The organism is Sedimentitalea arenosa (genome assembly GCF_016428585.1).
Taxonomy (GTDB): domain Bacteria; phylum Pseudomonadota; class Alphaproteobacteria; order Rhodobacterales; family Rhodobacteraceae; genus Sedimentitalea; species Sedimentitalea arenosa.
Genome location: NZ_JAELVR010000006.1, coordinates 56,757 through 256,333 on the forward strand (window position 1 = coordinate 56,757; position 199,577 = coordinate 256,333).

The window sequence follows — 199,577 nt, forward strand, 5'->3', positions numbered from 1 at the left end:
TGCATGTGAAATGGGATGACGGCACCGCCGTGCTGGTCGGTGACGCGCTGCACAGCCTGGCCTTCGAACTGGTCGCGCGGCCCGAGACCGGCCCCGCTCCGGTGCGCGCCGATCTCGCGCTCAGCCTCGCACAGGCGGCCGGGGCGCGGGGCATGGTGCTGGGGCAGGCGCTCGACATGGCGGCCGAAACCGCCGATGCGCCGCTGACGCTCGCGCAGATCACGGCGCTGCAGGCCGGCAAGACCGGCGCGCTGATCGAATGGGCCGCCTGCGCCGGAGCCCGCCTCGCCGAGGCAGATACGACCCCGCTCAGCCGCTATGCGCAGGCACTCGGCCTTGCCTTTCAGATCGCCGACGACATCTTGGATGTGGAGGGCGACGCAACGAAAGCCGGCAAACGCCTGCAGAAAGATGCCGAGGCGGGCAAGGCGACCTTCGTGTCGCTGCTGGGTCTTGCGGCGGCAAAGCGGCGCGCGTCGGAGCTGGTGGAACAAGCTTGCGCCGCGCTCGATCCCTACGGCACCGGGGCGGAAACCTTGCGCGAGGCCGCCCAGTTCGTTATTGCGCGCGACAACTGACCGGACCGACCGACCCGGACCGAACGGAGGCGATGATGCCCGACAGACCGCAGACGCCACTGCTCGACCAGGTGACCCGCCCGGCGGACCTGAAGCGGCTGAGCGACACACAGCTCACCCAACTGGCGGGCGAATTGCGCTCGGAAACCATCTCTGCCGTCTCCGTCACCGGCGGGCATCTCGGCGCCGGCCTGGGCGTGGTCGAACTGACCGTGGCACTGCACGCGGTGTTCGATACGCCGCGCGACAAGCTGGTCTGGGACGTCGGACACCAGTGCTATCCGCACAAGATCCTGACCGAGCGCCGCGACCGTATCCGCACCCTGCGTATGAAGGACGGGCTCAGCGGCTTCACCAAGCGCAGCGAGTCGCCCTATGACCCGTTCGGCGCGGCCCATTCCAGCACCTCGATCAGCGCCGCCCTCGGCTTTGCCGTCGCGCGCGATCTGGGCGGCGTGACGCCCGAGGGGCTGGGCGACGCCATCGCCGTCATCGGCGACGGCGCGATGAGCGCGGGCATGGCCTATGAGGCGATGAACAATGCCGGCCACCTCAGGAAACGCCTGATCGTCATCCTGAACGACAACGAGATGAGCATCGCGCAGCCGGTTGGGGCCATGTCTTCCTACTTGTCCCGCCTGTATGCAGAGGAGCCCTTCCAGGACTTCAAGGCCGCCGCCAAGGGCGCGGTCTCGTTGCTGCCTGAACCGTTCCGCGAAGGCGCGCGGCGCGCCAAGGACATGCTCAAGGGCATGGCGGTGGGGGGCACGCTCTTCGAACAGCTGGGCTTTTCCTATGTCGGCCCGATCGACGGGCATGACATGTCCCAGCTTCTGCCGGTCCTGCGCACCGTCAAGGCCCGGGCGACGGGTCCGATCCTGATTCACGTCCTGACCAAGAAGGGCAAGGGATACGGACCCGCCGAGGAGGCCCGCGACAAGGGCCATGCCACGGCCAAGTTCAACGTCGTGACCGGCGAGCAGAAAAAGGCGCCCAGCAACGCGCCCAGCTACACCAGTGTCTTCGGCAAGACCCTGACCCAGCTCGCGGCCAAGGACGACAAGATCGTCGCCGTCACCGCCGCAATGCCTGACGGGACCGGGCTGAACCTCTTTGCCGAACGCTTCCCCAGCCGCTGTTTCGACGTCGGGATCGCCGAGCAGCACGGCGTGACCTTTTCCGCCGCCCTCGCCGCCGGCGGGATGAAGCCCTTCTGCACGATGTATTCGACCTTCCTGCAACGCGGTTATGATCAGGTGGTGCATGACGTGGCGATCCAGCGCCTGCCGGTCCGCTTCGCGATCGACCGGGCAGGGCTGGTCGGCGCCGACGGCGCGACCCACGCCGGCGCCTTCGATATCGCCTATCTCGCCAACCTGCCGGGCTTCACCGTGATGGCGGCGGCGGACGAGGCCGAACTGGTGCACATGGTCGCGACGGCGGCCGCGCATGACGCGGGTCCCATCGCCTTCCGCTATCCCCGCGGCGAAGGTGTCGGCGTGGAACTGCCCGAAACCCCTGACGTGCTGGACATCGGCAAGGGCCGGATGATCCAGCAGGGCAAGCGCGTCGCGCTGCTGTCCTTCGGCACCCGTCTCGCGCAGGTCCAGAAGGCCGCCGAAGCGCTCGCCGCCAAGGGCATCACGCCCACCATCGCCGACGCGCGCTTCGCCAAACCGCTCGACCGCGACCTGATCCTCGGTCTCGCCCGCGATCACGAGGCGCTGATCACCATCGAGGAAGGCGCCATCGGCGGCTTCGGCAGCCATGTCGCGCAACTGCTGGCCGACGAGGGCGTATTCGACACGGGCCTCAAGTTCCGCTCGATGGTCCTGCCCGACACCTTCATCGACCAGGCCAGCCCCGACGACATGTACGCCGTCGCCGGCATGAACGCCGAGCAGATCGAGGCCAAGGTGCTCGCGGTCTTGGGAATTGCGTCGATCGGAGAAAAACGCGCCTGATGCCGGTTCCCGACTACGAAACCCTGATGCGCCCGGTTCTGAAAGCCTTCGATGAGGGCGCCCAGAATGTGGCAGAGATTCTACCCAAGCTCATCGAAGAGTTCGATATTGCTCCGAACGAGGCCGAAGAACTGATCCTGAGCGGGCGGGTCACGGTGCTCAACAGCCGTGCCCATTGGGCTCGCACCTACTTGTCGAAGGCTGGTTTATTGACGTCTCCAAAGCGCAACCATCACCAAATCACCGAGTTTGGACGGAAGATGCTGCAAATCAATCCAAGCCGCATCGACAACAAGGTGTGGCGCAAGTGGATAGTTTTCAGGACTGGAAAGATGCCTCGCGACGACCCGAGGGGTATAACAGTCAAAGGTTACCCGTATCGCTTCCGGTCGCCTCCGACGACAGCGAAACACCGGATATCCGTGCCGAAACCGCCTTCCGCGAGATCGAAAGCGCGCTGGTAGGAGAGGTGATCGAAGCGGTTCTGTCCCTTTCACCGGCCCGCTTCGAGAAACTCGTCGTCGACTTGCTCCTTGCGATGGGCTACGGCGGCGGCGATCTGGAGCGGGGCCTGCAGACCAGCCTGACCGGCGACGGCGGCATCGACGGCATCTTCAACGAAGACGAACTGGGGCTGGATGCGGTCTATGTTCAGGCCAAGCGCTACGCGGCGGACAACAAGGTCGGACGGCCCGCGCTCAACGCCTTCGTCGGGTCCCTGACCGGAGAGGGGGCCACCAAGGGCGTTTTCGTCACGACATCCGATTTCTCGAGGGACGCGATGGAATATGTCGCGCGGGTGCAGCAGCGGATCGTGCTCATCAACGGCGACCGGCTCGCCCGCCTGATGATCAAGCACGAGGTCGGTGTCAGGCCGCGCAAGACCTATGTCCTGCGCTCGGTGGACGAGGACTATTTCTCCGACACCTGATCCGGGGCCTCCACCATCGCCGCCAAACCTTCACGATAGGTCGGATAGCGCAGCGTCACGCCCAGTTCCGACTTGATCCGATCGTTGCGCACCCGCTTGGTCTCGGCATAGAAACTGCGTGCCATCGGCGTCATCTCGGCGTCGTCATAGGCCACCGCCGGCGGGTTCGGCAGGCCCAGAAGCGCCGCGGCATGGGCGATCACGTCCTGCGGCGGCGCCGGGTCGTCATCGCACAGGTTGTAGACGGCACCGGGGTTCGGCCGCACGATCGACGCCGCCAGCACCTGCGCGATGTCCTCGACATGGATGCGCGAGAACACCTGTCCCTCCTTGATGATCCGCCGCGCCGTGCCGGCCCGCACCTTCGAAAACGGCCCGCGCCCGGGCCCGTAGATCCCCGCCAGCCGGAAGATGTGCAGCGGCAGGTCCGGAACCGAGGCCCAAGCCTCCTCGGCGGCCTTGCGCCACTGCCCGCGCCGCGTCGACGGCACGAGCTCGGACTGTTCATCGACCCAGCCACCGTCACGGTCGCCATAGACGCCGGTGGTCGAAAGATACCCGACCCACTTCAGACGCGGCGCCGCCGCCGCGATCTCGTCGCGCAACACGGCCAGCACCGGGTCGCCCGCCTCGGTCGGCCCGGTCGAGATCAGCAGATGCGTCGCCGCCGCGAGAGCCGCCGCCACGCGGTCCGACCCACCCTGCGAGGGAAAGACCAGCGCCTCCGCACCGTGCGCCGCGACCTCCGAAAGCTTGTCGCGCGACCGCGTGGTGCCGATTACCCGCCAACCCTGCGGGATCAGCCGGCTGGCCAGCGCGCGGGCGGAATACCCGTGCCCAAAGGAAAGCAGCGTGTCGCTCATGCCTCCTAATTCCCCAATCGCGACGGTGAATACAAGCCCGCGCGTCCCGATATGACCACAACACGCAGTTGAACGAATCTCCGAATGGGCCTTTGATGATGACATGACCAGCAAGACGCCCGATCTCGAAACCGCCTATGCGCTCCGGACGCCGGAGGAGTCTCGGCGGCTCTATGCCGAGTGGGCCGGCAATTACGACAGCAGCTTCGCCGCACGCGAGGACTACCAGCTGCACATCCACACCGCCCGCGCCTTCGTCGCGGCGGGCGGACAGGGACCGGTCCTGGATGTCGGCGCCGGCACCGGGCTCTGCGGCGCCGTGCTCTCCGATCTCGGAGTCGGCCCGATCGACGCGACCGACATCAGCGCCGAAATGCTCGACCAGGCGATGCGCAAGGACATCTACCGCGACGCGATCGCCGCGGATCTCACCGTCGGGGTACCCGCACCGGCCGGCAGCTATTCCGGCATCGTCTCATCGGGCACGTTCACCACCGGACATGTCGGGCCCGACGCGCTCGACGAACTCCTGCGCCTCGCCCGCCACGGCGCGCAATTCGCCCTGTCGATCAACGCGCAGCACTTCCAGGCCGCCGGTTTCGCCGACAAGTTCGACAGTCTCCGCGCCCGAAACATCCAGTCCTTCACCCTGAAGGAAACACGGATCTACGGAGACCTCGCCGCCGGTCCGCACAAGGACGACATCGCCCTGATCGCCCTCTTCGAAAAGACCTGATCTTCATCTTCGCGGAAATACTCCGGGGGAGTCCGCCGCGGGCGGACGGGGGCAGCGCCCCCACACCCGATCAGCGCCCCTTCCAGACCGGATCGCGCTTCTCGGCGAAGGCCCGCGCACCCTCCAGCTGGTCTTCCGAGGCATAGAGCGTATCGACACTGGCCAGTTGCCGCCGCGTGATCCGGTTCATCGCGTCCTGGAACTTCGAGTCCTCCGCATCGCGCACGATTTCCTTGATCGCGGCATAAACCAGCGGCGGGCCGCTCGCCAGAACTTCCGCCAAGGCGCGTGCGCGCTCCATCAGGCGCGCGGCCGGAACGATCTCGTTCACCAGCCCCCACCGATGCGCCTCCTCCGCATCGAACCAGCGCCCGGTCAGCAGCAATTCCATCGCTACATGGTAGGGAATCCGCTTGGGCAGTTTCACGCTGGCCGCGTCCGCCACCGTGCCCGACCGGATCTCGGGAAGCGCGAAGGTGGCGTGATCCGCCGCCAGGATCATGTCGGCGCTCAGCGCCAGCTCCAGGCCACCGCCACAGGCAATGCCGTTGACCGCCGCGATCACCGGCTTGTTCATGCCGCGCAGCTCCTGCAGGCCGCCGAAGCCTCCGACCCCGTAGTCGCCATCCACGGCATCGCCGTCCGCCGCCGCCTTCAGATCCCATCCGGGGCAAAAGAATTTCTCGCCCGCCCCTGTCAGGATCGCCACCCGCAGGTCCGGGTCATCGCGAAAATCTCGAAATGCGTCGCCCATGATCCGGCTGGTCACCAGGTCGATCGCGTTGGCCTTGGGCCGGTCCAGCGTCACGGTCAGGATCGCGCCGTCGCGCTCGGTTTTCACGGGTGTCATGCTCTGGCCTTTCGTATCAATGCGTCCACCGCAACCGCCCGGTCGGGCGTGCAGATCAACGGGTTGATCTCAACTTCGCCAACAGTGTCGGCATTTGCAATCACATAGGACTGAACCGCGTCGACCGCGCGGCAGATCGCGTCGATATCCGCACCCGGGCGCCCCCGGTATCCACGCAGGAGCGGCGCGCAGTTCAGTCGCGCCAGCGCCGCCCTGACCGCCTCGGGGCCACTCGGCACCAGCAGCGACACGGTATCGCGCAAAAGCTCGGTCAAGACGCCGCCGGCACCCAGCGTCAACACGTAGCCATGCGCCGGATCACGGACCACGCCCACCAGCAGCTCCGCCACCCCGTCCGTCACCATCTCCTCGATCAAAACCCGCGCGGTCCCGGCCGCCTCCGCCGCCACCGGCACCTCCTCGGGCGCAAGCCCCAGACGGACTCCGCCGCTGTCGGACTTGTGCGCCATCCCCACGCCCTTGAGCGCCAGCGGTCCCGATAGCGTCCGCGCCAGACGCAACAGATCGTCGGCAACCGTCCCCTCGCGGCAGGCCGGCACGCAGAGCCCATGCGCCGCCAGCTCTGCCTTGGCCTCGGACTCGCTCAGCAGCGCATCCGCCGCCGCCCGTCCGGCCAACAGGACCGGCGGCTGCGGCGGCGAAACCGGGCGGGACACGGCAGAGATCGCCGCGACGGCCTCGCTCAACCCCGCCATTGGCACCACGCCCCGCTCCAGCAGAGCCACCGCCGTCGCTTCGGGCATCAGCTCGGGCAATGTCGAAACGACGGCAATGGGTCGCCCGGTGCGCTCGCGAACCGCGACCGCGGCCTCGGTGGCACAGGACCAGTCGCTCGCATCCGTATGGGGATAATCCACGATACTCAGGGTCAGGTCGACTTGCGGTCCGGTCATCGCCGACCAGGCCTGCGTCATCGCCTCGGTGTCGCGCCAGATATAGGTGTGGTAGTCCAGCGGGTTCGAGCGCGCGACCATCGGCCCGAGCGCCTGCGCCAGATCGGCCTCCTGCGTCTCGGTCAAGGGGGGCAGCTCCAGACCGTTCACCGCCGCCGTGTCGGCGAAAAGGCTCGCCTCGCCCCCGGAGCAGCTGATCGACGCGACCCGGCGCGACGGCAGCCTTCCGACGCAATGCAACAACTTCAACGCCTCGAGGAACTCGACCACCCCATCCACCCGGGCGATCCCCAACCGATCGAGGAAGGCCGCGGCCCCCGCGTCGCTGCCGGCGAGTGACGCCGTGTGCGACACCGTCGCCCGCTGCGCCTGTTCGGAGCGCCCCACCTTCAACGCGACCAACGGAATGCCCCGCGCGCGTGCCACTTCGGCCAGGCTTTCCCAGCCGCGCAGGTCACCGAACCCCTCGACATGCAGCCCGATGGCCGTGATCCGACCGTCCTCCAACAGGGCCCGCGCAAGCTCCGCCTGGCTGGTCTGGGCCATGTTGCCGCAAGTCACCATCATCGCGATGGGAACCCCGCGCCTTTGCATGGTCAGGTTGATCGCGATGTTGGACGATTGGGTCAGGATCGCGACGCCCCGCTCCAGCGGCACCATGCCGTGCTGGTCGGGCCAGATCGCCACCTGGTCGAGCGCGTTGACGAAGCCATAGCAGTTCGGCCCCAACAGCGGCATCTGGCCCGCCGCCGACACCAGCGCCGCCTGCAGCTCCGCCCCGTCGCGATCCTCCGCCACGGCCTCGGTGAAACCCGAGGCGAAGCACACCGCGCCGCCCGCGTTCAATCCCGCCAGCGCCGCCACCGCCGAGACACTGGCATGGCGGTTGATCCCGACAAAGGCCGCGTCGATCGGACCGGGCCAGTCCTCCAGCCGCCGCAGTGCCTGCTGGCCGGCGATCACCTTGCCCTCCGGATGCACCGCGAAGATCTCGCCCCGATAGCCGATCCGCCGCGCCGCGCCCATGATCCCGGCGCACCAGGCGCCGCCCCCGATCACGGCGACCGTCCGCGCCGACAGCAACCGGGCGAACCGCCCGGCTCCGTCCCGGTCCGGCGTCCCGCCGCCGGAGGCATCGCGCATCGCGCGATCCCCACCGCCCGCCATCATGCGCCCAGAGGCCGAAGGAGGTCGCGGCTGATGATGTGGCGCTGGATTTCGCTGGTGCCGTCCCAGATCCGCTCGACCCGCGCATCGCGCCAGAACCGCTCCAGCGGAAAGTCGTCCATCAGCCCCATGCCGCCATGGATCTGGATCGCCGCATCCGTGACCCGCGCCAGCATCTCGGACGCGTAGAGTTTGGCCGAAGCGATTTCGCGGTTCGCGGGCAACCCCTTGTCCAGCCGGTCGGCGGCGGCCAGCGTCAGGAGGTCGGCAGCGTCGATCTCGGTGATCATGTCCGCGATCTGGAAGCTCACGCCCTGGAACTTGCCGATCTTCTGGCCGAACTGCTCTCGCTCCGCCGCATAGCTCAGCGCATGATCGAATACCCTGCGCGCCCGCCCCACCGACATGGCGGCGACGGTGATCCGCGTGGCGTAGAGCCAGGTGTTCATTACCTCGAACCCGCCATCGACCTCGCCCAGAACCTGTGCGTCGGGCAGGCGACAATCGTCGAAGTCGAGGATCATGTTCTTGTAGCCACGGTGACTGACCGACTTGTATCCATCGCGAATGGTGAAACCCGGCGTGCCCCGGTCGACCAGGAAGGCGGTGATCCGCTTCTTGGGGCCTTTCGGGGTCTGGTCCTCGCCGGTGGCGATGAAGACGATGACGAAATCGGCATGGTCGGCGCCCGAGATGAAGTGCTTGGTGCCGTTCACGACCCAATCGCCGCCGTCGCGTCGCGCCGTGCAGCTCATCCCCCGCACGTCCGATCCGGCGCCCGGTTCGGTCATCGCCAGCGCATCCATCCGCTCGCCCCGCACCGCGGGCATCAGGTAGCGTTCGACCTGCTCGCCCTCGCAGGCCATCAGGATGTTCTGTGGCCGTCCGAAGAAATGGTTGAGCGCCATCGACCCACGCCCGAGCTCGCGCTCGACCAGCGCGAATTCCAGGTGGTTCAGCCCCGCGCAGCCGACGCTTTCGGGAAAGTTGCAGGCATAGAACCCCAACTCCAGCGTCTTGCGCTTGATCCGTTCGGCGATCTCGTCCGGCACCTCTCCGCTGCGTTCCACCATCGCCTCGTGCGGATAGATCTCCTTCTCCACGAAGCTGCGCACGGTGGAGACGATCATCTCCTGCTCTTCAGTCAACCCGTATTGCACTGCCGTTCCGTCCCTTTTTTCCTGCCCAGCCGGTCAGCTGGCATAGTCCGATTTCTCGTGGTCGAGGATCGCCTTCAGCTCGGCCAGATGCCTCTCGCCCTGTTCCGGATAGTCTTCGAGTTCGCGCGCGGTCTTCTCGGCGATCTCGTCGGGCAGTACCCGCAATTCCCGGCCGGTCTGCAGCGCTCGGATATAGGTCTCGGCCGCCCGCTCGAAGAAATAGAGCCGGTTGAAGGTGTCCGCGACCGAGTCGCCGATCACCATGACGCCGTGATTGCCCATGATCAGCACCTTCTTCTTCGGATCGGTCAGCAGCGCGGCGCAACGTTCGCCCTCTTCCTCGAAGGCCAGTCCGCCATAGCTGTCGTCGATCACGTAGCGGTTGAAGAAGGTCGCGCAGTTCTGGTCGATCGGCGGCAACCGGCTGTCCGCAAGCGAGGCCAGCACCGTGGCGTGAATCGAATGCACATGCATCGCGCAGCGTGCATGCGGGCAATGCCGGTGAATGCCGCCATGCAGCCCCCAGGCGGTCGGGTCGGGCGCATCCGGGCCCGTCAGCGCGTCCGGGTCGTTGGCGTCCAGTTCCAGCAATTCGCTGGCCTTGATCCGGCTGAAATGGACCTGGTTGCGGTTCATCAGGAACCGGGTTCCTTCCTCGTTCACGGCCAATGAGAAATGGTTCGACACGGCTTCGTGCAGGTTCAGCCGGGCGGTCCAGCGAAACGCGGCGGCCAGATCGACGCGTTCCTGCCAGTGATCCATGTTCGGGCGCAACTCGGTGACGGGCATGATCTCCTCCTTTGATCTGGCCGGACTGTGCCTGCCCGTCCGGCGCATTGCGAACGAAAAAATCGGCCCTTTGCCATTAGAAGGACTTATGGCAGGCTGATGCACATGCATGCTCCGATGCCCCCTCTCGGCTGGCTGCGCACCTTCGAGGCCGCCGCCCGCCACCTGTCCTTCACCGGGGCGGCCCGCGATCTGAACATGACCCAGAGCGCGGTCAGCCAGCAGATCAAGTCGCTGGAATCCTTCCTTGGCCGCGCGCTGTTCCACCGCCGCCCGCGGGCGCTGGAACTGACCGAAACCGGCATCACCTACCTGCCCGTGGTGCGCGAGGCGTTCCGCACCCTGGCACGCGGCACCCGCGCGGTGACCGGTACCGATCAGGACGTGGTGCAGGTGCAATCCAACCTCAGCTTCGCGGTCTACTGGCTCGCCCCGCGCCTGCCCCGGTTCCGCGCCAGCCATCCCGAGGTGCAGCTGAATATCTCGACCGAACTGTGGGAGCCGCGCGACATGGCCGAGGGCGTCGATGTCGAAATCCGCTTCTCGCTGCGCCCGGCCGACACGGTGCGCGCCGAACTGCTGCACAACGACCGCTACTACCCGGTCTGCGCGCCCGGCTACCCTGTGGCGCTGTCCGACCTCGCGATGCAGCCGCTCTATGACTGCTCGAACCTCTTGTGCAACTGGTCCGCCTGGGCCGAAGACCAGGCCCTGCCCTGGCCCGACCCGCCGGTGACCTATGCCACCACCTTCACCGTTTCGCTCGCGGTGGCGCAGGCGGGCGGAGGGCTTGCCCTGGCGCATGACGCCATCGCCTCGGGCCTGATCGCGAAGGACTTGTTGGTCGCGCCGTTCTCGCACCGCGCCCCGATGCAGGAGGCCTATTACCTGATCCTGTCGCCCCAGGCCGAGTATTCCCCCGGCACCGTCGCCTTCGCCGCCTGGCTACGGGCGGAAATGGCCGCCGATCACAACGGGCGGCTGGGCACCCAGGCATAGCCGTTGTCGCACAGGATATAACATTCGCGCAGACCATGCGGCTTGTCACTCGGAGCCTGAAGGACCGTTCCACCGGCGGTTTCGGCCCGCTGCGCGGCGGCGTCCGGGTCGGTGTCGTAGAGCCTGATCTCGATCCCGGCACCGCGCGGGGGCGTCTCGGGCAAGAGTCCCAGCAGCGGGTTGGAATGATAGGTGGCGTCGGAATGGATCTGGAAGACCTGCCCGCCATAGGTGACGACGGCGAAATCCGCGGAAACCTGGTGCGCGCACATCCCGAACACCGCCCCAAGAAAGGCGCATTGCGCCGGCACGTCCCGCACCAGCAGGTTCAGCCCGATTCCGCTCAGGCTCTTTCCGAACGCCTCGGCCCCTACGGTTTCGTAATCCATGTCGGCAGCTTCCGGGAAATCTCCGCCCCTGGCAAGTCCGCGCGCGCGGCAGGGGTTGCACCCGCCCCGCCATTCAGGACAATTGGACCATGACGCAGACCTCATTTCCCAGCTGGCCCGACGTGGCCGCCGACCTGATCGCCACCGCCGCCGGCCGTGCGCCCGCCGACACCGTCATCCGCGGCGGCAAATGGGTCAACGTGCACAGCCGCGAGGTTCTGGACGGGCATGACATCGCCATCACCGCCGGCCGCATCGCCTGCGTGGTGCCCGATGCCACCTATTGCACCGGGCCGGACACGCAGGTGATCGAGGCCAACGGGCGCTACATGATCCCCGGTCTGTGTGACGCGCATATGCATATCGAAAGCGGCATGCTGACCCCGGCGGAATTCGCCCGCGCGGTCACCCCGCACGGCACCACCAGCATGTTCACCGACCCGCACGAAATCGCCAACGTGCTGGGGCTTGCCGGCGTGCGGATGATGCATGACGAGGCGCTGATGCAGCCGGTCAACATCTTCACCCAGATGCCCTCCTGCGCGCCCTCTGCCCCGGGGCTGGAAACCACCGGCCACGAGATCACGCCCGACGACGTGGCCGAAGCGATGACCTGGCCCGGCATCATCGGGCTGGGCGAGATGATGAACTTTCCCGGCGTCGCGGCAGCCGACCCCAAGATGCTGGCCGAAATCGCGGCGACGCAGGCGGCGGGCAAGACCGTCGGCGGCCACTACGCCAGCCCCGATCTCGGCCCCGCCTTCGCCGCCTATGTTGCGGGCGGGCCGGCGGACGATCACGAAGGCACCGGCGAGGCCGACGCCATCGCCCGCGTGCGGCAAGGCATGCGCGCGATGATGCGGCTTGGCAGCGCGTGGTATGACGTGGAAAAGCAGATCACCGCGATCACCGAAAAGGGGCTGGACCCGCGCAACTTCATCCTCTGCACGGACGATTGCCATTCCGGCACACTGGTCAATGACGGCCATATGAACCGGGTGCTGCGTCACGCCATCGCCTGCGGTTGCGACCCGCTTGTGGCGTTGCAAATGGCCACGATCAACACCGCCACCCATTTCGGGCTGGAGCGCGAGATCGGTTCGCTCGCCCCGGGGCGGCGGGCGGACGTGATCCTGACCTCCGACCTCGTGACCCTGCCGATCGAGCTGGTAATCGCGCGCGGACGGATCGTGGCCGAAAATGGCGTCAGTCTCGCCGAGTTCCCGCACTACGACTGGCCCGACACCGCGCGCAACACCGTCCACCTGGGCCACGCGCTGACGCCTGATGATTTCGAGATCAAGGCCCCCGACGGCGCCAACACCGCCCGCGCCAACATCATCGGCGTGGTCGAGAACCAGGCCCCGACCAAGGCGCTCAAGGCCGATCTGCCGGTGCGTGACGGTCTGGTCGATGGCACCGGCGACATCTGCCAGATCGCGCTGGTGGAACGCCACCGCGCCACCGGTGGCGTCACGAACGCCTTCGTGTCGGGCTTTGGTTACCAGGGCAGGATGGCGATGGCCTCGACCGTCGCCCATGACAGTCACCACATGATCGTCGTGGGCACCGACCGCGCGCAGATGGCGCTTGCGGCGAACCGGCTGGCCGAGGTCGGCGGCGGCATCACGATCTTCCGCGACGGGCAGGAACTGGCCCTGGTCGAACTGCCCATCGCCGGGCTGATGTCGGATTCCCCCGCGTCCGACGTGGCTCAGGCTGCCGAGCGGATGATGCAGGCGATGCGGGACTGCGGCTGCAGCCTCAACAACGCCTACATGCAGCATTCGCTGCTGGCGCTGGTGGTGATCCCCGAATTGCGGATCTCGGACAAGGGGCTGGTCGACGTGCGCAGCTTTGAACCGATCCCGGTGCTGGAGTCCTGAAAATGCAGAAGCTCCTCACCCCGGACACACCGCCCCCGGCGCAGTTCACAGATGCCGCGCAGGCGGTGGCGCACCTGGAAAAGCTCTATGGCGAAGCCACCGGCTTTCTCTGCGAGCAGTTCAAGACCGCGATGAAATCCGGCGCACCCGGTCACCGCATCCGCGCCTTCTATCCCGAGATTCGCCTCACCACGATGAGCTATGCGCAGGTGGACACGCGGCTCAGCTTCGGCCATGTCGCGGCCCCCGGCACCTATGCCACCACCGTCACCCGACCCGACCTGTTCCGCGCCTACCTGACCCAGCAGATCGGGCTGCTGATCCGCAATCACGGCGTGCCGGTGACCATCGGGCCCTCGGACACGCCGATCCCGGTGCATTTCGCCGTCGCGCTCGACCCGACCCTGACGGTGCCGCAGGAGGGCGCCGCCGATTTCACCCTGCGCGACGTGTTCGACGTGCCGGATCTGACGACGACGAACGACGACATCGTCAACGGCACCTATGTGCCGCAGAACGGCACCGGCGCGCTCGCGCTCTTCACCGCGCAACGGGTGGACTACTCGCTGGCCCGCCTGTCGCATTATACCGCGACCGATGCCGAGCATTTCCAGAACCACGTTCTGTTCACCAACTACCAGTTCTACGTCGCCGAATTCGAGGCCTATGCCCGCGCGCAACTGGGCGACGCGAACAGTGGGTATGTCAGCTTCGTCAGCACCGGCAATGTCGAAATCACCGATCCCGAGACCCCGATAGAGCCGCCGCTGAAATTGCCGCAGATGCCGACCTATCACCTGAAACGGGCCGACGGCTCGGGCATCACGCTGGTCAACATCGGGGTCGGCCCCTCCAATGCCAAGACCGCGACCGACCATATCGCCGTGCTGCGTCCGCATGCCTGGCTGATGGTCGGCCATTGCGCCGGGCTGAGGAACACCCAGGCGCTGGGCGATTTCGTTCTGGCGCATGGCTACCTGCGCGAAGATCACGTTCTGGATGACGACCTGCCGGTCTGGACCCCGATCCCGGCGCTGGCCGAAATCCAGATCGCGCTGGAACAGGCCGTCGCCTCGGTCTCGCAACTGCAGGGCTATGACCTCAAGCGGATCATGCGCACCGGCACCGTCGCCACCATCGACAATCGCAACTGGGAGCTGCGCGACCAGTCCGGTCCGGTTCAGCGGCTCAGCCAGTCCCGCGCCATCGCGCTGGACATGGAAAGCGCCACCATCGCCGCCAACGGCTATCGCTTCCGCGTGCCTTACGGCACCCTGCTCTGCGTGTCCGACAAGCCGCTGCATGGCGAGTTGAAGCTGCCGGGCATGGCGTCGGACTTCTATACGACCCAGGTCGCCCGCCACCTGAACATCGGCATCCGTGCGATGGAGAGCCTGCGCAACATGCCGCTGGAGCGTCTCCACAGCCGCAAACTGCGCTCCTTCGACGAAACCGCGTTTCTTTGAGGTTTCAGGCCATCTTCGCCCGACCCGCCGAAGAGCCGACGCGGACTGCCCACCAACTCACACGCCTTACGCAAGGTCATCTGCCGCGGCGTCCGGCGGCGCTTGACACATAGGCAGGTCGCACCATCTATCGCGCGGCTGCGAGTCAGCGGGTAGTGTAGCAAGTGGAGTGATGGGATGCCTCGCGTCTCTCGTACAGCGGCAATTCTGGTCGGCGGAGTCGTCGCCATCGAAGCCTTCCTGGGCGGCATGATCGTGCAGCGTGAATTGATTGGCAAACCCGCACCCGATCCCGGGTTGGCTGCAGACCCATCGCCAGATCTGGACGTGCTGGAGAACCTGCGCAGCGATCTGGACGCCGCCCGCCGGGACGTCGCGGAGCTCGAAACCGAGGTCGCCGCGCTGCGGGCGCAGGTGACGCAGGGCTTCGTGCGCGATCTGAGCGTGACCATATCGGAAAGCCAGACCGCTTATCCCCTGGTGGAGCCAAAGCTGATGATCAGCGTCACCGCCCTGCACGGCGGGCCGGTCCTCGCGCATTTCGGCACCCGGACCCATCATTTCGTGGTCGGACAACGCGTCGATTTCCGCGTCAAGGACTGCTACTGCTACCTTCTGCTCCGCGAAAGCGTGCGTGACAGGGCCGTGTTCAACTTCGGCTGCGAGCGCACCGATCCAGACAGCACGGCGCTTGAAATCACCCCCGCGGACACCGCACCCGTCGGCGATCGGGCGCGCCGCGCGGCGGGGGGTCCGGCCCGCCAGATCGGCCCGATCTGACGAGCCGGCCTCGGCCGGAGCGCGCCAAGGGGGCCATATCCGCGGATTTCGGGCGAAAAACAGCGAAAAACCCAAGATTTGGGCTTGCCAGCTTCCACTATTCGTTGTGTTCCTACACTACATACCGTTAAGTATGCGGATTGAGGCCCAATAAATCGGGCAGACGAAGGAGACCGATAACAATGTCAAAGCCAATGACCAAGACCCAGCTCGTCGCTGCACTGGCCGAGGAAATGGGAACCGACAAGAAGACCGCCGGCACGGCGCTCGATGCCATCACCGGCCTGATCACCCGCGAAGTCGCCGCCGGCGGTGCCGTGACCCTTCCGGGTGTCGGCAAGATCTACTGCCGGGAACGCCCCGAGCGCATGGTGCGCAACCCGGCGACCGGAGAGCAGTTCAAGAAGGACGCCGACAAGGTGGTCAAGATGACCATCGCCAAGGCGCTGAAGGACAGCGTGAACGGCTGATCGCGCCGCGACGGGACGATGCAAGGGCCGCCTTTCGGTGGCCCTTTTGCATTCCGGGGCGGTCTGCGAACCGGCTGGCGTGCCGGGGCTCTGCCCCGGACCCCGGAGTATTTGACCGAAGATGAAAAACAGCCTTGCCGCGCTTGCGCTTGCCGGTGATTTCGGAAACGGTCGCGGCGCGGCAGCTCGGAGACCGGTTTGGACACGCGTGCGATTTTCATGGGGCTGGCCTTCGCGCTGATGTGGTCCTCGGCCTTCACCTCGGCGCGGATCATCGTCGCCGATGCCTCGCCGCTCTTCTCTCTGGCGCTGCGCTTCCTGGTCTCGGGTCTTCTGGGTGTCGCCATCGCGCGGGTCATGGGGCAGTCCTGGCATCTGACCCGGCGCCAATGGTATGCGACGATCCTGTTCGGGATCTGCCAGAACGCGCTCTACCTGGGTCTCAACTTCGTCGCCATGCAGACGGTCGAGGCCAGCGTCGCCGCCATCGTCGCCTCGACCATGCCGCTGCTCGTCGCCATCGCCAGCTGGCTTCTGCTGGGCGAGCGAATGACGCCGCTGGGAATCGCGGGTCTTGTCGCCGGGCTCGCCGGGGTCGCGCTGATCATGGGCTCGCGGATCAGTGCGGGAGTCGACCTCTACGGTCTTGCGCTCTGCGCGCTTGGCGTCTTGGCGCTGACCTTCGCCACGCTCGCGGTGCGCGGCGCCACTTCGGGCGGCAATTTCATGATGATCGTGGGGCTGCAGATGCTGGTCGGCTCGGCACTGCTGTTCGTCGCGGCGCCGATCTTCGAGACCATCCGCGTCGATCCCAGCCTGCCCCTGGCGCTGGCGTTCGCCTATACCACGCTGGTGCCGGGCCTGATCGCGACGCTTGTATGGGTCATGCTGCTCGACCGGATCGGGGCGACTCGCGCCGCGACCTTCCACTTTCTCAACCCGGTGTTCGGCGTGGCCATCGCGTGGTTGCTGCTGGGCGAGCGGCTCGGACTGCTGGATGCGATCGGCGTCGCCGTCGTCACCCTGGGCATCCTGGCGGTGCAGCTCGCCCGCCAGCCCGCACCACGAAAACCCTAGCCATGCACGCCTAGTTCAAAAGCGCCTCGATCCGTTCGGTGACGCGCCGGGACTCGGGGCGCACCGCCGAGCCCCAGGTGGCCACGACCGCTCCGTCCGGCCCCAGCAGCACCTTGTTGAAGTTCCAGCTCGGCTCGAACCCGGTCTCCTGCTTCACCGCCTTGTAGAACGGGTGCGCCGCAGAGCCCTTGACGTGGCTGATATCGGTCATCGGGATGTCGAGGCCGTAGTTCAACTCGCAGAATTCCTTTACCTCCTCGGCGCTGCCCAGCTCCTGGTTGAAATCGTCCGATGGCACTGCCAGCACCACCAGCCCACGGTCGCGATAGCGATCATAGACCGCCTGAAGCCCCTCGTATTGCCCGGTGAAACCGCATTGCGAGGCGGTGTTCACCACCAGCACCGGCTGACCGCGCCATTGCTCGATCGACAGGGTGCCGCCATCGATCGACGGGAAGGTGCCGCCGACTTCCTTGGCCAGACCGGCCTGCGCCAGCGTCGCGAAGACAAGTGCCAGAACAAGTTTCTTCATGTCGTCCTCCTGTATCTGTCTGTAATACGCGCCGAACGCCGATGCGGATCAGGCACACGACCCTGCGACGGTGTTGAAATATTGCTTTGATTTCTCGCGTGGCATCCCATCTTCTGCACCAGACACCAAGCGGAGGATCACGATGACACGCTACACCAAGGACCCCGACCGCATCAAAGCGCTCTCTCCCGAGGAATACCGCGTCACCCAGCAGAACGGCACCGAACGCCCCGGCACCGGCGCGCTGCTGAACAACAGGGAACCCGGGATCTATGTCGATATCGTCTCGGGCGAACCGCTTTTCGCCTCGGCGGACAAGTACGAAAGCGGCTGCGGCTGGCCCAGCTTCACCAAGCCGATCGAACCCGCCCATGTCACCGAACTGCGCGACGCCAGCCTCGGCATGATCCGCACCGAGGTGCGCAGCGCCCATGGCGACAGCCATCTCGGCCATGTCTTTCCCGACGGGCCGCGCGACCGCGGCGGCCTGCGCTATTGCATCAACTCGGCCTCCCTGCGCTTCGTGCATCGCGACGACATGGAGGCCGAAGGATACGGCGAGTATCTGGACCAAGTGGAGGACGTGGCATGAGCAGTGAACGCGCAGTTCTGGCAGGCGGATGTTTCTGGGGCATGCAGGACCTGATCCGCAAGAAACCCGGCGTGCTGAAGACTCGCGTCGGCTATACCGGCGGCGATGTGCCCAACGCCACCTACCGCAACCACGGCACCCATGCCGAGGGGATCGAGATCCTGTTCGACCCCGACCGCATCAGCTATCGCGAATTGCTCGAGTTCTTCTTCCAGATCCACGACCCGACCACGCTGAACCGGCAGGGCAATGACCGCGGGCTCAGCTATCGCTCGGCGATCTACTACGTGGACGAGGCGCAGAAAGAGACCGCGCTCGATACCATCGCCGATGTCGAGGCCTCGGGGCTCTGGCCCGGCAAGGTCGTGACCGAGCTTGAACCGGTGGGCGATTTCTGGGAGGCGGAGCCCGAACACCAGGATTACCTCGAACGCATCCCCAACGGCTATACCTGCCACTTCGCGCGGCCAGACTGGGTGCTGCCCCGGCGCAACGCGGCGGAATAGGCGCGGCTAGGCCGTCGCCACCCGGGGCCGGCCGCTGGCCTCGACGGTCAGGTCCGCTTCGACGAACACCTCGCGCCCTTCGACGCGGGCGGTCCTGACGTCGCGCAGGACGGTGATCTGCAACCCGTCGGCACCCGCAGCCAGCGCCGCGGCGCTGGCCGTTTCGCGCAACTCCGCTTCGAGCCGCGCGAGCGCCCTCTGCGAATCGGTGAAATCCTCGGGGCCCGCCGCCAGGTGCACGCGGAAGCGTCCCTCCTCGGGCGCGGTCACGGTGCCGCTGCGGCGCATCGTGATCCGCCCGACCACGGCCCCGATGGCGTTGGCAACCCCGGCATGGGGCGGCAGCACCATCCGGCAGCGCAAACAGTCGCCGACCGCCGGGTAGTAGGTCGCGGCCGAAGCGCCCAATCCGATCACGTCAACGTTCAACGCCGCGTCCAGCGCCAGCAGACCGCGATGCCCTGCCAGCCCGTGCGCGATCAGAACGTGGCGCGCCAGCTGCCCGGGTGGCAGCCCAAAACCCGGATCCTCCTCGGCGAACGCAGTTTCCAACAGGGTCAGCGCGGTCTGCTCGGTCATGCGGTCCACGATCATCCGCGCCAGCTGCATGGCCGATCCCGCCAGCACCTCGCCCGAACCGGTGCGCTTCCTCGCGATCAGCGTCAGCGCCTTTTCCGCCGCCGCCGCGTCCCAGGCCGTGAGCGTGCCCAGAACGTGGCTCGCATCCGACGGCGTCACCCCGCCCATCTGCACCAGCCCGCGATCGATCAGTCGTCCCAGCGCACCCTGTTCCATGCGGCTGCGCAGCACCGTCCCCAGCGGTCGCACCGCGTTCCCGATCCGCGCCAGAACCGCGGTCTCGCGCGCATCCAGCCCATCCGGCATTGGCCCCATGGCCCGCACGAAACGCGCGTCATGCTCGCCCGGGGTCGCCGCCCGCAACTGCGCATCCAGCGCCGCATGCACCGCCTCGGGCGCCTCCTGCGCCATCAGCGCCACCGGCACCACCCGGCGCGGCCCCAGCGTGACACCGCCGGCCAGCCCGTCGCCCTGCACATGCACCTGGCTGTCCCCGCCCAGCCCGCTGGTGTGCATCGCCACCGCCTCGACCATGGTGCGAAACCCGCCCACCTTGGCGCCCTCCGGGTCGATCGCAGGCCGTCCGTCGCGCAGCAGCGCCACGTCGGTCGTGGTGCCGCCGATGTCGGACACCAGCGCGCGCTCCGCCCCGGTCAGCCAGCGCGCGCCCACGATCGACGCTGCCGGCCCGCTCAGGATCGTCTCGATCGGCCGCGTCCGCGCCTGCGCCGCCGACATCAGGGCCCCGTCGCCGCGTACCACCATCATCGGCGCGGCGATCCCGAGATCGCGCAGCGTGTCCTCGGCCCGGCCGATCAGCCGATCGATCATCGCCACCAGCCGCGCGTTCAGAACCGCCGTCACCGCCCGTTTCGGCCCGTTCAGCCGCGCCGACAGGTGATGCGAACAGGTTACCGGCAGCCCGGTGCGTTCGACGATGATCCGCGCCGCCTCCAGTTCGTGCGCCGGGTTGCGGGTGGCGAATTGCGCCGCCACCGCCACCGCGCCGACCCGGCCCGCGATCCGCTCGAGGAACACCTCCAACCCATCCCGGTCCAGCGGCGCCGCCTCGGCACCGGAATGGCCATGCCCACCCGCCAGCGCCTCCGCCGGATCGCCCTTCAACGCCTCGGGCAGCCCGTGCCGATCCAGGTCACCGGGGCGAAAGCCGATATAGACCAGCGCCACGCGCCCGCCTTGCCCCTCGACCAACGCATTGGTCGCCAGCGTCGTCGACAACGAAGCCAGCGCGATCTCGACCGGCCGCACCCCCGATTGCGCCAGCACCGAACGCACCGCCGCGCCGATCCCGATCGCCAGATCCGCCCGGGTCGTCAGCGCCTTGGCGCTGGCGATCACCTCCGCCTCGTCGCGCATCAGCACCGCGTCCGTATAGGTGCCGCCCGTGTCCACGCCCAACAGGATCGCCATCAGCCCTCCAGCCGCACCACGGCCCAGCGGGCCGCATCCGCCACCGCCGGGTCCGCATCCGACACCAGCCCCCGTGCCACCGGCGCCAGCCCCGCCTCGCCCGAATTACCGATCGCGTAGAGCACGTTGCGCACGAACCGGTCGCGCCCGATCCGCTTGATCGGAGAGCCCGAAAACAGCGCCCGGAACCCGGCATCGTCCAGCTGCGCCAGCGCCGCCAGGTTCGGCGCACGCAACTCCTCCCGCGCGGCATAGCGGATATCGCTCGCCGCCACCGCGAACTTGTTCCACGGGCAGACCGCAAGGCAATCGTCGCAGCCATAGATCCGGTTGCCCAGCTTGCCGCGCAGCTCCTCCGCCACCGGCCCCTTGTGCTCGATGGTCAGATAGGAAATGCAGCGCCGCGCATCCAGCCGATAGGGCGCCGGGAACGCCTCCGTCGGACAGACGTCCAGACACGCCCGGCACGAGCCGCAATGATCGACCTCGGGCGCATCCACCGGCAGCTCCAACGTGGTGAAGATCGACCCCAGGAACGCCCAGTTGCCCCAGTCCCGGCTCAAGAGGTTGGTGTGCTTGCCCTGCCAGCCCAGCCCCGCCGCCTGGCCCAGCGCCTTCTCCGGCACCGGCGCGGTGTCCACGAACACCTTCACCTCCGGCGCCCCCCCCGGATCCCGTTCTTCCGGCGGGACCGACGCCCGATCCAACCGCTCCCCCTCCGCGATCAGCCAACGCGCCAGCCGCTTCAGCCTTTTCTTGACCATGTCGTGGTAATCGCGGTTCTGGGCATAGACCGAAATCGCCCCCCGGTCCCGCTGCGCCAGCACCGCCAGCGGATCATGCGCCGGCGTATAGCTCTCCGCCAGCATGATGACCGTTCGCGCCTCGGGCCAGAGCGCCGCCGGATTGCCCCGCCAGGCCTCCCGCTCCGCCAGCCATCCCATCTGCCCGTGATACCCGGCCTCCAGGAACGCGCGCAGCCGCGCCGGCACCTGCGGCACGTCCCAGGGTCGACACAGCCGGCACGACACGAAGCCCTCCGCGCGCGCCTGCCGCTCCAGCCGCGCCTTGAGATCCTCCGCGTCCTTCATCTTTGCCAAAATACTCCGGGGGAGTCCGCCAAGGGCGGACGGGGGCAGCGCCCCCGCACCGGGCCGCAATCAGAAATCGAGATCGGCATAATGCGGCGGCTGACGGAATCCGGGGATCTGGTCCGCCAGGATCGACCGGAAGGCCGGGCGCGACTTGATCTTCGCGTACCAGTCCTTGACCACGGCCGACCGGTTCCAGTCGACGTCGCTGATGTAGTCCAGCGACGACAGGTGCGCCGCGGCAGCGAAATCGGCCAGCGTCATCACGTCCCCGGCCAGCCAGCGGCGGTGATCCAGCAACCAGGCCATGTAGTCCAGGTGGTACTTGATCGCCTTGGCCCCGTCCTTGACATTGCGGCTGTCGGGATAGCCCGCGCCGGTGACCTTCTTGTTGACCCGCTCGTAAAGCAGCTTGCTGGTCACCTCGTGATGAAACTTGTCGTCGAACCAGCCGACCAGGCGGCGCACCTCGAAGCGGTCCTCGGGCGCGCTCGGCATCAGCGCCGGCTCCGGCCGCGTCTCCTCGATATATTCGCAGATCGCGGCACTTTCGGCCAGCATCCGCCCGTCGAGCTTGAGCACCGGCACCTTGCCCGCCGGGTTGCGGCGCAGGAAATCCGGATCGGCCTCCCAATACCGCTCCTCCACCAGTTCGACCTCGATCTTCTTCTCGGCCAGCGACAACCGCACCTTGCGGCAGAACGGGGACAGGGGGACGTGGAACAGGCGGGCCATGATCTTCCTGGGCTGTGATGCGGTTCCCACTCCATGCCCCGCCGCGCGGAGATTTTCAATCCTCGAAACAGGCGGCCCGCCCGTCAGAGCGGATCACGGCCGCCCCGTCCATGATCGCCGCCGCGCGCTTGCGCAGGCCAGGCGAGGGCTGAGCCGCCGCACGCGTCCGCGGCGACGGCAAAACCGCCGCCAGCAAGGCCGCCTGCCGCGCGGTCAACGCCTCGGGCGCGACCCCGAAGGAGGCCCGCGCCGCGGCCCCGACTCCGAACACGCCCTCGCCCATCTCGGCCACGTTCAGATAGACCTCGAGTATCCGCCGCTTGCTCCAGACCAGCTCGACCATCGGCGTGATCGCCGCCTCCAGCACCTTGCGCGGCCAGCTGCGGCCCTGCCACAGGAACACGTTCTTCACCACCTGCTGACTGATGGTGGAGCCGCCCCGCGTTCCGCCTTCCGCGATGGCGGCACGGATCGCCGCGACGTCGAACCCCCAATGCAGGCAATAATTCGCATCTTCCGCCGCAACGGCGGAGCGCGCCATCACCGGCGCGATCCGCTCCATCGGCACCCAGTCCTGCCGCACCGGCCGGTCGAGTCGCCAGCCCTCGCTCACCATGGTGAAGGTGGTGGGCGGGTTGACCACCGCGAACAGCAGAACCAGCGCGAACGCGAAGGCCGCAAGCCCCGCCAGCGCCAGCAGCACATAGCGCCACAGCCGACTCACCAACTCTGCCAGCCGCGCAAGCGGCCCGCCGGTCCGGGTGGATGTGCCTGATTTCTTCTTTTTCGCGCGCGCCATGGCGGCTGCTATACCATCCACGCCGCCGCGCCACAGTCCCAAAGGCTTGCGGAGCGCAAAAATCCGCGTCAGTCGGGCGACCCGGCCACGTCCAGCATCGCCTGCAACCGCTCTTCCAGCTCGGGGGACACCGGCGAGCGCAGGATCGTGCCGCCGCCGCCGAAATCGCGCAGCACAGCCTCCAGCGCGCCCTCCTCCACATGACGCACCCAGAGGCACAAGGCCGAGCCGCCCGGGCGCAACGTGTCGCCGATCTGCTCCAGGAACGCCTTGTCCACCCCCGGATCACGGTCGCGCCCGACCAGCGCACCGACCCCGGCGCCGACCGCCGCGCCGGCCAGCGGCATCAGGAAAACCGCACCCAGCACCAGGCCCCAGACCGACCCGCCGATCGCCTGTGCCAGAGGCACCGGCACCGGGTGGTGCAGATGCACGGTCCCGTCGGCATCGCGGGTGACGATGTTGGTGTCCTGGGTTTCCAGACGCTGTTCGGCCCGCAGCGGCGCCAACGCGGCATTCAGCGCTTCCGCGCCGTCCTTGCGGTCGAATGTGACGATGAACAGGTCCGACATGGCGGCTCCGGGTTGTACATTGACCAACCCAACGCGCAGACCCCGGCGCCGGTTCCCTCAGCCCGCCAGCAGGGTGGCCTCGCGTCGACGCGCCACCGGGCGCGCCGTTCGGTCGATCCGCGCCGCCTGCGCGGCCAGCCCCGGAAACATGGCGAGGATCTCGCGGTTCACCCCGGCCTCGGCCGCGCGCACCGCGTGCGACGGCAGATAGCTTTCCGACGCGATTCCCTCGGCAAAGACGATCTGGTGACGGTCAAACAGCAGGTGGACATACTCGACCTGCCCGCCCTCGCGGATGACGATATCGCGCCCGTTCACCAGGTGCTTGGCCGCGACCAGGATCTCCGCCTGACCGGTATAGAGCTCCGCCCGCCAGCCCGAGACCAGCATCCGGTGCTCCTGGCTCACGCAGAGATCGCGCGGGTTTCCCATCGCCCCGGCCCGGATCAGCACCGGCGCGAACTTGCCCAGCGCCGGGAATTGCCGCCGCGCCAGATGCAGCAGCGGGCGCAATCCCTCGTCCGCGGTCAGCACCAGGTCACCCGGCTCCAGCGCCTCGACCGGACGCAGCCCGCTATCGGTCATCACCAGCGTGCCCGCGGTGAAACAGGGCGGTGCAAGGTCGCCCACCGGCACCGGGCTGTTGCCCACCGTGCGCAAGGTCCGCACGAAGGTCGATTCCTGCAGGATCGTGCCGTCGGTCGGGGTGAAATAGCGCTCCCCGCCCGGCAGATAGAAGGTGACGCCGGTGATGTTGTCGAACTGCCCGTTCGGCAGCTGCACCCGAATGCGGTCGCCGGGATAGACGCCGGTGATCGTCCGCCCGTCCAGCGTGTCGCCGATCTCGATGAACCCGTCGTCATCCTCGTCGGTATAGCTCAGTCCCGTGATCGACAGCGTCGTCCCGGGCGCCGGCGGCGCGAACGGGTCCATCCTGTAGAACTGGTCCGAATAGGTCGTCGGCATCTTCGGTCCCCACACCACACGCTGTCACAAGGTCAGTCTGACAGAGCCTGACGATTGTGGCAAATCCGTGGGAAATTCAAAGAAAATGCGAGGCAAAGCCGGATCGTTGCGCGGCTTTGCCCCTCATTGTCACCGATGCATCACATCCGGCGGCCTATTCCGCCGGTACCGCCGCCTCTTCCTGGGTCAGCGGGGCCGGCAGGTGCACCAGCATCTCCTTGGGGCAGACCTGCAGGAAATTGGTCCGCTCGAGGTCCCAGTGCTGCAGGATGTCGGCGGCCTTGCGGCTGCCGGTCTCCGCGTGATGGCGCTCGATCAACTCCTTCAACTGGCGCTCCCAATGCGGCACCGTCACCGGGCAGGTCACCAGCGTCTCGCGGTTCATCAGCGTTTCCGCCGTGGCATCCGGATCGTAGAGATACGCCATGCCCCCGGTCATCCCGGCGCCGAAATTGGCGCCGATCTCGCCCAGGATCACCGCGACCCCGCCGGTCATGTATTCGCAGCCGTTGGAGCCGCAGCCCTCGATCACCACCTTGGCGCCCGAGTTCCTGACCGCGAACCGCTCGCCCGCGCGCCCGGCAGCGAACAGGTAGCCGTCCGTCGCACCGTAAAGAACCGTGTTGCCGATGATCGTGTTCTGGTCCGCCTTCAGCGGGCTCACCTGCGGCGGACGCACCACGATGGTGCCGCCCGACAGACCCTTGCCGACATAGTCATTGGCATCGCCCGACACTTCCAGCTTCAGGCCCGGCGCGGCGAACGCCCCCAACGACTGCCCGGCGCTGCCCTGCAGCTTGACGGTCAGGTGATCGGGCTGGAACGCGTTGCGCATCCCGAAATTGCGCACGATATGGCTGCTGGTGCGGGTGCCCACGGTGCGGTGGGTGTTCTGCACCGCATAGGACAGCTGCATCTTCTCGCCATCCTTCAGGAACCGGGCGGCGTCGCGCACGATCTCGGCATCCAGCGTATCCGGCACCGCGTTGCGGTCCTTCTCGCGGTCATAGACGATCTTGCTCGCGCCATCGACGGTGATCAGCAGCGGGTTGAGGTCCAGATCGTCCAGATGCGCAGACCCGCGGCTGACCTGCCGCAGCAGGTCGGCGCGCCCGATCACCTGGTCGAGCGACCGCGCCCCGATGCTGGCCAGAAGCTCGCGCACCTCCTGCGCATAGAAGGTGATCAGGTTCACCACCTTGTCCGCGTTGCCGGTGAACTTGGCGCGCAGGGCCTCGTCCTGCGTGCAGACGCCCACGGGGCAGGTGTTGGACTGGCACTGGCGCACCATGATGCAGCCCATCGCGATCAGCGCCGCGGTGCCGATGCCGTATTCCTCGGCCCCCATCATCGCCGCCATCACGATGTCGCGCCCGGTGCGCAGGCCCCCGTCGGTGCGCAGCGTGACCCGGTCGCGCAGCTTGTTCATCGACAGAACCTGGTGCGCCTCGGTCAGGCCCATCTCCCAGGGCAGGCCGGCATACTTGATGCTGGTCGCCGGGCTGGCCCCGGTGCCGCCATTGTGGCCCGAGATCAGGATCACGTCGGCCTTGGCCTTGGCAACCCCGGCGGCGATGGTGCCGACGCCGCTGGAGGCGACCAGCTTCACCGTGACCTTGGCGCGCGGGTTGATCTGCTTGAGGTCATAGATCAGCTGCGCCAGGTCCTCGATGCTGTAGATATCATGATGCGGCGGCGGGCTGATCAGCGTCACGCCCTTGGTCGAATGGCGCAGCCGCGCGATCAGGTCGGTGACCTTCATCCCCGGCAACTGCCCGCCCTCACCGGGCTTGGCGCCCTGCGCGACCTTGATCTCCAGCTCCTCGCACTGGTTCAGGTATTCCGCCGTCACGCCGAACCGGCCCGACGCCACCTGCTTGATCTTGGCCGACGGGTTGTCGCCATTGGGCTCGGGCACGAAATGCGCCGGGTCCTCTCCACCCTCGCCGCTGTCGGACTTGGCCCCGATCCGGTTCATCGCGACGTTCAGGGTCTTGTGCGCCTCGGGAGACAACGCCCCCAGCGACATCCCCGGCGTCACGAACCGCTTGCGGATGCTGGTGATGCTCTCGACCTCCTCGATCGGGATCGGCTTGCCCAGCGGCTTGATGTCCAGAAGGTCGCGCAGGTGGATCGGCGGATTGCTCTGCATCTTGGCCGAATACTGCTTCCACAGCTCGAAACTCGCCCGGTTGCAGGCCATCTGCATCATGTGCATGCTGGTCGCTTCCCAGGCATGCTTCTCGCCCGAGCTGCGCGCCTTGTAAAAGCCCCCGATGGGCAGCACGTCCAGCCCCGAGTCCCAGCCCCGCGCGTGGATTTCCTCGGCCTTGTGCTGGATGCCCGACACGCCGATGCCGGAAATCCGGCTGGTCATGCCGGGGAAATACTCGGCACACATGGCCCGGCTCAGACCCACCGCCTCGAAGTTCAACCCGCCGCGATAGGAGCTCACCACCGAGATGCCCATCTTGGCCATGATCTTCAACAGGCCCTGGTCGATCGCCTCGCGATACCGTTTGATCGCCTCGGTCAATGTGCCGTCGAGCAGCCCGCGCTCGATCCGGTCGGCGATCGAATCCTCGGCGAGATAGGCGTTCACCACCGTCGCGCCGCAGCCGATCAGGACGGCGAAGTAATGCGGGTCGATACACTCGGCGCTGCGCACGTTCAGCGAACAGAAGGTCCGCAACCCGTTGCGCGTCAGCCAGGAATGCACCGCGCTGGTCGCCAGGATCATCGGCATCGCCACCCGGCCCGGGCCGGAATGCTGGTCGGTCAGCACCAGGTGCCCCGCGCCCGAGCGCACCGCGTCCTCGGCTTCCGACCGGATCCGCGCCAGCCCGGCGCTCAGCGCGCCGGTGCCCGGCGCAAAGGAACAGTCGATCTCGACCATCGGCGCGTTGAACTGCTGCACCAGCGCATCGAACTGGGCGTTGCCGACAAAGGGGCTCTCCAGCACCACGATCTCGGTCTGGCTGCTGTCCTCGTCCAGCACGTTCTTGAGGTTGCCGAACCGGGTCTTCAGGCTCATCACCCGGTATTCGCGCAAGCTGTCGATCGGCGGGTTCGTCACCTGGCTGAAGTTCTGCCGGAAGAAATGGCTCAGCGGACGGTACATCTTGGACAGCACCGCGCTCGGCGTGTCGTCCCCCATGCTCGCCAGCGTCTCCTTGCCGTCCTCGGCCATCGGCGCGAGGATCTGTTCCAGCTCCTCGATCGTGTACCCGGCGGCGATCTGGCGCTTGCGCAGCTCGCCCCCGGTGAACAGCGGCGCCTCGCTCACCCCGGCCAGCATCTCGTCGGCATCGTTGATCCGCCCGACCCATTCGCCGAAGGGGCGCGCGGCGGCCAGCCGGTCCTTGATCTCGGTGTCGTGGTAGAGCTTGCCCTCCTCCATGTCGACCGCCAGCAACTGCCCCGGCCCCAAAGCGCCCTTCTCGACCACGCGGGATTCGTCCACCGGCACCATCCCGGCCTCGCTGCCCGCGATCACCAGCCCGTCGCCGGTGACGACATAGCGCATCGGCCGCAGCCCGTTGCGGTCCAGCCCCGCACAGACCCAGCGCCCGTCGGTCATCGCCAGGGCGGCCGGTCCGTCCCAGGGCTCCATCACGCTGTTGCAATAGGAATACATGTCGCGCCACGCCTGCGGCAGCTCCACCGCCTGCTTGCTCCACGATTCAGGCACCAGCATGGTCTTGGCCATCGGCGCGGACCGCCCGGCCCGCACCAGAACCTCGAACACCGAATCCAGCGCCGCACTGTCGCTGGACCCGCTCGCGATGATCGGCTTGATGTCCTCGGCCATGTCCCCGAAGGTCGCGCTCGCCATGCGGATCTCGTGGGACTTCATCCAGTTGATGTTGCCCTTCAGCGTGTTGATCTCGCCGTTATGGGCCAGCATCCGGAACGGCTGCGCCAGCCACCATTGCGGAAAGGTGTTGGTCGAATAACGCTGGTGATAGATCGCGAAGGCGCTCTCGAACCGCGCATCCATCAGGTCGGGATAGAACACCGCCACCTGCTCGGCCAGCATCATGCCCTTGTAGATGATGCTGCGGCAGGACAGCGACGCGATGTAAAGCCCGGTGATCCCGGCCGCCGCCGCCGCCTTCTCGATCCGCCGCCGGATCACGTACAGCTCGCGCTCGAAGGTCTCCTCGTCCACGCCCTTGGAGTTCGACAGGATGATCTGCTCGATCTCGGGCCGGGTCGCGTTGGCCTTCTCGCCCAGGCACGTCACGTCGACCGGCACATGCCGCCAGCCATAGATGTAATAGCCCATCCGCAGGACCTCGGTCTCGACGATGGTCCGGCACTTTTCCTGCGCGCCGAAATCGGTGCGCGGCAGGAACACCTGCCCCACCGCCATCAGCTGGTCCTTGTGCGGGTCATGACCCGTGCGCTCGATCTGGTCATAGAAGAACGGCACCGGGATCTGCACATGAATGCCCGCGCCATCGCCCGTCTTGCCATCCGCATCCACCGCGCCGCGATGCCAGATCGCCTTCAGCGCGTCGATCCCGGCCTCGACCACCTTGCGGCTCTTGCTGCCGTCCACCGACACGACAAGGCCGACCCCGCACGAGGAATGCTCCTCGGTTTCCGAATACATGCCGTTCTCGGCCAACCACTTGCGCTTGGCTTCTTCCGCGCGCACCCAGTCTGCATCGTATTTGGTCATGGTCAGGCTCCTTCAGGTGTCACACCGAACATCGCAAGCGTCTGCGCCTCGGTCATTTGGTCTAGATCGCCCGCAAAGGCGAAGGATGGCGATTTGTGATCGACAAAGATCTCTCTGGTCAGGGTGATCCCGGCGCTGTCATCGAACAGCCCGATCGGCACCTCGTAGCTGCCCACCAGCGGGCCGTCGGTGATCCTGTACCACAGCCCGGTGCCACAGGCGTCGCACCAGGCGCGTTCCGCCCAGTCCGAGGACGCGATGCGCCGGATATGCTCCGCGCCCCGCCAGGTGATATCCGCGTCACCGACCGTCACCGCCAGCAGGGCCGATCCGGCCCAGCGCTGGCACATCTTGCAGTGGCAGGCCGCGAATTCGGTGGCGGCCGCACGGGCGCTGAAACCGACCGCGCCGCACAGGCACTGCCCTTTCAGTTGCGCCATGGCTTCATCCATTCTTCACGCTCCGGGTCAACCTTCCTGACCAATTCCCACCGCGCGGCCATACCCGCGTCTGCACGGCGTATGCACGCGGTCTGCACGGGTTGTGCACACCCCGCGCCGCCTACTCCGCCGCCATCGCGGCGCGGGCTCCGAACCGCGCCAGGATCGCTTCGGCACAGTCGCGCCCGTCCTTGATCGCCCACACCACCAGGCTCGCGCCGCGCACGATGTCGCCCACCGCATAGACGCCTTCCAGCTCGGTCTCGCCGCTGGTGAACTGCGCCTTGATCGTGCCCCAGCGAGTCACCTGCAGTTCGGGCTGATCCCACAGCGTCGGCAGGTCTTCCGGCTCAAAGCCCAGCGCCTTGATGACAAGGTCGGCCTCGGCGACGTAATCCGCGCCCTCGATCACCTCGGGCGCCTGGCGCCCGGTGGCGTCGGGCGCACCCAGCCGCATCTTCTGCACCATCACGCCGGTGACGTGGTCGTCCCCGACAAAGGCCTTGGGCGCGCTCAGCCATTCGAACACGACGCCCTCTTCCTCGGCATTGGCGACCTCGCGCTGGCTGCCCGGCATGTTGGCCCGGTCGCGCCGGTACAGGCAGGTGACGCTCTCGGCGCCCTGCCGGATGCTGGTGCGCACGCAATCCATCGCCGTGTCGCCGCCGCCGATCACCACGACCTTCTTGCCACTGGCGTTCAGCCGGCCCGAGGTGAATTCGGGCACATCGTCGCCGAAATTCTCGCGGTTGCTGGCGGTCAGGAAATCGATCGCCTTTTCAATGCCTTTCGCCCCGCTGCCCGGCATCGCCAGGTCGCGCGACTTGTAAACGCCGGTGGCGATGATCACCGCGTCATGGCGCGCGCGGATGTCGGCGAACGAGATGTCCTCGCCCACGTTGCAGTTCAGCTCGAAGCTGACGCCGCCCTGGTCCAGCTGGTCGTTGCGGCGCATCACCACGTCCTTTTCCAGCTTGAAGCCGGGGATGCCATAGGTCAGCAGCCCGCCTGCGCGGTCGTAGCGGTCATAGATCGTGACCTGCACCCCGGCGCGGCGCAGAACGTCGGCCGCGGCCAGCCCACCGGGCCCCGCGCCGATGATCCCGACGCTTTCGGGCCTCTCCTGCGTCGGCGCGATCGGCTGCACCCAGCCCTTTTCCCAGGCGGTGTCGGTGATGTATTTCTCGACCGCGCCGATGGTCACGGTGCCGTGGCCGGACTGCTCGATCACGCAATTGCCCTCGCAGAGCCGGTCCTGCGGGCAGATGCGGCCACAGATCTCGGGGAAGGTATTGGTCGCCTGGCTGACCTCGTAGGCCTCCTGCAACCGCCCCTCGGCGGTCAGGCGCAGCCAGTCGGGAATGTTGTTGTGCAGCGGACAATGGGTCTGGCAATAGGGCACGCCGCACTGGCTGCACCGGCTCGCCTGCTCCTTGGCCTTGGCGTCGGCGAACTCGGCATAAATCTCGTGGAAATCGTCCCGCCGGTCGGCCGCTTCACGTTTTGTCGGCATATCCCGGTCAATCTGAACGAACTTCAGCATAGGTTGCTTCGCCACGGATCTGACTCCATCCCTTGTCCTCAACGGCGCGTGTGTACGGCATATCCAAGGGGATTAAAAGTCACACATACTGACCTATTTGCAGAATTATTTTGCTGCATCGCGGCAGATTCTGTTTTTTCGGCCTATATTGTGTATCAAACCGGACCTAAATGCCGCCTTTTCATTTGAATCAAAGCACTTATACCTGACCCCGTCGAACGTCTCCTTGGTCCAGGCCCATACTCTCATGCCGGTCTTTCAGCTTTTCCTCGTGGCCGTGATCCAGGGCCTGACAGAGTTCCTGCCGGTTTCCTCTTCGGGCCACCTGATTCTGCTGCCCGGCCTGACCGGCCTTCAGGACCAGGGCCAGTTGATCGACGTCGCCGTTCATGTCGGCACCCTGGGCGCGGTCATCCTCTATTTCTGGCCCGACGTCCGGACCGGGCTGGCCGGCCTGCCCCGGCTGCTGCGCGGCAAGATCGACACGCCCGGCGCACGGCTCGCACTCGGCCTCGTCGTCGCCACCCTTCCCGTCGTCCTTTGTGGTGCGGTGGTGCATTTCACCGGCCTCAGCGACGCGATGCGCTCGGTCGCCGTGATCGGCTGGGCCATGCTCATCTTCGGCCTCGTGCTCTACTGGGCCGACCAGACCGGCGGCGAAACCCGCAGCGCCGAGGACTGGACGCTGAAACATGCGCTCGTCATGGGCCTGTGGCAGGCGGTGTCCCTGATCCCCGGCACCTCGCGCTCGGGCATCACCATCACCGGCGCCCGCCGGCTCGGCTATGCCCGCAGCGACGCCGCGCGCCTGTCGATGCTGATGTCGATCCCCACCATCGCCGCCTCGGGCATCCTGCTCGGTGGCGAGGCACTGGCCACCGCGAACACAGCCGCCTTGCGCGACGGCGCCATCGCCGCGGTGCTGGCTTTCGCCTCGGCTCTGCTGGCCCTGTCAGTGATGATGCGCCTGCTGCGCAGCGTCAGCTTCACGCCCTACGTGCTCTACCGGATCGTTCTGGGCATCGCCCTGCTGGTCTATGCCTATGGCGGATCAGGTGCGCAGGTTGCGGGCTGAGGACTTGATCGCGTCATACTGCCCCGAGGGGCGGAACCGCCACAGGTACTCCGGCAGGATCGAGGTCATCGCCATCGGCGTGATCCCCAGATCCTCAAAGCCCTTCACACCGTCGCTCACCACGTTGTCGCGCGCCAGGTTCTTCAACTGGTCCCGTGTCAGGATCCCGTTCGAGATCAGACCGAAGCTAATCGCCTGAAGCATGTCGAACCCAAAGGCCATGATCCGCGCGATCCAGAACGGCATGTTGACGATGGCCCGCCTGCGATGGATGACCTGCAGCATCTGTTGCAGCAACTCGCGCAAGGACTTCACCTCGGGTCCGCCCAGCTCGTAAACACCGGGCTCGGCCTCTCCCAGAACGGCCTTCTCGGCCGCCGCCGCAACATCGTCCACATAGACCGGTTGGAACAGGCTGTCGCCGCCCGCGATCAGCAGCACCGGACCCAGCCGAGTCATGCCCGCGAACCGGTTGAAGAACTGGTCCTCCGGTCCGAAGATCACCGAGGGCCGCAGGATCACCGCGTCGGGCATGTGCGCCAGCACGCCCGCTTCGCCCTCGGCCTTGGTCCGGGAATAGGCACTGTCCGACTCGGCATCGGCCCCGATGGCCGAGACCTGCACCATCCGCTCGACCCCCTGCTCCGCGGCGATGCGTGCCACGCGCTCGGCACCTTCGGCCTGCACGGTCTCGAACTTGTTCTTGCCGCTCTGGTTCAAGATGCCGACGCAATTCACCACCGCATCCGCCCCGTGCATCGCCGCCGCGACCGACTGGTCGTCGCGGATGTTGCACAGCACCGGTTCGACCTGGCCCACCACGCCGTAGGGCCGCACAAAGATCGCCTCGTTCGGCCGCCGCACCGCCACCCGCACGCGCCACCCCTGCTGCGCCATGCGCTGCGCGACATACCGCCCGACAAAGCCGGATCCGCCGTAGATTGTGACCAGTTTGGACATGACGAAGCTCCTTGAAAAGATCGCTCCAAGTCGATCTACCGCCCCGACCCGTTGCAAACAAGGCGCAAAAACGACGCGCGCAGATCGGCCGCCTTGAAACACCGCGCGCAAGCCGCGGCATTGGCCGTTTCCGTGCCCGAAAAAGAGTCTGAAGTTTGCCCAAGAATCCGTTTGACACCCCCCATGACTGCGCCTAAAGACACGGCTCACGACACCTGCCCAGGTGGCGGAATTGGTAGACGCGCTAGCTTCAGGTGCTAGTGTCTGTATGGACGTGGAGGTTCGAGTCCTCTCCTGGGCACCATAAGTCGGTTTTCCCATGCTCCCGATTTTTTACGGTCACCGCGACCAAGTGCATCTGGTTGCGGCCCAAGTCCCGCTCCCGCTGAACCCGTGGGGCGCATGGTCGCACTGGCGTAATGGTATTTGAAGTGCGCATTGACGGCGTCTAGCCTGCGGCCGATGCGTTCGTGTGCATGCCGAAAGGCGCGCCGCGCGCCCTGTTCCGATTGGTGCGAAAGACCCTGAATATGACATCGACCGCCAAGCAGATGCGGGACTGGTCCGGTCCGGCGATATTCAGTTTCGGGTTTCGACCGTTCTTTCTCGGGGCGATGGTGCTGGCCGGCGGCGCGATGGCGCTGTGGATCGCCGTGTTGTCCGGTGCCGCGACACTGCCCTCGGTGTTCGATCCCGTATCCTGGCATGCGCACGAGTTCCTTTTCGGGTATGTCGGAGCGGTCGTCGCGGGCTTTCTTCTGACCGCGGTACCGAACTGGACCGGGCGGCTTCCCATTGTCGGATGGCCGCTGGCCACTCTCGCCGCGGTCTGGATCGCGGGACGGGTCGCCGTCGCAGGAATTGGCGGGCTGACCGCGCCCGTCGTCGCGGTGATCGACCTGGCCTTCCCGGTCCTTCTGGCAGCTGCCATCGCGCGCGAGATCGTCACCGGAAAGAACTGGAAGAACCTGATCGTGTTGGCGATGCTGGTCGTCTTCACGATCGGGAACGGGTTGTTCCATGCCGACGCAGCACGGGGCAACATCGCCGCGCAGGGGTTGGGCCTCCGAATCGGACTCGGCGCGGTCCTGATGATGATCGCCGTGATCGGCGGGCGCATCATCCCCTCCTTCACCCGGAACTGGCTGGTCAAGACACGTCCCGGCGGCTCCCTTCCAGTGCCCCCGATGCAGCGTTTCGACAAGGCCGCGCTGCTGGTTCTGCTCCTGGCGCTTGGTGGATGGGTGATCCGGCCGTCTGCCGAGGTCACTTCGGTTCTGCTGGTCGTTGCCGGGCTGCTGCATCTGGCCCGCCTCAGCCGATGGGCCGGACACCGCACGGCGGCCGAGCCGCTGGTGCTCGTGCTGCACCTCTCCTATGCCTTCCTGCCGCTTGGCGCCATCTCGATGGGGGTCGCCATCCTGCTGCCGGACTCCGCCATCGGGCTTGCGGCGGCGCAACACCTCTGGATGGGCGGTGCGATCGGGCTCATGACACTCGCCGTGATGACCCGCGCCACGCTCGGCCATACCGGCCAGGCGCTCACGGCAGGCCCAGGGACAGTGGCCGTCTATCTGCTCGTCATCACCGCGACCCTGGCGCGCGTGGCCGCGGGCGTTTGGCCGACCGAGGCGGGGTTGTTGCACATGGTGTCCGGTGGCTGCTGGATCCTGGGGTTCGGCGGATGTGCCCTGCTCTACGGGCCGAGCCTGCTGACGGTGCGGCCAAAGGCATAGCGATGGGCTGGATCGAATTCTGCGCCGCCTTCGCGGTCTTTTTCCTGACCCATTCGGTTCCGATCCGGCCGCCGGTACGCCCCTGGTTGATCGCACGGCTTGGCCAACATGGGTTCACGCTCGCCTATTCCGCACTGTCGCTCGCCAGCCTCGCATGGCTGATCGGGGCCGCGAACCGCGCGCCCTATGTCGGCCTGTGGTCATGGGCCCCGTGGCAATCCCATCTTGCCCTGACCGGGATGCTGGCCGTGTGCCTGATCGTGGCCCTGGCGATCGGCAAGCCGAACCCGTTTTCCTTCGGTGGGGCGCGAAACGACCGGTTCGATCCGGCGCGGCCCGGTCTCGTCCGGTTCACACGCCACCCTCTGCTACTGGCCATCGGGCTTTGGGCGCTTGTCCATATCCTGCCCAACGGCGATCTGGCCCATGTGCTGTTGTTCGGCACCTTCGCGCTGTTCGCCCTGATCGGGGTCCGGCTGGTCGATGCCCGCAGGAAACGCGAGATGGGTGAGGAGTGGCATAGGTTGAACGCCGAGAGGCGCAAAACGGCGCGCATCCACCTGACGGCGCGCGACCTGCTACGGGTCGCAATCGGGCTTCTGGTCTATGCCGCGTTGCTCTGGGCGCATCCGGTTCTCTTTGGAGTCAGCCCGATCCCGGCCTGAGCGCGCAGCAAGGCCGAGCGGTATCAGAAACTGAACACCGCGCCAAAGATCGGGCCGGATTGCTCGAACGTGAAGCCCCGACCGTTTATGTCGTGATCGACCGAAATTTGCCGATAACCGGCGCGCAGCATCCACTTCTCGCTCAGCGCGTAGTTCGCCGTCACCAACACCTGCCAGGTTTCACTGTCGCTGCTGAACCCGCCGTAGTCGGCGAAGAACAGGCCAGACCACCTGTCCGTCAGCGCGAACTCCGCGCGCAAGCCGATTACCGGATCGACCCAGCTGTCCGAAGCACCCGCCCGTGCGACGTCCGTCCCGCCACTCAGCGCGACGAGCTCGGTGTCCGTCTTGAACCACCGGAACCCGGCAGCAAGGTCCACGCTCGCGGTCGACTCCTGGTAGACGCGGTATGTGGCGTAGCCGCTGAAGAACTCCGTTTTTGCGGTCGTGTTGACCGTGTCGAAATTGGGATTGCTCACGCTGTTGCCGAAGGACAGATCCGTCAGCATGTAATCGCCCACGAGGCTCCATCGGCCGCGACGCGCTTCGAACGTGCCCATGAACGCGGCATCCAGGTTCTCAAGCGCCTCCTTGAAACTCAGCGTCGACCCGACATCGCCCACGGTCGTTTCGGTCTCGGGGGTGAAAAGATACACCGACGCCGCAAAGCTCCAATCCTCGGCCAGGGCCGTCGATGGCAACGCTGCAATCGCCGGCACGGCGAGTTTCTTGAGGAAGTGATGCATCGGACGGTCCTCCCGGTCCTGACTTGGCTGCCCCCGGTCGACATTCCACACGGCCCGGAAAGGCATACCGATATCTCGGCCCCAGCATGCATCGCTGTCAACGGCGGACACCGACTCACGTCCGGTTTTGCAGAACCTGACGCCGAATTGCATCGTGCGCGATTGCTCGATGACGGATGGTGACCCCGGCAGGATTCGAACCTGCAACCTGCCCCTTAGGAGGGGGCTGCTCTATCCAGTTGAGCCACGGGGCCGCCGCGCCTCCTCATAACCGGGAAAACCGGGGTTGTCATGGGGTTTGCGGCGCAGTTGATCCGGATCGACCGTTTGCGATAACGTCGGGGCAAAACAACAACGAAAGTCCTGCACGTGTCCCTCCCAAACAAACGCCCGCTGACGCTGCGGGATGTCTCCGAAGCCTCCGGCGTGTCGGAAATGACTGTCAGCCGCGTCCTGCGCAACCGGGGCGACGTCTCCGACAGCACGCGGGCGCGGGTGCTCGCCGCCGCCAAGGAGCTGGGCTATGTGCCCAACAAGATCGCCGGGGCTCTGGCATCGAGCCGGGTGAACCTCGTCGCGGTGATCATTCCGTCGCTGTCGAACATGGTGTTTCCCGAAGTCCTGACCGGGATCAACCAGGTGCTCGAGGATACCGAGTTGCAGCCCGTGGTCGGCGTCACGGACTATCTGCCCGAGAAAGAGGAGAAGGTGCTCTACGAGATGCTGTCCTGGCGTCCCTCGGGCGTCATCATCGCAGGGCTCGAACACTCCGAGGCAAGCCGCGCGATGCTGCGCGCGGCCGGAATTCCGGTGGTCGAGATCATGGACACGGACGGCACCCCGATCGATGCGATGGTCGGGATCTCGCATCGTCGTGCCGGACGCGAGATGGCACAGGCCATCGTCAAGGCCGGGTATCGCCACATCGGCTTCATGGGCACCAAGATGCCGCTCGATCATCGTGCCCGCAAGCGGTTCGAGGGCTTCACCGAGATGCTCGCCAAGAGCGGTATCGAGATCGAGGATCGCGCCTTCTATTCCGGCGGCTCGGCGCTGGCAAAGGGGCGCCAGATGACCCAGGAGATGCTGGAGCGTTCACCAGAGCTCGATTTCCTCTACTACTCGAACGACATGATCGGCGCGGGCGGGCTGCTCTACCTGCTCGACCAGGGCATCGACGTGCCGGGCCAGATCGGGCTTGCCGGGTTCAACGGGGTCGAATTGCTGCAAGGCCTGCCTCGCAAGCTGGCCACGATGGACGCCTGCCGGCTCGAAATCGGTCGCAAAGCCGCCGAGATCATTGCCGCGCGACTCGGCGAGCCGCCAGTTCCGGTCGAAACATCCGTCACCCTGACCCCGACCATCGCGTTCGGTGACACGCTCAAGCGGCGATGACCGCCGTCAGGATCGACAACCGCACTGCAAGGCGCCTTTTCCTGCATCGTCACGCGCTGGCAGAAGCCCCGGTCGGAGAGGCCCATGGCGCAGAGCTGAACGCGCTGATCCAACGGCTGGGATTCGTTCAGCTGGACAGCATCAACACAGTGGCCCGCGCCCACGACATGATACTCAGGTCAAGGCGGACCCGGTATCGGCCCGCCGATCTGAAGAGGCTCTACGAACGCGACGGCGCCCTGTTCGAACACTGGACCCATGATGCGGCAGTAATCCCCACTGCCTTCTATCCGCACTGGCACCTTCGGTTTCGACGCGACGCCGAGCGGCTGAAATCGCGTTGGCGCAACTGGCGGCGCGACGGGTTCGAAGCGCGGTTTCAAAGCGTGCTTCAGCATGTCCGCGACCACGGCCCGGTCTCGTCCTTGGACGTGGGCGGCGATGAACGCAGGAACAACGGCGGATGGTGGGACTGGCACCCGTCCAAGACCGCGCTGGAATACCTCTGGCGCAGCGGCGTTCTGGCCGTGGTGGGCCGGGACGGATTCCAGAAGCGGTACGATCTGACCGAGCGCATCATCGACACCGGCCTGCTCGAAACCCCCGATCCCGAACAGACCGTCAATTGGCTGTGCAATGCCGCGCTCGACCGGCTGGGCTTCGCCACATCGGGAGAGATCGCCGCGTTCTGGGACACCGTGACCGCGGCGGAAGCCCGCGACTGGTGCGCCGCGCAGGCGTCTTGCGGCCGGATCGTTCCGGTCGAGGTTCTCGACGTCAAGGGCGCGCCGCGGCGCTGTGTCGCGCGCCCCGAGACGCTTGGCACGCTACAGGATCTTGCCCCGCCGCCCGGTCGCCTGCGTGTCCTGAGCCCGTTTGATCCGGCCCTGCGCGACCGAAACCGGGCCGAGCGTCTGTTCGGTTTTCACTATCGTATAGAGGTTTTCGTACCGGCTGCGAAACGCAAGTTCGGCTACTACGTGTTCCCCCTGCTGGAAGGTGACCGACTGGTCGGGCGAATCGACATGAAGGCACAGCGCGATCAGGGAGTCCTGGCCGTAAGGGCGCTCTGGCCAGAAGCCGGTATCACCTGGCCTTCGGCGCGCCTGCGCCGCTTGGAAGCCGACCTCGACCGCGTGGCGCGGTTCGCCGGACTCGACCGGGTCGCGTTTCAGGACGGCTGGCTGCGCGAACCGCTCGCGAAGGTCTAGGGACCTCGCAGCATGGCAGGGCTGTCCCACACGGCGAGACCGGCAGGGATCCTATCACATGCACCGGTTTCCCGGGGACACATCCACGAAGACGTGGACGCAATCACGATTTAGGACCCGCAAGAACCACGCCATCACAAAGGTTGAACGAGGCTTTCAGATTTTGGGATCGACGAGGCGCTGCATCAGCAGCGCTGCCATCAGGTTCCGTGTTTCTTCGACAGAACCGCATCCGGCACGACGAGGGCATCGATCAGTTCACGGCACAACCCGTTGCAGTCGGTGCATCCGACGCAGGGGCCGGAGAGCTTGGACAGTTCGATGGAAAGGGACGCTGTGCGGGGCGCGGACGCGACGAGACGGCTGATGTTCATGAAAATGCTCCGATACAAAATAAGGGTAACAAACCAGATTGAAAAAATGAAGCACGACAATGTCGGCCGACTCATAGTTTATCACGACATCCCCGAATTCTCCAAATCTATGGTGAGTCCGGTGCGCATGTTCTGGCGCACGTTCTTGCAAAGCGCTCCAAAACGACACCGGCAACGGGTATTTCCAGCAGGGGAACGCAAACCCGGTCGGTCCCGACCGAGCTTCTGGCGCACATGTTGGACGGTCCTCCCGGTCGTGGCGGGACGCCTCCGCAAAGGCGCCGTGGATCGGACCACGGTCGTCCTACCCCGGCACCAGAAACAGGGTGATCGCCGGGAAGAGCACCAGGATGATCACCCGCACAATGTCGGACCCGACGAAGAACAACACCGCCTTGTAGGTTTCGATCATCGGTGTCGCGCGGTCCATCGCGTTGATGATGAAGAGGTTCATTCCCACCGGAGGCGTGATCAGCCCGACCTCGACCACAATAAGCACGAGGATCCCGAACCAGATCGCGACATGCTCGGCACTCATTCCGAAGTCGAGCGCGCTGATCACCGGAAAGAAGATCGGGATCGTGAGAAGGATCATTGAAAGACTGTCCATCAGACAGCCGAACAGCAGGTAGAAGACCAGGATCAGGCAGAGAACAGCCCACGGGCTGAACCCCTGGCTGACCACGTAGTTTGACAGCTCCTGCGGCACCTGTGTCAGCGCGAGAAACCCGTTGTAGAAGCCCGCCCCCAGCACGATGAAGAAGATCATCGAGGTGGAGCGCGCCGTGACCATGAAACTGTCCATCAGCGTCGACCAGTTCAGTCCGCCGTTGAGCAGCGCGATCACCCCGGTGCCCGCGGCGCCCACCGCGGCGCCTTCAGTCGGGGTGAACCAGCCGAGGTAGATGCCACCGACGACGAGCAGGAACACCATCAGCACGGGCCAGACCTTGAACAGCGCCGAAAACCTCTCACGCATCGGAACCGGCGGGCGCGTGCCCGCCGATCCCGGGTAGAGCCGCACGTAGATCGAGATCGCGATGACGTAACCCAGGGCCGCGAGCAGACCGGGGATGAACGCCGCGAGAAAGAGCTTGGCGATGTTCTGTTCGGTCAGGATCGCATAGATCACGAGCACGACCGAGGGTGGGATCAGGATGCCGAGCGTGCCCCCCGCCGCAAGCGTCGCGGTCGAAAACCCGCCTGCATAGCCGTATTGCTTGAGTTCGGGCAGCGCGACGCGCCCCATGGTCGCCGCGGTTGCGAGCGAACTGCCGCAAATCGCGCCGAAGCCGGCGCAGGCCCCGATCGCCGCCATCGCGACGCCGCCCTTGCGGTGGCCGAGGAAACCTTCGGCCGCCTTGAAAAGCGCCGACGACATGCCGCCCAGGGTCGCGAAATGCCCCATCAGCAGAAACATCGGCACGATGGTCAGCGAATAGCTCGAAAAGGTCGTGTAGGTCTCGTTCTTGAGGCGCGAGAACGCGACGTTCGTGCCGTCGGTCACGATGATCAGACCAACCAGGCCGACGAGGAACATGGACAACCCGATGGGAACCCGCAGGAAGATGAGCACCATCAGGGCGGGAAACGAAGCGATGCCGATTTCGAGGGCGCTCATCCGCCGGCCTCCACACCGTCCCAGATCACGATGCGCCCGGTGGCGAATTCGTAGCTCCGAACCAGCGCCATGTAGACCGCGACGACAGCCGAGACGACGGCCCCGACCAAGCTGGCCGCGTACGCCCACCAGATCGGGAACTGCAGCAGGAACGTGGTCTCGCCGTAGCGCATCTTGCTGACCATCCCGTCATAAAGTTTCCAGGCGATCAGGATCAGCACCGCAGCGAAGACGATATCGATCACCATACGCAGGAACCGGTTCACCCCGGCCGGAAAGGCATTGGTCAGAATGTCGACGGACGCATGGCCGGACGTGATCTGGCACAGTGGTATGAAGGCGAAGATCGCAAAGGCGACGCCCGATTCGACCAGCTCGAAATCGCCGTTCACCGGCCCGACGCCGAGCTCGATCAACCATGTGGCAAGGCCGGGCGCGATCCCTTGCATCAGGTCGCCGTGCAGAAAACCGTTCAACAGCCGCCCGGCGATCGACACGCAGGTCAGCAGGATCAACAGGGTCAGGACGATACCGCCCAGAACCGCCATGAACCGGGCCAGGCCCATCATCACTCTATGCATGTTCTCACCCCGCCTGCCGCTGAACGCAGAAGAACCGCGGCGGGTGTCCCGCCACGGTCCGATTGCTTCATCCGATTCTTATTCGGTGTACTTGTCGATCAGCATCCGCGCTTCGTCGATCAACGCCTGACCATCGATGCCTTTGCTGTCCATGTCGGCCACCCATTCGTCGTAGATCGGCTGCGACGCCTCGATCCACACCTTGGTTTGCGCCTCGTCCAGCGTGATGATGTTGTTGCCGCGATCGACCGCGAGCTGGCGCGCCGGGCCGTCGGAATCCGACTGCGTGCCGCCCGCGAAAACCGAGAACTCCAGGCCGGAGTTGTCGTCGATCACCTGCTTCAGGTCATCCGGCAGGCTCTCGTACTTGTCCTTGTTCATCGCTAGCACAAAGGTCAGGACGTAAAGCGCATTGCCCGAGAATTCGGTATGATTGCCGACGAGCTCCGGCACCTTCAGGGCCGACGTGACTTCCCACGGGATCGTCGTGCCGTCGATCACGCCCTTGGACAGACCCTCGGGAATGGCCGGAACCGGCATCCCCACCGGCGTCGCGCCCAGTTTGTCGAGGAGCGAGTTGATCGAGCGCGAGCCGCCGCGAATCTTGAGACCCTGCATGTCGTCGGGCGTCGCCACCGGCTTGTTGGAATGGATCAGACCGGGGCCATGCACCCAGGTGCCCAGGATGTGTACATCCCGGAACTCTGTATCCTTCCAGTGCTTTTCGAACATTTCCCAGTAGGCGCGGCTGGCGGCGCGCGCATTGGTCATCATGAAGGGCAGCTCGAACACCTCTGTGCTGGGGAAGCGGCCGGGCGTGTAGCCGACCACTGTCCAGACGATGTCGGCCACTCCGTCGATCGCCTGGTCCATCAGCTCGGGCGGGCGGCCACCAAGCTGCATCGAGGGGTAGCGGTCGATCTTGATGCGCCCGCCCGAGGCCTCTTCGACATTGTCGGCCCAGACATCCAGCACCAGCTTGGGCACGTTCGCCTGCGCCGGCAGGAATTGGTGCAGTTTCAGCGTGACTTCCTGCGCGAAGGCCGCCGTCGTTCCGACACCCGCGGCCATCGCAGCGACCGCAGCCGCTCCCGCGAAGCCCAGGAGCTTTCTCCGGTAGTTCATGTTGATCCTCCCTGATCTGGTTATCTGTTCCACTATTAGGATTGATTTGGCGCCCACGGCAACACCCTGAGCGAGCTCAGGCGCCGTTGCAGCCAGTTTGTTCGGATCTGGCCGCGCGTTTTCATGCCTCTTTACCGTCGCACGACAGAGTGCAGCCGAAGGCGAGCTTTGCGCAAGCGGCGATTCTGCGCAGCTGGGCGCAGATGCGGACTACAGTGGGTCGGTGAGGGTCAGGCGGATGGGGTCGAGCCCCTCGATGCCGCCGGTCAGCACGTCTCCGGCGACGACCGGGCCGACCCCAGCGGGCGTGCCGGTCATTATCAGGTCGCCCGGCCGCAGGCTGTAGAACCCCGAGAGATGCGCGACGATCTCGTCGATCTTCCAGATCAACTCGGCCAGGGTAGCGTCCTGTCGCCGTTCACCGTTCACGTCGAGATGGATGCGCTGGTTGGCGATCGGCGCCATGTCGGCGGCCTGGGTCAGCGGGGCGAAGACCGCAGACCCGTCGAAATCCTTGCCCAATGCCCAAGGGCGCTGTTTGGCCCGTTCGCTCAATTGCAGGTCGCGGCGGGTCATGTCGAGCGCGCAGCCATAGGCATAGACCGCAGCTTGCGCCTCAGCGGGCGAGGCGCGAAAGACCGGTGCGCCGATGGCGAGCGCCAGTTCCATCTCGTAGTGAAGATTCTCGGTGCCCGGCGGATAGGGTGTCTCAGCTCCGGTCAGAACCGCAGAAGCAGGGCTCTTCATGAAATAGAACGGCTTCTCGCGATCGACCTCCACGCCCATCTCGGCAGCATGGGCGGCATAGTTCCGCCCGACACAGAAGATGCGGCCGATCGGATAGGTGGCGGTTTCTCTCCGCACCGGGATGGACGGCACTGGCGGAACATCGAACAGGCTGTCTGGCATTGGCGCACTCCCTCACCCGCGCGAAACTCGGTGTCCTGCAGCGCGGTGAGCCGCAAGCTGGCTTTCCGTCGTGCCGGTGTCAACCGCAACGGGCCACCCCCCGCGCCAGAAGCTGGGCGCGGGGCATTTGCGATCATTCCGCCGCGGTCAGATCGGACTTTGCGGATGCGGAGACACGGCAAGCCGAAAACTTGAACTCCGGAATCTTGCCATAGGGGTCCAGCGACGGGTTTGTCAGGATGTTCGCCGCCGCCTCGACATAGGCGAAGGGCAGGAACACCATGTCCGTCGCCACCGCGCGGTCGGCGCGCGCCATGATCTCGATCTTGCCGCGCCGGGTTTCGAGGGTGATCATGTCGCCAGGGGCGACGCCCAGCTTGCGCAGGGTCTGCGGATGCAGCGACGCGTTGGCCTCCGGTTCGGCCCAGTCCAGAACGCTGGCGCGCCTCGTCATCGAGCCGGTATGCCAGTGTTCGAGCTGCCGACCGGTGGTCAGGATCATCGGGTACTCGTCATCCGGCACCTCCGCGGGCGCGATCACGCTGGCGGGGGTGAAGCGAGCGCGCCCGTCCTTGCGCGGGAACCCGTCGGCGAAGACGATCGCCTGCCCCGGATCATCCGGTGTCAGACTGGGGTAGGTGACCGCTGTCCGCTCCAGCCGCTCCCAGGTGATGTTGTTGAGGCTGTTCATGTTGAGAGCCATTTCCTCGAACACCTGGCGCGGGTGGGTATAGGACCAGTCCAGACCCAGCCGTTTCGCAAGGGCCGTGGTGATCCACCAATCCTCGCGCGCATCCCCGGGCGGCGGCACAGCCGGACGGCCCATCTGCACCTGCCGGTTGGTATTGGTGACCGTCCCGGTCTTTTCCGGCCAAGCCGAAGACGGCAGGATCACGTCGGCGAAGTTGGCGGTTTCCGTCAGGAAGATGTCCTGCACGACAAGGCAATCCAGTTTCGCCAGGGCATCTCGAGCATGTTCGACATCGGGGTCCGACATGGCCGGGTTCTCGCCGAGGATATACATGCCCTTGATGTCGCCCGCATGGACCGCGTCCATGATCTCGACCACCGTGAGTCCCTTCTTGCTGGAGAAGTCGCCGCTGCCCCAGACTTCGGTAAAGGCCGAGCGGACACCGTCATCCTCGACGGATTGGTAATCGGGCAGGAACATTGGGATCAGACCGGCGTCGGACGCCCCCTGCACGTTGTTCTGGCCCCTGAGCGGATGCAGACCCGATCCGGGCCGGCCCACCTGCCCGGTCATCAGGGCCAGCGAGATCAGGCAGCGCGAATTGTCGGTGCCATGGATATGCTGCGAGATGCCCATCCCCCAGAAGATCATCGCGGCCTTCGCCCCGGCGAAGGTGCGGGCGACATCGCGCAGCACATCGGCCTTGATCCCGCAGAGCGGTTCCATCTTCTCGGGCGTGAAGTCCTTCAGATGCTCCTTCATCGCCTCCCAGTTCTCGGTGAACCCCGCGATATACTGTTCGTCGTAGAGGCGCTCCTCGACGATCACGTTCATGATCGCGTTCAGCATCGCGACATCGGTGCCCGGACGAAACTGCAACATGTGCGAAGCGTGCCGTTTCATGCCGGTGCCGCGCGGATCCATGATGATCAGCTTGCCGCCGCGCTTGGCGAACTGCTTGAAATAGGTGGCCGCAACCGGGTGGTTTTCGGTCGGGTTGGCCCCGATGACGATGGCCACATCGGCGTTCTCGATCTCGTTGAAGGTCGCCGTCACAGCGCCTGAGCCCACGTTCTCGAGAAGTGCCGCGACCGAGGACGCGTGGCACAAGCGTGTGCAGTGATCGACGTTGTTGTGGCCAAAGCCCTGGCGGATCAGCTTCTGGAACAGATACGCCTCTTCGTTCGAGCACTTGGCACTACCGAAACCGGCGATCTCGGTCCCGCGGCCCTTCAAGCCATTGGCCGCTGCATCGAGCGCTTCGTCCCAGGTCGCTTCTCGGAAATGGGTGTGCAGGTTGGCCGGATCGACGTTGAGACCCTTTGCGGGCGCATCGTCCCGCCGGATCAGCGGCTTGGTCAGCCGGTGCGGGTGATGGATATAGTCGAACCCGAACCGGCCCTTGACGCAGAGCCGGTTCTCGTTCGCCGGACCTTCGATCCCGTCCACCCAGGCGATCTTGTCGTCCTTGATCTTGAAAGACAATTGGCATCCGACACCGCAGAACGGGCAAACGCTTTCCACCTCGCGGTCGAAACTCTTGCTGTCGCCATGCCCCGCCTCGTCAAGAACGGTGGCCGGCATCAGGGCACCGGTTGGACAGGCCTGCACGCATTCGCCGCAGGCCACGCAGGTGGATTCGCCCATTGGGTCATCGAAATCGAATGTGATCTTTGCATCATGGCCGCGGCCCGACATGCCGATCACGTCGTTGACCTGCACCTCGCGGCACGCCCGCACGCAGAGATTGCAGTGAATGCAGGCGTCCAGGTTGACCGACATCGCGAGGTGCGAGGCATCAAGCAGCGGGATCCGCTGCTTTTCGATCTGCGGAAAGCGGCTCGACGTGACGCCCTGCATATCCGCCATGTCCCAGAAATGCGAAGACCTGTCATGCGCGGCGGCGCGCTCGGGTTGATCGGCAGCCAGCATCTCGACCACCAGCTTGCGCGCGCTTTCGGCGCGGGCCGTGTCGCTGCGCACGACCATGCCGTCGGTTGGCGTGCGGATGCAGGAGGCGGCAAGCACGCGTTCGCCTTCGATCTCGACCATGCAGGCGCGGCAGTTGCCGTCCGAGCGATAGCCGGTCGCATCCTTGTGGCAGAGGTGCGGGATGGTGGTGCCGTGACGCTTGGCCACCTGCCAGATGCTCTCGCCCTCGCTCGCGGTGACGTCGTTGCCGTCCAGATTGAATGTGATCGTGTTGCTCATGGCTCAGACCTCGTCCGCAAAGTGTTTCATGGTGAGTCGGATCGGGTTCGGCGCCGCCTGCCCGAGGCCGCAGATCGAGGCGTCGACCATGACGTTGCACAGATCCTCGAGCAGCGGCTGGTCCCACGTCTCCGCCTGCATCAGCTTGACCGCCTTCTCGCATCCGACCCGGCAGGGCGTGCATTGCCCACAGCTCTCGTCCTCGAAGAACCGGAGCATGTTCAGCGCCGCGTCGCGCGCGCGGTCCTTGTCGGACAGGATCACGATAGCGGCGGAACCGATGAAGGTCCCATGTGGCTGAAGCGTGTCGAAATCCATCGGGATGTCGTTCATCGCGGCAGGCAACAACCCCGCCGAGGGTCCGCCCGGCTGGTAGGCCTTGAAGGCGTGTCCGTCCAGCATGCCGCCCGCCGCATCGATGATTTCGACGATCGTCGAACCTGCCGGTAACAGGTGGACACCGGGCGACTTGACCCGCCCGGAGACCGAATAGGCGCGCAACCCGGTGCGGCCATTCTTTTCGACGCTCTTCAGGATCTCGGGACCTTCGCGGCAGATCCGCGCGACCCAGTATAGCGTCTCGACATTGTGCACCAGCGTCGGCCGGTTGAAGATACCGACTTGCGCGACGAAGGGCGGACGATGCCGTGGAATGCCACGCTTGCCTTCGATACTTTCGATCATCGCGCTCTCTTCGCCGCAGATGTAGGCTCCGGCGCCGCGACGCAGGTCGATATAGCCTGTCTCGACGAGTCCGGCGGCTTCCAGCTCTGCGATTTCGCGGCGCAAGATATCGAGCACTGCGGGATATTCATCGCGCATGTAGATAAAGCAGGTATCCGCCTCGACCGCCCAGGCACAGATCAGCATGCCTTCGAGAAACAGATGCGGCTCGCGCTCGAGCAGGAATCTGTCTTTGAAGGTGCCCGGTTCACCCTCGTCTCCGTTCACGGCCAGGTATCGCGGCGACGGTTCGGCCCGCACAAATCGCAGCTTTTTGCCTGACGGGAACCCGGCACCGCCCAGGCCGCGCAAGCCGGCATCCAGAACCCTGTCGAGCTCGGCTTCCCAATCCCCGTTCTTGCGCAGTTGAGCCAGTTTTTCGTACCCGCCCTTCGCCTTGTACGCCGCAAATCCCTGGTAGTCGGGAAGATGATGATGGATGTCGTTCGCCTCGATGGCGGCCATCACCTTTTCAGGCGTGGCATGGTCGATATGGTTGTGCCCGATCTCGAGCACCGGCGCCGTATCGCAGCGCCCCATGCAAGGCGCACGCAGAACCCGCACTTCTGACGGGTCAAGACCGGTTTCAAGTGCCGCCTTGAGCTGTTGCGCCCCGGCCAGTTCGCAACTCAGGGAATCGCAGACCCGGATCGTCAGCGCAGGTGGCCGAGTTTCGCCCTCTTTCACCACGTCGAAATGCGCGTAGAACGTCGCGACTTCGTAAACCTCGGCCATGCTCAGCCGCATTTCTTCGGCCAGCGCGCGAAGATGCGCCGCCGAGAGGCATCCGTATTCGTCTTGGATCAAGTGCATGAATTCGATCAGCAGATCACGTCTGCGCGGGCTGTCGCCGAGCAACGCGCGCACTTCGGAAAGCGCTACATCATCATATTGACGGCCTTTGGGGGTCTTGCGCCCCTTGCCTCTACCGGACTTCCAGACCCCAGGTTTGGTGTTCGCTATGTTCATCAGGCCACTCCCTTTGCGGCGGAAGATGGTCGGAATCACGTCATGCGATCAAATCGTTATTTCGGAAGGAGCGATTTGAATTGCTTATAATGACTGATGCACCGCATGTCGAAACGCGGTGATGATGGGCGGTTCGGGCGTTTGTTCCTTGATTGCAAGACCGATCGTCTGGGTGACGAAAGGTTCCACCAGGTCGAGTTCCACAGAGTTCTGTCTGGCAAAGTAGGTTTCCGCGACACTCTTGGGCGCGATTGTCGCCGCGTTTCCGCTGGACACCTGAACGAGGACGGCAGTGAACCCGTTGGCCTCCATGACGATCGTGGGGGACGCACCGATGGACCGAAAGGTTTCGTCGACGAACTGCCGGTTGCGCATGTCAGGAGTGAGCAGGCAAAGTGGCAGCTTGGCCGCTTCCGACCACCGAGCCTGACCACTCGATCGGGGCGCAAGATGCTCCGGAGCCAGAAGGACGTATTTTTCCTTGTAGAGGCTTTCGGTGCAATCCGGATCGGCTTCGCTGAAATAAGTGATCCCGGCGTCCAGCGAGTAATCGTTCAGCCGTATGTCGATTTGGCGCGATGACAGAGACTGCAACTCCAGAGACAGCCCGGGATGGGTTTTCCGCAGACGCGAGGAGACATGGGCTGCGAAGGGCAGGGCCGTGGGCACCGTTCCGACCACCAGCTTGCCCTTGAGCGTCTGGCGCAGGGCATCGATTTCCTGCCGCATCCCTTCCGTGTCGTTGAGCAGTCGTCGGGCCCATTTCAGCACAACCTCGCCCTCGCGCGTGAAGCCGAGAAACTTGTTGCCGCGTCGCACCAACGGGATCGCAAGTGCGTCTTCCATCTTGCGGATACGAGCGGAGAACGCCGGCTGCGAGATGCCGCAGTCCTCCGCCGCGCGCGAAAAATGCCGGTTGCGCGCCAGAGAGACCAAAAGCTTGAGGTCACGAATTTCTGTCATCGGGCCTCCTGAACGACATGCTACGCCACATTACAGGCCTTGTTGCGCAAATCTGGTGAAGGGCGGGCTTCCCCTATCCCGGACTCAGATATCCTACGGGGTCTGTGGCGGGCATGCCAAGGCTCCAATAGCGATTGAACACGGCGACGCGGACATCGATTTCTGCACTCTGGGGGTCAAAAACTCTGCTCAGCTAGATTGGCTCGTGAGTTTGATACCGTCTGTCCTGCGTTGAACGCGGCCTCGGCGTGGGTATCTGATCCTTTATCGCCGCAAAAACCGCGCCAACTCTGTTGATGCTTTTTTCGACGGCATCCAGGCTGAAGGGACTGCACGTCAACCACAAGGCGGTGGCACCCAAATCATCATGTGATCAAACCAGATCTGAAGCGATCCCCGCACTCAGTGCCGTGTCGTCGGACCATGTCGCGACCTAGCAGCCCCTCTCGAAAGATAAAATGACGCCACACACTTTGAGCACAAGAACCCGCATGACCTTCCCCATCCGAGTAAATCCCGAAACGATCAAGGGGGCGTCGCGATTGATTCTCCTAAGAAATATGCACCGGTCAAGGAAAGTAACTGCGCACCAAGGCGCTCGCGATCAGGCTCCATCCGTCTGCGACGACAAAAAAGGCTAGTTTGAAGGGCAGCGACACGATCGCCGGGGGCACCATCATCATTCCCATGGACATCAGAATGGCCGCGACGACGAGGTCGATGATCAGGAAGGGGAGAAAAACCAGGAACCCGATCTGGAATGCCCGCGCGATTTCCGACAGAAGAAAGCTCGGGACGAGCACCGAAAGCGGCGCGTCTGGTCCAAGATCGATGGAGGCCGCGTCAGGACGGAGTTCCGCCATCGCGCGGAAAGTGTCGGGATCGAGTCGCGCCGTCATGAACACCCGGAAGGGTTCCAGCGCCCTCGGCATCGCCGTTTCAACGTCGATCGTTTCGTCCATCAGCGGCGCGATGCCGGTCTCCCAGGCTTGAGTAAACACCGGCTCCATGACAAAATAGGTCAGGAATAGCGCCAGACTGACAATCAGCATGTTTGGCGGCGATTGCTGCAAGCCAATCGCCTGCCTCAGGATCGCGAGCACCGTCACGAGAAACGGAAAACACGTGATCATTATCGCCAATCCAGGCGCGAGACTCAGGACCGTGATCAGCAGGATCAACTGGATAGAGCGCGCCGAGATCGACCCGTCGTCACCCAGCGACAGCGTGAATTCCTGCGCCGTCGCCATCTGGGGCAGGATCGCCAGCGACAGCGCCAATGACAGCGCGATCGCCGGCCTGGAAAGGACATTCATCCCAAGCCGTTCCGGACGTCGGCGATCTCGGTCAATCGGACGGCGAGCTGTCCGGCCTGGTCCCCACCGAGCTCCTCCAGCTGGCCACGCGCGACCAGGCGATCACCGACATAGAGTTCGACCGGGTCTTCGACGCGCTTGTCCAGGGTCAGAACCGCGTTCTCGCCAAGGTTGACAAGGTCCCGGATCAGCGGGCGCGCTTTTCCGACCGAGACGACCACCTCGATCGGAACCGAAACAAATGGATTGGAGTGATCCGAACCGCTTTGCCCATCCTGTTTCTTATCCATGCTTTTGCGCCTCGTTTACACTGTGAAAGAATGCCTCGAGCGATTGCCGCAGTGACGCGACAAGCCGCTCCTGATCGATTTCCCGCTCGCTTCCGCCGACCGTGAGGTGAACCTGTCCCGCCTTGAGGGTCCTGCTTTCAACAACCTCGACCTTCATCGCCAGGGTCTTGCTCACCATCGGCCGGACCTTGTCAGCGGCGCCGGCGGGCACAACGATCCGAACAGGCTGATCAAGCTGATCCTTCGCCATCTCGGTGCACTGCTCGACGATCTGAACCCCGATCGTTTGCATCAGCGCTTCGGGTAGAACCCTTTCCAGAAGGGCATGAAACACCGGTTCGACGGTCGTCATCATCTGTACGAGCGCTTCCTGGTAGGTGAAGGAGAGATCCTCGAGATTTCGACCCAACGCCCCGGTGATGCGGCTCTGATCCTCTGCCTGCGCGCGAATGGCATCGTCCCAACCGGCGGTGTAGCCTTGCTCGAAAGATGCGAGGCGCAGATCTTCGAGTGCGTCGTCGCTGATCATCTGCGCCACGTCCGCTTCGGCCGTAGCGATGCTGAAATCCTCCAGAAGATGTGAGATCGTCATCATGCCTTCTCCTCGCTTTCTTCCAACCAGCTCCGCAGGATCTCCACGGTTTCTTCCTGGCGTTCTCCGATCATCGCCCGCAGACGTTCGACCGGTGACGGACCGTCGGCGATTGCCGGGACCCCGGGCTCGGACTGTCCAGCGTTCGAGCCGAGCGCGGCGACGGAGGTGAAGCCATCCTCGCTTCCATCATCGATCTCTCCAGTCAGAACAGGCCCATTGTCGGCCTGGATGGCTTCCGGCGTCCGCCCTCCAGGCAGAGCCGCGACCCCCGTGCCCTCCAAGGTCCCTGGCTTTGCCAGGATCGGACGAACCACGAACAATCCGAGCACCAGCGCGACGAGCGCGAGGGCGGCCAACTGGATCAGTGACATGAGGTCCAACGCCATCGAATCGAACATGCCGACGCTTGCTTCCGTCCCGAGCGGTACGACACTGGGAAGATCCATGGACTTCAGCGTTATGACGTCACCACGGTCCGCATCGAACCCGACTGCCGAGGCGACAAGGTCCTTCAGGGCTGACAGTTCTTCTTCGCCGCGGGGCTGGAAGACCGGCGTTCCATCGTCGGCGGGCGCGCTGATACCATTGACCAGGACTGCCACCGTCAGGCGTTTGACGGCGCCCGGAGCGCGGAGGATTTCATGCTCGGTCTCCGAAACCTCGTAGTTGATCCGTTCGCGCGTCTCGGTAGCGTTCGCCTTGGAGCCGTCGCCGGCCGCTTCGTCACCGTCGGGAAGATTGGAGGCCACGGTCACGTCGCCACGACCGGCATTGCTGGAGGAGTCGCTGCGTTCTTCAGTGTCCGTGCTGATCGCGACCCGGCCTTCGGGGTCGAAACGACGTTCGCGAATGGATTCGGTCTGGGTCACCGTGTCCACGCTCACTTCGACGACAGCGTTTCCAGCGCCGACGCGAGCCTCGACAAGCCTGAGGACCCGATCCCGCAGCAATTGGGCGCGGTCGTCTCCACTCGATGGAGCCGCAGCCGTCTCTGTCGAGCCGATCAGCGCGCCATTGGCGTCGATCACGGCGACATTCTCGACTGACAAGCCGGCGACCGCGGAGGCGATGAGGAACCGCATTGCATTGGCCTGGGCGGGCGTTATCGGCGCTCCCGCAGGGGTAACCGAAACCGAGGCAGTCGGTTCGACCGTGCGCTGGAACGGGTTCGATCCGTTGTTGGCGATGTGCACCCTGGCCTGGGAAACATGCGGGCTTGCCACGATGGTACGGGCCAGTTCACCCTCCTTTGCACGCCAGTAGGCCGCATCAAACATCTGTGACGTCGTGCCGAACCCGTTCAGACTGTCCAGTAGCTCGTATCCCTTGCCGCCGTTCGCAGGCAGCCCTTCGCTTGCAAGCATCATGCGCAACTCGTCGCGCTGATTCGCCGGAACGTAGATCGAGCCGCCACGCACCTCGAAAGTGGTGCCGCGCTGTTCAAGCGCACGAACCACGTCACCCGCGGATCCGTTTTCCAATCCGGCGTAGAGCAGTTTCATCGTTGGTGCGGTCGCGAGTCGCGACATGACGACAAGCGTTACCAGCAGTGCCAGAACGGCCAGGCCAACGACGATCTTCTTGCGATTGTCCAGCCCGGCCCAAACGGTTTTCATCTGATTCACGGTATCCTCCGTTTCGCCGACGTTCTGCCAACGTTCCGCCATGTTTCGTCGATTGGCCTTAACAATCGGTTAGTTCCTGCACGTTAATGAAGAGCCCGAACGGAGTGATAGGACACACCATGGCCGACGCTGTCGCAGAGGTTCCGGAGGAACCGATAAAGTCCAGCAAGAAGCCCCTTTTCATAGGGCTGATACTCGCGCTTCTTGGCGCCGGCGGCGGCTACTTCGCCGTGTCTTCGGGTCTGGTGGGCGGCTCGCACGAGGACGGTTCTCACAATGCGACCGCGACAACACCACAAGCGCTTCCTGACATTGCCTTCGTGGAAGTCGAGCCGATCATGATTTCTCTCAGCGGGAGCGATCGCGTGCGACATCTGCGGTTTCGAGGCCAGCTCGAGGTCGAGGCGCCCTATCAGAAAGACGTCGCGCATGTACTGCCCCGCGTCACCGATGTGATGAACAGCTATTTGAGGGCGCTGGAACTGAAGGATTTCGAGGATCCGGCGGCATTGCTCCGTCTGCGCAGCCAATTGCTGCGCCGCATTCAACTGGTCGTCGGCGAAGGCCGGGTCAGGGACCTGTTGATCATGGAATTCGTACTGAACTAGGAGGCGAATGTGGAACTGGTAGCGGACATACTTCTTGTTGCCGGTGCGTTGGGGGCGGGATTCTACTGCTTCATTCTCGCCCGGCGCCTGAACCGTTTCAACGATCTGGAAAAGGGTGTCGGCGGCGCAGTGGCGATCCTGTCTGCGCAGGTCGATGACCTGAACAAGTCGCTGACTGCGGCCAAGGGCGCGTCCGACGGATCGAATGCCGCCTTGACGGAACTGACGCAGCGGGCGGAAGCCGTGGCGGGTCGGCTTGAACTCATGATGGCGTCACTACACGACATTCCGGAAACCACGGTCGTCCCGGCTGAACCGGAACCGGCCACTCCGGTATCAGACAAGCCGAAAACTGCCGCGGGCCCGATGTTTGTCCGCCACGAACGCACGCATCAGGAGTCGGTCCGATGAGCCTCAAAGGCAAACCTGCGAAAGGCCGAAAACTGCGGGGAGGAACCCTGTTCGCCATCTCGGTCCTGTTAATCGGTTCGGCAACGCTGCGCATCGGTCTTGAAGCCGGTCCGGCGGTTGCGAGGGAAGCCTTGAACCTGACAGCTGACGGCGAAGACACGCCAGAAAGCCCACCAAAGCATTCAAACGCGCCTACCGACGCCGAATTGCAGGCGCTGATCAACGCCTTGAACGACAGAGAACGGAACCTGGCCGAGAAGGAACGTTTCATCGAGGACCGGATGAAGGCACTCGGCATCGTCCAAGAAACCGTCGAAGAGCGTATCGCGAAGCTCGAAGCGGCGGAAGAGAAGTTGAGCGCCACGCTGGCCATGGCCGATGTCGCTTCGGAAGACGACCTGACGCAGTTGACCAGCGTTTACGAAAAAATGAAACCGAAACAGGCCGCCGCGCTCTTCGAGGAGATGGATCCGGAGTTCGCGGCCGGCTTTCTGTCACGCATGCGACCAGAGGTGGCCGCGAGCATCATGGCCGGTCTCAGTCCCATGGCAGCCTACACGATCAGCGTCGTACTGGCGGGCAGGAACGCATCCGTCCCGACGGAATGATTCCGGAGAGAAAGTCAGCGTTTGTTAAGGCAGGCAGGCGAAACTGCCGAGAACGAATACGGAACGGAGTTTCGACATGATCGGAATCATCGGCATTGTCACCATTTTCGGAATGGTATTCGGAGGCTATCTTCTTGCCGGCGGCAAGATGTCGATCATCCTGAAAAGTCTGCCCTTCGAGATGATCATGATCGGAGGCGCCGCAGTCGGAGCTTTCCTAATCAGCAACGATAGCGCTGCGATCAAACATACGATCAAGGACATCGGCAAGGTGTTCAAAGGCCCGAAATGGAAGCCCCAAGACTATACGGACCTACTGTGCCTTCTCTTCGCGTTGATCCGAATCGCCAGACAGAACCCGATCGAGGTCGAGCAGCACATTGAAGATCCGGACTCCTCTTCGCTGTTTTCCAAGTATCCGAAAATTCTGGCCGACCAAGAGGCCGTGAATCTCATTTGCGACACGATGCGTTCCGCTTCCATGAACTACGACGATCCGCATCAGGTCGAGGAGGTTCTCGACAAACGCATGGATGTAAACCTTCATCATGCGCTGCATTCCAGCCATGCTTTGCAGACCGTGGCGGATGGATTGCCCGCTCTCGGTATCGTCGCCGCCGTTCTGGGCGTGATCAAGACCATGGGCTCCATCGACCAGCCGCCTGAAGTGCTCGGCAAGCTGATCGGCGGCGCGCTGGTCGGTACCTTTCTCGGCGTTTTCCTCGCCTACGGTCTGGTCGGACCGTTTGCAGCCAAGGTGAAGACAGTCGTCGAGGAAGACAGCCATTTCTACCTGCTGATCAGAGAAGTCTTGATCGCGAACCTGCACAATCATGCGGCGGCCATCTGTATCGAAGTCGGTCGCCAGAACACACCCGCGCATTGCCGTCCGAAGTTTTCAGAACTGGAGGAAGCGCTGAAGGCCATCAAACAGGACGCGGCATGATACGAACTTCCCTGCTGGCAATTTGCCTCGTGATCTTCGGAACGGTGGGAATGACCGAGACCAGCACGGTCCGCTCGGGCGAGCACGATACCTTCACCCGGCTGACACTCGCCATTCCGCCGGATTCGGATTGGTCAATTTATCGAGAAGAAAACTCGGCGAAGCTCACAGTGAAGAACCCGGACCTTCAATTTGACACGTCCTTGGCGTTTGACAGAATACCAAGAACCCGATTGCTTGCGCTGTCGGCAACGGCTCCATACGGCGAGCTTTCGATGCGCTTCGGTTGCGATTGCGAGCTGGAGACGACACTGCGAACGGATGGTCTGCTCGTGATCGACATCAAGGATCGGCAGAGTGACACTGTCGATCATGAGGGCATCACCTTTCCGCCATTGCATCGTGCTCTTGGATCAAGCCGCTCCGAGAGCAGGAAGGCAGATGCGCACTCTCCGCCTGAGCAACCTGAAACAGGGCTGGAAAGCAACGCCGCGATTGACCCTTTGGTACCCGGTGACCCCTCGGAACCCGAAATCCGCCTGAAAACTCCCAGCGTTGGACTGAATATCTCGGAACGTCGCCTTCTCGAACAGATTGGGCGAGCGGCCAACCAAGGACTGCTGTCGCCGGTTGGTATACCGCCTGACGAAAACAACGGTATCGTCGTGCCACCGGGGAGTTCCACCCCTTCCAGCGGTCCACCGCAGATCCTCCCTCTCAATGTGACCGCGGAAACGTCGGTCGACCAGGGGTTTGCCGGAGTCTCCGACGCGCTGAAAGGTGGATCGCGCAACACCGCATGCATCTCTGAGTCATTTGTTGGTATCAGCGAATGGGGTGACGGGCGAAGCCTCGTCGAGCAGGTCGCAGATGCGAGAGACGCGGTTTATGGCGAGTTCGACCGGCCGGACTCCGCCGCGATCAAGCAACTGGCGAAGACGTATCTTTTCTTTGGTTTCGGCGCCGAGGCAAGCCACGCACTGGATTTGATGTCCGACAACAGTTTGGAAATCACGTTCCTCCGCACGATGGCCAGCATATTGGACGGCGAAACGATGCCCTCGGGCAACCCGTTTGAAGATCAAGAATCCTGCGGGGGCGAAACCGCTCTTTGGAGCGTTTTGGCAGGTGGATCACCCAGTCGCGCCAGAGATGGAGACGAAATTCAGCAGGCTTTCGTTCGCCTGCCGGAGCATCTGCGCAAGCTTCTCGGACCGGACTTGAGTCAAAGCTTCGCGAAAGTTGGGAAGACCGAAATCGCGGCATCCATATTGCGCTCCATGGATCGAGTGGGCAACGGCGAGATTCCAGGAAAGGACTTTGCCGATGCAATCGTTCGAAAATCGTCCGGCGACGTTTCTGACGCAATTAGGAAACTGGACCGGGTTGTAGACAAGAACTCCGACTACTCCCCCCAAGCCTTGATAGAGCTCATAGACATCCATTGGCTTGAAAGAAAGCCGACGACCCCAGCTATAACTGAACTGGCAGAAGCCTATGAAACCGAGTTGAAAACAAGTTCGGTGGGTTCGGACATGCGCCGAGCATTGGTCTATTCTCTGTCCCTGAACGGGCGGTTTGAGGACGCTTTGCAAACCGTAGAGCGGATCACTCGGCGGGATGGGTCGGACGCTGGCCTCGCTGCAAAGCTGGCCGTGATGGATGCCATGGTCGACAACGCCGCAGACCCAAGCTTTTTGAAGTACGCCCTCGCACACCGGAACGACATTGCACAACACGGCTCCGCAGTACTTCGGAGCAAGTCCGCCCGCCGTCTGCTGGCATTGGGTTTTCCGCAAGCAGCTTTGGATACTCTGGCGACGAGGGAAAAACCTGCCGACGACGACGTTATGCTGATGCGCGCTCAGGCAGCGATAGCGTTAGGACAGCCGCATCGGGCAATGGTCGAGTTGCTGAGCGTTTCCAGCAATGAAGCGCAAGAGCTTCGAGCCAAGGCAATGCAGACCTATGGTGACTACCGATTGGCCGGACAGACTCTCATGAACACCGGCAATGCTGCGGAGGCTTCGCGTTGGCTGTGGTTGGCCGACGCTCCCGAAATGATCTCGATCGACGAGCCTTCTTACTACACTCAACTCGCCGAAGCTACCGATCAACTTGTTCAGTCAACTGACGACACGACGGACTTGCCACCGCTCGCAAACGCACAAGCGTTGCTGGAGGAAAGCAGAAGTGCTCGCGAAACGATCGACCAGTTGTTCAATGTACTTCGGACATCCGGCCTCGAACAGTGATCCACCTTTGATCGGACATTCGACGTCCGCATCAGGTGACCTTTCCATTGTCATCCTACAGTGAACGGCGCTAACCAAATTTCAACCTGGAAACCCTAACCCTGTGATCAGGTTATTCACTTCAGCGTGGACTTGGCAGAATGCCGGATGCTTTGAAAACGGGCAAACCGTGGCTTGATCACAAGACTGGGCGCATGAAGCCGCGCGACATGTTTCCGATCTTCGGTCGGTTTCTCATTGGGCTGATCGCGAGCGTTGGACCAGTATTCGCCAGTCCGGACACATCAAATACTGCCAATATGTGCGATCTTGCAGCAAGCAAGGCTGCGGACGATTGGAACGTTCCTCTCGATGTTCTGCGCGCGATTTCCCGCACGGAAACTGGCCGCGCGATCGGTGGAAAATTGCAACCCTGGCCGTGGACCGTAAACATGGAGGGACACGGGGAATGGTTCGGTGCCGAAGATGAGGCACGCGCCTACGTGTTCCAACATTTCAAACGGGGTGCACGCAGTTTTGACGTCGGTTGCTTTCAGATAAACTACAAGTGGCATGGTGCCGCGTTCCGATCGATCGACGAGATGTTTGATCCTATCCTGAACGCGAACTACGCGGCACGCTTCCTGCGCGATCTTTATCAAGAATTCGGTGACTGGACATCGGCAGCCGGTGCCTTCCATTCGAGGACAAGAACCCACGCGGAGAATTATTCCGCCCGGTTCGAAGAAATCAGGAACACAATGACCGCTTTTGACCAAACGGTTGGTTTGGACGTTCGAAACCCATCTGATCGGCCAGAACGCCAGAGATCTGACCCGTTCTCCAGTTCCGCGCGAGCGCCCCTCATTCGGGGCGGAACAGGGCGCATGGGCTCTCTGGTTCCGTCTCGGAAGTCGGGCTCGGCGAGCCTCCAAGCAATAATCGCGATGAACTCAAGCAGATGACCATGCCGAAAATCAGAGTGAGCGATCTTTTCAGTCCGACAATTCTGCTCGCGTTGGCACTCATGGCCGTCATCGTCATGATGATCCTGCCGGTTCCGGCTTGGGTTCTCGATGTCGGGCTTGCCGCATCGTTCGGTCTGGCGATCTTGATCTTCACGGTGACCCTTTTCATCGAGCGTCCGCTGGATTTTTCAGCCTTTCCCACGATCCTGCTCGCGTCGCTGATGCTGCGGCTCTCCCTGAACATTTCGTCGACCAAGTTGATCATCGGACAGGGGCACACGGGTCCGAATGCCGCCGGCGACGTGATCGAAGGGTTCGCCCAGTTCGTCATGGGCGGAAGCGTGTTCCTCGGCCTGGTGGTCTTTGGCGTTCTGCTGATCGTGAACTTCATGGTCATCACCAAGGGCGCGGCACGAATGGCTGAAGTCGGAGCCAGGTTCGCCCTCGATGGGATGCCAGGCAAGCAACTCGCCATCGACAGCGACATGTCCGCCGGCGCGATCGACCACCAGCAGGCGAAAGAACGCCGCGAGTTGGAGCAGCAGGAGACCACGTTTTTCGGCTCACTGGACGGTGCGTCGAAATTCGTGAAAGGCGATGCGATCGCAGGCCTTCTGATTACGCTTCTCAACCTGGTGATGGGTTTGATCATGGGCGTTGTCGTCCACCAGATGCCTATCGGCTCCGCATTCGAAGTCTACGCCATTCTCACCGTTGGTGACGGGTTGGTGACACAAATCCCCGCCGTCATCATCTCGATTGCGACGGCGTTGCTGCTTGCACGCGGCGGAACCCGCGGCGCCACGGATCTCGCGCTTTTCGATCAGCTCGGACGGCACCCGGCCGCGCTGGCGACGGTAGCGATACTAATGGGCCTTTTCGCCCTGGTGCCCGGACTACCGTTCCTGCCATTCATCATCGGGGGTACCGTTCTGGGCGGCGCGGCCTACATGATGAGGAAGCGAGCCAAGACCAAGTCGGAACAAATCGAAACGGACGAGGTCGAGGTGACGACCCGCAAACCGCTCGGCGATGTGCTTGACCTCGATGATGTGCACCTGGAATTCGCGCCGGATCTCGTCAGCATGATTCTCGACGCAGGCACCGGACTCGACACGAGAATTGCGAATATGCGTACACATGTCGCCTCTGTGTTCGGACTCATCCTGCCCGACATCCGACTCACGGATCAGCCGGAATTGCAGATCGGCACGTATGTCATCCGCGTCCAGGGTGTCGAACAGGCCCGTGGAACGCTGCACCCTGACCTAGTTCTGGCGTTGATGCCCGATGATCACGAAGCGCTGCCCTCGGGAACCGATGTGACCGAACCGGTCTATGGGGCCCCCGCGAGGTGGATCGCGACCAAGGACCAGGAATCCGCCGTGCTGATCGGAGCAACGATCGTGACGCCGCCGGAGATCCTCGCCACACACCTGCTGGAGATCATCAAACAGAATTTCGCCCGCCTGTTGACGCTCAAGTCCCTTCGCCGCCTGCTGGCGGAAATGACACAGTTGTCCGACCCAAGGCGTGCGGAAGCGAACCGCAAACTGCTGGATGAACTTATCCCTGACAAGGTTCCGATAGATACCCTGCACAGCGTCCTGCGCCTGCTTCTGGAAGAGCGGGTTTCGATCCGCAACCTGCCGCTGATCCTCGAAGCCATCGCCGAAGCGCGCCTCGTGACGACCCAGCCCGAAGGCATCTGCGAACAGGTGCGCCAGCGCATGGGATTTCAGCTCGTGTCCGAGCTCAAGCGGGAGGACGGGAGCATTCCGCTGGTTCAACTCGCACCCGAATGGGAGGACACCTTCCAAGCCTATCAGGTGGAATCCACGCAAGGGGCGTTCGACATCGCCTTGCCGCCCGATCTGTTCAACCGTCTCGCCGACGGCATGACCGACCGCCTGAACCAGACATCTCAGCAGGGAATTTTCCCCGCGATCGTGACCTCAACCCGGCGCAGACGCTTCCTGCGCACCATCCTGCGCGCGCGAGGCGTGACGAATCCCGTGCTGTCTTTTGAGGAAATCGGACTGGAAGCACGTCCCGCACTGGTCGGCATGGTCGCCGCGTGATCTCTGTCCCCAATGACCTTCTGACGCTGCTGTCCACCGGCTTGTGGCACAGCATCACAGTGTTCATTCGGGTGTCTGCGCTGGTCTCCGTCATGCCGGCTTTCGGAGAACGAACCGTTCCGATGCGGATCAAGCTGGTCATTGCGATCGCTTTCACTCTGATCATCGCCCCGGCGATACAACCGGTCGATTTGTCCCTCGCGCAACAACATCTCTCGCGAGTGGCGGTAACGGAGGCGATCGTCGGGCTCGCGCTCGGGATCGGGATCAGGCTGTTCGTTTTGGCGCTCCAGACGGCTGGCTCGATCGCCGCCCAATCGACCTCCCTGTCGCAGATCCTCGGTGGCGCTGCCGTGGAACCAATCCCCGCGATGGGATATGTTCTCGTGGTCGGAGGCCTCGCGCTCGCCGTCATGACCGGCCTCCATGTCCATGCGGCGGAGCTCTTGATACGCTCCTATCAGCTGTTTCCGGTCGGCGAATTCCCATTCGCCGCGGACTTGTCCGCCTGGGGGATCGGGCGGGTATCGAACGCCTTCGCACTGGCATTCATGCTCGCAGCGCCCTTCGTGATCACGTCCGTCCTCTACAATCTGACGCTCGGCGTGATCAACCGGGCGATGCCGCAGTTGATGGTCGCCTTCGTCGGCGCACCGGTGATCACCCTGGGCGGAATCTTCATCCTGTTCCTTTGCGCCCCGATCATGCTCGCCGTCTGGTCGGAGGCACTGGCGAACTTCTTCCAGGCCCCGATGGATTCTGGCAGATGAGCGGCGCACCCGACGACGATACCGAGAAGTCCCACGAAGCGACTCCGCAGAAGCTCCAGAAAGCGCGCGAGAAAGGCGAGGTCGCGAAATCGACCGATCTGTCAGTGGCCGCAGCCTATGCCGGTCTCGTGCTGGCTGCCGTGGCGGTCGGCGCGCAATCGCTGAGCACCCTCGGCACCACGCTGATGGTTCTGATCGATCGATCGGATACGTTGTCGAACCTCGTTCTCACCGGCCCAGCCACCGCCCCGATCGGAGGGTTGCTTGCCGCGATCGCCTCGCCTCTGGCTCCGTGGTTCCTCGTTCCCGCCGTCGCCGTTCTCCTGTCGATCCTTGCACAACGCGCCTTCGTCGTCGCGCCGACCAAGATCGCTCCGAAACTGTCGCGGATCTCGATCATCTCGAACGCCAAGAACAAGTTCGGCCGATCAGGGCTGTTCGAGTTCGCCAAGAGCTTCACCAAGCTCGTTCTCTACTCGATCTGCCTGGGCCTGTTCCTGCAGCTTCGCTTGCCCGAGATCATTGCGACCACGGGTTCCAGCCCGCAGATGGCCGTGTCGCAGCTGGTGCGCCTCTGTGTCGAGTTCATGTTCCTCGTACTGCTGATCTCCATCACCATCGGTGGGATCGACGCGATCTGGCAGCACAAGGAACATCTGAGAAAGAACATGATGTCGCACAAGGAAGTGATGGACGAGGCCAAGGAGGCCGAAGGCGACCCGCACATGAAAAACCAGCGGCGGCAGCGTGGGCAGGAGATCGCAATGAACAGGATGATGGCCGATGTACCCACGGCAGACGTGGTCATCGTCAATCCGACTCACTATGCTGTCGCGTTGAAATGGAGCCGGGCCCCCGGTGCAGCACCGATCTGTGTGGCCAAGGGTGTGGATGAAGTCGCCGCCTCGATCCGGGAATGCGCGACACTTGCGGGCGTGCCGATCCATCGCGATCCTCCGACAGCGCGCGCCCTGCACGCGACCGTCGAGCTTGGGCAGGAAATCCCCGAAGCCCAGTTCCGCGCCGTCGCCGCGGCGATCCGTTTCGCGGAACGGATGCGCCAGCGCGCCAAGGAGAGAGGACAATGACACAGGACAAACTCGCCCGGATGGCAGACGTGACCAAGGCGATCTACATGACAGAGTTTCAGAAGGTCCAAGGCTTGCTCGAAGAAGAGGCCCGGCTGCGCAAGGAACTGGCGCGCCTTCGTGCGCAATCCGAGCAGGGTCGCGAGACCTTGCAGACCGATCCTTCGATGCAGGCTGTCGGTGCTGATCTTCTATGGCAGTCCTGGCTGAACAGGACGCAGCGACAGCTGAACATGGATCTTGCCCGCGTCATGGCAAGAAAGCTTACGGCGATGGACCGCGTTCGTCGTGCCTTTGGAAAGCAGTCGGCCGTTCAATCCATGCTTGAAACACGCGACAGGGAGCGGCGGGAAAAGGCCCGGAAGAAAGCCTTGGAAACGCTTCTGAACCGCCACGTCTGACATGGGTCGGCCGCGCCCTGCGAAAGCCCGCCGCGACTGCGACCGGCGCGTCGAAGCGTCAACTCCTATCAGGTGTCCTGGCGGGAAATGTCCGTGATCAGCACATTCTCGACCTCGGAGCCAAGTTCGCGACGCGCGACGTCGCGCAGCGACCTGCGCAACACGTCGAGCATTTCAGCGTCCGTGAAGGAGCCGTTGAATCCTCCCATGTTCGCGTGGTCGAACAGCACTTGCAGAAACGAGTCGCGCAATTTCGGTTCACGGTTGAAGACGGCATCGTTCATCGGCACCCGCGTCTCGAGGCTCAGCGACAGAACCACGAGAGACGCGACCCGTTCATCACGAATGATCGGGATCACGAACTGGTTGTTCAGCTTTACGAATTCGGTCACCGATTTCTCACCGTCAGCCCCCTCATCCACAGCGGCGTGATCGTCGTCGGGTTTTTCCTCGTGGCTCCCGGCCTCTTCCGGCGGCTCCTTCGGCGCCAGAAGAAGTCCGGACCCCACGCCGCCGCCGACACCGACGAGCAGCATCACAACGGGAAGAAGTTTCGCCAGCATTGCAGGCTCCTCTAGAACGGCAGAACTGTGTCGAGAATCTGCTGACCATAGCGCGGCTGCTGCACGTCGGTGATCTGGCCGCGCCCACCGTAGGACACGCGCGCCGAGGCGATCTTGTCATAGGTGACCTCGTTCTTGCGCGAAATGTCCTCCGGCCGCACGTAGCCGGTGACCAGCAACTCCCGGAGCTCGAAGTTGACGCGCAACTCCTGGGATCCGGCGATGGCGAGCACGCCATTGGGAAGAACGTCGACGATCGTGGCGGCGACCCGAAGGGTCAGCTTTTCCTTGCGTTTGACCGACCCCTTGCCGGTGGTCTTGCTCGTGGAGTCGAGCTCGACCGCCTCGGCCATCGAGGCCCCGTCCGGCAGGCTATCGTCCAACCTCTGCGGCAGGCCGAACAGGTCACCCATGCCGAGACTTTCAGAACCCGAGCGCGAGCGCGCCGTATCGTTGCTGATCTCGGCCTTCTCGTCGATCTCGATGACGACGGTCATGATATCCCCCTTCGTCATGGCGCGCCGATCTCCCAGCAACGATTGCCGCTCGCCGCTCCACAACGAGGCCTGATCGACCGTACGCTGTGGCTGGGTGCGCAGCGGCAGGCCGGGCATCAGCATCGCCACATGTTCGGATGTTTCCGTATTCGGCGTGAAGGACGGCGGTTTGCCGAGATGGTCTAGGCGACCGCAGGCACTGACGGCGACGAGACCGCCGAGAAGCAGGAAGGGAAACGGATGGACTCGTGGCATCATTGAACCTCTATGGAGCCGTCGCTCTGGATGCGACCTGAAACGGTTGTGCGCGACGACAGGTTCATCGCGCGGATGATTTCGCCTTCCGACCCCCGGCCAAGCGCGCGGCCTTCGGTGGCGATTCTCAGACCGCCCTTCAGGAACACCAGCGTCACGAGGTCGTTTCGGCTGACGATCGCGGGAGGCCCGACATCTCCGGGCCGAACCGGTCGTCCGGCGTATAGTGCAACCCTGGCTTCCTGACCGACAATGTCGCGCACATCCGACAAGGCGCCCTCGATCTCGACATCCTTCGGCACGAGATCGTCGGCGGACACGATCTCCTTGGCGCGAATGGTTCGCACCGGCACGAGGATGTCGGCCGTCAGCTCGGGAGCGGTCAGCAGACATGCGGCGAAAATCAGGTATCTGCCTGTCATCGGATCTGCGTCGTCGCGCCCATCATCTGGTCGGCGGCCGAGATCACCTTGGCGTTCATCTCATAACCCCGCTGCGCCTCGATCAGCTCGGTCACCTCGCGCACGGCGTCGACCGAACTGGCTTCGAGATAGCCCTGCCGCAGGGTTCCGAGACCATCTTCGCCGGGCGTGGAGACCAGCGCGGGCCCCGAGGCCTCGGTCTCCTGGAACAGGTTGCTGCCGATCGCCTCGAGCCCCTTGGCGTTGGTGAAACCGGCGACCGAGAACTGGCCCAGAAGCTGGCCTTCGGCACTGTCGGAGAAATAGGCATAGACCTCGCCCGCCGCATTGATCGAAATGCTGTTGGCATCGGTCGGAATCACGATCTCGGGTGCCACGGTGTGCCCGTCCGACGTGACGATCAGCCCTTCGGCCGAGCGTTTCAGGCTGCCGTCGCGCGTGTAGGCGGACTGGCCGGAGGGCAGCGTCACCTCGAGATACCCCTTGCCCTCGATCGCGATGTCGAGATCGTTGCCGGTTTCCTCCAGCGCGCCTTGCGCGAGGTGGATGGTCACGGCACTCGGCCGCACGCCAAGCCCCAGCTGGACACCCGTCGGCAGAACCGTCCCGTCCGAAGCGTTCACCGTGCCCGCCCGCGACACCTGCTGATAGTGCAGGTCGGCGAATTCGGCCCGGCGGGCGTTGTAGCCGGTGGTGTTCATGTTGGCCAGGTTGTTCGAGATCGTCTCGACGCGCAGCTGCTGCGCGCTCATCCCGGTGGCTGCAATCTTCAAGGCTCGCATGAGGGGTCTCCTGTGCGGGTGTTACTTCATCAGGGTCTTGGCGGCGTTCCGGATGCGCTGGTCTTCGGTCTCGAGAAAGCTCTGACCCATCTCATAGGCGCGCTGGATGTCGATCATGCGGGCGATCTGCAGGATCGGATTGACGTTCGACCCTTCAACGAAGCCCTGAAGAACGCGTGCGTCCTCGGCCGGTTCGAACCCGTCATCGGCCCGGAACATGACCCCGTCCTCGCGCACCATGGCGAGCGGATCGGTCGGGCGAACAAGACCGATTTGCCCGAGCAGCCGTCCATCGACGCTGAGCGTTCCGTCGGATGACACACTGATATCCGCTGCATCGGGTGGAACGAAGACCGGCGCACCGCCGGCATCAAGCACGCGATACCCGTCCGGCGTGACCAGGTCACCATCGGCATTTGTGGCGAAACTGCCCGCGCGGGTCAGACGCTCGCCGCGCGGCGTTTCGACCAGAAAGAACCCGTCGCCCTCGATCGCGAAATCCATGTTGCCGTTGGTCTGGGTCAGGCTGCCCTGCTCCATCGAGGTGTTGCGCACGCGGGCCTGGCTCATCGACAGCGAGGACTGGTCCGGCGCGGATCGAACGAACTCCGAGAAGATCAGCCCCTCCTGCCGATAACCGGTGGTCGCCGCGTTGGCGATGTTGTTGGCGACGATGCGCATTTCGCGCATCAGGCCCGACTGGCGGGAAAGGGTCACGTATCCGGCGGCTTCCATCAGGAACCTCCAACGATCAGGGGAATGATATGGCCATCGAAGAACGACAGCAGGGATTGGGTCATGAAGCCCATGGACAGCCAGAACACGATGACGATGGCGGCCAGCTTCGGCACGAAGGTCAGGGTCATTTCCTGAATCGAGGTGAGCGCCTGAAACAGACCGATCACAAGGCCGGTCACCAGCGCCACGGTCAGAATCGGAATCGAGACCGTGACCGCAACCCAGAGCCCCGCCCGCAGCGTGTCATAGAAGACGCCTTCGGTCAGCATGGTCAGACCGGCATCCGCAGGATTTCCTGGTAGGCCTCGACCACCTTGTTGCGCACGGTGATCGCGGTCTCGACCGCCAGTTCGGTCTGCGCCAGGGCCTGCACCAGGGCGTGCGGATCGGCATCGCCGGTCATCGCGGCCATGGCGGTGTTCTCGCTGTGCTGCAGGGTGGCGGCGAAATCCTGGAAGGCCGACTTGATCTGCGCGCCCGCACCGCCGCCATCGGGGTCGGTCTGGGTTGCGGGTCGGGCCGCCGCGTAATTCTGAACCGCGGAAAGACTGCGAACATCCATTCTGGATCTCCTTGTTATTTGCGTAGCAGGTCCATCAGGCTCGAGGACATCTGCCTCGCCTGGTCGAACATCTTGAGGTTGGCTTCGTAGCTGCGTTGCGCTTCGCGCGCGTCGGCGATCTCGATCATCAGGTCGACGTTCGAGCCTTCGTAGTGCCCGGTGTCGTCGGCCAGAGGGTGGGAGGGGTCGTAGATCCGGTCGAGATCGCTCCGGTCGAGCTGAACCCGACCGACCGAAACCTCGCGCGAGGCGTCAAGCCCGCGCGCTGCCTCGAAGGACACCGATTTGCGGCGATAGCCCGGCGTATCGGCGTTCGAGATATTCTCGGACACGTGGCGCAACCGTTGCGCCTGGGCTTTCAGCGCGCTCGCGGACACGGCGAGGGAGTTTGAAAAATCGCTCATCTCATGCGCCCTCAGGTCCGACCGAGACTGGTGCGCAGGATGTTCAGCGACGACTTGTAGATCGCGATCGCCCGGTCGTGCTGCCGCTTCGTCTCGACGCCCTTCAGGATTTCCAGTTCGACGGAAACCGAGTTCCCGTTCGGATCGGTCTGCGCATCCGTAGTGAAGCTCTGCCACCCGCCGGCCCCGGCCGCACCATCCAGGTGGCCGGCGCGGCTGGCGCGCATTCCGCTCGTCCGGTCGCCTTGGACCACGTCGGCGAAAGCGGTTATGTCCTGCGCCTTGTAACCCGGCGTATCGGCGTTCGCGATATTCTGCGAGACGACCGCCTGCCGGTGTCCTGCATGTGTTGCCATGGCGTGCGCCACGTTAAAGACGTTCAATCCTTGGAACATCGGGGCTTCTCCCTCGATCGATTTCAATCAAGGCTTAACCCCGATTCGTTTAGAAACAGTTGTCAGCGAACAAAAGGAGATCGCAGGGCATGACGGCTGATTTCAGAACGCTGGCGCAAGAGATCGCGACCGCCCGGCTGGCCCGGCCGATGGGGCGCGTGGTCGGTATACAGGGGGGCGCGGTACAGATATCCGGCCTCGCGGACAGCGCCCATATCGGCGACCACCTGATCCTCAAGCGCGATCCCGGCACGCCGCTCAAGGGCGAGGTTCTGCAGATCGAGCGCGATATCGTGCACATGTTGCCCGATTCCGCCCCGGATGGTGTCGCGATCGGCGACCGGGCGGTTCTGCTCGAAATCGAAGGATTCGCCGCCGGGGACCACTGGATCGGCCGCGTGATCGACCCTTATGGCCGGCCGCTCGACGGCCAGCCCCTGATGCGTGGTGGTGTATCGCGCGACCTCATGTCGGCTCCACCCCCGGCCGTGGCACGCCGCCCGCTCGGAACGCGGGTGGAAACCGGCCTGTCGGTGCTCAACACGGTGCTGCCCATCGTCGAGGGGCAGCGCGTCGGCCTGTTCGCCGGTTCGGGTGTCGGCAAGTCCCGCCTGCTGGCCGATCTCGCGCGCAACATGCAGGCCGACGTCGTGGTCATCGCGCTGATCGGCGAGCGGGGCCGCGAGGTCAACGATTTCGTCGACCGCGTTCTGGGACCGGAGGGCATGAAACGGGCCGTCGTCGTCGCCGCGACCTCGGACCAGTCCGCCCTGACACGGCGTCGCTGCGCCTGGGCGGCGATGACCGTCGCCGAGCATTTCCGCGACCAGGGCCGCAACGTGCTCTTTCTGGCGGACTCTGTCACACGGTTTGCCGAGGCGCATCGCGAGATTGCCGTGTCCAGTGGCGAAGCGCCAGCCCTGCGCGGCTTCCCGCCCTCGGTCACGCCCCTGATCACCGCGCTCTGCGAACGGGCCGGTCCCGGAACCGCGGGGCAGGGCTTCATCACCGCCGTGTTCAGCGTGCTGGTCGCCGGCTCGGACATGGACGAGCCGATCGCCGACATCCTGCGCGGGGTGCTCGACGGACATATCGTGCTGGACCGGTCGATCGCGGAACGCGGACGATTCCCCGCGATCGACGTGGGCCGCTCGGTCTCCCGCTCACTCCCGGATGCCGCCAGCGACGCCGAGAACGAACTGATCCTGTCGGTGCGCAAGATGCTCGGCGCCTACGAGCAATCCGCGGTCATGATCACGGCCGGGCTCTATGCCGAAGGCGCCGATCCGGTGCTGGACCAGGCGGTCAAGCTCTGGCCCGAGCTTGACGCCTTCTTCGCCAAGCCCGATCCCTCGGGCATCCGCAACAGCTTTGACAGGCTGGGCCTCATCCTGCGGCGGGCACAGGCTCCGGCGAGCCTGCGCGCCAGGTAGCGTTCCGGATCAGAACCAGTCAGCGGCCATGTCAAAGGCGCTCTGGTCGTTGTCCATCAGGATTTCGGCCCAATGCTCCGTGCGCACCAGTTCACGCCGATAGAAGTAGCGGGCGGCCTGATGCTTGCCGCGCAGGAAATCGCTGTCGCCGTCCCGCGCCGCGACACTTCGCGCCGCTTCGGTGATCCGCAGCCACATCCAGCCCATGACCACGTGGCCGAAACAGTCCAGATAGAGGGTCGCGTTGGCCAGACCCCGCTCCGGATCAGACTGGACAGCCTGCGCGAGATGCGCCGTCACGCGCGCCAGACGCTCGAGCGCCTGACCAAGCGGTGCCGCAAGCTCCGAGTCCGCGGCCGCCTCGATATCTGCGCGAATCACCGCGGACAGTTCCCGCAGTCCGGCGCCGCCATCGATCAGAACCTTGCGCCCCAACAGGTCCAATCCCTGGATCCCGTGGGTGCCCTCGTGAATCGGGTTCAGCCGGTTGTCGCGGTAATAGCGCTCGACCGGATAGTCCCGCGTGTATCCCGCACCGCCCAGCACCTGGATGGCGTGTTTGTTGGCCTCCAGACAAAACTCGGAAGGCCAGGACTTGGCGATCGGCGTCAACAGCCCCAGCACCGCCGCGGCCGAGGCATCCCCAGCGCGCTCGCGGTCCACCAGTGTCGCGCAGAGCAGCGCCAGCGCCAGCGCCGGTTCGACACTGGCCTTTTGCGCCAGAAGCAGGCGGCGCACATCGGCATGATCGACGATCGGCACCTGCGCCGTGGTCGGGTCCTTCGCCCCCGGCGCGCGGCCCTGCGGCCGCTCGCGCGCATAGGCGAGCGAGGATTGATAGCCCGCCTGCCCCAGCGCCGTCGCGCCCATCCCGACGCCGATCCGCGCCTCGTTCATCATCTGGAACATATAGCCCAGCCCCCTGTGCGGCTCGCCCAGCAACTCGCCCACGCAATCGCCCGCATCGCCGAAATTCAGCGCGCAGTTCGTCGTCGCACGGTATCCCATCTTGTGGTTCAACCCGGCCAGCGTCACGTCGTTGCTGCTGCCGTCCTCGCGTTTCTTCGGCACGATGAACAGCGAGATTCCCTTCACGCCCGGAGGCCCGCCGGGGATCTTGGCCAGCACCAGGTGGACGATGTTTTCGCTCAGCTCGTGATCGCCACCCGAGATCCACATCTTGCGACCGCTGATCCGGTACCGGCCATCCTCCATCGGCTCGGCGCGCGTGGTGATGTCCGACAGCGACGACCCCGCCTGCGGCTCGCTCAGACACATGGTGCCGAAGAACCGCCCTTCGACCATCGGCGCCAGGTAGCGCCGCTTCTGTTCCTCGGTGCCGAAACTCTGGATCAACCGGCCCGCGCCTACGGTCAGAAGGCCATAGCCCGCAAGCGACACGTTGGAGGCCGCAAAGATGAACGCCGCCGCCTGGTGCACCGTTTCGGGCAGGCCCATCCCGCCATGCGCGGGGTCGAACCCGGCCGCAATGAACCCGGCCTGAACGAAAGCATCGACCGCCGGCTTGACCGGCGCGGGCAGCACCGCGCGCTTGTCGACGAAGCGCGGCTCCTCCTCGTCGATCTGGCGCCCCACCGGCAGGAAGTAATCCGTGGCGATCTGGTCCGCGGTGTCGAGAATTCCTTCCACCGCCTCACGGTCGAGATCTTCCGAAGCGATCACCTCGTCCAGCCGGGCGACCTCCCACAGCTGGAACAGCAGATCCTGTCGGTCATACGCGCGCATCCGGGCCTCCTTCAAAGGTTTCGGAGAGTGTAGCCCGCTGTCCCGCCTCGGGGCCAGTTGTCGCCGTTCGTGACGCTGCGGCAGTTGAGTTTGCCCGGCAAAGCGCCTATCTCGGCCCAATCGCACGCGGCGCATCCAAAGGACGACACATTGGCCAATCATCTCTATCAGAACGATCTGCCCGACGGGCTGGACCTCGGGCCTGTGGTCGCCATCGACTGCGAAACCATGGGACTGAATCCGCATCGCGACCGGCTCTGCGTGATCCAGATGTCCGGCGGCGACGGCGAGGCGCATGTGGTCCAGGTGGAAAAGGGCCAGCGCAGCGCCCCCAACATCACCGCGATGCTGGAAAATCCCGACGTGCTGAAGCTGTTTCACTTCGGCCGGTTCGACATCGCCGTGATGTACCACGCTTTCGGCGCACTGGCCGCGCCGGTCTATTGCACCAAGATCGCCAGCCGCCTCGTGCGCACCTATACCGACCGGCACGGGCTCAAGAACCTGACCCAGGAACTGATCGGCGTCGACATCAGCAAGCAGCAGCAGATGAGCGATTGGGGCGCCGAGACGCTCACCGACGCACAGATCGACTATGCCGCCTCCGACGTGCTCTACCTGCACAGGTTACGCGACGAACTCGACGCGCGGCTGAAGCGCGAAGGACGCACCGATATCGCGCAGTCCTGTTTCGATTTCCTTCCCACCCGGGCGCGGCTCGACCTCGCCGGCTGGCCGGAAACCGACATCTTCGCGCATTCATGACCAGCAGCTTCCAGAACACGGGCCGCCGGGTCGTCGGCATCGAGGCCCACGCGCTCACCCTGCTCGAACAGAGCCTCGACGACAGCTTCGACCGCGCGGTCGAACTTCTGCTCAATGCGACCGGCCGGGTGATCGTCAGCGGCATGGGCAAATCCGGCCACATCGCGCGCAAGATGGCCGCGACCTTCGCCAGCACCGGCACGCCCGCGCATTTCGTGCACCCGGCCGAGGCCAGCCACGGCGATCTCGGGATGATGGCGCAGGGCGACGTGGTCCTGGTCCTGTCCAACTCGGGCGAGACGCCGGAACTGGCCGACCTGGTCGCCTATACCCGTCGGTTCGGAATCCCGCTGATCGGCGTCGCCGCGCGGGCGGAATCGACCCTGCTGCGGCAGTCGGACGTGGCGCTTCTCCTGCCCCGCGCCGAGGAAGCCTGCGGCACCGGCATCGTGCCAACCACTTCGACCACGATGACCCTGGCGCTTGGCGACGCGTTGGCCGTGGCGCTGATGGAACACCGCGCATTCACCCCCGAAAACTTCCGCGAGTTCCACCCCGGCGGCAAGCTGGGCGCGCGCTTGTCCAAGGTGCGCGATCTCATGCACACCGGGGATGCGTTGCCGCTGGTCGACGCAGATACGCCAATGTCCGACACGTTGATCGAAATCAGTCAGAAAGGGTTCGGCGTGGCAGGCGTTCGCGACAGCGACGGAAACCTTGCCGGAATCATCACGGACGGTGATTTGCGGCGCAAGATGGACGGGCTTCTGTCCAACGACGCCGGAGCCGTCATGACGCCTGGCCCCCGCACTATCGGACCGGACGCTCTGGCCGAAGAGGCGGTAGCCCTGATGACCATGCCCACGCCAAGGATCACCTGCCTCTTCGTGGTCGACCCGGACGGGCCGGCCAAACCGCTCGGTCTGCTGCATATCCACGACTGCCTGCGGGCCGGTCTGGGCTGATCAGGGCGCGGCGTGGACCGGTATTCCCGCACCGTCGCCTTTCTCAAGGTGCTGCTGCCGTTGCTGGCGCTGGCGATCCTCGCGACCGTGTTCCTTCTGTCGCGCACCGACGGGCCGAACGCGAACATCCCCTTCGCCGAAGGTGACATCACCGAACGGGTGCGCGATCAGCGGATCACCCGCCCGTTCTTTTCCGGCGTCACCGACAAGGGCGAGGAGATCACCGTCGACGCCGATGCCGCCCGTCCGGGCACCGCAGACAGGCCCGGCGGCGCCGACAACATCCGGGCCACGATCAAGATGACCGGCGGCACGAGCATACTGCTGGAATCCGACTCCGGCGCGATCGACCCGACCGGTGATGTCGTGATGCTGACAGGCGACGTCCGGATCACCAGCTCGACCGGACTGCACGTGCAGACCGAGGCGCTGAACGCCGCGCTCAGCGGCGTGCGCGCCGACACACCGGGCCGCGTCACCGGCACCGGGCCGATGGGCCGTTTCACCGCGGGACGGATGGAGATCGGCGCAAAAAGCGATGAGGAGGATGTGCACATGCTTTTCAAGGACGGCGTCAACCTGATATACGAACCCCAAAAGTTGAAAGACAATTAGTGTTCCGGATTGCCGTTCTCGTTTTTCTCGTGGTCCTCTGGCCGGGTGTCGCTGCGGCGCAGGGCACTCAGGTTGCGTTCGGCGCGATCAAGGCAGACCCGACGCTGCCCGTCGAAGTCACCTCCGACACGCTCGACGTGAACCAGACCGACGGCTCGGCCGTGTTCAAGGGTAACGTCCTGATCGGACAGGGTGAAATGCGCATGTCCGCGCAACGTGTGCTGGTGATCTACAACCAGGAGCGCGGCGGCATCCAGCGCCTGCAGGCCACCGGCGACGTGGTGCTGGTCAGCGGCCCGGACGCGGCCGAGGCGGACCGCGCCGACTACAGCATCGACACCGGCGTGATCGTGATGACGGGCGACGTGCTGCTGACCCAGGGCCGCAACGCGCTCACCTCCGACGAGATGACGGTCAACCTGACCACCGGCACCGCCAATATGGTGGGCCGCGTCAAGACAATCCTGCAGCCGGACGAAGACAATTGAGCGGCCCCGACCTCAGCGTCACCGAGGGCTCTCCGGGCCTCAGGATCGAGCGCCTGCGCAAGTCCTATCGCAAACGCCTGGTGATCCGCGACGTGTCGATGTCGCTCGACCGCAGCGAGGTCGTCGCCCTGCTCGGCCCGAACGGATCGGGCAAGACCACGACCTTCTACGCGATCGCCGGGTTGGTGTTTCCCGAGGCCGGAAAGGTCACGATCGACGGGCAGAACGCCACCGCGCTGCCGATGTATCGCCGGGCGCGCATGGGCATCGGCTACCTGCCGCAGGAGATGTCGATCTTCCGCGGCCTGAGTGTCGAGGACAACATCTCGGCCGTGCTCGACATCTCGCAGAGCGACCACCACAAGCGGCGCGAACGACTCGAGGAACTGCTGTCGGATTTCTCGATCGAGCACCTCCGCCGGGCGCCGGCGCTGGCGTTGTCGGGTGGTGAGCGCCGCCGCGTCGAAATCGCCCGCTGCCTCGCCGCCGATCCGAAATACCTGCTGCTCGACGAACCCTTCGCCGGTGTCGACCCGATCTCGGTCGGCGATATCCGCCATCTCGTCGCCGACCTCAAGAAGCGCGGAATCGGCGTGCTGATCACCGATCACAACGTCCGCGAAACGCTGGAAATCGTCGATCGCGCCTATATCCTGCACGACGGTCAGGTGCTGATGTCGGGCACCCCCGCGGACGTGGTCGAGAACGAGAACGTGCGCCGCGTCTACCTCGGCGAGAACTTCCGAATCTCCTGAAATCGAACCGGAAATCGCGCCCTAAGCGCGGGTTTTGATTGACTCTTACCCTGTCTGTCGCCTCAAATGGAGCCATGGCAAATGATCTGTCTGATGTGGTCTTGCGTCCGGTCGTCGATGAAGGCAAAGGCCGGTTTCATCGGGCGGATCGGCCAACCCCTCTCATCCGGTCCTGACCCGCGCCCGCAACACGCGCGCAGCCCGTTCGGATGATTAAAGCGAAGGAGACCATATGCGTTATCAAATCAGCGGAAAACAGATCGATATCGGCGAAGCGCTGCAAACGCACGTCAAGACCGAACTCAGCGACGTCGTCCAGAAATATGCGGAACGTCCGACCGATGCGAACGTGATCTTTTCCCGCTCGGCCAGCGAATACGCCTGCGAGGCAACCATCCACCTGTCGACCGGTCTCACCGCCAATGCGCGCGCGCAGGCGCACGAGATCTATGCCGCCTTCGAGAAATGCGCCGACAAGCTGGAGAAGCAGCTGCGCCGCTACAAGCGCCGTCTCAAGGACCATCACAAGGACCGCTCCGAACCGGTTGAACTCTTCGGCGCGTCTTCCTACATCCTGGCATCGGAAGAAGTCGGAGAGGATGCCGAGCCGGACTCGCTGCAGCCCATCATCGTCGCCGAGATGGAAACCAAGATTCCCTCGCTGTCGGTGGGCGAGGCCGTGATGCAGATGGAACTGGCCGGCGCGCCGGTGCTGGTCTTCCGCAACGAGGCCAAACAGGGTCTGAACGTCGTGTACCGACGCGAAGACGGCAACATTGGGTGGATTGACCCCTAGGCGTCGATGAATTACCCCGCGCCCGACACCAGCGACTAGTGGAGATTTCACGATATGGACCTGTCCGCCATTCTCAAGCCCGAGGCCGTCAAGGTGTTCTCGGCCGCGTCGAGCAAGAAACGGCTGTTCCAGGAAATCGGTGACGTCGCCCACTCTGCCTATGGCCTGTCCGCCTCGGATACGGTCGAGGCGCTGCTGGAACGCGAAAGCCTTGGCCCCACGGGTGTGGGCCATGGTGTCGCGCTGCCCCATGCCCGGCTCGAGGAAATCGACAAGGTCGTCGGGGCCTTCGTGATGCTGGAAAAGCCGATCGACTTCGGCGCCGTCGACCGCCAGCCGGTCGATATCGCCTTCGCGCTCTTCGCGCCCAACGATGCCGGTGTCGATCATCTCAAGGCGCTCGCGCTGGTCTCCCGCACCCTGCGCGAACCCGCGCTCTGCGCCAAGCTGCGCGCCAATCTCGACCCCGGCACGCTCTACGCCCTGCTGACCGAGTCGCAGTCGGTTCAGGCCGCCTGACCCGGGCGCCACGGCCCGAATCCGAACATGACATAGTCGCGCTGGTAGACATCGGACACCAGCTCTTCCATCTTTTCGTCGTAGATGTCCGCCAGGATTTCGGCGCCCGCGGGCGCGATCCGCGCCAGCGGCGTGGCCGGGTCGCGCCCCGCGCTCTCGGCCAGGATCGGCAGCATGTGCGCCAGCTCCTCCTCGCGCAGCACGAAATCGGGCGGCGTCACGGCGGCGAACCCGCCCAGCACCGCGGATTGCGTCGCCCAGGCGCCATCGGTCCGGATCGCCGTCTGCCCGGCCAGGTTGGATCGCACGAACGCCAGGAACACCTCGAACGCCTGGCGATGCCGGGCCATGTCTCCCTCCGCCCGCAGGTCGCCATCCGGCAGTTTCAGGCCGAACTGGCGGCGCAACGTCTCGCGCACGCGCAGGAACGCGCCGGAACCGGTCGACAGGATCCGCTCGCAGAACACATGATGAGCCCGCGCGACCGGGTGCCGGACCACGGTAAAGCCGCGATGGCCCGGATGCGCCCGCATCCATTGCCTCAGCTGTTTCTGGGTCATGCCCGCGTGCAGCTCCTGCCGCGTCACCCCGTCCAGCGCCGCCAGCCAGTCCGCAATCTCGTCCTCGGCGCCGCCCTTGATCGGCATGTGGAACAGCCCGGCCTCCGCCGCGGCGACGTATGTCGGCACCGCGGGTCCCCGGCGCGGCTCGAACTCGGGCGTACGCGACAGATCGAACCGGTCGAGCCCGGCAATCGCCGGGCCGATCGCCTCGGGATTTGACACCTTGTCGGCCACCGCTCCCGGGTTCTGTGGCTTCAGCACCCGGTCGATGCGGTCGAGTCGACCTTCCACACCCAGCCAGTGCGCCAGCCCGTTCAGGACCTCGACGCTCTGCAGATCGTCATACCCGATATGGAACGCGGTCTGCCCACTGACCTGCAGTGCCGACTGGATCTGCTGCTGAAACGATTGCGCCGCTTCCAGGTGCCGTTCGAATTCGCCCGCATCGAAATCCACACGGGCCGCCTTGCGCCGCTTGATGTCGGTCAGCTTCCATTGGCCGGTCTCGCGCGCGATCTTCCACGAGATGTAGCTGTCCAGCGGGTTGCGGGTCAGTACGATCTTGGCGCAGCGCGGATCGCGCAACACCAGGGCCATCGCCCGCTGGTCGTGATCGTGAAACAGTCGGAACCCACCAAGCCCACCGGGCGCGTGGCGGATCGCCTCGATCAACCGGTGCGGATCGGCGTCGCGCGCGTCGCGGTCGATCCCCAGCAGCTCCGATTGCTTGGGGTAGCCGACGAAATGCGGGTTGAAGATCTCGCCGTGACAGCACAGCCCGTCGATGGCATTCAGATTCGCCTCGAGGAAATTCGACCCGGTGCGCATCCCGGCCAGGACGACAAAGCAGTCAAACCGGTCGGTCATCTGAGGCCGTTCGCACGAGATATGGTTTGCTCGGGCGTTCGAATCCGCCGTCGATGTGCGGATCGACCGGGAAATCGCCCATCAGGTGCGGATGCATGCCCTGGTTCTTCAGCTTCTGCAGGAACTCGGCGAACCCCGTCAGGTCGACGAGGCTCGGTGCCTCGCGCAGCCGTTGCGGGCTGGATTGGCCGATCATGTCGACGATCTCGCGCAGCGGCTCCGACGGGACATGGATGAACTCCGCCATGCTCCAGACGCGCACCTGCGCCTTGGCATCGACCGCCCGCAGCGCCTTCAGATGGTCGCTCTCGATCTTCTGCAACCGGGCCGCCTCCCGCCGGATCTCAGGGAACGTCCGGTTCGACCGGAACAGCGGCACCGCCCAGGCTCCCGAGACCACCGCGATGCGCGCGTTGCCGTCCTGCGCGAGCAGCGGCCCCAGGCGCGGATCGTCCGCCGGCCCGTACTGAAAGCACTGCCGCGTTCCGCGCGTGTTCCAGATCAGGCTGCTCAGAAAGGCCTCGGGCGCGTAATCCCGCTTGGCCGCGCTGTCGCAAAGCCCGCCCTCGATCACCCGCAGCCCATCGGCGAACGCGACCCGGTCCGGCGCGAACAGATGCCCGTGCACCCGCGCGCCGGTCTGCGCGGCGAGCCAGCTGTCGAAATCGGTGAACAGCTCGGCCAGGCCCTGCAGCACGAAATAGGGCGCCGCGGTCCGCGCGCTGTCCCAGGCCGGGTCGGGCCTCCGGCTCTGCATGAACAGCCCGGGCCGGCCCCGGGTTCGCCGCTCGACGGCGCGCGCAAAGACCCGGTCGATCTTGCCCGGGTTCGGCTCCCTGCGGCAGGCCGGCTCTCCGCCGTCCTTAAGGAAGGCACGATAGAGCCCGTCCGCTTGCGGCCAGATCTTGCGCGCGACGAAACAATCCGACCGGCGCAGCAGTTCGAGGTGATCGTCGTAGAACACATGCGGCTTGCCCTGAAAATCGAACTTCGACAACGTCAGCGACCGGCTTTCGATCTGCCGTCCGTGGCGCCGCACGAGGGTCTGGAAATAGCTTTCGTCAGGAATCCACACCCTTCGGAAAAACCGTTCATGCGCCGCCCGGTCCGGCGACCCAAGGATCGCCGTCAGGGTCTGGCGGGTCAGGCACCACCACTGGCTTCCCATATGCGGCACCAGACCCTCGGGAAAGCGGCGGCGCAACCGCAGCAGCCGTTGCATCCGCACATAGGCGTCGAACAGGCGACGCTGGCGTTTCCACGCAAAGGGGAACCGCAGGGTGAACCGCTCCTCGTTCAGCCCGCCGACAGGCCAGGCCACGTCCGCCGTCGTGGCGCTTTCGATGAAGTCCGTCCGGGGCCGCGCACCGAGATAGGCCACCAGTTCCCGCACCGGGCGAAGCGGCAGGCAGGCACCCGAGGCGAGATAGACATGTTGAACATCGGGAAAGCTTTCCAGCAGCATCTCGGCGGCCGCCTGCGACGCACCGACAAGGCTCCAGGTGCCCCACTCGCAATGACGGCGGGCGCAGAACCGTACCAGCGGATCATCCGCCAGCGCGGTGCGGAACGCGGCGTGGCAGGTGGGCGGCACGTTGGAATCCACATGCAGCACGACGGGGCATCCCGCCGCCGTCCAGTGCCGGACGACCTGTTCGGCGCGTCCCAACGCCTCGTGCACCAGCATCGCCACCCCGACGGTCACGCCCAGTTCCCCTTGGACATCAGGCCCAGGATCTCGAGCTGCCGCCAGTTGACGTATTTTTCGCTGAACTCGCACCACATCGAGGTCTCGACCGCATCGCCGCCGGCATAGGCCCGGTATTCCACCGAGGTGTCGTAATGCTGCCCGCGGTTCAACTCCTCGTCGGTCTTGATCGCGAAATCGTCCAGGAACTTGGCATGCAGCAGCGCGCCGCTGGCCTTCTCGCCGCCGCGCACGTCATAGACCTGGTTGAGCCCGCGCGGCAGCAGCATGTGGGTCGAGCTGACATAGGCATAGCGCCGGTGCCACTTGACCAGCGGAATCTTGTTCAGCGCCGGGGCCTTCTCGGGCTGGTCGGCGAAATAGACCCGGCTGCGCGGCCCGCCCTGAATCCACAGGTTGCCGTATTCCGGGTTCCTGATCTGGGTATAGTTGCCACTGTCGAACCACGCCGCGATCTCGAACGGGTTGCGCCCGGCGGCATAGGGTTTCTCGCCAACCGCGCCCTTGGGATACATGTCCAGCAGCATGGCCCCGAAACTGCGGATCGCGCAGCAGTCAAGCCAGTCGGTCAGCGCCCGGATCGGACGGGTATCGCAGAACGGATAGACCAGGAACTCGTCCGGATCGACGACCAGCGTCCAGTGGCCATGCCCGTAGCGCCGTTGCAGCCCGGTGATCCAGTCCAGCCCGTAGCGCGCCGCCCGATAGCTGTCTGTCGTGTGCCACAGCGACACGTCCGGCTGCTCGGCAAGCAACTCGCGGGTGCCGTCGTCGCTGTCATTGTCGACGAAAAGGAAATGATCGATGCCGAGGTCCCGGTAATACTGCAGGAAGAACGGCAGCCGCACCTTTTCGTTGCGCAGCGTGCAGAACAGCAGCACGTCCTGCGGCCTGATCCTCTCGGTGCGATCCCGCACTGCCCGAAGCTCCCGGCGTTTCCAGGCCGCGCGGAACAGGCGGCGTTTCCGCCGCAGCCGCATTCGGTAGGACTCCCACAGGCTCACCTTCGTTCAGGCCCTCTCTCAAGCAACGCCGTCCTTGCAGAAGGCCCGGCCCGCCGGCACCGGCCGCGTCGAGTCCGCCGTCACGACTACAGTCTGGAACTCATAAAATTTAGAAAGCGTTACAAGGCAAGGAAAATTTGCCCCCGGTCACGCGCCCGTGCACTCACCATCCACCACCCGACATCAGCCCGAGCGCTACAAGCTGACGCCAGTCGCGCAACTGCACAGCACCCGGATGCCACAGGTCCGGGTCACCCGCGAGCTGGTCATAATAGGCGTCAAAGCGCGAAGGATCGCTGAAATGCTGCGCCCGTTTCTTCTCCTCGCTGGCCCGCCGCACGACCCCGGGCAGGAACTTGCTGTGCAACAACAGGCCCGAGGGCGCGTCTCCGCCCGGACCGTCATAGAGCGCGTTCAGGGGCGGAGGCAGCAGCGCATGGCTGGAATTGACATAGGCGTAGGAGCGCGCCCAGCGCACCAGCGGCAGTTTGTTCAGGGTCGGTGCACGCTGCGGGCAATCGGCGAAGAACACCCGATCGCGTGTCCCCCCCTGAACCCACAGATTGCCCAGCGGGCGCTGCCGTTGCGCGCGATAGGGGCCGGGGTCGAACCAGTCCAGCACCTCGGCCGGGTCCTGACCCGCGCGATAGCTTTGCGCACCGAGCGGCCCCCTGGGAAACAAGTCGAGCATCAACGCACCGAAGGCCCGGCGTCCGGCCCTGTCCAGCCAGCGGGTCAGATCGCCGAGGCCGCGGCGGTCGTGATCGGCATAGACCAGCAGTTCGTCCGCATCGACCATCAGGCACCAATGGCCGCTTGCGTATCGCATCTGCAGCCAGGTCAGCCAGTCCAGCCCGAACCGCGCCGCACGATAGCTCGCCCCGCAGTGCCACAGCGACACGTCCGGCTGTTCGGCCAGCATCTCGGCGGTCCCGTCATCGCTGCCATTGTCCACGACCAGCAAGTGATCGACCCCGAGCCTGCGGTAATGCGCCAGGAAGAAGGGCAGCCGCTCGATCTCGTTGCGCATGACCGACACTGCAAGGATGTCGCCGGGTCGGATGTCAGCCGTGCGGTTCGCCACCGCCTGCAACTGGTGCCGGCTGCGGAACGAGCGCCACAACAGGCGCCGGCGCTTCCACCGCATCCGGTACGCCTCCCACGCGGTCAGGGACGGCATCGGAGCGACGGCGCGGTCGATCACGGGATCAGCGATCGTAATGTCCGGACTGGTGCCACCGCCAGGCGTCCGCGATCATCTCGGCGAGGGTCGAGCGACGCGGCGTCCAGCCCAGCTCGCGCGCCGCGCGCACCGATCCCGACACCAGCTTTGTGCAATCCCCGCCCCGGCGCGGCCCGATCACGTGCGGCACCTCGCGGTTGGTCACCGCGCGCGAATGGTCCAGCACCTCGCGGACCGAAAAGCCGCTGCCGGTGCCCAGGTTGAACACCCGGCTCCCCTTGCCCTGCTCGAGCCAGTTCAACCCGAGCACATGCGCATCCACCAGGTCGCAGACATGCACGTAGTCGCGGATGCAGGTGCCGTCCGGCGTGTCGTAATCGGTGCCGAACACGGTCAGCGCATCGCGCTTGCCTTCGATCGCGTCCAGCATCAGCGGCACAAGATGGGTCTCGGGTCGATGAAACTCGCCGACCTCGGCCTCCGGGTCAGCTCCGGCGACGTTGAAGTAGCGGAAGATCACGTGCCGCAGCCCGTGCGCCGCCTCGAAATCCCGCAGGATGTCCTCGATCGCCCGCTTGGACGCGCCATAGGAGTTCAGCGGATGCTGCGGGGTGTCCTCGTCCAGCACCACGTTGTCATGGTCGCCATAGGTCGCGCAGGTCGAGGAAAACACGAAATCGAGACACCCGGCCTCCACCGCCGACTCGATCAGCGTCAGCGAGCCGCTGACGTTGTTGCGCCAGTACTTGCCGGGTTCCGCCATCGCCTCGCCGACCTGGCTCAACGCCGCGAAATGCATCACGGCCTGCGGCTGGTACTTCGCGAACACCTCGTCCAGACGCGCCCTGTCCAGCAGGTCGCCCTGCTCGAACGGGCCGAACTTCACCGCGTCCTGCCACCCGGTCACAAGGTTGTCGAAGGTCACGGGCGTATAGCCCGCCGCCTTCAGCGCCTTGCAGGCGTGCGAGCCGATATAGCCCGCACCCCCCGTCACCAATATGTTGCTCATGCCCTGCCCCGCGCGTCGTCGGCTGTTACTCGGCCGCCTTGTCGAGCTGGATCACCTCGCGCAGGTAGCGCGACAGGTCCTCGCGCAGATCGTCCCGTGCCAGCGCGAAGGCCACCGTCGCCTGCAGGAAGCCCGCCTTGGAGCCGCAATCGAAGCGTTGGCCCCGGAACCGATAGCCATAGACCGTGTTCGGCGTTCCGATGTCCTGTGCGATGGCGTCGGTCAGCTGGATCTCCCCACCGGCGCCCTGCCGCATGTTGTTCAGGTTCTTCAGAACCGACGGCGCCAGGATATACCGCCCGATCACCGCGAGATTCGACGGCGCCTTGTCCGCGGCCGGTTTCTCGACCATGCCCTTGACCGACACGATGGATCCCATGTCGTCCTCGACATCCAGAACACCATAGGACGAGGCCTTTTCGGGCGGCACTTCCATCGCCGCGACCATGTTCCCGCCGGTCTCGGCATAGGCTTCGACCATCTGTTTCAGGCAGGGCGTTTCCGCCGCGATCACGTCGTCGGGCAGGATCACCGCAAAGGGCTCGTTGGCGATCAGCCGCCGCGCGCACCAGACCGCGTGGCCCAGACCCAGCGCCTTGTGCTGGCGGATGTAGGCGATCGCGCCGCTGTCCATGTTGGTCTGCTTCAGCAGTTCCAGGAGATCGGTCTTGCCCTTGCGCTTCAGCTCCTGCTCGAGCATCGGCGAATGATCGAAGTAATCCTCCAGCGCGCCCTTGCCCTTGGAGGTCACGAAGATGAACTCCTTGATCCCGGCGGCACGCGCCTCGTCGATGGCGTATTGAACCAGCGGTCGGTCTACCAGGGTCATGATTTCCTTCGGCACCGACTTCGTCGCCGGCAGGAACCGCGTGCCCATTCCCGCAACCGGAAAAATGGCCTTCGTCACTCGTTTTCCCATGGGTCTTTCCTAATAACTAATCAAATCGATCTGCCACCACGCATGCGCGCCCGACTGATACACGGTTTGAGGGTGGAGTCACAACGTTGATTTCGGCCCGATGTACGGCTGCCCCGCCACGTGCCCATGGCCGCCGAATGTCGATCCTGTGGCATGGGTTGACCCTCCTGCACGTCGTCGCCGCGTCGCAGCAACCCTATGAAACACGGCGCCCCGCCGCAACCTGCCCGATCCGCTCAGGCGATTTGCCGCGCAAGCGGGCAACGCCCGGACCGGTGGGGCCGGTCTCAGTCCAGCCCAATCTCGGCCATCATCCGTTCCAGCCGGGGGACATCCTCCGGGTTGTTCAACTCCCAGAACTGCCGGCCCCGCGCCTCGACCTCGACACAGAGCACCTTGCGCCCGTTCTCCAGGAACCGCAGCTGTTCGAGCCCCTCGAGCTGTTCCAGCGGTCCCACCGTCCAGCCGGGATAGGCCGCCAGGGCATCGGGGCGATAGGCATAGACCCCGACATGGTGAAACACCGGCGTCTCTTCCGCATCGTCATAGGGCCGCGACGTGAACGGAATCACCTCCTTGGAGAAATAGAGCGCGCCGTGATCCGCCCCGAACACCGCCGTGGTGCCGCCGACGCGCCCCGCCTTGCGGTCCGCCAGGAACCCGTTCAGCGCCGCGCCGTCGCAGCGCAGCACCGGCGTCGCCAGCCCGGCATCGGGCGCGGCGCGCAACTCCGCGACCAGATCCTCGATGAACCAGTGCGGCGTCAGCGGCGCATCGCCCTGCAGGTTGACCACGATATCGAACCCGCCGCCCAGCGCCGCATGGGCCTCGGCACACCGTTCGGTGCCGTTCACGCAGTCCGAGGACGTCATGACCACCTCGGCGCCAAAGCCCTCGCCGGCCGCCCGGATGCGGTCGTCATCGGTGGCCACCACCACCCGGTCGACACCCGAGACGGCGCGCGCGGCCAGCCATGACCGTTCGATCAGGCTGCGCGCGACGCCCCCGGACCCGCGCAGCGGCACCAGCGGCTTGCCCGGATAGCGGCTCGAGGCATAGCGCGCCGGGATGACCACAAGAACCGACATCAGGCCGACTTCAAATCGACGCCCGGCGCATGGGCGATGAAAAACGGGTTGGCGAAGCCGTCCTTGCCGTAGGTCAGCGGCGCATGGTCGTCGAACCGCACCACCTGCCCGCCGGCCCCGGCCAGCACCGCGTGGCCCGCCGCCGTGTCCCACTCCATCGTGCGCCCGACCCGCGGATAGAGATCGGCCTCGCCGGTCGCCACCAGGCAGAACTTCAGCGACGACCCGGCGCTGGTCATGTCGCGCACCTTGTACTTGTTGATGTAATCGTCCGTCGCCTGGTCGCGATGCGACTTCGAGGCCACCACCATCAGCGCGCCGTTGTCCGGCGTCGACACCCGGATCGGGGTCAGCGCACCGGGCGCCTCCTTGTCCAGCGCGCCGGTCTCCTCGACCGATTGCCCGTCGGCGAGGGTATAGAACATGCGCCCCTTGGCCGGGGCATAGACCACGCCGCGCGTCGGCACGCCATTCTCGACCAGCGCGATGTTGACGGTGAAATCGCCGCGGCGATGGATGAACTCCTTGGTGCCGTCCAGCGGATCGACGATCAGGAAGGTGTCGCCCCGCGCCGCGTGGCTTTCCGCCTGCTCCTCGGTGACCAGCATCATGTCCGGAAAGGCCGCGCGCAGCCCGGCCGAGATGATCGCGTCCGCGGCTTCGTCCGCCTCCGTCACCGGGCTGTCGTCGGACTTGACCTTCACGTCGAAATCCTCGGCATCGTAGATCTCCATGATCTTGTCGCCGGCCTGCAGCGCCAGCTTGCGGATCACCGGGATCAGGGTTTCATAGGTCAATCGGGCACTCCAGTTCGGCTTCGGATCGTTGATAAGTCAAGGCTGCCCCCTTATGCTGTCTCGGCAACGGAACGGCAAGATTTGCCTGCCATGCTGGGCCGCGCCAGGGGATCGCACACGGATGTTCCAGACCACCAGACGCCAGACCCGCGCCGCAGGCGCCATCCACATGTTCGAGCTGATCTTTCACTCGATCGTGCGCAGCGTCCGCAAATCGCACCACAACGCCTTCATCGCCATCGGCAAGAACATGCTGCAGGTGGTGATGTTCGTGCTGGTCTTCTACTTCATGTTCATCGTTCTGGGACTGCGCGGCTCGGCCGTCCGGGGCGATTTCCTGCTCTACGTGATGTCGGGCATCTTCCTCTTCATGTGCCACACCAAGGCGGTCAGCGCGGTGGCCGGCGCCGAAGGCCCGAACTCGGCGATGATGCAGCATGCGCCGATGAACACGATCATCGCCATCGCCGCGGCGGCGCTGGGCTCGCTCTATGTCCAGACGCTCTCGGTGCTGACCATCCTCTTCGTCTACCACGTCGCCTTCACCCCGGTGGAAATCGACCAGCCGGCGGCGGCCTACGGCATGCTTCTGGTCGCCTGGTTCACCGGCTGCGGCGTCGGGCTGATCTTCCTGGTGCTGAAACCCTGGTTTCCCACCGCCGTCGGGATCATGACGACGGTCTACCAGCGCGCCAACATGATCGCCTCGGGCAAGATGTTCCTCGCCAACACGCTGCCGGGATTCATGCTGGCGATGTTCGACTGGAACCCGCTGTTTCACGCCATCGACCAGGCGCGCGGCTTCGTCTTCATCAACTACAACCCGCACTACAGCAACTGGCAGTACGCGGTGTGGGTCGGCGTCGTGCTGATCATGATCGGGCTGATGGGCGAATTCTACACCCGCCGGCACGTCTCGCTCAGCTGGGGCGCCCGGCGCTAGGCCCCGATCCATATCCTCTCCGCCCGGTCACGGGCGCACGCTCGACAGACCCGCGTGGCCCGAACGCGAATCGATCGCATGCGCCGCATGGCGCGCCGCTCGACTCACGCCACGACCCGCAGCGTCAGGTTGATCCGCCCGCCCTGCGCCAGCAGCCGGGACGAGCCGAAGCGGATCCGGTCGACCCCGTGATGCACCAGCCGCGCCGCGCCGCCCAGGATCACCACGTCGCCAGAACTCAGCCACACCGATTCCGTCGGACCGCCCCGCGCCACGTTCCCGACCCGGAACAGCCCGTCATCACCCAGCGACACCGACACCACCGGCCACGAGAAATCGCCCTCGTCGCGGTCCTGGTGCAAGCCCATCCGCGCGCCCTCGCCGTAGTAGTTCACCAGGCAGCAATCCGGCTGCCGCGACAGCCCCGTGACCGCGCTCCAGATCGCGCGCACCGAGTCCGGGATCTCCGGCCACGCCCCTCCGTCCGGGTGGTGTTCCTGGTAGCGATAGCCCGCCCGGTCCGACACCCAGCCGACTCGCCCGGCGGCACTCATCCGCACCGACATCGGCCGTCCCCGCGGCGTCTCCGGCGCCACCAGCGGCGCCACCCGCACGACCTCCCTGATATCGGCCAGCAGCGCCCGCTGCGCCGCCCCGTCAAGGAAGCCCTTGCGGATCTCGACCCCGCGCAGTTCCATCCCCCGGTCTCCCGTTTCCAACTCCTTAACAAAGCCTGCGGATAATCCGCGCGGATTCGACATATCCGTCGCGCAAGCATGGTTGCAGGCTCCTGACACGCTCCCTATATACGCCGGGACGCGCGGTACAGCACACCTCGACCGCGCACATCAATCGGGGCCGGGATGCCGTAACGGGTTCGGGCCTCGGGACATCGCCTTGAAGAAAGTAAGGGATCAAACATGAGCAAAGTTATCGGAATCGACCTCGGCACCACCAACAGCTGCGTCGCGATCATGGACGGCAGCCAGCCCCGCGTGATCGAAAACGCCGAAGGCACCCGCACCACCCCCTCCATCGTCGCCTTCACGGATGACGAGCGCCTCGTCGGCCAGCCGGCCAAGCGCCAGGCCGTCACCAACCCCGACAACACCATCTTCGGCGTCAAGCGCCTGATCGGCCGTCGGTTCGACGACAAGGACCTCGCCAAGGACAAGAAGAACCTGCCCTTCGAAGTGATCGACGGCGGCAACGGCGACGCATGGGTGCGCGCCAAGGGCGAGAAATACAGCCCCTCCCAGATTTCCGCCTTCATCCTCGGCAAGATGAAGGAAACCGCCGAAAGCTATCTCGGCGAAGAGGTGACCCAGGCGGTCATCACCGTGCCGGCCTATTTCAACGACGCCCAGCGCCAGGCCACCAAGGACGCCGGCAAGATCGCCGGTCTCGAAGTGCTGCGGATCATCAACGAACCGACAGCCGCCGCGCTGGCCTATGGGCTCGACAAGGAAAACACCCACACGATCGCGGTCTATGATCTCGGCGGCGGTACGTTCGACGTGACCATCCTCGAGATCGACGACGGCCTCTTCGAAGTGAAATCCACCAACGGCGACACGTTCCTCGGCGGTGAAGACTTCGACATGCGCATCGTCAACTACCTCGCCGACGAGTTCAAGAAAGAGAACGGCGTCGACCTGACCAAGGACAAGATGGCGCTGCAGCGTCTCAAGGAAGCTGCCGAGAAGGCCAAGATCGAACTGTCCAGCAGCTCGCAGACCGAGATCAACCAGCCGTTCATCTCGATGGACCCGAAAGGCGGCCAGCCGCTGCACATGGTCATGAAGCTGACCCGCGCCAAGCTCGAAAGCCTGGTCGGCGACCTGATCAAGGCCTCGCTCAAGCCCTGCCAGGCCGCGCTCAAGGATGCGGGCCTGTCCGCTTCGGACGTGGACGAGATCGTGCTCGTCGGCGGCATGACCCGGATGCCCAAGGTGGTCGAGGAAGTGACCAAGTTCTTCGGCAAGGAGCCGCACAAGGGCGTGAACCCGGACGAGGTCGTGGCCATGGGTGCGGCGATCCAGGCCGGCGTGCTGCAAGGTGACGTCAAGGACGTGGTCCTGCTCGACGTGACTCCGCTCAGCCTCGGCATCGAGACCCTGGGCGGCGTCTTCACCCGCCTGATCGACCGCAACACGACGATCCCGACCAAGAAGTCGCAGATCTTCTCGACCGCCGAAGACAACCAGAACGCCGTGACCATCCGGGTCTTCCAGGGCGAACGCGAAATGGCCGCCGACAACAAGATCCTCGGCCAGTTCAACCTGGAAAACATTCCCCCGGCCCCGCGCGGCATGCCGCAGATCGAAGTGACCTTCGACATCGACGCCAACGGCATCGTGTCGGTCGGCGCGCTCGACAAGGGCACCGGCAAGGAACAGAAGATCACGATCCAGGCCTCCGGCGGTCTGTCGGACGATGACATCGAGAAGATGGTCAAGGACGCCGAGGAGAACGCCGAGGCCGACAAGGCCCGTCGCGAACTCGTCGATGCCAAGAACCAGGCCGAAAGCCTCATCCACTCGACCGAGAAGTCGATGGAAGAGCATTCCGACAAGGTGGACCCGACCACGATCGAGGCCATCGAGCTGGCGATCGCCGCGCTCAAGGACGACCTGGAAACCGACAAGGCCGACAAGATCAAGGCCGGCATCCAGAACGTGACCGAAGCGGCGATGAAACTGGGCGAAGCCATCTACAAGGCCAGCCAGGACGCCGAGGAAGAACCGGCCGCCGCCGACACGGCGCCCGGCGGTGACGACGACATCGTCGATGCCGAATTCGAAGACCTGGACGATGACAAGCGTGCGTAACGCACGGGTCTGAACAAGGATGGGCCGGCCCTGGACAACGGGTCGGCCCATGCCGTTCGGACAGGAGGACGAGTGAATGTCAAAACGTGACTTCTACGACGTGCTTGGCGTGTCCAAAAGCGCCTCGGCCGACGAGATCAAGAAAGCCTATCGCAGCAAGGCGAAAGAGCTTCACCCCGACCGCAATTCCGACAATCCCAACGCCGAATCCCAGTTCAAGGAGGCCAACGAGGCCTACGAGATCCTGAAGGACGCCGACAAGAAGGCGGCCTATGACCGCTACGGCCACGCCGCCTTCGAGGGCGGCATGGGCGGTGGCGGCGGGGCTCGCCACGGGCAAGGCTTCGGCGGCGGCGATTTCTCGTCCGCCTTCTCCGACGTGTTCGACGACCTGTTCGGCGATTTCATGGGCGGGCAACGCGGCGGCGGACGACGCGCCGCGCGCGGCTCCGACCTGCGCTACAACCTGCGCGTCACCATGGAAGACGCCTATTCAGGCCTGCAAAAGACGATCCACGTGCCCACCGCCGTGGCCTGTTCGGCCTGCGACGGCAACGGGGCCGAGGGTGGCGCCGAACCGACGACCTGCCCGACCTGCTCGGGCATGGGCAAGGTGCGCGCCCAGCAGGGTTTCTTCACCGTCGAACGCACCTGCCCGACCTGCTCGGGTCTCGGGCAGATCATCAAGAACCCCTGCAAGACCTGCAGCGGCCAGGGCCGGGTCGAAAAGGACCGCGCGCTCAACGTCAACATCCCCGCCGGCGTCGAGACCGGCACCCGCATCCGCCTCGCCGGAGAGGGCGAAGCCGGGATGCGCGGCGGACCGCCGGGCGATCTCTACATCTTCGTCGAAGTGCAGCCGCACGAGCTGTTCGAGCGCGACGGCAGCAATCTCTATTGCCGCGTGCCGGTCAGCATGGCCAAGGCCGCGCTCGGCGGCGCGATCGAGGTGCCCACGATCGACGGCGGCCGTGGCCGCGTCCAGATCCCCGCGGGCAGTCAGTCGGGCCGCCAGATGCGCCTGCGCGGCAAGGGCATGCCTGCCCTGCGCGGCGGTGGCATCGGCGACATGTTCATCGAGCTCGCCGTCGAGACTCCGGTGAACCTGACCAGCCGCCAGAAGGAATTGCTGCGCGAGTTCGAGGATCTGAGCGAGGACAACAACCCCGAATCCAAGACCTTCTTCTCCTCGGTCAAGTCGTTCTGGGATGGCATGAAAGGCTGAGCCCGGAACCGGTTGTTCGGCATCCAACGCCGGCCTTGACGGGCCGGCGTTTTTTCGTGCCCGCGCCGCTGTCGGCACTCTGCGTATGCACGCGGTATGCACGGCGTATGCACGCATGTCATACGCCCGTTTCGCGCTCATCACGGGGTCGCCGTTAACGGGATATTCACCTTGCGGACGGATCGTCACGGCATGACGAACGGTCACTCCTTTCACGAAGCGCCGATGCTGTTTGACAGCGACGAGGCCCCCGTCTCCCCGGTTCCCGGCGGGCGGTTGCCCTCCTACATCGCCGATCACCGGCAACGCCTGCGCGACCGGTTCATGCAGGGTGGCGCCGCCGCCATGCCGGATTACGAACTGCTCGAACTGGTGCTGTTCCGCTCGATCCCGCGCCGCGACGTCAAACCCCTCGCCCGCGCCTTGCTCGAGGCCTTCGGCGATTTCAACAGGGTGCTCTCCGCCCCGCCCGACCGGCTCGCCCGGATCAAGGGCGTCGGGGACGCGGTGGTGACCGACCTCAAGATCCTCGAGGCCGCCGCGCATCGGATGGCCCGTTCCAAAGTCCTGAAAACGCATGTCATTTCCAGCTGGGACGCGATCCTCGACTACTGTCACACCACCATGGCCCACCGCGAGACCGAGCAGTTCCGCGTGCTCTATCTCGACCGCAAGAACACGCTGATCGCGGACGAGGAACAGGCCCGCGGCACCGTCGATCATGTGCCGGTCTATCCGCGCGAAGTCGCCAAGCGCGCGCTCGAACTCAACGCCTCGGCGCTCATTCTGGTGCACAATCACCCGTCAGGCGACCCCACGCCCTCGCAGGCCGATATCGACATGACGATGCAGATCCAGACCGCCTGCATGGCGCTCGGGCTGACCCTGCACGATCACCTGATCATCGGGAAATCCCGCGAACTCAGCTTCCGCGCCCAGGGCTACCTCTGACGCGCTAGCGCAGCCAGACCTCGACCCGCCGATTGACCTGCCGCCCCCAGGCGCTGTCGTCACACGCCATTGGCAGAGCCTCCCCGAACCCCGCGACATCAATCTGAATCCGTTCGATATCAGCAGCTTGCGCGGCATCCAGCACCGCGTTGCGCACCGCCGTCGCGCGCGTTTCCGATATGGCGCGATTGACCTCGGCCGACCCGTCGCCATCGCTGAACCCGACGAACACCAACCCGCGCCCGTCATAGGCTCCGGTCTCCAGCGCATGGGCCAGCATCAGGATGTTGGCGCGCGATTGCGCATCCGGCCGCGTCAATCCGGCCTCGAAACGGACCGAGGTCGACAGACGCACCAGCGGGTCCAGAAGCGCGACCATCCGCTGCAATTCTCCCAACGGCGTCTCCGACCCGGCCGACAGGATCGCGTTGGCCAGCCGGTTGCCCTGCACGTTGATCGGAATCTGCTCGGGCATCTGGTCCACCAGCCCCGACCGCCGGATCACGATCTGCGCAGCCGGACCGCGCGTGAAAGCGAGGAACTCGCGCGCGATCCGCGGCAACCGCCGCGCCGGCAGGTAGAGGAACATCGGCGATGTCAGCGGGTAATCCTCGGTCTTGATCGTGCGCCGGCTCGCTTCCAGCGTATGCCCGCACCCCCCGGTCAGCGCCAGCGCCCGCGTCACCCCCGGCGTGGAAAAGCTCGTGAATCCAAGCCCGAACGGGTCATCGGCGAGCGCCGCGACAAGCTCGCCACTGCTTCTGTGGCGCAGCGCATCGGCCACAAGCGCCAGTCCCGCCGGCGCCATCACCTTGTCTTCCAACGCCTGCACCAGGCCCGATCCCTCGATCGGCAGATGCACAGCGATCGGCGCGTCCGGTCCGCCCAGTTCGGACCAGTTGGCGATCTGCCCTGACAACACCTGCGCCAATTGGGGCACCGAGATGCGTCGCACCGGGTTGGCCGCCGCGACGACCGGCACCAAGGCATCCAGCGCCAGCACGCGACTGCGCGCGGCGCCCGTCATGTCCCCCAACCCCGCCGCCTGCGCCCGTGCGCGTTCCTGCGGGCGGATCTCGCGCAGGGCCATCACAGCATCGGCTTCGTTGGCGAGCAGGTCGGCAAAGCCCTCGTCCGTGGTCGTTGCACGAAACGAGAACCGCGCAACCGTCTCACCGCTGTTCTCGTCGCGCAACAGGTACCGAAAATGCGTGCTGTCCCGCGTTTCGCGCAGAGCGGACAAACCGTTGCGCAGCGCAAAGGTTTCCACCAGCGCCGGCATCACCGCGTCGGCCATGGTGGACTCGCCAGAGAACGTGACCTCGGCCACGAACCCGGCAAGGTTCGGGCAACCCGGTCCTTCGCATCGGACACCCGAGCCGTCGATTGTCAGTTCGCCGAACCGCGTATCGACACGGTAGAATTCACCGTCGAACCCGAGCAGCGTTCCGCCGATCTCGACGGTGCCGTCCGGCGACGTCAGGGTGACATCCTGGGCCCGGCCATCCGTGGTCGTCACCAAAAAGAACAACGCGGCGCAGAGCGCCACGCATCGCCAAGCCGTCAAATGCCCTGATCCGCGTCGGTTTACCTGCTGGCGATCATCAGGTCATCGGCCGGATTGTTCAACACAAGAAACTGCCCGACCGCCGCGCAACCCGGCATCGCAAACACCAGATCACGACTCCTCACCCCCGTATCCGGACGCCATTCGATGGTTTGCGCGGCGACCTCGCGTCCGCAGTTTGCCGGGGTGACTTCCGCCTCGACGTCCAGGCGATGTCTTTGTCCGTGCGCCGGAAAGCTGTGGATCTCGGCCAGGCGCGGCTCATCGGCGCGCCGATCTCCCAGACGGACCAAGGTGCCTGGCGAATCCGCCCCTGCCTTGGCGCCGTCGACCCGTTCCAACTCGGACCGCACCGGAGACACCCCGCGATCCGGATCAACAGGACCGCGCGCGTGAACCTGGAAGGCACCGGTACCGGCCCATTGCAGGACAAAGCGGTCAATGCGGTGAAGGCCCGGCACGTTGGCAAGCGCGACAGTGCCGGCGCCATCGGGAAAGTCTATCATGAACAACGCGTTGTCCGACAAGGCCGGGATATCCTGCTCCAACACGCCGAACCGGTCGGTCAGTTCGGTGACGATCATGCCACCATGATGGATCGTCACGCTCTGCCAGGGGTGGCAGGGCGCATCGACGGTCAGGCGCACCAGCGCGGCCGGCAGAACGGTCGCAGAGGCGGAGACGGCACAACGCGACCGCACGCGCATCGCAGACTCGGGCGGTTGGGGCACAGGCAAGGGCGCGGCCACTCGATCCGGCGTCGGACGCGCGTGTGCCGATGACCCTGCGACGCCGCTCATTTTTTCGGCTGGAAGCGGCGCAGGCTGACTCGGCGCGACCGCGGCCACCAATACAATAGCAGTGGTAGCATCCGCCGGAGCGGCATCACTTCGCTGCTGGATGTAGCCGAGGCCGAGCGCGCAAACCAGGGCGCCGCTCGCCATCACCAGTCTTCGGGAAAGAGCCATGACCTCGCCTTCCGTTGTTCGGAAATCGGGATCGGTATGGCAGGGGAAAATGGCCCTCGTGTGGCCTCAATGCGGCGACACGAGGAGCCGTTTCAAACCAGACAGCGCGTCAGAGCACGCTGCCGTGGCAATGCTTGAACTTCTTGCCACTGCCACAGGGGCATTTCTCGTTGCGGCCCGGATTGCCCCAGGTGCTCGGATCATCCTCCACAAAGCCCTCTTTCGCGGCTTCTGGCGGCGGCGTGTCCTCCGTCACCTCGGCGCGAGCCTGCGCGACGGCCTCGTTCGCTTGCGCCTGCTGTGCGGCGATCTGCGCCATCATCTTCTGCTGTTCTTCCTGCGTCAGCGGTCGGATCTGGGCGAGGTTCTGGGTCACGGTTTCGCGCAACCCGTCCAACAATCCCTCGAACAGCTGGAAGGCTTCGGTCTTGTACTCGTTCAGCGGATCGCGCTGCGCATACCCGCGGAAGCCGACGACCGAGCGCAGGTGTTCCAGCGTCAGCAGGTGCTCGCGCCACTTTGTGTCGATCGTCTGGAGCAGGATCTGCTTTTCGATGTCCCGCATCGTCTCCGGGCCGAAATCGATCGCCTTCCTGGCCATCATCTCGTCGGTCGCCTTGACGAGCCGTTCACGGATCGCCTCGTCGTCGACACCCTCTTCGTCGCACCATTCCATGACCGGAACATCGACGCCCAGCTTCTCAATCACCTGGGCATAGAGCCCTTCGGTGTCCCACTGGTCGGCGTAGGTCTTCGGCGGCATGTAGGTGTCGATCAGATCGTCGATCACCTGCGCCCGCATGTCGGCAGTGATGTCGGACAGGTCCTTCGCCGCCATGATCTCGCGACGCTGCTGGAAGATCACCTTGCGCTGGTCGTTCATCACGTCGTCGAACTTCAGAACGTTCTTGCGCATGTCGAAGTTGCGCGCTTCGACCTTGGCCTGCGCCCGTTCCAGTGACTTGTTCACCCAGGGGTGAACGATGGCTTCGCCTTCTTTCAGGCCCAGCGTCTTGAGAACCTTGTCCAGTCGATCGGAGCCGAAGATCCGCATCAGGTCGTCTTCGAGACTCAGATAGAAGACCGTGCGCCCCGGGTCGCCCTGACGACCGGACCGGCCGCGCAACTGGTTGTCGATGCGGCGGCTCTCGTGCCGTTCGGACGCCATGACATAAAGCCCGCCCGCGTCGATCACCTTCTGCTTTTCCTCGGCATGCCGCGCTTCCTCGGCGGCGCGCAGCTCGGCCGGGTCGGCCTCGGGGCTCTCTTCGAGCGCGGCCAGCACCTTCAACTCGACATTGCCGCCAAGCTGGATATCAGTGCCGCGACCGGCCATGTTGGTGGCGATCGTCACAGCGCCGAGACGGCCCGCGTCGGCGACGATCTGGGCTTCCTTCTCGTGCTGGCGCGCGTTCAGCACGTTGTGCTCGATTTTCGCCTCGGTCAGTAACTGGCTCAGCATCTCGGACTTCTCGATCGAGGTCGTGCCCACCAAAACCGGCTGACCCTTCTCGTTGGCCTTCTGGATCTCTTCGATCATCGCCGTGTATTTCTCGCGCGCGGTGCGATAGACCTGATCGTCCTCGTCGATCCGGGCGATGGGACGGTTCGTCGGCACCTCGACTACGCCCAGACCGTAGATTTCCTGGAACTCCTCGGCCTCGGTCACGGCGGTGCCGGTCATGCCCGACAGCCCTTCGTAGAGACGGAAGTAGTTCTGGAAGGTAACCGAGGCCAGCGTGACGTTCTCGGGCTGGATCTTGACGCCCTCCTTGGCCTCGATCGCCTGGTGCAGGCCTTCGGACAGCCGGCGACCGGCCATCATGCGCCCCGTGAACTCGTCGATCAGCACCACGTTGCCGTCGCGCACGATGTATTCCTTGTCCTTCTGGAACATCTTGTGCGCGCGCAGACCCTGGTTGACATGGTGCACGATGGTCGTGCTTTCCGGATCATAGAGCGACTGCCCTTCCTCCAGCAGCCCGCGGGCGCGCAGTTGCTCCTCGAGATACTCGTTGCCGTCGTCGGTGAAGGTCACGTTGCGGGTCTTCTCGTCGATCGTGTAGTGATCCTCGGTCAGGGACGGAATCACAGCATCGACTTTCTGATACAGTTCCGAGCGGTCTTCGGCCGGGCCCGAGATGATCAGCGGCGTGCGCGCCTCGTCGATCAGGATGCTGTCGACCTCGTCCACGATGGCGAAGTTGTGCTGCTTCTGGAGCACTTCGGACAGGTCGGATTTCAGGTTGTCGCGCAGGTAGTCGAAGCCGAATTCGTTGTTCGTGCCATAGGTGATGTCGCTGTTGTAGGCGCCCATCTTATCGGCCGGGTTCATGTTCGGATAGATTACGCCGGTGGTCATGCCCAGCATGGCAAAGACCTTGCCCATCCATTCGCTGTCACGACGCGCCAGGTAGTCGTTGACCGTGACCACGTGCACGCCCTTGCCGGTCAGCGCGTTCAGATAGGCGGGGAAGGTCGCGACCAGCGTCTTGCCCTCACCGGTCTTCATCTCGGCGATGTTGCGCTGGTGCAGGAAAACGCCACCCATCAGCTGGACGTCGAAGGCGCGCAGCCCCAGCGCGCGCCGCGCGGCCTCGCGGCAGTTGGCGAAGGCTTCGGGCAGCAACTCGTCGAGGCTGGTGCCGTCCAACGCCCGCTTGCGCAGTTCGGCGGTCTTTTCCTTCAGCCCGTCATCGCTCAGCTTCTCGAAATCGGCCTCCAGCGCGTTGATCTGGTCGATCAAGGGACGCGTCGCCTTGATTTTCCGGTCGTTCGGTGTGCCGAACACCTTTTTGGCGATTGTTCCGAATCCCAGCATGCTTACTCCAGCCGATCTGACTTTTCCTGTTTGGTGCAGGCTTGCCCGCCATGCCTGCAACCCATAGATACGGGGAAGAACGACGGTGCTGCATAGGCCACAAGGCGATGTAAGGGCCGGTTGAAACAGTGTCAACGCCGCGCCCTGTCGCGGCCCACGAATAGGAAGATTTCATGCCAAAACGCTCCACACTCCTGTCCGCTGTCGCAATCTGCGTGGCCGTGGCCCTGCCCGCCACCGCCGAGGAGACGCCGACGGCGGATACGGTGGTCGCCCGCGTCAATGGCGAGGAAATCACCCTCGGCCACATGATCCTGGCGCGCGCGGTCCTGCCGCAGCAGTATCAGGAGCTGCCGGACGACGTTCTCTACAATGCCATTCTCGACCAGCTGATCCAGCAGACCGCACTGGTGCAGTCGCGCGACTCGGACGTGCCGGAACAGGTGCGCCTGTCTCTGGAAAACGAGCGCCGTTCCCTGCTGGCCGCCGCCGCGATCGACTCGGTCGTGCAGGGAGTGGGAAGTGAAGAAGAAGTCCGCGCCGCTTACGAAGCGAAATACGGCGAGGATTTCAGCGAGAATGAATACAACGCCTCGCACATCCTGGTGGAAACCGAAGAGGCCGCAACCGAGATCAAGGCCGAGCTTGACGCCGGGGCCGACTTCGCCGAGATGGCCCGCGCCAAGTCGACCGGTCCCTCCGGCCCGAACGGCGGCGAGCTCGGGTGGTTCGGCGACGGCGCCATGGTGCCCGAATTCGAACAGGCCGTGACCAGCCTGGAAACGGGCGAGATTTCCGCGCCGATCCAGACCCAGTTCGGCTGGCACGTCATCATCCTCAACGACACCCGCAAGAAATCCGCGCCCGAGCTGGGTGATGTGCGCGAAACGCTCTTGCAGGAACTGCGTGAAAAGGCGGTCGAGAACAAGATCGAGGACCTGACCCGACAGGCAGAGATCGAGCGCCCGGCCGTCGAAGGGCTGAACCCCGAGATCCTGCGCAACCTTGGCCTTGTCGAAAACTGATGGCCAAGATTGAGAAGCGGTCGCCGCTCGCGCCCGAAACCTTTCCAGACCTGCCGCCCATTGCCGGCGTCCGCTTTGCCACCACGGAGGCGGGCGTACGCTACAAGGGGCGCACGGATGTGATGCTGGCAGTGCTCGATGCGGGCACATCCGTTGCCGGTGTCTTCACCCGGTCGGCGACCCGCTCTGCGCCGGTTCTGGACTGCCAGGCCAAGCTGGGTGGCGCAAATGATGGCCCAGCCGCGATCCTCGTCAATTCGGGCAATTCGAACGCCTTCACGGGTCACCATGGGCAGACTTCGGTCCAACAGATCACCGAGGCCGTCGCGCGTGCCGCCGGTGTCGATCAGAGCCGGGTCTTCACCGCATCGACCGGCGTCATCGGCGAACCCCTGCCGCATGAGCGGATCGTCGCGAAGCTGGACGAACTGACCGAAGCATTGGACGCCGCCCGGATCAAGGACGCAGCCGAAGCGATCATGACCACGGACACGTTCCCCAAGGGCGCTTTCGCCCGCGTGGATATCGACGGGACATCCGTCACCATCGCAGGCATCGCCAAGGGATCCGGCATGATCGCACCCGACATGGCGACGATGCTGGTCTATATCTTCACCGATGCAAAGGTCGAACAGGGCGCGCTGCAGGCGATGCTGTCAGAGCTGACCGATACGACCTTCAACTGCATCACGGTGGACAGCGACACCTCGACCTCCGACAGCCTGATGCTTTGCGCCACCGGCGCCGCACAGGTCGACGCGACCGGAAACACGGCTTTCCACGATGCCCTGCACGAGGTCATGCTGGACCTTGCGCACCAGGTCGTGCGTGACGGGGAGGGCGCGACCAAGTTCGTGGAAATCCGCGTGACGGGGGCGGCATCCGACGCGGATGCCAAGACGCATGCTCTGTCAATCGCCAACTCGCCGTTGGTCAAGACCGCCATTGCAGGCGAGGATCCGAACTGGGGCCGAGTCGTCATGGCCGTCGGAAAATCCGGCGCAGCGGCGGATCGCGACAAGCTCAGCATCCGCTTCGGCGACGTGCTGGTCGCCGAAAACGGATGGGTCAGCCCGAACTATCGCGAGGAAGACGCCGCAGCGCATATGAAGGGCGAGAACCTGCGGATTGCCGTCGATATCGGGCTGGGCACGGGCGAGTCCACTGTCTGGACCTGCGATCTGACGCACGGGTACATCGACATCAACGCGGATTACCGGTCGTGAGGCAGGCCGACCATGCGGACAACGCGCTATGAGAACCGTTCTCGTGGCAGCCGTCGCGCTGATCGACGTCGATGGACGGGTGCTACTGGCACAGCGCCCGGAGGGAAAGTCGATGGCCGGCCTGTGGGAATTTCCCGGAGGCAAGGTCGAAACGGGTGAAACGCCGGAAGCCGCCCTGATCCGCGAATTGCAGGAGGAACTGGGTATCGACACCTGGCGGTCCTGCCTCGCGCCCCTGACCTTTGCAAGCCACAGCTATGACGATTTCCACCTGTTGATGCCGCTGTTCGCCTGCCGGAAATGGCAGGGAATTCCCAGCGCAAACGAAGGTCAGACCCTCGCCTGGGTGCGCCCGCAGAAACTGCGCGACTACCCGATGCCGCCTGCGGACATCCCCTTGATACCGATCCTGCGGGATTGGCTTTGACATCTGCGTCAGCGCGATTTCCCCGATTTTCCGGCGTTTTCGTTCCCAATGCGCCGAGTCTTTGGGCAACACTCGCAATTTGAAACGAATTCATGATCAAAAATTAAAGGTTTTGGAAACCAATCTGTGCATAGCTTGTCATGTCGAGGCTGGGAAAGGTTAAGACATGTTGCGCACCATCATCATGGGGACTTGCGTACTTATTCAGGGAACCTTCATTCGGACCCTTCCTGACGGGCGTATCGCCGTCCGGGTCGGGTCGACTGTCTACAAGGGACAACCGGTTTCCCGCGCGGGCTGACAGTTTCAGCGCTGCGCCACGAGAAAGGGCGCACCCGATCCCGGATGCGCCCTGATGTTTTCGCCATGTCAGGCGATCAGTCGAGAGTGCGAACCACTTCCTCGCGCTCGAAGATTTCGATCACGTCACCCGGACGGATGTCGTCGTAATTCTCGAACGCCATGCCGCATTCCTGACCGGACTGCACCTCGGGTACCTCGTCCTTGAAACGCTTCAAGGTCTTGAGCGTGCCTTCGTGGATCACCACGTTGTCGCGCAGAAGACGCACACCTGCCGACCGGCGAGCGTTGCCCTCGGTGACGAGACAGCCGGCGACCTTGCCGACGCCCGTGACCTTGAAGACTTCCTTGATCTCGGCATAACCGATGAACTTCTCGCGGATCTCGTTGCTGAGCAGGCCACTTGCAGCCGCCTTCACGTCGTCCACGAGATCGTAGATCACCGAGTAGTAGCGGATCTCCACGCCCTTCTGGTTCGCCGTGTTGCGCGCACTGGCATTGGCACGCACGTTGAAGCCCATGATCGGCGCGTTGCTCGCCTCGGCCAGCCCGACATCGGTCTCTGTGATCGCGCCGACGCCGAAGTGCAGGACACGCACGCGCACCTCGTCATTGCCGATCTTTTCCATCGCCTGGACGATCGCCTCTGCCGAACCTTGCACATCGGCCTTGACCAGGATCGGCAGCTCGCTGACGCTCTCGTCCGCCTTGGCATTTGCCATAAGCTGTTCGAGCGTAGTGGCGGCTCCGGCCGCGGCGCGCTTGTCCTTGGCCTGCTGTTCGCGATAGGCGGCGATCTCGCGCGCCTGCGCCTCGGTCTCGGTGACGTTCAGCACGTCGCCCGCCTCGGGCGTGCCGTTCAGACCCAGAACCTCGACCGGAACGGAGGGGCCGGCTTCCTTGACCCGCTCGCCCTTGTCGTTCTCCATCGCGCGGACCTTGCCCCATTGTTCGCCGACGACAAAGATGTCGCCCTGCTTCAATGTGCCGGTCTGCACCAGGACGGTCGCGACCGGTCCGCGGCCCACGTCGAGCTGCGCTTCGATCACCGCACCCTGCGCGGCACGATCGGGGTTGGCCTTGAGTTCGAGGATCTCGGCCTGAAGCGCAATCGCCTCGAGCAGTTCGTCCAGCCCCTGGCCGGTGATGGCAGAGACTTCGACATCCTGCACGTCACCGGACATTTTCTCGACGATCACTTCATGCTGCAGCAGGTCCGTACGCACCTTGTCGGGGTTCGCTTCGGGGCGGTCGATCTTGTTGATCGCCACGATCATCGGCACCTTCGCCGCCTTGGCGTGGTTGATTGCCTCGATCGTCTGCGGCATCACCGCGTCATCCGCGGCAACCACCAGGACGACGATATCCGTCACCTGTGCCCCACGCGACCGCATCGATGTGAACGCGGCGTGACCCGGAGTATCGAGGAAGGTCAGCACCTGCCCGCTGTCGGTCGTGACCTGGTAGGCACCGATATGCTGGGTGATGCCACCGGCTTCGCCGGCCACCACCTTGGCGTTGCGGATCGCATCCAGCAGCGAGGTCTTGCCGTGGTCGACGTGGCCCATGATCGTGATGACTGGCGGACGCGGCTTGAGGTCCTTGGCGTCATCCTCGATCTTGGTGATGGCATGTTCGACGTCGGCGTCGGAGACCCGCACCACGTTGTGGCCGAATTCCTCGATGATCAGTTCGGCCGTATCGGCGTCGATCGTCTGGTTCTGCGTGACCATCATTCCCATGTTCATCAGGGATTTCACGACAGATCCGACGCGTTCGGCCATGCGGTTGGCGAGTTCGGACACCAAGATGGCTTCGGGCAACTGGACATCGCGCACGACCTTTTCGCGCTCGACATTGCCTCCCATCGCCTTCTGACGCGCCCGCTCCTGCTTGCGCTTCATCGCGGCCATCGAACGCTGACGTCCACCTTCGCCGCCACGCAGCGCCTGGTTCAGCGTGAGCTTGCCGGAACGGCGCCCATCGTCATCGCGGCCCTTGCCGCGGCTCGGACGCTGTTCGCGTTCGCGCTCTGTCTTGCGCGGGGCAGCGGCAGGCGCAGGTTTGCTGGCAGCGCCGCGCGATGCATCGGCAACGGCACTGTCATCCGGCGCGGCGGCGCGGGCCTCGGCTTCGCGCTTCTGGCGCTCTTCCTCGTCGGCCTTGGCCTTGAGTGCTTCCTCGCGTTCGCGTTCCTCCCGCTCCTTGGCCTCGGCCTCGGCACGGCGGCGTTCACGCTCCTCGGCGCGCTCGCGCTCCTCGGCTTCGCGCTTGGCGGCTTCGTCGGCTTCACGGGCCTTGGCGGCCTGCAAGGCTTTCAGACGGCGCTCCATCTCGGCATCGGAAATTCCCGCGGGCCGGCGCGACGGGTCGCCCGCCGGCGCGGCACCGGTTCCGCTGGGCTTTCCGGCGCCCGGCTTGGGAACCACGACGCGCTTGCGCTTGGTTTCCACCACGACATTCTTGGTCCGTCCGTGGCTGAAACTCTGTTTCACGTTCCCCGGACGGGACCCTCCACGCAGACCCAATGTCTTCTTGCCGTCTGTATCGCTCATAAAGCTCTTTATCCTTCCAAGCGGCCCTTGCCGCTTTCCGTTTTGCGTATCCCGCGCAATCGCTGGGCTTCCTCTACAACACGTTGCGTGAGTCCACCAGAGGCGAGCGCCGCATGTATCACAGTTTGCCGCCCGAATGCCATTCCCAACTCGTCGGCGGTCAGCCAGCCGATGTAGTGGCCGAAATGCGGCGTGCTCAATTTCGACTTGCCGCGACCGGACCCGTCGACGGCCTGGATCAGGACCTTGGCATCCTCCTTGGACAGCCAGTCCTTCACCTTTTCATATCCGGCGATCGCATCGCCCGACTTGCGCGCCAGGCTGATCAGATCGACCACGCGGCGCACCAGTTGCCGCTCGACATCGTTGGCAAGACCCTCGGGAACGGTCACCTGCTGTTTCAGGCCACGCGCAAAGAGGTTCTTTGCTACAGCCTTGTCCAACGCCGCGCGATCCGCCGCCACATAGACACCTCGGCCCGGCAGCTTACCCATGATGTCGGGCGCCAACTGGCCGTCGGGTCCGGCCACGAAGCGGATCAGCCCGTGTTTCGGCTGCACCTCACCCGTGGCAATGCACTTGCGCTCCGGACCCTCCGTCCGATCCTTCGAGACGCCGCCGCGGCTCATGTCCCGGGTTCCGGGGCCTGAGATCAGGCCCCGGCCTCCACGGTTTGATCCTGTTCACCGTCGGCGTCGACTTGCTCCTCGGACTCCTCGACGAGATCCGTGGGATCGACCCAACCCAGCATGACACGTGCGGTCATGACCAGATCCTGCGCCTCTTCCAGCGTCACGTCGAATGGCTCCAGAATGCCTTCGTCCTTGACGCGTTCGCCTTCGACCGTGGTCCAGCCACCAGCCAGTTCCCAATCGGCGCAGGTGGCGAAGTCTTCCAGGGTCTTCACACCGTCCTTCGCCAATGCTTCGATCATTTGGGGTGTCAGTCCCTCGAATTCAACCAGGCTGTCCTCGACCCCCAACGCGCGGGCATTGTCCAGCGCCGCCTTGGCCTGGGCTTCCAGGTTTTCGCGGGCACGGGTCTGAAGCTCCTGCGCGGTGCCTTCGTCGACCCCGTCGATCACCAGCAGTTCATCCATCTCGACATAGGCGACCTCTTCGAGGTTGGTGAACCCTTCGGAGACCAGCAGCTGTGCGAAGAACTCGTCGAGGTCCAGTGTGTCCATGAACAGCTGCGTGCGTTCCTCGAACTCCTTCTGGCGGCGTGCGCTTTCCTCTTCCTCGGTCATGATGTCGATATCCAGACCGGTCAACTGGCTGGCGAGGCGCACGTTCTGGCCGCGACGACCGATCGCGAGACTCAGTTGTTCTTCGGGCACGACGACCTCGATCTTGCCGGCTTCCTCGTCCAGAACCACCTTGGAAACCTCGGCCGGCTGGAGCGCGTTCACCAGGAAGGTCGGCTGGTCCTCGTTCCAAGGGATGATGTCGATCTTCTCGCCCTGCAGTTCGTTGACGACAGCCTGCACGCGGCTGCCGCGCATCCCGACGCAGGCGCCGACCGGGTCGATGCTGTTGTCATAGGAAATGACGGCGATCTTGGCACGGGACCCGGGGTCACGCGCGACGGCCTTGATCTCGATGATGCCATCGTAAATCTCCGGCACTTCCATCTTGAAGAGCTCGGCCATGAATTCGGGTGCCGTGCGGGACAGGAAGATCTGCGGGCCGCGCGGTTCGCGTCGCACGTCCTTGATATAGCAGCGGATGCGGTCGTTGGGGCGATAGCTTTCGCGGCCGATCTTCTCGTTGCGCCGCAGGATCGCCTCGCCCGAGCCGACATCGACGATGACGTTGCCGTATTCCTCGCGCTTGACCATGCCGTTGATGATCGTGCCCGCGCGGTCCTTGAACTCTTCGAACTGGCGGTCGCGCTCGGCTTCGCGCACGCGCTGCAGGATCACCTGCTTGGCGCTCTGCGCAGCGATTCGGCCCATTTCGACCGGCGGAACCTCTTCCACGTAGGTATCGCCGACCTTCGGATCTTCCATGTACTGCTTTGCCTGGTCGACCGTCATCTCGGCCTGATAGTTCTCCAGCTCCTCCTCGTCGACCACGGTGCGCACCCGGGTAAAGGTCGCGCGTCCGGTCTTGCGGTCGATCGACACCCGGATGTCCATCTCGGCGCCGTAGCGGCTCTTGGCGGCGCGGGCGAGGGATTCTTCCATCGCCTCGACGACAAGACCGGGATCGATCATCTTTTCGCGGGCCACGGCCTCGGCGGTCTGCAACAGCTCGAGCTGGTTGGCGGATGTGATTGCCATCAGGTATTCTCCTCGTTCGACCCTTCGGTCTCTATCTCGTCAAACGCGTCTTCGTTCAGCGCGCCAGCAGCCTTGCGCTGACGCAGCATTTCCTTGATCAGGTCATCGGTCAGGACCAGCTTGGCATCGCTCAGCCAATCGAATTTGAGCCCGATGGTGCCTTCCTCGACATTGATCAGGACCTCGTCGCCGTCAATTCCTGCCAATTCGCCCTTGAACCGGCGGCGCCCGTCGATCAACTCCGCCGTTTCCAGCTTGGCCTCGTAGCCTTCGAACATGTCGAAGTCCTTGAGTCGTGTCAGGGGCCGGTCGATCCCAGGGCTCGAGACTTCCAGGGTGTAGGCATCCAGGATCGGATCCTCGACATCGAGGGTCGCGCTGATCGCGGTCGAGATCTCGGCGCAGTCGTCGACCTCTATGCCACCCTCGGGCTTGTCGGCCATGATCTGCAGGGTCGTGCTCTTGCCCGACATCAGGCGCACGCGCACCAGTTCATAGCCCATGTCCTCGATGACAGGGGTTATGATCTCGGCCAGTCGCCGGTCGATCGCCGCTTTTGCAATCAGGTCGTTCGTCATGTTCTTTCTCTCAGGGCGCGAGCACAAAAAAACGGGCCCGCGGCCCGTCGTGTTCATCCGGTGGAGCGTTGGACCAGAGCCCGCCGCGCCGCTGTTGATGGCCATATACGCCCCCGGACCGCATTTCGCAAGAGCGGATTGCACCGGTGATCAGATGCGCCACCAGCGTTCCGCCAAACGCCCGTCATCCAACCCATCGCGCGTGGCGATCACCGACGGCAAGCCGACTCCTCGATGGAGCGCGAAAACCATGTCATCCGCGGAGGGATGGAACACGAGGTTGCCGCGGCTGCGCAGCAGATCCGGCGTCGGCAAGACTGCGACATCGACGAACCCGTCGCGCAAGGCCTCGGCCCGCACGCCGGGATCGGGAATGACGACGGCCTCGACGCTGTCGAGCCAACCGGCTTGCCCCTGCTTGTAGTGATCCGGCACTTTTTCGCCCAAATAGTGACGCTCGCCATCGAACCGACGCGTGAAATAGCAACCGGTGCCGATACGTTCAGCCAGCTGGGCCCCGACCGTGCCAGCCGAACAGATGGCAAAACGCTGATCGGACAGCAGAAACGGCAAATGCGGATTGGGCGTTTCCAGTTCCAGCCGCAGCGCGTGATCCTTGATCGCATCGATCGCGATCAGCCCCAGACGACCCCGCCCCGCGCTGGCGTTAAGCGAGGCGACGACATCGTTCGCCCGCATCGGCGCTCCGTCATGAAAGCGCACGTCCTCGCGCAGATCGAATTGCCAGATGCGCGCCTCGCTGCTGGACCATCCCTTGGCCAATTCACCCTGCAAGACGCCGTTTGGCGCGATCTCGGTCAGCGAATCGAACGCCGCGCCCCGCACCAGTTGGTCCAACGCGGAGTCCTCGCGCGGCAGGGCGAGACGCAGCCGCCCGCCAGGTTGCGGAGCTGCATCCAGCGACACACCCGATGCGGCCAGCAGCGCGGCCGCCGCACCCGAGGAAAACAGCGCGCGGCGATCAATCCGTGTCATGGCGATCCGATGCCTCCGCGATGCGGTCCATCACCCGCACGAGTTCCGCACTGATTCCCGGTTCGGACAAGGCGTGACCCGCGTTGCGCACCATCTTCAACTCGCTCGCGGGCCAGGCCTCGGACAGCGCCCAGGCCGAAGACGGCGGACAAATCATGTCATACCGCCCCTGCACGATCACGCCGGGAACATGCGCGATGCGGTCCATCTGGGCGAGGATCTGGCCATCGAATTCGAGAAAGCCCTGATTGATGAAATAGTGGTTCTCGAGCCGTGCAAACGCACGCGCGTAGTCGGCCGGTCCGTCTCCCGAGGTGCCGCTGGAGTGGATCGACGCCAGCGCGTTTTCCCAAGCCGACCAAGCGCGGCCATAGCGCGTTTCCAGCGGCAGATCGCCGGAAAACAGGCGCCGGTTGTACGCCGCGATCATATCGCCGCGCTCGTCCGGTGGAATCAGCGATTCGAACCGCGCCCAGGTTTCCGGCCAGAACTTTCCCGCCCCACCGCCGTAAAACCAGTCAAGCTCGGCCTGTGTCATCAGGAACACGCCGCGCAGAACGATATGCTGGACGCGGTCCGGATGGGCCTGCGCATAGATCAACGAGAGAGTCGCGCCCCAGCTTCCCCCGAAGACGATCCAGCACTCGATGTCGAGCTGGCGGCGAATCGTCTCGATATCCTCGACCAGATGCCAGGTGGTGTTGTCCTTGACAGAGGCGTGGGGCCGGGACCGACCGCATCCACGCTGATCGAACAGGATCACCCGATAGACCTTGGGATCGAAATAGCGCCGCATCGCCGGGCTGCACCCACCGCCCGGTCCGCCATGCAGGACGACGACCGGGATGCCGTCGGGATTGCCGCATTGCTCCATGTAGACGACATGGTTCTGGCCCACGTCCAGCATCCGCTGATCGAACGGGTCGATCGGCGGGTACAAGTACTGCACTGCGCGCTTTTGGTCCGGGTATTTGTCCATTGATGCTCTATATAGGCTCCCGAGTCCAAAAGATCACACGGAGACAGGAATGCAAGCGCCTCTGAACACGGTCGACCCCACCGAGATCGCGAAATTCGAAGCCATGGCCGCCGAGTGGTGGGATCCCAACGGCAAGTTCAAACCGCTTCATATGCTGAATCCGTGCCGACTCGACTATATCACGACACAGATCGCCGGCGAATACGAACGTGACCTCATGGCGCAGGCGCCCTTCAAGGGGTTGCGCATTCTCGACATCGGCTGTGGCGGCGGTCTTCTGGCCGAACCGATGGCGCGACTCGGCGCCAAGGTGGTTGGAGCGGATGCGGCCGAGCGCAATATTCCGGTCGCACAGGTCCACGCGGCGCAATCCGGTCTGGCGATCGATTACCGCCACACCACGGCCGAGGCGCTGGCCGAATCCGGCGAACAGTTCGACGTGGTGCTGAACATGGAAGTGGTCGAACATGTTGCCGATCCGCTCGGCTACCTGTCCGCTTGCAAGACGCTGCTCAAGCCCGGCGGGCTGCACATCTGCTCGACGATCAACCGCAACTCGAAATCCTACATGATGGCAATCATCGGCGCCGAGGTGGTGATGCGCTGGCTGCCCAAGGGCACGCATGAATGGTCGAAATTCATCACGCCCGAAGAACTTTACGACCTGCTCGGGCAGGCCGGGCTGACCCCGGTCGACCGCAAGGGCTTCGTCTTCAACCCGATCACCTGGTCCTGGAGCCTGTCGCCGCGCGACCTGAGCGTGAACTACGTCACGGCAAGCGTCCGACCGGCCTAGTCGCCGCGTTCGAGCCGCGCGCGCAGGTCCCGCAGAACCGGCAGGACGGTGCGGACCTTGGTCGCGCCCATCTCGGCCACCACCTGGTTGATCACCGGTGTCAGAACCGCGATCGCCTGATCGCGCGCTTGCCGGCCCGCCGGGCTGATCGCGACCATTTTGCGCCGCGCGTCGTCCCAATCGGGCCGGATATGCACATAGCCCGCCCATTCCAGTTTCGTCAGCGTGTTCGTCATCGCCCCGCGCGTTACGTGAAAAGTCGCCGCAAGCTGAGCCGGCGAACGTTCGTCGGAGATGAACGCCAGGTGGTTCAGAACCGAGAAATGCGAAAGCTCCATGCCCTTTGGCAGAACCCTGGACAGACGGTTGCGCAGCAACTGTTCCGTGGTCAGGATCTCGCTGAACAGCGACACCGCGAGGGCATTGGTGTCATCCGTCATCCCGCTCCCTCGCCCGGGCTCCGAAACGGTCGCACATGACTGAGCGAGGGCACCTTGCGCCGTGCGTCATCGACCGCGCCTAGGTCGAGATCGACGAAGTGGACGCCGGCATTGGTACCCGCATCGAGCAGAACCTCGCCCCAGGGCGACACCGCGAGACTGTGGCCATAGGTGCGCCGCGTCTTTCCCCTCTGCGCCTTGTGTTCGCCCGTCTGGGCCGGGGCGAGCACGAAACACCCGGTCTCGATCGCCCGCGCCCGCAACAGCGTGTGCCAATGCGCCGCGCCGGTGACATGCGAAAACGCCGCCGGCACGGTCAGGATTCGCGCACCGGCCTGCGCCAGCGCGTGATAGAGATGTGCGAAGCGGACATCGTAGCAAATCGTCATGCCGATCTTGCCGAACGGCGTTTCGGCGACGACGGCCCGGTCGCCGGGCCGGTAGCCGTCGGATTCGCGATAGGTTTCCTCTGGTGTCACCTGGACGTCGAACATGTGGATCTTGTCATAGCGCGCGACGATGCCGCCATCGGGTCCGATCAGGAAGGACCGGTTCGCGAACCGCCCGTCCGCGTCCGTGGTCTTGAGCCCCAGCGACCCGATCAGCAACCAGACGCCGGAGTCTCGAGCCTGTTCGCGCAGGCCCGCCAACGTCCTGTCCTCCGATTCCTCGACCAGAACCTCGGCCTGATGGCTGCGGCTGGTCGAAACGCAATTGCTGACTTCGGGCGTCAGGACCAGTTCCGCGCCCGCCGTTGCAGCCGATGCGACATGATCCCTGATGGTCGCGAGGTTTTCGGCCGGATCGTCCGACGAGCACAGCTGGAGCAGCGCTGCCTTCATCACGCGGCCAGCAGCGGATCGAGTTTGCCCGCGCGTTCCAGCGCGAACAGGTCGTCGCAACCTCCGACATGCACATCGCCGATGAAGATCTGCGGGACCGTGCGCCCGCCATTGGCGCGCTGGATCATCTCGGGCTTGCGGTCCGGGTTCGCCAATACGTCGATTTCCGAAAACTCGACGCCCTTCTGGGTCAGGAGGCGTTTGGCTGCGTGGCAAAAGCCGCAAAGTGGCGACGTGTAGATTTCGACCGGTTGCATACTGAACCCCTCTGCTTGCTTGCGCGTTTGTCGAGGATTTAGGGCCGCTTTGCAACACGCGCCAGTGTCAGAACGCATACCTCGCTTGCCCCGGCTGCAAGACAGGCCTCCGCGCTCACCGCCAGTGTCGCGCCGGTTGTCATCACATCGTCAACCAGCAGGATCGCACGCGCGGCCAAACGATGCCTGCGCCGCGGATGCACCGCGATCGCCCCGGCGAGATCGTCGAAACGCTGCTGTGCCGTCTTTCCACCAAGTGCCGCCGTGCGCTTTGGCCGGGTCAGAAGGTCGGGGCAAACGGCCAATCCGGTCTCCTGTGCGAGAGCCTGCGCCAGAAGCGCCGACTGATTGTAGCGCCGTTTCAAAAGGCGCGTCCAATGCAGCGGAACCGGCGCGATCAGCATGTGGTCGCGTAACAACGGTCGCGCAGCCCGCGCCATCCAAAGCGACGCGGGTCGCGCGATTTCCGGGCGATCGCCGTGTTTCAGTGCCAGGATCATGCGTTTGGCGCGCCCCTCGTAGAGAAGAGCCGAACGCCCGTCGGTCCAGGGGCGCGGTGTCCGCATGCAATCGTCGCATTCGGTCCGGTAGCCATCCGCCTTGCCCGGAACCGGTGTGCCACAGGATTCGCACACAGTGCCGCCAATGAAAGGCGTATCGCGCCAGCATGTGCCGCAGAGACCGAAGTCGCTGTCCACGATCTCGCCGCATCCTAGGCATCGCGGCGGATAGAGCAATGAAACAGCTGTTTGAAACCGCATCCGCATCAGCCTAGTTTCCGCCCATGACCCAGACGCCTCTCCTTTTCGACCGCGCTGCCCTGGCGCAGCACCGCCAACGCGCGCACGGCACCGACCTGTTCCTGCAACAGCTTGCAGCGGACGAGGTGGAAGATCGCCTCTCCATGGTTAACAGGTCATTTACGCGCCCCGCCATCGTCAGCGGATTTCCCGGTTTCTGGGCACAGTGGATGCCGAACGCCGAAGTGGTCGAAGACGAAGACATTCTTCCCTTGAAGGCAGGCCGGTATGACCTCGTGATCCACGCCATGTGTCTGCACTGGGCCTCCGACCCGGTGGGACAGATCATACAGTGCCGGCGCGCCTTGCGCCCGGACGGTCTTTTCCTGGCGGTTCTTCTGGGCGGGCAGACGCTGCACGAATTGCGCGCGGCACTGGCCGAAGCGGAAAGCCGCGAGACGGGCGGGCTGTCACCACGGGTCGCCCCGATGGCCGAGATCCGCGATCTGGGTGCGCTCCTGCAGCGCGCGGACCTCGCCTTGCCTGTGGCCGATAGCGTGACCACCACGGCGCAATATCGCGACATGACGCACCTCATGCACGATCTGCGCGACATGGGAGAGAGCAACGCACTGGCCGGCCGCCTGCGCCGTCCAACCCGGCGGGCCGTTTTCGAGCGTGCCGAACATCTCTATCGTCACCGCTTCGCCACCGCGGATGGAAAGCTGCCCGCGACCTTTGAACTGGTCTGTCTGACCGGTTGGGCTCCGGCGGACAGCCAGCCCAAACCATTGCGGCCCGGATCGGCCGCGGCCCGGCTGGCGGATGCACTGAACACGACCGAAACCAAACTGCCCGATTGACCCGAGACCAAAAGCGGTTATCTGCACAACGATCCAAAAACTCAGGACCACGTTATGCTTGACACGACCCCCATCTCTGCCCGCCCGACACACGCGCCCGCCGATCACCCGGCGGTTCCGGCAGAGAAGGTCGGAATCCTGCTCGCCAATCTCGGCACGCCGGACAACTACGACTATTGGTCGATGCGCCGCTATCTGAACGAATTTCTGTCGGACAAGCGCGTCATCGACTACGCCTCGTGGAAGTGGCAACCGCTGCTGCAACTGGTGATCCTGACCAAACGCCCGTTCTCCAGCGGCGCAGCCTACAAGTCGATCTGGAACGAAGAAGCGGGGGAAAGCCCGCTGATGACGATCACCAAGCAGCAGACCGCCAAGATCAAGACGTCGATGAAAGCGCGCTATGGCGATCAGGTGATGGTCGATTTCTGCATGCGCTACGGCAACCCGTCGACCCCGTCAAAAGTGCGCGCGATGATCGAGGCGGGATGCCGCAAGATCCTGTTCTTCCCGCTTTATCCGCACTATGCCGGGGCCACATCTGCCACCGCGAACGATGCATTCTTCCGCGCGTTGATGGCCGAGAAGTGGCAACCGGTGACGCGCACCGTGGAACCCTATTTCGACCAGCCTGCCTATATCGACGCGTTGGCGCAATCCATCGAGCGCGCCTATGCGAAGCTCGAGAAGCGGCCCGACATCCTCGTCTGTTCCTACCACGGGGTGCCGATCCGCTATCTGATGGAAGGCGATCCCTATCACTGCCAGTGCCAGAAAACGACGCGGCTGCTAAAGGAACGCCTCGGCTGGCCCGATACGGATATCATCACCACGTTCCAATCCCGCTTCGGGCCGGAGGAATGGCTTCAACCCTACACGGTTGAAGAGGTCGCGCGCCTCGCCGAGGCCGGCAAAAAGAACATCGCCGTCTGCGCGCCGGCTTTTTCGGCCGACTGCATCGAAACGCTGGAAGAGATCAACGAGGAGATCAAGGAAAGCTTCGAGGAGGCCGGCGGTGAGACCTTCACGTACATCCCGTGCCTGAATGACGACGATGCCCATATCGCGGCGTTGTCCGGTGTGATCGAGCAGAACCTGAAGGGCTGGATCGACTGATCCACGCGGTCGGTCGGGTAACAAAAAAAGGCGGTGGAAATCCACCGCCTTTTTCTTTGGTCTGTTCGCTCAGCTTAGCTGGATGCGACTGCAGCGCCAACCAGAACCAGCAGGATCAGGGGCAGCCAGATGCCGCTCGAGGAGCTGCGGGTTTCTTCAACAACCACGGGCGCTTCCACGACGGGCTCTGCCAGGTTGCCGGCGGTTGCAGTCGAAGCAGCAGCAGCCAGTGCAGCGGCGAGAACGAGTTTCTTCATATTAACCTCCAGAGTTCGCGCGATTCACACACTGAACCACGCATCAAGACTTACCTCGTGACTTTTTCTAAGCAGCAATGCACAGGGATTGCAAATGCTTGTTGATCTTCGCTTCGCTCTGCAACCAGCGATGTCGTCAAATTAGCAACACTTGTGTTCCGACCTTCGCCATCGAAAACAACTCGGCGATGTGCTCGTTGTAGAGACCAATGCACCCATTCGAGGATTGGCGCCCGATCTTGCGGTTATCGTGGGTGCCGTGGATGCGATAATACTTCCAACTGAGATACAGCGCATGGGTGCCGAGCGGGTTGTCCGGGCCAGGCGGGATGTAGGCAGGCCATTCCGGATTGCGCTTTCGCATCGAGGGAGTCGGGCTCCAACCCGGACCTTCGACCTTGCGGATCACGCTGGTTCGGCCCTTCCGGGTCATCTCGGGCGTCAGCGGAACACTCGACGGGTAAAGCTTGTAGACGCTTTGGTCCTCGGACCAGTAGTGCAGCGCTCGCGAGGTTGTATCGACGAGAATCGCGCCGTTGCGCAGATTGCTGAAATAGGGTCGCCACTGAACACCCCTGAAGCTGGAGATGTTGCGGCGCACCGGAGCTTCGGGTTCAGGTGGCGGGCGCAGGGGGTCGTATTCGGTCTCGTCCTGTTGCTGAGCGAACAGAGGTGTGCCGACAAATGCGGCGCTGGTCGCCAGAAACATGCGGCGTGAGGTCGAAAAGTCGGGGCGTTTGGTCATGGCGCGACTCGCTTTCGTTCCTGTTTTCCGGTCAAGCCCCATGATATGGCCAGAAAGCCGCAGTCGCAAATCAAACTCGGACAACCTGCTCTCTTCCAATCTTGTGAGTTTGCGCCGCCGTGCCAGAACGGGTATTCGATACGGCGACATCAAATACGGGGTGAAGCAAGTTGCGTGTTCTTTCGATACTCTTGGCGGTTCTCCTGCTGCTGAGCGCGTGCGGCGCGCAGAATTCGTCTTCGCGCATTGGAGCAGATGGCCAACCGCTGCCGACCGTCTACAAGATCCGCAACAGCGATACCTCGCGAATCCAGTTCCGCCTGGTCGATTCGGTCAACGCGCTGCGGGCGGCGTCCGGGGCCGGCCCCGTGCAATTGAACTCGCAATTGAACGCCGCCGCCGAGACGCATTCACGCGACATGGCGCGGCAGAATCGTCCCTGGCATTTCGGTTCGGACGGCTCCTCGCCGATCGACCGGGTCGCCCGTGCCGGATATCCCGGACAGATGTTGGGTGAAAACATCTCGGAAACCTTCGAGAACGAGCTTGAGACCCTTGCCGCATGGATGGATCAGCCAGGCACACGGCAGGTCATCCTCGATCCGAAGGCTGTCAATATCGGCTTCTCCTGGTTCCAGGAGTCCAATGGCAAGATCTGGTGGACCCTGCTGATGGGCAGCTAACAACCGTCGATCGCCGGTTTTCGACTTGCAACTGCCACGGGTTCGGTTGCGCCGTTTCAGCCCCGATTGCCTGCCACGCTCTTCAGTTCGCTCAAAATTTCCGCGCTATGCTGACCACGATCGGGCGGGTCGGTCGGAACCTGCGGCCCGCTGTTGGAAAAACGCGGTGCCGGCATCGCCTGCAACAGCCCGAAGGCTTCGACCCACATGCCTCGATCCGCGTTGATTCCGTGCCGCGCCGCCTGATGCGGGCTTAGCACCGGCGCCACGCAAGCATCGGTTCCGGCAAAGATCTTCTCCCAATGATCGCGCGTCCGGGTCAGGAAGCGTTGCTCGACCAGGGCAGATTGCTGCGGCCATTTTCGGCGGTTCATCTGCTCCGCCATGTCAGGATGATCCACCAACCCGATCAGATCGAGGAACTGGCGGTAGAACTGCGGTTCGATACACTGCACGCTCATGAACCCACCGTCGGAGCAGCGATAGCTTCGGCTCCACGGCGGACCGTCCAACAGGCTTTGGCCCCGCTCCTCGCTCAACATGCCGGCCCCGGCCAGCGCCATCAGCAGGTTCAGGCTGTTGGCGGACCCATCGACGATCGCCGCGTCGACCACCGTACCCTCGCCCGTCGCGCGCGCTTTCATGATCCCCATCAGAATTCCGATCACGAGGTAGAGGCCGCCACCCGCGATATCACCCAGAACGGTCGGAGTCGCAAATGGCTCGGCCCCGGGTGGCGATGCATACCACAGCGCTCCGGAAAGGCTGGCATAGTTCATGTCGTGTCCGGCAGAGCGGGCTAGATGCCCTTCCTGCCCCCAGCCGGTCATCCGCCCGAACACGAGCCGCGGATTGATGGCATGGCACTCTGCCGGCCCGATGTCGAGACGCTCCATCACACCAGGGCGGAAACCTTCAATCAGCGCATCGGCTGTGCCCACGAGTTTCAGGAAAGTTGCAACGTCGTCGGGATCTTTCAGATCGAGCGCGATGGAGCGCTTGTTTCGGTCCAGAAGGCTCTTGGTGGGATAGCCCGGCGCCAGTTTCGCGTCCTTGCGATGCACGACGATCACATCCGCCCCGTGATCGGCCAGCATCATCCCTGCGAACGGCCCCGGCCCCAGACCTTCGACTTCGATGATGCGCGTACCGTCCAGCATGGGTGTATCCCTTGTTTGTCAAATGGTGCCCCTGACGCGACACGCGTAAAAGGCCGTCGCGATCAATAGCCCTGGCCGAAATCCAGTGCGAGTCAGGTCCTTGTTCTGCTCTGAACCCTCGCGATTTCGAAAATTGCCTCGCGGGCGAGGCTATGCAACGACACGAAATCCGACGATAGCCACAAGAGCGCCCAGAATTTGAGATCAGATTTGGACCAATCCCACCGGCATCCGATCCACCTGAAACCGGACTCGAACCCTCAGGCCCGCAGTGTGATAAGCGTGCCGATCTGAACCATCGCATAGATCTCCTCGATCTCTTCGTTCTCGACCGCGATGCACCCGGCGGTCCAGTCTCTTCCCTTGGCCTTTTCGTTGTTTGGCTGGCCGTGGATGAAAATGTCGCCGCCGGGGTTCTGACCGATGGCGCGAGCCCGGGCGATGTCCTGCGCGTTGGGATAGGAAATCCCGACCGACAGATGGAAGGCGCTGCGCGGATTGCGACGGTCGATCAAATAGCTACCCTCCGGCGTCTTGCCGTCACCACGAACCTGCTTGTGGCCCTCCGGCGCGAAGCCGAGATGGAAGTTGTAGGCTTTCAGGATGTCTTCGTTGTGCAACAGGAACATCCGCCGGTCGGCCTTGTTCACAACGACGGACGTCACCTCGGGCCCGTTGTAGGTCAGGAATTTCGGGCCGCTGCTGCATCCCGCAACAGCAAGTGTCGATAATGCCCCCAGTCCGAATACGCGCCGTTTCATGATCTGCTCACTTTTTTTGACTCGGTTTTGCCTCTCGTGCTGATTATAGCCGCGAGCGCGTGCCGCAAAATCACATTTCAGTCTGGAAGTACGAATTTCTTCAAATGTGGCTGCGCGAAAAGGCGGCAGCGAGTTCCACATGCGCGGACCAGCGGAACTGGTCGACCACCTGCACCCATTGCAGATCAAAGCCCGCATCGACCAACCGCCGCGCGTCGCGGGCAAAGGTGACCGGGTTGCAAGAGACACAAGCGATACGGGCCAGGTCCGACTGCGCCAATTCCGCAATCTGGGCTTCGGCTCCGGCACGGGGCGGGTCAAGCAGCGCCATGTCGAACCTTGCCAGTTCATCCGGCATCAGCGGACGGCGAAACAGGTCGCGCGTCACCGCGTCCACCCGCTTCAATCCGTCCGCCTGTCGCCAGCCCTGGTCCAGTGCGGCGACCATGTCGCGATCCCCTTCGATCGCCATGACCTCGGCCGCCTGCGCCAATGGCAGGCTGAACGTACCGCACCCCGCGAACAGATCGACGATGTGCGACGCCCCCTCTGCAACTTCGCGCACCGCGTTCAGCAACGCGGTCTCTCCGTGTTTCGTCGCCTGAAGAAACGCGCCCGGCGGCGGCACCACGCGGGCAGAGCCGAAGTGCTGGAACGGGGCTTCGCGCAGGGCAATGACCTCGTCCCCCCATGCCAGCCGCGCAAGCTGATGCTGCTCAGCCGCCTGCGCGAGGCTGACCCGCAACGGACCGTCGAGCGGCTTGCCACCGCTCGCCGCGACGTCGAGACCGGCGCCAGAGAGCGTCAGCGTGACCGCCAGCTCGCCCTTGCGGCTGGCACCCAGCACGGCCAGCGCTTCGGAAATCGCCAGACCGTCCAGCGCCCTCGGGTCGAGCAATTGGCACTCCGGAATCTGGGTGATGACATCCGAGGCGCGCCCATGGAAGCCAGCCAGCGCGCCCTTCTTGGTGCGCCGAACAGATATGACCGCGCGGCGGCGCGAGCGCGGTGGCGAGGTCACGATGGGCCGCATCGGCGCGCTCAGCCCCTGCGCGGAAAGGGCCGCAGACACGACCTGCTGCTTCCAATCGGCAACGAAGGCGTCCGACGCGTGCTGTAGTTGGCAGCCGCCACAGGACTTGTAGTGCCGGCATGGCGGCTGCACCCGGTCCGATGACGGCGTCACGATGCGAATGTCCGTCAACGAGTCGCCTGCGTGTGTGCCTGTCACGACCTCACCGGGCAGGCTGCGGGGCACGTATACCGGCCCGTCCGCGATGCCATCGCCCTGATGGCCCAAGCGTTTGATCGTGAATTCCATCGTCATGTCTGCCTGATAGCTTGCACCCGGTGCGCGCAACAGCCCCTATTCGGCGGCCTCTGTTCCGATGAAGCCGCCGGACTGGCGGTTCCAGAACTGGGCATAAAGCCCGCCCCGCGCCAGCAGGGCGGAATGGGTTCCGCTTTCGACGATGCGGCCCCGGTCCATGACGATGATCCGGTCCATCTCGGACAGGGTCGACAGGCGATGCGCGATCGCCAGAACCGTCTTGCCTTCCATCACCCGGTGCAGCGCTGTCTGGATCGAGGCTTCGACCTCGGAATCGAGCGCGCTGGTGGCCTCGTCAAGCACGAGGATCGGAGCGTCCTTCAGGATCGCGCGCGCCAGAGCGATGCGCTGGCGTTGTCCGCCCGACAGCTTGACGCCGCGCTCGCCCAGATGGGCGTCATAGCCGGTGCGGCCCTTGAAATCCTGCAGGTCGGTGATGAACTCGTGCGCTTCGGCCTTTTCGGCCGCGGCGACCAACTCGGCCTCGGTCGCATCGGGGCGACCATAGAGGATGTTGTCACGCGCCGAGCGATTGAACATGGCGGTTTCCTGCGTCACCATCCCGATCTGGCGGCGCAGGCTTTCCTGCGTCACATGCTCCAGATCCTGTCCGTCGATCAGGATGCGCCCGTCTTCTCCCGTGTAGAGCCGCAACAACAACGACACGAGCGTCGATTTGCCGGCACCGGATGCACCCACGATGCCCAGCTTCTCGCCGGCCTGCACCGTCAGGTCGATGTCCTGCACCCCCCCAACGTCGCGGCCATAGGCAAAGCTTACGTGGTCAAACACGATCTCGCCCGCCGGGACCTTCAGATCGGTTGCGTCCGGGGCGTCGACGACGCGCGCGCGCGGCGTCAGCGTGCGCATCCCGTCCTCGATCTCGCCCACGTTGGAATAGATCGCCATCAGGGTGAAACTGACCCAGCCCGTCATCTGCGCGATGCGGATCGCCACCGCTCCAGCCGCGACGATATCGCCCTCGCTGGCCATGCCCCTCTGCCACAGAAGCAGCGTACCGCCGATCAGCAGGACCGGCAAAACCCCGGCCAGCGTCATCAGGCACAGCCGGAACCCGGCGGCCAGGTATCCAAAGGCCAGTGCCCGCTGGCGAAACGCGCCCATCGCGCCGAGGGCTGCGCGGTCCTCGTGATCGGCATGGGCGAACAGCTTGACCGTCTTGATGTTGGTGATTGTGTCGACCACCTGCCCTGACACCATCGCCCGCGCGCCGGCGCGCGCCGCCGACCGCTTGCGCACCCGGGGCATGAACCATGCAATCATTGCAAAATAGGCCAGAAGCCAGACCAGGAAGACAAGCGTCACGCGCACGTCTATTGTCGTCAACAGGATCATCGAGCCCAGCAAAGAGGCCAACGCAAAGGCCACGACGTTGATGACCTCGGCCGCGACATCGGTGACCGCGCGCGCCGCCTGCATCTGCTTCTGCGCGATCCTTCCCGCGAAATCGTCGTCGAAGAATCCGATCGACTGACCCAGGGTCCAGCGGTGCAGCCGCGACAGCACCAAAGGGTTGACGTTGGGCTGCACGATGATCGCGTTCGATGCGGCGGACAGGCCGAATAGCAGGGGCCGCGCGATCAGGAAGAAGGCGACAGCCACGGCGATCATCGCGGTGTTGGACCCATCGAAGAAGCCGTCGGGCGTGCTGGCGACGGCCGAGTCGATCACCATCCCCAGGATCAGCGCCGTGCCGGCTTCGAGCGCGCCGGCCGCCGCCGACAGCAGCGCCGCCAGCCACAGGGCCGGCCAGGCACCCGCCAGACACCAACGCATGAACGCGCCCAGTGTTTGCGGCGGCGGGCCTTCCGCCCTGCGAAAAGGGTCGATCCAGCTTTCGATGCTCATTCCGCCGCCTCCGGGTTCAGGAACCCGCCGGATTGGCGCGCCCAGAACTGCGCATATAGGCCACCCTGCGCCAAAAGCGCGGAATGGCTTCCCTCTTCGACGATGCGGCCTTCGTCCATCACCAGGATACGGTCCATTTGCGCGATCGTGGACAGGCGATGCGCGATTGCGATCACCGTCTTGCCATGCATCATGCCATAGAGCGTGTCCTGGATGGCGGCTTCAACCTCACTGTCCAGCGCGCTGGTGGCCTCGTCCAGCACCAGGATTGGCGCGTCCTTCAGGATCACGCGCGCCAGAGTCACGCGCTGCCTCTGCCCGCCAGAGAGCTTCACACCTCTCTCGCCCACATGCGAGTCATAGCCGGTACGTCCCTGCGGATCGGCCAAGTCGAGGATGAAGTCATGCGCCTCTGCCTGCCTGGCTGCGGCGATCATTTCATCCTCGGTGGCGTCTGGACGACCGTAGAGGATGTTGTCCCGCACCGAGCGGTGCAGCAGCGCGCTGTCCTGCTGAACCATGCCGATATGGCTGCGCAAACTGTCCTGCGTGACGGCGGTGATGTCCTGCCCGTCGATCAGGATCTGCCCCGACTCCGGGTCGTAGAAGCGCAGCAGAAGCTTGACCAAAGTGGATTTTCCCGCCCCCGAGCGTCCGATCAACCCGACCTTTTCACCCGGCGCGATGCTCAGGCTGATCCGGTCGAGTCCCCCCGCGCCGCGCCCGTAGTGATGAGACAATGCACGGATCTCGATCTTGCCTTCGACAAGGCGCAGCGGCTTCGCGTCGGGATCGTCCACGAGGTCGACCGGCTGGGCAATCGTTTGCATCCCCTCCGCGACGACGCCCAATTGCCGGAAGAACGTGGTCAGCGCCCACATGATCCAGCCGGTCATGGCATTCAGCCGCAGGGTCAGGGCAGTCGCCGCCGCCACCACGCCGACCGAGGCCGTGCCCTGCGCCCAAAGGTAAATCGCCCAGCCGACCACTCCGACGATCAGCAAGCCGTTCAGCGTCACCAGCGCCATGTCCATCTTGGTGTAGATGCGCATCTCGGTCTGGAAGGTGCTGCGGGTCTTCTCGATGGCCTCCTTCGCATAGCTCAACTCACGGTCATGATGGGCGAACATCTTGACCGAATGGATGTTGGTATAGCTGTCCACCACTCGCCCCGTGACCGTCGATCGCGCATCCGAGGCCGCTTGTGACGCCGGGCCGACGCGCCGGACCGTCCAGCGGATCAGCAGGGCGTAGAGCGCAAACCAGACCAGCAGGGGCAGAAGCAGGCGCAGATCCGCCGCCGCCAGCAGGATCGCCGCGCCGATCAGATAGGCCAACGAGAACGAGATCGCGTCGAAGACTTGGAACACGACCTCGCCCGCCGCCGGGGGAGTCTGCATGATCCGGTTGGCGATGCGGCCTGCAAAGTCGTTCTCGAACCAGCCGACGGACTGGCGCAGCACATGCTTGTGCGCTCTCCAGCGGATCAAGGTACCGAAATTGGGCAGGATCGCGTTGTTGAGCAGCGCGACATCCAGCATGTGCAGAAGGGGGCGCAGGAACACGATGAACAGGCCGACGGCGATCAGTTCGACGTCATGGGCGGCAAGCACCTCGGCCGGATCTCCACCCAGCAGGTCGACGACCCGGCCCATGTAGTAGATCAGCCCGATCTCGATCGCGGCCACGACGACCGACAGCACCGCGGTCCAGAAGAACACGCGACGGAACGGTTCTGCATAGAGTTTCATGAACGGCCACAGCCGCGTCGGCGGGCGGTCCCGCTCGGGGTAGTCGCAATAGGGATCTACGAGATTTTCAAAGAAACGAAACATGACGGATGCTCCTGGTGAGCCGGACGACAAGATGCACTGAGGGCGTCAGGTGCTGACAGCCCGATCGGGGCGGGATATCAGCTGGCGCTGTTCCAGATCCCGTAATACATCTTGCATCCTCCGTATCTCGTGGATGCGGATTACCCGATCGGGGCGACAATGTCATCCGGAAATGTCAGGAACCCAGCAGCGCGTCGCGGCCAAGGGTAAAGCCCGAGTCGATCCACAGCTTTTCGAGCCGCGCCAATTCCGCGCCCAGTTCGGCACCCGAAAAGCCCGGCACCAGATCGCGTGCGGCGATTGGAAAGACGGCCCGCGCGCCGGTGCCGATGCGATCCGCAAGTGCCGTGTCCCAGCCTTGACCCGACAGCGCCAGGCGCAGAAGCATGGCGTCGCGCCCATCCGTCGCGCCCAGCCGATAACCAAGTTCCTCCGGTCCGGCGGAACCGCTCGCGGCCTCCCGGATTGCAGTCAGCCGGCGGTCCTGCGCCCGGCTCAGCCGCAACGCCTCGGCAACGTCGACACCGCCAAGAACGGCAAGGCGGCGCAGCGGGTCCGGCGACATAGCCGCCTGCCCTTCGACATGCACCAGCGGCGCAAGCGCACGATCATCGGCGCCCGGCAAAAGCTGTCCCAGCGCGCCGGTCGAGCGCATCGCCGCGAGCGCAGGGGACGGATCGGGGGCTGCCAGCAGCTTCAGCATCTCGCCGCCGACGCGTTCGTGGGACAACCGCGCCAGCCCGTCGAGATTGGCGGCGATCGCGGCCATGGCTTCGGGATCGAACCCCTTGGACTGGTCGCCATACCACGCATGGAAGCGGAAATAGCGGAGCGACCGCAGGTAGTCTTCGCGGATGCGGTCTCGCGCCTCGCCGATGAAGCGCACCCGCCGCGCGGCAAGGTCCGGCAGGCCGTCGAGCGGATCGATCACGGTGCCATCCGGGCGCGCGTAAAGCGCGTTCATGGTGAAGTCGCGACGCGCTGCGTCCTCGGCCACATCGCTCGAGAACGAAACCGTCGCATGCCGCCCGTCGGTCGCAACGTCTCGACGGAAGGTCGTGACCTCATGTGCCACGCCGTCCCGAACCAAGGTCACCGTTCCATGATCGACGCCGGTTGGGATGACCTTGATTCCGGCGGCTTTCGCCAGTGCGATGACCGTGTCGGGGGTCGCATCGGTGGCTATGTCGATATCGCTGACCGCCACGCCCAGCAGTGCATTGCGCACACATCCACCCACAAAAAGCACCTGGGCCCCGTCACGCTCAAGTGCTGCACAGACCGCCTGAGTCGCCGGTTCCGTCAGCCAAGGTTCAGTGATCCGGGTCATTCCCGCACGCGCTCTGCCAGCCCCCGCAACATCCGCGCGGTGGCACCCCAGATGTAGTAGGGGCCGTACGGGACCGTGTAGTAGAAGCGCCGCTGACCGCGCCAGCGTCGCGATTCCACCATGTAGTTCTCCGGGTTCAGAAGGTGATCGAGCGGCGTCGTGAACACCTCGTCGACCTCGCCGGGTTCGGGCACCACCCGGAATTGCTCGCGCAGAATCGCCACCACTGGCGTGACGCGGAAACCCGTGACCGTCTCGTGCTCGGGCAGATACCCGATCACCTCGGGCAGATCTTCAGGCAACCCGATCTCCTCGCGCGCCTCGCGCAAGGCCGCCGCCGTGGTGTCGCGGTCGCCCTCGTCCTGCTTGCCACCCGGAAAGGCGATCTGACCCGGGTGGTGTTTCAGGGCCGAGGAGCGTTTTGTAAGGATCACCTCGGGCTCCGGCCCCGCCAGTGACACTGCGACCAGAACTCCGGCGGGGCGCAGCTTGCGCCCGACCGGCAGCGTGGTGTCCGGGTTCAGATCGAAATCGGACGATTGATGCCCCGCCTGGGCAAGGGCTGCGCGCAGCCGATCGGTCGGATCAGCCGGCATCGTCATCCTTGGCGTCGAAGCCGAGCGTCGCCGGGTCGAGCTCGTAATGGGCGCTGCAGAACTGGCAATCCGCCGTCACCTTCCCGTCATCCGTGGTCATCTTCTCGATGTCGCGCGCGGAATAGATCGACAGGCTCTGGCGCACACGGTCCTCCGAGCAGGTGCATCCGAATCGCACGGCCTGTGCGTCGAAGACCCTCGGCTGTTCCTCGTGAAACAGCCGCACGAGCAGATCGGTCGGCGGCACCACTGGTCCGATCAATTCCATGTCTTCGACGGTATCGAGCAGGATGTTGACCCGGTTCCAGTTCTCTCCCTCTTCGCCATCGATTAGATCGTCGGCGCGCAGGATGTCACCGGTGCCGCTCTCCGTCGCAACGAAGGGCGACGCCTTGGGCATATGCTGCAACATGATGCCGCCGGCGCGCCAATGCTCGGGCACGCCGGGTTCGGAGGATCGTCCGAAGCTGAGCGAAAACCGCGTCGGCAGCTGCTCGGATTGCGCGAAATAGGCTTCGGCGCAGGCACTCAGCGATCCGCCCGCCAGCGGCGTGATCCCCTGGTAGGGCGCGCTGCCCTTGCCCTGGTCGATCAGGATCGCGAAATACCCCTCGCCCACCTGGTCGAAAGGATCGGAGTCGGTCAGGCGGTCAGCATCGAAACTGGCATAGGCGCGGATCTTGGCGGCCTCGCCCTCGGTCTGCGGCGCATAGTAATCGGTCGCGATCATGCGCACCGCACCCTTGGACTGCACCTGCAGCGACAGCTTCCAACGCAGCTTGACCGTCTGCCCGATCAGCGCCGTCAGCAACGCCATTTCCGCCACCAGAGCTTCGACCTGGGGCGGATAGTCGTGCTGCTCCAGTATCCCGCCCAATACACCGTCCAGCCGAGCCACGCGTCCACGCATGTCCGACAGGTCGAGTTGGAAGGGCAGAACGGTATCGTCCCACGCGAGTCTGGATCCGAGAGTCATGGGGTTTCCTTAAACGCCGCTGGTTGGCATACCGCGGCTATATAGGAGCCACAACCGGCGATGTAAGGGCAAACCGATGATCAGACGCTTTGGCGCACCGCCGGAAGCCGGCCGCGACTATGTCCGCAGGAACGGTGCCTATGCCCTGTTGCCGCGAGGCGGGCGGCTTCTGGTGACCTGCCAGCACGACCCCGATCCGGACTTCCAGTTGCCCGGTGGCGGGGTCGATCCGGGCGAGTCCCCGCTTCTGGCGCTGCACCGCGAGGTGCTCGAAGAAACCGGGTGGCGCATTTCGGGGGTGCGCAGGATCGGCGCGTTCCGTCGCTTTGTTTTCATGCCTGAATACGGTATCTGGGCTGAAAAGATCTGCCTGATCTTTCGTGCCCTCCCGACCCTGCGTTTGGGACCGCCTTCGGAGGCGCAGCACAGCGCCCATTGGATGGCACCTGGCGAGGCGGCGCGGCTGCTTTCCAATGCCGGTGATCGGTACGTCGCTGCGCGGCATTCACATCTCGGGGGTCACGGACCCATGTATTCGAAGAGGGTCGCAGAGACATCGTCCTCCATGCCGTAGTCCGGGGACATTTTCTGGGATAGCGACCAGAACAGGTCGTCAAGAAACTCCTGCCCACCCTGCGCCGCGCTGCATGTCCCGATCAACGTCGTCAGCCCCTCCTGCTCGAGCATCTCGCCATCGGCCAACCGGCATTCGGTGAAGCCATCGGAATAGAGGAGCAAACGGTCGCCCCGCTTCATGGTGACTTCGAACTGCTCATAAGGAACGCCGGACAGCAGACCGACCGGCACGCCGCCCTGGCCGAGAAATTCGCATTCGCCGGTCGCGCGCAGCAGCAAAGGATGCGGGTGGCCGGCCTGGGTCATGGTGACCTTGCCGCTGTCAAGATCCGCCACCGCATAGGCCATGGTGAAATACTCGTCGATCCCGCTGTCGGCCAGGAACCGTTCGTTCAGGAGCGCGGCCACCTTGTCCGGTGGGCGCAGGTCGTGCGCCCCGTCGGGGCGCCAATCGATCCCGAGATTCTGGTCGAAATACGAGCTGCTGAGATAGCCGCCCAACCGCGCCGTCACCATCGCCGAGGTGATCCCATGCCCTGATACATCGACGGAGTAGAAACCGACCCGGTTGCCGCCGGGCGAGAACATGCCGACGAGATCGCCGCCGATATGGCCGCAGGGCTTCAGAAGCAGACTGACGCGCGAGGATCCGAAGCTGCGTGACAGTTCGGGAACCAGCGACTCCTGGATCTTCTTGGCTTGGATCAGATCCTTGTCGATGGTGTCATAGGCGTCTTGCAATCGATCCAGCGTTTCCGAGATCATGCGGTTCTTGTCGGACAGTTCCCGCTGCATATCCAGAATCCGGGCGCCGGCCGAAATACGGGCGCGCAATTCATCGGAATTCACCGGCTTGGTCAGGAAATCATCGGCACCCGCATCCAGACCTTGCGCGACTTCGTTCTTTTCGCTCTTTGAAGTCAGCAGGATGAAGTAGCCGTAGCTGTCTCCAGGCAGATCACGGAAGGCACGACAGAATTCCAGGCCATTCATCCCCGGCATCATCCAGTCGCTGAGCACGAGGTCGGGCCGTGAGGCACGGCAGATATCCATCGCCGTCTCGCCATTGTCGGCTTCGGACACCTCGAATCCCCACTTCTTGAGAGAGCCCACAAGTATGCGACGCTGCAACCGGCTGTCGTCGACAACAAGCACTCTCTGAATGGCTCCCAGCCCGGGGCCAGGCCGCATCTCTGTATGTGTCGCATGGACTGCGTTGGGCATGGAATCGGGAACTCTTTCTGGAACGTGTCTGTGTCACTGTCGCGACGCACCCTTAATGGTGGATGAAAGTTCGAATTTTCCGGATCGCGCTCCAGGGCTTAACCGGCTGTTTACACGGGCGCGCGAAGAAGAAAGATGAGTTTTTCTGTGAGGTTTGGTGATGATCGATTGGTCCCGCGTGAACGAATTGCGTGACGAGGTCGGAGCGGAAGACTTTGACGAAGTCGTCGACCTGTTCCTGGAAGAGGTCGAGGAAGTCATAGACCGCTTGCGAAGCGCTCCAGACATGTCTCGGCTGGAGCAGGACATGCATTTCCTGAAGGGCAGCGCGCTCAGCCTGGGATTCGACGCCTTCTCGAACCTTTGCCAGACTGGTGAACGGTTGTCGGCCGAAGGCGCCGCCGACAGCGTCGATGTCGCCGGGGTCATCGCCGGGTTCGAGCAGTCCAAGGCGATGTTCCTCGCCGACCTCAAGCAAAACATTGCGGCCTGACGCGGGGTCAACTCACACCACGAACTGAGCCAGTGTCTCGTCGTTGGTGATATCACGATAGGTGAAACCCGCATCGTCCAAACGGGCGAACAGGCGGGCGAAATTCCCGGGCCGGGCAGTTTCGATCCCAATGAGTACGGAACCGAAGTTGCGCGCGGATTTCTTCAGATATTCGAACCGGGCGATATCGTCTTCGGGTCCGAGAATGTTCAGGAACTCCTTCAGCGCGCCAGGCCGCTGGGGCAGGCGCAGGATCAGGTACTTCTTGACCCCGGAGTAGCGCAGGGCGCGCTCCTTGACCTCGGGCAGACGCTCGAAATCGAAATTCCCGCCTGAGGTGACGCAAACCACCGTCTTTCCGAACACAATGTCGCGCAGATCTCCCAGCGCCTCGATCGAAAGCGCGCCCGCGGGCTCCAGAACGATCCCTTCGACGTTCAGCATTTCGATCATCGTCGTGCAGATGCGGTCTTCGCCCAGGATGAGCACGTCCTCCAGCGGCACGTCCCGCAACAGCTCGAATGTCCGCGCCCCGATCCGTCCCACGGCAGCGCCGTCCACGAAGGTATCGACATGCGGCAAGGTCACGGGATGACCTGCGGCAAGGGCGGCGGCGAGGCAAGCGCCGCCTTTGGGCTCGACGAACAGGCAATGCGCGCTGTCGCCGAACCATGTGGTCACGCCTGAGGACATGCCCCCACCGCCCACCGGCAGGATCACGATGTCCGGCGACCGACCCAGCTGGTCGGTGATCTCGACCCCGACCGAAGCCTGTCCCTCGATCACGTCGGCATCGTCGAAGGGAGATAGAAAATGCCCACCTTCCTCGGCGCACCATTTCTGCGCGGCGGCCAGCGTATCGTCAAAGTAGTCGCCGACCATGTGAATCTCGATCTGATCCCCGCCGAAGATCCGGGTCTTCTGGATCTTCTGCTGCGGCGTCGTGACCGGCATGAAGATGACGCCGCGGACCCCGAAATGGCTGCACATGAAGGCAACACCCTGGGCATGATTGCCGGCACTGGCACAGACGAAGAGCTTCTGGTCCGGCAGCTTGCGCATCGCGTTGAATGCGCCGCGCAGCTTATAGGATCGCACCGGACTCAGGTCCTCGCGCTTGAGCCAGATATCGGCGCCGAAGCGGTCGGACAGATGCACGTTGCGCTGCAACGGCGTGGCCGGAAACACCGATCGCATCTCGGCTTCGGCCGCTCGCGCCCTGTTATGAAAATCGCTCATTTTCCTTGTGTGGCGCAGCTTTGCGCGCGGCGCAACCATACCTTGCCCCGCTGCGCAAAACCCGGTAACCCGCAGCCGACCCAATCGAGAAGGAATGCCCCCAATGTCTGCGCCCAAGAAAGTCGTGCTGGCCTATTCAGGCGGCCTGGACACATCGATCATCCTCAAGTGGTTGCAGACCGAGTATGGTTGCGAGGTCGTGACCTTCACCGCTGACCTGGGTCAGGGCGAAGAGCTCGAACCGGCGCGCAAGAAGGCCGAGATGATGGGCGCGAAAGAGATCTATATCGAGGATCTGCGCGAGGAATTCGTGCGCGATTTCGTCTTCCCGATGTTCCGGGCCAATGCGCTCTATGAAGGGCTCTACCTTCTGGGCACCTCGATCGCACGGCCGCTGATTTCCAAGCGCCTGGTCGAGATCGCCGAGGAAACCGGCGCCGATGCCGTCGCCCATGGTGCAACCGGCAAGGGCAACGACCAGGTGCGGTTCGAACTGGCCGCCTATGCGCTGAACCCCGACATCAAGGTGATCGCGCCCTGGCGGGAATGGGACCTGACCAGCCGCACCAAGCTGATCGACTTTGCCGAAAAGAACCAGATTCCGATCGCCAAGGACAAACGCGGCGAAGCGCCGTTCTCGGTTGATGCAAACCTCTTGCATACCTCGTCCGAGGGCAAGGTGCTGGAAGACCCGGCAGAAGAGGCACCGGACTACGTCTATCAGCGCACGGTCAACCCCGAGGATGCGCCGAACACGCCTGAATTCGTCGAGATCGGGTTCGAAAAAGGCGATGCGGTCAGCATCGATGGCGAGGCGATGTCGCCGGCCACCATCCTGACCCGGCTGAACGAACTGGGCGGCAAGCACGGGATCGGGCGGCTCGACCTGGTCGAAGGCCGGTTCGTCGGGATGAAATCGCGCGGCATCTACGAAACACCAGGCGGCACGATCCTGCTGGAAGCCCATCGCGGCATCGAACAGATCACGCTGGACCGGGGAGCGGCGCATCTGAAGGACCAGATCATGCCGCAATATGCCGAACTGATCTACAACGGGTTCTGGTTCAGCCCCGAACGCGAGATGCTGCAGGCGCTGATCGACAAAAGTCAGGAACACGTCACCGGAACCGTGAGGTTGAAGCTTTACAAGGGCCTGGCACGGACGGTCGGGCGCTGGTCTGACCTGTCTCTCTATTCCGAAGAGCACGTGACCTTCGAGGATGACGCCGGTGCCTATGATCAGAAGGACGCTGCCGGGTTCATCAAGCTGAACGCCCTGCGCCTGCGCCTGATCGCGATGCGGAATCGCCGCCTTACATGACCGAGGAGACCGACGCAGACCTGTTCATCGAGGCCCAGGACACGGTGTGGGATTCGGTCCTTGCCGAGCTGGGTGCAGGCAAGAAAACCGGACACTGGATGTGGTTCGTCTTTCCGCAACTGGCGTCGCTGGGGCAATCGGACATGGCTCAACTCTTCGGCCTGCACGATCTGGCCGAGGCGCGTGCCTATCTGGGTCACGACACCCTTCGGCAACGGCTGGAACAGGCCAGCGAGCTGGTGTTGGATCACAAGTCCCTGACCGCGCGCAAGATTTTCGGGCCGGTGGACGCGATGAAGCTGCGCTCGTCCATGACGCTCTTCCGAGCTGTACCAGGCGCGTCGCCGGTTTATGCACAGGTTCTGGACGCCTTCTTTGACGGAGAGCCCTGCCCCAAGACAGTGGCGGAAATCGGCTAGAGCGCGACGGCCTTGAGCCGACGATAGTGCGGCAGGGCGGTGTCCAAAACTGGCTGCAAATGACCGGGCACAGGTGGCAACGGACCTTCTGCGGCGGCAAATCCGGTGCTGTTCCAGACTGCACCATACCAGTGTTCGGCCCAAACCCCGTCTTCTGGGTGGCCGCCGCGGGGCCATTTCAGCATCTTCGGTGTGAAGGGCAGACCGATAGCGTGGCAGAGCCGTTTCAGCATCTTTTCCGGATCGGCGCGTATGTCGGTGCTGTCGATCACCACCGGGCTGCCTTGCCAACGCATCACCTCGTCAAACAACTCGGCCTGCTGCACGAAACCGATATCGGTAAGCGTCGGGTTCTCGCGCTTGGCAGCGTAGCTGGCGATCACGCGGGCCGGGTGACGAATCAGAAAAACGTTTGAAACCATACGCATCCAATCGCGCGGCACGCCCGGCAGCATGTGTTGGGTCATGTGTTTCTGATAGAAATGCGGATGGCCCGCTGGGATCGGGCCGGTGATACGTTCAACCACCTGCGCAGCATCGGTCGGCTGGGCTGCCAGGATGCGGTCGCGCATCGGGTGGTCAAGCCCGGTTTCGGCGAGATAGGCGGCGTAGAACGGTTCGTCCACGACGGCGCAATCGCCGCGCGCGCCGAAGGAATACATCATCGCAGTCGACAGGTTGCGCGGCCCGGACCACATCGCGATCCTCATGGCCGTCCCTCCGGTTTGGTCCACGATCTAAAACCCGGAACCGGGCCAATCTGCGTTTCGTGCATCTGTCAGCCTCCGGTCTGAGCGGCGATCAACGCCTTGTAGAGCCCTCGAATCCGCTTGGTCATCGGTCCGAGTTCTCCCGTGCCGATCTGCCGTCCATCGATCGAGCCCACCGGAGTCTGGGCGCCGAAGGTGCCGGTGAGAAACGCCTCGTCGGCGTCATAGGTGTCGACCAGGCTGAAGTTGCGCTCAAAGACCGGGATGCCGTTGTCGCGGCAGATTTCGATCACCTTTTGCCGGGTGATGCCGTTCATGCAGTAGTCGCCGGTGCTGGTCCAGACCGCGCCCTTGCGCACGATAAAGAAGTTGCAGGCATTTGTCGTGTTCACGAAGCCATGCACGTCCAGCATCAGCGCCTCGTCCGCACCGGCCTTTTCGGCGGCGATGCAGGCGAGAATGCAGTTGAGTTTGGAATGGCTATTGAGCTTGGGGTCCTGCGTCATCGGCAACCCGCGCAGATGCGGCACGGTGGCAAGCCGGATCGGACGCGGCAGGCTGGGGCGGGAATGCTCCATGATGATGACCATGGTCGGCCCTGACCAGGATAGGCCCGGATGCTGGAACGGCCGCATCTTCACGCCACGCGTCACCATCAGGCGGGCGTGCGCGTCGGTGGTCATGCCGTTGGCCTGCTGCGTGGTGCGGATCGCGTCGATCACGCCGGCACGGTCCAGCCCGATATCGAGATCGATCGCCTTGGCGGCTTGGAACAGCCGGTCGACATGTTCGTCGAGAAACGCCCATGTACCATCATAGAGCCGGATACCCTCCCAAACGCCATCACCCAGCATGAAGCCGCTGTCGTAGACGCTGACAACTGCTTCGGCCTTGGGCATGATCCGGCCGTTCAGGTAGATCGAGATCGATTCGTTGCGGGCATCGTCTTCGGCCTGGTGTGTGCTCATCTTGTCGGACATCTGGCTCCCTTTCGGCGCGCACGCTAGGGCCAGCCCGGCCGGAGGCCAAGGGGTAAATTCCTGTCACCTCCCGTCACCGTGTCGTGACAAGCGATGTCAGTGGCTTGCCGGACCACGCGGCGTGGCACACCATCAGCACAACGGAGGCCAACCATGCGCATGTTCGACACATTGAAACCGCTGACCCTGATGATCCTGATCGTCGTCGTGCTGATCCTGCGAAACGGCCCGGCGCGGGCGGGGGCGACTGAAACCCTCACAGTGGCCGGTGGGTGCTTCTGGTGCGTCGAGGCCGATTTCGAGAAGGTCCGCGGCGTGTCCGAGGTGGTATCCGGCTTCACCGGCGGGACAGTCGCCAACCCGAGCTACAAGCAGGTGGTCGCCGGCGGCACGGGCCATGTCGAGGCGGTGCAGATCATGTTCGACCCGGAAGTGGTCAGCAGGGCGCAGCTTCTGAACATGTTCCTGCGCTCGGTCGATCCCACGGACGCGGGCGGACAGTTCTGCGACCGGGGAGAAAGCTATGCCACGGCGATCTTCGTGGATGACGCCGAGGAAAAAGCCCTGGCGGAAACCGCGATACGCGAGGCGGAAGCGGCATTGGGACAGACGGTCATCACCCCGATCCGGAGTAAAGCGCCTTTCTATCCGGCGGACGCCGGGCATCAGGACTACTACAAGAGCGATTCCCTGGTACTGACCCGGTTCGGGCCGCGCAAGAAATCTGTCGCCTATGATCTCTATCGCGATGCCTGCGGTCGCGATCAACGGGTGCGCCAGCTTTGGGGCGATGCAGCGCCGTTCGCGGGGAGTTGACTCTCAAAAGGGTTCTCTGCCCCGTCCCTTCGGGCCGCCCCCGGAGTATGTTTGGACAGATGGAGGTGAGGGCCGCGCGTCCGATCCCCAATAGCAGGCTGACAAGCACGGCCCTCGGATCCACGGTCAGGTCGCGGAACAGCCCTTTTTCGTCTTGCGAGCGCGAATATACACCAGACCGCCGAGGCCCGCTGCAAGCAGCGGCAGGGAGGCAGGAACCGGGATCGGCGCGACGTTGAAAGACAGGTTATCGAGCGCGACCGTCGTGCTGCCAGCCGGGTTGACGACAACTTCGTCGAACAGGCTGTTGGTGAAGCCGTAGAAATTGTTCGACGACAGATCGAGCGCGCTGGAGAAGGATTCAACCTGGCTGCCGTTCAAAAAGGTGGTGAAGGTAGCCGACCCGAAATTCGCTGTCATCGCAACTGACATGTCGGTCACGGCGTCGCTGAACTTGATCGAGAAGGCAGTGTTGAGGAATTCGATCGCCGCCGCGCCAGAGAAATTGGGACGCGCAGACACGTTTTCGAAATAAGTCACACCCGGTGTAAAGGTCACGCCGAAAGCCGTGAACTGGTTGGTGACGGTATCGCCGGTCGAAAGGGCGACCTCGTCAAACCCGATAGTGATGTCAGGCGCGGCCAGTCCAGCGCTGGCGCTGTCCAGCGTGGCTCCGATGGCGGGCGAAGCTCCCAGTAACGTTGCCGTGATGGCGGCGGCTTTATTCATTCGCGGTAGCATCGTGATACTCCTGTCCTCGTGACTTGCCCGCAGGCCACACGGCATGCGGGTGCACTTGTTATCAAGCTCGCTATAAACCTGAAAAATCAGGGGGTTCGCGGCAAGATTCGTGCGTGCTCACCGTATCTTGCAAGACCGGGCGCTGCTAATGACGGGTTCGTGCATTCGCCCGTCCGCCCGCTTGCGCCCCGGTCCGGGCGCAGCCACGCCGCGTTCAGCCGATCTTGCAGGAAGCCAGCACCGCCATGTTCAGGATATCGTTGGCGGTCGAGACCGACGAGCAGATCTGGATCGGCTTGTCGAGACCCGAAAGGATCGGGCCGATCACTGTGGCACCACCCATCTCCTGCATCAGCTTGACCGAGATGCTGGCGGAATGGCGCGCCGGAACGACGAGGATGTTGGCCGGCCCCGTGAGGCGCGAGAAGGGGTAGCTTTCCCGCGACTTGGGGTTCAGGGCCACGTCGACTGTCATCTCGCCCTCGAATTCGAAATCGACCCCACGCTGCTGCAGGATATGTGGCGCCAGCCCCATCTTGACCGCGCGCTCCGACACCGGGTAGCCGAAAGTCGAGAAACTGACAAAGGCGACGCGGGGCTCCAGCCCCATGTGCCGCGCCACGTCGGCGGCACGTTCGGCGATCGTGGCAAGGTCTTCGGCCTCGGGCCATTCCTGCACCAGCGTGTCGGCGATCAGAACGATACGCCCCTTGTGCAATAGCGCGGTGACGCCGGCGACACCGTGTTCGGCGTCCGCGTCGAAGACGTGGTTGATCCGATCGAGGATATGTGCGGATTTCCGCGTCGCGCCTGTCACCAGTCCGTCGCCGTGCCCATGCGCAAGCATCAGGGCCGAGAACACATGCCGGTCACGGGCGGCGAGACGGTGGATGTCCTGCCGATCGAACCCGCGCCGCTGCAGGCGCTCGTAGAGAAACGATTTGTAGGCATCAAGGTGTTGGGAATTGCCGGCGTTGACGATTTCCAGTTCCCGAGCGGCATCGCCCAGACCGACGCTGTCGAGCTTTTCCTTCACGTCATCGGGGCGGCCGACAACAAGCGCCGTGCCGAGACCCGAGCGCTGATAGGTGACGGCAGCACGCAGCACGCGCGGATCGTCGCCCTCGGCAAAGATCATCCGGGCCTTGGCGGCGCGGGCGCGCGTGTTCAGGCCGCGCAGGATGCTGGCGGTCGGATCCATGCGGGCCTTGAGCGTCGCCTCGTAGGCTTCCATGTCGATGATCGGGCGACGCGCGGCGCCGGTGTCCATGCCCGCCTTGGCGACGGCGGGCGGGATACGGTAGATCAGGCGCGGATCGAACGGCGTCGGAATGATGTAGTCGCGCCCGAAGCTGAGGTTCTGACCGTAGGCGAGCGCGACCTCGTCCGGGACATCCTCGCGGGCGAGGGCCGCGAGCGCCTCGGCGCAGGCGATCTTCATCTGATCGTTGATCGCGCGGGCGTGGATGTCTAGTGCGCCGCGAAAGAGGTAGGGAAAGCCCAGAACGTTGTTGACTTGGTTGGGATAGTCGCTGCGGCCCGTGGCGACGATGGCATCCATGCGGACCTCGTGCGCCTCTTCCGGAGTGATCTCGGGATCCGGGTTGGCCATTGCGAAGATCACCGGGTTGTCGGCCATGCTCGCGACCATGTCCTGAGTCACCGCGCCCTTGACACTGACGCCGAGGAAAACGTCGGCATCCTTCATCGCGTCTTCGAGCGTACGTGCCTCGGTCTTGACCGCGTGAGCCGATTTCCACTGGTTCATGCCTTCGGTGCGGCCTTGCCAGATCACGCCCTTGGTGTCGCACATGATGCAGTTTTCGTGCCGCGCACCCATGTATTTCAGCAGTTCGAGGCAGGCGATCCCGGCAGCACCCGCGCCATTCAGCACAATCTTTACATCTTCGATTTTCTTGCCGGAAATATGCAGCGCGTTGATCAGACCCGCGGCACAGATCACCGCGGTGCCGTGCTGGTCGTCGTGAAAGACCGGGATGTCGAGCTCTTCCTTGAGCCGCTGTTCGATGATGAAACAGTCGGGCGCGCGGATGTCTTCGAGGTTGATGCCGCCGAATGTCGGGGCCATCAACTTGACGGCTTTGCAGAATTCGTCCGTGTCTTCGGTGTCGAGTTCGATGTCGATGCTGTTCACATCGGCAAACGCCTTGAACAGGACCGACTTGCCTTCCATCACCGGTTTCGCGCCAAGTGCGCCGAGATTGCCAAGACCCAGAACGGCGGTGCCGTTGGAGATGACCGCGACGAGGTTGCCCTTGATCGTGTAATCATATGCGGTTTCTGGATTCTTGGCGATTTCCTCGCAAGGCACGGCGACGCCGGGCGAATAGGCCAGGGACAGGTCGCGCTGCGTGTTCAGCGGCACGGTCGGCTGGATCTCGAACTTGCCGGGCGTGGGTTCGAGGTGGAAGGCCAGCGCCTCGTCACGGGTGTACTTGGGTCTCGACATGGCGGGCGGGTCTCCTCACTGCGGTCTGGTGGTCATACCGCGCAGGCGGGACAGCCTCAACACCCATGCGATTTCGCCTTTCGCCGCAGGTTGGGCATTTGTAAGGTCGCGCCTGATCCGCAGAACAAAGGACGGCCCGTGAGCAACGTCACGCCGATGATGGCGCAATATCTCGACATCAAGGCCGCGCATGAGGATGCGCTGCTGTTCTATCGCATGGGCGATTTCTACGAGATGTTCTTTGATGATGCCGTCGCCGCCGCCGAGGCGCTCGACATCGCGCTGACCAAGCGTGGCAAACATGACGGGTCCGACATCCCGATGTGCGGCGTGCCTGTGCATTCCGCCGAGGGTTACTTTCTGACACTGATCCGCAAGGGGTTTCGTGTCGCGGTGTGCGAACAGATGGAAAGCCCGGCGGAGGCGAAGAAACGCGGCTCCAAATCCGTGGTCAAGCGCGAGGTCGTGCGGCTGGTCACTCCCGGCACGCTGACGGAAGACGCCTTGCTGGAAGCACGACGGCACAATTTTCTCGCAGCCCTGTCGCGGGTGCGCGACGAGATCGCGCTGGCCTGGGCCGACATCTCGACCGGCGCGTTTCACGTGATGCCCCTGACACCGGCCCGAACCGGGGCGGAACTGGCGCGGCTCGCCCCGTCCGAACTGATCGTGAGCGAAACGCAAGAAGAGTCGCTGCGCGAGACGGCAACCGACCTTGGCTTGCCGCTGACGCCGCTGGGGCAGGCCAGTTTCGACAGCACCGCGGCCGAAAAGCGGCTCTGCGACCTTTTCGCTGTCCGCACGCTCGACGCATTCGGAACTTTCGGGCGAGCTGAGGTGTCTGCGCTGGGGGCGCTGATCGACTATCTGGAGATCACCCAGAAGGGCAAACTGCCATTGCTGCAACCGCCAGTGCGCGAAGCGCTGGACCGGGTCGTGCAAATCGACGCTGCGACACGGCGCAACCTGGAATTGACGCGGGCGCTGTCGGGCGGGCGGGCGGGATCGCTGCTGTCGGCGATCGACCGGACAGCGACGCCGGGCGGTGCCCGGTTGCTGGAGCAGCGGCTTTCCAGCCCCTCGCGTGATCTCGCGGTGATCCAGGCGCGGCTCGCCGCGATCGACTTCGCACTCGACCGCGACCGGCTGGCTCGCGACATCCGCGTCGCTCTGCGCAAGACGCCCGATCTGGACCGCGCCCTGTCGCGTCTGTCGCTGGATCGGGGCGGCCCGCGCGACCTTACCGCTATACGAGACGGGCTGAGCCAAGCTGCCGCGATTGCCGCACTTTGCGAGGATGAAGACCTGCCCAGGCTTCTGTCCGAGGCAACCGGTGCGCTGACCGGGTTTGACGATTTGACGAACCTGCTCGACGCAGCGCTGGTGGCCGACCCACCACTGCTGTCACGTGATGGCGGCTTCATCGCCACGGGACATGACGCAGATCTGGACGAGGCCCGCACCCTGCGCGACGAGGGCCGCTCAGTGATCGCGGCGCTGCAGAAAGGCTATGCCGAGCAGACCGGCATCGCCTCACTCAAGATCAAGCACAACAACGTGCTGGGCTATTTTGTAGAGACAACCGCAACCCATGCGCAAAAGATGTTGGCCGCGCCGTTGTCGGACAGTTTCATCCACCGCCAGACGACAGCGAACCAGGTGCGCTTCACCACCGTCGAGCTGAGCGACCTGGAAACCCGCATCCTGAACGCCGGGAACCGGGCGCTCGATATAGAAAAGCGGCTCTTTGAAGGGCTGAAGGCCGCCATTCTGGAACAGGCAGCGCGGATCAACGCCGCCGCACGCGCAGTGGCCGAACTGGATCTGACCACTGCGCTGGCCGATCTTGCGCGGGGCGAGAACTGGTGCAGGCCCAAGATCGACGACAGCCGCGCCTTCGCCATCACCGGCGGACGTCACCCCGTTGTGGAACAGGCGTTGCGTCAGCAGGGCAAGGACAGTTTCATCGCCAATGATTGCGATCTTTCGGCAGAGTCCGGAGCCGCGATCTGGCTTCTGACCGGGCCCAACATGGCCGGCAAGTCCACCTTTCTCCGCCAGAACGCGCTGATCGCCCTGCTCGCTCAGATCGGAAGCTTCGTTCCAGCAGACAGCGCACATATCGGACTGATCAGCCAGCTCTTCAGCCGCGTGGGGGCGTCAGACGACCTGGCCCGGGGACGATCGACCTTCATGGTCGAGATGGTGGAAACCGCCGCCATTCTCAACCAGGCCGACGACCGGGCGCTGGTGATCCTCGATGAGATCGGACGCGGCACTGCCACCTATGACGGTCTCTCGATCGCATGGGCAACGCTGGAACATCTGCACGGACAAAACCGCGCCCGGGCCCTCTTCGCAACACATTACCACGAGTTGACCGCGCTCGCCGGCAAGCTCGACGGAGTCGAGAACGCGACCGTCGCAGTGAAGGAATGGCAGGGAGACGTCATCTTTCTGCACGAGGTCCGCAAGGGTGCCGCAGACCGCTCCTATGGCGTGCAGGTCGCGCAACTTGCCGGCCTGCCGAAGACTGTGCTGGATCGTGCCCGCGTCGTTCTCGAAGCACTGGAAAAGGGCGAACGCGAAGGTGGAGCGACACAGAAGGCGCTGATCGACGATCTGCCACTTTTCGCGGCCAGCCCACCACCGCCGCCCCCCGTAAAACCATCACCCGCGCTTGAACTGCTGGACAGCGTGCATCCGGACGAGCTCAGCCCGAAACAGGCGCTCGACCTGATCTACAAATTGAAAGAGGCGGCCAGTTCCTGACCGCCCCACCGAATTTTGATTGGAATTCCCGCGCAACGCGGGGAAGTCGCCTCAAGAGGCGGGCGTAGAGGACACGCCAACCTGCGCCGGCCGCAGCAACCGATCATGCAGCATGAAGCCCTCTGCGGCGACCTGGATGATGTCGCCTGCCTTGGTGCCCGGAACCGGGGCTTCGAACATCGCCTGGTGCAGTTGTGGATCGAACCGGTCGCCCACTTCCGGCGCGATGATCTCGATTCCGTGTTTGCCGAACACGTTCAGCAATTCACGCATGGTCAGCTCGACACCTTCGATCAGCGCCGCGGACACTTGCTTCTGCTCTTCCGTCGCGGTCTCGATCGCGCGTTTCATGTTGTCGAAGACCGGCAGCATGTCGCGCGCCAGTTTCGATCCGCCGTATTGCTCGGCTTCGCGCCGGTCCTTCTCGGAGCGCTTGCGGGCGTTCTCGGCATCGGCCAGCGCGCGCATGAAGCGGTCCTTGTACTGGTCGCGCTCGGCCCGCAGGGAATCCAGTTCGATCGCTTCCGGCTCCATCTCGGCCATTTCCTTCTCGAACTCCTCGGCTTCCATGTCTGCCAGGTCATCGAGAAAATCGTTGTTCTTCGGCTCTGCCATACTTCACCTCTAACTGCGGTCGGAGATCAATCGTCCCACCAGCTGCGCCGTGTAATCGACGATCGGCACGATCCGCCCGTAATTCAGCCGCGTCGGGCCGATCACGCCCACCGCGCCGATGATCTTCCGGTCAGCGTTCATATAAGGAGACACAACCAAAGAGGAACCCGAAAGTGAGAAAAGTTTGTTCTCCGACCCGATAAAAATGCGCACACCCTCGCCTTCCTCGGTCAGTTGAAGGAACTCGGCGATGTCGCGTTTGCGTTCCAGATCGTCAAACAAGGAGCGGATACGGTCGATCTCCTCGGAATTGCCATCCTCGGCAAGCAGGTTCGCACGCCCGCGCACGATCAGCCGATCCGATTCGCCACCGTCGCCATCCCAGACGGCGAGACCGCTTTCGACCATCTGCCGCGCCAAGTCATCGATCTGCTGGCGGCGGGTCTCGATGTCGGCCTGGATCGAGCGGTTGACCTCGCTCAGGGTCTTGCCCTCGATCAGCGCGTTGAGGAAGTTCGCCGCCTCCCGCATCGAACTGGGCGTCTGGCCCGGCGGCGGGGTGAACAAGCGGTTTTCGACATGGCCATCGGCAAAAACCAACACCACCAGCGCGCGGTCATGGCCCAGTGAAACGAACTCTATGTGGCGGATCTCGGCCTCATGCTTGGGAGTCAGCACCAGTGAGGCCCCATGCGTGACACCCGAGAGCGCCGCGCCAACACGGTCGAGCATGTTGCCCATGTCCGGGGAATTCCCGGCCAACGTATCATCCAGCTTGCGCCGGTCGGACTCGTCAAGGTCTCCGACTTCGAGCAGGCCGTCGACGAACATGCGCAGACCCATATGCGTCGGTATGCGCCCCGCGCTGACATGCGGACTGTTGAGCAGGCCGAGAAACTCGAGATCCTGCATCACGTTGCGCACAGTGGCGGCGCTGACCTTCTCGCTCAGCGCGCGGGTCAAGGTGCGGCTGCCGACCGGATCACCGGTGTCCAGATAGGATTCCACGATCAGCCGGAATACCTCGCGGGACCGGTCGTTCAGTTCGTTCAACAATTTGGTCGCATCGTTCATGCGTGTCTTCCCCGAGCGGAGAACCATTAAAGTCGCTCAGGCGCAAAGGTCAATCGGGGTTGCATAGCCATCCCCCGCGCCTGTATTCCGGCGCCAGCAAACAAAGGACTTTCCATGCGCCCTTCCGGACGAGATCTAAGCGAAATGCGCCCCGTTTCAATTGAAACGGGTTTCACGAAACATGCCGAAGGATCGTGCCTGATCAAGATCGGCGACACCCATGTGCTGTGCACCGCCACGATAGAGGACCGGGTTCCTCCCTTCATCAAGGGTTCGGGCCTTGGATGGGTGACGGCAGAATACGGCATGCTGCCGCGCGCCACCAACACCCGGATGAGGCGCGAGGCGGCCGCGGGCAAGCAGGGCGGACGGACGGTCGAAATCCAGCGCCTGATCGGGCGTGCCCTGCGCGCGGGCGTGGATCGCGTGGCGTTGGGCGAACGCCAGATCACCGTGGATTGTGACGTGCTTCAGGCTGATGGCGGGACCCGCTGCGCGGCGATCACCGGCGGCTGGGTTGCGCTGAGGCTGGCGGTTAACAAGCTGATGAAGGTGGGCGACGTCGGCAGCGACCCGCTGGTCGATCCAGTGGCCGCCGTGTCCTGCGGCATCTATGCCGGGCAGCCGGTGCTGGACCTCGACTATCCCGAGGACAGCGAGGCCGGTGTCGACGGCAATTTCATCATGACCGGTTCGGGCAAGCTGATCGAAGTTCAGATGTCCGCGGAAGGGTCGATGTTTTCCCGCGATCAAATGAACACGCTGATCGACCTTGCTGAAAAGGGTGTCGGGGAGTTGGTCGCGGCACAAAAGGCGGCGGCATGACACGCAAGTTCTCCGGCGACCGGTTGCTGATTGCCACGCATAATGCTGGCAAGCTTGAGGAGATGGCGCATCTTCTCGAGCCTTACGGGGTGTCGGTGATCGGTGCCGCCGAAATGAACCTGCCCGAACCCGCAGAGACCGAGACCAGTTTTGTGGGAAATGCGCGGATCAAGGCCCATGCCGCCGCACAAGCGACCGGCCTACCGGCGCTTTCCGATGATTCCGGTATCGAAATTGACGCGTTGAACGGGGCCCCTGGGGTGCACACCGCCGACTGGGCCGAAACACCCAACGGGCGTGACTTCACCATAGCGATGCAACGCACGCATCGCGAGCTCGAAGCGGTCGGCGCCCCCTCCCCGCGGACCGCGCGGTTCTGCTGCACGTTGGTTCTGGCCTGGCCCGACGGACATGACGAGGTGTTTCCAGGCGTGATGGCCGGCCAGGTGGTCTGGCCGATGCGCGGCACGCAAGGGCATGGGTATGATCCGATCTTCGTGCCCGACGGGTATGATGTAACCTTCGGCGAAATGAACAGATGGGAGAAGAACCGCATCAGCCATCGCGCCAAGGCGGTTCAGGCTTTCGTCGCGGGCTGTTTTGACTGACGACTGGCGCCTGGGGGGTTTCGGCCTCTACGTGCACTGGCCGTTCTGCCAGGCGAAGTGCCCCTATTGCGATTTCAACAGCCATGTCACCGCACGCATCGATCAAGTGCGGTGGCGAAATGCGCTGCTATCCGAACTCGACCGCGTAGCGGCGCAAACGCCGGACCGTTTGTTGAACTCGATCTTTTTCGGCGGCGGAACACCCAGTCTGATGGAGCCGGAAACTGTAGCCGAGATCATCGAACGCGCATGCCAGCACTGGACGCCCGCCAATGACATCGAGATCACGCTTGAGGCCAATCCAGGGTCGGTCGAGGCCGGGCGGTTTCAGGGGTATCGTGACGGAGGTGTCAATCGTGTATCGATGGGGGTTCAGGCGCTGAACGATGCCGACCTGCGGCGGCTCGGCCGCCTGCACACGGTGGCCGAAGCGCAGGCGGCCTTCGACGTCGCGCGCGCCTGTTTCGACCGCGTCAGCTTTGACCTGATTTATGCACGGCAGGACCAGAGTCTCGCGGAATGGCGCACAGAACTCGGTACGGCGCTGGACATGGCGATCGACCACCTGTCGCTCTACCAACTGACGATCGAGGACGGCACCGCCTTTGGAGATCGCTTCGCTGCCGGAAAGCTGCGCGGCCTGCCCGATGACGACCTTTCCGCCGATATGTACGAGCTGACCCAGGAACTGTGCGAGGCGCGTGGGCTGCCGATGTACGAAGTCTCCAATCACGCCCGACCCGGCGCCGAATCGCGGCACAACCTGATCTACTGGCAAGCCGGGGACTATGTCGGTATCGGCCCCGGCGCGCATGGGCGGGTGACGATTAACGGTAAGCGGTTCGCGACCGAGTCCACCCGCGCACCCGGTGCATGGCTGGCGGGTGTCGATGCGGGTAGCGGTGAAACCTTGCGCACACAGCTGTCGGGGCTGGAACGGGCCGAGGAATACCTGATGATGGGGCTGCGACTGCGTCGAGGCCTTGATGTCTCTCGCTACGAGACGCTGGCCGGGCAACCCTTGCCCGAGCAACCACGCAAGAAGCTGGTTGATCTGGGCATGATCAACGACACGGGGTCAGAAATAGTTGTTCAAAAACAAGGATTTATGGTGTTAAATGCCGTCATTTCCGAATTTCTTGCCAGCTGAGTCCGCGCGCACTTAGCTTGCGCTCAGAAGGCTGCACAGCCGGTCAAGGTCATCGAGCGATTCGTAGCGGATGACCATCTCGCCCGACTCGCCGCCAGGCTTATGGCTAAGTGAGACCTTCAACCCGATATTGGCTGACAGATCTCCTTCCAGCGCGCGGGTGTCCGCGTCCTTTTCCGCGGTCGCCTTCGGAGCCTTCGATTTCTGGCTCCCACCGTTCACCTGTTTCTTGACCAAGGCCTCGGTTGCCCGGACCGATAGGCCGCCCTTGAGGATCGCGCGGGCCAGTTCCGAGGGATTCTCCGCGGTGATGAGAGCGCGGGCGTGACCGGTCGTCAGCTTGCCCTCTTGCAGCAAAACCCGCACATCCTCGGGCAGCGTCAGCAGCCGCATGAGATTGGCGATGTGGCTGCGGCTTTTTCCAAGCGCCTCGGCAAGCTTCTCTTGGGTGTGGCCAAAGCTTTCCATCAATTGCCGATAGCCCGCAGCCTCTTCTACCGGGTTGAGATCCGCTCGCTGGATGTTCTCGATGATCGCAACCTCGAGCACCTCGACATCATCGAAGTCACGCACGAGAACGGGCAATTCATGCAGCTGTGCCTGCTGCGCCGCGCGCCAACGGCGCTCGCCCGCCACGATTTCGTAGCGGTCCTTGCCCTTGGGGCGCACGATCAGCGGCTGCAGAACCCCCTTTTCCTTGATCGACGCGGTCAAATCGTCCAGATCGGCCTGGATAAAACTACGGCGGGGCTGGTTCGGGTTCGCGAAGAGTTGTTCGATCGGCACCATGATGTCGGGCCGGCGGCGCGAATCCGGTGCGGCCTGAGGTTCCGGCGATACGTCCGCCATGAGGGCCGATAGGCCACGACCAAGGCCGCGCGGTTTGGTCTTCTTTTCCATCTGCTCTGCTCCCCGGCCGCGCTCAGGCCGCCATCTTCTTGTGTTTCGTCATGATCTCGCGCGCCAGCGCGCGATAAGCCATCGCCCCTTGCGACTTGGGATCGTAGCTGAGAACCGGCATCGCGAAAGACGGCGCCTCGCTGACCCGGACGTTCCGCGGGATCAGCGTTTCGAACACCAGCTCTCCCAGGTTCTCACGCGCATCCTGCTCGACCTGCAATGAAAGATTGTTGCGTTTGTCGTACATCGTCAGCACGATCCCTTCGATTCGAAGATCTGGATTGGCTGTCTGCCGCACTTCACGCACCGACAACATCAGTTGTGACAGGCCCTCCAGCGCAAAGAACTCACTCTGGAGCGGCACAAGCACCGAATCCGCAGCAACCATAGCATTGACCGTCAGAAGATTCAGCGACGGTGGACAATCGATCAGGACGTAATTGAACCCGAAGCCTGCGATTTCGTCACGGTGCAACGCGTCGTACAATAGAAAACTGCGCTTTTCGTTGGATAGCAGCTCGATATCCGCCGAACTGAGATCGACCGTCGCCGGAATGATCGAAAGACCGTCGGTCTGGGTCGGTTGGATCACGTCCGCCAGCGAAACATCGTCGACCAACAACTCGTAAGTCGTCAAGTTTCGGTCTGTCCGATCGATTCCCAACCCTGTCGATGCGTTGCCCTGCGGATCCAGATCGACCACGAGCACGCGAAGCCCCTCCTCCGCCATAGCGGCAGCCAGATTGATGGAGGTTGTGGTTTTTCCGACGCCGCCTTTCTGGTTCGCGACGGCGATGATTTGCGGCCTGCGCGGGGGTAAACGGTCAGACACGCGATACTCCTTCGATTTTCAAGATCACCGCTTCGGGATCCGTGAGGCTGGGAACGGGTTCAACCTGGAAGCTCCAGTCACGTCGCGCTTCCTTTACCTCCTTTTCCCATGTGACCCCCTTCGGAAACAAGGCCAATCCGCCCGAAACCAGATGCCTGTCACAGAAATTCAGCAAGCCAGACAGATTTGTAAGCGCCCGGGCCGACAGAATGTCAGCGTTTTGCGGATCGGTTTCCTCGATGCGCCGGGATATGACCTCGCCTTCGATTCCGGTTTCACGAATGGCAGTACGCAAAAACGTCGCCTTTCGTTGGTCGCTCTCGATCAGCGTTACGCGCATGTCACAAGCGTTCTCCTGTGCCAGAATTCCGATCACGATTCCAGGGAATCCGCCGCCGCTACCCAGATCGACCCAATGCGCTCCATGTTTAGCACAATCAAAAACTTGCATGGAATCAAGGACATGGCGCTCCCAAATGCTGGAAACCGTCGACTTCGCGATGAGATTTATCTTCGGGTTCCATTTCAGGACAAGCGCTTCGAACTGTTTCAGCCGTTCCAGTGTTTCACGTGAAACATTCAGGCCCCGCACCCGCCCGATCGATTCATGGGTCATGCGCTGCGCACTTTGGCATCGCGTCGCAGCCTCGACAGAAGCAGCGCGAGCGCTGCAGGCGTCATCCCGTCGATTCGACCGGCTTGCGCCAAGCTGGCGGGGCGCGCCCCTATCAGTTTCTGCTTTAGCTCGTTGGACAGTCCATCGATCGCAGAATAGTCAAAACTTGCGGGGATTGCATGACCCTCATCACGTTTCAGCGCATCGACATGGGAATGCTGTCGCTTGATGTAGTTCGAATAGATCGCGTCCCGCTCGACCTGATTTCGAGTTTCCGAGTCCGTTTCGGTCAACGCCGGTATCAAGGGCGCAAGATCATTCAGCGAGACATCCGGGAAAGCGAGGACGTCAAGACCCGTCCTCTTTTTCCCATCATGGCTCACGCGGATTCCTGCGTCTTCAAGCTGCTTGGACGTAAACACCGCGTCCGACAGTGCCTCGCGCGCCGAAGCCAGTTTCTCCATCTTTTCCGAGAACGCGACTTCCCTCACCGACCCGACACAACCGAGCGAGAGGCCGAGGGGAGTTAGGCGTTGGTCCGCGTTGTCCGCCCTCAGGGACAATCGGAATTCCGCGCGGGACGTGAACATCCTGTAAGGTTCACTCACACCGCGGGACGTGAGATCATCTATCATCACGCCAATATAGCTGTCAGACCGACTGAAGGTCACCGGTTCAGCATCTTTTGCAAACAACGCCGCATTCAATCCCGCGACGAGACCTTGCGCTGCTGCCTCCTCATATCCGGTTGTTCCATTGATCTGCCCCGCCAGATACAAGCCGGGCACATCTTTCAGCATAAGGTTGGCGGTCAAAGCCCGTGGATCCACATAATCGTATTCGATTGCATAGCCTGGCTGCAGAATTTCCGCCGCCTCGAGGCCCTTGATCGAGCGAACATAGTCAACCTGCACGTCGACTGGCAGGGACGTCGAAATTCCGTTCGGATAGACCGTGTTGGTGTCAAGCCCTTCCGGTTCAAGGAAAATCTGGTGAGAGCTCTTGTCCGCGAAGCGGACGATCTTGTCTTCGATTGACGGGCAATATCGCGGCCCGACTCCGTCTATATGGCCGCCATACATTGCGGATCTGGACAAGTTCTTTTGGATAATTTCATGCGTGCGCTGATTGGTATGCGTGATGCCGCAAGAAATTTGCCGCGCCAAGGGTTTTTGGGAAAGGAAGGAAAACAAGACGGGGTCATCGTCTCCTGGCTGCATTTCCAACCCAGACCAATCGATACTGCGGCTGTCGAGCCGTGGCGGTGTACCGGTTTTCAGTCGACCCAAAGGCAGTCCAAAGGAATCAATCCGTTCCGCCAGTTTGATGGACGGGTTGTCGCCCATACGACCACCGGGTTTCGCGACATCGCCAATGTGAATGACGCCACGCAAGAAAGTGCCGGTTGTCAAAACTACAGACCGCGCCGGAATCTCCGATCCATCAGTAAGAATGATACCTGTGACACAGGCGTCTTCGATGAGAAAATCCGCCGCCTCTCCTATGACAATTTCAAGATTGTCGCGGGATTCTGTTTCGGACAGAATAGCTTCGCGATACAAGCGTCGATCCGCCTGTGTTCGCGGACCCTGAACTGCCGGTCCTTTTCGGCGGTTCAGAAGTCGAAACTGAATCCCAGCCCGATCCGCAACACGGCCCATGACCCCATCAAAAGCGTCGATTTCCCGCACAAGATGCCCCTTGCCAAGCCCGCCTATCGCCGGGTTGCAGGACATCACACCGATACCGTCGCGTTTTAGCGTAACAAGCGCGGTCTTCGCGCCAAGGCGCGCAGCGGCGTGGGCCGCTTCGGTTCCGGCATGTCCACCGCCGATGACGACGACATCAAAATGTTTCACGTGAAACACTCCTTACTTGCCAAGGCAGAAACTGGCGAAAATTTCGTCCAGCAGGGTCTCGACGTCAACACGGCCGACGAGAGATTCAAGGGCACGAATCGCTGTACGCAGTTCTTCGGCCACCAGTTCATACCGATCCGGACCTTCGGACAAAAGAGAGATCCCCGAACACAACGCCGTATTGGCACGCTCCATCGCGATCCTGTGGCGTTCACGAGTCGCAATTCCGGCGGATGCCGAGCGGTCCCTTAAAGCAACAGATATCCTCTCAACCAGTTCCGACACGCCTTCGCCGGTCTTCCCGGAGACCGCGCCCTGCCGGTCTGCCCTCGAATCAGCCTTTGGGTGCATAAGGATATCACCATCGCGAAACCGAACCGGAATTTCATCGACACTCTCTGCTAGAAACACGCGAAGGTCGGCTTGTTCAGCCCGATCCCTTGCCAGTTCAACGCCAAGCCTTTCTACGTGATCAGTCGTCTCTCGCAGACCGGCCGTGTCCAGCATCGTCACCGCCAAGCCGTCGAGATCCATTCGAACTTCGATGATATCACGGGTCGTTCCGGCATAATCAGAAGTGATGGCGGCCTTTCGGCCGGCCAACGCATTGAGAAGAGTTGATTTTCCAACGTTGGGTTGCCCAACGATAGCCACCTCGAAACCCGTCCGAATACGCTCCGCCATAACGACACCGGCGGATTCCCGGGCGAGATCCTCTGACACGCCGGCGAGCAGAATCTCGACTTCAGGTGTCACATCTGTCGGCACATCTTCATCCGCAAAATCGATGGTAGCCTCGATCAGAGAGGCTGCACGAATGAGATCGCCTCGCCAGCGTTCGGCGAGAGCCCCCAATTTGCCTGCCAGAACCGCCTGCGCCTGTCGGCGTTGCGATTCGGTTTCTGCATCGATCAGATCGGCCAATCCTTCGACTTGCGCCAGATCCAGCTTGCCGTTCTCCATAGCCCGCCGGGTGAATTCGCCAGGCTCGGCCATCCTTAAACGCGGATCGGACGACAGTTCTCGCAACACAGCGGATACGACAGCCGTGCTTCCGTGCAGGTGCAGCTCGGCGATATCTTCACCTGTAAAGCTGGCAGGCGCCGAGAAAGTCAGGACAAGTGCATCATCCAGTCGATCACCGTCCGTCCCACGCAGCGTCCGCAGGACCATCCCACGCGCGTCAGGCGTTTGGCCTGTCAGATCGCGTACCACCTCGTGCGCAGCTGGCCCCGATACTCGGACGACCGCTATACCCGCCTTGCCGGCGGCAGTGGCAAGCGCAAAGATCGTGTCCATCCGTCACCTCTGTCCCCGTGTGCGGATTCAGGTGTTCATCGAGTCGAAGAAATCGCTGTTGCTCTTGGTCTGCTTCAGCTTGGAGATCAGGAATTCGATCGCGTCGGTCGTACCCATCGGGTTCAAGATCCGGCGCAGGACAAAGGTCTTCTGCAAGTCCACCTTGTCGACCAGCAGATCTTCTTTCCGCGTTCCGGACTTGAGGATGTCGATTGCAGGGAAGACCCGCTTGTCGGCGATCTTGCGGTCAAGAACGAGTTCGCTGTTACCGGTGCCCTTGAATTCCTCGAAGATCACCTCGTCCATCCGGCTTCCCGTGTCGATCAACGCGGTCGCGATGATCGTCAACGAACCACCTTCCTCGATATTCCGCGCCGCGCCGAAGAACCGCTTGGGCCGTTGAAGCGCGTTCGCATCCACACCACCCGTCAGAACCTTGCCCGACGAAGGAACCACGGTGTTGAAAGCTCTACCAAGTCTTGTGATCGAATCGAGAAGAATAACAACATCTCGTTTGTGCTCGACTAGACGCTTGGCTTTCTCGATCACCATCTCGGACACGGCAACGTGACGCGTGGCAGGTTCGTCGAAAGTCGAGGACACCACCTCGCCCTTGACCGAGCGCTGCATGTCGGTGACCTCTTCTGGCCGTTCGTCGATCAGGAGAACGATCAGGTAACACTCCGGGTGGTTCTTTTCGATCGAGTTGGCGATGTTCTGCAGGATCACCGTCTTACCCGTGCGCGGCGGCGCCACGATCAGCGACCGCTGCCCCTTTCCGATCGGGGCGACCAGGTCGATGATGCGCGCCGTTCGGTCCTTGATCGTCGGATCCTCGACTTCCATCTTCAGCCGTTCGTCCGGGTAGAGCGGTGTCAGGTTGTCGAATGCGATCTTGTGCTTCGCCTTGTCCGGGTCCTCGAAATTGATCTCGGTGACGTTGGTCAATGCAAAGTAGCGCTCGTTCTCGTTCGGCGCCTGCATGACACCGTGGATCGTGTCACCCGTGCGCAGCGAATGCTGGCGAATCATGTCGGGCGATACGTAGATATCGTCCGGACCGGGCAGATAGTTCGCCTCGGGCGACCGAAGGAAACCGAAGCCGTCCTGCAGAACCTCGAGCACGCCGTCGCCAGACACCTCCCAGCCCTCGTCCGCGCGTTCTCGCAGGATCTGGAACATCATCTCGCCCTTGCGCATGGTCGATGCGTTCTCGATCTCAAGCTCCTCGGCCATGGCCAGAAGGTCCTTGGGGCTTTTCGCCTTGAGGTCGGAGAGGTTCAGTTTTTCAACGGTCATGGGAGGCAAGCCTGTCTGTGTCCGACATCCGCCGGACATGATCTTGTGGGAATGGGAAGACACTATGCCCGGACGGGCAGGTTTCATCGCTGATAGCCAAGACCGGACGCGGAGTCAAACCCGGATCAGAAGCGCACGACCACCGACAGAACGATGACAATCATCAAGACCGTCGGCACTTCGTTCATCAGCCGGTATTTCCGTCCGGTAAGGACGTTGGTCCCGGCAACGAAATCCTTGCGCCGCATCGCCAGCCAGTGATGGAACCATGTCATGGCCAGAACCCCTGCCCCCTTCGTCCAGGGCCATATCTGGGACCAGTCGACGATTCCGGGCGTCATGACGAGGAGAAGACCAAACAGCCAGGTCGCGATCATGGCAGGCCGCATGATGAGATGGAGAAGTTTAGCCTCCATCATATCAAAGACGGGCGAAAGACCCTGCACATTGCCGGCTTGTTCGACATGATGAACGAAGAGCCGTGGCAGATAGAACAGGCCGGCCATCCAGGACATCACGGCCATGATATGAATGGCCTTGGTCCAAGGATACAGAGCAATCAGGATATCAGTCATGAGGCCTCGGTCTTTCGGCATGGTCTACTCAATAAAGATATAGATAGAAAGAAGAGATGATGGTTTTGTAGGGCAAGGTTAAACCTGTGGATTATCAGATTGTTCGGTAGATTATCCACAGCGGTGCAGGATGTCGGGAAATCTGCGTCGGTCGAGGGAGTAACCAGAATTTATGAAATAAAATCAGTAATTTATTTGGTATCGGATAGTGGACGGCTTGGGGATAAATCGGGAAGAACTTGCGTTTGACCCTTGAAGGGCGCAACTGAGAGTTGTTCTTATCCAAGCTGTATGAAACAACGCGTGACACGGCGGGAACCGGGTGTTTTCCACGGTCTTGCATGGACGGACCAAACCCGACACACACATCACCATGCGCCACCCCTGTTTGCACACGCGGTTTTCCACATGACTGTCCCCGTCATCCTCGCCTCAGCATCACAGATCCGGGCAAAAATGCTCAAGAACGCCGCTGTACCTTTTTCTGTAGCGGTGCCGCGTGTCGACGAGGACTCTCTCAAGCGATCGCTGATTTCGGAAGGTGCGCCACCGCGGGATATCGCCGATGCCTTGGCGGAAATGAAAGCACGCAAGATCGGCGAAAAAGAGCCGACCTCTTTTGTCATCGGGTGTGACCAGGTTCTCGACTTCAAGGGCTGTCTTCTGTCCAAGCCCGTGACACCGGACGAGGCGCTGGAACAACTGAAGGAGATGCGGGGCGAACGACACGTGTTGTTGTCGGCCGCGGTGATCTGGCACGAAGGACGCCCAATCTGGCGCCATGTGGGGCAGGTTCGTTTGCGGATGCGCGCGGCCTCGGATGCGTATCTGCAAGACTACGTGGCCCGGAACTGGGACAGCGTTCGCCACGCGGTCGGAGCCTACAAGCTGGAAGAAGAAGGCGTGCGGCTGTTTACCGGCATTGACGGCGACTATTTTAATGTCTTGGGTATGCCCCTGCTGGAACTGCTGAATTTCCTGGCGCTTCGGGGGGTGATCGCGCAATGACACACGACAGGATACCGCTGGCTGGAGTCATCGGCTCGCCCATCGCTCATTCCCGTAGCCCGCAGTTGCACGGACATTGGCTGCGCAGCATGGGGTTGCGGGGCTTCTACGTGCCGATGGACGTGGCTCACGGCGATCTGGAGCGCGTAATTCGCACCCTACCCCGCATGGGTTTTGTCGGAGCCAACGTGACCGTCCCACACAAGGAGTCGGTGATGCGGATCGCCGACAAGATCACCGATCGTGCAACGCTGATCGGGGCCGCGAACACACTGATTTTCCGGTCCGACGGTACGATCCACGCCGACAATACCGATGGCTACGGCTTTATCGAGAACCTCCGCGACGGCGCTCCGGATTGGGACGCACCAACAGGTACGGCATTGGTTCTCGGCGCGGGTGGAGCCGCGCGGGCTGTGATTGCGTCGCTCGCCGATGCGGGAGTCCCCGAGATCGTTCTGACCAACCGCACCCGCGTCAGGGCCGAGAGGCTCAATGAAGATTTCGGCCAGCGGGTGCGTGTGGTCGATTGGGTTCAGGCCGCCAACGCGCTCGAAGAGGCCGCGCTGGTCGTCAATACGACTTCCCTCGGCATGACCGGGCAGCCGGATCTGCGGGTGCCCTTGGACGGTCTGCACAAGGGTCAGGTGGTGACGGACCTCGTATATAACCCATTGAAAACAAATCTTCTTCAGAAAGCCAAGCAGGCTGGATGCACCACGGTGGATGGGTTGGGCATGTTGTTGCATCAGGCGGTTCCGGGGTTCGAACGCTGGTTCGGTGCCCGTCCGGTGGTCGACGCGGCGGCCCGCGAGGCGGCCTTGGCATGAGCTTCCATCTCGGTCTTACCGGCTCCATCGGCATGGGCAAAAGTACCACGGCGAAACTGTTCGCCGAAGAAGGTTGCGCGGTCTGGGATGCCGATGCAGCGGTTCATCGGCTCTATGCGAGGGGCGGTGCGGCGGTCGAGCCCCTGCGTGCAGCGTTTCCCGATGCGATCATCGACGAAGCGGTGGATCGTGCAGCCTTGAAGCGGATCATGGCGGCGGACCCGACCGCCCTGCCCCGGATCGAGGCTATCGTGCACCCGTTGGTCGCCGAGGATCGCGCGGCGTTCAAGGCTGCCGCGACCTCGGACATCCTTGTCTTCGACATTCCGCTTCTTTTCGAGACTGGTGGAGACGCGGCGATGGATGCGGTAGCTTGCGTCTCTGTTCCTCCCGAAACGCAGGAAGCACGCGTACTGGAGCGGGGAACCATGACCCTGCAGCATTTCGAGATGATCCGGTCCAAGCAGATGCCCGATGCCGAGAAACGCGCACGTGCGGACTATGTCATCGTCACCGACACGCTGGACCATGCCCGCGCCCAAGTGCAGACTATCGTCAGACAGATCAGGGAGCGGCAAACCGATGCGTGAAATCGTTTTGGATACGGAAACCACCGGGTTCGACCCGGAAACCGGCGATCGGATCGTCGAAATCGGCGCGGTCGAGCTCTACAACCACGTCGCGACGGGCCGCACTTACCATCAGTACATCAACCCCGAACGCAGCATGCCGCAGGAGGCGTTTGCCGTGCACGGGTTGGGCGATGAATTCCTGCAGGACAAACCGAAATTCGCAGAAATCGGTCAGGCGTTTCTCGACTTCGTGGAGGATGCCAGGCTGGTGATCCACAATGCTGAGTTCGACATGAAGTTCCTGAATGCCGAGCTTGGCTGGATGGGCCTGCCTCTGTTGCCCTTCAACCAGGCTATCGACACGCTCGCCATCGCGCGCAAGCGGTTTCCCGGCTCGCCCGCATCGCTGGACGCGTTGTGCAGGCGGTTCAACATCGACAATTCGTCGCGCACGTTACACGGGGCGTTGCTCGACTCCGAAATCCTGGCCGAGGTGTATCTGGAACTGATTGGGGGACGTCAGCCCGATTTCGCGCTCTCGATCCAGCACGAAGACGACAGTGATGCCGGTCTGGGGCGTTGGCGCCCGTCACCGCGCCCTGCCCCTTTGCCGCCGCGTTTGACCGGCGTGGAACGTGCGGCGCATGACGCCTTTGTCGAAAAGCTGGGTGACGCGGCGCTGTGGCGCCGCGCCTGAGCCTTACGCGTTCGCCGTCTGGTTGGCCTGCTCGGCCTGACGCCGGGCCAATTCGTTGCGATAAATCTGAACGAAATCGATGTTGTCGAGGTTCAGTGGCGGGTAACCGCCGTCGCGCGTGATGTCGCTGACGATCCGGCGCAGGAACGGGAACAGCATCCGCGGGCATTCGATCAGCAGGAACGGATGCATCTGCTCTTCCGGCACGCCTTCAATGTGGAAGATACCGGCATATTCGATTTCGAGCAGGAACAGCTGATCGCCGCTGCCCTTGGATTTCGAGCTGACGTTGAGCTTGATGACCACTTCGTACTGGTGCTCAGTCGACCGCTTCTTGGCGTCGAGGTTGACCTGCACGGTTACGTCGGGCTGAACCTCGCCCGATCCGCCCTTCTGGGCCATCACGTTTTCGAAGGACAGGTCGCGCACATACTGTCCCAGGATGTTCATTTTGACTTGTGGGGCCTGCTGGCCCCCATTCGCCTCTGCTGCACCGTTCTCGGCCATCGTCATATCTCCTTGAGCATGTTTGGCCGCTGCTTATCAGCTTGGTTCGGCCTTCTCAATGGCGCTTGGGGTCATCGACCCAGCCCAAGGGCGGCGCATTCGGGTCCCGCGGCGGGCGGATTTCCTCGTAGTCTGCATCGATCACGTCACCATCGGAATGATGTGCGTTGCGCGTGTGCCGCGGACTCGTTCCCATTTGGAACTGATGCACGACAACGCGCGATTGCAGGTAGCGGAATACGGCTTGCCGCACCGCTGGAACGAGCAAGGCAAAGCCGACCGCATCGGTGAAAAAGCCCGGCGTCAACAGAAGCGCGCCCGAGATCAGGATCATCGCACCATGCGCCAGAGGCTCGGTCGGATCGTTGAGCTCCGAGAACGATCGTTGCAGCTTGCCGATCGCCATCCGTCCTTGCGTCCTCACCAGCCACGTTCCGAGAACGGCGGTCAACACGACGATTCCCAGCGTCGGCCAAAGCCCGATCAGACCGCCGACCTGGATGAACAGGGCGATTTCGATCAACGGCACCAGCAGGAATGCCAGAAACAGATACATTGTGCCTTCCCTTCGCTTTCGCTCTGCGGTGGACTTGACCCCGCACCTCACCTACATAAGTGCCAAGCGCACCGCTTACAAAGCCCTTCGACCTACGAGGCCCCGATGAACTCACCGATTATCCAGCTTCTTGTGCTGGCAGGCATTGCGATTTTCCTGATCCTGCGCCTCAAGAGCGTTCTCGGGAGCCGGGATGGTTTCGAAAAGCCCAACCTGCCCCCACAGGAGGCGAAACGCAGCAATGGCCGGCAGAGTTTCGAGGTGATCGAGGGCGGCCCCGATCGCGATATTACCGATCACGTCCCGGAAAAGAGCGAACAGGCCGAGAACCTTGCCGCGATGAAGCGGATAGAGCCATCGTTTTCGACCACTCAATTCGTTCAGGGCGCGCGCGGTGCGTATGAAATGATCGTGATGGGCTTTGAGCGCGGCAATCTGGACGAGATTCAACCCTTTCTGGCGGAGGACGTCTTCGAAACCTTCGTCGAGGTGGTCGCCGCACGCGAGGACCAGGGCCTGAAGATCGAGGCCGAGTTCATTGGTGTACGCGAAACCAGCATTCAGGACGTTCGATTCGACAAGGACACGAACCTGGCCGAGATCACCATGCGGTTCATCGGAGAGTTGACCTCGGTGGTGCGCGACAAGGATGGTGAAATCATCGAAGGCAGCCCGACAGCGGTGAAGCGTCAAAAGGACATGTGGACCTTCGCCCGCACGATGGGATCCGACGACCCGAACTGGCTGCTTGTCGCCACGGACGCATGATCCTGGCGCTTTGCGCGGGCGTTCTGGCGGGGGCGATGCTGATGACATCCGATGCCGTCGGCGCGGAAACCACTCACCAGATTCTCGGTTTCGACGACCTGGACGGTTGGGCCGAGGACGACCATGCCGCCGCCCTGTCTGTGTTCCTGAACACCTGCGGCGATCTGGGCGACCCCGACTGGCGGTCGATTTGCGCAGCGGCGCGCGCCCAGTCACCGAACGCCGCGAAGAGCTTCTTCGAGCTGTTGTTTCGCCCAATCATGATCCACGATGGTGCGGCACCGATGTTCACCGGCTATTTCGAACCCGAACTGTCCGGTGCGCGCTTCCCATCATCGCGCTTCCGCTATCCGCTCTACCGGATGCCGGAGGAGGCGCGCGAGGCCGATCCATGGCTTGACCGACGTGACATCCTGACCAGCGACGTGATGGACAACCGGGGGCTCGAAATCGCTTGGGTGGATGATCCGGTGGAATTGTTTTTCCTTCAAATTCAAGGCTCTGGCCGGATACGCCTGCCCGATGGCGACATGCTCCGGGTCGGGTACGGCGGCGCCAACGGCCACCCTTATCGGTCGGTTGGAGTCGAACTGGTACGGCGCGGCGTCTACGAGGCGCACCAGGTCAGCGCGCAGGTCATCAAGTCCTGGGTGCGGAAAAACCCCGAGGAAGGCGCAGAGCTACTGTTTCACAACCCCTCCTACGTGTTTTTCCGCGAATTGCGCCATGTCGACGCCGATCTTGGCCCGCCCGGAGCGATGAACAGGTCGGTGACCCCCATGCGCAGCATTGCGGTCGATCCTGCATTCACGCCGTTGGGCGCGCCGGTCTGGGTGGAAAAGGACGGTGCCGACCCGATCCGCCGCTTGATGATCGCACAGGATACCGGATCGGCGATCAAGGGCGCGCAAAGGGCGGATATCTTTTTTGGCACCGGCGACGCGGCGGGGCGTGCTGCCGGTCGTCTGCGTGATCCCGGCCGGATGGTCGTCCTGTTGCCGATCCAGCGCGCCTACGCCCTGTTGCAGGACGGTGCCGGATGAGCCGACGGAAGCTGACGGCCGAGGAGATCGATCTCTGGCACCAGGTGGTCGCCAAGGCCGAGCGACTGCATCCAAAGGCGGAGTCCTCGCGTCCGCTGCCCAAACCGAAACCGAAACCCACCAAAACGACCGTAGCGCGCTCCACGCCGCGCGCAGAACGCCCTGCTCCCAAACCCCCTGAGTCTACACCCTGTCAACCGGCAAGCGTCAGCATGGACCGCAAGGCTTTTGGCCGGCTCAAGCGCGGCAAGCTGGTGCCCGAAGCGCGGATCGACCTGCATGGCATGACCCTGGATCGCGCGCATCCGGCGTTGACGCGGTTCATCCTGTCCTCTCAGGCGTCGGGACGGCGGCTGGTTCTGGTCATCACGGGCAAGGGGCGCACCAGTTCGGACCACGAGCCCTTTCTCGGCAATCGCGGCATTCTGCGACGCAACGTGCCGATCTGGCTGGGTATGCCACCGCTGGCTCAGGCGGTGCTTCAGGTGACCCCGGCGCATATCAGCCATGGCGGGGACGGCGCTTTCTACGTCTACCTGCGCCGGGCGCGTTAGGGCAGCAGATCGACCCGCGCGCGCCCGATCCCGATCATCATCATCGCGGTGGTGAAGAGGAAATACGCCGCGACCCCGATGAACTGTGTCTCGAGCCCGATGCCGAGGTCGATCAGAAGGCCCGTAAGACCGGGCCCGATCGCAGACCCAAGGACCATCACCGCGGCCGCCATCGCCTTGATCGCGCCGATATGAGCGGTGCCGTAGAACTCGGCCCAGAAGGCGTTGGGCAGGGTCGAATTGGCCCCGGTCGTGATCGCGAGAAACAGAAAACCGATCATCGCGCCCAGCGGGCCAGTCGCGAGCGAAAAGGCGATAAAGCTGACGACCATTGGCAGTTGATAGAACGGCATCAGTCGCGCGGTGCCGAGACGGTCGAGCGCCCAGCCGGACGCGAACATCGCCGCGATCCCCATTCCGGTGTAAAGCGGGAAGAATGCGACAAGCTCCACATGCGAGATGTCCTTTATCTCGGCGAAGTGTACCTGGTGGAAGAAAAACGCGGTGTTGAACGCGGCAGGGCCCAATATCGCCGGAACCATCGTCCAGAACAAAGGATGGCGCAGCGCCTGTCGCCGTGTCCAGTGGCGCCCCTGCATGCCTGTACTGGCTGATTCCTGCGCCATGCTTTGGGGCGTTCGCTCCTGCCTGAGCAGCAACATCAGAACCGGGATCGCAGCAAGGACAATCACCGACGACACCAGCCAGAGAAGGTGCCAGTCCATCATGGCCATCACGGCGACGAAACTCACCGGAAGCGCGGCTTCGCCAAGCGCGAAGCCCATCGTCGCGATCGACAGGGCACGGCCGCGCGTGGCGATGAACCAGCGGCTCATCGCGACCACGGCGATGTGGCTGCTCATGCCTTGCCCGAACAGCCGCAGCGCGAAGATCACCAGCGGCAGCGCCCAGACCACTGGGTTGAGCGCCATCGCGATGCAGGCGGTCGCAAGTCCCAGCAGCACGATCGGCCCCATCACGCGAACGCGGAAGAGATCGGTCAGCGCGCCCGACCAGATCATCACGACAGCCGAAGCCGCGGTGCCCAGCGAATAGATCCCGCCCCACGCACCATGGCTGAGACCGAATTCGGCGCGGATCTCTCCGGCGAAGATCGAGATGAAGAAGGTCTGCCCGAAACTCGACAGGAAGGTCAGTAACCCGCCCGCCGCCAGCCAGGGTGCGTTTCGCGACAGGAAGGCCAGCATGCTCATGCAGGCTGCTTGCCCGTCCCAACAGAGGCAGGCAAGCGCAATATGCGGTGTTCCGCGCTAGAGAACGTACTGGCTGATATCAGTCGAACGGGTCAGTTCACCCAAGTTCGCCTCGACGAAATCGGCATCGACCGTGATCTCGTCACCGGCGCGGTCGGGCGCCGTAAAGGAGAGTTCTTCGAACACACGTTCCATCACCGTGTAAAGACGGCGCGCACCGATGTTTTCCACCGACTGGTTCACGTCGGCGGCGATCTTGGCCAGTGCCGCAATTCCGTCTTCTGTAAAGCTGACGGTGACCTTCTCGGTCCCCATGAGAGCGGTGTATTGCAGCGTCAGTGCGTTGTCGGTTTCCGTCAGGATGCGCACGAAATCCTCCTCGGTCAGGGCACGCAGCTCGACCCGGATGGGAAGGCGGCCCTGCAATTCGGGAAGGAGATCGGAGGGTTTTGCGATATGAAAGGCGCCCGAGGCGATGAAGAGGATATGGTCGGTCTTGACCGGCCCGTGCTTGGTGCTGACGGTCGTGCCTTCGATCAACGGCAGCAGGTCGCGCTGAACGCCCTCGCGGCTCACGTCACCGCCGCGCGCTTCCTGCCGCGCGCAGACCTTGTCGATCTCGTCGAGGAACACGATGCCGTTCTGTTCGACCGATTCCAGCGCGGCCGTCTTGACGGTTTCATCATCCAGCAGCTTGTCGGCCTCTTCGCTGATCAGGATGTCGTAGCTTTCCGCCACGGTCATCTTGCGCCGCACGGTGCGTCCGCCAAAGGCTTTGCCGAAAATGTCGCCCAGGTTCATCATTCCCATGTTCGCGCCAGGCTGGCCGGGGATGTCGAACATCGGCATCGGATTCGCGCTGTCGGCCAGATCCAGTTCGATCACCGTGTTGTCCAGTTCGCCAGATTTCAGCTTCTTGCGGAACATCTCGCGCGTGCCGTCGCGGGCGTCCTCGCCGGCGATGGCGCTGATCACGCGCTCTTCGGCGGCCTTGTGGGCCTTGGCTTTGACTTCGTCACGCATCCATTCGCGGGTCTGCGCGATGGCGGCGTCGACCAGGTCACGGATGATCTGTTCGACATCGCGACCGACATAACCGACCTCGGTAAACTTCGTCGCCTCGACCTTGATGAAGGGCGCGCGCGCCAGCTTGGCGAGGCGGCGGCTGATCTCGGTCTTGCCGACGCCGGTGGGTCCGATCATCAGGATGTTCTTGGGGTAAACCTCGTCCCGCAGATCGTCGGACAGCTGCTTGCGCCGCCACCGGTTGCGCAGGGCGACGGCGACGGCGCGCTTGGCGTCTTTCTGGCCGATGATGAACCGGTCGAGTTCGGAAACGATTTCACGGGGGGTGAGGTCGGTCATGGAATGTCCTGCTGTCGCGGCGCTGTCTCGCGGGGCGGAAAAAGAGGTCACTTGCGGATGGTTTCGACGGTAAGGTTGCCGTTGGTGTAGACGCAGATATCGGCGGCGATCGCCATCGCGTCACGGGCGATCTGTTCGGCGTTGCGGTCGCTGTCCATCATGCCGCGCGCGGCGGCGAGCGCGTAGTTTCCGCCCGATCCAATCGCGGTCACGTCATGTTCGGGTTCCAGCACGTCGCCCGCGCCGGTGATGACGAAGATGTCCTTTCCGTCGCTGACGATCAGCATCGCCTCGAGTTTCTGCAGGTACTTGTCTGTGCGCCAGTCCTTGGCAAGTTCAACGCTGGCGCGCGCCAGTTGCCCTGGTGTCGCCTCGAGCTTGGTTTCCAGGCGTTCGAGCAGGGTGAACGCATCCGCAGTCGATCCCGCGAAGCCGGCCACCACGTCGAACCCGCCAGGAGACAGGCGGCGCACCTTGCGCGCCGTGCCCTTGATGACCGTCTGACCCAACGACACCTGGCCGTCGCCTGCAATCACGACCTCGCCGCCTTTCTTTACGCCGATGATCGTGGTGCCGTGCCAGCCGGGGAATTGGTCGGTGCTCATGCGGACTCCTGTGGTTTTGGCCTATATGGATCGCGCTGGCACGCGGCACAAGGGCAGGGCGGTTCGATGCCATTTGCCCGCGGCCATGGAAAAGGGCGCCCCATGGCGGGACGCCCTGTCATGCCTTGCCGCGCCGGATCAGATCGAGTCTTCGATCCAGCTCTGCAGTGCGGCCTTGGGTTTGGCCCCGGCCATGTTCGAGACGACCTGCCCATCCTTGAAGATGAAAAGCGCAGGGATGCCGCGCACGCCCATGGCGGCGGCAGAGTTCGGATTGCTGTCCACGTCGACCTTGGCGATCTTGATCTTGTCGCCGTATTCCGCGGCGAGTTCTTCAAGTGCCGGGCCGATCTGTTTGCAGGGACCGCACCATTCGGCCCAGAAATCCACCACAACGGGGACGTCGGAATTCTTGACTTCGGCGTCAAACGTGGCGTCGGTGACGGCAACGGTGGACATGTTCAGACTCCTGAATGAAATATCGTGAGAAGCGAACCTATGAACGCTTTGCGCCAAGGTCAAGCGGCGGCGCGCGGTGCAGTGCCTCCGTCACGAGATCGTGGGGCATCGGCATGAGGCTGGCGGTACGAGTCCAGAGCACCGCGGTTTCAATCCGCCGATCCGGGTAGATCTGTCCGAGGATATCGGCATAGGCGCCAAGCTGGCGCAATATGCCCTCGGGACAGGCGCCGGGGCTATCTGGCACCGTCATATTCGACTTGAAGTCGATCGCCAGAACCGTCGTGTCGCTGACGATGAGCCGGTCGACCACACCGCTCATCCGCTGGCCGATCACCTCGCCGGTCAACGGCACTTCGGCGAGGCTGTCCGCGGCGAAGACATGGGCCAGATGCGGTGCGTCGAGCACCTGTGTCGCCTCTGCCAGAAGCTCGGCGCGGGTCTCGGCATTGGTATCCGCGAGCAATCCGACCGTCATGTCGGGCCAGTCGGTGCGGGGCAGGGCGGGCAGGTGTTCGAGCAGCAGATGAAGCCTTGTGCCACGTAGCTTGGCGGCGTCTTCGTCGAGCCCACCATCGCCAGCAAGCGCCTTGGCGCCGCCCAGATCGGATGGGCTCAGCACCTCGGGCGGTGGCACCGGTGGTGGCGCCTTGGTGCGAAACATACCGGGCAGCGGGACGCTGTGGCGCGCCGCCGTGGCTGAATCGTGCAATTCGGGTGCGTCCCAATCGCCGTTTGACAGGCGCAACCCGTCGCCGTCAGGGAAGCTGTGTGCTCGAGCGCCCGCGGTGATCATCGCGGTTTCGATCATCTGGAACCAGTTGTCGCCGGACGCGCCGAGATCGCCGGCCGCAGCCACGATCAGCCACTTTTCCGCCCGCGTCATCGCCACATAGAGCAAGCGCAGCCGTTCGTTGCGTTCCTTGTCCACATGATCGGCGTGGCAGTCGGCCATCGCATCGGGCATGTCGGCAGCGGGCATGCGCCACATGGGCGTGCCGTTGACCTGCATGATGGCACCCCGCGCACGTACCGGGCGCGGTCCTGTGTCGGGCAGGATCACGATGGGAGATTCAAGGCCCTTTGCGCCGTGCACGGTCATCACCCGGATCATGTTGCCCGCGCTGCCCATCTCGCGTTTGATCTCGAGATCGTCGGTTTCCATCCAGACCAGGAACCCCGTCAAGCTGGGCACGTCCGAACGTTCATAGGACAGCGCCTGCGCGAGCAGCGCGTTGATGCCGTCCTCGGCTTCGGCCCCCAGCCGCGCGAGAAGCTTCCGGCGTCCGTCATGGCGCGTCAGGATCCGTTCGATCAGGTCGTAGGGACGCAGAAAATCGGTCTGCAGGCGCAAGTCGTTCAACATGGCCAGGGTGTCGGGGAACTCCGTGGCGCGCTTGCGCAGTGCAGTCCAGAGAAAGGGAGAATCGCGCCGGTGTGCGAGGTCGAAAAGGGCCTGCTCGCTCCAGCCGAACAGTGGCGAGCGCAGTGCCGTCGCTAGCGACAGGCTGTCTTCGGGCGTTGCCAGAAAGCGCAGCACGGCCGCGAGGTCCTTGACGGCCAGTTCCGCCCCGACCTTGAGCCGGTCGGCGCCGGCGATCGGCAAGCCCGCCGCCTTGCAGGCCCGGATAACTTCGGCGAAGAGGTCCGAGCGGCGCTGCACCAGGATCAGAAAATCGCCGGCCCGCACCGGCCGGCGCGCGATCTGACCCGGGCCGCCACCGTCGATGGGTATGGTTTCACCGCGTGCGATCGTGTCGCGGATCGACGCGGCAATCCGTTTCGCAAGAATCTGCGTGTGATGGCGCGGGCTTTGCCGGTCGACGGGATCGCTCCATTCCCGGTCTTCGTTGTCGTCCACTTTCTCGACCACGGGCCACAGATCCACACGGCCGGGCAGGGTGGACTTGAAGGCACGGTGGCGCGTGTCGCTGCGAAATCCGGCCGCGTCGCGCCCATCGAAGACGTTGTCGACAAGGTCGAGAATGGCGCTGGCCGAGCGGAACGAGAAATCGAGCGTCAACTGGTTCAGCCCACTGCCGCCTTCGGTGAGACGAGTGGCGAAATCGGCCTGCATCCGGTCGAACTCGTCAGGGTCGGCACCTTGGAAGGAATAGATCGACTGCTTCTTGTCTCCGACGACGAAGATGGTGCGCTCATCCGATGCGCGGGTGCCGTCGCCGCTGGTGAATTCCTGTGCCAGTTTTTCGATAACGTCCCACTGGGCGGGGCTGGTATCCTGCGCTTCGTCCACGAGGATGTGATCGATACCGCCATCGAGACGGAATAGGACCCATTGCGCGACCGAGGGGTCGTTCAGAAGCTGGCGGGCTTTCTGGATCAGGTCGTCGAAGTCGAGCCATCCGCGCAATTGCTTGCGCCGCGCGTATTCAGGCAGGAAGGCAGCGGCGAACCGGTGCAGGGCAAGGGCCTTTTGCGCGGTGGCCAGTCCCAGCCTGAGCGGCCGGGCCTCCTCGACGCGCTGCATGAAAGCGTCGAGCGGCGGCATCAAAGCAGGATGGGCGGATTGCACGGCCTTCGTCGGGAATTTGCCAAGCTTCGCGAGCCCAGCATTGGCGCCGGTCTTGGTGAGAAACACGCCTTCCAGAACGGGCAGGTCAGCGAGCTTGGGTTCCCCAAGGTCCGCAAGCGCGGCGGCGGCCTTCTGATCATTCGTCGATCCGGTCAGAAGCGCAGCCCGCAGACGATCCAGCAGGTTGGCCTCGTCTCCGGCGAAGACCGTGGTTCGCAGATGCTCCTCGCTCAGGTCCCGAGGCAAGTCGAGCGATTCCAGCAATGCGGGCAGGTCCAGGGGTTCTGCGAAAGCAGTGGCGTTTTGCACCAGCGATTGGGTCAGCGCGTCGAACCCGGTATCAGTCATGTGGCGGGCGAGGTCGTCGATCAGCACGGCCTGTGATCCCTGAGCGAAATCCTCGATGATCTCGGCCTGCAGCAATTCGGCCGCGCGGCTCTCCATCTCGGTGAATTGCGGGCTGACGCCGGCCTCCATCGGGAAGCGTCGCAGTAGGGAGGCGCAGAATGAGTGAATGGTCTGGATCTTGAGGCCGCCCGGCGTTTCGATCGCCCGCGCGAAGAGCGTGCGGGCATGGGCCAGTGCGTCAGCATCGACGGAGTCCGTGACCCCCAGCTCGGCAAGAGTCTCCGACAGGGTCGCATCTTCGAGCATCGCCCAGCTGCCCAGCCGCCGGAACAGCCGGTTCTGCATCTCGCTGGCGGCGGCCTTGGTGTAGGTCAGGCACAGGATGTGTTCGGGCCGCACGCCCTTGAGGAGCAGCCGCGCCACCCGATCCGTCAGGACGCGCGTCTTGCCCGAACCCGCGTTGGCGGCAAGCCAGGTCGATGCGTCGGGCCGCGCCGCCTGCACCTGGCGTTCAGTGGCCTCGTCGCGGGCGCTCATGTCAAAGCCTCGGGGCTTGGCTTGTCGCTGCGGTCCCATTCGCCGAACCGCGCGAGGTGATCGTAGTCTCCGGCATCGCTGTCCTTCTGCATCATCCGGCGCGAGGTGAATCCTTGTCCCGCATCGAGATAGGCTTCGATCAGCTGTGCGAGATCGGCCAGCACCTTGGCAGGCGGCTCATCCGCCAAAGGCGCGGCAACCTCCCTGAGACTGCCGCCGACACCGAGGAAAACCGCCTCTGTCACAGGGGCTGCGGGCACGTCGCGAAATCCGCCGGCCTCGGCCACGGCGGCTTCGATCAGAAGCTGCTTGTCAAACCTTGCCTGTTCTCGCGCTGAAGGCGGCGCGCCGGTCTTGTAGTCATAGATCAGGAGGTTCCCGGTTTCGTCCATGTCGATCCGATCTGCGCGCCCGCTCAGGGTGAAATCGAGCGCGGCGATCCGGTGATCCAGTACCGCCTCGATCTTGATCGGCTGTGCCTTGGCACGGCGGCGCTGTTCGGCGGTGAGAAAGCCGTCGGCGATCCGCTCGAGACGGGAAATCCAGAGCCGACGCGCCCCGTGCCAAGGTACGGTGCGTGCCAGTACCTCGCGAGACATCGCCAGGAAGGTCTCACGGCTCAGGTCCTCGGGATGGGCGAGGCTGTTCCTGATGAAGACCTCGAATACCGCGTGAACCGCTATGCCGCGCACCAGCGCATCGGGCGACTTGACCAACGGATCGAGCGGGCGCAGGCGCAGGACATGCTTGGCATAGATCGCGAAAGGGTCTCGGATCAGGCGCTTGATTTCGGTCACAGACAGCTTGCGCGGACGGGCGGCGACAGGCGGGCGCGGAGAGGGCCTCGGCGCGGGATCGACCGTCGGTGCATCATCCAGCGAGTCGGCCCAGTCGAGCCAGCTCTGCCCGCGCGCGCGCATGTCCGCCAGCGCCTGTGGACCGCCCTGGCCCGTCAGGCCGTTGAGCAGGTTGGTCAGGCGATTGATCCATCGCGATGGTACGGTTTCGGCGTCCTCGGACCGTTTGGCGCGGGTCAGCCAGACCTCGGGTGCGCAGGCAGCCTGCTGGAAATCATGCGCCGACAGGCCGATCCGGCGTTCGGGCAACAGGAGCCCGGCCTGGTTGCGCAGGGCGCGGTTCAACCAGGGATCGGGGGCCGGGGCTTCGGGCCATGTGCCTTCGTTCAACCCGCCGAGGATGACAAGGTCGGCCCCTTGCACCCGCGCCTCGAGCGTGCCCCAGATCATGATCCGGTCATGCGGTGCGTCTCGGTCGCGCACCTCGCCCTGCGACAGCAAGGCGCCCAGCAGATCGCTGAATTCCTGCGCGCTGAGCGGCCCGCCATGTATGGCCTGTTCCAACAACTCATCGAGCACCGCACGCGCCTCGCGCCCGGCCTTCTTGTCCCACAACCCGCCGCTACCGGTGGTCTCGCTGCCCGCGGCGATCGACTCTGCGACGCGACCCAGCCGCTCGACCCAGTCGCTCAGGTCACACCGTCCCTTCATGTACTGGCCGCAAATCTGGCTCGCCAGCCAGTCCGACCAGGCGGCGGGCGGCGGGCTTGCCAGTGCGGCGGCGATGGCGGCAATGTCGGATGGCTCGGGGAAAGGCGGGCCGTTGCGGCGCAGGTACAGTTCGAGGTCTCGGCTGTGAAGCAGGTGTGCGCCGCGTTCCGAACCGCTGTGACACAGCGGGTGCTTCAGCAGCGTCAGCAGCATGTCCGCACCGAGCGGGCGGGTGAACAGCCCCGCCACATGGCGCAGGAAACGTCCGGGCGGAGACAGTTGCAAGGGCAGTCCGGCGCTGTCATCGGGCAGGATGTCCCACCGGTCGAGCGCGGCGGCGACCTGTCTGGTCAACATTCGGTCGGGCGTGATCAGCGCTGCGGTCTGGCCCGTCTCGGCGGCCTGCCGCAACCTGAGTGCTATGGCCAGTGCCTCGCTGCGCGGATCGGGGGCTTCGATCAGCGTGACATCGCCCGTGGCTTCGGGCAGATCGGTCAGGCCGGGACCTTCGCGCAGCCAGGAATCCGTCACCGGTGCAGGGCGCAGGGCCATCGAGATCAGCCGATTGCGCGCCGGAGACGGCGGAGCGGTATCGGTCCAGCGGTGGATGTCGGAGGGCGCGAGATCGAGCACCTGCATGACCCGGCTGAAGCGGAATTGCGGGTGGTCTTCTGAATGCAGTGCGGATTCGAGCTTGTCCCAGACCGCGTCCGGTTGATCGAAATCGAAGCCGGGCAGGATTACCGCACCCTGCGGCAGACGAGCCACCGCGGCCATCAGAAGCGCCGTCGTGCCGCGCGATCCGGTGGAGCCGGCGAGGATGACGGGATGCGTGGGCGGGGCCGCGTCCCACTCGGCGATCAGCGCCTCGACTGCGAGCCGTTGGCGTGCCTGCGGGTCCAGCGCCGTGTCACCCTGCGCCACGCGGTAGCGTTCGGTGATGGTGAGGAACCGCTGCGCGCGCGCCCAGTGTTCAGACATGTTGCTGACGTCGAGCTCGTGCAGGATCTCGGGCGGCACGCCCTCGCCCTGCATTTCGTCCATCAGCCCGGCGAGACTGTCGGCCAGAGCGAAGAGCGACTCGCGCGCAGCCAGATCCGGCTCTTGGTCGAGCAGTGCGCTGATCAACTGGGCGAGTTCGAGCCGCCTGCGCAATCCCGAGGCAGCCGGTGGCAGCGGGTGCCGGCAGATCAGTTGCGGATAGCTGGTCAGCAGGGACAGCCGCGGCAGCAGGCGGGCGGGCCCCGTGTCGAACAGTCCGCGGATGCGGCGCGCCATGCGTTCGGTGTTGACCACCAGGTCCACCCGCGCCAGTGCCGCCGGATCGGATTCATCGATCCGTTCGAGCAGGCCCAGCAGCAGCGCGCGCGGAAAATCGACGCCCGGCGGCAGGGCGAAGACACGCGGCGCGTCGGCCGGTTCAAACATGATCGCCCCCTAAGAGGGCCTCTGCGGTCCGGATACCGCCGGGGTGGCCGACATCGCACCACGTGCCGGGATAGGACAAGCCGAAGAGTCGCCCGTTCCGTTCCATCGCGTCCCACAGCCGGTTCAGAGAAAAGGCGAGTTCGGGGATTTCGGCGAGCCCTTCGGTCTTGATGATCTGCGCGCCGCCATAGACCAGTCCTGGCCCGCGGTTCAGCCGTCCCTTTGGGTCCATCGTGAAATCGCCCGGACCCGCGTGATCGAGGGCCGAAGCCGTCGGCACACACATCAGAAGCGCGTCCATCTGCGCTGGATCCCAAGCGGCAGAGAGCAGGCGCAGCGGGTTCGGCCCTGACCAGATCGCATCGGTATTCATGGTGAAGACCGGCCCGTCGCCAAGCAGCGGCAGTGCCGCGCGCAGCCCGCCGCCGGTGTCCAGGATATCGGGGTGTTCCTGCGACAGGGTCACGCCTTGCGGCTCGAGGTGCCGCGCCATCTGGTCGGCATGGTAGTGGGTATTGACGACGATGCTTGCGGGCGCGATGTCCTTGGCAAGAGCAAGCGCGTGATCCACCAAAGCGACGCCTTCGACCTCGATCAACGGCTTGGGCCGGTCGCGGGTCAATGCGCCCATACGGGTGCCGAATCCGGCTGCGAAGAGCATGATGGCGTTCGGCGTGTTGGTCATGCGGTTTTCAGCAGGCTCAGGTTGGCTGGGGTCGGTTCAGGCAGGGCCGATTGCAGCATCGGCGCGATGCCTGTCAGGCCCGGATGGGCGAGGTCGCGCTGCAGCAAGCCCCACACCCGCGGGATCAGATCGACGTAGTGCGGTTTGCCATACTCTCGGCCAAGCCGTGCGAAGACGCCGATGATGCGAAGGTTGCGCTGGGCGCCGAGAACCGCGTAGGCGGTTTCAAAGTCCGAGTCATCCAGTCCTGAACCGTGAAGATAGCGCGCAATCATCTTCGCCTCGATGGCCTCGGGCACGTCACGGCGCGCGTCCTGCAACAAGGACACCAAATCATACGCTGGATGGCCGATCATCGCGTCCTGGAAATCCAACAGGCCGACCCGTGCGACTCCCTGCCGATCGGGCAGCCAGAGTAGGTTCTCGGCGTGGTAGTCGCGCTGAATCAGCACCGGTGTACATGGGGCGAGCGTGTCGAGGATGGTGCGAAACCCGGCGCGGAAATCGTCTTCGCCCGCGTTGTCTCCGGCAATGCCGACGCGGTACTTGGTGAAGGCCAGCGCCGCGAGTTCGGTCATCCGGTCGGCGTCATACGGTGCGAGCTCGGGTGCGGGAACCCGGTGGAGGGCCAGCAGAACATCCGTCGCGGTGGCATAGAGGGTTTCTTCGAGCTCGGGATGGGCGGGGATCACGCGGGCGAAGAGGTCATCGCCCAGATCCTCGATCAGCAGGATACCACGGTCGGTGTCCTCGGCGAGGATCCGGGGCGCACTCAGTCCGGCAGCACTCAGGTGGCGGGCAATGTGCAAAAAGGGTCGCACGTCTTCGCCTTTTTCGGGCGGCGCGTCCATCAGCACTGCGGTGCGTCCGCTGGCCGGGTCGGAAAGCCGCTCGTATCGGCGGTTGGAGGCATCTCCGGCGAGCGGCGCGCGGCGGGCATGAGCCCAGTCGGTTCCGGAGATGAAGCGGTCGATCGCGTTGCTGCGGTCAGGCATGGCAGAGGGGCTCCAGGATCCGGTCCCATTTCGCGTCGCTCCAGCTCAGTGACAGTTCACGCGAGTCTGGCGCATCGGGCCGCGAGGCGAAGGTCAACGTCAGCGCGTCGGCAGGGGTTAGCGGGCCCAGCCTCTCAGGCCATTCGATGAGGCAGATCGCGGTCTGGAACGCGTCGGCCAATCCCAGCTCCTCGATCTCGTCCGGACTGGTCAAGCGATAGAGATCTGCGTGCCAGATCTCGCCCGCGGCGGCGTCATAAGTCTGCACGAGCGTGAAAGTTGGCGAGGGAACGTCTTCAGGCACCTTCAGCAGGGACTGAATCAAGTGTCGCGCGAAATGGGTCTTTCCGGCGCCGATCTGGCCCTTCAGCACAAGGCAGTCACCAGTTCTCAGCCTCGCCCCGAGTGCGCGGGCGAGGTCGGCGGTCTCGGCTTCGGATTGCAGGATGAGAAAGGTCGGCGTGCTGTTCATTGCGCCAGAATGCAGGCGCGCGAATCCCGCCGCAAGCAGGAAGTCAGCCGGCCAGGCGCTCGTGATCCGGCTTGGCCTCGGGCGCGGGAAGCGCGGCGACGGTGGGCCGGCTGAAATTCACCATGGTGGCACCGCTGTGGATCGGGTGGACGCTGCAGATCAGCACCTCGCCCGACTTGGTGGTGATCTTGGCCCACCATTCCGCACGGTTGTCCTGTGACAGAACGAAATCGCGGATGTCGCCCCAGACCGGCGTAGCACGGCATTTTTCCTGCCAGACCCGGATCGCATCGACGATCGCGGTCTGGGCGAAGCATTTCTCGGGGTCGACGTCCCAGAGCTTGTGATACGCCGTGTTGGAAAAGGTCAGGTGCCCTTCGATCGAAAAGACCGCGATGGCGTCGTCGAGCCGGTCGAAGATCGATTGGCCCAGCTCCAGATCCGAACGGAAGCGACGGGTCAGGGTGATCTCGGCGGTGATGTCCTCGATCAGGAAGGCCACCGCGCCGTCGGGATGCGGACGGCCGCTCACCGAGTAGACCGAACCGGAGGGCAGAGACCACGTCTCCTGGTAGCGGCCGTTGGCGGCGGCCTCCACCAGATCGGCCATCTGGTCGCGCCAGCTGCTGTAATTCTTGGGCTCGGGCATCATCTTCTGGTCGCGCAGACGATCGAAGAACGACAGCAGCGTCGGTCGCGCGCTGAGGAAATCGGCGGGCAGTGCGGTCAGGTCGATGAGCGCGGGATTGAACAGCACCAATTGACGGTTGCGGTCGAAGATCGCCAGGCCGATGGACAGTTGTGCGAATGTCTTGGCCAGCGTCTGCACGAAACTGCGCTGTGCCGCTTCGGCATCGACCACGGCGTTGACGTTCATCGCGTATCCCAGGGTTCCAGTGTCGTTCTGCATCAGTGACACGTCGAACCACAGTTTCCGCCCGGTCTCGTGATCGGTCACGCTGCGCCTGGCCTTTTGCGTCGGGATCGGAACCTCTGAGCTGTTGCCGAAGAGTGGGGTGTCCGGGCCGGGTTTGCGCCCGTGCACGGTCCTGCATAGCGTTTCATAGGCGGTGTTGTACCAGGTCACGTCGCCCGAGGAATTGACGCGCCAGACAGGGAAATGAGACTTGTCCAGAGCTGTGCGCAGAGTGGCGAGCTCCTCCTCGACCGACAGGCCTGCTTCGGTCAGTACACGCATCCGCGCGGCGGGCGCATCATACAGCTGCACCCTGGTGATGCCGTCGATCCATTCGCACACGATTTCGCGCTGATCCTGCGGATCGAGGGCCCGGACGACGATCCGACCAGTTGCCCTGACCGATGACGGGCAAGCGGGGAAAGCAGGGAACTGCCGGACCAGTATGCCGTGCAGATCGGCCCAATCGCTTGGACCTGCGGGATGGTCCATGAGGGTTTCGGCGCGAGTCGTGACATCGAGCAGCTCGGGACCGTCAAAGACCCAGATCGCTTCGTCGCAGGGTGGCGGGCCAACCGCTGGTCTGGCCGCTTGCGCCGGCCGGGAAGACAGCACGAACACTGCAACCGCCGCTGCCGCCATGCAGATCGCGGCCAGCAAGACCCATTCGACAATGTTCTGTTCCAGCATCCGACTCCCCATATCCGGGTGAACGAGAGCCAATCTGCGCTGTGATTGGTTAATGCCCTGTTAATCGGATGGCGCCGCTCAGACCCTGATCGGCTGGTTCAACCCTATGGGAACCGCGTTCTCGCCGAGTTGCGCATCGATCTTTGGGCGCGGCCAGACCACCTCTACGATCGCGCCCCTGCGCTCGGTTTTGAGCTTGTCGGGCTGGTAGGGGTCGGAGCCGTTGGCAAAACTGAGTTCAGCGCCGGAACGCTCGAGCAGGGTCTTGGCGATAAAGAGGCCCAACCCCATGCCCTCGTATTCCGGACGCGCCTTGCGGTCTGTCTCGGTGCGGCGGCGGCGCACGAACGGGTCGCCGATACGGCCGATCATCTGGGGCGGATACCCACGTCCGTCATCCATGATGCGGATCGCGATCTCGTTGTCGGTCCAGGTAGATTCCACCCAGACATTCTCGCGGGCGAAATCCACCGCGTTCTGCACGAGGTTGCGAAGACCGTGGATGATCTCGGGTTTGCGCAGAACCGAGGGCTGCTGATAGCTGCCGCCGGGGGCTGGCCCCTCCTCGAAATGGATCTGTTTCCCACGGTTCATGTGAGGCTCGGCGGCCTCGTTCAGTACGGCGCTCAGCGGCGCCTGACGCAGGTGGAGGTCATCTTTTCCGGCGCGTCCCATGTCGCGCAGGATGTCCCGGCACCGGTCGGCCTGTTCGCGGATCAGGGCGGCGTCCTCGCGCAGGTCGGGGCGGTCTTCCAGTTCCTCTATCAACTCGGCGCTGGCCAGCTTGATCGTTGCAAGCGGCGTGCCGAGCTCATGTGCCGCAGCGGCGACGACCCCGCCGAGATCGGTCAGCTTCTGCTCGCGCGACAGGGCCAGCTGCGTCGCCGCCAGGGCGTCGCCCATCGACCGCATTTCCGAGCTGATCCTTCGGGAATAGGCACCCATGAAGATGATCGCGATGATGATCGCGGCCCAGTTTCCGAATACAAAAACGTCGGGAATACGCAGGATGAAGCCCTGTTCGGTGCGCAGCGGCAAGTGGAACTGCGCCATCAGAGTTACCAGGATAATCGCGGTGCTCCCGATCAGGATGGTCGAGCGCAGCCCCATGACGTTGGCCGATATCGTGACCGGGCCCAGAAGCAGCAAAGCGAAGGGATTGTGCAATCCGCCCGTCAGGTAGAGCAGAAAGGCCAGTTGCAGCAGGTCGAACAAGACCATCAGGAAGTTTTCGGTCTCGGTCAGGCGTTTGTTTTCCGGGAAGACGAAGATGGCGATCAGGTTGCCGATCACCGAAATCCCGATGGCCAGGTAGCAGAGCCCGAGTTCGAGTTGCAGGTGGTACATCTTCTGGGCGACGGTGATGGCCGTCAGCTGACCGGCGATGGCCACCCAGCGCAGCAGGATCAGCGTACGCAACCTGATCCAGTTGCTGCGCGACTGACCGCGCATCAGGCCAATGTCGGAGTCGGTCATCTTGTCCCAGTGCGGTTGTATCGGTTGAGTCAGTTGATAGGTACGCATAATCAAACGTCAACCGTTCCCTCGCCCGGAGTGACTGCCCATGTCCCGACTGTATGCCCTTGTCGCTGCTGCTGTTCTCGTCGCTTTGGGGGGCGGTTTGTGGCTGGCCACCAGCCTGACAACGCCTGAGGATCAGTTCGCCCAATGCCGTGCCAGCCAGGTCGCCGGAGGCACTTCGCAGATCGGCGGACCGTTCGAACTTGTCAATGCAGACGGCGAGACCGTCACCGACAAGGACGTGCTGACCGAGCCGGCGCTGATCTATTTCGGCTACACGTTCTGCCCTGATGTCTGCCCGCTGGACACTGCCCGGAATGCCGAGGTGGTCGACCTGCTGGACGCGCGCGGCAAGCGGATCACGCCGGTCTTCATCTCGATCGATCCGCAGCGCGACACGCCCAAAGTGGTCGGAGATTTCGCCGCGAACCTGCATGAGCGGATGATCGGCTTGACCGGCTCACCCGAGCAGGTGAAGGCCGCGAGCCAAGCCTACAAGACCTACTACAAGGCCCAGCCGGCCGACGACGAATACTACCTCGTCGATCACTCGACCTTCAGTTACCTGGTGCTGCCAGAACACGGCTTTGTCGAGTTCTTCCGCCGCGACACGCCGCCCGAAGAAATGGCTGACCAGATCGCGTGCTTCCTCGACAACGCGTGACCACACTCCGCGTTTGACCTTTGCACGGGTGCCGCTAATACTCCACTGACCAAGGAAAAATAGTATCCGGTGGAGGAGCAGCATGGCGGATTCGGCGCAGAAGGAGATCGGACCAGACAAGTCGCTCTTGCTGGTGGATGACGACGAACCCTTTCTGCGGCGCCTTGCGAAAGCCATGGAGAAGCGCGGGTTCGAGATCGAAACCGCCTCCTCGGTCGCGGCGGGACGAGCAATCGCGACGGCGCGCCCTCCGGCCTACGCGGTCGTGGACCTCCGGCTGGAAGACGGCAACGGGCTCGACGTGGTCGAAGTGCTGCGCGAAAAGCGTCCCGACAGCCGCGTCGTCGTGTTGACAGGATATGGTGCGATCGCGACCGCCGTCGCGGCCGTCAAGATCGGGGCGACCGATTATCTTTCCAAGCCCGCAGATGCGACCGACATAACCAACGCATTGCTTGTTCAATCCGACGAGCTGCCGCCGCCGCCGGAGAATCCGATGAGTGCCGACCGGGTACGCTGGGAGCATATCCAGCGGGTCTATGAGTTGTGCGACCGCAATGTCAGCGAAACCGCGCGGCGCTTGAACATGCATCGCCGGACCCTGCAGCGCATCCTGGCCAAGCGCAGCCCGCGCTGAGCGAGAGCGCAGGAAGCGTGGCGACGCCGCTCGGTCCCGACACGCAGCCCCTGCCCAACGGTGGCTGGTCCGAAGAGATCCGGGTTCTACCCGAGGCGATCGTGGTGCCGCCCGTGGCCGGCGGTTTCATCCAGCCAGCCGGCATCCTTGACGAAGCCGGGCGATATCGGCCGGAGGGCGCGTTGTGGCGCAAGTACCGTGCCCTCACAACCGAACCCGACCCGCCCGCAGCGCCGCCTGAAAGGCTGGTCGGGCGGTGGCTTTGGGGCGGGGTGCTCTGGGCCCATTTCGGGCATTTCCTGGTCGAAAGCAGTGCCAGGCTTTGGGCGCTCGACCATCTGGATACGCCCGTGGACGGTATTCTGTTCATGCCGAAACGGCCGCGGGTCGGCACGGCCATACGCGGTTTTCAGCGCGATTTCATAGGTCTGATGGCTCCGGGTCTACCGATCCGCGTGGTGGCGACACCGACGCGGATCGAAACGCTGGTCGTTCCGGGACAGGGCTTTGGTTTGGGCCTGATAACCGCGGGCACGGAGAAGTTCCGCACCGCGATCCACGATAACTTTGCCCGCGGCGTCGCAGCGGACGGGTCCGAGAAACTCTATATCTCGCGGTCTGCGCTGGGCGCGAGCAAGGGCGGGCTTCTGGGTGAGGAGAAGCTCGAAGAGCTGCTGACGGCGGAAGGGTACACCGTCTTTCATCCGGAAAAGCACGATATCGCGACCCAGGTCGCCCGCTACAAGGCGGCTCGCAGGGTCGTTGCCGCGGATGGATCGGCGCTGCACCTCTTTGCCATGGTCGGTAGGCCGCACCAGTCGGTGGCGATGATCCTTCGGCGCAGGTCGAGCGCAAACAACCTCCTCGCGACCCATGTGGCGCGTTTCACAGGGGTGGAGCCGCTGGTGATCTCGGCGCTGCGCACCGAATGGGTCAGGAAGGGTAGCGGCAAATCGAACCGTCTGTCCTTTGGGGAACTCGATCACGCGCGGATCGGGGTGGCCTTGGCGGACGGCGGGTTTGTCGCGCGTGGTGCGGACTGGCCGGTTCTGAGCGATGCGGAGCGTCAGGTTGCTTTCGCGCAGAAAAAGCTGGACCAGCGCGGTAATTTCATCGAGTCGCCGACCCACGTGCGTCGCCGTCTGCGCGCGGCACGTCGAGCGAAACGGGCGGGCTGACAGCGGGCTAGTCCATCAGAGCCAACAGGTCGGCGTGGCGTTGCAGGAACTCGGCGCGAGTCTCTACGGGCGCGCGCAGGCGAATGTCGAGATCATCCACCAATGTGCGATCCGGCTTGCCGAAGAACCGGTCGGCCTCGACTTCCGAAAAGCCCGCGATGCGGGTCGCCTCCATCCATGCGCTGATCCGGTCAGCCCTCTTGATCTGCCGTTTGACCGTGTCGGGCAGGGTGGCCGGCAAGCCGAACCGGATGTGGATCGCCGCCATCAACCGCCCGTCAAGTTCGCCATAGCTTGGACCCACGGCCGCCTTCACCGGCGAAATCATGTCCCCGATCACGTATTCCGGTGCGTCATGCAGCAGCGCCGCCATCCGCCACTTGGCTGGTGCCTTGGGAACGAGCCGCGTGAACAGCCTTTCGACCAGCAGCGAGTGTTCGGCCACGGAATAGGCATACTCCCCAGCGGTCTGCCCGTTCCACCGAGCGACAAAGGCGAGTCCATGCGCGATGTCCTCGATCTCGATATCGACCGGGGTCGGATCGAGCAGGTCAAGCCGGCGTCCTGACAGCATTCTCTGCCATGCGCGGGGTTTCTGGGCCATGTTGCGTCTCTCCTCGCTTTTCGCGCCTGCCCACTTTCGCGGAACCGATGGTCGTTTCGCCACGTTCTATCCCCGAAGGAGACGATCATGAAACCCGCTTTTGCACCCGCGATATTTATAGCCATGCTGGGCCTGTTCCCAAGCCTCCCGACGTTGGCGACCGCGCAGCCGATGGTCTGCATGCCGCAGTACGAATTGGATGCGGCATTGGTGGATTGGTACGGCGAGCGGGCCCTTCCCGGTCAGGATGGCGACCCGACGACGGTCTGGGTGTCGCCCGAAACCGGCACTTGGTCGGTGGTGCGATACCGCGCGGATGGCAATGGCTGTGTGATCGCGTCGGGTGAAGACTGGAACAAAGCCGCGACACGCCCGGAAGTGGTGGCGGCGCTCAGCGATTAACCGTCGCGTTTCCGTTTGTTGAGAAACCCGGATGAAGCTGCTAGGGGACGCCATCGTTTATGAGAGGGTGCCCCGGAATGGCAAAAGATTACATCGTCAAGGACATCGGCCTCGCGGAATTTGGCCGCAAGGAGTTGGACATCGCGGAAACCGAGATGCCGGGCCTGATGGCTCTGCGGTCGGAATATGGCGAGAGCAAACCGCTGAAGGGCGCGCGCATCGCAGGCAGCCTGCACATGACGATTCAGACTGCGGTCCTGATCGAGACCTTGGTCCATCTCGGTGCGGATGTCCGCTGGGCGTCGTGCAACATTTTCTCGACTCAGGATCACGCGGCCGCGGCGATCGCGGCAGGCGGTACCCCGGTCTTCGCTATCAAGGGAGAAACGCTGGAAGAATACTGGGACTACGCAGACCGCATCTTCGATTTCGAAGATGGCGGCGCGAACATGATCCTCGACGATGGTGGCGATGCGACACTCTATATCCTGATGGGTGCGCGTGTCGAAGAGGGTGAAGAGGACCTGATCGCGGTGCCGACGAGCGAGGAAGAGGAATACCTTTTCGCGCAGATCAGGAAGCGTATCGCCAAGAGCCCGGGTTGGTTCGTCAAGCAACGCCACATGATCAAGGGCGTGACCGAGGAAACCACCACCGGGGTGCACCGTCTCTACCAGATGATGGAAAAGGGTCACCTGCCGTTCCCGGCGATCAACGTCAATGACAGCGTCACCAAGTCGAAATTCGACAACAAGTATGGCTGCAAGGAAAGCCTCGTCGACGGCATCCGCCGCGCCACCGACACGATGATGGCCGGCAAGGTCGCTGTCGTGTGCGGCTATGGCGACGTCGGCAAGGGTTCTGCGGCGTCACTGCGCGGTGCGGGCGCACGTGTCAAGGTAACGGAAATCGATCCGATCTGCGCGCTTCAGGCGGCGATGGACGGGTTTGAGGTCACCACGCTCGAGGATTGCCTGAGCACCGCCGACATCTTCATCACCACCACCGGCAACAAGGACGTGATCCGCATCGAGCACATGCGCGAGATGAAGGACATGGCCATTGTCGGAAACATCGGCCATTTCGACAACGAGATTCAGGTCGCTGCGCTCAAGAACCACAAGTGGACCAACATCAAGGACCAGGTCGACATGATCGAGATGCCTTCGGGCAGCCGGATCATCCTGCTGTCTGAAGGTCGCTTGCTGAATCTGGGCAACGCCACGGGACACCCGTCGTTCGTGATGTCGGCCAGCTTTACCAACCAGGTTCTTGCGCAGATCGAACTCTGGACGAAGGGTGACCAGTACAAGAACGAGGTCTATGTTCTGCCCAAGCACCTGGACGAAAAGGTCGCGCGGCTGCATCTGGATCGGATCGGTGTCAAGCTCTCGACGCTCAGCTCCGAGCAGGCGGCCTATATCGGCGTGACGCCGGAAGGCCCGTTCAAGCCAGAGCATTACCGCTACTGATCTTTTCAGAAGCAATGGTCCTTGCCGCCGGGTGCGGTGGCAAGGACGCCGGATCGCTCAGAACTGGAAGTTGATCCCCGCGAAGACCGACCATTCCGGCATGCCGGTCCCACTGCTCTCCAGCGTGTATTGGGGTTCGATGAAGGTGTTTATCACCGCGCGATCGGTGACGGTCACCTTGCCGACGCCAAGACCCAGCGGGATCATGTAGTTGTCGTTCTCGAAGTTGTACGTCCAGATGGCGGTGGACCGCAGGTACCAGCCTTCGCCCAATTGGTAGAACAGGAAAGGCTGAAAGGCGCCGGAATTGACATCGTCCGCGGAGTCCGGCCCCGCAAAGCTCGCCTGCCATGTCAACAGGTATCCCCATTGGAACTTGGGGTTGGTCGCATTGAACAGAACGTTGGCGAGACCCGCCGACCATTTCTCGCTCCCGAGCTCGGAGTTCGTCGCCGTCGGTGCGGTCAATTGGGGCCCGACGCCAAAACTGATGTTGGGATTGCCGGTGTCGAACAGATACGCAGCAAAAATGTTGAAGTCGCCAACTCCGGTCTCGTGCGACAGGGACGGCCCCGTCGGCAGCGTGTTCACAGGCAGCGTTGCCCGCATGAGCCAGTTGCCGCCAAACAATTGAAACGGAAGGGCTGCGCGAAGGTAGAACTGGTTAGCGTCCGTATCGACCCCGGTCAGATCTCCAACATAGAGATTCTGAAAGCTGACCGTCTTGGTTTGGGCAAGCGGGTTGTTGGCTTGAGCGTCCTCATTCTGCAGGGCGGTTGCAGCGGTCGCATTCTGCTGGGCGGTTGCAGCGGTCGCAGTGAGGCACGCCAGGATCGGGAGCGAAGCGAGAACCCTGAGAAGTCGCATCATGTGAATGTACCTGCTTTTTGGTGCGCTCGCCCGGATAGGGCCGCCCCGCTACGTTTGTAGTCTCGGGAGGAGATTGCACGCTGGATGTCTCGCATGCAACCTTAAGCATCAACGCCTTGCCTTGGTTTGCTTGCGCTGTCGCCTGACCGGTTCTTGCGGGCGATGTGGTTCGCGGCCCGGTGCCCATGTTGCGCAGTCTCGCCGATGGGGCGTTGGCCGAACAAAAATTCTTGTATCGCAGGCACACGCGGCTAACGTTTCAAGGAGGTCTTGGTGGCCTGAATGCAGGAGTTGGAGTTATTATGGGAAAACGCGATGATTTGATCGCGCAATATGCGAATGATCTGAAAACAAAATGTGGCATGACGCCGGACATGGACCTGCTGACGAAGGTCACGATCGGCTGCGGGCCGGCGATCTATGACGCCGACGCCGCGACTGTGGCCGGAACGGACGCGGGCGAACTGGAAACCGTCAAGAACAATTTTCTCATCAAGAAGCTGGGCCTGCCGGACGGGCCCAACCTGATGGAGGCGATCGACAGCGTGATCGAGACCTATGGCAGGTCCGAGCGCAACAAGTATCGCGCTGTGGTCTATTACATGCTGACCAAGCATTTCAGCAAGGAGTCCGTCTACACCTGACAGGGCCGGACTGGAGCCAGCCAAGCGCCCGGCCAGAGGGGTCGGGCGTTTTGCATTTGGGTCAAATGCAAAGGGCTTTGGATTTGCGGAATCATGCCGGAACGCGCTAGTGATGATCCACGGCCAGGATGGTCGGGACCTGAGATTTTCGAGACGCGTGTGGTGAGTAGGTAACACGCGGGGTGAGAGGGAGGGTTCCGGCGCGTCCGGGACCCTTCCGCTGTTTCAACGTCGTGTTTCGACCTGAGCCTTCAATCCGGTTCGGTCTCGCCCAAAGCGCAGACGATGCGCCATTCCTCCTCGGCGACGGGCTGAACCGACAGGCGGGAGTTCTTGACCAGAACCATGTCGTCCAGCCTGCCATCGGCCTTGATCTGGTCCAATGTGACCGGCACCTTGAAGGGCCGCACGGCCTTGATGTCGACGCAGTCCCAGCGTTCGTCGTCGGTGGTGCTGTCGGGGTGGCTTTCCGCGCAGACCTCGACGATTCCGACGATCTTGCGATCCTTCTGGGACAGGTAGAAAAACCCGCGATCCCCCAGCTTCATCTCGCGCATGAAATTGCGCGCCTGGTAGTTGCGTACTCCGTCCCATTCCTCGCCGGCGTCGCCCTTGGCGACCTGCTGCTCCCAGCTCCAGGTCGAAGCCTCGGACTTGAACAACCAGTAGGCCATCAGCCGATCACCTTTTTCCACGCGACGAGATCGACCGCGTCGAACAGCCCAGCCTTGGCATAGGGGTCGTTGTCGGCCCACTTCCGTGCCGTATCCATCGACTCAACATCTAGAATGACCAGCGATCCGATCATCTGTTCGTCTTCCCCCAACAGCGGGCCGGCCTGCGCGACACAGCCGGTTTCTGCGATGTAGTCGAGATGGGCGGCGCGATTGTCGAGCCGGGTCTGCAAGGCTCCGGGCTTGTCCCGGGCGATAAGGGCGATCAGCATGTCATTCCTCCTTCAGGGGTCGCGACAGCAGGTCGGCCATCGCGTCGTTAATCGTGAGATCGGTGTCCAGCAAGCCGACGACCGCGTGGGTGATCGGCATGTCGAGCCCGCTCCGTGCTGCTTCCTGCGCGACGGCGCGCGCGGTGGCTGCGCCTTCCACGGTGATGGACGGATCGAAAGCTTCGCCTCGGCCGAGCGAGAGACCCAGGCGATAGTTGCGCGAGTGATCCGACGTGCAGGTAAGGACCAGGTCCCCCAGCCCGGAAAGCCCTGCCAGGGTTTCGGGCCGCGCACCGCGCGCGATGGCCATGCGCTGCATCTCGGCGTAGCCGCGGGTCAAGAGCGCCGCTCGGGCGCTGTCGCCCAGCCCCGCGCCGATCACCGCACCACAGGCGATGGCAATCACGTTCTTGAGAGCGCCGCCCAGTTCCGCGCCGATCACGTCGCTGGTCCGGTAAAGGCGCAAGTTCGTGGTGGTCAGATCCCGCTGCAGAACCTGCCCCAATGCTTCGTCCGCACAGGCCAGCGTCAGTGCCGTCGGCAACCCGCGCGCGACGTCTGTGGCGAAGCTGGGGCCCGTCAGCAAGGCGATGCGTGCATCGGGCAGGAGGTCTGCGATGACTGCCGCCGCGCCCAACCCGGATTGCAGTTCGACCCCCTTGCAACAAGCGACGAGCGTTTTTCCCGTGAGGATTTCAGCGTGATCACTCACGACTCGCCGCAATTGCTGCATGGGGACAGCCAGCAGCAGGATGTCATTCTTTGCGGTGTGGTCGAAATCTGCGCTCGGGCGCAGGGTGCCGGGCAGTGGCACGCCGGGCAGGTGTTTCGCGTGTTCGCGCGTGTCGCGCATCGCGGCCACCTGTTCTGCGTCGCGCGCCCAGAGATCGACCGGACCCTTGCGTGCCAACGACAGTCCGAGTGCGGTGCCGAAGGCGCCCGCTCCGATGATCCCGACGCTCATGCCTTGGCGCCCTTCCTGCCGCTGCCCAGCAGGGCGGGGCTGATCCGGTCGAGCGGCCATCGCGGGCGTGGCACCAGGTCGAGTCCGTCGCGCGCGCCGGACCGAAACCGCTCCAGCCCGACATAGGCGATCATCGCCGCGTTGTCGGTGCAGAGCGCCAGCGGCGGCGCGGTGAAGGCCGCGCCGGCCTCGTCACAGACGTCTTGCAACGCTTTGCGGATGGTCTGGTTCGCGGCGACGCCTCCGGCCACCGCCAGCACCGGCTGGGTGGGGGCCTCGGCCATGTAGAGCCGCAGCGCGCGGCGTGACTTTTCCGCCAGCACATCCGCTACGGCCGACTGGAACCCGGCGCAGAGATCGGCGCGATCCTGTCGCGTCAGCCCGCCCTTTTCCGCAACGACCTTGTCCCGCAGGCGCAGCAGCGCAGTCTTCAGCCCCGAAAAGGACAGGTTGCAATCGTCGCGGTCCAGCAGCGGACGGGGAAAGGGAAACCGTGTCGCGTCACCCTTTTGCGCCTCGGCCTCGATCGCGGGACCGCCGGGTTGCGGCAGGCCGAGCAGCCGTGCGGTCTTGTCAAAGGCTTCGCCCGGCGCGTCGTCGATGGTGCCGCCCACACGGCTGAATTCGTCCGCACCGCGAGCGATCAGGAATTGGCAATGTCCGCCCGATACCAGCAACATCAGGTAGGGAAAGGCGATCCCGTCCGTCAGGCGCGGCGTCAGGGCATGGCCGGCTAGGTGGTTCACCCCAATGAGCGGCAGGCCGGTCGCAGCGCTGATCCCCTTTGCGCACATCACGCCAGACATCACGCCACCGATCAGCCCGGGCCCGGCGGTAACCGCGATCGCATCCAGATCACCCAGTTCGGTATTCGCCGCGGACAGCGCCTCGCGCACGCAGATGTCGAGCTTTTCGGCATGGGCGCGCGCGGCCAGTTCGGGCACCACGCCGCCAAAGGCGACGTGCAACTCGGCCTGGTCATAGACGATGGAGGACAGGATATCCGCCGGAGCGTTTTCGGTCTGCCTCAGGACGGCCGCGGCGGTGTCGTCGCAACTGCTTTCCAGCCCGAGTATCGTGAGTGTCCGCGCCATCGGCCTCTGACCGTTGCCCTTGTTCCGGCGCGGCGTATCACCCTATGGTTTGCCAAACAATCCCGGTGCGAGCAATGACGCGGCCAAACCCGATCCTGTTGATGACGCGGACTCCGGATGCCTCCGACCGGTTCTATCGTCAATTGCCACCGGATCTGCGGGCGCGACTGGACCTATGCGTATCGCCGCTTATCGGGATCGAGGAAGTCGGAGGAGAGATCGACGTCGCAGATGCGCGTGGAGTCGTCTTCACCTCCTCCAACGGAGTCCTTGTGGCGTCGCGCCGAAGCGCGCGCCGAGACTTGCCGGCGTTCTGTGTCGGTCAGGCGACGACCGATGCGGCCAAGGCTGCCGGCTGGCACGCGCGCTGCCTCGGCGCATCGGCGGAGGAGTTCGTGCCGGCCCTTCTGGCGGAGCAGGTCGAGGCGCCGTTGCTACATCTCAGCGGTACCCATACGCGAGGTGGGGTCGCCGAACGGCTGACCGAGGGCGGTTGCCCGACGCGCGGCCAGGCGATCTATGACCAGGTATTGCTCCCCCTGACGGATGAAGCCACTGTGCTGCTGCAGTCGGGACGTGCGGTGATCGTGCCGATCTTTTCGCCGCGCACCGCTCGGCACTTCGCCGACCAGTGTCCGAAGACGGCGAACCCCTGCCTGATCGCGCTCAGCGCGGCGGTGGCGGCACCGCTGGCGGGCTTGTCCGCCTGGCAACCGTTGGTGGCCGATCGTCCGGATGCCGACAGCATGGCGGCCTGCGTTCAATCGTCCGCCGATCGCTTCTGCCGGGTTGAGAGAAGCGGGGGGGCGCAGTAACATCGCTGGATCGTGTTGGGATAGACGTGAGAATCAAAGGGGTAACCGAACGTGGCGGACAAGAAGAAACCCGAAAAGGTCGAGGAGTCCGGCACCAGTTCCGGGACACCGGATGAACAACGTCCGCTGACGTTGCCCGAGGTAAACCTGTCTCTCGATCCGACCCCCGAACAGAAAACCGAGGCCGAAACAGAAGATGTCCCCGAGGCCGAAAAGTCCGTGACCGATCAATCGGAACTGACGGGCGACAGTGCGGTGGGGACCGGCAGCACGAGCGGTGTTGACGAACCATACGTCTTGCGGGACAGCCAGCCTGAGCCTGAGCCTGAGCCTGAGCCTGAGCCTGAGCCTGAGCCTGAGCCTGAGCCTGAGCGCGTGGTGGAACGTGTGGTCGAAAAACGTGGTGGTTTCGTCGCCGCTTTCATCGGCGGGTTGGTGGCGGCTTGTGTCGGGTTCCTCGCGGCGCGCTCGGATGTGCTCGACCCGATCCTGCCCGAGGCATTCAAGTCACCCGATGTGACCGGCCAGATTTCCGCGCTTGAAACCAACATCGCGGATCAATCGGGCGCGGTTGCCGAGCTGAAAGACCAGGTGTCCGCCATCAGCATACCGGACGTTGCACCGGTCGAGGCGCGTCTGACCGAACTGTCCGAGCGGTTCGACCCGCTCGACCAGTCCGTCAGTGCGTTGGACGACAGCATCACCGCCCTGCGCGACGATCTTTCCGGGTTCGACACCCGGTTGACCGAGCTCGAGAAACGACCGATCGACGAAGGCGTTTCGGATGCGGCCATCGCGGCCTATGAACGCGAACTCGCGAACCTGCAGGCCGCGATGGCGACCCAGAGGACCGAAGTCGAAGCGTTGATCGAAGAGGCGCGCGCGGTCCGGGCCGATGCCGCCGCGCTGGAGCAGGAGGCCGCCGCGTCCGCGCGCGTTGCGGCGAACCAGAACACGATGGCGGCGCTGATGGTCGCGCTTGGAAACGGCGCGCCCTACCAGGGACTGGTCGATGAGCTGACCGCCGGCGGTGTCGATGTGCCGGCCGACCTGTCCGACCCCGCTGCCGAGGGCGTGCCCAGCAGCGCGCTCCTCAATGCCGAGTTCCCCGACGCCGCCCGCGACGCGCTTGCCGCTGCCCGCGCCGCCGAGGCGGACGCTGGCCCAACCGGCCTGTCCGGCTTCCTGCAGCGCCAGCTTGGTGCAAGGTCGGTCGAACCGCGCGAAGGCAATGATCCCGACGCGGTGCTCTCGCGCGCCGAAGCCGCCGTGAAACAGGGCCAGTTCCAGGTTGCGCTGGACGAGATTTCGACGCTTCCCGAGCCGGCGCAAGCCGAGATGGCGGAGTGGGTCGCGCTTGCGCAGACGCGGATCGCCGCTGAAACCGCTGCCCAGTCCCTGTCCACCAGCCTGAATTCTAACTGAAGGACCTGCCATGTTGTGGTCACTGATCAAGATTCTCCTGTTCGTCGCGATCATCGCGGCACTGGCCCTTGGCGCAGGATACCTGATGGAATCCGAAGGCGGTGTGCAGATCACCATGGCCGGGACCGAATACACGCTGGGCCCGCTCCAATCAGTACTCGCGGCGCTGGTCGGCGTGTTCCTCGTCTGGCTCTTTCTGAAGCTCTTGTCGCTGCTGATCGCGACGTGGAAATTTCTCAATGGGGATGAAACTGCCCTGTCGCGCTACTTTGATAGGAACCGCGAACAGAAGGGCTATCAGGCCTTGTCCGACGGGCTGATGGCGCTGGCTTCCGGCGAAGGCAAGCTGGCCATGGCCAAGGCGGCGAAAGCGCAGAAGTATCTGCAGAAGCCGCATCTTACGAACCTCTTGACGGCGCAGGCGGCGGAAATGACCGGCGATACGCGCAAGGCGACCGAAACCTACAAGGAGCTGGTCAAGAACGAGGAAACCCGTTTTGCCGGCGTGCGCGGGATCATGAAGCAGAAGCTCGCGGAAGGGGACACCGAAACCGCGCGCAAGCTGGCCGAGAAGGCGTTCCTGCTGAAGCCCAAGCACGAGGAGGTGCAGGACGTCCTGCTCAAGTTGCAGGCCCAAGCACATGACTGGAGTGGCGCGCGCAACACGTTGAACGCCAAGCTGAAATCAGGCGCGCTACCGCGTGATGTCTATACCCGACGCGAGGCGGTTCTGGCTCTCTCCGAGGCGCAGGACATCCTGGCCGAGGGAGCGTCGATCGAAAGCCAGGAACAGGCGATCGAGGCCAACAAGTTGTCGCCCGATCTGGTGCCCGCCGCCGCACTGGCCGCACGCACCTATGTCGCCAAAGGTAAACCGCGCAACGCGGTTAGGGTTCTCAAGAAGGCGTGGGAGGCGCAGCCGCATCCGGACCTCGCCGCCGCTTTCGCCGAGATCGAACCGGACGAGAGCCCCGAGCAGCGCCTCAAGCGCTTCAGTGCGCTGACGAAGATCCAGCCGCAGCACCCGGAAACCCGCCTGGTCTTGGCGGAGTTGAATATCGTCGCCGAGGATTTCCCCGAGGCGCGCCGTTCGCTTGGTGACTTGTTGCAGAACAACCCGGACGCTCGCGCGCTGACGCTGATGGCGGCGATCGAACGCGGCGAAGGAGCCTCGGATGCGGTGGTGCAGGGCTGGCTCGCCAAGGCGGTGAATGCACCGCGTGCCCCTCAGTGGGTGTGCGAATCCTGCCAGCACATGCACGCGGCCTGGGCACCGGTCTGCGAGAACTGCGAGAGCTTTGATACGTTGAACTGGGTCACGCCACAGACGCCGAACCTGGCCAGCGCAACGGGAGCGCACATGTTGCCGCTGGTGATCGGGGAGCGTGAGTCTGAAAAGCCGTCCGAAGAGGACGTGATCGACGCGACTCCGGTAGACGATCTCGAACCGGAGCCGCCGAAGGACGAGTCCGAAGCCCCCGAGTCGCCGATAAAAGCCTGACGACATAGTACCAAGAGCGCACAGATACGATGATTTGTCGTGTTGGATGGTGCCGATGATAGGACTCGAACCTACGACCCACGCATTACGAATGCGTTGCTCTACCAGCTGAGCTACATCGGCGACGCGGCGGTGTATAGTACCGGGCAGGGGATCAGGCAAGGGATTTGTTGATCCTTTCCCGACCTCCCGCCGGGGGAAATGCCGGCCCCGACGAGGGCCGGCAAAAGCAGCGTCAGTTAGACCAGAACGAAGTCGTTCTCGTCCAGGCTATGCACGTTGCGCAGCATGATCGAGGCATCGTCGGTCTCGATCTTCAGACCGCGTTTCGTGCTGACGGCGCTGTCCAGAACCGCCTGCGCATCGGCGAAGTCGTCCTTTGACAGGATGAGTTCGTCGCGGAAGAAGAAATCTCGCACGACGTTTTTGCCCGACAGGTCCGTGAAGTCGAAGCTGTCAGCGCCAAGACCGCCGACAAAGCGATCGTCTCCGGCGCCATCGACCAGAAGATCCTTGCCGCGGCCCCCGATCATGTAATCGTCGCCGGCCCCCCCGACGATGATGTCGGCGCCCTTGCGTCCGAACAGGAAGTCGTTTTCGCCGCCGCCGAACAGGATATCGTCCTTGCGTGTCCCGAACTCGTGCTGGCTCTCGACCTTTGGCAGATCGAGCGGAATGAGCACCCGATCGATCGCCTGGATTTCGCCGTTTGCCGTGCTGATGTCGGTCAGACCCGAGATGAACGATGCGTTGGCGATCTCGGGGTCGGCATCGACAAGCTCGGTGCCGTCGATGCCCAGTTTTGCGCCCTCAAGCGCCGTGTCGACCAGACGGGTGTCCTGAAGCTCGGCCAGCGTCGCACCCCCGGCCTTGACGTGATAGAGCAGCACGTCGGTCACCAACGTCGCGCCGAGTGCGCCAACCAGCGCTCCGGCGATATCGGCATCCGCCAGATGCGAGACGTCGAGGTCCAGATCGTCCGCCAGCTTGCGGAACGCATCATCGGTCGGCGCGAATACGGTGAAGCTCGCGTCGCGGTCATCGACGACCGCGTCAAGACCCGTCGCCTTGAGCGCCGCATCCAGAACCTCGAAACTGTCATTGCTCTCGGCCACGTCGGCGATGGTCGGGCGCAGCATTGCCTCCTGCACGTCGATCGGCAAAAGCACACGGTCGATGGCCTGAATGACTCCGTTGGTCGCACCGATATTGGTCAGACCGGTGATGAAGTCAGGGTTTTCGACCTCGGGATCGGCATCGACAAGGGTCGTGCCGTTGACGTCGAAGCTGGCGCCGGGCAGCAAGGTGGCCACAGTGCCTTGATCTTGCAGCTGAGATACGGTCGCTGCCCCGTCACGTACATGGTATTTCAGGACGTCCGACAGTGTTTCTGTGCCGAGCGCACCCACCAGCAGGCCGGCGATTTCGGCGTCGGATTTGCCCGCCACATCCAGTCCCAGCGTGTTGCTTGCCAGTTCGATGAAGGCGGCGTCGGTCGGTGCGAAGACTGTGAAGTCTCCCGGCGCGGTGAATACGGCATCTAGGCCTGTTGCGCCCAAAGCGGCTTCAAGAATATCGAAATTCTCGTTCGCGGCGGCGATCTCACCGATGCTCAGCGTCGGGACCGGGTCCGGAGCCGGTGGAAAGATCTTGTTCAGCAGGTCGGACAAGAAACTGAAAAATGACATCTGGGTCTCCCTATTCTTCCTTTTCTGCCAAACGCACACGCGCTTCGTGCGACCAGCCCGTCTGTGGCATTGAACCTCATTCGGGCCGGATCGCGGTATGGATCAGATAAAGAAGGATTGCGACGGACGACCTACGCTCTTGTGAGGTGCCGTGATCGTGGGCCGGCTCGGTTGATCAGCTCTTGGGATCCGTGACCGACCGGGCCTTGGCGCGTTCCAGCCCCAGCTGGTGCTCGCGCCAGATCACGAGAATGTTGCCCGCGATCACCAGCGCCGCACCGGTCAGCATGACCGCGGTCGGGAGCTCGCTGAACCAGACATAGCCGATCAGGATCGCGAATATCATCGAGGCGTAGTCGTACGGGGCCAGCATAGACGCGGGCCCGAAGCGGTAGGAGGACGTGACCAGGATTTGCGCCACACCGCCGATCAAGCCGGCCAGCACCAGCAGGGCGGCGGTTTCCGCCGAGGGCATCTCCCAGCCGAAGGGCAGGGTGAGCAGCGAGATCAGCGAGGCGGTGACCGAGAAATAGAAGACGATTGCAGCGGTGTTCTCGGTCTGCACCAACTGGCGAATGTGAATCTGCACCAGGGCCCGCGTGAGCGTGGCCCCCAGAACCAGCATCGCTCCGAGCGTTGCGCCATCCTGCACGGTGCCGCCGCCCAGGCGCGGCCAGAGCATGATCAAAACGCCGATCAGGCCCAGAACCACGGCACTGATCCGGATCAGACGAATGCGTTCTCCCAGCATCAGTGCGGCCAGGATCAGCGTGAAGATCGGCGTGGCATAGCCGATGGCGGTGACCTCGGGCAGGGGCAACAGACCGAGACCGGCAAAGGTCAGACCCATGCCCGTGGTGCCCAGAAGTCCACGCCAGACATGTCCCATCGGGTTGCGCGTCAAAAGACCGTTGCGCAGCTGACCGCGCAGGGTCAGCCAGACCAGAATCACCGGAATGGCAAAGAAAGAGCGAAAGAACACCGCCTCGCCCGGAGGGACGTCGTCGGAAGTGGCCTTGATGATCGCGGACATGACCGTGAACAGGAAAATCGCGCTGAGCTTGAGGAGGACCGCAAGCCCGGGTCGATGCGATGTTAAGTTTATGGTCATGGCGACAGGTCTGCGCCCAGTTGCGTCAAAGTGCAAGATGCGCCGTCGGCTTGTCTCGCAGCGCGCCATTCGCCATGCTGGCGACGATCGCGGCAGACAAGGTGGAATCGGTTTGGCGAACGAAAAGGAACTGCTGACGAAACTTCTGGAAATGTCCCATTACGAAGTGGGTGGGCAGCCTGCCGACCTGCGCGACACGGATGTTCTGATCACCTCGCTGATCGACGGAGAACGGGCCCCGGTCGCCGCCTCGCTGATGGCATCGCGAATCGCCGCGGAAGGCGATCGCAAGGTGCTGCGCGGCGTGCTCATGGGCTCGGCGCTCAGGCGGAGACGGGCGATCCTGATGACCAAGGCGAATTTTGACGCCTTCACGATTACCCTGCCGGCCGTTGCGCTCAGCGCTTCGCTCAGCGCCCTGATCTTCTTCAACACCTCTGCCCTGGGCCCGGTTTCGGCCACCTATATCGGGGTCCTGTCCTTCGTCGCGGCGGCGGGGTTGCTTTTCCTGCGGCTGGTCTGGGGGTTTCGGGTCGAGCAGACCGAGGCCGACATCAAGACGATCGAGGCAGTGGCCGATCTGATCAAGCTGTGATGTGGACGGGTGGCGCGAAATCTCGGAGATGGCAATTTCGCGCTGGACATACTATATTAAGGCCGATCGCGTATTAGATAGCGCCGAAAGGAGCCCGCAATGACACCGTTTGAGATCGTCGCGACGTTGTCCGTCACCAGCCTTGTCGGGGCAGGTGCCTTTGCGGCCTATCGGGTGCAGCAGCAAATGACTGACCTGAGACCGCAGGACGACATGCGTGTGGCCGAACTGCTGGCTGACATGCCCAACGGCCACAACTCCAAGATTCTGCTGGACTGACCCGTCGCGCCCGGGTCAGCCGATCACACCGCGATTTCCACCGACCTGACCACGATGCAACAGCAGGTGGTCAAGCAAAACGCAAGCCATCATCGCCTCGCCCACCGGCACGGCGCGAATTCCGACGCAGGGATCGTGACGCCCCTTCGTTATGATTTCCGTCTCTTCGCCCGTGCGGGTGATCGTCTTGCGCGGAGTGAGGATCGAACTTGTCGGTTTGACCGCGAAGCGCACGACCACGTCCTGTCCGGTACTGATGCCCCCGAGAACGCCACCTGCGTGATTTGACGAGAATTCGGGCCCGCCGGGTCCCATCCGGATTTCATCGGCGTTGAGTTCGCCCGTCAGCATGGCAGCGGACATACCCTCGCCGATTTCGACACCCTTGACCGCATTGATGCTCATCATCGCCGCGGCGAGGTCGGTGTCGAGCTTGCCGTAGACCGGTGCGCCCAGTCCTGCTGGAACATTTCGCGCGGTGACTTCGATGACGGCGCCAACGGAACTGCCCGACTTGCGAAGGGAATCGAGGTAATCGGCCCATTTGATCGCAGCGTTGGCGTCGGGCACCCAGAAGGGGTTACGTTCGATCTGGTCCCAGTCGAATCGGTCGCGGTCAATCGTGTGCGGACCCATCTGCACCATGTAGCCGGTGATCTGCAGATCGGGCACAATCGCCTTGATCGCCTCGCGCGCCAGACCTCCTGCCGCAACGCGGGACGCGGTTTCTCGGGCCGAGGAGCGCCCGCCGCCGCGATAGTCGCGGATGCCATACTTCCGGAAATAGGTGATGTCTGCATGACCGGGCCGGAATTTGTCCCTGATGTCGGAATAGTCCTTGGAGCGTTGATCGGTGTTCTCGATCATCAGTTGCACCGGGGTTCCGGTGGTCACGCCCTCGAAGGTGCCGGACAGGATTCGCACCGCGTCGGCCTCGCGCCGCTGGGTGGTGTACTTGTTCTGGCCCGGTTTGCGCTTGTCCAGCCAATGCTGCAGCACCTTCTCGGTCACCGGAACGCCGGGCGGGCAGCCATCGACCGTGGCCCCGATGGCCGGTCCGTGGCTTTCGCCCCATGTGGTGACTCGGAACAGGTGTCCGAAGCTGTTGATGGACATGGGCAGGCTCTCCGTTTGAGCCGTGCTTAGCGGGGCCGGAGGGCGGTCGCAAGCGGATGTGCCGTTCGGGGGCGCTGCCCCCGTCGCCCGTGTGGGCGACTCCCCCGGAGTAATTTCCCGAAGATGAAGACCGGGCGCTTGCCATTTCGTCGTGGCGGGCCTAACTGTGAAAGTACCTCGGGGAGTCCTTGAAAGGGCTGAGACGCACCGTGCGGACCCGTTGAACCTGAACCGGCTCATACCGGCGGAGGGAAGGTAAGGACATTCTCCCCCTTGACCCTGTCGCCGCAACTGGAGGATGCCATGAAGTATCTCGTGTTTGCAGCGGGCGTGATTTCGGCAACGGCGGCACATGCCGAATTGCCCGAACTTACCGTCTATACCTATGACAGCTTCGTGTCCGACTGGGGCCCCGGTCCCGTGATCGAGGCGGAGTTCGAGAAGACATGCGGCTGCGATCTGAAGCTGGTCGCCGCCGGTGACGGCGCTTCGCTTCTCGCACGGGTTCGGTTGGAAGGGGCGCGCAGCGACGCGGATGTCGTGCTGGGGCTGGACACCAACCTGACAGCAGCGGCGACCGAGACCGGGTTGTTCGCCCCGCATGCGGTGCAAGCCGACTTCGATTTGCCGATCGATTGGTCGGATGAGATCTTCGTACCCTACGACTGGGGCTACTTTGCCTTCGTGCACGAGGCGGATGTCACGGCACCGGTAAATTTCCGGGAACTGGCCGAGAGCGAGATGCGCATCGTGATCCAGGACCCGCGGTCGTCGACGCCGGGGCTCGGCTTGCTGATGTGGGTCAAGGCGGCCTATGGCGCTCAGGCGGGCGACATCTGGGCCGGTCTGTCGGACAACATCGTCACCGTGACCAAGGGGTGGAGCGAGGCCTATGGACTGTTTCTGGAGGGCGAGGCCGACATGGTGCTGTCCTACACGACGTCGCCCGCCTATCACCTGATCGCCGAGGAGGACGCGAGCAAGGCCGCGGCGCTGTTCGACGAGGGCCACTACCTGCAAATCGAGGTGGCGGGCAAGCTGGCCGCGACGGATCAGCCTGACCTTGCCGATGCGTTCTTGGAGTTCATGGTGGGTGAGGCGTTTCAGTCGGCGATTCCGACGACGAACTGGATGTATCCGGCCGTAACGCCCGCTTCGGGGCTGCCGGACGGGTTCGAGACGCTTGTGCAACCCGACCGGGCCCTGTTGGTGCCGGCGGCAGAGGCCCCTTCCGTCAGGGATGAGGCGCTGGCCGAATGGCTGGGCGCGCTCAGCCAGTAACGCCCGCGCCCGGGGTCGGAGCGGCGGTTCTTGTCGCCGCGCTGATCCTCGGAACGCTGGTCGCGGTTGCGCTGCGCGCCGAAGGCGGGCGTGGGCTGGGACCAGCGGATTGGGCAGCGGTGCGGTTCACCTTGCTGCAGGCGGCGCTGTCGGCACTGTTCAGCGTGGCGCTGGCGGTCCCGGTGGCGCGGGCCTTGGCGCGGCGGCGTTTCGCGGGACGGCGTGTGCTGATCGTATTGCTCGGCGCACCGTTCATTCTGCCTGTCATCGTCGCGGTGCTGGGCCTGCTGGCCGTGTTCGGGCGCAGTGGATGGATCAGCGATGCTCTTGGACTGGTTGGTGTGCCTCCGGTTCAGATCTATGGCTTGCACGGTGTCGTGCTGGCGCACGTGTTCTTCAACCTGCCTCTGGCGACACGGCTGATCCTGCAGGGGTGGCAGGAAATCCCTGCGGAGCGGTTCCGCCTCGCCGCACAGCTTGGGGCCGGGCCGCGGGCGATCCGGCGTCTTTTGGAATACCCTATGCTGGCGCAAACCGTGCCGGGCGTGATGGCGGTGGTTTTCGCGATCTGCCTCACAAGTTTTGCGGTGGCACTGACGCTGGGGGGTGGTCCGCGGGCGACGACGATCGAACTGGCGATCTACCAGGCCTTCCGCTTCGATTTCGACCTCGGGCGCGCTGCCCTGCTGGGCTGCATACAGATTGCACTGACGGGAGCGGCGGCACTTGCGGCACTCTCGGTGGCGCGGGGTGATGGTCTGGGCGACGGACTCGACCGTCCGCTGCAGCGCTGGGATGCGCTTAGCCGGATCGCACTTGGCCTCGATACGCTTGTGATCGCACTGGCCGTGCTTTTCCTTCTGCTGCCGCTGGCCGCGATCATTGTGGCGGGCGTGCCGGGGCTGCCGCTTCTGCCGGTCTCGGTGCTGGTGGCGGCGGGGAACTCGGTGGTGGTGGCGGGGCTCAGCACGCTGCTCCTATTGCTGTTGGCGGTCCCGATGGCGCTGGCCGTGGCGGTCGGGTGGTCGCAGGGCGTCGAACTTGCCGGCTTGCTGGGCCTTGCGGTTTCGCCCCTTGTGATCGGCACCGGACTCTTCGTCATTATCCGGCCGCTGGCCGACCCAACGGCGTTGGCCTTGCCGGTGACGGCACTGGTCAACGCGCTGATGGCCCTGCCCTTCGCGCTGCGCATCCTCGTGCCGAGCGCGCGACAGGTGGTCGACCGTCACGGGCCGCTTGCCGTCTCGCTGGACATGGCGGGAATGCCCTTCCTGCGCCGGATCGCCGTGCCGCGGATGCGGGCGCAGATCGGGTTTGCCGCCGGGTTGACGGCGGCGCTGTCGATGGGCGACCTCGGCGTGATCGCCCTGTTCGCGGATGCCGAGCGCGCGACCCTGCCGTTGCAGGTGTACAGATTGATGGGCGCGTACCGGATGGAAGCGGCGGCGGGAGCAGCGCTGTTGTTGCTGATCCTGTCGGTCGCGCTGTTCTGGATCCTGGATCGCGGAGGACGCTGGCATGCTGAAACTTGAACGGTTGGTCATCGACAATGGTGGCTTCCTCCTGTCCGCGGACCTTTCCGCGACTGCTGGCGCCAAGTACGCGGTGATCGGACCATCGGGGGCCGGCAAATCAACGTTGATCGGCGGGATCGCCGGGTTTCATCCGATCAAGAGCGGGCACATTCTTTGGCAGGGGGCCGAGATCACGGACGCCTTGCCCGGCAAACGGCCGGTGGCGATGTTGTTTCAGGATGGAAACCTGTTCCCGCATCTGAGCGTGGAGCAGAATATCGAACTGGGGATCGATCCAGACCTGCGCCTGTCCCCCGACGATCAAGAGAGGGTTGCGCAGGCGATCCATCGCGTCGGTCTGGCGGGACTGGGCACGCGACGGCCTGCCGCACTTTCGGGCGGGCAGCAGAGCCGTGCCGCCCTGGCGCGGGTACTGGTGCAGGGGCGTCCGCTTCTGATGCTCGACGAGCCCTTCGCGGCCCTGGGTCCGGCGCTGAAGGCTGACATGCTCGATCTCGTCGATACACTGGTCCGTGAGAGCGGCGCGACTCTGCTGATGGTCAGTCACGACCCCGCCGATGCGCGTCGGATCGCTGACGAGGTTATCCTGGTGGCCGAAGGGATCGCGCACCCGCCGCAGCCGACCGCGAAACTGCTGGATGATCCGCCTCCCGCCCTGCGCGCCTATCTCGGTGCGCCGGACTTGCCCTGAACGCCCGCTTCTGCGAGGTCGTGTCGACCGCAGGAGAGACAGAATGCATCCGAACCCGGCTTTCCATACCGCCACGGTGCGGCAGAACCTGGATTTCGCGCGCGAACGCGGCTTCGGCATTCTGGCGGTACAGGCCGACGGCGGGCCGCTTGTGTCGCATGTGCCGTTTCTGCTGAACACGGCGGGGGATGTCGTCGAGCTGCACCTGGTGCGCTCAAACCCGATTGCCCGGGCGCTCGCAACACCGCTCTCGGCTAGGATCGCGGTTTCTGGACCGGACGGGTATATCTCTCCCGACTGGTATGACCTGCCCGACCAGGTGCCGACATGGAACTATGTCGCCGTTCACCTGGTCGGCACACTGGAACTGCGGCCGCAGGGGGAGCTGCGTGACCTGCTCGACCGGCAATCGGCCCTGTTCGAGGAGCGGCTTTTGCCGAAGACTCCGTGGCGCACCGACAAGATGGACAAGGATACGCTGGCACGGATGATGTGCGCGATCGTGCCGTGCCGGATGTCGGTGACCGGAGTCGACGGCACCTGGAAGCTCAACCAGAACAAACCCGACGCGGTTCGGTTGCGCGCCGCAGATCATGTGGATGCTTACGGAATCGGAGCCGAAACGCGAATCCTTGCGGCGCTGATGCGCGGAGCCGAAGGGCAGGGCTGACGCGGCTCATTTCGATTTCGTTTGCAACGGAAACCCACTAGGCTCCCGCGGGAACTGACAAGGAAGCGCGTCGATGAAACTCTATCATTCCCCTGCCTCGCCCTATGTGCGCAAGGTCTGCGTTCTGCTGCACGAGCTTGGCCGCGTACAGGACGTGACGCTTGATACAATAGCGACAACGGCGTTCGATACATCGGACGTTTTGATCGCCAGCAACCCGCTGGGTCGGATTCCCGCGCTGGTGCGTGATGACGGCACAACGCTCTACGACAGCCGGGTCATCTGTGCCTATGTCGACGACCTGTTCGGCGGCACGTTCTATCCGCAAGGTGCGCGGCGTTGGGAAACCCTGACGCTCGAGGCGACAGGAGACGGCATCATGGATAGTGCGGTGTCGATGTCCTACGAGATGCGCCTGCGCCCTGAAACCGAGCGTTCGCAGGACTGGATCGAGGCGCAATGGGCCAAGGTCGCGCGGGCGCTCAAGGTGTTGGATGCGCGCTGGATGAGCCACCTGAACGGTACGCTCGACATCGGTCATGTCTCGGTCGGCTGCGCGTTGGCCTATATCGATTTCCGCCACGGCGCGCGTAACTGGCGCGATGGCAACGACTCGCTGGCCGCCTGGTTCGCAACCTTCGAATCGCGCGCCAGCATGCAGGCGACCTTGCCGCCTGCCGCCTGACCCCCGTATCTGGTGTCTGAATCACCGATATGAAGCGACGCAGTTGCGACACAGCCGCGCAGATTGACCGAACTGCGCGACTATGACCGATGGACGAACTAACTCCGCCGCATTAAGACGCGCGATGAGAAGCCGTGACTGGAGACGGCGCTGTCGCATGATTGCCCCGCAGCGGGCGCAGAAACTGGAGTAAACCTCGTGTCGCACGCAGAAGACCACGAAGGCAGCCGGAGAGATTTCCTCTACTACGCCACCGCTGGCGCCGGAGCCGTAACCGCAGGGGCCGCGATCTGGCCGCTGGTCGATCAGATGAACCCGTCGGCGGACGTTCAGGCGCTGTCCTCGATCCGTGTCGACATCAGCGGTGTCGAGGTCGGCACCCAGATCAGCGCCAAGTTCCTCGGCAAGCCGGTGTTCATTCGTCGCCGCACCGAGGAAGAGATCACCGAAGCCCGCGCCGTGTCGCTGGACGAATTGCCCGACCCGATCGCGCGCAATGCCAACAAGCCGGGACTCGATGCCGCGGATGAGAACCGCAGCCTCGACGAAGCCGGCGAGTGGCTGGTGCAATGGGGCGTCTGCACCCATCTCGGCTGCGTGCCGCTGGGCGATGGCGCCGGCGAATTCGATGGTTGGTTCTGCCCCTGCCACGGGTCGCACTACGATAGTTCGGGCCGCATCCGCAAAGGACCGGCACCAACCAATCTGCCGATTCCGATCGCGGAATTCCTCGACGAAACAACGATCCAACTGGGATAAGGAAACAGCATATGTCCGGTATTCCGCACGATCACTACGAACCGAAGTCCGGGGGTGAGAAGTGGCTGCATTCGCGCCTTCCCATCGTCGGTCTGATCTATGACACCATCATGATCCCCACACCCAAGAACCTGAATTGGATGTGGATCTGGGGCATCGTCCTGACCTTCTGCCTGGTGTTGCAGATCGTCACCGGTATCGTGCTGGTGATGCATTACACGCCGCATGTCGACATGGCCTTTGCCAGCGTCGAGCACATCATGCGCAACGTCAATGGCGGCCACATGCTGCGCTATCTGCACATGAACGGCGCATCGCTGTTCTTCATCGCGGTCTATGCGCATATCTTCCGCGGCCTCTACTATGGCTCCTACAAGGCTCCGCGCGAGATCACCTGGATCATCGGCATGTTGATCTATCTCTGCATGATGGGCACGGCATTCATGGGCTACGTTCTGCCCTGGGGCCAGATGTCGTTCTGGGGCGCCACCGTGATCACCGGCCTGTTCGGCGCGATCCCGTTTGTCGGCGAGTCGATCCAGACCTGGCTGCTCGGTGGACCTGCCGTGGACAACGCAACGCTGAACCGCTTCTTCAGCCTGCACTATCTGCTGCCCTTCGTCATCGCGGCCTTGGTCGTCGTGCATATCTGGGCCTTCCACACCACCGGCAACAACAACCCCACCGGGGTCGAAGTGCGCCGCACCTCCAAGGAAGATGCCGAGAAAGACACGCTGCCGTTCTGGCCTTACTTCGTGATCAAGGACCTGTTCGCACTGGCTGTTATCATGGCGGTATTCTGGGCCGTTGTCGGCTTCATGCCGAACTACCTTGGCCACCCCGACAACTACATCGAAGCCAACGCCCTGGTGACGCCGGCACATATCGTTCCGGAATGGTACTTCCTGCCCTTCTACGCGATCCTGCGGGCCTTCACATCCGAGGTCTGGGTGGTGCAATTCGCCAGCTTCATCACAGGCGGCATCATCGACGCCAAGTTCTTCGGCGTGCTGGCCATGTTCGGTTCGATCGCCGTCATGGCGCTGGTGCCGTGGCTTGATACCTCCCGCGTTCGGTCCGGCCGGTATCGTCCGATGTTCAAGTGGTGGTTCTGGCTGCTGGTCATCGACTTCTTCGTGCTGATGTGGCTTGGCGCCATGCCGGCGGAAGAGCCCTATGCCAGCTTCTCGCTGATCGCGACGACCTACTGGTTCGCCTATTTCCTGGTGATCCTGCCGCTTCTTGGCGTGATCGAAAAACCCGAGACACCGCCTGCGACCATCGAAGAGGACTTCGAGGCGCATTATGGCAAGAAGGCTGATGGTGAGGCGAATGCCGCCGCGGCCCCGGCCGAATGAGAAAAGGATCGCATGAGATGATCAAGACACTCGCAATCGGTGCCGCCTTTGTCCTGGCCCTGGTCCCTGTTTCGGCCATGGCCGCGGGCGGTGCAGGCCACGTGGAGGATTACGATTTCTCCTTCGAAGGCCCGTTCGGCACCTTTGACACCAACCAGCTGCAGCGCGGCTTGCAGATCTACACCGAGGGCTGCGCGGCGTGCCACGGGCTCAAGCAGGTTCCGATCCGCACGTTGTCCGACCCTGGCGGGCCGGAACTCCCGGAAGAACAGGTGCGGGTCTACGCGTCCGACAATTTCGAGGTGTTCGACCCGGAACTGGATGATTTCCGCCCGGCGACCCCGGTCGACCATTTCCCTGCCAATGACGGCGTAGGTGCGCCGGACCTGAGCATGATGGCCAAGGCCCGCGCGGGGTTCCACGGACCCTACGGTCTGGGACTGAACCAGCTGTTCAAGGGTATGGGGGGTGCTGAATACATCGCGTCGCTCCTGACCGGATACACGGGTGAAGAAAAGGAAGAGGCCGGCACCATCCTCTATGAGAACACCGCCTTTCCCGGCGGCTGGATCTCGATGGCGCCCCCGCTGTTTGACGAAATGGTCGAGTTCGCGGATGGCCATCCAAACTCGATGGATCACATGGCTCAGGATGTCGCAGCCTTCCTGATGTGGACGGCCGAACCCAAGATGATGGCGCGCAAGCAGGCCGGGTTCGTCGGCGTGCTGTTCCTGACTGTGCTGTCCGTGTTGCTCTACCTGACCAACAAGCGGATCTGGGCTCCGATCAAGGGCAAGAAATCGGTCTGACGCGTGATGCGCTCGTGACCCTGTGATCCCCGCGCCATTGGTGCGGGGATTTTTCATTCGGGACACCGGCGTGGGGTTCGCCGTTGAGTCTTGAGTATTTGTGCAAAGATGAAGCGCGGTTCAGGCGGTCAGGCGCGTGCCGTCCTGTCCGGTGATGCGGGTTTCGACGATCAGGCCTTCTGGTTGTGGAGTCGTGAACGCAACTTCGGTGAACTGTTCGGTCCGACCCAGGTTCGGGTTTTCCATCAACACGCGGTGGGTCTTGCCGACCTGTGCGGCGAGGTGCCGTGTCACGCGCTCGGCGCCGATGGCACGCAGGCGAGAGGCGCGGGACTTGATTGTCTTGCCGTCGACCTGCTGTGGTATGCGCGCGGCGGGGGTGCCGTCTCTGCGCGAGTAGGGGAAGACATGGAGCCAGGTCAGTTGACATTGCTCGACCAGCGCGAGCGAGTTCTGGAAATGTGCCTCGGTCTCGGTCGGAAAGCCCGCGATGATATCGGCTCCGAACGTCATGTCCGGACGCAGGGCACGCGCCTGTTCGGTGAAGCGGATCGCATCGTCTCGCAGGTGGCGGCGTTTCATCCGCTTCAGGATCAGGTCGTCGCCATGTTGCAGACTGAGATGCAGATGCGGCATCAGACGGGGCTCTGTGGCGATCGAGTCCATCAGGGCCGGGTCGACTTCGATACTGTCGATGCTGCTGATCCTGAGGCGCGGCAGGTCGGGCACCAGTTTCAGGATGCGCCGCACAAGATCGCCCAGTTTCGGTGTCGCGGGCAGATCGGCGCCCCAACTGGTCAGATCGACGCCGGTCAGCACCACCTCGTTGTAACCGCGATCGACCAGTCTCTTGATCTGATCGACCACGACCCCGGCGGGAACGGAGCGCGAGTTGCCGCGTCCATAGGGGATGATGCAGAAGGTGCAGCGGTGATCGCAGCCGTTCTGCACTTGCACATACGCCCGGCTGCGGGTGCCGAACCCATCGATCAGGTGATTGGCGGTTTCGGTGACCGACATGATGTCGTCGACCTGCACAGGTTCCGTGCCGAAATCGCCCGCAAGTCCGTCCCAGGTGGCGGCCTGCATCTTCTCGGAATTGCCGATCACCGAATCGACCTCGGCCATGGCGGCGAAAGTCTGAGGTTCGGTCTGGGCGGCGCAGCCGGTCACGATCAGCCGGGCATTGGGATGATCGCGTCGCAGTCTGCGGATTTCCTGGCGCGCCTTGCGCACCGCTTCGGCGGTGACGGCGCAGGTGTTCACGATCACCGCGTTGTCGAGTCCGGCCTGCGCGGCCAGTTCCTTCATCGCCTCGGTTTCGTAGGCGTTCAGGCGGCAGCCCAGCGTCGTGAAGACCGGTGCCGTCATGACAGCGTGTCGAGGAACTCGGCGGTGAATTCGCCGGAAAACACATGCATCGTTGGGCCGGTCATCCAGACGCCATCGTCGCGCCAGTCGATCTGCAAGCTGCCGCCGTCGAGATCGACCTGTACCTTGCGACCGGTCAGCCCGCGGCGTGCGGCGGCAACGGCGGTCGCACAGGAGGACGATCCGGAGGCCAGTGTAATACCGACGCCCCGCTCCCAAACCCGCATGCGAATGCGGTCGGGTGCGATCACCTGCGCGACCTGAACGTTGGTGCGGTTGGGGAACAGCGGATGATGCTCATAGCGCGCGCCGAAGTCTGTCAGCGGGATCGCCTCGGCATCGGGGACGAAAAACGTGCAATGGGGATTGCCCATCGCTGTCGCCGTGGGGGCGCCCTCGATCGGCAGTTCGAGTGTATCCATGGCTTCGGCGAGGGGAATTTCGCTCCAGTCGAGCTGGGGCGCACCCATGTTCACGGCGGTGATCCCTTTGCCGAGATCGCGCGCGATCAGATCGCCCCGGTCGGTCGTGAGGTGCAATTCGCCTTTGCCTGTCTCGCTGAATAGATGGCGCGCGACGCAGCGTGTGGCGTTTCCGCAGGCGCCGGCGGTGGACCCGTCCGCGTTGTAGAAGGTCAGGTGCGCATCGCTTCCGCCGGTCGAGATGACCGCGAGTTGGTCGAATCCGACGCCCCGGTGACGATCGGCGATTGCGCGCGCAAGTGCAGGTGTCACGTCAAGGCTCCGTTCGCGCGCGTCTAGCACGACAAAATCATTGCCGAGGCCGTGCATCTTCATGAAGGGCAGGCGGGTATCACGTGAGCGAGTCATGCGACCGCATATACGCTCGGGGCATCGCAGTTTCCAGCCTGTCCGCTAGGGATGGCGCAACGTCCGGTGCGGAACGGATCGGGTCAAGGCGTCCGAAGCATCGAAAAATCCCGCTAGGGCCTGTTTTGCGTTACAAAAGCGGTTGATCCCAGTGGAGGATTTGGCTTACGAAGCGGGGCGGATTCGGTGAACTGGATCTGCAAAGAGTGGGCCGTTAGCTCAGTTGGTAGAGCAACTGACTTTTAATCAGTGGGTCGCAGGTTCGAATCCTGCACGGCTCACCACTGAAATCAAAGACTGAGACTGAATTGTCTGAGTGTCTTGTATTTTCTAATTCTTATCGGGCCGAATGTGGGCCGCACAGCACGTTTGGTTCTAATCGAATTTTTGCGAATATCTTTCGGCACGGTTCTCGCGCGCTACGATTTTCGCCAGTTGATACCGGATGCTCACTCATCCGACTTTATTTGTTCGTCAGTGTCGCCCCAGCCCCGGTCTAAGGCCAATAGGTAGCGTCCAGAGTTTTTCGCATTTTTGGCCATGCGACGACGACTCTCTGGGTTTGATCCGTAACCCGTGCAGGAACCCTTTGCCGAGCTCGCGTAGTACGTGGAAAATGGCTTGGTCGCCTGCATGTTGGCCCCATGACCTACTGCCCGATACCAGGACCGTCCCAAGCTGGAATTTTCCAATTATGATCCCGCGAATGGGAGGAGGAGACTTCCATGAAGAAGAGTAAGGTGCCCCTGGTTTCCTTGACACGTGCCTGATTCGGTTTCTGCTGTCTGATCTCGAAATCAACGGGCGACAGCATGCCGTTGTTCGCGTGCTTGCGCTTCGGGTTGTAGAACATCTCGATGT

193 protein-coding genes, 4 tRNA genes, 1 pseudogene and 1 riboswitch (1 of these 199 only partly in view) are annotated in these 199,577 nt (G+C 63.7%); of the genes and pseudogenes, 84 read left to right on the plus strand and 114 right to left on the minus strand.

Going from position 1 to position 199,577, the window contains the following annotated elements; genetic code table 11:
- The 4 genes and pseudogenes from JF290_RS09905 to JF290_RS19735 form a co-directional block, all read left to right on the plus strand.
- On the plus strand, positions 1-578 hold the 3' portion of the coding sequence (locus tag JF290_RS09905) for a polyprenyl synthetase family protein (RefSeq protein WP_425503953.1). It extends 253 nt beyond the left edge of the window; only the last 578 of its 831 coding nucleotides appear in the window; the start codon falls outside the window, past its left edge; it ends in the stop codon at positions 576-578.
- A 35-nt stretch (positions 579-613) separates the two neighbouring features.
- Positions 614-2,542 (plus strand): 1-deoxy-D-xylulose-5-phosphate synthase, encoded by a 1,929-nt coding sequence (gene dxs / locus JF290_RS09910; RefSeq protein ID WP_199024703.1) that lies wholly within the window; start codon positions 614-616, stop codon positions 2,540-2,542.
- 26 nt (positions 2,543-2,568) lie between these two features.
- Positions 2,569-2,796, plus strand: a pseudogene (locus tag JF290_RS19815) (winged helix-turn-helix domain-containing protein); the annotation flags it as partial.
- 53 nt (positions 2,797-2,849) lie between these two features.
- Positions 2,850-3,473, plus strand: coding sequence for a restriction endonuclease (locus tag JF290_RS19735; protein ID WP_328701234.1), 624 nt, complete (start codon positions 2,850-2,852; stop codon positions 3,471-3,473).
- Here the strand turns inward: JF290_RS19735 and JF290_RS09925 are convergent.
- Entirely contained in the window at positions 3,455-4,336 is an 882-nt protein-coding gene (locus JF290_RS09925) for an SDR family oxidoreductase (protein ID WP_199024705.1), read from the minus strand. The two genes, JF290_RS19735 and JF290_RS09925, sit on opposite strands and share 19 nt — an antisense overlap.
- Before the next feature lie 103 nt (positions 4,337-4,439).
- On the opposite strand from JF290_RS09925, the gene JF290_RS09930 reads away from it, so the two are divergent.
- Complete coding sequence (locus JF290_RS09930; RefSeq protein WP_199024706.1) at positions 4,440-5,072, plus strand: class I SAM-dependent DNA methyltransferase; 633 nt, start codon at positions 4,440-4,442, stop codon at positions 5,070-5,072.
- A 70-nt stretch (positions 5,073-5,142) separates the two neighbouring features.
- Here the strand turns inward: JF290_RS09930 and JF290_RS09935 are convergent, their stop codons facing one another.
- Genes JF290_RS09935 through JF290_RS09950 form a run of 4 tightly spaced genes read right to left on the minus strand, consistent with a single transcriptional unit; the run spans position 5,143 to position 9,952 of the window.
- Positions 5,143-5,922: a carnitinyl-CoA dehydratase gene (locus JF290_RS09935; protein WP_199024707.1), complete on the minus strand. Its 780-nt coding sequence runs from the start codon at positions 5,920-5,922 to the stop codon at positions 5,143-5,145.
- On the minus strand, positions 5,919-7,979 hold the full coding sequence (locus tag JF290_RS09940) for an acetate--CoA ligase family protein (RefSeq protein WP_199024708.1): 2,061 nt from the start codon (positions 7,977-7,979) through the stop codon (positions 5,919-5,921). Before JF290_RS09940 ends, JF290_RS09935 begins: the two co-directional genes overlap by 4 nt.
- A gap of 23 nt (positions 7,980-8,002) precedes the next feature.
- On the minus strand, positions 8,003-9,163 hold the full coding sequence (locus JF290_RS09945) for an acyl-CoA dehydrogenase family protein (protein ID WP_199024709.1): 1,161 nt from the start codon (positions 9,161-9,163) through the stop codon (positions 8,003-8,005).
- 33 nt (positions 9,164-9,196) lie between these two features.
- Complete coding sequence (locus JF290_RS09950; protein ID WP_199024710.1) at positions 9,197-9,952, minus strand: class II aldolase and adducin N-terminal domain-containing protein; 756 nt, start codon at positions 9,950-9,952, stop codon at positions 9,197-9,199.
- Positions 9,953-10,057: 105 nt separating this feature from the next.
- On the opposite strand from JF290_RS09950, the gene JF290_RS09955 reads away from it, so the two are divergent.
- Positions 10,058-10,951: a LysR substrate-binding domain-containing protein gene (locus tag JF290_RS09955; RefSeq protein WP_199024711.1), complete on the plus strand. Its 894-nt coding sequence runs from the start codon at positions 10,058-10,060 to the stop codon at positions 10,949-10,951.
- Here the strand turns inward: JF290_RS09955 and JF290_RS09960 are convergent.
- Positions 10,921-11,340 carry a VOC family protein gene (locus JF290_RS09960; RefSeq protein ID WP_199024712.1) on the minus strand — a complete coding sequence of 140 codons (420 nt, stop codon included), beginning with the start codon at positions 11,338-11,340 and terminating at the stop codon, positions 10,921-10,923. The genes JF290_RS09955 and JF290_RS09960 overlap by 31 nt on opposite strands.
- An 89-nt stretch (positions 11,341-11,429) precedes the next feature.
- Between JF290_RS09960 and ade the strand changes: the two genes are divergently transcribed.
- From ade to JF290_RS09985, 5 genes are all read left to right on the plus strand, one after another.
- Positions 11,430-13,226, plus strand: coding sequence for an adenine deaminase (gene ade, locus JF290_RS09965; RefSeq protein WP_199024713.1), 1,797 nt, complete (start codon positions 11,430-11,432; stop codon positions 13,224-13,226).
- 2 nt (positions 13,227-13,228) lie between these two features.
- Positions 13,229-14,692: an AMP nucleosidase gene (locus JF290_RS09970; RefSeq protein ID WP_199024714.1), complete on the plus strand. Its 1,464-nt coding sequence runs from the start codon at positions 13,229-13,231 to the stop codon at positions 14,690-14,692.
- Positions 14,693-14,869: 177 nt separating this feature from the next.
- On the plus strand, positions 14,870-15,472 hold the full coding sequence (locus JF290_RS09975; RefSeq protein ID WP_199024715.1) for a coiled-coil domain-containing protein: 603 nt from the start codon (positions 14,870-14,872) through the stop codon (positions 15,470-15,472).
- Positions 15,473-15,654: 182 nt separating this feature from the next.
- Positions 15,655-15,942 (plus strand): HU family DNA-binding protein, encoded by a 288-nt coding sequence (locus JF290_RS09980; protein ID WP_199024716.1) that lies wholly within the window; start codon positions 15,655-15,657, stop codon positions 15,940-15,942.
- A gap of 198 nt (positions 15,943-16,140) precedes the next feature.
- Positions 16,141-17,019: a DMT family transporter gene (locus JF290_RS09985; RefSeq protein WP_199024717.1), complete on the plus strand. Its 879-nt coding sequence runs from the start codon at positions 16,141-16,143 to the stop codon at positions 17,017-17,019.
- 10 nt (positions 17,020-17,029) lie between these two features.
- On the opposite strand, the gene JF290_RS09990 is transcribed toward JF290_RS09985, so the two are convergent.
- On the minus strand, positions 17,030-17,551 hold the full coding sequence (locus JF290_RS09990; RefSeq protein ID WP_199024718.1) for a glutathione peroxidase: 522 nt from the start codon (positions 17,549-17,551) through the stop codon (positions 17,030-17,032).
- Positions 17,552-17,693: 142 nt separating this feature from the next.
- Here JF290_RS09990 and msrB point away from each other — a divergent pair, with 142 nt between their 5' ends.
- The gene (msrB, locus tag JF290_RS09995; protein ID WP_199024719.1) at positions 17,694-18,143 is read left to right on the plus strand and encodes a peptide-methionine (R)-S-oxide reductase MsrB; all 450 of its coding nucleotides are present in this window, start codon (positions 17,694-17,696) and stop codon (positions 18,141-18,143) included.
- The gene (gene msrA, locus JF290_RS10000; protein WP_199024720.1) at positions 18,140-18,649 is read left to right on the plus strand and encodes a peptide-methionine (S)-S-oxide reductase MsrA; all 510 of its coding nucleotides are present in this window, start codon (positions 18,140-18,142) and stop codon (positions 18,647-18,649) included. Before msrB ends, msrA (JF290_RS10000) begins: the two co-directional genes overlap by 4 nt.
- A gap of 6 nt (positions 18,650-18,655) precedes the next feature.
- On the opposite strand, the gene JF290_RS10005 is transcribed toward msrA (JF290_RS10000), so the two are convergent.
- The 9 genes from JF290_RS10005 to JF290_RS10045 all read right to left on the minus strand — a co-directional run bounded on the left by JF290_RS10005 (position 18,656) and on the right by JF290_RS10045 (position 31,507).
- Entirely contained in the window at positions 18,656-20,659 is a 2,004-nt protein-coding gene (locus JF290_RS10005) for a hydantoinase/oxoprolinase N-terminal domain-containing protein (protein ID WP_199024721.1), read from the minus strand.
- Positions 20,659-21,750 carry a tRNA epoxyqueuosine(34) reductase QueG gene (gene queG, locus JF290_RS10010; RefSeq protein WP_199024722.1) on the minus strand — a complete coding sequence of 364 codons (1,092 nt, stop codon included), beginning with the start codon at positions 21,748-21,750 and terminating at the stop codon, positions 20,659-20,661. The genes JF290_RS10005 and queG overlap by 1 nt, the downstream gene beginning before the upstream one ends.
- Positions 21,751-21,819: 69 nt before the next feature.
- Entirely contained in the window at positions 21,820-22,485 is a 666-nt protein-coding gene (gene fzlA / locus JF290_RS10015) for an FtsZ-binding protein FzlA (RefSeq protein ID WP_199024900.1), read from the minus strand.
- A gap of 55 nt (positions 22,486-22,540) precedes the next feature.
- Positions 22,541-23,284, minus strand: coding sequence for a monofunctional biosynthetic peptidoglycan transglycosylase (mtgA, locus tag JF290_RS10020; protein ID WP_199024723.1), 744 nt, complete (start codon positions 23,282-23,284; stop codon positions 22,541-22,543).
- A 68-nt stretch (positions 23,285-23,352) separates the two neighbouring features.
- Positions 23,353-23,856 carry a DUF1269 domain-containing protein gene (locus tag JF290_RS10025; RefSeq protein ID WP_199024724.1) on the minus strand — a complete coding sequence of 168 codons (504 nt, stop codon included), beginning with the start codon at positions 23,854-23,856 and terminating at the stop codon, positions 23,353-23,355.
- Positions 23,857-23,913: 57 nt separating this feature from the next.
- Positions 23,914-24,822, minus strand: coding sequence for a Hint domain-containing protein (locus JF290_RS10030; protein ID WP_199024725.1), 909 nt, complete (start codon positions 24,820-24,822; stop codon positions 23,914-23,916).
- Positions 24,823-24,976: 154 nt separating this feature from the next.
- Positions 24,977-29,509, minus strand: coding sequence for a glutamate synthase large subunit (gltB, locus tag JF290_RS10035; protein ID WP_199024726.1), 4,533 nt, complete (start codon positions 29,507-29,509; stop codon positions 24,977-24,979).
- Between the two features lie 2 nt (positions 29,510-29,511).
- Positions 29,512-29,961 carry a GFA family protein gene (locus JF290_RS10040; RefSeq protein WP_233155263.1) on the minus strand — a complete coding sequence of 150 codons (450 nt, stop codon included), beginning with the start codon at positions 29,959-29,961 and terminating at the stop codon, positions 29,512-29,514.
- Positions 29,962-30,070: 109 nt separating this feature from the next.
- A complete protein-coding gene (locus JF290_RS10045) occupies positions 30,071-31,507 on the minus strand; it encodes an NAD(P)-dependent oxidoreductase (protein ID WP_199024727.1) in 1,437 nt (478 codons plus the stop codon).
- 232 nt (positions 31,508-31,739) lie between these two features.
- On the opposite strand from JF290_RS10045, the gene JF290_RS10050 reads away from it, so the two are divergent.
- Positions 31,740-32,567: an undecaprenyl-diphosphate phosphatase gene (locus JF290_RS10050; protein WP_199024728.1), complete on the plus strand. Its 828-nt coding sequence runs from the start codon at positions 31,740-31,742 to the stop codon at positions 32,565-32,567.
- Here the strand turns inward: JF290_RS10050 and JF290_RS10055 are convergent.
- The gene (locus JF290_RS10055; RefSeq protein ID WP_199024729.1) at positions 32,544-33,527 is read right to left on the minus strand and encodes a complex I NDUFA9 subunit family protein; all 984 of its coding nucleotides are present in this window, start codon (positions 33,525-33,527) and stop codon (positions 32,544-32,546) included. The two genes, JF290_RS10050 and JF290_RS10055, sit on opposite strands and share 24 nt — an antisense overlap.
- A 217-nt stretch (positions 33,528-33,744) precedes the next feature.
- Here JF290_RS10055 and JF290_RS10060 point away from each other — a divergent pair.
- The 3 genes from JF290_RS10060 to JF290_RS10070 all read left to right on the plus strand — a co-directional run bounded on the left by JF290_RS10060 (position 33,745) and on the right by JF290_RS10070 (position 35,928).
- A tRNA-Leu gene (locus JF290_RS10060) sits at positions 33,745-33,831 on the plus strand.
- 226 nt (positions 33,832-34,057) lie between these two features.
- Positions 34,058-35,263 (plus strand): NnrS family protein, encoded by a 1,206-nt coding sequence (locus JF290_RS10065; RefSeq protein WP_199024730.1) that lies wholly within the window; start codon positions 34,058-34,060, stop codon positions 35,261-35,263.
- Positions 35,264-35,265: 2 nt separating this feature from the next.
- Entirely contained in the window at positions 35,266-35,928 is a 663-nt protein-coding gene (locus JF290_RS10070; protein ID WP_199024731.1) for an NnrU family protein, read from the plus strand.
- 23 nt (positions 35,929-35,951) lie between these two features.
- Here the strand turns inward: JF290_RS10070 and JF290_RS10075 are convergent, their stop codons facing one another.
- Together JF290_RS10075 and JF290_RS10080 are read right to left on the minus strand one after the other, a co-directional pair.
- Positions 35,952-36,674 (minus strand): porin family protein, encoded by a 723-nt coding sequence (locus JF290_RS10075; RefSeq protein ID WP_199024732.1) that lies wholly within the window; start codon positions 36,672-36,674, stop codon positions 35,952-35,954.
- A gap of 177 nt (positions 36,675-36,851) precedes the next feature.
- Positions 36,852-36,928, minus strand: a tRNA-Arg gene (locus tag JF290_RS10080).
- Between the two features lie 115 nt (positions 36,929-37,043).
- On the opposite strand from JF290_RS10080, the gene JF290_RS10085 reads away from it, so the two are divergent.
- Both JF290_RS10085 and JF290_RS10090 read left to right on the plus strand, forming a co-directional pair.
- Positions 37,044-38,069, plus strand: a complete 1,026-nt coding sequence (locus JF290_RS10085) for a LacI family DNA-binding transcriptional regulator (protein WP_199024734.1) — start codon at positions 37,044-37,046, stop codon at positions 38,067-38,069.
- On the plus strand, positions 38,066-39,280 hold the full coding sequence (locus JF290_RS10090; protein WP_199024736.1) for a winged helix-turn-helix domain-containing protein: 1,215 nt from the start codon (positions 38,066-38,068) through the stop codon (positions 39,278-39,280). Before JF290_RS10085 ends, JF290_RS10090 begins: the two co-directional genes overlap by 4 nt.
- A 200-nt stretch (positions 39,281-39,480) precedes the next feature.
- Here the strand turns inward: JF290_RS10090 and JF290_RS10095 are convergent, their stop codons facing one another.
- From JF290_RS10095 to fliF, 12 genes are all read right to left on the minus strand, one after another.
- Positions 39,481-39,654: a hypothetical protein gene (locus tag JF290_RS10095; RefSeq protein WP_199024738.1), complete on the minus strand. Its 174-nt coding sequence runs from the start codon at positions 39,652-39,654 to the stop codon at positions 39,481-39,483.
- A 304-nt stretch (positions 39,655-39,958) separates the two neighbouring features.
- Complete coding sequence (locus tag JF290_RS10100) at positions 39,959-41,275, minus strand: TRAP transporter large permease (RefSeq protein WP_199024740.1); 1,317 nt, start codon at positions 41,273-41,275, stop codon at positions 39,959-39,961.
- Positions 41,272-41,856: a TRAP transporter small permease gene (locus tag JF290_RS10105; protein ID WP_199024742.1), complete on the minus strand. Its 585-nt coding sequence runs from the start codon at positions 41,854-41,856 to the stop codon at positions 41,272-41,274. Before JF290_RS10105 ends, JF290_RS10100 begins: the two co-directional genes overlap by 4 nt.
- 78 nt (positions 41,857-41,934) lie before the next feature.
- The gene (locus tag JF290_RS10110) at positions 41,935-42,981 is read right to left on the minus strand and encodes a TRAP transporter substrate-binding protein (protein WP_199024744.1); all 1,047 of its coding nucleotides are present in this window, start codon (positions 42,979-42,981) and stop codon (positions 41,935-41,937) included.
- A 210-nt stretch (positions 42,982-43,191) separates the two neighbouring features.
- Positions 43,192-43,890 carry a fumarylacetoacetate hydrolase family protein gene (locus tag JF290_RS10115; protein ID WP_199024746.1) on the minus strand — a complete coding sequence of 233 codons (699 nt, stop codon included), beginning with the start codon at positions 43,888-43,890 and terminating at the stop codon, positions 43,192-43,194.
- A gap of 133 nt (positions 43,891-44,023) precedes the next feature.
- Positions 44,024-46,792, minus strand: coding sequence for a formate dehydrogenase subunit alpha (fdhF, locus tag JF290_RS10120; RefSeq protein ID WP_199024747.1), 2,769 nt, complete (start codon positions 46,790-46,792; stop codon positions 44,024-44,026).
- A gap of 3 nt (positions 46,793-46,795) precedes the next feature.
- A complete protein-coding gene (locus JF290_RS10125; RefSeq protein ID WP_199024749.1) occupies positions 46,796-48,484 on the minus strand; it encodes an NAD(P)H-dependent oxidoreductase subunit E in 1,689 nt (562 codons plus the stop codon).
- 84 nt (positions 48,485-48,568) lie between these two features.
- Positions 48,569-49,447, minus strand: coding sequence for a LysR family transcriptional regulator (locus tag JF290_RS10130; protein ID WP_199024751.1), 879 nt, complete (start codon positions 49,445-49,447; stop codon positions 48,569-48,571).
- A 569-nt stretch (positions 49,448-50,016) separates the two neighbouring features.
- Positions 50,017-50,763 carry a flagellar type III secretion system pore protein FliP gene (gene fliP / locus JF290_RS10135; protein WP_199024756.1) on the minus strand — a complete coding sequence of 249 codons (747 nt, stop codon included), beginning with the start codon at positions 50,761-50,763 and terminating at the stop codon, positions 50,017-50,019.
- The gene (locus tag JF290_RS10140; RefSeq protein WP_199024757.1) at positions 50,760-51,053 is read right to left on the minus strand and encodes a FliM/FliN family flagellar motor switch protein; all 294 of its coding nucleotides are present in this window, start codon (positions 51,051-51,053) and stop codon (positions 50,760-50,762) included. Before JF290_RS10140 ends, fliP begins: the two co-directional genes overlap by 4 nt.
- Positions 51,046-51,645, minus strand: coding sequence for an ABC transporter ATP-binding protein (locus JF290_RS10145; RefSeq protein WP_199024758.1), 600 nt, complete (start codon positions 51,643-51,645; stop codon positions 51,046-51,048). The genes JF290_RS10140 and JF290_RS10145 overlap by 8 nt, the downstream gene beginning before the upstream one ends.
- Positions 51,645-53,273 (minus strand): flagellar basal-body MS-ring/collar protein FliF, encoded by a 1,629-nt coding sequence (fliF, locus tag JF290_RS10150; protein ID WP_199024759.1) that lies wholly within the window; start codon positions 53,271-53,273, stop codon positions 51,645-51,647. Before fliF ends, JF290_RS10145 begins: the two co-directional genes overlap by 1 nt.
- Positions 53,274-53,392: 119 nt before the next feature.
- On the opposite strand from fliF, the gene JF290_RS10155 reads away from it, so the two are divergent.
- The 10 genes from JF290_RS10155 (at position 53,393) to JF290_RS10200 (ending at position 63,388) form a co-directional block, all read left to right on the plus strand.
- Positions 53,393-53,881, plus strand: coding sequence for a flagellar basal body-associated FliL family protein (locus JF290_RS10155; RefSeq protein WP_199024761.1), 489 nt, complete (start codon positions 53,393-53,395; stop codon positions 53,879-53,881).
- 9 nt (positions 53,882-53,890) lie between these two features.
- Complete coding sequence (locus JF290_RS10160; protein WP_199024763.1) at positions 53,891-54,292, plus strand: hypothetical protein; 402 nt, start codon at positions 53,891-53,893, stop codon at positions 54,290-54,292.
- The gene (locus tag JF290_RS10165) at positions 54,289-54,900 is read left to right on the plus strand and encodes a MotE family protein (RefSeq protein ID WP_199024765.1); all 612 of its coding nucleotides are present in this window, start codon (positions 54,289-54,291) and stop codon (positions 54,898-54,900) included. Before JF290_RS10160 ends, JF290_RS10165 begins: the two co-directional genes overlap by 4 nt.
- Before the next feature lie 76 nt (positions 54,901-54,976).
- Positions 54,977-55,846 (plus strand): flagellar motor stator protein MotA, encoded by an 870-nt coding sequence (motA, locus tag JF290_RS10170; protein WP_199024767.1) that lies wholly within the window; start codon positions 54,977-54,979, stop codon positions 55,844-55,846.
- 50 nt (positions 55,847-55,896) lie between these two features.
- On the plus strand, positions 55,897-58,101 hold the full coding sequence (locus JF290_RS10175; RefSeq protein WP_233155264.1) for a tetratricopeptide repeat protein: 2,205 nt from the start codon (positions 55,897-55,899) through the stop codon (positions 58,099-58,101).
- Between the two features lie 140 nt (positions 58,102-58,241).
- The gene (locus JF290_RS10180; RefSeq protein ID WP_425503951.1) at positions 58,242-59,045 is read left to right on the plus strand and encodes a transglycosylase SLT domain-containing protein; all 804 of its coding nucleotides are present in this window, start codon (positions 58,242-58,244) and stop codon (positions 59,043-59,045) included.
- Positions 59,046-59,107: 62 nt separating this feature from the next.
- Positions 59,108-61,129, plus strand: a complete 2,022-nt coding sequence (gene flhA, locus JF290_RS10185; RefSeq protein ID WP_425503954.1) for a flagellar biosynthesis protein FlhA — start codon at positions 59,108-59,110, stop codon at positions 61,127-61,129.
- Positions 61,126-61,899 carry a flagellar biosynthetic protein FliR gene (locus tag JF290_RS10190; protein WP_199024770.1) on the plus strand — a complete coding sequence of 258 codons (774 nt, stop codon included), beginning with the start codon at positions 61,126-61,128 and terminating at the stop codon, positions 61,897-61,899. Before flhA ends, JF290_RS10190 begins: the two co-directional genes overlap by 4 nt.
- Positions 61,896-62,987 carry a flagellar type III secretion system protein FlhB gene (flhB, locus tag JF290_RS10195; protein ID WP_199024771.1) on the plus strand — a complete coding sequence of 364 codons (1,092 nt, stop codon included), beginning with the start codon at positions 61,896-61,898 and terminating at the stop codon, positions 62,985-62,987. The genes JF290_RS10190 and flhB overlap by 4 nt, the downstream gene beginning before the upstream one ends.
- Positions 62,984-63,388 (plus strand): hypothetical protein, encoded by a 405-nt coding sequence (locus tag JF290_RS10200; RefSeq protein WP_199024772.1) that lies wholly within the window; start codon positions 62,984-62,986, stop codon positions 63,386-63,388. The genes flhB and JF290_RS10200 overlap by 4 nt, the downstream gene beginning before the upstream one ends.
- 68 nt (positions 63,389-63,456) lie before the next feature.
- On the opposite strand, the gene JF290_RS10205 is transcribed toward JF290_RS10200, so the two are convergent.
- From JF290_RS10205 to JF290_RS10245, 9 genes are read right to left on the minus strand one after another with little or no spacing between them, the layout of a single operon-like run.
- Positions 63,457-63,951 (minus strand): flagellar basal body-associated FliL family protein, encoded by a 495-nt coding sequence (locus JF290_RS10205; RefSeq protein WP_199024773.1) that lies wholly within the window; start codon positions 63,949-63,951, stop codon positions 63,457-63,459.
- An 11-nt stretch (positions 63,952-63,962) separates the two neighbouring features.
- Positions 63,963-64,703, minus strand: a complete 741-nt coding sequence (gene flgH / locus JF290_RS10210; protein WP_199024774.1) for a flagellar basal body L-ring protein FlgH — start codon at positions 64,701-64,703, stop codon at positions 63,963-63,965.
- Positions 64,703-65,125 carry a flagellar basal body P-ring formation chaperone FlgA gene (flgA, locus tag JF290_RS10215; RefSeq protein ID WP_199024775.1) on the minus strand — a complete coding sequence of 141 codons (423 nt, stop codon included), beginning with the start codon at positions 65,123-65,125 and terminating at the stop codon, positions 64,703-64,705. The genes flgH and flgA overlap by 1 nt, the downstream gene beginning before the upstream one ends.
- On the minus strand, positions 65,122-65,907 hold the full coding sequence (gene flgG, locus JF290_RS10220) for a flagellar basal-body rod protein FlgG (protein ID WP_199024776.1): 786 nt from the start codon (positions 65,905-65,907) through the stop codon (positions 65,122-65,124). Before flgG ends, flgA begins: the two co-directional genes overlap by 4 nt.
- Positions 65,908-65,928: 21 nt before the next feature.
- A complete protein-coding gene (locus tag JF290_RS10225) occupies positions 65,929-66,642 on the minus strand; it encodes a flagellar hook-basal body complex protein (RefSeq protein ID WP_199024777.1) in 714 nt (237 codons plus the stop codon).
- A complete protein-coding gene (locus tag JF290_RS10230) occupies positions 66,642-66,914 on the minus strand; it encodes a flagellar biosynthetic protein FliQ (protein WP_199024778.1) in 273 nt (90 codons plus the stop codon). The genes JF290_RS10225 and JF290_RS10230 overlap by 1 nt, the downstream gene beginning before the upstream one ends.
- Positions 66,915-66,916: 2 nt before the next feature.
- Complete coding sequence (gene fliE, locus JF290_RS10235) at positions 66,917-67,207, minus strand: flagellar hook-basal body complex protein FliE (RefSeq protein ID WP_199024779.1); 291 nt, start codon at positions 67,205-67,207, stop codon at positions 66,917-66,919.
- 14 nt (positions 67,208-67,221) lie between these two features.
- Positions 67,222-67,611 (minus strand): flagellar basal body rod protein FlgC, encoded by a 390-nt coding sequence (flgC, locus tag JF290_RS10240; RefSeq protein WP_199024780.1) that lies wholly within the window; start codon positions 67,609-67,611, stop codon positions 67,222-67,224.
- An 11-nt stretch (positions 67,612-67,622) separates the two neighbouring features.
- Positions 67,623-68,006, minus strand: coding sequence for a FlgB family protein (locus tag JF290_RS10245; protein ID WP_199024781.1), 384 nt, complete (start codon positions 68,004-68,006; stop codon positions 67,623-67,625).
- A gap of 89 nt (positions 68,007-68,095) precedes the next feature.
- Between JF290_RS10245 and JF290_RS10250 the strand changes: the two genes are divergently transcribed.
- Entirely contained in the window at positions 68,096-69,439 is a 1,344-nt protein-coding gene (locus JF290_RS10250; protein ID WP_199024782.1) for a FliI/YscN family ATPase, read from the plus strand.
- Between the two features lie 9 nt (positions 69,440-69,448).
- Here the strand turns inward: JF290_RS10250 and JF290_RS10255 are convergent, their stop codons facing one another.
- Positions 69,449-71,185: an acyl-CoA dehydrogenase family protein gene (locus tag JF290_RS10255; protein ID WP_199024783.1), complete on the minus strand. Its 1,737-nt coding sequence runs from the start codon at positions 71,183-71,185 to the stop codon at positions 69,449-69,451.
- Between the two features lie 150 nt (positions 71,186-71,335).
- Here JF290_RS10255 and JF290_RS10260 point away from each other — a divergent pair, with 150 nt between their 5' ends.
- The 7 genes from JF290_RS10260 (at position 71,336) to JF290_RS10290 (ending at position 76,088) form a co-directional block, all read left to right on the plus strand.
- Entirely contained in the window at positions 71,336-71,950 is a 615-nt protein-coding gene (locus JF290_RS10260; protein WP_199024784.1) for a ribonuclease D, read from the plus strand.
- Entirely contained in the window at positions 71,947-72,915 is a 969-nt protein-coding gene (locus JF290_RS10265; RefSeq protein ID WP_199024785.1) for a KpsF/GutQ family sugar-phosphate isomerase, read from the plus strand. Before JF290_RS10260 ends, JF290_RS10265 begins: the two co-directional genes overlap by 4 nt.
- A gap of 12 nt (positions 72,916-72,927) precedes the next feature.
- Entirely contained in the window at positions 72,928-73,530 is a 603-nt protein-coding gene (lptC, locus tag JF290_RS10270; RefSeq protein WP_199024786.1) for an LPS export ABC transporter periplasmic protein LptC, read from the plus strand.
- A complete protein-coding gene (locus tag JF290_RS10275) occupies positions 73,530-74,018 on the plus strand; it encodes an LptA/OstA family protein (RefSeq protein WP_199024787.1) in 489 nt (162 codons plus the stop codon). Before lptC ends, JF290_RS10275 begins: the two co-directional genes overlap by 1 nt.
- Positions 74,015-74,773: an LPS export ABC transporter ATP-binding protein gene (gene lptB, locus JF290_RS10280; protein ID WP_199024788.1), complete on the plus strand. Its 759-nt coding sequence runs from the start codon at positions 74,015-74,017 to the stop codon at positions 74,771-74,773. Before JF290_RS10275 ends, lptB begins: the two co-directional genes overlap by 4 nt.
- A gap of 232 nt (positions 74,774-75,005) precedes the next feature.
- Positions 75,006-75,569, plus strand: coding sequence for a ribosome hibernation-promoting factor, HPF/YfiA family (hpf, locus tag JF290_RS10285; RefSeq protein WP_199024789.1), 564 nt, complete (start codon positions 75,006-75,008; stop codon positions 75,567-75,569).
- 54 nt (positions 75,570-75,623) lie between these two features.
- On the plus strand, positions 75,624-76,088 hold the full coding sequence (locus tag JF290_RS10290; RefSeq protein ID WP_199024790.1) for a PTS sugar transporter subunit IIA: 465 nt from the start codon (positions 75,624-75,626) through the stop codon (positions 76,086-76,088).
- Here the strand turns inward: JF290_RS10290 and JF290_RS10295 are convergent.
- The 8 genes from JF290_RS10295 to cysQ all read right to left on the minus strand — a co-directional run bounded on the left by JF290_RS10295 (position 76,076) and on the right by cysQ (position 85,226).
- Positions 76,076-77,518, minus strand: coding sequence for a nodulation protein NodH (locus tag JF290_RS10295; RefSeq protein ID WP_199024791.1), 1,443 nt, complete (start codon positions 77,516-77,518; stop codon positions 76,076-76,078). The two genes, JF290_RS10290 and JF290_RS10295, sit on opposite strands and share 13 nt — an antisense overlap.
- Positions 77,502-79,205 (minus strand): DUF5927 domain-containing protein, encoded by a 1,704-nt coding sequence (locus tag JF290_RS10300; RefSeq protein ID WP_199024903.1) that lies wholly within the window; start codon positions 79,203-79,205, stop codon positions 77,502-77,504. The genes JF290_RS10295 and JF290_RS10300 overlap by 17 nt, the downstream gene beginning before the upstream one ends.
- A 14-nt stretch (positions 79,206-79,219) precedes the next feature.
- Positions 79,220-80,206, minus strand: coding sequence for a glycosyltransferase family 2 protein (locus JF290_RS10305; protein WP_199024904.1), 987 nt, complete (start codon positions 80,204-80,206; stop codon positions 79,220-79,222).
- A 187-nt stretch (positions 80,207-80,393) separates the two neighbouring features.
- The gene (locus JF290_RS10310; RefSeq protein ID WP_199024792.1) at positions 80,394-81,410 is read right to left on the minus strand and encodes a glycosyltransferase family 2 protein; all 1,017 of its coding nucleotides are present in this window, start codon (positions 81,408-81,410) and stop codon (positions 80,394-80,396) included.
- Between the two features lie 28 nt (positions 81,411-81,438).
- The gene (galE, locus tag JF290_RS10315) at positions 81,439-82,422 is read right to left on the minus strand and encodes a UDP-glucose 4-epimerase GalE (protein ID WP_199024793.1); all 984 of its coding nucleotides are present in this window, start codon (positions 82,420-82,422) and stop codon (positions 81,439-81,441) included.
- Between the two features lie 25 nt (positions 82,423-82,447).
- Positions 82,448-83,341 (minus strand): UTP--glucose-1-phosphate uridylyltransferase GalU, encoded by an 894-nt coding sequence (galU, locus tag JF290_RS10320; protein ID WP_199024794.1) that lies wholly within the window; start codon positions 83,339-83,341, stop codon positions 82,448-82,450.
- A 287-nt stretch (positions 83,342-83,628) separates the two neighbouring features.
- Entirely contained in the window at positions 83,629-84,429 is an 801-nt protein-coding gene (locus JF290_RS10325; RefSeq protein ID WP_199024795.1) for a 3-deoxy-manno-octulosonate cytidylyltransferase, read from the minus strand.
- Positions 84,429-85,226, minus strand: coding sequence for a 3'(2'),5'-bisphosphate nucleotidase CysQ (gene cysQ, locus JF290_RS10330; protein ID WP_199024796.1), 798 nt, complete (start codon positions 85,224-85,226; stop codon positions 84,429-84,431). Before cysQ ends, JF290_RS10325 begins: the two co-directional genes overlap by 1 nt.
- Before the next feature lie 121 nt (positions 85,227-85,347).
- On the opposite strand from cysQ, the gene JF290_RS10335 reads away from it, so the two are divergent.
- Positions 85,348-86,169 (plus strand): ABC transporter permease, encoded by an 822-nt coding sequence (locus JF290_RS10335; protein ID WP_199024797.1) that lies wholly within the window; start codon positions 85,348-85,350, stop codon positions 86,167-86,169.
- Positions 86,170-86,273: 104 nt separating this feature from the next.
- Here the strand turns inward: JF290_RS10335 and JF290_RS10340 are convergent, their stop codons facing one another.
- On the minus strand, positions 86,274-86,867 hold the full coding sequence (locus JF290_RS10340; RefSeq protein ID WP_199024798.1) for an alpha-ketoglutarate-dependent dioxygenase AlkB family protein: 594 nt from the start codon (positions 86,865-86,867) through the stop codon (positions 86,274-86,276).
- A 222-nt stretch (positions 86,868-87,089) separates the two neighbouring features.
- Here JF290_RS10340 and dnaK point away from each other — a divergent pair, with 222 nt between their 5' ends.
- The 3 genes from dnaK (at position 87,090) to radC (ending at position 91,176) form a co-directional block, all read left to right on the plus strand.
- Positions 87,090-89,000, plus strand: a complete 1,911-nt coding sequence (gene dnaK / locus JF290_RS10345; RefSeq protein WP_199024799.1) for a molecular chaperone DnaK — start codon at positions 87,090-87,092, stop codon at positions 88,998-89,000.
- A 76-nt stretch (positions 89,001-89,076) separates the two neighbouring features.
- Positions 89,077-90,225 carry a molecular chaperone DnaJ gene (dnaJ, locus tag JF290_RS10350; RefSeq protein ID WP_199024800.1) on the plus strand — a complete coding sequence of 383 codons (1,149 nt, stop codon included), beginning with the start codon at positions 89,077-89,079 and terminating at the stop codon, positions 90,223-90,225.
- Positions 90,226-90,417: 192 nt separating this feature from the next.
- Complete coding sequence (radC, locus tag JF290_RS10355; protein WP_199024801.1) at positions 90,418-91,176, plus strand: RadC family protein; 759 nt, start codon at positions 90,418-90,420, stop codon at positions 91,174-91,176.
- Between the two features lie 4 nt (positions 91,177-91,180).
- On the opposite strand, the gene JF290_RS10360 is transcribed toward radC, so the two are convergent.
- The 3 genes from JF290_RS10360 to secA form a co-directional block, all read right to left on the minus strand.
- Positions 91,181-92,743 carry a phosphate ABC transporter substrate-binding/OmpA family protein gene (locus JF290_RS10360; protein ID WP_199024802.1) on the minus strand — a complete coding sequence of 521 codons (1,563 nt, stop codon included), beginning with the start codon at positions 92,741-92,743 and terminating at the stop codon, positions 91,181-91,183.
- A 20-nt stretch (positions 92,744-92,763) separates the two neighbouring features.
- Positions 92,764-93,687 carry a hypothetical protein gene (locus tag JF290_RS10365; RefSeq protein ID WP_199024803.1) on the minus strand — a complete coding sequence of 308 codons (924 nt, stop codon included), beginning with the start codon at positions 93,685-93,687 and terminating at the stop codon, positions 92,764-92,766.
- Positions 93,688-93,820: 133 nt separating this feature from the next.
- A complete protein-coding gene (secA, locus tag JF290_RS10370; protein WP_199024804.1) occupies positions 93,821-96,532 on the minus strand; it encodes a preprotein translocase subunit SecA in 2,712 nt (903 codons plus the stop codon).
- A gap of 173 nt (positions 96,533-96,705) precedes the next feature.
- Here secA and JF290_RS10375 point away from each other — a divergent pair, with 173 nt between their 5' ends.
- Genes JF290_RS10375 through mutT form a run of 3 tightly spaced genes read left to right on the plus strand, consistent with a single transcriptional unit; the run spans position 96,706 to position 99,210 of the window.
- Positions 96,706-97,557 (plus strand): peptidylprolyl isomerase, encoded by an 852-nt coding sequence (locus tag JF290_RS10375; RefSeq protein WP_199024805.1) that lies wholly within the window; start codon positions 96,706-96,708, stop codon positions 97,555-97,557.
- Positions 97,557-98,783 (plus strand): bifunctional glutamate N-acetyltransferase/amino-acid acetyltransferase ArgJ, encoded by a 1,227-nt coding sequence (argJ, locus tag JF290_RS10380; RefSeq protein ID WP_199024806.1) that lies wholly within the window; start codon positions 97,557-97,559, stop codon positions 98,781-98,783. Before JF290_RS10375 ends, argJ begins: the two co-directional genes overlap by 1 nt.
- A gap of 28 nt (positions 98,784-98,811) precedes the next feature.
- Positions 98,812-99,210: an 8-oxo-dGTP diphosphatase MutT gene (gene mutT, locus JF290_RS10385; RefSeq protein WP_199024807.1), complete on the plus strand. Its 399-nt coding sequence runs from the start codon at positions 98,812-98,814 to the stop codon at positions 99,208-99,210.
- Between the two features lie 377 nt (positions 99,211-99,587).
- On the opposite strand, the gene infB is transcribed toward mutT, so the two are convergent.
- From infB to pip, 6 genes are all read right to left on the minus strand, one after another.
- On the minus strand, positions 99,588-102,065 hold the full coding sequence (infB, locus tag JF290_RS10390) for a translation initiation factor IF-2 (RefSeq protein ID WP_199024808.1): 2,478 nt from the start codon (positions 102,063-102,065) through the stop codon (positions 99,588-99,590).
- Positions 102,066-102,073: 8 nt separating this feature from the next.
- Positions 102,074-102,694: an RNA-binding protein gene (locus JF290_RS10395; RefSeq protein WP_199024809.1), complete on the minus strand. Its 621-nt coding sequence runs from the start codon at positions 102,692-102,694 to the stop codon at positions 102,074-102,076.
- 23 nt (positions 102,695-102,717) lie between these two features.
- Positions 102,718-104,349 carry a transcription termination factor NusA gene (gene nusA / locus JF290_RS10400; RefSeq protein WP_199024810.1) on the minus strand — a complete coding sequence of 544 codons (1,632 nt, stop codon included), beginning with the start codon at positions 104,347-104,349 and terminating at the stop codon, positions 102,718-102,720.
- Entirely contained in the window at positions 104,349-104,927 is a 579-nt protein-coding gene (gene rimP / locus JF290_RS10405) for a ribosome maturation factor RimP (RefSeq protein WP_199024811.1), read from the minus strand. Before rimP ends, nusA begins: the two co-directional genes overlap by 1 nt.
- A 150-nt stretch (positions 104,928-105,077) precedes the next feature.
- Positions 105,078-105,923 carry an ABC transporter substrate-binding protein gene (locus tag JF290_RS10410; RefSeq protein ID WP_199024812.1) on the minus strand — a complete coding sequence of 282 codons (846 nt, stop codon included), beginning with the start codon at positions 105,921-105,923 and terminating at the stop codon, positions 105,078-105,080.
- Positions 105,910-106,902 carry a prolyl aminopeptidase gene (gene pip, locus JF290_RS10415; protein ID WP_199024813.1) on the minus strand — a complete coding sequence of 331 codons (993 nt, stop codon included), beginning with the start codon at positions 106,900-106,902 and terminating at the stop codon, positions 105,910-105,912. Before pip ends, JF290_RS10410 begins: the two co-directional genes overlap by 14 nt.
- A gap of 49 nt (positions 106,903-106,951) precedes the next feature.
- Between pip and ubiG the strand changes: the two genes are divergently transcribed.
- Complete coding sequence (gene ubiG / locus JF290_RS10420; RefSeq protein ID WP_199024814.1) at positions 106,952-107,698, plus strand: bifunctional 2-polyprenyl-6-hydroxyphenol methylase/3-demethylubiquinol 3-O-methyltransferase UbiG; 747 nt, start codon at positions 106,952-106,954, stop codon at positions 107,696-107,698.
- Here ubiG and JF290_RS10425 read toward each other — a convergent pair.
- Genes JF290_RS10425 through JF290_RS10440 form a run of 4 tightly spaced genes read right to left on the minus strand, consistent with a single transcriptional unit; the run spans position 107,695 to position 110,004 of the window.
- Positions 107,695-108,138, minus strand: a complete 444-nt coding sequence (locus JF290_RS10425; protein ID WP_199024815.1) for a MarR family winged helix-turn-helix transcriptional regulator — start codon at positions 108,136-108,138, stop codon at positions 107,695-107,697. The genes ubiG and JF290_RS10425 overlap by 4 nt on opposite strands.
- A complete protein-coding gene (locus tag JF290_RS10430) occupies positions 108,135-108,980 on the minus strand; it encodes a carbon-nitrogen hydrolase family protein (RefSeq protein WP_199024905.1) in 846 nt (281 codons plus the stop codon). Before JF290_RS10430 ends, JF290_RS10425 begins: the two co-directional genes overlap by 4 nt.
- On the minus strand, positions 108,980-109,237 hold the full coding sequence (grxC, locus tag JF290_RS10435; protein WP_199024816.1) for a glutaredoxin 3: 258 nt from the start codon (positions 109,235-109,237) through the stop codon (positions 108,980-108,982). Before grxC ends, JF290_RS10430 begins: the two co-directional genes overlap by 1 nt.
- Before the next feature lie 38 nt (positions 109,238-109,275).
- Positions 109,276-110,004, minus strand: a complete 729-nt coding sequence (locus JF290_RS10440) for a ComF family protein (protein ID WP_425503952.1) — start codon at positions 110,002-110,004, stop codon at positions 109,276-109,278.
- 17 nt (positions 110,005-110,021) lie between these two features.
- On the opposite strand from JF290_RS10440, the gene JF290_RS10445 reads away from it, so the two are divergent.
- Both JF290_RS10445 and hemH read left to right on the plus strand, forming a co-directional pair.
- A complete protein-coding gene (locus JF290_RS10445; protein WP_199024817.1) occupies positions 110,022-110,840 on the plus strand; it encodes a methyltransferase domain-containing protein in 819 nt (272 codons plus the stop codon).
- A gap of 54 nt (positions 110,841-110,894) precedes the next feature.
- Complete coding sequence (gene hemH / locus JF290_RS10450; protein ID WP_199024818.1) at positions 110,895-111,956, plus strand: ferrochelatase; 1,062 nt, start codon at positions 110,895-110,897, stop codon at positions 111,954-111,956.
- Between the two features lie 74 nt (positions 111,957-112,030).
- On the opposite strand, the gene JF290_RS10455 is transcribed toward hemH, so the two are convergent.
- On the minus strand, positions 112,031-112,213 hold the full coding sequence (locus JF290_RS10455) for a hypothetical protein (protein WP_199024819.1): 183 nt from the start codon (positions 112,211-112,213) through the stop codon (positions 112,031-112,033).
- Between the two features lie 136 nt (positions 112,214-112,349).
- Positions 112,350-112,958 carry a L,D-transpeptidase gene (locus JF290_RS10460; RefSeq protein WP_199024820.1) on the minus strand — a complete coding sequence of 203 codons (609 nt, stop codon included), beginning with the start codon at positions 112,956-112,958 and terminating at the stop codon, positions 112,350-112,352.
- A gap of 170 nt (positions 112,959-113,128) precedes the next feature.
- Here JF290_RS10460 and dalA point away from each other — a divergent pair, with 170 nt between their 5' ends.
- On the plus strand, positions 113,129-113,641 hold the full coding sequence (dalA, locus tag JF290_RS10465) for a divisome-associated lipoprotein DalA (RefSeq protein ID WP_233155265.1): 513 nt from the start codon (positions 113,129-113,131) through the stop codon (positions 113,639-113,641).
- 56 nt (positions 113,642-113,697) lie between these two features.
- On the opposite strand, the gene JF290_RS10470 is transcribed toward dalA, so the two are convergent.
- The 8 genes from JF290_RS10470 to hslO all read right to left on the minus strand — a co-directional run bounded on the left by JF290_RS10470 (position 113,698) and on the right by hslO (position 123,498).
- Entirely contained in the window at positions 113,698-114,801 is a 1,104-nt protein-coding gene (locus tag JF290_RS10470; RefSeq protein ID WP_199024821.1) for a CaiB/BaiF CoA transferase family protein, read from the minus strand.
- 260 nt (positions 114,802-115,061) lie between these two features.
- Positions 115,062-115,562, minus strand: coding sequence for a L,D-transpeptidase family protein (locus JF290_RS10475; RefSeq protein WP_199024908.1), 501 nt, complete (start codon positions 115,560-115,562; stop codon positions 115,062-115,064).
- Positions 115,563-115,662: 100 nt separating this feature from the next.
- On the minus strand, positions 115,663-116,889 hold the full coding sequence (locus JF290_RS10480; protein ID WP_199024822.1) for a class I SAM-dependent RNA methyltransferase: 1,227 nt from the start codon (positions 116,887-116,889) through the stop codon (positions 115,663-115,665).
- A gap of 39 nt (positions 116,890-116,928) precedes the next feature.
- Positions 116,929-118,761, minus strand: a complete 1,833-nt coding sequence (locus tag JF290_RS10485; RefSeq protein WP_199024823.1) for an ABC transporter ATP-binding protein — start codon at positions 118,759-118,761, stop codon at positions 116,929-116,931.
- Positions 118,758-120,596 carry an ABC transporter ATP-binding protein gene (locus JF290_RS10490; RefSeq protein WP_199024824.1) on the minus strand — a complete coding sequence of 613 codons (1,839 nt, stop codon included), beginning with the start codon at positions 120,594-120,596 and terminating at the stop codon, positions 118,758-118,760. Before JF290_RS10490 ends, JF290_RS10485 begins: the two co-directional genes overlap by 4 nt.
- Before the next feature lie 175 nt (positions 120,597-120,771).
- Positions 120,772-121,926 (minus strand): CCA tRNA nucleotidyltransferase, encoded by a 1,155-nt coding sequence (locus tag JF290_RS10495; RefSeq protein WP_199024825.1) that lies wholly within the window; start codon positions 121,924-121,926, stop codon positions 120,772-120,774.
- A complete protein-coding gene (locus JF290_RS10500; RefSeq protein WP_199024826.1) occupies positions 121,923-122,522 on the minus strand; it encodes a CoA pyrophosphatase in 600 nt (199 codons plus the stop codon). The genes JF290_RS10495 and JF290_RS10500 overlap by 4 nt, the downstream gene beginning before the upstream one ends.
- Positions 122,512-123,498, minus strand: coding sequence for an Hsp33 family molecular chaperone HslO (gene hslO, locus JF290_RS10505; RefSeq protein WP_199024827.1), 987 nt, complete (start codon positions 123,496-123,498; stop codon positions 122,512-122,514). The genes JF290_RS10500 and hslO overlap by 11 nt, the downstream gene beginning before the upstream one ends.
- Positions 123,499-123,574: 76 nt before the next feature.
- Between hslO and JF290_RS10510 the strand changes: the two genes are divergently transcribed.
- Complete coding sequence (locus JF290_RS10510) at positions 123,575-124,072, plus strand: NUDIX hydrolase (protein WP_199024828.1); 498 nt, start codon at positions 123,575-123,577, stop codon at positions 124,070-124,072.
- Here the strand turns inward: JF290_RS10510 and JF290_RS10515 are convergent.
- On the minus strand, positions 124,018-125,298 hold the full coding sequence (locus JF290_RS10515) for a PP2C family protein-serine/threonine phosphatase (protein ID WP_233155266.1): 1,281 nt from the start codon (positions 125,296-125,298) through the stop codon (positions 124,018-124,020). The two genes, JF290_RS10510 and JF290_RS10515, sit on opposite strands and share 55 nt — an antisense overlap.
- 160 nt (positions 125,299-125,458) lie before the next feature.
- On the opposite strand from JF290_RS10515, the gene JF290_RS10520 reads away from it, so the two are divergent.
- On the plus strand, positions 125,459-125,791 hold the full coding sequence (locus JF290_RS10520) for an Hpt domain-containing protein (protein WP_199024829.1): 333 nt from the start codon (positions 125,459-125,461) through the stop codon (positions 125,789-125,791).
- Between the two features lie 12 nt (positions 125,792-125,803).
- Here the strand turns inward: JF290_RS10520 and ilvA are convergent, their stop codons facing one another.
- The gene (gene ilvA, locus JF290_RS10525) at positions 125,804-127,030 is read right to left on the minus strand and encodes a threonine ammonia-lyase IlvA (RefSeq protein ID WP_199024830.1); all 1,227 of its coding nucleotides are present in this window, start codon (positions 127,028-127,030) and stop codon (positions 125,804-125,806) included.
- Positions 127,031-127,133: 103 nt separating this feature from the next.
- Between ilvA and JF290_RS10530 the strand changes: the two genes are divergently transcribed.
- Both JF290_RS10530 and JF290_RS10535 read left to right on the plus strand, forming a co-directional pair.
- Complete coding sequence (locus JF290_RS10530) at positions 127,134-128,351, plus strand: argininosuccinate synthase (protein WP_199024831.1); 1,218 nt, start codon at positions 127,134-127,136, stop codon at positions 128,349-128,351.
- A complete protein-coding gene (locus tag JF290_RS10535) occupies positions 128,348-128,770 on the plus strand; it encodes a DUF1810 domain-containing protein (RefSeq protein WP_199024832.1) in 423 nt (140 codons plus the stop codon). The genes JF290_RS10530 and JF290_RS10535 overlap by 4 nt, the downstream gene beginning before the upstream one ends.
- Here the strand turns inward: JF290_RS10535 and JF290_RS10540 are convergent.
- Positions 128,767-129,480 (minus strand): sulfotransferase-like domain-containing protein, encoded by a 714-nt coding sequence (locus JF290_RS10540; protein WP_199024833.1) that lies wholly within the window; start codon positions 129,478-129,480, stop codon positions 128,767-128,769. The two genes, JF290_RS10535 and JF290_RS10540, sit on opposite strands and share 4 nt — an antisense overlap.
- 68 nt (positions 129,481-129,548) lie before the next feature.
- On the minus strand, positions 129,549-130,460 hold the full coding sequence (locus tag JF290_RS10545; RefSeq protein WP_199024834.1) for a D-amino acid aminotransferase: 912 nt from the start codon (positions 130,458-130,460) through the stop codon (positions 129,549-129,551).
- A 153-nt stretch (positions 130,461-130,613) separates the two neighbouring features.
- On the opposite strand from JF290_RS10545, the gene msrA (JF290_RS10550) reads away from it, so the two are divergent.
- Positions 130,614-131,276 carry a peptide-methionine (S)-S-oxide reductase MsrA gene (gene msrA, locus JF290_RS10550; protein WP_199024835.1) on the plus strand — a complete coding sequence of 221 codons (663 nt, stop codon included), beginning with the start codon at positions 130,614-130,616 and terminating at the stop codon, positions 131,274-131,276.
- A 126-nt stretch (positions 131,277-131,402) separates the two neighbouring features.
- On the opposite strand, the gene JF290_RS10555 is transcribed toward msrA (JF290_RS10550), so the two are convergent.
- The gene (locus JF290_RS10555) at positions 131,403-132,017 is read right to left on the minus strand and encodes a VPLPA-CTERM sorting domain-containing protein (protein WP_199024836.1); all 615 of its coding nucleotides are present in this window, start codon (positions 132,015-132,017) and stop codon (positions 131,403-131,405) included.
- A 214-nt stretch (positions 132,018-132,231) separates the two neighbouring features.
- Positions 132,232-134,487, minus strand: a complete 2,256-nt coding sequence (locus JF290_RS10560; protein ID WP_199024837.1) for an NADP-dependent malic enzyme — start codon at positions 134,485-134,487, stop codon at positions 132,232-132,234.
- 156 nt (positions 134,488-134,643) lie between these two features.
- Between JF290_RS10560 and mutS the strand changes: the two genes are divergently transcribed.
- Positions 134,644-137,259: a DNA mismatch repair protein MutS gene (gene mutS, locus JF290_RS10565; protein WP_199024910.1), complete on the plus strand. Its 2,616-nt coding sequence runs from the start codon at positions 134,644-134,646 to the stop codon at positions 137,257-137,259.
- A 51-nt stretch (positions 137,260-137,310) separates the two neighbouring features.
- Here mutS and JF290_RS10570 read toward each other — a convergent pair whose 3' ends face one another.
- Positions 137,311-137,874: a nucleotide exchange factor GrpE gene (locus JF290_RS10570; protein ID WP_199024838.1), complete on the minus strand. Its 564-nt coding sequence runs from the start codon at positions 137,872-137,874 to the stop codon at positions 137,311-137,313.
- Between the two features lie 9 nt (positions 137,875-137,883).
- On the minus strand, positions 137,884-138,948 hold the full coding sequence (hrcA, locus tag JF290_RS10575) for a heat-inducible transcriptional repressor HrcA (protein ID WP_199024839.1): 1,065 nt from the start codon (positions 138,946-138,948) through the stop codon (positions 137,884-137,886).
- 114 nt (positions 138,949-139,062) lie between these two features.
- On the opposite strand from hrcA, the gene rph reads away from it, so the two are divergent.
- From rph to hemW, 3 genes are read left to right on the plus strand one after another with little or no spacing between them, the layout of a single operon-like run.
- Positions 139,063-139,773, plus strand: coding sequence for a ribonuclease PH (gene rph / locus JF290_RS10580; RefSeq protein ID WP_199024840.1), 711 nt, complete (start codon positions 139,063-139,065; stop codon positions 139,771-139,773).
- Positions 139,770-140,381 (plus strand): RdgB/HAM1 family non-canonical purine NTP pyrophosphatase, encoded by a 612-nt coding sequence (gene rdgB, locus JF290_RS10585; protein WP_199024841.1) that lies wholly within the window; start codon positions 139,770-139,772, stop codon positions 140,379-140,381. The genes rph and rdgB overlap by 4 nt, the downstream gene beginning before the upstream one ends.
- A complete protein-coding gene (gene hemW / locus JF290_RS10590; protein ID WP_199024842.1) occupies positions 140,374-141,531 on the plus strand; it encodes a radical SAM family heme chaperone HemW in 1,158 nt (385 codons plus the stop codon). Before rdgB ends, hemW begins: the two co-directional genes overlap by 8 nt.
- Positions 141,532-141,543: 12 nt before the next feature.
- Here hemW and JF290_RS10595 read toward each other — a convergent pair whose 3' ends face one another.
- The 7 genes from JF290_RS10595 to JF290_RS10625 form a co-directional block, all read right to left on the minus strand.
- Entirely contained in the window at positions 141,544-142,431 is an 888-nt protein-coding gene (locus JF290_RS10595) for a ParB/RepB/Spo0J family partition protein (RefSeq protein ID WP_199024843.1), read from the minus strand.
- A gap of 22 nt (positions 142,432-142,453) precedes the next feature.
- Positions 142,454-143,263, minus strand: a complete 810-nt coding sequence (locus tag JF290_RS10600; protein WP_199024844.1) for a ParA family protein — start codon at positions 143,261-143,263, stop codon at positions 142,454-142,456.
- A complete protein-coding gene (rsmG, locus tag JF290_RS10605; protein WP_199024845.1) occupies positions 143,256-143,879 on the minus strand; it encodes a 16S rRNA (guanine(527)-N(7))-methyltransferase RsmG in 624 nt (207 codons plus the stop codon). Before rsmG ends, JF290_RS10600 begins: the two co-directional genes overlap by 8 nt.
- Positions 143,876-145,747, minus strand: coding sequence for a tRNA uridine-5-carboxymethylaminomethyl(34) synthesis enzyme MnmG (mnmG, locus tag JF290_RS10610; RefSeq protein ID WP_328701238.1), 1,872 nt, complete (start codon positions 145,745-145,747; stop codon positions 143,876-143,878). The genes rsmG and mnmG overlap by 4 nt, the downstream gene beginning before the upstream one ends.
- A gap of 3 nt (positions 145,748-145,750) precedes the next feature.
- Positions 145,751-147,037, minus strand: a complete 1,287-nt coding sequence (gene mnmE / locus JF290_RS10615; protein ID WP_199024847.1) for a tRNA uridine-5-carboxymethylaminomethyl(34) synthesis GTPase MnmE — start codon at positions 147,035-147,037, stop codon at positions 145,751-145,753.
- 27 nt (positions 147,038-147,064) lie between these two features.
- A complete protein-coding gene (rho, locus tag JF290_RS10620; RefSeq protein ID WP_199024848.1) occupies positions 147,065-148,336 on the minus strand; it encodes a transcription termination factor Rho in 1,272 nt (423 codons plus the stop codon).
- A gap of 125 nt (positions 148,337-148,461) precedes the next feature.
- Positions 148,462-148,911 (minus strand): CopD family protein, encoded by a 450-nt coding sequence (locus tag JF290_RS10625; protein WP_199024849.1) that lies wholly within the window; start codon positions 148,909-148,911, stop codon positions 148,462-148,464.
- Between the two features lie 408 nt (positions 148,912-149,319).
- Between JF290_RS10625 and JF290_RS10630 the strand changes: the two genes are divergently transcribed.
- From JF290_RS10630 to dnaQ, 4 genes are read left to right on the plus strand one after another with little or no spacing between them, the layout of a single operon-like run.
- Positions 149,320-149,919, plus strand: coding sequence for a Maf family protein (locus JF290_RS10630; protein WP_199024850.1), 600 nt, complete (start codon positions 149,320-149,322; stop codon positions 149,917-149,919).
- Positions 149,916-150,749, plus strand: coding sequence for a shikimate dehydrogenase (locus JF290_RS10635; RefSeq protein ID WP_199024851.1), 834 nt, complete (start codon positions 149,916-149,918; stop codon positions 150,747-150,749). The genes JF290_RS10630 and JF290_RS10635 overlap by 4 nt, the downstream gene beginning before the upstream one ends.
- Complete coding sequence (gene coaE, locus JF290_RS10640; RefSeq protein ID WP_199024852.1) at positions 150,746-151,339, plus strand: dephospho-CoA kinase; 594 nt, start codon at positions 150,746-150,748, stop codon at positions 151,337-151,339. The genes JF290_RS10635 and coaE overlap by 4 nt, the downstream gene beginning before the upstream one ends.
- On the plus strand, positions 151,332-152,018 hold the full coding sequence (gene dnaQ / locus JF290_RS10645) for a DNA polymerase III subunit epsilon (protein ID WP_199024853.1): 687 nt from the start codon (positions 151,332-151,334) through the stop codon (positions 152,016-152,018). Before coaE ends, dnaQ begins: the two co-directional genes overlap by 8 nt.
- Positions 152,019-152,021: 3 nt before the next feature.
- Here the strand turns inward: dnaQ and secB are convergent, their stop codons facing one another.
- Positions 152,022-152,525: a protein-export chaperone SecB gene (gene secB / locus JF290_RS10650; protein ID WP_199024854.1), complete on the minus strand. Its 504-nt coding sequence runs from the start codon at positions 152,523-152,525 to the stop codon at positions 152,022-152,024.
- Positions 152,526-152,580: 55 nt separating this feature from the next.
- The gene (locus JF290_RS10655) at positions 152,581-153,081 is read right to left on the minus strand and encodes an FxsA family protein (protein ID WP_199024855.1); all 501 of its coding nucleotides are present in this window, start codon (positions 153,079-153,081) and stop codon (positions 152,581-152,583) included.
- A gap of 105 nt (positions 153,082-153,186) precedes the next feature.
- On the opposite strand from JF290_RS10655, the gene JF290_RS10660 reads away from it, so the two are divergent.
- Genes JF290_RS10660 through JF290_RS10670 form a run of 3 tightly spaced genes read left to right on the plus strand, consistent with a single transcriptional unit; the run spans position 153,187 to position 155,446 of the window.
- Positions 153,187-153,849 (plus strand): Tim44/TimA family putative adaptor protein, encoded by a 663-nt coding sequence (locus JF290_RS10660; protein WP_199024856.1) that lies wholly within the window; start codon positions 153,187-153,189, stop codon positions 153,847-153,849.
- On the plus strand, positions 153,846-154,892 hold the full coding sequence (gene mltA, locus JF290_RS10665; protein ID WP_199024857.1) for a murein transglycosylase A: 1,047 nt from the start codon (positions 153,846-153,848) through the stop codon (positions 154,890-154,892). The genes JF290_RS10660 and mltA overlap by 4 nt, the downstream gene beginning before the upstream one ends.
- Positions 154,889-155,446 carry a Smr/MutS family protein gene (locus JF290_RS10670; protein WP_199024858.1) on the plus strand — a complete coding sequence of 186 codons (558 nt, stop codon included), beginning with the start codon at positions 154,889-154,891 and terminating at the stop codon, positions 155,444-155,446. The genes mltA and JF290_RS10670 overlap by 4 nt, the downstream gene beginning before the upstream one ends.
- Here JF290_RS10670 and JF290_RS10675 read toward each other — a convergent pair.
- The 11 genes from JF290_RS10675 to regB form a co-directional block, all read right to left on the minus strand.
- Positions 155,443-156,660, minus strand: a complete 1,218-nt coding sequence (locus tag JF290_RS10675; protein WP_199024859.1) for an MFS transporter — start codon at positions 156,658-156,660, stop codon at positions 155,443-155,445. The two genes, JF290_RS10670 and JF290_RS10675, sit on opposite strands and share 4 nt — an antisense overlap.
- Before the next feature lie 57 nt (positions 156,661-156,717).
- Positions 156,718-158,025: an ATP-dependent protease ATPase subunit HslU gene (gene hslU / locus JF290_RS10680; RefSeq protein WP_199024860.1), complete on the minus strand. Its 1,308-nt coding sequence runs from the start codon at positions 158,023-158,025 to the stop codon at positions 156,718-156,720.
- 47 nt (positions 158,026-158,072) lie between these two features.
- Positions 158,073-158,630: an ATP-dependent protease subunit HslV gene (hslV, locus tag JF290_RS10685; protein WP_199024861.1), complete on the minus strand. Its 558-nt coding sequence runs from the start codon at positions 158,628-158,630 to the stop codon at positions 158,073-158,075.
- A 138-nt stretch (positions 158,631-158,768) separates the two neighbouring features.
- Positions 158,769-159,089: a thioredoxin gene (trxA, locus tag JF290_RS10690; protein WP_199024862.1), complete on the minus strand. Its 321-nt coding sequence runs from the start codon at positions 159,087-159,089 to the stop codon at positions 158,769-158,771.
- A gap of 37 nt (positions 159,090-159,126) precedes the next feature.
- Entirely contained in the window at positions 159,127-162,507 is a 3,381-nt protein-coding gene (addA, locus tag JF290_RS10695; RefSeq protein WP_199024863.1) for a double-strand break repair helicase AddA, read from the minus strand.
- Positions 162,504-165,443: a double-strand break repair protein AddB gene (gene addB / locus JF290_RS10700; RefSeq protein ID WP_199024864.1), complete on the minus strand. Its 2,940-nt coding sequence runs from the start codon at positions 165,441-165,443 to the stop codon at positions 162,504-162,506. The genes addA and addB overlap by 4 nt, the downstream gene beginning before the upstream one ends.
- The gene (locus JF290_RS10705) at positions 165,436-166,128 is read right to left on the minus strand and encodes a nucleotidyltransferase family protein (RefSeq protein WP_199024865.1); all 693 of its coding nucleotides are present in this window, start codon (positions 166,126-166,128) and stop codon (positions 165,436-165,438) included. The genes addB and JF290_RS10705 overlap by 8 nt, the downstream gene beginning before the upstream one ends.
- On the minus strand, positions 166,125-167,123 hold the full coding sequence (locus tag JF290_RS10710; protein WP_199024866.1) for an aminoglycoside phosphotransferase family protein: 999 nt from the start codon (positions 167,121-167,123) through the stop codon (positions 166,125-166,127). The genes JF290_RS10705 and JF290_RS10710 overlap by 4 nt, the downstream gene beginning before the upstream one ends.
- Entirely contained in the window at positions 167,116-167,595 is a 480-nt protein-coding gene (gene tsaE / locus JF290_RS10715; RefSeq protein ID WP_199024867.1) for a tRNA (adenosine(37)-N6)-threonylcarbamoyltransferase complex ATPase subunit type 1 TsaE, read from the minus strand. Before tsaE ends, JF290_RS10710 begins: the two co-directional genes overlap by 8 nt.
- 43 nt (positions 167,596-167,638) lie before the next feature.
- On the minus strand, positions 167,639-169,201 hold the full coding sequence (locus tag JF290_RS10720; RefSeq protein WP_199024868.1) for a PAS-domain containing protein: 1,563 nt from the start codon (positions 169,199-169,201) through the stop codon (positions 167,639-167,641).
- 78 nt (positions 169,202-169,279) lie between these two features.
- Entirely contained in the window at positions 169,280-170,677 is a 1,398-nt protein-coding gene (regB, locus tag JF290_RS10725; protein ID WP_199024869.1) for a sensor histidine kinase RegB, read from the minus strand.
- 88 nt (positions 170,678-170,765) lie between these two features.
- On the opposite strand from regB, the gene JF290_RS10730 reads away from it, so the two are divergent.
- From JF290_RS10730 to JF290_RS10740, 3 genes are all read left to right on the plus strand, one after another.
- On the plus strand, positions 170,766-171,386 hold the full coding sequence (locus tag JF290_RS10730) for an SCO family protein (RefSeq protein WP_199024870.1): 621 nt from the start codon (positions 170,766-170,768) through the stop codon (positions 171,384-171,386).
- A gap of 82 nt (positions 171,387-171,468) precedes the next feature.
- Positions 171,469-172,023: an ActR/PrrA/RegA family redox response regulator transcription factor gene (locus JF290_RS10735; protein WP_199024871.1), complete on the plus strand. Its 555-nt coding sequence runs from the start codon at positions 171,469-171,471 to the stop codon at positions 172,021-172,023.
- Positions 172,024-172,040: 17 nt separating this feature from the next.
- A complete protein-coding gene (locus tag JF290_RS10740; RefSeq protein ID WP_199024872.1) occupies positions 172,041-173,201 on the plus strand; it encodes a glycosyltransferase 61 family protein in 1,161 nt (386 codons plus the stop codon).
- Positions 173,202-173,208: 7 nt separating this feature from the next.
- Here the strand turns inward: JF290_RS10740 and JF290_RS10745 are convergent, their stop codons facing one another.
- Positions 173,209-173,805 (minus strand): HD domain-containing protein, encoded by a 597-nt coding sequence (locus JF290_RS10745; RefSeq protein WP_199024873.1) that lies wholly within the window; start codon positions 173,803-173,805, stop codon positions 173,209-173,211.
- An 87-nt stretch (positions 173,806-173,892) separates the two neighbouring features.
- Here JF290_RS10745 and JF290_RS10750 point away from each other — a divergent pair, with 87 nt between their 5' ends.
- Both JF290_RS10750 and ahcY read left to right on the plus strand, forming a co-directional pair.
- Positions 173,893-174,207 carry an S-adenosyl-L-homocysteine hydrolase gene (locus JF290_RS10750; RefSeq protein ID WP_233155267.1) on the plus strand — a complete coding sequence of 105 codons (315 nt, stop codon included), beginning with the start codon at positions 173,893-173,895 and terminating at the stop codon, positions 174,205-174,207.
- Positions 174,208-174,284: 77 nt separating this feature from the next.
- Positions 174,285-175,679, plus strand: coding sequence for an adenosylhomocysteinase (gene ahcY, locus JF290_RS10755; protein WP_199024874.1), 1,395 nt, complete (start codon positions 174,285-174,287; stop codon positions 175,677-175,679).
- 57 nt (positions 175,680-175,736) lie between these two features.
- Here the strand turns inward: ahcY and JF290_RS10760 are convergent, their stop codons facing one another.
- Entirely contained in the window at positions 175,737-176,549 is an 813-nt protein-coding gene (locus JF290_RS10760; RefSeq protein ID WP_233155268.1) for a hypothetical protein, read from the minus strand.
- Positions 176,550-176,851: 302 nt separating this feature from the next.
- Here JF290_RS10760 and JF290_RS10765 point away from each other — a divergent pair, with 302 nt between their 5' ends.
- Positions 176,852-177,193 carry a DUF2853 family protein gene (locus tag JF290_RS10765; RefSeq protein ID WP_199024875.1) on the plus strand — a complete coding sequence of 114 codons (342 nt, stop codon included), beginning with the start codon at positions 176,852-176,854 and terminating at the stop codon, positions 177,191-177,193.
- Positions 177,194-177,444: 251 nt separating this feature from the next.
- Here JF290_RS10765 and JF290_RS10770 read toward each other — a convergent pair whose 3' ends face one another.
- Genes JF290_RS10770 through tsaD form a run of 4 tightly spaced genes read right to left on the minus strand, consistent with a single transcriptional unit; the run spans position 177,445 to position 180,197 of the window.
- On the minus strand, positions 177,445-177,867 hold the full coding sequence (locus JF290_RS10770) for an EVE domain-containing protein (protein WP_199024876.1): 423 nt from the start codon (positions 177,865-177,867) through the stop codon (positions 177,445-177,447).
- The gene (locus tag JF290_RS10775; RefSeq protein ID WP_199024877.1) at positions 177,867-178,139 is read right to left on the minus strand and encodes a YciI family protein; all 273 of its coding nucleotides are present in this window, start codon (positions 178,137-178,139) and stop codon (positions 177,867-177,869) included. The genes JF290_RS10770 and JF290_RS10775 overlap by 1 nt, the downstream gene beginning before the upstream one ends.
- Position 178,140: 1 nt before the next feature.
- Positions 178,141-179,103, minus strand: a complete 963-nt coding sequence (locus tag JF290_RS10780; RefSeq protein WP_199024878.1) for an NAD(P)H-dependent glycerol-3-phosphate dehydrogenase — start codon at positions 179,101-179,103, stop codon at positions 178,141-178,143.
- Positions 179,100-180,197 carry a tRNA (adenosine(37)-N6)-threonylcarbamoyltransferase complex transferase subunit TsaD gene (tsaD, locus tag JF290_RS10785; RefSeq protein WP_199024879.1) on the minus strand — a complete coding sequence of 366 codons (1,098 nt, stop codon included), beginning with the start codon at positions 180,195-180,197 and terminating at the stop codon, positions 179,100-179,102. The genes JF290_RS10780 and tsaD overlap by 4 nt, the downstream gene beginning before the upstream one ends.
- A 74-nt stretch (positions 180,198-180,271) precedes the next feature.
- On the opposite strand from tsaD, the gene JF290_RS10790 reads away from it, so the two are divergent.
- The 3 genes from JF290_RS10790 to JF290_RS10800 are packed head-to-tail and all read left to right on the plus strand — an operon-like array spanning position 180,272 to position 183,938.
- Complete coding sequence (locus JF290_RS10790) at positions 180,272-181,012, plus strand: uroporphyrinogen-III synthase (RefSeq protein ID WP_199024880.1); 741 nt, start codon at positions 180,272-180,274, stop codon at positions 181,010-181,012.
- A gap of 51 nt (positions 181,013-181,063) precedes the next feature.
- Positions 181,064-182,437: a COG4223 family protein gene (locus JF290_RS10795; protein WP_199024881.1), complete on the plus strand. Its 1,374-nt coding sequence runs from the start codon at positions 181,064-181,066 to the stop codon at positions 182,435-182,437.
- A gap of 10 nt (positions 182,438-182,447) precedes the next feature.
- Positions 182,448-183,938 carry a heme biosynthesis protein HemY gene (locus JF290_RS10800; protein ID WP_199024882.1) on the plus strand — a complete coding sequence of 497 codons (1,491 nt, stop codon included), beginning with the start codon at positions 182,448-182,450 and terminating at the stop codon, positions 183,936-183,938.
- Positions 183,939-183,985: 47 nt separating this feature from the next.
- Here JF290_RS10800 and JF290_RS10805 read toward each other — a convergent pair.
- The 3 genes from JF290_RS10805 to JF290_RS10815 form a co-directional block, all read right to left on the minus strand.
- Positions 183,986-184,061, minus strand: a tRNA-Thr gene (locus tag JF290_RS10805).
- Between the two features lie 116 nt (positions 184,062-184,177).
- Positions 184,178-185,626: a fasciclin domain-containing protein gene (locus JF290_RS10810; protein ID WP_199024883.1), complete on the minus strand. Its 1,449-nt coding sequence runs from the start codon at positions 185,624-185,626 to the stop codon at positions 184,178-184,180.
- Positions 185,627-185,801: 175 nt separating this feature from the next.
- Positions 185,802-186,737, minus strand: a complete 936-nt coding sequence (locus JF290_RS10815; RefSeq protein ID WP_199024884.1) for a DMT family transporter — start codon at positions 186,735-186,737, stop codon at positions 185,802-185,804.
- Positions 186,738-186,849: 112 nt separating this feature from the next.
- Between JF290_RS10815 and JF290_RS10820 the strand changes: the two genes are divergently transcribed.
- Positions 186,850-187,332: a hypothetical protein gene (locus tag JF290_RS10820; protein ID WP_199024885.1), complete on the plus strand. Its 483-nt coding sequence runs from the start codon at positions 186,850-186,852 to the stop codon at positions 187,330-187,332.
- Positions 187,333-187,431: 99 nt separating this feature from the next.
- The gene (locus tag JF290_RS10825) at positions 187,432-187,611 is read left to right on the plus strand and encodes a hypothetical protein (RefSeq protein ID WP_199024886.1); all 180 of its coding nucleotides are present in this window, start codon (positions 187,432-187,434) and stop codon (positions 187,609-187,611) included.
- A 15-nt stretch (positions 187,612-187,626) separates the two neighbouring features.
- On the opposite strand, the gene aroC is transcribed toward JF290_RS10825, so the two are convergent.
- The gene (aroC, locus tag JF290_RS10830; RefSeq protein WP_199024887.1) at positions 187,627-188,727 is read right to left on the minus strand and encodes a chorismate synthase; all 1,101 of its coding nucleotides are present in this window, start codon (positions 188,725-188,727) and stop codon (positions 187,627-187,629) included.
- A gap of 168 nt (positions 188,728-188,895) precedes the next feature.
- Positions 188,896-188,997: riboswitch (TPP riboswitch) on the plus strand.
- A gap of 33 nt (positions 188,998-189,030) precedes the next feature.
- Between aroC and thiB the strand changes: the two genes are divergently transcribed.
- From thiB to JF290_RS10870, 8 genes are all read left to right on the plus strand, one after another.
- Entirely contained in the window at positions 189,031-190,008 is a 978-nt protein-coding gene (gene thiB, locus JF290_RS10835) for a thiamine ABC transporter substrate binding subunit (protein ID WP_199024888.1), read from the plus strand.
- Positions 189,984-191,540, plus strand: a complete 1,557-nt coding sequence (locus JF290_RS10840) for an ABC transporter permease family protein (protein WP_199024889.1) — start codon at positions 189,984-189,986, stop codon at positions 191,538-191,540. Before thiB ends, JF290_RS10840 begins: the two co-directional genes overlap by 25 nt.
- The gene (locus JF290_RS10845) at positions 191,527-192,234 is read left to right on the plus strand and encodes a thiamine ABC transporter ATP-binding protein (protein ID WP_199024890.1); all 708 of its coding nucleotides are present in this window, start codon (positions 191,527-191,529) and stop codon (positions 192,232-192,234) included. The genes JF290_RS10840 and JF290_RS10845 overlap by 14 nt, the downstream gene beginning before the upstream one ends.
- A gap of 43 nt (positions 192,235-192,277) precedes the next feature.
- Complete coding sequence (locus JF290_RS10850) at positions 192,278-192,904, plus strand: FMN-binding negative transcriptional regulator (protein ID WP_199024891.1); 627 nt, start codon at positions 192,278-192,280, stop codon at positions 192,902-192,904.
- 73 nt (positions 192,905-192,977) lie between these two features.
- A complete protein-coding gene (locus JF290_RS10855; RefSeq protein WP_199024892.1) occupies positions 192,978-193,589 on the plus strand; it encodes a glutathione S-transferase in 612 nt (203 codons plus the stop codon).
- Between the two features lie 198 nt (positions 193,590-193,787).
- The gene (gene petA / locus JF290_RS10860; protein ID WP_199024893.1) at positions 193,788-194,348 is read left to right on the plus strand and encodes a ubiquinol-cytochrome c reductase iron-sulfur subunit; all 561 of its coding nucleotides are present in this window, start codon (positions 193,788-193,790) and stop codon (positions 194,346-194,348) included.
- A gap of 11 nt (positions 194,349-194,359) precedes the next feature.
- Positions 194,360-195,706, plus strand: a complete 1,347-nt coding sequence (gene petB / locus JF290_RS10865) for a cytochrome b (RefSeq protein WP_199024894.1) — start codon at positions 194,360-194,362, stop codon at positions 195,704-195,706.
- A 17-nt stretch (positions 195,707-195,723) separates the two neighbouring features.
- Complete coding sequence (locus tag JF290_RS10870; protein ID WP_199024895.1) at positions 195,724-196,515, plus strand: cytochrome c1; 792 nt, start codon at positions 195,724-195,726, stop codon at positions 196,513-196,515.
- 120 nt (positions 196,516-196,635) lie between these two features.
- On the opposite strand, the gene mtaB is transcribed toward JF290_RS10870, so the two are convergent.
- On the minus strand, positions 196,636-197,886 hold the full coding sequence (mtaB, locus tag JF290_RS10875; protein WP_199024896.1) for a tRNA (N(6)-L-threonylcarbamoyladenosine(37)-C(2))-methylthiotransferase MtaB: 1,251 nt from the start codon (positions 197,884-197,886) through the stop codon (positions 196,636-196,638).
- Positions 197,883-198,716 (minus strand): diaminopimelate epimerase, encoded by an 834-nt coding sequence (gene dapF, locus JF290_RS10880; protein ID WP_233155269.1) that lies wholly within the window; start codon positions 198,714-198,716, stop codon positions 197,883-197,885. The genes mtaB and dapF overlap by 4 nt, the downstream gene beginning before the upstream one ends.
- 208 nt (positions 198,717-198,924) lie before the next feature.
- Between dapF and JF290_RS10885 the strand changes: the two genes are divergently transcribed.
- Positions 198,925-199,000: transfer RNA gene (locus JF290_RS10885), tRNA-Lys, on the plus strand.
- Between the two features lie 365 nt (positions 199,001-199,365).
- On the opposite strand, the gene JF290_RS19545 is transcribed toward JF290_RS10885, so the two are convergent.
- Positions 199,366-199,577, minus strand: a 212-nt coding sequence (locus tag JF290_RS19545) for a hypothetical protein (RefSeq protein WP_233155284.1), incomplete at its 5' end; no start/stop codon positions are given.

What these genes read in the sequence shown, in the direction of transcription:
- dnaJ (WP_199024800.1), top strand. Translation starts at nt 89,077, where the DNA reads ATGTCAAAACGTGACTTCTACGACGTGCTTGGCGTGTCCAAAAGCGCC.
- JF290_RS10840 (WP_199024889.1), top strand. Translation starts at nt 189,984, where the DNA reads ATGGCTGGGCGCGCTCAGCCAGTAACGCCCGCGCCCGGGGTCGGAGCG.
- JF290_RS10750 (WP_233155267.1), top strand. Translation starts at nt 173,893, where the DNA reads ATGAAACCCGCTTTTGCACCCGCGATATTTATAGCCATGCTGGGCCTG.
- JF290_RS09980 (WP_199024716.1), top strand. Translation starts at nt 15,655, where the DNA reads ATGTCAAAGCCAATGACCAAGACCCAGCTCGTCGCTGCACTGGCCGAG.
- JF290_RS10255 (WP_199024783.1), bottom strand. Translation starts at nt 71,185, where the DNA reads ATGCGCGCGTATGACCGACAGGATCTGCTGTTCCAGCTGTGGGAGGTC.
- JF290_RS09955 (WP_199024711.1), top strand. Translation starts at nt 10,058, where the DNA reads ATGCATGCTCCGATGCCCCCTCTCGGCTGGCTGCGCACCTTCGAGGCC.
- dnaQ (WP_199024853.1), top strand. Translation starts at nt 151,332, where the DNA reads ATGCGTGAAATCGTTTTGGATACGGAAACCACCGGGTTCGACCCGGAA.
- argJ (WP_199024806.1), top strand. Translation starts at nt 97,557, where the DNA reads ATGGCCAAGATTGAGAAGCGGTCGCCGCTCGCGCCCGAAACCTTTCCA.
- addA (WP_199024863.1), bottom strand. Translation starts at nt 162,507, where the DNA reads ATGAGCGCCCGCGACGAGGCCACTGAACGCCAGGTGCAGGCGGCGCGG.
- JF290_RS10325 (WP_199024795.1), bottom strand. Translation starts at nt 84,429, where the DNA reads ATGTCGGTTCTTGTGGTCATCCCGGCGCGCTATGCCTCGAGCCGCTAT.
- flgA (WP_199024775.1), bottom strand. Translation starts at nt 65,125, where the DNA reads ATGACAGGCAGATACCTGATTTTCGCCGCATGTCTGCTGACCGCTCCC.
- nusA (WP_199024810.1), bottom strand. Translation starts at nt 104,349, where the DNA reads ATGGCAATCACATCCGCCAACCAGCTCGAGCTGTTGCAGACCGCCGAG.
- tsaD (WP_199024879.1), bottom strand. Translation starts at nt 180,197, where the DNA reads ATGGCGCGGACACTCACGATACTCGGGCTGGAAAGCAGTTGCGACGAC.
- mtaB (WP_199024896.1), bottom strand. Translation starts at nt 197,886, where the DNA reads ATGACGGCACCGGTCTTCACGACGCTGGGCTGCCGCCTGAACGCCTAC.
- dxs (WP_199024703.1), top strand. Translation starts at nt 614, where the DNA reads ATGCCCGACAGACCGCAGACGCCACTGCTCGACCAGGTGACCCGCCCG.
- JF290_RS09975 (WP_199024715.1), top strand. Translation starts at nt 14,870, where the DNA reads ATGCCTCGCGTCTCTCGTACAGCGGCAATTCTGGTCGGCGGAGTCGTC.
- JF290_RS10105 (WP_199024742.1), bottom strand. Translation starts at nt 41,856, where the DNA reads ATGCATAGAGTGATGATGGGCCTGGCCCGGTTCATGGCGGTTCTGGGC.
- JF290_RS10595 (WP_199024843.1), bottom strand. Translation starts at nt 142,431, where the DNA reads ATGGAAAAGAAGACCAAACCGCGCGGCCTTGGTCGTGGCCTATCGGCC.
- JF290_RS10375 (WP_199024805.1), top strand. Translation starts at nt 96,706, where the DNA reads ATGCCAAAACGCTCCACACTCCTGTCCGCTGTCGCAATCTGCGTGGCC.
- queG (WP_199024722.1), bottom strand. Translation starts at nt 21,750, where the DNA reads ATGAAGGACGCGGAGGATCTCAAGGCGCGGCTGGAGCGGCAGGCGCGC.
- JF290_RS10660 (WP_199024856.1), top strand. Translation starts at nt 153,187, where the DNA reads ATGAACTCACCGATTATCCAGCTTCTTGTGCTGGCAGGCATTGCGATT.
- JF290_RS10340 (WP_199024798.1), bottom strand. Translation starts at nt 86,867, where the DNA reads ATGGAACTGCGCGGGGTCGAGATCCGCAAGGGCTTCCTTGACGGGGCG.
- mltA (WP_199024857.1), top strand. Translation starts at nt 153,846, where the DNA reads ATGATCCTGGCGCTTTGCGCGGGCGTTCTGGCGGGGGCGATGCTGATG.
- rdgB (WP_199024841.1), top strand. Translation starts at nt 139,770, where the DNA reads ATGACACGCAAGTTCTCCGGCGACCGGTTGCTGATTGCCACGCATAAT.
- flgG (WP_199024776.1), bottom strand. Translation starts at nt 65,907, where the DNA reads ATGCGAGCCTTGAAGATTGCAGCCACCGGGATGAGCGCGCAGCAGCTG.
- JF290_RS10780 (WP_199024878.1), bottom strand. Translation starts at nt 179,103, where the DNA reads ATGAGCGTCGGGATCATCGGAGCGGGCGCCTTCGGCACCGCACTCGGA.
- JF290_RS10245 (WP_199024781.1), bottom strand. Translation starts at nt 68,006, where the DNA reads ATGTTCCAAGGATTGAACGTCTTTAACGTGGCGCACGCCATGGCAACA.
- regB (WP_199024869.1), bottom strand. Translation starts at nt 170,677, where the DNA reads ATGACCGACTCCGACATTGGCCTGATGCGCGGTCAGTCGCGCAGCAAC.
- JF290_RS10040 (WP_233155263.1), bottom strand. Translation starts at nt 29,961, where the DNA reads ATGGATGAAGCCATGGCGCAACTGAAAGGGCAGTGCCTGTGCGGCGCG.
- JF290_RS10800 (WP_199024882.1), top strand. Translation starts at nt 182,448, where the DNA reads ATGTTGTGGTCACTGATCAAGATTCTCCTGTTCGTCGCGATCATCGCG.
- msrA (WP_199024835.1), top strand. Translation starts at nt 130,614, where the DNA reads ATGCGCATGTTCGACACATTGAAACCGCTGACCCTGATGATCCTGATC.
- hpf (WP_199024789.1), top strand. Translation starts at nt 75,006, where the DNA reads ATGCGTTATCAAATCAGCGGAAAACAGATCGATATCGGCGAAGCGCTG.
- JF290_RS10630 (WP_199024850.1), top strand. Translation starts at nt 149,320, where the DNA reads ATGACTGTCCCCGTCATCCTCGCCTCAGCATCACAGATCCGGGCAAAA.
- JF290_RS10635 (WP_199024851.1), top strand. Translation starts at nt 149,916, where the DNA reads ATGACACACGACAGGATACCGCTGGCTGGAGTCATCGGCTCGCCCATC.
- JF290_RS10055 (WP_199024729.1), bottom strand. Translation starts at nt 33,527, where the DNA reads ATGTCCAAACTGGTCACAATCTACGGCGGATCCGGCTTTGTCGGGCGG.
- JF290_RS09925 (WP_199024705.1), bottom strand. Translation starts at nt 4,336, where the DNA reads ATGAGCGACACGCTGCTTTCCTTTGGGCACGGGTATTCCGCCCGCGCG.
- ahcY (WP_199024874.1), top strand. Translation starts at nt 174,285, where the DNA reads ATGGCAAAAGATTACATCGTCAAGGACATCGGCCTCGCGGAATTTGGC.
- JF290_RS10175 (WP_233155264.1), top strand. Translation starts at nt 55,897, where the DNA reads ATGACCGAGACCAGCACGGTCCGCTCGGGCGAGCACGATACCTTCACC.
- JF290_RS10430 (WP_199024905.1), bottom strand. Translation starts at nt 108,980, where the DNA reads ATGAAGGCAGCGCTGCTCCAGCTGTGCTCGTCGGACGATCCGGCCGAA.
- JF290_RS10075 (WP_199024732.1), bottom strand. Translation starts at nt 36,674, where the DNA reads ATGCATCACTTCCTCAAGAAACTCGCCGTGCCGGCGATTGCAGCGTTG.
- JF290_RS10810 (WP_199024883.1), bottom strand. Translation starts at nt 185,626, where the DNA reads ATGTCATTTTTCAGTTTCTTGTCCGACCTGCTGAACAAGATCTTTCCA.
- JF290_RS10110 (WP_199024744.1), bottom strand. Translation starts at nt 42,981, where the DNA reads ATGAACTACCGGAGAAAGCTCCTGGGCTTCGCGGGAGCGGCTGCGGTC.
- JF290_RS10515 (WP_233155266.1), bottom strand. Translation starts at nt 125,298, where the DNA reads ATGCCCAACGCAGTCCATGCGACACATACAGAGATGCGGCCTGGCCCC.
- JF290_RS10510 (WP_199024828.1), top strand. Translation starts at nt 123,575, where the DNA reads ATGATCAGACGCTTTGGCGCACCGCCGGAAGCCGGCCGCGACTATGTC.
- JF290_RS10570 (WP_199024838.1), bottom strand. Translation starts at nt 137,874, where the DNA reads ATGGCAGAGCCGAAGAACAACGATTTTCTCGATGACCTGGCAGACATG.
- JF290_RS10710 (WP_199024866.1), bottom strand. Translation starts at nt 167,123, where the DNA reads ATGCCTGACCGCAGCAACGCGATCGACCGCTTCATCTCCGGAACCGAC.
- hslO (WP_199024827.1), bottom strand. Translation starts at nt 123,498, where the DNA reads ATGACTCTCGGATCCAGACTCGCGTGGGACGATACCGTTCTGCCCTTC.
- JF290_RS10365 (WP_199024803.1), bottom strand. Translation starts at nt 93,687, where the DNA reads ATGGCGAGCGGCGCCCTGGTTTGCGCGCTCGGCCTCGGCTACATCCAG.
- fdhF (WP_199024747.1), bottom strand. Translation starts at nt 46,792, where the DNA reads ATGAGCAACACGATCACATTCAATCTGGACGGCAACGACGTCACCGCG.
- JF290_RS10125 (WP_199024749.1), bottom strand. Translation starts at nt 48,484, where the DNA reads ATGAACATAGCGAACACCAAACCTGGGGTCTGGAAGTCCGGTAGAGGC.
- JF290_RS10050 (WP_199024728.1), top strand. Translation starts at nt 31,740, where the DNA reads ATGCCGGTCTTTCAGCTTTTCCTCGTGGCCGTGATCCAGGGCCTGACA.
- tsaE (WP_199024867.1), bottom strand. Translation starts at nt 167,595, where the DNA reads ATGAACAGCACGCCGACCTTTCTCATCCTGCAATCCGAAGCCGAGACC.
- JF290_RS10480 (WP_199024822.1), bottom strand. Translation starts at nt 116,889, where the DNA reads ATGACGATGGAATTCACGATCAAACGCTTGGGCCATCAGGGCGATGGC.
- JF290_RS10145 (WP_199024758.1), bottom strand. Translation starts at nt 51,645, where the DNA reads ATGACGATCTCACATCTTCTGGAGGATTTCAGCATCGCTACGGCCGAA.
- JF290_RS10250 (WP_199024782.1), top strand. Translation starts at nt 68,096, where the DNA reads ATGACGGCTGATTTCAGAACGCTGGCGCAAGAGATCGCGACCGCCCGG.
- JF290_RS10025 (WP_199024724.1), bottom strand. Translation starts at nt 23,856, where the DNA reads ATGTCGGACCTGTTCATCGTCACATTCGACCGCAAGGACGGCGCGGAA.
- trxA (WP_199024862.1), bottom strand. Translation starts at nt 159,089, where the DNA reads ATGTCCACCGTTGCCGTCACCGACGCCACGTTTGACGCCGAAGTCAAG.
- rimP (WP_199024811.1), bottom strand. Translation starts at nt 104,927, where the DNA reads ATGACGAACGACCTGATTGCAAAAGCGGCGATCGACCGGCGACTGGCC.
- mtgA (WP_199024723.1), bottom strand. Translation starts at nt 23,284, where the DNA reads ATGGCGCGCGCGAAAAAGAAGAAATCAGGCACATCCACCCGGACCGGC.
- flhA (WP_425503954.1), top strand. Translation starts at nt 59,108, where the DNA reads ATGGCCGTCATCGTCATGATGATCCTGCCGGTTCCGGCTTGGGTTCTC.
- radC (WP_199024801.1), top strand. Translation starts at nt 90,418, where the DNA reads ATGACGAACGGTCACTCCTTTCACGAAGCGCCGATGCTGTTTGACAGC.
- JF290_RS10425 (WP_199024815.1), bottom strand. Translation starts at nt 108,138, where the DNA reads ATGACGGATGACACCAATGCCCTCGCGGTGTCGCTGTTCAGCGAGATC.
- JF290_RS10065 (WP_199024730.1), top strand. Translation starts at nt 34,058, where the DNA reads ATGACATCGACCGCCAAGCAGATGCGGGACTGGTCCGGTCCGGCGATA.
- JF290_RS10310 (WP_199024792.1), bottom strand. Translation starts at nt 81,410, where the DNA reads ATGCCGTCCCTGACCGCGTGGGAGGCGTACCGGATGCGGTGGAAGCGC.
- JF290_RS10205 (WP_199024773.1), bottom strand. Translation starts at nt 63,951, where the DNA reads ATGCTGGCGAAACTTCTTCCCGTTGTGATGCTGCTCGTCGGTGTCGGC.
- JF290_RS10670 (WP_199024858.1), top strand. Translation starts at nt 154,889, where the DNA reads ATGAGCCGACGGAAGCTGACGGCCGAGGAGATCGATCTCTGGCACCAG.
- JF290_RS10845 (WP_199024890.1), top strand. Translation starts at nt 191,527, where the DNA reads ATGCTGAAACTTGAACGGTTGGTCATCGACAATGGTGGCTTCCTCCTG.
- JF290_RS09935 (WP_199024707.1), bottom strand. Translation starts at nt 5,922, where the DNA reads ATGACACCCGTGAAAACCGAGCGCGACGGCGCGATCCTGACCGTGACG.
- JF290_RS10100 (WP_199024740.1), bottom strand. Translation starts at nt 41,275, where the DNA reads ATGAGCGCCCTCGAAATCGGCATCGCTTCGTTTCCCGCCCTGATGGTG.
- JF290_RS10775 (WP_199024877.1), bottom strand. Translation starts at nt 178,139, where the DNA reads ATGCTGATCGCCCTTATCGCCCGGGACAAGCCCGGAGCCTTGCAGACC.
- JF290_RS10470 (WP_199024821.1), bottom strand. Translation starts at nt 114,801, where the DNA reads ATGCTGGACGGTACGCGCATCATCGAAGTCGAAGGTCTGGGGCCGGGG.
- petB (WP_199024894.1), top strand. Translation starts at nt 194,360, where the DNA reads ATGTCCGGTATTCCGCACGATCACTACGAACCGAAGTCCGGGGGTGAG.
- JF290_RS10545 (WP_199024834.1), bottom strand. Translation starts at nt 130,460, where the DNA reads ATGTCCGACAAGATGAGCACACACCAGGCCGAAGACGATGCCCGCAAC.
- hemH (WP_199024818.1), top strand. Translation starts at nt 110,895, where the DNA reads ATGCTTGACACGACCCCCATCTCTGCCCGCCCGACACACGCGCCCGCC.
- addB (WP_199024864.1), bottom strand. Translation starts at nt 165,443, where the DNA reads ATGTTTGAACCGGCCGACGCGCCGCGTGTCTTCGCCCTGCCGCCGGGC.
- rho (WP_199024848.1), bottom strand. Translation starts at nt 148,336, where the DNA reads ATGACCGTTGAAAAACTGAACCTCTCCGACCTCAAGGCGAAAAGCCCC.
- JF290_RS10200 (WP_199024772.1), top strand. Translation starts at nt 62,984, where the DNA reads ATGACACAGGACAAACTCGCCCGGATGGCAGACGTGACCAAGGCGATC.
- JF290_RS10770 (WP_199024876.1), bottom strand. Translation starts at nt 177,867, where the DNA reads ATGGCCTACTGGTTGTTCAAGTCCGAGGCTTCGACCTGGAGCTGGGAG.
- JF290_RS10790 (WP_199024880.1), top strand. Translation starts at nt 180,272, where the DNA reads ATGACGCGGCCAAACCCGATCCTGTTGATGACGCGGACTCCGGATGCC.
- secA (WP_199024804.1), bottom strand. Translation starts at nt 96,532, where the DNA reads ATGCTGGGATTCGGAACAATCGCCAAAAAGGTGTTCGGCACACCGAAC.
- JF290_RS10855 (WP_199024892.1), top strand. Translation starts at nt 192,978, where the DNA reads ATGAAACTCTATCATTCCCCTGCCTCGCCCTATGTGCGCAAGGTCTGC.
- JF290_RS10815 (WP_199024884.1), bottom strand. Translation starts at nt 186,737, where the DNA reads ATGACCATAAACTTAACATCGCATCGACCCGGGCTTGCGGTCCTCCTC.
- aroC (WP_199024887.1), bottom strand. Translation starts at nt 188,727, where the DNA reads ATGTCCATCAACAGCTTCGGACACCTGTTCCGAGTCACCACATGGGGC.
- JF290_RS10030 (WP_199024725.1), bottom strand. Translation starts at nt 24,822, where the DNA reads ATGCCGACGACCTATTCGGACCAGTTCTACAGGATGGACCCGTTCGCG.
- JF290_RS10560 (WP_199024837.1), bottom strand. Translation starts at nt 134,487, where the DNA reads ATGTCGAGACCCAAGTACACCCGTGACGAGGCGCTGGCCTTCCACCTC.
- JF290_RS10335 (WP_199024797.1), top strand. Translation starts at nt 85,348, where the DNA reads ATGTTCCAGACCACCAGACGCCAGACCCGCGCCGCAGGCGCCATCCAC.
- infB (WP_199024808.1), bottom strand. Translation starts at nt 102,065, where the DNA reads ATGAGCGATACAGACGGCAAGAAGACATTGGGTCTGCGTGGAGGGTCC.
- flgC (WP_199024780.1), bottom strand. Translation starts at nt 67,611, where the DNA reads ATGAGCGATTTTTCAAACTCCCTCGCCGTGTCCGCGAGCGCGCTGAAA.
- rph (WP_199024840.1), top strand. Translation starts at nt 139,063, where the DNA reads ATGCGCCCTTCCGGACGAGATCTAAGCGAAATGCGCCCCGTTTCAATT.
- JF290_RS10070 (WP_199024731.1), top strand. Translation starts at nt 35,266, where the DNA reads ATGGGCTGGATCGAATTCTGCGCCGCCTTCGCGGTCTTTTTCCTGACC.
- JF290_RS10155 (WP_199024761.1), top strand. Translation starts at nt 53,393, where the DNA reads ATGGCCGACGCTGTCGCAGAGGTTCCGGAGGAACCGATAAAGTCCAGC.
- JF290_RS10230 (WP_199024778.1), bottom strand. Translation starts at nt 66,914, where the DNA reads ATGCTGACCGAAGGCGTCTTCTATGACACGCTGCGGGCGGGGCTCTGG.
- JF290_RS10440 (WP_425503952.1), bottom strand. Translation starts at nt 110,004, where the DNA reads ATGCGGATGCGGTTTCAAACAGCTGTTTCATTGCTCTATCCGCCGCGA.
- galE (WP_199024793.1), bottom strand. Translation starts at nt 82,422, where the DNA reads ATGAGCAACATATTGGTGACGGGGGGTGCGGGCTATATCGGCTCGCAC.
- JF290_RS10825 (WP_199024886.1), top strand. Translation starts at nt 187,432, where the DNA reads ATGACACCGTTTGAGATCGTCGCGACGTTGTCCGTCACCAGCCTTGTC.
- JF290_RS10005 (WP_199024721.1), bottom strand. Translation starts at nt 20,659, where the DNA reads ATGGCGATCCTGTTGGGCGTGGACACGGGCGGCACCTATACGGACGCG.
- rsmG (WP_199024845.1), bottom strand. Translation starts at nt 143,879, where the DNA reads ATGACCCATGAATCGATCGGGCGGGTGCGGGGCCTGAATGTTTCACGT.
- ade (WP_199024713.1), top strand. Translation starts at nt 11,430, where the DNA reads ATGACGCAGACCTCATTTCCCAGCTGGCCCGACGTGGCCGCCGACCTG.
- secB (WP_199024854.1), bottom strand. Translation starts at nt 152,525, where the DNA reads ATGGCCGAGAACGGTGCAGCAGAGGCGAATGGGGGCCAGCAGGCCCCA.
- ubiG (WP_199024814.1), top strand. Translation starts at nt 106,952, where the DNA reads ATGCAAGCGCCTCTGAACACGGTCGACCCCACCGAGATCGCGAAATTC.
- JF290_RS09940 (WP_199024708.1), bottom strand. Translation starts at nt 7,979, where the DNA reads ATGCGCGATGCCTCCGGCGGCGGGACGCCGGACCGGGACGGAGCCGGG.
- fliP (WP_199024756.1), bottom strand. Translation starts at nt 50,763, where the DNA reads ATGAATGTCCTTTCCAGGCCGGCGATCGCGCTGTCATTGGCGCTGTCG.
- JF290_RS09970 (WP_199024714.1), top strand. Translation starts at nt 13,229, where the DNA reads ATGCAGAAGCTCCTCACCCCGGACACACCGCCCCCGGCGCAGTTCACA.
- JF290_RS10520 (WP_199024829.1), top strand. Translation starts at nt 125,459, where the DNA reads ATGATCGATTGGTCCCGCGTGAACGAATTGCGTGACGAGGTCGGAGCG.
- JF290_RS10115 (WP_199024746.1), bottom strand. Translation starts at nt 43,890, where the DNA reads ATGCCAGACAGCCTGTTCGATGTTCCGCCAGTGCCGTCCATCCCGGTG.
- JF290_RS10265 (WP_199024785.1), top strand. Translation starts at nt 71,947, where the DNA reads ATGACCAGCAGCTTCCAGAACACGGGCCGCCGGGTCGTCGGCATCGAG.
- JF290_RS10555 (WP_199024836.1), bottom strand. Translation starts at nt 132,017, where the DNA reads ATGCTACCGCGAATGAATAAAGCCGCCGCCATCACGGCAACGTTACTG.
- hslU (WP_199024860.1), bottom strand. Translation starts at nt 158,025, where the DNA reads ATGACCGACCTCACCCCCCGTGAAATCGTTTCCGAACTCGACCGGTTC.
- JF290_RS10530 (WP_199024831.1), top strand. Translation starts at nt 127,134, where the DNA reads ATGTCTGCGCCCAAGAAAGTCGTGCTGGCCTATTCAGGCGGCCTGGAC.
- JF290_RS10300 (WP_199024903.1), bottom strand. Translation starts at nt 79,205, where the DNA reads ATGCTGGTGCACGAGGCGTTGGGACGCGCCGAACAGGTCGTCCGGCAC.
- JF290_RS10445 (WP_199024817.1), top strand. Translation starts at nt 110,022, where the DNA reads ATGACCCAGACGCCTCTCCTTTTCGACCGCGCTGCCCTGGCGCAGCAC.
- JF290_RS10475 (WP_199024908.1), bottom strand. Translation starts at nt 115,562, where the DNA reads ATGAAACGGCGCGTATTCGGACTGGGGGCATTATCGACACTTGCTGTT.
- JF290_RS10455 (WP_199024819.1), bottom strand. Translation starts at nt 112,213, where the DNA reads ATGAAGAAACTCGTTCTCGCCGCTGCACTGGCTGCTGCTGCTTCGACT.
- fzlA (WP_199024900.1), bottom strand. Translation starts at nt 22,485, where the DNA reads ATGGCCCGCCTGTTCCACGTCCCCCTGTCCCCGTTCTGCCGCAAGGTG.
- JF290_RS10625 (WP_199024849.1), bottom strand. Translation starts at nt 148,911, where the DNA reads ATGACTGATATCCTGATTGCTCTGTATCCTTGGACCAAGGCCATTCAT.
- flgH (WP_199024774.1), bottom strand. Translation starts at nt 64,703, where the DNA reads ATGCCACGAGTCCATCCGTTTCCCTTCCTGCTTCTCGGCGGTCTCGTC.
- ilvA (WP_199024830.1), bottom strand. Translation starts at nt 127,030, where the DNA reads ATGAGCGATTTTCATAACAGGGCGCGAGCGGCCGAAGCCGAGATGCGA.
- hrcA (WP_199024839.1), bottom strand. Translation starts at nt 138,948, where the DNA reads ATGAACGATGCGACCAAATTGTTGAACGAACTGAACGACCGGTCCCGC.
- JF290_RS10180 (WP_425503951.1), top strand. Translation starts at nt 58,242, where the DNA reads ATGCCGGATGCTTTGAAAACGGGCAAACCGTGGCTTGATCACAAGACT.
- motA (WP_199024767.1), top strand. Translation starts at nt 54,977, where the DNA reads ATGATCGGAATCATCGGCATTGTCACCATTTTCGGAATGGTATTCGGA.
- flhB (WP_199024771.1), top strand. Translation starts at nt 61,896, where the DNA reads ATGAGCGGCGCACCCGACGACGATACCGAGAAGTCCCACGAAGCGACT.
- JF290_RS10540 (WP_199024833.1), bottom strand. Translation starts at nt 129,480, where the DNA reads ATGAGGATCGCGATGTGGTCCGGGCCGCGCAACCTGTCGACTGCGATG.
- JF290_RS09950 (WP_199024710.1), bottom strand. Translation starts at nt 9,952, where the DNA reads ATGCCCGTCACCGAGTTGCGCCCGAACATGGATCACTGGCAGGAACGC.
- coaE (WP_199024852.1), top strand. Translation starts at nt 150,746, where the DNA reads ATGAGCTTCCATCTCGGTCTTACCGGCTCCATCGGCATGGGCAAAAGT.
- JF290_RS10765 (WP_199024875.1), top strand. Translation starts at nt 176,852, where the DNA reads ATGGGAAAACGCGATGATTTGATCGCGCAATATGCGAATGATCTGAAA.
- thiB (WP_199024888.1), top strand. Translation starts at nt 189,031, where the DNA reads ATGAAGTATCTCGTGTTTGCAGCGGGCGTGATTTCGGCAACGGCGGCA.
- JF290_RS09990 (WP_199024718.1), bottom strand. Translation starts at nt 17,551, where the DNA reads ATGAAGAAACTTGTTCTGGCACTTGTCTTCGCGACGCTGGCGCAGGCC.
- JF290_RS10140 (WP_199024757.1), bottom strand. Translation starts at nt 51,053, where the DNA reads ATGGATAAGAAACAGGATGGGCAAAGCGGTTCGGATCACTCCAATCCA.
- hslV (WP_199024861.1), bottom strand. Translation starts at nt 158,630, where the DNA reads ATGAGCACCGACCAATTCCCCGGCTGGCACGGCACCACGATCATCGGC.
- JF290_RS09960 (WP_199024712.1), bottom strand. Translation starts at nt 11,340, where the DNA reads ATGGATTACGAAACCGTAGGGGCCGAGGCGTTCGGAAAGAGCCTGAGC.
- JF290_RS10495 (WP_199024825.1), bottom strand. Translation starts at nt 121,926, where the DNA reads ATGACCCGGATCACTGAACCTTGGCTGACGGAACCGGCGACTCAGGCG.
- JF290_RS10165 (WP_199024765.1), top strand. Translation starts at nt 54,289, where the DNA reads ATGAGCCTCAAAGGCAAACCTGCGAAAGGCCGAAAACTGCGGGGAGGA.
- JF290_RS10735 (WP_199024871.1), top strand. Translation starts at nt 171,469, where the DNA reads ATGGCGGATTCGGCGCAGAAGGAGATCGGACCAGACAAGTCGCTCTTG.
- msrB (WP_199024719.1), top strand. Translation starts at nt 17,694, where the DNA reads ATGACACGCTACACCAAGGACCCCGACCGCATCAAAGCGCTCTCTCCC.
- mnmE (WP_199024847.1), bottom strand. Translation starts at nt 147,037, where the DNA reads ATGGACACGATCTTTGCGCTTGCCACTGCCGCCGGCAAGGCGGGTATA.
- JF290_RS10485 (WP_199024823.1), bottom strand. Translation starts at nt 118,761, where the DNA reads ATGAGCATCGAAAGCTGGATCGACCCTTTTCGCAGGGCGGAAGGCCCG.
- JF290_RS10745 (WP_199024873.1), bottom strand. Translation starts at nt 173,805, where the DNA reads ATGGCCCAGAAACCCCGCGCATGGCAGAGAATGCTGTCAGGACGCCGG.
- JF290_RS10295 (WP_199024791.1), bottom strand. Translation starts at nt 77,518, where the DNA reads ATGACCGACCGGTTTGACTGCTTTGTCGTCCTGGCCGGGATGCGCACC.
- JF290_RS10870 (WP_199024895.1), top strand. Translation starts at nt 195,724, where the DNA reads ATGATCAAGACACTCGCAATCGGTGCCGCCTTTGTCCTGGCCCTGGTC.
- JF290_RS10760 (WP_233155268.1), bottom strand. Translation starts at nt 176,549, where the DNA reads ATGATGCGACTTCTCAGGGTTCTCGCTTCGCTCCCGATCCTGGCGTGC.
- JF290_RS10705 (WP_199024865.1), bottom strand. Translation starts at nt 166,128, where the DNA reads ATGACCAACACGCCGAACGCCATCATGCTCTTCGCAGCCGGATTCGGC.
- grxC (WP_199024816.1), bottom strand. Translation starts at nt 109,237, where the DNA reads ATGCAACCGGTCGAAATCTACACGTCGCCACTTTGCGGCTTTTGCCAC.
- dnaK (WP_199024799.1), top strand. Translation starts at nt 87,090, where the DNA reads ATGAGCAAAGTTATCGGAATCGACCTCGGCACCACCAACAGCTGCGTC.
- JF290_RS10535 (WP_199024832.1), top strand. Translation starts at nt 128,348, where the DNA reads ATGACCGAGGAGACCGACGCAGACCTGTTCATCGAGGCCCAGGACACG.
- JF290_RS10655 (WP_199024855.1), bottom strand. Translation starts at nt 153,081, where the DNA reads ATGTATCTGTTTCTGGCATTCCTGCTGGTGCCGTTGATCGAAATCGCC.
- JF290_RS10675 (WP_199024859.1), bottom strand. Translation starts at nt 156,660, where the DNA reads ATGAGCATGCTGGCCTTCCTGTCGCGAAACGCACCCTGGCTGGCGGCG.
- JF290_RS10090 (WP_199024736.1), top strand. Translation starts at nt 38,066, where the DNA reads ATGACCGCCGTCAGGATCGACAACCGCACTGCAAGGCGCCTTTTCCTG.
- JF290_RS10720 (WP_199024868.1), bottom strand. Translation starts at nt 169,201, where the DNA reads ATGCTGGAACAGAACATTGTCGAATGGGTCTTGCTGGCCGCGATCTGC.
- JF290_RS10500 (WP_199024826.1), bottom strand. Translation starts at nt 122,522, where the DNA reads ATGCCGGCTGATCCGACCGATCGGCTGCGCGCAGCCCTTGCCCAGGCG.
- pip (WP_199024813.1), bottom strand. Translation starts at nt 106,902, where the DNA reads ATGGACAAATACCCGGACCAAAAGCGCGCAGTGCAGTACTTGTACCCG.
- galU (WP_199024794.1), bottom strand. Translation starts at nt 83,341, where the DNA reads ATGGGAAAACGAGTGACGAAGGCCATTTTTCCGGTTGCGGGAATGGGC.
- mutT (WP_199024807.1), top strand. Translation starts at nt 98,812, where the DNA reads ATGAGAACCGTTCTCGTGGCAGCCGTCGCGCTGATCGACGTCGATGGA.
- msrA (WP_199024720.1), top strand. Translation starts at nt 18,140, where the DNA reads ATGAGCAGTGAACGCGCAGTTCTGGCAGGCGGATGTTTCTGGGGCATG.
- JF290_RS10730 (WP_199024870.1), top strand. Translation starts at nt 170,766, where the DNA reads ATGTCCCGACTGTATGCCCTTGTCGCTGCTGCTGTTCTCGTCGCTTTG.
- JF290_RS10225 (WP_199024777.1), bottom strand. Translation starts at nt 66,642, where the DNA reads ATGGAAGCCGCCGGATACGTGACCCTTTCCCGCCAGTCGGGCCTGATG.
- JF290_RS10305 (WP_199024904.1), bottom strand. Translation starts at nt 80,206, where the DNA reads ATGCGGCTGCGGCGGAAACGCCGCCTGTTCCGCGCGGCCTGGAAACGC.
- JF290_RS10395 (WP_199024809.1), bottom strand. Translation starts at nt 102,694, where the DNA reads ATGAGCCGCGGCGGCGTCTCGAAGGATCGGACGGAGGGTCCGGAGCGC.
- JF290_RS10410 (WP_199024812.1), bottom strand. Translation starts at nt 105,923, where the DNA reads ATGACACGGATTGATCGCCGCGCGCTGTTTTCCTCGGGTGCGGCGGCC.
- JF290_RS10290 (WP_199024790.1), top strand. Translation starts at nt 75,624, where the DNA reads ATGGACCTGTCCGCCATTCTCAAGCCCGAGGCCGTCAAGGTGTTCTCG.
- dapF (WP_233155269.1), bottom strand. Translation starts at nt 198,716, where the DNA reads ATGACTCGCTCACGTGATACCCGCCTGCCCTTCATGAAGATGCACGGC.
- JF290_RS10460 (WP_199024820.1), bottom strand. Translation starts at nt 112,958, where the DNA reads ATGACCAAACGCCCCGACTTTTCGACCTCACGCCGCATGTTTCTGGCG.
- JF290_RS09930 (WP_199024706.1), top strand. Translation starts at nt 4,440, where the DNA reads ATGACCAGCAAGACGCCCGATCTCGAAACCGCCTATGCGCTCCGGACG.
- fliE (WP_199024779.1), bottom strand. Translation starts at nt 67,207, where the DNA reads ATGGATGTTCGCAGTCTTTCCGCGGTTCAGAATTACGCGGCGGCCCGA.
- JF290_RS10490 (WP_199024824.1), bottom strand. Translation starts at nt 120,596, where the DNA reads ATGTTTCGTTTCTTTGAAAATCTCGTAGATCCCTATTGCGACTACCCC.
- JF290_RS10850 (WP_199024891.1), top strand. Translation starts at nt 192,278, where the DNA reads ATGCATCCGAACCCGGCTTTCCATACCGCCACGGTGCGGCAGAACCTG.
- mutS (WP_199024910.1), top strand. Translation starts at nt 134,644, where the DNA reads ATGATGGCGCAATATCTCGACATCAAGGCCGCGCATGAGGATGCGCTG.
- JF290_RS10130 (WP_199024751.1), bottom strand. Translation starts at nt 49,447, where the DNA reads ATGACAGAAATTCGTGACCTCAAGCTTTTGGTCTCTCTGGCGCGCAAC.
- gltB (WP_199024726.1), bottom strand. Translation starts at nt 29,509, where the DNA reads ATGACCAAATACGATGCAGACTGGGTGCGCGCGGAAGAAGCCAAGCGC.
- JF290_RS10095 (WP_199024738.1), bottom strand. Translation starts at nt 39,654, where the DNA reads ATGAACATCAGCCGTCTCGTCGCGTCCGCGCCCCGCACAGCGTCCCTT.